212 protein-coding genes, 8 tRNA genes and 1 other RNA gene (2 of these 221 cut by a window edge) are annotated in these 230,686 nt (G+C 43.6%); 171 read left to right on the top strand and 50 right to left on the bottom strand.

Annotated features, from left to right (window positions below; translation table 11 throughout):
* The 4 genes from AC0L6N_RS14285 to AC0L6N_RS14270 all read left to right on the top strand — a co-directional run.
* Positions 1 to 691: the end of a glycosyltransferase family 2 protein gene (locus AC0L6N_RS14285; protein ID WP_473475376.1), read on the top strand. The gene continues 1,067 nt to the left of window position 1, outside the view; only the last 691 of its 1,758 coding nucleotides appear in the window; the start codon falls outside the window, past its left edge; it ends in the stop codon at positions 689 to 691.
* A 12-nt stretch (positions 692 to 703) separates the two neighbouring features.
* The gene (locus tag AC0L6N_RS14280; RefSeq protein ID WP_473475374.1) at positions 704 to 1,972 is read left to right on the top strand and encodes a glycosyltransferase 61 family protein; all 1,269 of its coding nucleotides are present in this window, start codon (positions 704 to 706) and stop codon (positions 1,970 to 1,972) included.
* A 174-nt stretch (positions 1,973 to 2,146) separates the two neighbouring features.
* Positions 2,147 to 3,043 carry a glycosyltransferase gene (locus tag AC0L6N_RS14275; RefSeq protein WP_473475372.1) on the top strand — a complete coding sequence of 299 codons (897 nt, stop codon included), beginning with the start codon at positions 2,147 to 2,149 and terminating at the stop codon, positions 3,041 to 3,043.
* A 32-nt stretch (positions 3,044 to 3,075) separates the two neighbouring features.
* Positions 3,076 to 3,906, top strand: a complete 831-nt coding sequence (locus tag AC0L6N_RS14270) for a glycosyltransferase family 2 protein (RefSeq protein ID WP_473475370.1) — start codon at positions 3,076 to 3,078, stop codon at positions 3,904 to 3,906.
* A 214-nt stretch (positions 3,907 to 4,120) separates the two neighbouring features.
* Here AC0L6N_RS14270 and AC0L6N_RS14265 read toward each other — a convergent pair whose 3' ends face one another.
* From AC0L6N_RS14265 to AC0L6N_RS14250, 4 genes are all read right to left on the bottom strand, one after another.
* Entirely contained in the window at positions 4,121 to 6,250 is a 2,130-nt protein-coding gene (locus AC0L6N_RS14265) for a YjbH domain-containing protein (protein ID WP_473475368.1), read from the bottom strand.
* Positions 6,247 to 6,990: a capsule biosynthesis GfcC family protein gene (locus tag AC0L6N_RS14260; RefSeq protein ID WP_473475366.1), complete on the bottom strand. Its 744-nt coding sequence runs from the start codon at positions 6,988 to 6,990 to the stop codon at positions 6,247 to 6,249. Before AC0L6N_RS14260 ends, AC0L6N_RS14265 begins: the two co-directional genes overlap by 4 nt.
* 17 nt (positions 6,991 to 7,007) lie before the next feature.
* Complete coding sequence (locus AC0L6N_RS14255) at positions 7,008 to 7,682, bottom strand: YjbF family lipoprotein (RefSeq protein ID WP_473475364.1); 675 nt, start codon at positions 7,680 to 7,682, stop codon at positions 7,008 to 7,010.
* An 87-nt stretch (positions 7,683 to 7,769) separates the two neighbouring features.
* Positions 7,770 to 8,126 (bottom strand): hypothetical protein, encoded by a 357-nt coding sequence (locus tag AC0L6N_RS14250; RefSeq protein ID WP_473475362.1) that lies wholly within the window; start codon positions 8,124 to 8,126, stop codon positions 7,770 to 7,772.
* A 440-nt stretch (positions 8,127 to 8,566) separates the two neighbouring features.
* On the opposite strand from AC0L6N_RS14250, the gene AC0L6N_RS14245 reads away from it, so the two are divergent.
* Positions 8,567 to 9,907: a UDP-glucose dehydrogenase family protein gene (locus AC0L6N_RS14245; protein ID WP_473475360.1), complete on the top strand. Its 1,341-nt coding sequence runs from the start codon at positions 8,567 to 8,569 to the stop codon at positions 9,905 to 9,907.
* Between the two features lies 1 nt (position 9,908).
* Positions 9,909 to 10,802, top strand: coding sequence for a UTP--glucose-1-phosphate uridylyltransferase GalU (gene galU / locus AC0L6N_RS14240; RefSeq protein ID WP_011575935.1), 894 nt, complete (start codon positions 9,909 to 9,911; stop codon positions 10,800 to 10,802).
* An 80-nt stretch (positions 10,803 to 10,882) separates the two neighbouring features.
* On the opposite strand, the gene AC0L6N_RS14235 is transcribed toward galU, so the two are convergent.
* The 6 genes from AC0L6N_RS14235 to queF all read right to left on the bottom strand — a co-directional run bounded on the left by AC0L6N_RS14235 (position 10,883) and on the right by queF (position 17,031).
* Positions 10,883 to 11,191, bottom strand: coding sequence for a ComEA family DNA-binding protein (locus tag AC0L6N_RS14235; RefSeq protein ID WP_473475358.1), 309 nt, complete (start codon positions 11,189 to 11,191; stop codon positions 10,883 to 10,885).
* A 156-nt stretch (positions 11,192 to 11,347) separates the two neighbouring features.
* The gene (locus AC0L6N_RS14230) at positions 11,348 to 12,355 is read right to left on the bottom strand and encodes an isocitrate dehydrogenase (protein WP_011575933.1); all 1,008 of its coding nucleotides are present in this window, start codon (positions 12,353 to 12,355) and stop codon (positions 11,348 to 11,350) included.
* A gap of 175 nt (positions 12,356 to 12,530) precedes the next feature.
* Positions 12,531 to 14,288, bottom strand: a complete 1,758-nt coding sequence (locus AC0L6N_RS14225; RefSeq protein ID WP_473475355.1) for an HDOD domain-containing protein — start codon at positions 14,286 to 14,288, stop codon at positions 12,531 to 12,533.
* 14 nt (positions 14,289 to 14,302) lie between these two features.
* Entirely contained in the window at positions 14,303 to 14,677 is a 375-nt protein-coding gene (locus tag AC0L6N_RS14220; RefSeq protein ID WP_473475353.1) for a DUF3192 domain-containing protein, read from the bottom strand.
* An 87-nt stretch (positions 14,678 to 14,764) separates the two neighbouring features.
* Complete coding sequence (gene ppnN / locus AC0L6N_RS14215; RefSeq protein WP_473475351.1) at positions 14,765 to 16,120, bottom strand: nucleotide 5'-monophosphate nucleosidase PpnN; 1,356 nt, start codon at positions 16,118 to 16,120, stop codon at positions 14,765 to 14,767.
* A 71-nt stretch (positions 16,121 to 16,191) separates the two neighbouring features.
* Complete coding sequence (queF, locus tag AC0L6N_RS14210) at positions 16,192 to 17,031, bottom strand: NADPH-dependent 7-cyano-7-deazaguanine reductase QueF (RefSeq protein ID WP_473475349.1); 840 nt, start codon at positions 17,029 to 17,031, stop codon at positions 16,192 to 16,194.
* 126 nt (positions 17,032 to 17,157) lie between these two features.
* Between queF and syd the strand changes: the two genes are divergently transcribed.
* Positions 17,158 to 17,715: a SecY-interacting protein gene (gene syd / locus AC0L6N_RS14205; RefSeq protein ID WP_473475347.1), complete on the top strand. Its 558-nt coding sequence runs from the start codon at positions 17,158 to 17,160 to the stop codon at positions 17,713 to 17,715.
* Positions 17,716 to 17,719: 4 nt separating this feature from the next.
* Here syd and AC0L6N_RS14200 read toward each other — a convergent pair whose 3' ends face one another.
* Positions 17,720 to 18,010 carry a hypothetical protein gene (locus AC0L6N_RS14200; RefSeq protein WP_473475345.1) on the bottom strand — a complete coding sequence of 97 codons (291 nt, stop codon included), beginning with the start codon at positions 18,008 to 18,010 and terminating at the stop codon, positions 17,720 to 17,722.
* Between the two features lie 190 nt (positions 18,011 to 18,200).
* On the opposite strand from AC0L6N_RS14200, the gene AC0L6N_RS14195 reads away from it, so the two are divergent.
* Entirely contained in the window at positions 18,201 to 18,569 is a 369-nt protein-coding gene (locus AC0L6N_RS14195) for a DUF3192 domain-containing protein (RefSeq protein ID WP_473475343.1), read from the top strand.
* 75 nt (positions 18,570 to 18,644) lie between these two features.
* Here the strand turns inward: AC0L6N_RS14195 and AC0L6N_RS14190 are convergent, their stop codons facing one another.
* Complete coding sequence (locus tag AC0L6N_RS14190) at positions 18,645 to 18,875, bottom strand: DUF2789 family protein (protein WP_011575925.1); 231 nt, start codon at positions 18,873 to 18,875, stop codon at positions 18,645 to 18,647.
* A gap of 113 nt (positions 18,876 to 18,988) precedes the next feature.
* Between AC0L6N_RS14190 and AC0L6N_RS14185 the strand changes: the two genes are divergently transcribed.
* Positions 18,989 to 19,633, top strand: a complete 645-nt coding sequence (locus AC0L6N_RS14185; RefSeq protein ID WP_011575924.1) for a GNAT family N-acetyltransferase — start codon at positions 18,989 to 18,991, stop codon at positions 19,631 to 19,633.
* Positions 19,634 to 20,590: 957 nt separating this feature from the next.
* Here AC0L6N_RS14185 and AC0L6N_RS14180 read toward each other — a convergent pair.
* The gene (locus AC0L6N_RS14180) at positions 20,591 to 20,896 is read right to left on the bottom strand and encodes a DUF3301 domain-containing protein (protein WP_011575923.1); all 306 of its coding nucleotides are present in this window, start codon (positions 20,894 to 20,896) and stop codon (positions 20,591 to 20,593) included.
* Entirely contained in the window at positions 20,893 to 21,918 is a 1,026-nt protein-coding gene (locus AC0L6N_RS14175; protein ID WP_473475341.1) for a DUF3549 family protein, read from the bottom strand. Before AC0L6N_RS14175 ends, AC0L6N_RS14180 begins: the two co-directional genes overlap by 4 nt.
* 71 nt (positions 21,919 to 21,989) lie before the next feature.
* On the opposite strand from AC0L6N_RS14175, the gene AC0L6N_RS14170 reads away from it, so the two are divergent.
* The 3 genes from AC0L6N_RS14170 to AC0L6N_RS14160 are packed head-to-tail and all read left to right on the top strand — an operon-like array spanning position 21,990 to position 23,572.
* Positions 21,990 to 22,334, top strand: a complete 345-nt coding sequence (locus AC0L6N_RS14170; protein ID WP_473475339.1) for a YqcC family protein — start codon at positions 21,990 to 21,992, stop codon at positions 22,332 to 22,334.
* Positions 22,334 to 23,092 (top strand): tRNA pseudouridine(65) synthase TruC, encoded by a 759-nt coding sequence (gene truC / locus AC0L6N_RS14165; protein WP_473475338.1) that lies wholly within the window; start codon positions 22,334 to 22,336, stop codon positions 23,090 to 23,092. Before AC0L6N_RS14170 ends, truC begins: the two co-directional genes overlap by 1 nt.
* Before the next feature lie 33 nt (positions 23,093 to 23,125).
* Positions 23,126 to 23,572 (top strand): flavodoxin domain-containing protein, encoded by a 447-nt coding sequence (locus AC0L6N_RS14160; RefSeq protein WP_006993168.1) that lies wholly within the window; start codon positions 23,126 to 23,128, stop codon positions 23,570 to 23,572.
* A 102-nt stretch (positions 23,573 to 23,674) separates the two neighbouring features.
* Here the strand turns inward: AC0L6N_RS14160 and AC0L6N_RS14155 are convergent, their stop codons facing one another.
* Together AC0L6N_RS14155 and rpsT are read right to left on the bottom strand one after the other, a co-directional pair.
* Positions 23,675 to 25,093, bottom strand: a complete 1,419-nt coding sequence (locus AC0L6N_RS14155) for a M28 family peptidase (protein ID WP_473475337.1) — start codon at positions 25,091 to 25,093, stop codon at positions 23,675 to 23,677.
* A 253-nt stretch (positions 25,094 to 25,346) separates the two neighbouring features.
* Positions 25,347 to 25,610 carry a 30S ribosomal protein S20 gene (gene rpsT / locus AC0L6N_RS14150; protein WP_006993166.1) on the bottom strand — a complete coding sequence of 88 codons (264 nt, stop codon included), beginning with the start codon at positions 25,608 to 25,610 and terminating at the stop codon, positions 25,347 to 25,349.
* Positions 25,611 to 26,073: 463 nt separating this feature from the next.
* On the opposite strand from rpsT, the gene murJ reads away from it, so the two are divergent.
* The 11 genes from murJ to AC0L6N_RS14095 all read left to right on the top strand — a co-directional run bounded on the left by murJ (position 26,074) and on the right by AC0L6N_RS14095 (position 40,462).
* Complete coding sequence (gene murJ, locus AC0L6N_RS14145; RefSeq protein WP_473475335.1) at positions 26,074 to 27,645, top strand: murein biosynthesis integral membrane protein MurJ; 1,572 nt, start codon at positions 26,074 to 26,076, stop codon at positions 27,643 to 27,645.
* A 190-nt stretch (positions 27,646 to 27,835) separates the two neighbouring features.
* On the top strand, positions 27,836 to 28,762 hold the full coding sequence (ribF, locus tag AC0L6N_RS14140) for a bifunctional riboflavin kinase/FAD synthetase (protein ID WP_039987407.1): 927 nt from the start codon (positions 27,836 to 27,838) through the stop codon (positions 28,760 to 28,762).
* Between the two features lie 41 nt (positions 28,763 to 28,803).
* On the top strand, positions 28,804 to 31,632 hold the full coding sequence (gene ileS / locus AC0L6N_RS14135; RefSeq protein WP_473475333.1) for an isoleucine--tRNA ligase: 2,829 nt from the start codon (positions 28,804 to 28,806) through the stop codon (positions 31,630 to 31,632).
* Positions 31,625 to 32,119, top strand: coding sequence for a signal peptidase II (lspA, locus tag AC0L6N_RS14130; RefSeq protein ID WP_006993162.1), 495 nt, complete (start codon positions 31,625 to 31,627; stop codon positions 32,117 to 32,119). Before ileS ends, lspA begins: the two co-directional genes overlap by 8 nt.
* Positions 32,112 to 32,555: an FKBP-type peptidyl-prolyl cis-trans isomerase gene (fkpB, locus tag AC0L6N_RS14125; RefSeq protein WP_006993161.1), complete on the top strand. Its 444-nt coding sequence runs from the start codon at positions 32,112 to 32,114 to the stop codon at positions 32,553 to 32,555. The genes lspA and fkpB overlap by 8 nt, the downstream gene beginning before the upstream one ends.
* 45 nt (positions 32,556 to 32,600) lie before the next feature.
* The gene (ispH, locus tag AC0L6N_RS14120; RefSeq protein ID WP_011575914.1) at positions 32,601 to 33,545 is read left to right on the top strand and encodes a 4-hydroxy-3-methylbut-2-enyl diphosphate reductase; all 945 of its coding nucleotides are present in this window, start codon (positions 32,601 to 32,603) and stop codon (positions 33,543 to 33,545) included.
* Positions 33,546 to 33,843: 298 nt separating this feature from the next.
* Positions 33,844 to 34,419 carry a pilus assembly protein PilV gene (locus tag AC0L6N_RS14115; protein WP_473475331.1) on the top strand — a complete coding sequence of 192 codons (576 nt, stop codon included), beginning with the start codon at positions 33,844 to 33,846 and terminating at the stop codon, positions 34,417 to 34,419.
* Entirely contained in the window at positions 34,416 to 35,297 is an 882-nt protein-coding gene (locus AC0L6N_RS14110; protein ID WP_473475329.1) for a PilW family protein, read from the top strand. The genes AC0L6N_RS14115 and AC0L6N_RS14110 overlap by 4 nt, the downstream gene beginning before the upstream one ends.
* Entirely contained in the window at positions 35,294 to 35,896 is a 603-nt protein-coding gene (locus tag AC0L6N_RS14105) for a PilX N-terminal domain-containing pilus assembly protein (RefSeq protein WP_473475327.1), read from the top strand. Before AC0L6N_RS14110 ends, AC0L6N_RS14105 begins: the two co-directional genes overlap by 4 nt.
* A gap of 11 nt (positions 35,897 to 35,907) precedes the next feature.
* Complete coding sequence (locus AC0L6N_RS14100) at positions 35,908 to 39,987, top strand: PilC/PilY family type IV pilus protein (RefSeq protein WP_473481341.1); 4,080 nt, start codon at positions 35,908 to 35,910, stop codon at positions 39,985 to 39,987.
* Positions 39,988 to 39,994: 7 nt separating this feature from the next.
* Entirely contained in the window at positions 39,995 to 40,462 is a 468-nt protein-coding gene (locus AC0L6N_RS14095) for a type IV pilin protein (protein WP_473475325.1), read from the top strand.
* A gap of 24 nt (positions 40,463 to 40,486) precedes the next feature.
* On the opposite strand, the gene AC0L6N_RS14090 is transcribed toward AC0L6N_RS14095, so the two are convergent.
* Positions 40,487 to 41,059, bottom strand: a complete 573-nt coding sequence (locus tag AC0L6N_RS14090) for a GspH/FimT family pseudopilin (protein WP_473481339.1) — start codon at positions 41,057 to 41,059, stop codon at positions 40,487 to 40,489.
* 95 nt (positions 41,060 to 41,154) lie between these two features.
* Positions 41,155 to 41,547 carry a type IV pilin protein gene (locus tag AC0L6N_RS14085; protein WP_473475323.1) on the bottom strand — a complete coding sequence of 131 codons (393 nt, stop codon included), beginning with the start codon at positions 41,545 to 41,547 and terminating at the stop codon, positions 41,155 to 41,157.
* A gap of 226 nt (positions 41,548 to 41,773) precedes the next feature.
* Between AC0L6N_RS14085 and AC0L6N_RS14080 the strand changes: the two genes are divergently transcribed.
* The 6 genes from AC0L6N_RS14080 (at position 41,774) to AC0L6N_RS14055 (ending at position 47,001) form a co-directional block, all read left to right on the top strand.
* Positions 41,774 to 42,292: a GspH/FimT family pseudopilin gene (locus AC0L6N_RS14080; RefSeq protein WP_473475321.1), complete on the top strand. Its 519-nt coding sequence runs from the start codon at positions 41,774 to 41,776 to the stop codon at positions 42,290 to 42,292.
* On the top strand, positions 42,286 to 42,918 hold the full coding sequence (locus AC0L6N_RS14075) for a prepilin cleavage protein (RefSeq protein ID WP_011575905.1): 633 nt from the start codon (positions 42,286 to 42,288) through the stop codon (positions 42,916 to 42,918). The genes AC0L6N_RS14080 and AC0L6N_RS14075 overlap by 7 nt, the downstream gene beginning before the upstream one ends.
* On the top strand, positions 42,905 to 44,044 hold the full coding sequence (locus AC0L6N_RS14070) for a PIN domain-containing protein (protein WP_473475319.1): 1,140 nt from the start codon (positions 42,905 to 42,907) through the stop codon (positions 44,042 to 44,044). Before AC0L6N_RS14075 ends, AC0L6N_RS14070 begins: the two co-directional genes overlap by 14 nt.
* Positions 44,045 to 45,709 (top strand): type IV pilus modification PilV family protein, encoded by a 1,665-nt coding sequence (locus AC0L6N_RS14065; RefSeq protein ID WP_473475317.1) that lies wholly within the window; start codon positions 44,045 to 44,047, stop codon positions 45,707 to 45,709.
* Between the two features lie 98 nt (positions 45,710 to 45,807).
* Entirely contained in the window at positions 45,808 to 46,638 is an 831-nt protein-coding gene (gene nadE / locus AC0L6N_RS14060; protein WP_011575902.1) for an ammonia-dependent NAD(+) synthetase, read from the top strand.
* A 24-nt stretch (positions 46,639 to 46,662) separates the two neighbouring features.
* Positions 46,663 to 47,001, top strand: a complete 339-nt coding sequence (locus AC0L6N_RS14055; RefSeq protein ID WP_006993147.1) for a P-II family nitrogen regulator — start codon at positions 46,663 to 46,665, stop codon at positions 46,999 to 47,001.
* A 104-nt stretch (positions 47,002 to 47,105) separates the two neighbouring features.
* Here the strand turns inward: AC0L6N_RS14055 and AC0L6N_RS14050 are convergent, their stop codons facing one another.
* Both AC0L6N_RS14050 and ygfZ read right to left on the bottom strand, forming a co-directional pair.
* The gene (locus AC0L6N_RS14050) at positions 47,106 to 47,591 is read right to left on the bottom strand and encodes an FKBP-type peptidyl-prolyl cis-trans isomerase (protein WP_011575901.1); all 486 of its coding nucleotides are present in this window, start codon (positions 47,589 to 47,591) and stop codon (positions 47,106 to 47,108) included.
* A 68-nt stretch (positions 47,592 to 47,659) separates the two neighbouring features.
* The gene (gene ygfZ / locus AC0L6N_RS14045; protein ID WP_011575900.1) at positions 47,660 to 48,619 is read right to left on the bottom strand and encodes a tRNA-modifying protein YgfZ; all 960 of its coding nucleotides are present in this window, start codon (positions 48,617 to 48,619) and stop codon (positions 47,660 to 47,662) included.
* A gap of 157 nt (positions 48,620 to 48,776) precedes the next feature.
* Here ygfZ and AC0L6N_RS14040 point away from each other — a divergent pair, with 157 nt between their 5' ends.
* The 3 genes from AC0L6N_RS14040 to AC0L6N_RS14030 are packed head-to-tail and all read left to right on the top strand — an operon-like array spanning position 48,777 to position 50,455.
* Positions 48,777 to 49,028 (top strand): FAD assembly factor SdhE, encoded by a 252-nt coding sequence (locus tag AC0L6N_RS14040; protein ID WP_011575899.1) that lies wholly within the window; start codon positions 48,777 to 48,779, stop codon positions 49,026 to 49,028.
* Between the two features lie 22 nt (positions 49,029 to 49,050).
* Positions 49,051 to 49,470: a protein YgfX gene (locus AC0L6N_RS14035; protein WP_473475315.1), complete on the top strand. Its 420-nt coding sequence runs from the start codon at positions 49,051 to 49,053 to the stop codon at positions 49,468 to 49,470.
* Between the two features lie 22 nt (positions 49,471 to 49,492).
* Positions 49,493 to 50,455, top strand: a complete 963-nt coding sequence (locus AC0L6N_RS14030) for a MaoC family dehydratase (protein ID WP_473475313.1) — start codon at positions 49,493 to 49,495, stop codon at positions 50,453 to 50,455.
* Between the two features lie 2 nt (positions 50,456 to 50,457).
* Here the strand turns inward: AC0L6N_RS14030 and nadB are convergent, their stop codons facing one another.
* On the bottom strand, positions 50,458 to 52,062 hold the full coding sequence (nadB, locus tag AC0L6N_RS14025; protein ID WP_011575896.1) for an L-aspartate oxidase: 1,605 nt from the start codon (positions 52,060 to 52,062) through the stop codon (positions 50,458 to 50,460).
* Between the two features lie 240 nt (positions 52,063 to 52,302).
* Between nadB and rpoE the strand changes: the two genes are divergently transcribed.
* From rpoE to AC0L6N_RS13975, 10 genes are all read left to right on the top strand, one after another.
* Positions 52,303 to 52,881, top strand: a complete 579-nt coding sequence (gene rpoE, locus AC0L6N_RS14020; protein WP_006993139.1) for an RNA polymerase sigma factor RpoE — start codon at positions 52,303 to 52,305, stop codon at positions 52,879 to 52,881.
* Between the two features lie 128 nt (positions 52,882 to 53,009).
* The gene (locus AC0L6N_RS14015) at positions 53,010 to 53,612 is read left to right on the top strand and encodes a sigma-E factor negative regulatory protein (protein ID WP_473475311.1); all 603 of its coding nucleotides are present in this window, start codon (positions 53,010 to 53,012) and stop codon (positions 53,610 to 53,612) included.
* Positions 53,566 to 54,654: a MucB/RseB C-terminal domain-containing protein gene (locus AC0L6N_RS14010; RefSeq protein ID WP_473475309.1), complete on the top strand. Its 1,089-nt coding sequence runs from the start codon at positions 53,566 to 53,568 to the stop codon at positions 54,652 to 54,654. The genes AC0L6N_RS14015 and AC0L6N_RS14010 overlap by 47 nt, the downstream gene beginning before the upstream one ends.
* Before the next feature lies 1 nt (position 54,655).
* Positions 54,656 to 55,156, top strand: coding sequence for a SoxR reducing system RseC family protein (locus tag AC0L6N_RS14005; protein WP_473475307.1), 501 nt, complete (start codon positions 54,656 to 54,658; stop codon positions 55,154 to 55,156).
* 183 nt (positions 55,157 to 55,339) lie between these two features.
* Positions 55,340 to 57,136: a translation elongation factor 4 gene (gene lepA / locus AC0L6N_RS14000; protein WP_011575892.1), complete on the top strand. Its 1,797-nt coding sequence runs from the start codon at positions 55,340 to 55,342 to the stop codon at positions 57,134 to 57,136.
* Positions 57,137 to 58,042: a signal peptidase I gene (gene lepB, locus AC0L6N_RS13995; RefSeq protein ID WP_473475305.1), complete on the top strand. Its 906-nt coding sequence runs from the start codon at positions 57,137 to 57,139 to the stop codon at positions 58,040 to 58,042.
* Complete coding sequence (gene rnc / locus AC0L6N_RS13990; RefSeq protein ID WP_011575890.1) at positions 58,043 to 58,726, top strand: ribonuclease III; 684 nt, start codon at positions 58,043 to 58,045, stop codon at positions 58,724 to 58,726.
* Positions 58,719 to 59,621, top strand: coding sequence for a GTPase Era (era, locus tag AC0L6N_RS13985; protein WP_011575889.1), 903 nt, complete (start codon positions 58,719 to 58,721; stop codon positions 59,619 to 59,621). Before rnc ends, era begins: the two co-directional genes overlap by 8 nt.
* A gap of 77 nt (positions 59,622 to 59,698) precedes the next feature.
* Positions 59,699 to 60,340 (top strand): pyridoxamine 5'-phosphate oxidase, encoded by a 642-nt coding sequence (gene pdxH / locus AC0L6N_RS13980; RefSeq protein WP_473475303.1) that lies wholly within the window; start codon positions 59,699 to 59,701, stop codon positions 60,338 to 60,340.
* Positions 60,341 to 60,352: 12 nt separating this feature from the next.
* Positions 60,353 to 61,123, top strand: a complete 771-nt coding sequence (locus tag AC0L6N_RS13975) for a TatD family hydrolase (protein ID WP_473475301.1) — start codon at positions 60,353 to 60,355, stop codon at positions 61,121 to 61,123.
* On the opposite strand, the gene AC0L6N_RS13970 is transcribed toward AC0L6N_RS13975, so the two are convergent.
* Complete coding sequence (locus AC0L6N_RS13970) at positions 61,120 to 61,743, bottom strand: AhpA/YtjB family protein (RefSeq protein WP_232283236.1); 624 nt, start codon at positions 61,741 to 61,743, stop codon at positions 61,120 to 61,122. The genes AC0L6N_RS13975 and AC0L6N_RS13970 overlap by 4 nt on opposite strands.
* Positions 61,744 to 61,973: 230 nt before the next feature.
* Here AC0L6N_RS13970 and AC0L6N_RS13965 point away from each other — a divergent pair, with 230 nt between their 5' ends.
* From AC0L6N_RS13965 to AC0L6N_RS13950, 4 genes are read left to right on the top strand one after another with little or no spacing between them, the layout of a single operon-like run.
* The gene (locus AC0L6N_RS13965) at positions 61,974 to 62,894 is read left to right on the top strand and encodes an ABC transporter ATP-binding protein (RefSeq protein ID WP_473475299.1); all 921 of its coding nucleotides are present in this window, start codon (positions 61,974 to 61,976) and stop codon (positions 62,892 to 62,894) included.
* A 2-nt stretch (positions 62,895 to 62,896) separates the two neighbouring features.
* Positions 62,897 to 63,631 (top strand): ABC transporter permease, encoded by a 735-nt coding sequence (locus AC0L6N_RS13960; protein WP_011575884.1) that lies wholly within the window; start codon positions 62,897 to 62,899, stop codon positions 63,629 to 63,631.
* Between the two features lie 2 nt (positions 63,632 to 63,633).
* Positions 63,634 to 65,514: a GldG family protein gene (locus AC0L6N_RS13955; protein ID WP_473475297.1), complete on the top strand. Its 1,881-nt coding sequence runs from the start codon at positions 63,634 to 63,636 to the stop codon at positions 65,512 to 65,514.
* Positions 65,511 to 66,551, top strand: coding sequence for a DUF4340 domain-containing protein (locus AC0L6N_RS13950; RefSeq protein WP_473475295.1), 1,041 nt, complete (start codon positions 65,511 to 65,513; stop codon positions 66,549 to 66,551). Before AC0L6N_RS13955 ends, AC0L6N_RS13950 begins: the two co-directional genes overlap by 4 nt.
* A gap of 48 nt (positions 66,552 to 66,599) precedes the next feature.
* On the opposite strand, the gene AC0L6N_RS13945 is transcribed toward AC0L6N_RS13950, so the two are convergent.
* Together AC0L6N_RS13945 and folD are read right to left on the bottom strand one after the other, a co-directional pair.
* Positions 66,600 to 67,160, bottom strand: a complete 561-nt coding sequence (locus AC0L6N_RS13945; RefSeq protein WP_473475293.1) for a DUF1415 domain-containing protein — start codon at positions 67,158 to 67,160, stop codon at positions 66,600 to 66,602.
* Between the two features lie 16 nt (positions 67,161 to 67,176).
* Entirely contained in the window at positions 67,177 to 68,034 is an 858-nt protein-coding gene (folD, locus tag AC0L6N_RS13940) for a bifunctional methylenetetrahydrofolate dehydrogenase/methenyltetrahydrofolate cyclohydrolase FolD (RefSeq protein WP_473475291.1), read from the bottom strand.
* Between the two features lie 169 nt (positions 68,035 to 68,203).
* Between folD and AC0L6N_RS13935 the strand changes: the two genes are divergently transcribed.
* The 20 genes from AC0L6N_RS13935 to der all read left to right on the top strand — a co-directional run bounded on the left by AC0L6N_RS13935 (position 68,204) and on the right by der (position 88,661).
* Entirely contained in the window at positions 68,204 to 68,836 is a 633-nt protein-coding gene (locus AC0L6N_RS13935; RefSeq protein WP_011575879.1) for a GNAT family N-acetyltransferase, read from the top strand.
* 244 nt (positions 68,837 to 69,080) lie between these two features.
* A tRNA-Pro gene (locus AC0L6N_RS13930) sits at positions 69,081 to 69,157 on the top strand.
* A 30-nt stretch (positions 69,158 to 69,187) separates the two neighbouring features.
* Positions 69,188 to 69,264: transfer RNA gene (locus AC0L6N_RS13925), tRNA-Arg, on the top strand.
* A gap of 28 nt (positions 69,265 to 69,292) precedes the next feature.
* Positions 69,293 to 69,368, top strand: a tRNA-His gene (locus tag AC0L6N_RS13920).
* 3 nt (positions 69,369 to 69,371) lie between these two features.
* A tRNA-Leu gene (locus tag AC0L6N_RS13915) sits at positions 69,372 to 69,456 on the top strand.
* 292 nt (positions 69,457 to 69,748) lie between these two features.
* Entirely contained in the window at positions 69,749 to 71,059 is a 1,311-nt protein-coding gene (tig, locus tag AC0L6N_RS13910) for a trigger factor (RefSeq protein ID WP_011575878.1), read from the top strand.
* A gap of 87 nt (positions 71,060 to 71,146) precedes the next feature.
* On the top strand, positions 71,147 to 71,785 hold the full coding sequence (clpP, locus tag AC0L6N_RS13905) for an ATP-dependent Clp endopeptidase proteolytic subunit ClpP (protein WP_006993119.1): 639 nt from the start codon (positions 71,147 to 71,149) through the stop codon (positions 71,783 to 71,785).
* A gap of 90 nt (positions 71,786 to 71,875) precedes the next feature.
* Positions 71,876 to 73,153: an ATP-dependent protease ATP-binding subunit ClpX gene (clpX, locus tag AC0L6N_RS13900; RefSeq protein ID WP_473475288.1), complete on the top strand. Its 1,278-nt coding sequence runs from the start codon at positions 71,876 to 71,878 to the stop codon at positions 73,151 to 73,153.
* 245 nt (positions 73,154 to 73,398) lie between these two features.
* Entirely contained in the window at positions 73,399 to 75,765 is a 2,367-nt protein-coding gene (gene lon / locus AC0L6N_RS13895) for an endopeptidase La (RefSeq protein WP_473475286.1), read from the top strand.
* 220 nt (positions 75,766 to 75,985) lie between these two features.
* A complete protein-coding gene (locus tag AC0L6N_RS13890; protein ID WP_418889522.1) occupies positions 75,986 to 76,276 on the top strand; it encodes an HU family DNA-binding protein in 291 nt (96 codons plus the stop codon).
* 170 nt (positions 76,277 to 76,446) lie between these two features.
* On the top strand, positions 76,447 to 78,330 hold the full coding sequence (locus AC0L6N_RS13885; protein ID WP_473475285.1) for a SurA N-terminal domain-containing protein: 1,884 nt from the start codon (positions 76,447 to 76,449) through the stop codon (positions 78,328 to 78,330).
* Between the two features lie 464 nt (positions 78,331 to 78,794).
* Complete coding sequence (ndk, locus tag AC0L6N_RS13880; RefSeq protein ID WP_006993112.1) at positions 78,795 to 79,226, top strand: nucleoside-diphosphate kinase; 432 nt, start codon at positions 78,795 to 78,797, stop codon at positions 79,224 to 79,226.
* 132 nt (positions 79,227 to 79,358) lie between these two features.
* Positions 79,359 to 80,501, top strand: a complete 1,143-nt coding sequence (gene rlmN, locus AC0L6N_RS13875) for a dual-specificity RNA methyltransferase RlmN (RefSeq protein ID WP_011575873.1) — start codon at positions 79,359 to 79,361, stop codon at positions 80,499 to 80,501.
* Positions 80,502 to 80,512: 11 nt separating this feature from the next.
* Positions 80,513 to 81,529, top strand: coding sequence for a type IV pilus biogenesis/stability protein PilW (pilW, locus tag AC0L6N_RS13870; RefSeq protein WP_473475282.1), 1,017 nt, complete (start codon positions 80,513 to 80,515; stop codon positions 81,527 to 81,529).
* A gap of 36 nt (positions 81,530 to 81,565) precedes the next feature.
* Positions 81,566 to 82,603: a RodZ domain-containing protein gene (locus AC0L6N_RS13865; protein ID WP_473475280.1), complete on the top strand. Its 1,038-nt coding sequence runs from the start codon at positions 81,566 to 81,568 to the stop codon at positions 82,601 to 82,603.
* 78 nt (positions 82,604 to 82,681) lie between these two features.
* Complete coding sequence (ispG, locus tag AC0L6N_RS13860) at positions 82,682 to 83,800, top strand: flavodoxin-dependent (E)-4-hydroxy-3-methylbut-2-enyl-diphosphate synthase (protein WP_011575870.1); 1,119 nt, start codon at positions 82,682 to 82,684, stop codon at positions 83,798 to 83,800.
* 113 nt (positions 83,801 to 83,913) lie between these two features.
* Positions 83,914 to 85,194 carry a histidine--tRNA ligase gene (gene hisS, locus AC0L6N_RS13855; protein ID WP_011575869.1) on the top strand — a complete coding sequence of 427 codons (1,281 nt, stop codon included), beginning with the start codon at positions 83,914 to 83,916 and terminating at the stop codon, positions 85,192 to 85,194.
* Between the two features lie 67 nt (positions 85,195 to 85,261).
* Positions 85,262 to 85,885, top strand: a complete 624-nt coding sequence (locus AC0L6N_RS13850) for a YfgM family protein (RefSeq protein WP_473475278.1) — start codon at positions 85,262 to 85,264, stop codon at positions 85,883 to 85,885.
* A 10-nt stretch (positions 85,886 to 85,895) separates the two neighbouring features.
* A complete protein-coding gene (gene bamB, locus AC0L6N_RS13845) occupies positions 85,896 to 87,125 on the top strand; it encodes an outer membrane protein assembly factor BamB (protein ID WP_473475276.1) in 1,230 nt (409 codons plus the stop codon).
* A gap of 87 nt (positions 87,126 to 87,212) precedes the next feature.
* Positions 87,213 to 88,661 carry a ribosome biogenesis GTPase Der gene (der, locus tag AC0L6N_RS13840; RefSeq protein ID WP_011575866.1) on the top strand — a complete coding sequence of 483 codons (1,449 nt, stop codon included), beginning with the start codon at positions 87,213 to 87,215 and terminating at the stop codon, positions 88,659 to 88,661.
* Between the two features lie 122 nt (positions 88,662 to 88,783).
* Here der and xseA read toward each other — a convergent pair whose 3' ends face one another.
* The gene (xseA, locus tag AC0L6N_RS13835; RefSeq protein WP_473475274.1) at positions 88,784 to 90,118 is read right to left on the bottom strand and encodes an exodeoxyribonuclease VII large subunit; all 1,335 of its coding nucleotides are present in this window, start codon (positions 90,116 to 90,118) and stop codon (positions 88,784 to 88,786) included.
* A gap of 103 nt (positions 90,119 to 90,221) precedes the next feature.
* Here xseA and guaB point away from each other — a divergent pair, with 103 nt between their 5' ends.
* From guaB to AC0L6N_RS13815, 4 genes are all read left to right on the top strand, one after another.
* Positions 90,222 to 91,691 carry an IMP dehydrogenase gene (guaB, locus tag AC0L6N_RS13830; RefSeq protein ID WP_033185987.1) on the top strand — a complete coding sequence of 490 codons (1,470 nt, stop codon included), beginning with the start codon at positions 90,222 to 90,224 and terminating at the stop codon, positions 91,689 to 91,691.
* A 77-nt stretch (positions 91,692 to 91,768) separates the two neighbouring features.
* Complete coding sequence (guaA, locus tag AC0L6N_RS13825; RefSeq protein ID WP_033185988.1) at positions 91,769 to 93,346, top strand: glutamine-hydrolyzing GMP synthase; 1,578 nt, start codon at positions 91,769 to 91,771, stop codon at positions 93,344 to 93,346.
* 74 nt (positions 93,347 to 93,420) lie between these two features.
* Entirely contained in the window at positions 93,421 to 93,954 is a 534-nt protein-coding gene (locus AC0L6N_RS13820) for a YaeQ family protein (protein WP_473475272.1), read from the top strand.
* Between the two features lie 137 nt (positions 93,955 to 94,091).
* The gene (locus AC0L6N_RS13815; RefSeq protein WP_473475270.1) at positions 94,092 to 95,219 is read left to right on the top strand and encodes a 1-acyl-sn-glycerol-3-phosphate acyltransferase; all 1,128 of its coding nucleotides are present in this window, start codon (positions 94,092 to 94,094) and stop codon (positions 95,217 to 95,219) included.
* Positions 95,220 to 95,298: 79 nt separating this feature from the next.
* Here the strand turns inward: AC0L6N_RS13815 and AC0L6N_RS13810 are convergent, their stop codons facing one another.
* Complete coding sequence (locus AC0L6N_RS13810; RefSeq protein WP_473475268.1) at positions 95,299 to 95,532, bottom strand: hypothetical protein; 234 nt, start codon at positions 95,530 to 95,532, stop codon at positions 95,299 to 95,301.
* 206 nt (positions 95,533 to 95,738) lie between these two features.
* On the opposite strand from AC0L6N_RS13810, the gene tadA reads away from it, so the two are divergent.
* Positions 95,739 to 96,227 carry a tRNA adenosine(34) deaminase TadA gene (tadA, locus tag AC0L6N_RS13805; RefSeq protein ID WP_473475266.1) on the top strand — a complete coding sequence of 163 codons (489 nt, stop codon included), beginning with the start codon at positions 95,739 to 95,741 and terminating at the stop codon, positions 96,225 to 96,227.
* Here tadA and AC0L6N_RS13800 read toward each other — a convergent pair.
* Positions 96,224 to 96,382: a hypothetical protein gene (locus AC0L6N_RS13800; protein WP_006993095.1), complete on the bottom strand. Its 159-nt coding sequence runs from the start codon at positions 96,380 to 96,382 to the stop codon at positions 96,224 to 96,226. The genes tadA and AC0L6N_RS13800 overlap by 4 nt on opposite strands.
* Positions 96,383 to 96,781: 399 nt before the next feature.
* Positions 96,782 to 98,401 carry a membrane-bound lytic murein transglycosylase MltF gene (mltF, locus tag AC0L6N_RS13795; RefSeq protein ID WP_473481336.1) on the bottom strand — a complete coding sequence of 540 codons (1,620 nt, stop codon included), beginning with the start codon at positions 98,399 to 98,401 and terminating at the stop codon, positions 96,782 to 96,784.
* Positions 98,402 to 98,687: 286 nt separating this feature from the next.
* On the opposite strand from mltF, the gene purL reads away from it, so the two are divergent.
* Positions 98,688 to 102,575, top strand: coding sequence for a phosphoribosylformylglycinamidine synthase (gene purL, locus AC0L6N_RS13790; RefSeq protein ID WP_473475265.1), 3,888 nt, complete (start codon positions 98,688 to 98,690; stop codon positions 102,573 to 102,575).
* A gap of 344 nt (positions 102,576 to 102,919) precedes the next feature.
* Positions 102,920 to 103,090, top strand: coding sequence for a hypothetical protein (locus tag AC0L6N_RS13785; protein ID WP_473475263.1), 171 nt, complete (start codon positions 102,920 to 102,922; stop codon positions 103,088 to 103,090).
* A gap of 121 nt (positions 103,091 to 103,211) precedes the next feature.
* Here the strand turns inward: AC0L6N_RS13785 and smrA are convergent, their stop codons facing one another.
* Entirely contained in the window at positions 103,212 to 103,796 is a 585-nt protein-coding gene (smrA, locus tag AC0L6N_RS13780; RefSeq protein WP_473475261.1) for a DNA endonuclease SmrA, read from the bottom strand.
* A 174-nt stretch (positions 103,797 to 103,970) separates the two neighbouring features.
* Here smrA and AC0L6N_RS13775 point away from each other — a divergent pair, with 174 nt between their 5' ends.
* Positions 103,971 to 105,872 (top strand): M1 family metallopeptidase, encoded by a 1,902-nt coding sequence (locus tag AC0L6N_RS13775; RefSeq protein ID WP_011575855.1) that lies wholly within the window; start codon positions 103,971 to 103,973, stop codon positions 105,870 to 105,872.
* A gap of 118 nt (positions 105,873 to 105,990) precedes the next feature.
* Here AC0L6N_RS13775 and AC0L6N_RS13770 read toward each other — a convergent pair whose 3' ends face one another.
* Together AC0L6N_RS13770 and AC0L6N_RS13765 are read right to left on the bottom strand one after the other, a co-directional pair.
* Positions 105,991 to 106,767, bottom strand: coding sequence for a hypothetical protein (locus AC0L6N_RS13770; RefSeq protein ID WP_473475259.1), 777 nt, complete (start codon positions 106,765 to 106,767; stop codon positions 105,991 to 105,993).
* Between the two features lie 339 nt (positions 106,768 to 107,106).
* Positions 107,107 to 109,323, bottom strand: coding sequence for a TonB-dependent receptor family protein (locus tag AC0L6N_RS13765; protein WP_473475257.1), 2,217 nt, complete (start codon positions 109,321 to 109,323; stop codon positions 107,107 to 107,109).
* Between the two features lie 616 nt (positions 109,324 to 109,939).
* Between AC0L6N_RS13765 and AC0L6N_RS13760 the strand changes: the two genes are divergently transcribed.
* Positions 109,940 to 110,896 carry a trypsin-like serine peptidase gene (locus AC0L6N_RS13760; protein ID WP_473475255.1) on the top strand — a complete coding sequence of 319 codons (957 nt, stop codon included), beginning with the start codon at positions 109,940 to 109,942 and terminating at the stop codon, positions 110,894 to 110,896.
* Between the two features lie 246 nt (positions 110,897 to 111,142).
* Here the strand turns inward: AC0L6N_RS13760 and AC0L6N_RS13755 are convergent.
* Together AC0L6N_RS13755 and AC0L6N_RS13750 are read right to left on the bottom strand one after the other, a co-directional pair.
* Positions 111,143 to 111,217 (bottom strand) — tRNA-Arg (locus tag AC0L6N_RS13755).
* A gap of 49 nt (positions 111,218 to 111,266) precedes the next feature.
* Entirely contained in the window at positions 111,267 to 112,436 is a 1,170-nt protein-coding gene (locus AC0L6N_RS13750) for a flagella assembly protein FlgT (RefSeq protein WP_473475253.1), read from the bottom strand.
* A gap of 285 nt (positions 112,437 to 112,721) precedes the next feature.
* Between AC0L6N_RS13750 and AC0L6N_RS13745 the strand changes: the two genes are divergently transcribed.
* Positions 112,722 to 113,183 carry an LPP20 family lipoprotein gene (locus AC0L6N_RS13745; protein WP_473475251.1) on the top strand — a complete coding sequence of 154 codons (462 nt, stop codon included), beginning with the start codon at positions 112,722 to 112,724 and terminating at the stop codon, positions 113,181 to 113,183.
* Positions 113,184 to 113,479: 296 nt separating this feature from the next.
* On the opposite strand, the gene flgN is transcribed toward AC0L6N_RS13745, so the two are convergent.
* The 3 genes from flgN to flgA form a co-directional block, all read right to left on the bottom strand.
* Complete coding sequence (gene flgN / locus AC0L6N_RS13740) at positions 113,480 to 113,908, bottom strand: flagellar export chaperone FlgN (RefSeq protein ID WP_473475250.1); 429 nt, start codon at positions 113,906 to 113,908, stop codon at positions 113,480 to 113,482.
* A 43-nt stretch (positions 113,909 to 113,951) separates the two neighbouring features.
* A complete protein-coding gene (gene flgM, locus AC0L6N_RS13735; protein ID WP_011575848.1) occupies positions 113,952 to 114,278 on the bottom strand; it encodes a flagellar biosynthesis anti-sigma factor FlgM in 327 nt (108 codons plus the stop codon).
* Positions 114,279 to 114,406: 128 nt separating this feature from the next.
* Positions 114,407 to 115,117: a flagellar basal body P-ring formation chaperone FlgA gene (flgA, locus tag AC0L6N_RS13730; protein WP_473475249.1), complete on the bottom strand. Its 711-nt coding sequence runs from the start codon at positions 115,115 to 115,117 to the stop codon at positions 114,407 to 114,409.
* Between the two features lie 152 nt (positions 115,118 to 115,269).
* Here flgA and AC0L6N_RS13725 point away from each other — a divergent pair, with 152 nt between their 5' ends.
* The 13 genes from AC0L6N_RS13725 (at position 115,270) to flgL (ending at position 128,066) form a co-directional block, all read left to right on the top strand.
* Positions 115,270 to 116,190 (top strand): chemotaxis protein CheV, encoded by a 921-nt coding sequence (locus AC0L6N_RS13725; protein ID WP_011575846.1) that lies wholly within the window; start codon positions 115,270 to 115,272, stop codon positions 116,188 to 116,190.
* Between the two features lie 16 nt (positions 116,191 to 116,206).
* A complete protein-coding gene (locus AC0L6N_RS13720; protein ID WP_473475247.1) occupies positions 116,207 to 117,043 on the top strand; it encodes a CheR family methyltransferase in 837 nt (278 codons plus the stop codon).
* Between the two features lie 92 nt (positions 117,044 to 117,135).
* On the top strand, positions 117,136 to 117,537 hold the full coding sequence (gene flgB / locus AC0L6N_RS13715) for a flagellar basal body rod protein FlgB (RefSeq protein WP_006993078.1): 402 nt from the start codon (positions 117,136 to 117,138) through the stop codon (positions 117,535 to 117,537).
* Positions 117,537 to 117,959: a flagellar basal body rod protein FlgC gene (gene flgC, locus AC0L6N_RS13710; protein WP_011575843.1), complete on the top strand. Its 423-nt coding sequence runs from the start codon at positions 117,537 to 117,539 to the stop codon at positions 117,957 to 117,959. The genes flgB and flgC overlap by 1 nt, the downstream gene beginning before the upstream one ends.
* Before the next feature lie 34 nt (positions 117,960 to 117,993).
* Positions 117,994 to 118,680: a flagellar hook assembly protein FlgD gene (locus AC0L6N_RS13705; protein ID WP_011575842.1), complete on the top strand. Its 687-nt coding sequence runs from the start codon at positions 117,994 to 117,996 to the stop codon at positions 118,678 to 118,680.
* Positions 118,681 to 118,694: 14 nt separating this feature from the next.
* Positions 118,695 to 120,071 carry a flagellar hook protein FlgE gene (gene flgE / locus AC0L6N_RS13700; protein ID WP_011575841.1) on the top strand — a complete coding sequence of 459 codons (1,377 nt, stop codon included), beginning with the start codon at positions 118,695 to 118,697 and terminating at the stop codon, positions 120,069 to 120,071.
* Between the two features lie 177 nt (positions 120,072 to 120,248).
* Positions 120,249 to 120,992 (top strand): flagellar basal body rod protein FlgF, encoded by a 744-nt coding sequence (locus tag AC0L6N_RS13695; RefSeq protein ID WP_473475244.1) that lies wholly within the window; start codon positions 120,249 to 120,251, stop codon positions 120,990 to 120,992.
* Between the two features lie 61 nt (positions 120,993 to 121,053).
* Positions 121,054 to 121,842 (top strand): flagellar basal-body rod protein FlgG, encoded by a 789-nt coding sequence (gene flgG / locus AC0L6N_RS13690; RefSeq protein WP_006993073.1) that lies wholly within the window; start codon positions 121,054 to 121,056, stop codon positions 121,840 to 121,842.
* Between the two features lie 11 nt (positions 121,843 to 121,853).
* Positions 121,854 to 122,534: a flagellar basal body L-ring protein FlgH gene (gene flgH, locus AC0L6N_RS13685; protein WP_041714510.1), complete on the top strand. Its 681-nt coding sequence runs from the start codon at positions 121,854 to 121,856 to the stop codon at positions 122,532 to 122,534.
* Between the two features lie 13 nt (positions 122,535 to 122,547).
* Positions 122,548 to 123,660 (top strand): flagellar basal body P-ring protein FlgI, encoded by a 1,113-nt coding sequence (locus tag AC0L6N_RS13680; protein ID WP_473475242.1) that lies wholly within the window; start codon positions 122,548 to 122,550, stop codon positions 123,658 to 123,660.
* A gap of 28 nt (positions 123,661 to 123,688) precedes the next feature.
* A complete protein-coding gene (gene flgJ, locus AC0L6N_RS13675; protein ID WP_473475241.1) occupies positions 123,689 to 124,660 on the top strand; it encodes a flagellar assembly peptidoglycan hydrolase FlgJ in 972 nt (323 codons plus the stop codon).
* Between the two features lie 27 nt (positions 124,661 to 124,687).
* Positions 124,688 to 126,817 (top strand): FlgK family flagellar hook-associated protein, encoded by a 2,130-nt coding sequence (locus AC0L6N_RS13670; protein WP_473475239.1) that lies wholly within the window; start codon positions 124,688 to 124,690, stop codon positions 126,815 to 126,817.
* A gap of 22 nt (positions 126,818 to 126,839) precedes the next feature.
* Positions 126,840 to 128,066, top strand: a complete 1,227-nt coding sequence (gene flgL / locus AC0L6N_RS13665; RefSeq protein ID WP_473475237.1) for a flagellar hook-associated protein FlgL — start codon at positions 126,840 to 126,842, stop codon at positions 128,064 to 128,066.
* Between the two features lie 78 nt (positions 128,067 to 128,144).
* On the opposite strand, the gene AC0L6N_RS13660 is transcribed toward flgL, so the two are convergent.
* Positions 128,145 to 129,083 (bottom strand): hypothetical protein, encoded by a 939-nt coding sequence (locus AC0L6N_RS13660; protein WP_473475235.1) that lies wholly within the window; start codon positions 129,081 to 129,083, stop codon positions 128,145 to 128,147.
* Positions 129,084 to 129,340: 257 nt separating this feature from the next.
* Between AC0L6N_RS13660 and AC0L6N_RS13655 the strand changes: the two genes are divergently transcribed.
* The 28 genes from AC0L6N_RS13655 to AC0L6N_RS13520 all read left to right on the top strand — a co-directional run bounded on the left by AC0L6N_RS13655 (position 129,341) and on the right by AC0L6N_RS13520 (position 159,172).
* Positions 129,341 to 130,165, top strand: a complete 825-nt coding sequence (locus AC0L6N_RS13655; RefSeq protein WP_473475233.1) for a flagellin N-terminal helical domain-containing protein — start codon at positions 129,341 to 129,343, stop codon at positions 130,163 to 130,165.
* A gap of 395 nt (positions 130,166 to 130,560) precedes the next feature.
* Positions 130,561 to 131,391 (top strand): flagellin N-terminal helical domain-containing protein, encoded by an 831-nt coding sequence (locus AC0L6N_RS13650; RefSeq protein ID WP_006993064.1) that lies wholly within the window; start codon positions 130,561 to 130,563, stop codon positions 131,389 to 131,391.
* A gap of 1,432 nt (positions 131,392 to 132,823) precedes the next feature.
* On the top strand, positions 132,824 to 133,648 hold the full coding sequence (locus tag AC0L6N_RS13645) for a flagellin N-terminal helical domain-containing protein (RefSeq protein ID WP_473475231.1): 825 nt from the start codon (positions 132,824 to 132,826) through the stop codon (positions 133,646 to 133,648).
* A gap of 123 nt (positions 133,649 to 133,771) precedes the next feature.
* The gene (locus AC0L6N_RS13640; protein WP_473475229.1) at positions 133,772 to 134,212 is read left to right on the top strand and encodes a flagellar protein FlaG; all 441 of its coding nucleotides are present in this window, start codon (positions 133,772 to 133,774) and stop codon (positions 134,210 to 134,212) included.
* 24 nt (positions 134,213 to 134,236) lie between these two features.
* Positions 134,237 to 135,697: a flagellar filament capping protein FliD gene (fliD, locus tag AC0L6N_RS13635; protein ID WP_473475227.1), complete on the top strand. Its 1,461-nt coding sequence runs from the start codon at positions 134,237 to 134,239 to the stop codon at positions 135,695 to 135,697.
* Between the two features lie 19 nt (positions 135,698 to 135,716).
* Complete coding sequence (gene fliS / locus AC0L6N_RS13630) at positions 135,717 to 136,148, top strand: flagellar export chaperone FliS (protein ID WP_011575828.1); 432 nt, start codon at positions 135,717 to 135,719, stop codon at positions 136,146 to 136,148.
* A gap of 41 nt (positions 136,149 to 136,189) precedes the next feature.
* The gene (locus AC0L6N_RS13625; protein ID WP_473475225.1) at positions 136,190 to 136,453 is read left to right on the top strand and encodes a hypothetical protein; all 264 of its coding nucleotides are present in this window, start codon (positions 136,190 to 136,192) and stop codon (positions 136,451 to 136,453) included.
* A gap of 131 nt (positions 136,454 to 136,584) precedes the next feature.
* Positions 136,585 to 137,583: a UDP-N-acetylglucosamine 4,6-dehydratase (inverting) gene (gene pseB / locus AC0L6N_RS13620; protein ID WP_473475223.1), complete on the top strand. Its 999-nt coding sequence runs from the start codon at positions 136,585 to 136,587 to the stop codon at positions 137,581 to 137,583.
* Between the two features lie 8 nt (positions 137,584 to 137,591).
* Positions 137,592 to 138,728: a UDP-4-amino-4,6-dideoxy-N-acetyl-beta-L-altrosamine transaminase gene (pseC, locus tag AC0L6N_RS13615; RefSeq protein ID WP_473481334.1), complete on the top strand. Its 1,137-nt coding sequence runs from the start codon at positions 137,592 to 137,594 to the stop codon at positions 138,726 to 138,728.
* A 10-nt stretch (positions 138,729 to 138,738) separates the two neighbouring features.
* A complete protein-coding gene (pseF, locus tag AC0L6N_RS13610; protein WP_473475221.1) occupies positions 138,739 to 139,440 on the top strand; it encodes a pseudaminic acid cytidylyltransferase in 702 nt (233 codons plus the stop codon).
* A 1-nt stretch (position 139,441) separates the two neighbouring features.
* On the top strand, positions 139,442 to 140,518 hold the full coding sequence (locus tag AC0L6N_RS13605; protein WP_473475219.1) for a glycosyltransferase family 9 protein: 1,077 nt from the start codon (positions 139,442 to 139,444) through the stop codon (positions 140,516 to 140,518).
* A gap of 38 nt (positions 140,519 to 140,556) precedes the next feature.
* Entirely contained in the window at positions 140,557 to 141,624 is a 1,068-nt protein-coding gene (pseI, locus tag AC0L6N_RS13600) for a pseudaminic acid synthase (RefSeq protein ID WP_473475217.1), read from the top strand.
* Entirely contained in the window at positions 141,614 to 142,735 is a 1,122-nt protein-coding gene (pseG, locus tag AC0L6N_RS13595) for a UDP-2,4-diacetamido-2,4,6-trideoxy-beta-L-altropyranose hydrolase (RefSeq protein ID WP_473475215.1), read from the top strand. Before pseI ends, pseG begins: the two co-directional genes overlap by 11 nt.
* The gene (gene pseH / locus AC0L6N_RS13590; protein WP_473475213.1) at positions 142,732 to 143,343 is read left to right on the top strand and encodes a UDP-4-amino-4,6-dideoxy-N-acetyl-beta-L-altrosamine N-acetyltransferase; all 612 of its coding nucleotides are present in this window, start codon (positions 142,732 to 142,734) and stop codon (positions 143,341 to 143,343) included. Before pseG ends, pseH begins: the two co-directional genes overlap by 4 nt.
* Positions 143,340 to 143,600 carry an acyl carrier protein gene (locus AC0L6N_RS13585; RefSeq protein ID WP_473475211.1) on the top strand — a complete coding sequence of 87 codons (261 nt, stop codon included), beginning with the start codon at positions 143,340 to 143,342 and terminating at the stop codon, positions 143,598 to 143,600. The genes pseH and AC0L6N_RS13585 overlap by 4 nt, the downstream gene beginning before the upstream one ends.
* On the top strand, positions 143,600 to 144,946 hold the full coding sequence (locus AC0L6N_RS13580; protein ID WP_473475209.1) for an AMP-binding protein: 1,347 nt from the start codon (positions 143,600 to 143,602) through the stop codon (positions 144,944 to 144,946). Before AC0L6N_RS13585 ends, AC0L6N_RS13580 begins: the two co-directional genes overlap by 1 nt.
* The gene (locus AC0L6N_RS13575) at positions 144,939 to 145,664 is read left to right on the top strand and encodes an SDR family NAD(P)-dependent oxidoreductase (protein WP_473475207.1); all 726 of its coding nucleotides are present in this window, start codon (positions 144,939 to 144,941) and stop codon (positions 145,662 to 145,664) included. Before AC0L6N_RS13580 ends, AC0L6N_RS13575 begins: the two co-directional genes overlap by 8 nt.
* A gap of 85 nt (positions 145,665 to 145,749) precedes the next feature.
* A complete protein-coding gene (locus tag AC0L6N_RS13570; protein WP_473475205.1) occupies positions 145,750 to 146,703 on the top strand; it encodes a glycosyltransferase family 2 protein in 954 nt (317 codons plus the stop codon).
* Entirely contained in the window at positions 146,704 to 147,879 is a 1,176-nt protein-coding gene (gene glf / locus AC0L6N_RS13565) for a UDP-galactopyranose mutase (RefSeq protein ID WP_473475203.1), read from the top strand.
* Position 147,880: 1 nt separating this feature from the next.
* Positions 147,881 to 149,182: a capsular polysaccharide export protein, LipB/KpsS family gene (locus AC0L6N_RS13560; RefSeq protein WP_473475202.1), complete on the top strand. Its 1,302-nt coding sequence runs from the start codon at positions 147,881 to 147,883 to the stop codon at positions 149,180 to 149,182.
* Positions 149,179 to 150,291: a class I SAM-dependent methyltransferase gene (locus tag AC0L6N_RS13555; RefSeq protein WP_473475200.1), complete on the top strand. Its 1,113-nt coding sequence runs from the start codon at positions 149,179 to 149,181 to the stop codon at positions 150,289 to 150,291. The genes AC0L6N_RS13560 and AC0L6N_RS13555 overlap by 4 nt, the downstream gene beginning before the upstream one ends.
* Positions 150,292 to 150,849, top strand: coding sequence for a class I SAM-dependent methyltransferase (locus tag AC0L6N_RS13550; protein WP_473475198.1), 558 nt, complete (start codon positions 150,292 to 150,294; stop codon positions 150,847 to 150,849).
* Positions 150,850 to 152,238 carry a glycosyltransferase family 2 protein gene (locus tag AC0L6N_RS13545; protein WP_473475196.1) on the top strand — a complete coding sequence of 463 codons (1,389 nt, stop codon included), beginning with the start codon at positions 150,850 to 150,852 and terminating at the stop codon, positions 152,236 to 152,238. It abuts the gene before it with no gap.
* Positions 152,231 to 153,061 carry a class I SAM-dependent methyltransferase gene (locus AC0L6N_RS13540; RefSeq protein ID WP_160181683.1) on the top strand — a complete coding sequence of 277 codons (831 nt, stop codon included), beginning with the start codon at positions 152,231 to 152,233 and terminating at the stop codon, positions 153,059 to 153,061. The genes AC0L6N_RS13545 and AC0L6N_RS13540 overlap by 8 nt, the downstream gene beginning before the upstream one ends.
* 129 nt (positions 153,062 to 153,190) lie before the next feature.
* On the top strand, positions 153,191 to 154,351 hold the full coding sequence (gene rffA, locus AC0L6N_RS13535; RefSeq protein ID WP_160181684.1) for a dTDP-4-amino-4,6-dideoxygalactose transaminase: 1,161 nt from the start codon (positions 153,191 to 153,193) through the stop codon (positions 154,349 to 154,351).
* 70 nt (positions 154,352 to 154,421) lie between these two features.
* Entirely contained in the window at positions 154,422 to 155,558 is a 1,137-nt protein-coding gene (locus AC0L6N_RS13530) for a Gfo/Idh/MocA family protein (RefSeq protein WP_160181685.1), read from the top strand.
* 49 nt (positions 155,559 to 155,607) lie between these two features.
* A complete protein-coding gene (locus AC0L6N_RS13525) occupies positions 155,608 to 157,968 on the top strand; it encodes a glycosyltransferase (protein WP_473475194.1) in 2,361 nt (786 codons plus the stop codon).
* A 25-nt stretch (positions 157,969 to 157,993) separates the two neighbouring features.
* Complete coding sequence (locus tag AC0L6N_RS13520; RefSeq protein ID WP_473475192.1) at positions 157,994 to 159,172, top strand: ATP-grasp domain-containing protein; 1,179 nt, start codon at positions 157,994 to 157,996, stop codon at positions 159,170 to 159,172.
* Positions 159,173 to 159,220: 48 nt separating this feature from the next.
* Here AC0L6N_RS13520 and AC0L6N_RS13515 read toward each other — a convergent pair whose 3' ends face one another.
* Genes AC0L6N_RS13515 through AC0L6N_RS13500 form a run of 4 tightly spaced genes read right to left on the bottom strand, consistent with a single transcriptional unit; the run spans position 159,221 to position 166,452 of the window.
* On the bottom strand, positions 159,221 to 160,243 hold the full coding sequence (locus AC0L6N_RS13515) for a TDP-N-acetylfucosamine:lipid II N-acetylfucosaminyltransferase family protein (RefSeq protein ID WP_473475190.1): 1,023 nt from the start codon (positions 160,241 to 160,243) through the stop codon (positions 159,221 to 159,223).
* 49 nt (positions 160,244 to 160,292) lie between these two features.
* A complete protein-coding gene (locus tag AC0L6N_RS13510) occupies positions 160,293 to 161,201 on the bottom strand; it encodes a class I SAM-dependent methyltransferase (protein ID WP_473475188.1) in 909 nt (302 codons plus the stop codon).
* Between the two features lie 56 nt (positions 161,202 to 161,257).
* On the bottom strand, positions 161,258 to 162,937 hold the full coding sequence (locus tag AC0L6N_RS13505; RefSeq protein WP_473475186.1) for an asparagine synthase-related protein: 1,680 nt from the start codon (positions 162,935 to 162,937) through the stop codon (positions 161,258 to 161,260).
* An 11-nt stretch (positions 162,938 to 162,948) separates the two neighbouring features.
* Positions 162,949 to 166,452, bottom strand: a complete 3,504-nt coding sequence (locus AC0L6N_RS13500) for a 6-hydroxymethylpterin diphosphokinase MptE-like protein (protein WP_473475184.1) — start codon at positions 166,450 to 166,452, stop codon at positions 162,949 to 162,951.
* Positions 166,453 to 166,853: 401 nt separating this feature from the next.
* Here AC0L6N_RS13500 and AC0L6N_RS13495 point away from each other — a divergent pair, with 401 nt between their 5' ends.
* From AC0L6N_RS13495 to AC0L6N_RS13325, 35 genes are all read left to right on the top strand, one after another.
* Positions 166,854 to 167,657 (top strand): flagellin N-terminal helical domain-containing protein, encoded by an 804-nt coding sequence (locus AC0L6N_RS13495; RefSeq protein WP_473475182.1) that lies wholly within the window; start codon positions 166,854 to 166,856, stop codon positions 167,655 to 167,657.
* A 252-nt stretch (positions 167,658 to 167,909) separates the two neighbouring features.
* On the top strand, positions 167,910 to 169,343 hold the full coding sequence (locus AC0L6N_RS13490) for a sigma-54 dependent transcriptional regulator (RefSeq protein ID WP_011575797.1): 1,434 nt from the start codon (positions 167,910 to 167,912) through the stop codon (positions 169,341 to 169,343).
* A 154-nt stretch (positions 169,344 to 169,497) separates the two neighbouring features.
* Positions 169,498 to 170,694 carry a sensor histidine kinase gene (locus tag AC0L6N_RS13485; protein ID WP_473475180.1) on the top strand — a complete coding sequence of 399 codons (1,197 nt, stop codon included), beginning with the start codon at positions 169,498 to 169,500 and terminating at the stop codon, positions 170,692 to 170,694.
* Between the two features lie 4 nt (positions 170,695 to 170,698).
* Positions 170,699 to 172,042, top strand: coding sequence for a sigma-54-dependent transcriptional regulator (locus tag AC0L6N_RS13480; protein ID WP_011575795.1), 1,344 nt, complete (start codon positions 170,699 to 170,701; stop codon positions 172,040 to 172,042).
* A 326-nt stretch (positions 172,043 to 172,368) separates the two neighbouring features.
* Positions 172,369 to 172,710 carry a flagellar hook-basal body complex protein FliE gene (gene fliE, locus AC0L6N_RS13475; protein ID WP_011575794.1) on the top strand — a complete coding sequence of 114 codons (342 nt, stop codon included), beginning with the start codon at positions 172,369 to 172,371 and terminating at the stop codon, positions 172,708 to 172,710.
* A gap of 10 nt (positions 172,711 to 172,720) precedes the next feature.
* On the top strand, positions 172,721 to 174,427 hold the full coding sequence (gene fliF, locus AC0L6N_RS13470; protein ID WP_473475177.1) for a flagellar basal-body MS-ring/collar protein FliF: 1,707 nt from the start codon (positions 172,721 to 172,723) through the stop codon (positions 174,425 to 174,427).
* 43 nt (positions 174,428 to 174,470) lie between these two features.
* The gene (fliG, locus tag AC0L6N_RS13465; protein ID WP_011575792.1) at positions 174,471 to 175,526 is read left to right on the top strand and encodes a flagellar motor switch protein FliG; all 1,056 of its coding nucleotides are present in this window, start codon (positions 174,471 to 174,473) and stop codon (positions 175,524 to 175,526) included.
* 27 nt (positions 175,527 to 175,553) lie between these two features.
* Complete coding sequence (fliH, locus tag AC0L6N_RS13460; RefSeq protein WP_473475175.1) at positions 175,554 to 176,354, top strand: flagellar assembly protein FliH; 801 nt, start codon at positions 175,554 to 175,556, stop codon at positions 176,352 to 176,354.
* A 6-nt stretch (positions 176,355 to 176,360) separates the two neighbouring features.
* Positions 176,361 to 177,695 carry a flagellar protein export ATPase FliI gene (fliI, locus tag AC0L6N_RS13455; protein WP_473475173.1) on the top strand — a complete coding sequence of 445 codons (1,335 nt, stop codon included), beginning with the start codon at positions 176,361 to 176,363 and terminating at the stop codon, positions 177,693 to 177,695.
* An 84-nt stretch (positions 177,696 to 177,779) separates the two neighbouring features.
* Positions 177,780 to 178,220, top strand: a complete 441-nt coding sequence (gene fliJ, locus AC0L6N_RS13450; RefSeq protein WP_473475171.1) for a flagellar export protein FliJ — start codon at positions 177,780 to 177,782, stop codon at positions 178,218 to 178,220.
* Between the two features lie 357 nt (positions 178,221 to 178,577).
* Positions 178,578 to 180,749 carry a flagellar hook-length control protein FliK gene (locus tag AC0L6N_RS13445; protein ID WP_473475169.1) on the top strand — a complete coding sequence of 724 codons (2,172 nt, stop codon included), beginning with the start codon at positions 178,578 to 178,580 and terminating at the stop codon, positions 180,747 to 180,749.
* Between the two features lie 78 nt (positions 180,750 to 180,827).
* On the top strand, positions 180,828 to 181,355 hold the full coding sequence (fliL, locus tag AC0L6N_RS13440; protein WP_473475167.1) for a flagellar basal body-associated protein FliL: 528 nt from the start codon (positions 180,828 to 180,830) through the stop codon (positions 181,353 to 181,355).
* Positions 181,356 to 181,373: 18 nt separating this feature from the next.
* Complete coding sequence (gene fliM, locus AC0L6N_RS13435) at positions 181,374 to 182,432, top strand: flagellar motor switch protein FliM (RefSeq protein ID WP_006993716.1); 1,059 nt, start codon at positions 181,374 to 181,376, stop codon at positions 182,430 to 182,432.
* Between the two features lie 20 nt (positions 182,433 to 182,452).
* A complete protein-coding gene (gene fliN / locus AC0L6N_RS13430; protein ID WP_473475165.1) occupies positions 182,453 to 182,848 on the top strand; it encodes a flagellar motor switch protein FliN in 396 nt (131 codons plus the stop codon).
* Complete coding sequence (gene fliO / locus AC0L6N_RS13425; protein WP_473475163.1) at positions 182,808 to 183,308, top strand: flagellar biosynthetic protein FliO; 501 nt, start codon at positions 182,808 to 182,810, stop codon at positions 183,306 to 183,308. Before fliN ends, fliO begins: the two co-directional genes overlap by 41 nt.
* Positions 183,301 to 184,056: a flagellar type III secretion system pore protein FliP gene (gene fliP / locus AC0L6N_RS13420; RefSeq protein ID WP_011575785.1), complete on the top strand. Its 756-nt coding sequence runs from the start codon at positions 183,301 to 183,303 to the stop codon at positions 184,054 to 184,056. Before fliO ends, fliP begins: the two co-directional genes overlap by 8 nt.
* 2 nt (positions 184,057 to 184,058) lie before the next feature.
* Positions 184,059 to 184,328 (top strand): flagellar biosynthesis protein FliQ, encoded by a 270-nt coding sequence (gene fliQ / locus AC0L6N_RS13415; protein WP_006993711.1) that lies wholly within the window; start codon positions 184,059 to 184,061, stop codon positions 184,326 to 184,328.
* Between the two features lies 1 nt (position 184,329).
* Positions 184,330 to 185,109: a flagellar biosynthetic protein FliR gene (fliR, locus tag AC0L6N_RS13410; RefSeq protein WP_011575784.1), complete on the top strand. Its 780-nt coding sequence runs from the start codon at positions 184,330 to 184,332 to the stop codon at positions 185,107 to 185,109.
* 12 nt (positions 185,110 to 185,121) lie between these two features.
* Positions 185,122 to 186,246 (top strand): flagellar biosynthesis protein FlhB, encoded by a 1,125-nt coding sequence (gene flhB / locus AC0L6N_RS13405; protein ID WP_011575783.1) that lies wholly within the window; start codon positions 185,122 to 185,124, stop codon positions 186,244 to 186,246.
* Positions 186,247 to 186,367: 121 nt separating this feature from the next.
* Positions 186,368 to 188,470 (top strand): flagellar biosynthesis protein FlhA, encoded by a 2,103-nt coding sequence (flhA, locus tag AC0L6N_RS13400; protein ID WP_473475161.1) that lies wholly within the window; start codon positions 186,368 to 186,370, stop codon positions 188,468 to 188,470.
* A gap of 34 nt (positions 188,471 to 188,504) precedes the next feature.
* Positions 188,505 to 189,836 carry a flagellar biosynthesis protein FlhF gene (gene flhF / locus AC0L6N_RS13395; RefSeq protein WP_473475159.1) on the top strand — a complete coding sequence of 444 codons (1,332 nt, stop codon included), beginning with the start codon at positions 188,505 to 188,507 and terminating at the stop codon, positions 189,834 to 189,836.
* Positions 189,833 to 190,699, top strand: a complete 867-nt coding sequence (locus AC0L6N_RS13390) for a MinD/ParA family protein (protein ID WP_011575780.1) — start codon at positions 189,833 to 189,835, stop codon at positions 190,697 to 190,699. The genes flhF and AC0L6N_RS13390 overlap by 4 nt, the downstream gene beginning before the upstream one ends.
* Complete coding sequence (locus AC0L6N_RS13385; protein WP_006993705.1) at positions 190,696 to 191,424, top strand: RNA polymerase sigma factor FliA; 729 nt, start codon at positions 190,696 to 190,698, stop codon at positions 191,422 to 191,424. The genes AC0L6N_RS13390 and AC0L6N_RS13385 overlap by 4 nt, the downstream gene beginning before the upstream one ends.
* 47 nt (positions 191,425 to 191,471) lie before the next feature.
* Entirely contained in the window at positions 191,472 to 191,855 is a 384-nt protein-coding gene (gene cheY / locus AC0L6N_RS13380; protein WP_011575779.1) for a chemotaxis response regulator CheY, read from the top strand.
* 31 nt (positions 191,856 to 191,886) lie between these two features.
* Entirely contained in the window at positions 191,887 to 192,630 is a 744-nt protein-coding gene (locus AC0L6N_RS13375; protein WP_473475156.1) for a protein phosphatase CheZ, read from the top strand.
* 12 nt (positions 192,631 to 192,642) lie between these two features.
* Entirely contained in the window at positions 192,643 to 194,907 is a 2,265-nt protein-coding gene (locus AC0L6N_RS13370) for a chemotaxis protein CheA (RefSeq protein ID WP_473475154.1), read from the top strand.
* Positions 194,908 to 194,931: 24 nt separating this feature from the next.
* On the top strand, positions 194,932 to 196,071 hold the full coding sequence (locus tag AC0L6N_RS13365; RefSeq protein WP_011575776.1) for a protein-glutamate methylesterase/protein-glutamine glutaminase: 1,140 nt from the start codon (positions 194,932 to 194,934) through the stop codon (positions 196,069 to 196,071).
* A gap of 68 nt (positions 196,072 to 196,139) precedes the next feature.
* Positions 196,140 to 196,919 (top strand): ParA family protein, encoded by a 780-nt coding sequence (locus tag AC0L6N_RS13360; RefSeq protein WP_473475153.1) that lies wholly within the window; start codon positions 196,140 to 196,142, stop codon positions 196,917 to 196,919.
* Positions 196,916 to 197,779 (top strand): chemotaxis protein CheW, encoded by an 864-nt coding sequence (locus AC0L6N_RS13355; RefSeq protein WP_473475151.1) that lies wholly within the window; start codon positions 196,916 to 196,918, stop codon positions 197,777 to 197,779. The genes AC0L6N_RS13360 and AC0L6N_RS13355 overlap by 4 nt, the downstream gene beginning before the upstream one ends.
* 23 nt (positions 197,780 to 197,802) lie before the next feature.
* The gene (locus AC0L6N_RS13350; protein WP_011575773.1) at positions 197,803 to 198,297 is read left to right on the top strand and encodes a chemotaxis protein CheW; all 495 of its coding nucleotides are present in this window, start codon (positions 197,803 to 197,805) and stop codon (positions 198,295 to 198,297) included.
* A 36-nt stretch (positions 198,298 to 198,333) separates the two neighbouring features.
* A complete protein-coding gene (locus tag AC0L6N_RS13345; RefSeq protein ID WP_473475149.1) occupies positions 198,334 to 198,738 on the top strand; it encodes a DUF2802 domain-containing protein in 405 nt (134 codons plus the stop codon).
* 313 nt (positions 198,739 to 199,051) lie between these two features.
* Entirely contained in the window at positions 199,052 to 199,978 is a 927-nt protein-coding gene (gene metA / locus AC0L6N_RS13340; protein ID WP_473475147.1) for a homoserine O-succinyltransferase MetA, read from the top strand.
* Positions 199,979 to 200,016: 38 nt separating this feature from the next.
* Positions 200,017 to 201,069: a homocysteine S-methyltransferase family protein gene (locus AC0L6N_RS13335; RefSeq protein ID WP_473481332.1), complete on the top strand. Its 1,053-nt coding sequence runs from the start codon at positions 200,017 to 200,019 to the stop codon at positions 201,067 to 201,069.
* A gap of 88 nt (positions 201,070 to 201,157) precedes the next feature.
* Complete coding sequence (gene metH, locus AC0L6N_RS13330; protein WP_473475145.1) at positions 201,158 to 203,782, top strand: methionine synthase; 2,625 nt, start codon at positions 201,158 to 201,160, stop codon at positions 203,780 to 203,782.
* 75 nt (positions 203,783 to 203,857) lie between these two features.
* Positions 203,858 to 204,445, top strand: a complete 588-nt coding sequence (locus AC0L6N_RS13325) for a DUF938 domain-containing protein (RefSeq protein ID WP_473475144.1) — start codon at positions 203,858 to 203,860, stop codon at positions 204,443 to 204,445.
* A gap of 53 nt (positions 204,446 to 204,498) precedes the next feature.
* Here AC0L6N_RS13325 and AC0L6N_RS13320 read toward each other — a convergent pair whose 3' ends face one another.
* A complete protein-coding gene (locus tag AC0L6N_RS13320; RefSeq protein WP_473475142.1) occupies positions 204,499 to 205,653 on the bottom strand; it encodes a GNAT family N-acetyltransferase in 1,155 nt (384 codons plus the stop codon).
* 26 nt (positions 205,654 to 205,679) lie between these two features.
* On the opposite strand from AC0L6N_RS13320, the gene AC0L6N_RS13315 reads away from it, so the two are divergent.
* The 9 genes from AC0L6N_RS13315 to AC0L6N_RS13275 all read left to right on the top strand — a co-directional run bounded on the left by AC0L6N_RS13315 (position 205,680) and on the right by AC0L6N_RS13275 (position 213,509).
* Positions 205,680 to 206,147 (top strand): regulatory protein RecX, encoded by a 468-nt coding sequence (locus AC0L6N_RS13315; protein ID WP_473475140.1) that lies wholly within the window; start codon positions 205,680 to 205,682, stop codon positions 206,145 to 206,147.
* 125 nt (positions 206,148 to 206,272) lie between these two features.
* Positions 206,273 to 208,870: an alanine--tRNA ligase gene (gene alaS, locus AC0L6N_RS13310; protein ID WP_473475138.1), complete on the top strand. Its 2,598-nt coding sequence runs from the start codon at positions 206,273 to 206,275 to the stop codon at positions 208,868 to 208,870.
* Positions 208,871 to 209,005: 135 nt separating this feature from the next.
* Entirely contained in the window at positions 209,006 to 209,221 is a 216-nt protein-coding gene (gene csrA, locus AC0L6N_RS13305; protein WP_006993689.1) for a carbon storage regulator CsrA, read from the top strand.
* A 351-nt stretch (positions 209,222 to 209,572) separates the two neighbouring features.
* Positions 209,573 to 209,663 (top strand) — tRNA-Ser (locus tag AC0L6N_RS13300).
* A 106-nt stretch (positions 209,664 to 209,769) separates the two neighbouring features.
* Positions 209,770 to 209,846: transfer RNA gene (locus AC0L6N_RS13295), tRNA-Arg, on the top strand.
* 47 nt (positions 209,847 to 209,893) lie between these two features.
* Positions 209,894 to 209,970 (top strand) — tRNA-Arg (locus tag AC0L6N_RS13290).
* A 314-nt stretch (positions 209,971 to 210,284) separates the two neighbouring features.
* Positions 210,285 to 210,548: an OadG family protein gene (locus tag AC0L6N_RS13285; RefSeq protein WP_041713943.1), complete on the top strand. Its 264-nt coding sequence runs from the start codon at positions 210,285 to 210,287 to the stop codon at positions 210,546 to 210,548.
* 30 nt (positions 210,549 to 210,578) lie between these two features.
* On the top strand, positions 210,579 to 212,369 hold the full coding sequence (gene oadA / locus AC0L6N_RS13280; protein WP_473475136.1) for a sodium-extruding oxaloacetate decarboxylase subunit alpha: 1,791 nt from the start codon (positions 210,579 to 210,581) through the stop codon (positions 212,367 to 212,369).
* A 9-nt stretch (positions 212,370 to 212,378) separates the two neighbouring features.
* Entirely contained in the window at positions 212,379 to 213,509 is a 1,131-nt protein-coding gene (locus AC0L6N_RS13275) for a sodium ion-translocating decarboxylase subunit beta (protein ID WP_006993686.1), read from the top strand.
* A gap of 102 nt (positions 213,510 to 213,611) precedes the next feature.
* Here the strand turns inward: AC0L6N_RS13275 and AC0L6N_RS13270 are convergent, their stop codons facing one another.
* From AC0L6N_RS13270 to pspF, 6 genes are read right to left on the bottom strand one after another with little or no spacing between them, the layout of a single operon-like run.
* Entirely contained in the window at positions 213,612 to 214,397 is a 786-nt protein-coding gene (locus AC0L6N_RS13270; RefSeq protein ID WP_473475134.1) for a peptide ABC transporter ATP-binding protein, read from the bottom strand.
* Positions 214,394 to 215,389 carry a peptide ABC transporter ATP-binding protein gene (locus tag AC0L6N_RS13265; protein ID WP_006993683.1) on the bottom strand — a complete coding sequence of 332 codons (996 nt, stop codon included), beginning with the start codon at positions 215,387 to 215,389 and terminating at the stop codon, positions 214,394 to 214,396. Before AC0L6N_RS13265 ends, AC0L6N_RS13270 begins: the two co-directional genes overlap by 4 nt.
* Positions 215,389 to 216,282 carry an ABC transporter permease subunit gene (locus AC0L6N_RS13260; protein WP_011575763.1) on the bottom strand — a complete coding sequence of 298 codons (894 nt, stop codon included), beginning with the start codon at positions 216,280 to 216,282 and terminating at the stop codon, positions 215,389 to 215,391. Before AC0L6N_RS13260 ends, AC0L6N_RS13265 begins: the two co-directional genes overlap by 1 nt.
* Positions 216,269 to 217,300, bottom strand: coding sequence for an ABC transporter permease (locus AC0L6N_RS13255; RefSeq protein WP_473475132.1), 1,032 nt, complete (start codon positions 217,298 to 217,300; stop codon positions 216,269 to 216,271). Before AC0L6N_RS13255 ends, AC0L6N_RS13260 begins: the two co-directional genes overlap by 14 nt.
* A complete protein-coding gene (locus AC0L6N_RS13250) occupies positions 217,300 to 218,934 on the bottom strand; it encodes an ABC transporter substrate-binding protein (RefSeq protein ID WP_473475131.1) in 1,635 nt (544 codons plus the stop codon). The genes AC0L6N_RS13255 and AC0L6N_RS13250 overlap by 1 nt, the downstream gene beginning before the upstream one ends.
* A gap of 5 nt (positions 218,935 to 218,939) precedes the next feature.
* Positions 218,940 to 220,052 (bottom strand): phage shock protein operon transcriptional activator, encoded by a 1,113-nt coding sequence (gene pspF, locus AC0L6N_RS13245; RefSeq protein WP_473475129.1) that lies wholly within the window; start codon positions 220,050 to 220,052, stop codon positions 218,940 to 218,942.
* 216 nt (positions 220,053 to 220,268) lie between these two features.
* On the opposite strand from pspF, the gene pspA reads away from it, so the two are divergent.
* The 8 genes from pspA to hppD all read left to right on the top strand — a co-directional run bounded on the left by pspA (position 220,269) and on the right by hppD (position 228,530).
* On the top strand, positions 220,269 to 220,952 hold the full coding sequence (gene pspA / locus AC0L6N_RS13240; RefSeq protein ID WP_006993678.1) for a phage shock protein PspA: 684 nt from the start codon (positions 220,269 to 220,271) through the stop codon (positions 220,950 to 220,952).
* Between the two features lie 22 nt (positions 220,953 to 220,974).
* Complete coding sequence (gene pspB, locus AC0L6N_RS13235) at positions 220,975 to 221,211, top strand: envelope stress response membrane protein PspB (RefSeq protein WP_006993677.1); 237 nt, start codon at positions 220,975 to 220,977, stop codon at positions 221,209 to 221,211.
* The gene (gene pspC, locus AC0L6N_RS13230) at positions 221,208 to 221,669 is read left to right on the top strand and encodes an envelope stress response membrane protein PspC (RefSeq protein WP_473475126.1); all 462 of its coding nucleotides are present in this window, start codon (positions 221,208 to 221,210) and stop codon (positions 221,667 to 221,669) included. The genes pspB and pspC overlap by 4 nt, the downstream gene beginning before the upstream one ends.
* Positions 221,670 to 221,831: 162 nt before the next feature.
* Entirely contained in the window at positions 221,832 to 223,256 is a 1,425-nt protein-coding gene (locus tag AC0L6N_RS13225; RefSeq protein ID WP_473475124.1) for a YcjX family GTP-binding protein, read from the top strand.
* Complete coding sequence (locus AC0L6N_RS13220) at positions 223,253 to 224,329, top strand: YcjF family protein (RefSeq protein ID WP_473475122.1); 1,077 nt, start codon at positions 223,253 to 223,255, stop codon at positions 224,327 to 224,329. The genes AC0L6N_RS13225 and AC0L6N_RS13220 overlap by 4 nt, the downstream gene beginning before the upstream one ends.
* Before the next feature lie 425 nt (positions 224,330 to 224,754).
* A complete protein-coding gene (gene phhA, locus AC0L6N_RS13215; protein ID WP_473475120.1) occupies positions 224,755 to 225,555 on the top strand; it encodes a phenylalanine 4-monooxygenase in 801 nt (266 codons plus the stop codon).
* A gap of 132 nt (positions 225,556 to 225,687) precedes the next feature.
* Entirely contained in the window at positions 225,688 to 227,244 is a 1,557-nt protein-coding gene (tyrR, locus tag AC0L6N_RS13210) for a transcriptional regulator TyrR (protein WP_011575755.1), read from the top strand.
* 203 nt (positions 227,245 to 227,447) lie between these two features.
* A complete protein-coding gene (gene hppD, locus AC0L6N_RS13205; protein ID WP_473475117.1) occupies positions 227,448 to 228,530 on the top strand; it encodes a 4-hydroxyphenylpyruvate dioxygenase in 1,083 nt (360 codons plus the stop codon).
* 131 nt (positions 228,531 to 228,661) lie between these two features.
* Here hppD and AC0L6N_RS13200 read toward each other — a convergent pair whose 3' ends face one another.
* On the bottom strand, positions 228,662 to 229,129 hold the full coding sequence (locus AC0L6N_RS13200) for an Lrp/AsnC family transcriptional regulator (protein ID WP_041714501.1): 468 nt from the start codon (positions 229,127 to 229,129) through the stop codon (positions 228,662 to 228,664).
* 225 nt (positions 229,130 to 229,354) lie between these two features.
* On the opposite strand from AC0L6N_RS13200, the gene AC0L6N_RS13195 reads away from it, so the two are divergent.
* Entirely contained in the window at positions 229,355 to 230,404 is a 1,050-nt protein-coding gene (locus tag AC0L6N_RS13195) for a Glu/Leu/Phe/Val dehydrogenase dimerization domain-containing protein (RefSeq protein ID WP_473475115.1), read from the top strand.
* Positions 230,405 to 230,523: 119 nt separating this feature from the next.
* An RNA gene (ffs, locus tag AC0L6N_RS13190) (signal recognition particle sRNA small type) lies at positions 230,524 to 230,620 on the top strand.
* A gap of 24 nt (positions 230,621 to 230,644) precedes the next feature.
* Here ffs and AC0L6N_RS13185 read toward each other — a convergent pair.
* Positions 230,645 to 230,686 carry the end of a late competence development ComFB family protein gene (locus AC0L6N_RS13185; RefSeq protein ID WP_473475114.1) on the bottom strand. The gene runs 225 nt beyond the window's last position, so the window shows 42 of its 267 coding nt (coding positions 226–267); its start codon lies beyond the right edge, outside the window; the stop codon is at positions 230,645 to 230,647.

The following is a 230,686-nucleotide window of genomic DNA, read 5'->3' as shown; positions in this document are numbered from 1 at the left end:
TTTAGCCTACTTTGATGAATTACAATGCTCTGAGCCTAAAGTCACCGTATTATCTTATCCTTATGAATTTAATTATTCGGCAATTAATAATTTCGCCGTTCGCCAAGCTAAGGGCGAGATCATTGGGTTGATTAATAATGATATAGAAGTCATAAGCGCTACTTGGCTAGGTGATATGGTGGGGCAAACGCTCCGTTCTGATATTGGATGTGTAGGCGCTAAATTATTGTATCCAGATACGCGTATTCAGCACGCAGGCGTAGTGATGGGGTATGGCGGAGGTGCAGGTCATGCACATAAGTACTTTCCTCGTTATCACTCTGGTTATCTTAATCGGCTAGTGGCAACACATAATTTTAGTGCAGTGACTGCTGCATGCTTACTTGTCAAAAAAGTGGACTATGAGGCGGTTGGTGGTCTGAATGAAAAGCAGCTCAGTGTTGCGTTTAACGATGTAGATTTTTGTCTTCGAATTTTAGCGTTAGGCCGTCGTAACCTGTTTTGTGCCGAAGCGGAGCTCTTTCATTATGAATCTATATCCAGAGGAGCCGATGATACCCTCGAAAAGCGTCAACGGTTTGAAAATGAACTGAATTATTTGCAACAAACATGGGCTGATATCATAAATAATGACCCTGCATATAATCCGAATTTAACGCTGCGGTTCGAAAATTTTTCGATCAAAGATTAGTCAATATTATTTATGTTTATTAATAACCCGAATGACTTAACAGACAATACCGTACTTAAGCCAGCAGAACTTTGTGAGTTGCACAACGCAACTGTTTTACCTATGGCGGCAGGCAGTAATCCTGATAATGTTAAAGGTGGTGTAATATCCACTACTCTCAAAGGTAATTTTCATCAATGTCGTTGGGGCCCAGTTCATAAGGCGCAATCTCAGTTAGAGATTGTAACGGATACTGAATTTTTACATTCCTGGTCTGGTAAATTATCGGTCAAGAAAGGTCGATATCTCTTCGGGGGACCAATATTCAAAAATTTTGGCCATTTCCTTGCTGAATGTATACACCGTACATGGGCTTACGACCTACATTCGCAAAAGAATAATGTAAGTTATGCAGGAGTAGTTTTTCTTCCCCAGTGTGCAAAAAAATTGAATTTCATCCAAAAATATACTTACAAGTTGCCACCTGTGTTTAATGAGGTATTAGGCTACTTAGGGATCCCCGAGAACAAACTCAAACTTCAGTTTTCGGCTTCGTCTTATGAGGCGCTTGATGTTCCGCAGCAAGCTAGCTATTTTCGTTCCCAGTTACCCATAAATAACAGTTATAAGTCATTTCTTATTAGATGCGAACGAAAAAACGGCGTTCGAACTAATGTTAGTTTGCATAAAAAAGTGTATGTAAGCCGGATTCATTTTTCTTTAAGAGGAGCATACGCAGGGGAATCTTACTTAGAAGCATTGTTCAAACGGAATGGTTTCCACATTTTCTACCCAGAAAAACATACCTTACTAGAGCAATTGCAAACCTATAAAGGTGCTGATGAGATCGTTTTTGCTGAAGGTGGAGCGTTGCATATATTGGAGTTACTTGGTGAGTTAGACGCAAGTATATATATCATAGCCAGACGCCCTAGTTGCCCCGGAGTATTTAATGCCATACTTGAAGCTAGAGTGAATAAGTTCTCTTTTTTTACCTCGGTGAAAACTTTGCCTTCTCTATTTTTGCCAAAACGAAGTCAGAAGACTGCGCACGGTTCAGCTTTAAGTGTTTTGGTGCATGGTGAGTTGTTCAAGTTTTTGCAGGATGAGTTGCATTTAATGTTTGATACCTCGGATGTTAAACAATTTAGAGATGCAGCTTTTAAAGACATAATCACATACTACGAGCATTATAATAATTTGGTTGTGGATGAAGAGTCGATCAAATCTGAAGCGATTAAGAGCTTCCTCAAACAGGTACAAAAACTTCCGGATTTTTCTCAATATCAATTCAAACGTTAATATTCGTAGCAATAGCAGAGCTCGGGAAAAGTGGCATTTAGCACTAAAGATCGCTTTAGTACTTATTTACATAAATTTGCTATACTCCGCCGTCAAAATTCTCCTTCACCAACGAGACGTCAACCCTAGTGGCTTGCAGTAAAATAAAAACACAAATTAAGGTCGCTTTCCAAGTTGAGTAATTCATTTAAAATTATTAGTGAAACAGTAAAGTATCGCTCCTGTGAGTCAATTGTGGGTATGGGCGTATATGCTGGAGACCGAATTGAGTGGGTCGAAGAAGCGATTAACAGTGTATTGCAACAGTCATATAAAGATTTCATTTATGTGATCGTCATCGACGGTGAAATACCATTGAAACTTCGCGCATTACTTTTCAAAAAGGCTAATGGGTGTGACAATATTCAAATGGTTCAGGCACAGCACAATGTTGGTTTAAGCCGATGTATGAATTTTGTGGTTGATTGGGCCGCGGTCAATGCGCCTTTAGCAAAGTTTTTCTTTCGCATGGACGCAGATGACATTTCTTTAAACAACAGACTAGAGAAACAAATAGCGTTTTTAGAAGCAAATCCTACTATCTCAGTTTTAGGCAGTGGCCTGACAGAGATAAACGAAGACGGCGAAAAAGTTGGCCAACGCAAGCTTCCTTTGAAACATCATGAAATTATGCGGTTTCTACCTAAGCGTTGTTCTATTAATCACCCGACAGTCGCTATTCGCTTTGATGTTTTTCAGAAAGGTTTTCGTTATCGTGGTGACTTAAAGAATACTCAAGATTACTTCTTCTGGGCTGAGCTTGCCGCGGCTGGATTTAAGTTTGCAAACTTGCCAGATAAGCTTTTAAAGTTTCGCCGTGTAAATGATTTTTACAAGCGCAGAGGTTACGGCAAGTCGTTAAACGAGTTTAAAGCGCGCTTTTACACAATGAAAGTGCTTAAGCGCTATGGTGTCGGGAATATTGTTTATGCATGTAGTGTATTAATATTACGGCTAATGCCAGCGAAACTTGTTAAACTAGCGTATAAAATAGACCGGTATCTTTTAAACAAGCGAGTTAAACACGAGTGATTGGCGCGACAATAATCCTTTACAAGCCTGAGTTGTCTCAGACACTTCCACTTTTATTAAGTGTGGTGGAGCAGGTAGATGTATTGAGTATTGTCGATAATTCCCCTATGCCCACTGAATTATCGCTCGATCATGACAACTTACACTATCATCATTTCCCGAACAACATAGGCATTGCCGCAGCGCATAATATTGGTTTACGCGATTTGAAAGCAGCCAATTGCGAATATGGTATTTTGCTCGATCAAGACAGCTCTATCGATAGTGACTTTGCTTTTCGTTTGTCTTCTTTGATGGTTGCGTCACGCGTTGAAAACAGACCTTTAGTGGCCATAGGTCCCCGCATTATTTGTTCTTTTACCGAGAAAACGGTTAAGCCTAGAGTGCAACGAGAGATATCGGTTTATGATGATTTAGTTTGTGTAACGCAGATTATCTCTTCTGGTATGATGATAGATTTATCTAAGCTTGAAACGATTGGCTTTAAAGACGAAGCTTTGTTTATCGATGGTGTCGATCACGAATGGTGCTGGCGTGCTAAGCAGCAGAACCAGATGGTTGCGATCGCCGAAAAGGTAGAAATGGTTCATCAACTCGGAGATGCCCGTCATAAATTTGCTGGTGTTACTTATAAAGTGGGTTCGCCGGTTCGTTTGTACTACCAATTCCGAAATATTCTTATTTTAAGCCGCAGAGGTTATGTGCCCTGGTATTGGAAGATGCGCAATCTTTTATGCATGCCAATCCGCTTTTTCGCGAATGCATTTTTGCAAACAGATCGCTGGCAACGGGTAAAATTTATGTGTTGTGGGATAATTGACGGATTATTAAAACGAGATGGTTCTTTTAGTCAGCACTGGTAAACACTTTTTAGAAACAATCTTTCAAAACAAGCCTAATTTCCAATAGTTTGCACTCCCTTTCGTATGCCCACATTTCTACCATTTAAGAACTGATATCAGCCTGAAAAATGTGGTTCTTCTTCCAGTTTCACTTGAATCTTTTATAAATTCTCCACAAAAAAAGACACATCTGGCGGGGGATCTCGCCAGATGTGTTTTATTCCGTTCTGAGTTACTATCGAGCGAAAGGAGAGCGTTCGTTCGTAACACCAAACAGCTCGATAGGGCGATTAAGTGCTTGACCACCATCTCGTGAAATTGGGATCCACGGTATTTTACCACTCCCTTTGGCTGGCTTGAGGGAGAACAAGTCGAATGGGATGGTAAGGTAGAAGCCTTTAGTAAAGCTACCTTCGCCGTATTCTTCAGAGCTTACATTGGTTATCGCTGCGTATGCTCCTACAACAATTCCACTGTCGAAGCGTTTGGCAAAGTCAATTGTAACGCCTTTATCTTTAGCCAAATATTGACCCACTTTGACCGTTAAAAGGGTATCAGGTAAGAATTCAGGTTGCCAAAAGACATTTGCATGGCCAGTAAGAACTTTATAGTCAAAGAAGTCTATGTCGTTTTCCCAAGACCGCTGTTGAACGTAGTTTATGTCGAAACCAAACGCTAGGTTGCTATCAACTGGGCGGTAAAGTAGTTCGCCGCCCACGCCGCCATACATGGTTTCTAAATAACCACCATAGACTTGGGCATATAAGTTGTCTGCTATTCTGTCATTCCAATGTAAGTATAAGTTTTCTAGGCTTATATCTCGGCCTGAAACATATTCCCGAACATTCGTTCTTACTCTAGGCAGTGTGCTAGGGGCACGATCGCGAGTGAAGTTAAACTTATCGAAATTCTGCAACAAGTTAGCCTTAATTGTGCCCACAACACTGGTTTTTCCATCGAAACTGTATCCACCATTTACCATAACACCGCCTTGATAAAGGTAAAACTCCTCCGGGTTTCCGAATGTTTGGATCCAAAATGCTTCTATGCCGGTAAAGAAACCACTAGTATTTTTAGGATTAAAATTGCTCACACTTTCGTCGCTGACGTCCATGCGCTGGTAACTACGTTTTAAATCTGGCTCCAATGTTTTATATCTCGCTTGGCGTTTAAACTCTGCTGCGTTAACGACGGTTTCAACCATTGGTACCGAACCTGAGGTATTGACTATTTTGTACGTATCTACTGTGTCAGGCAGTTCTGAAGCGAGGATTCGACCTACACGTTCGGTGGCTTCGTCTTCGTATCTGTAACTGGTTTGCTGACCATAAATAGTGACTGCGTCATCCGTTATATGGGAAGTGCTTAGTGCGAAGCCTGCTTGATAATACAAATCTTGCGTCATTCGTTGGCCATTGATGTTGCTGACTGAAAAATCGTTTCTTTCATCAGTGAGCGGGCGAGGTGGCTTATCGATTTTGATTTGTGAGATAGTGTGTAAATTGAAGTTATAACTTACGCCGAAACCGAGAGTATTACCGCGCTGATAGTTCACACTAAAATCAAAATTATTCCAGCGATAATTGGCACCAAAGTTCCAGTTACTATCTTGCTCCAGTGAGCCTGCACGATCATTGACGTAATTATTCCCTTCATACTCTACTGTCAGGCGCAGCGGCTCCCATGGGGTCTGGTACTCAATACCGCCAAAAATTGAAGCCGGACCTTTGAAGAAACGTTGATAGTCGATTTTACCGCCGTTACCAGTGAAACCGCCTGGGCGTTCACAAAAGCTGTCGGAGACATCGCAAAATGGGTTTGATACATTACCTGAGGTGCCAAGATATCCCCATCCCACATTAAGGTGGAAATCAAAACTCCCTGCTCGTTTGCTTAAGCCAATGAATTCACTTTCAAAAAAACCAGTTCCACCGAAATCTCTGAAGCCAACTGATAGCTCAGGTAGATAGTAGCTCTCGTTCAATAGGCGAAACTTAACGTCTATCCCTTTGTCTTTTAAGGTCTGATCTCCACTAAACCCTGGATAAGGACTATAAAGGCGGGTGCGCACGTCAGTGTATCGCACCGTCGTTTGCATCCAAGGGAACAACTGCAGTGTGCCTGACCAAAAACGATACTCATCGTTGTCGGTATAACTCACTCGTAAGTCGCCATCGGTTAACATCCGAGATGTAGGGGTTTGGATTAAACCCGTTCCACCATGCACCATCAAAGAGCTGCCGACAGGAGCAACGTTCCAATCTTCGATGTTAGACTGCGCGTTTACATTTGAGGTGAAGCTTAAAGCGGCGCTGACAGAGACAATACAAAAGCGTTTGCTATTTATTCTTTTCATGCGACTCATTTGGGTAGCCTGTTTTTGGCTAGCGCCACAACTAGTTGATTCAATTCTGCGTACTGAGGTGTAAACAATGATTCTTTAAATGGAACATAAATAATGCTGCCTGGCATAACTTCTTGGTGTTGTCGGTTCCAGTACGCTGTTGGGGCTTCTATTATTCGTCCATCTGCTTGAATGATCGTAACGGTGTCTTTATTTGCTAAAGATGAAGTATTTGCACTGTTTAGATATTCACTCACATCGGTGTGGGGTAGATGCTTTGTGTCTATGGTATTAGTTACAGCGCCAATTATTTCTACGGATCCTTGGCGCTCACTTAGACTTACAACATAATAGCCGTCATCAAATTGCGGGTTGTGGGCTGCAGATATACGCGCTAAATCATAATCAACCTTAACGGATAGACGATTGGCCAAACGCCAATGTTGAAGTTCATTAGTTAAATTTGCGAAGACTCTTTTTTGCTCGTAAGTATCATTTGGCAAACGACTAGCAAGAAGATTGAGGTTACTTAACGAGGACTGCCGCGCTCGTTCAAGAGCGACATCATTAGGGATAAATAAAGCAGCCGATGGCCAATAAATATTAGTGCATAGTTCTAATTTAGAAAGGACATCAGTCAAACGTACAGTGGAGTCGAAAGTATAGTCAACTTCATTCCATTTTACGGTTACGTTCGCGGTCGCCACACAGCTAAAGCTGGTCATCACTGCAAACAATATCGATTTATATTTCTTGATCATGTTTAAGGCTCAAATAATTAATATAAGCGCGCAATGCGGCTTAAGTACGTCATTTCAATCGGTTCTGATAACGGTGAGAGAGTCTGCTTGGATTTAATAAGCGTGCCGCTGCTTTTGTCATACCAGTAGTAATTATGCCATTCGTGCGTCGTTTGGATATATTCTGAAGGGGCTTTAAAGCGCAACGTTTCGGTAAATCGTATCGATTCAATTGATTTCGTCAATATCGTTAGCTCTTCTGATTTTGGCTGACTAAATACAGACGTAACGGGGTAACCGTATTCGTCATTTTCCCAATCTAGCGAAAATTGCCACTGACGGTTTGTTAATAAATGATTAGCATCTTTCAATGGGTCTTCCATGGTATTCATTGAGTGAATAAGGTCGTTATCTAGGCCGACAGTTTTCACGACTCTTCCTTTCTCGAGGACGAACATGATGTCGTCGCCTGATACCCATTTATGTTGGCCTTTCTCAAGGTAAGCTAATGCCATAATAGCAGTGGGTCTTTCGCCACGAGTAACAGACATAAGGTCTATAGCTGACTGGTTGACTTCTTCAAGGGTCATACTCGCATTTTGGGGTTCTTTAAGGGCAATTTTTAACGTGTCGTAGTAAGCGTGGTATGTGCCGCCACAACTGCAAATAGTAATAATGGAGATAAAAATAAAGATCAGTGGTTTAAAGTGCATGGTGAACGGCATTTCCGCTTATGGTAATTGTAATCATCCAATAAAAAAGCCGCCATTGTCGGCGGCTTTCAAAAACTTCATAAAAGCTTAGATAGTTGGTGCGTAGGTAAACGTTACCGGCACGGTAGTTGTGCTAGTCATTGTACCAGTACCTGTTACGGTAACAGTAGTTGTCGTACCAACACATACACCATCAACTAAAGCGTCATCGCCATTACAAGTTGGATCAGGGTCGCCGCCATCAACAACAGTAGACGAGCCACGGTTGTTAGACACAACTGCACCAGCGATAGCCAAACCAACAACACCAGCAGCAATAGTACCAACACCTACACCACCAACGGTAGCTGCAGAAGCTCCACTTCCACCGGCATTTTCTTGAGCGATTACTGGGTTACCAGCAAGTGCTAATGCTGCTGTTGCAGCCATAAGAATCTTTTTCATAATACATTCCCTTCATGTTAAGTAAAAATCAAGACTATCCCGATTCTAATGGAATAATTTACTGACCTCAATAGGTGTAGATAAAACAATCATTAAAATACTATTTAAGCAGTGTAAAAGCATTGCCTAACACCGAACAAAAGTATACTAGGGCTTGCCATTTACAGCAGGAACTGGTGCAAGATCAATCTTTTAGTACTTAATTTAGTACTTGATACTGCGATTAATTGGATTCTTTTTTTATTGCCATTCCCAATTGGCACCAATAAAGGGTAAAATGCCAAGTTAGTCGCGAAAAAAAGACAGTTTTTGGCTTGAAATAACCAGAAAATCCGGTGTGGCGTTCAGGCATTGTTTTTGCTTTAGCTGATAGGATCAAAAGTTTGTCATAATTAGGCGGTATGATTCGCCTGAATTTACATTTAAGGAATATTACTTCGATGAAAGTTACAGTATTTGGAATTGGGTATGTCGGTTTGGTGCAAGCAGCAGTAATGGCAGAAGTAGGTCATGATGTGGTTTGTGTTGATGTAGACCAGAATAAAGTCGACAAATTAAAGCAAGGCCATATACCAATTTATGAACCTGGTTTGACCCCTTTGGTGAAAAGTAACTACGAAGCAGGGCGAGTTGATTTTACAACCGATGCTGCTCGCGGCATCGCTCACGGCGAAGTTGTTTTTATTGCGGTAGGTACACCGCCGGATGAAGATGGCTCAGCTGATTTGAAATACGTTTTGTCTGTGGCAAAGACAATTGCTGAGCACATGGACTCGCATAAAATCATTATTAATAAATCAACTGTGCCAGTAGGCACTGCTGATAAAGTGAGTGCGAAAGTTTCAGAGACGCTGGAATCACTTGGTAAGAGCGTTACATTTGACGTGGTGTCTAACCCTGAGTTTTTGAAAGAAGGTGCTGCGGTAAATGATTGTATGCGCCCTGACCGAATTATCATCGGCACTGAAAGTGAGTCTGCAGAGAAGAAGCTACGCGAACTTTACTCACCGTTTAACCGTAATCACGACAAAATTATCGTGATGGATATTCGCAGTGCTGAGCTAACTAAGTATGCTGCGAACTGCATGTTAGCGACAAAAATTAGCTTCATGAATGAAATGTCTAATATCGCTGAGTTAATGGGCGCTGACATTGAGAACGTACGTCGTGGTATCGGCTCTGATCCACGTATCGGTTACCAATTCATTTACCCTGGCTGTGGTTATGGCGGTTCATGCTTCCCTAAAGATGTTCAAGCGCTTGTACGCAGTGCCACTGGTGTTGGCTATAGTGCGAAAGTGCTAGAAGCAGTTGAAGAAGTTAACTACGCACAAAAAGAGAAATTGTTCGAATATATCATGCGTCACTTCGGTGGTGATGTGAAAGGTAAAACAGTCGCGATTTGGGGCTTGTCTTTCAAACCAAATACCGACGATATGCGTGAAGCGTCAAGCCGCGTATTAATGGAAAACTTATGGAAAGCGGGCGCTAAAGTTAAAGCGTACGACCCTGAAGCGATGGAAGAAACCCAGCGTATTTACGGTAGCCGTGATGATTTAGACCTAGTGGGCACCAAAGAATCAGCTCTCAACGGTGCTGACTTCTTGGTTATTTGTACTGAGTGGCAGGCATTTCGCGCACCAGATTTTGAACTAATTAAAGAAAAACTTTCTTCTCCGCTAATTTTTGACGGACGGAATTTATTTGAACCCAACATGATGTTGGAATACGGCTTGCATTACTATGCAATAGGTCGTGGATTATCAGTAAAAGGACAGTAAAATGAGTCAAGTAAAGAAAGCCGTTATTCCAGTAGCTGGTCTTGGAACGCGTATGTTGCCAGCAACCAAGGCGATCCCAAAGGAAATGCTACCGGTTGTTGATAAGCCACTTATTCAATACGTTGTATCCGAATGTGTGAATGCAGGCATAAAAGAGATTATCTTAGTGACTCATGCGAGTAAAAATAGCATCGAGAACCATTTTGATACCAGTTTTGAGCTTGAAGCTACGCTAGAAAAGCGTGTAAAACGTCAGTTATTGGAAGCAGTTCAAGCAATCTGCCCCAAAGACGTTACTATCATGCACGTGCGTCAAGGTGTCGCTAAAGGCTTAGGTCACGCTGTATTGTGTGCTCGCCCTATGGTTGGTGATGCGCCTTTCGCTGTGGTTCTACCTGACGTTATTGTTGATGAAGGCACATGTAATCCCAAGAAGGATAACCTCGCAGACATGACGGCTAAATTTAATACCAGTCAAGTCAGCCAAATCATGGTGGAAAGTGTTCCTCAAGAAGATGTTAGCAAGTACGGTATCGTTGATTTAGACGGTGCAGAATTGTCACCTGGTGAATCAGCGAAGATGCACGGTATGGTAGAAAAACCTAACCTGTCAGATGCGCCATCAGATTTAGCTGTTGTTGGACGTTATGTCTTGTCTGAAAAAATCTGGGATCTTCTCGCTAAAACCACGCCTGGTGCAGGTGATGAAATCCAGCTAACAGACGCTATCGATTCTTTGATGCAAACCGAGCAAGTTGATGCTTATTATATGAAAGGCAAAAGCCATGATTGTGGCAGCAAGCTAGGCTACATGAAGGCGAACGTTGAATATGCGATGCGCCACCCCGAATTAGGTGCTGAGTTTAACGAGTTTTTACAGACGCTTGTGAAATAACTACATACTTAATTAAATGAAAAGCCCCGTGATGTTTTCTATCACGGGGCTTTTTTTATGCCTTACTCTAACGTTAATCGTTATTTGACCTGTACGTGAGCAGCGAGTTTAGCCACCATTTTTTTACCTATACCTTTGACGTTAGTAAGATCGCTGATTTTAGCGAACTTACCACTTCTGTCTCGATAGGCGATGATGGCCGCTGCTTTTTTCTTACCAATACCTGGCAATGTGACTAACTGCTCGGCTGTTGCCGTATTCAAATTGATCTTCTGCGACTTCTTCTGTGTGACACTGCTTTTGTCTACTTTGGCTTCAGCAACAACGTTGCCAACATAACCAGACAATAAAACACCTGCAAAAAATAGGGTAGCGATAAACTTCTTCATAGTGAAACTCCTTGTTTAATTGATCCATTTCGGTGCAATTGCACAGCAGTAAGACTAGTCGCGCTTTTAAATAAGGTAAAGAAAAGGGGCTTATATAGTGCTAAGCGAAAAAAAGGGACTCAGTAGAGTCCCCTTTATAATAAATAGACTTGGGATTTATAAGCGTTCTAACATCGCTTGAGTGAAGTCACTTGTTCCGTGCTCTCCGCCTAAATCTCTTGTGGTGCGGTCGCCCGTTTCAATGACTTGTTTTAGTGCATAGCGGATTTTTTCAGCTTGCTCGCCCATGTTTAAGTATTCAAGCATTTGTATGGAAGCAAGAATAACCGACGTTGGGTTCGCAAGGTTTTTACCTGCAATATCGGGCGCTGAGCCATGCACGGCTTCAAAAATCGCGCAGTCTTGCCCGATGTTTGCGCCTGGCGCCATGCCCAAGCCGCCAACTAAACCAGCACAAAGGTCAGATAAAATATCACCGAACAAGTTCGTGGTAACAATGACATCAAACTGATGAGGGTTCATCACTAATTGCATGCAGCAGTTATCGACAATCATTTCAGTTGATTCGATTTGCGGATAACGTTGTGCCACCTCACGAGCCACTTTTAAGAACAAACCAGACGTTGACTTTAAAATATTCGCTTTGTGTACAGCTGTTACTTTTTTGCGACCATCACGAATTGCCATTTCATAGGCGTAGGTCAAAATACGTTCAGCACCTGTGCGCGTAATTTTGCTCATGGCTTCGGCTTCGTTTCCGTCCTCAGACACGACTTGACCAAGACCTGAGTACATTCCCTCTGTGTTTTCACGTACGGTTACTATGTCGATATCTTCATATCGCGCTTTCGTACCTTTAAACGATAATACAGGGCGCAGGTTGGCGTATAACTGGAATTTTTTACGTAAACTCACGTTGATTGACGTGAAGCCTTCACCAACGGGTGTGGTTAGTGGCCCTTTTAGGGTGACTTTATTTTTAGCGATTAAATCAAGCGTTTCTTGTGGTAACAGTTCCCCGTGGTTTTCTAGGGCAACTAAGCCTGCATCGGCAAAGTCATAATCAAAATCACAGCCTACTTTGTCTAAAATTTGTAGTGCAGAGTCAATAATATCTGGGCCGATACCATCTCCACGAATGACAGTAATGCGTTGCTTAGTCATAAACTAATCCTTAAAGTTAATTCTGACGGGGGGCCGTCAATTGTCGTCTGTCGAGCGCTGCTATGAATACAGCGATATGTGCTATGTTTATCAACACACAAGTCGTTATTTTTAGGGCGCGATTTATACCACAAAACCGCTATTAAAACCAGTTGTGATAAGCTGTAACGCGGAATTACAACGGTGAAAAACTATGACAGATGGCATAGGCTTCAGATTTGATAAGCGCTAATTCTTGCACATTTATACGTAAGGCTTTACAGGCGCTATTACAATATTGTTGGCTTTGCACACATCGTTTGGCATCACTAAAATAAAGTTCTCTCGCCAGCATCAAGCTGATCCCCAAAATAGCAGCCAATTCGACCTGAGGGCTTCGCTTATTCTCGGTTAGGTAATTCGCATCGTGGTAATTATTCAATGCGACAATCTCGTGACGCCGCTGCTGCCAAGCTTCAGCCATGGACACTGCATGACTGCGTAGCTGTTCCGGCTTTATGCAGCGCACCAATGTCGTCATATCATAGCTAGTACGGTTACTTTTTTGCCATTGGGTTTGAATTTTTAGTTGAACATGGGTAAATAAGCCGACGCAGGCAAAATATGCCAAGGTGCACGCTTGTTCGGGAATGCCAATATTTCCTATTTTCGCTAAGCTCGCTGCAATGTGGCCGCGTAACTGTACGAAGCTAATAAACGCTCGTTGCAAAGGGAAATGGTGTTGGTTTAATCTACTTAGCAGCGCTTGTTGCATAATAATGCTGCCAGAGCGCTCGAATCCATGCATCATCAAGCCGTGCTGAATGTCTTTAATAGGAAGTTTTTGTCGACTACTTTGGGATGCGGTCTTACGTAAGTGCTGGGCAAATGAAGGCTCCCGCGCAATGGCCAAGCTCAATTTGTTGATATCTTGAATCGGTTTATTTAGCTGACTTTGTATTGCTGTTAAGGTTGCAGGGGGGCGGCTCATTTTAAAACTTTGCATAAATGGCGACTCTGCTTTCGTGCTCGACTCTTGCTCAAATAACTGCCAATTATTTCCCCACCAAGTTGTGAGATTACTGAGTTTCTTTATTGCTTGCGTTGGGTAAGCGTGTTTGACGCGAACCCTGTCAACAGTAAAGTGAGAGGAGTGCATCGATGTATGTCGGGATGTGCTTTGCGGATAACAAACCAATTTATCACCTGCGATGCCGATAACCAAAGCCAGCGAGTCATCATCTAACATGACATAAGTGCCAGGCGGCGTGACACTTGGGTATGCCATCAGCGGCTCTAATAACTGTGCTTGCGCACTTGGCGAATTTTGAACAACTAATGCAAGGGTGCTTTGAAAGCTCTGTTTCGTCTTTTTTTGTGGATTGTGCATCATCAAAGTTAGCCGGATTGCCAAGGCCAAGACAGATGTGTCGATGCTCTCGTGCTGTAATCGGTTAAGGTGTTCTTTGAAGGTTTTATTAAGCCACGAGCTGTGGCGATATCCTTGTAGCCATAAGCCCTGTTGGTACTGGGTTAAGATGCGACTAAATGCTGTATCAGGGGATATTTTGGCCAGTGGTTCATGATGTGTCACTTTTGCTAAGCCGGACTGCTCACTTTGGTCAACATTAGATGCTTCTTCAGCTAACCCAAAAATACTTAGGGCCGCGCTCATGAGTTGAATCGTGGTTGTTTCGTTAAATCGATTGCGCACACATAACAGCGCTGTCATCAAAATAGCGCTGAAGGCTAAATTGTAATGACGCGGTAGCGACGCTTTATAAAGATGTATTTGTGCGAAGGTAAGATCTGGGTATTGTTTCGCTAATCCCAATAACCCGTTATTGAAATCAAGCGTTTTTTGAACCAAGTCTGGTTCCGGGGCAGGGCGGCGATAGAACGCCAGCAACTTATGTAAGCTCTGGTACTGCTGTTTAATTAAACTGTCAGGCACAGAGCGGGTAACCCTTATAAGGTTAAATAATCTTGGTAGGCACTGTCACCCCAAGCAATTAACTCGTCATTCTGCAAGAGAAGTGCTGTGCACTCGTCTTGCGTTGTGATGCCGTCTGATTTTACATGTTGCGTACGAAAGAACATGACTTGATACATCCCACCGTCGGTTTTTTTGGCTTCACTGATATCAGGGCCGCCGAGCAAGGCTAATATTTGTTGTTTGGTTTGCCCTAATTCAAGTTTAGCAACTTGAACCTTGTTGTACTCTTCACGATCTTTCCAGTCCATATCTTGAGCATTGTCAGGGTAAAACAGCAATACAGCTGCTACAAAAACACCATACAAAGCTACGCCAATGCCAATACGAGTGACTATTTTCTTATTCATTTTTGTCGTTCTGTCATGATTAAAATTTAAAAACTGAGCGGGTAATCTCTCACCATGCTTAAAAATACCACGCCCAGTTTTATTTTATTACATAATTTCGTAACAAGGCACGTATTCACTGCCCGGTAATTTCATTCGCTGCTGAACAACAAACGATTGTAGTAGTTCATCCATTAAGGTCATGAGCGCTCGGTCGCCATTGAGTTTAAATGGACCTTGCTCGCGGATCAGTTTGACGCCTTCTGCTTTTACGTTGCCGGTGACTATACCGGAAAATGCCTTGCGTAAATTTGCTGCCAGCTCTGCTTTGGGTTGATCAAAATGCAGGTTTAATGCTGTCATACTGGCATGGCTGGGAATGAAAGGTACTTGAAACTCCTCTTCGATTTTCAATGACCAGTTAAAGTCAAACGAGTCACCGCGGGCTTTACGATAGGCGCGTACATCTGCTCTTTTTTGATTTATGGTCTGAGCAACCAATGTGGGGTCATCAACTATGATCTGGTAAAGAGACTGCGCTTCTTTACCTAGGGTTGCCCCAATGAATTTGTCTATGGCGTGAAAGTATCCTTCACAGATTTTGGGGCCGGTAAGAATGATGGGTAACACTTGCTCTTTATTTTCTTCATTTAGCATGAGTCCTAGTAAATAAAGAAGCTCTTCTGCGGTTCCCGCTCCGCCAGGAAAAACGATAATCGCATGGGACATACGCACAAATGCTTCTAAACGTTTCTCTATATCGGGCATGATGACGAGCTCGTTCACGATCGCATTCGGTGGCTCAGCCGCAATAATACTGGGTTCGGTGATGCCTAAATAGCGGCGATTTTGGTAACGTTGTTTCGCGTGGCCAATTGTCGCACCTTTCATTGGGCCTTTCATTGCGCCTGGGCCACAACCCGTACAAATGTTCAGTTCGCGTAAGCCCAATTGATACCCTACCTCTTTGGTGTATTGGTATTCCGTTTCGCCAATTGAGTGCCCGCCCCAACAAACCACTAAGTTCAATTCAGCGGTATTTTTAATGGTTTGCGCATTACGCATCATATCGAATACTTTATGCGTGATATACGCTGATTCAGCCACCCCAGGGAACTCTGACGCATCAAAGCTATCCCTCATATGGAGCAGATCACGCAGCACAGAGAACAAGTGCTCGTGTACACCTTTAATTAATTTGTCATCCACAAAGGCGATAGCAGGAGGGTTAATTAATTCAATTTTTACCCCGCGCTCACGGCTGATTAATCGGATATCGAACTTGGCGTTCTCTTCAAATAGGTCTTCACAGTTATCTGTTTCAGCACCGCTATTTAATACGGCTAAGCAACAACTTCGAAACAAGTGGTAAAGCTGACTGTCAGCAGATTGGTTTAGTTTGTCGACTTCTAACTTGGACAATTGGCTCATAGCGCCAACGGGATTTAACTGAATACTTTTCATTGATTTCCTTAAATGAAAACAGCAAGGGTATGTGAAGAAAAATCAGTGGCTCACATGTGACTGATGCTGTTTTATTGGCGAGCTAATCTCAGCTCTGGATAAATACTCTCGAAATTACTTCTAAATGGATTAATGTCTAATCCGCCGCGACGGGTATAACGTGCATACACAGTCAGTTTCTGCGGCTCACAATATTGCATGATGTCACTGAAAATACGTTCTACGCACTGTTCATGAAACTCATTATGCTGTCGAAAAGATATTAAATAACGTAATACGCTTTCTTGGTCAATTTTACGGCCGTGATACCGGATCAACACACTGCCCCAATCGGGTTGATTGGTGATCAAACAATTAGATTTGAGTAAGTGACTACATAATGTTTCTTGCACCTGCTCTTCTTCAACCTGCAAAATGGATGGCTTTAAGTCGTAGTTGTCGACACTAATATCTAAATCGTCGATGCACTGAGCTTCGAGGGTGCCAAGCTGTAAGCCAGGAAACGTTTCTCGCGCAAAAAGCTGCACGTTTACTGGCAAGCCTGCACAGGCAGAAAGATCCTTGCTGATCATCTTTTGTACATGAAGAATAGATTCGATTTTGCTTTGGTTGAAGCTATTTAAATAAAGTTTAAACGATTTAGACTCGATTAAATTGACTGACTCGCAAGGTACTTCACAGCGCAAAATAGCCACTTCTGGCTTACCTTTTAGGTTGAGCCACGACAATTCGTAGCCGTTCCATCGATCAACCCCTTTAAACGGCAATGTGTCACCTAAATTGAGTTCATCACGGTTTAGGCTGCGAGGAACGCCTTGCAATAAATCCGGACTGTAGTGTTCTTTATACTGTGTCGCTTTGCCTAATGTTAAGGAGCTTAAGATATCTGTAGGAAGTGATTTATCTTGCATGTAAGAGCCTCTAGCTGATGACAGGTTAACGATATATTACATTAGGTTATGCCTTATTTTACCAGAAGATGAATCCAATTTAATGCTACATTATCCCGTATTTGAAACGAAGTACGGACTCACAATATGACTTCAACAGTAAATCAATCATTAGATGATTTTATGGGACGTTTCGCAGCCTTTGTTAAGGAGCATGCTGAAGCAGGGGCCATTGAGTATGACGAGGATTGGCCATCCCTTTGTTACGCTACAGACGTGACCCCTGAATCAGGCACATCAATTCCTTGGAAACCGGTATTGCGTGAGCAAACATCTGAATTTAAAGACCTATCAGAGGCGTTAGAATTAACACTGCATCCCGATGTAGCGCAATTTTATTCTCGCTACTGGAGCGACAACATAGTGGCGCAGCACCCAAGTGGTAAGTTACAGATATTACAGGCGTGGAACGAAGAAGATTTCGAACGACTTCAGCAAAATATCGTAGGACACATACTCATGAAACGCCGATTACGCCAGCCCGAGACTATCTTTGTTGCACTGACAGATGAAGATGATTTTGTGTTAAGCGTGGACAACCAAACGGGGGCGGTGATGTTAGAGCAAGTTGGTTTACAGCCCAAAGAGCAAATATCCCCCGACTTAGCGACTTTTTTGGATGAAATTGACCCGACGACTGACTAATTATTTATACATTCGCTCGTAAACTTGCTAACTGCTGGGTCAAATGGAGCACCTGCTTTTCAAGCTTAGCCACTCTATCTTCTAGCGTGGCAGGCTCAGCACTTGTTGTGTTTGCTTCTTTATTAGACTCCACTAACTGATCGGGTTGCGCTTGCCAGCTTTGAATGCCTTTTATGGCATCAGGTACTGATAATTTTCCCACTGCGCGGCTGCGCACTAATCCTACACTTGGTTTTTTCCCCTCTTTAGCTAGCGTTTGGCACAGTGCCACGATTTGGGATAAAGGTTTTGTCATGAGTTTGGTCAATTCAGCGAAATTTTAGCGGTAACGACTATTTAACCTGAGCTAAGGTATTTTGTAAATTTAAAATAGTCTTTTAAATCAAATAGATAAATATTGGCGTTGTTTTTGTATATTCATCATCAAGTGAATATCACGACGCACATAAATTGTTATTGAATAAAACTAAAAACAGGAGTTGTTTATGAAGCCATTCATTCTGGCGGGTACATTGGGGTTATCATTATTATTGTCGGGCTGCGTGATATCTGTGGACGGTGATGGCCATGACGGTTATCAATCTGATTGGCAGAAAAAAGAAAGAAGCAATCGCAAAGAAGTGGCGCGACTTCAGCCGAACTTAAGTACGGGGGAGGTGATGGATCGTATGGGCGTTGCTGATTTTAGCGAGTTCGTAAAGAAAGGTGATGATCAATATCACGTTTTATATTATCGCACACAGCGCAAAGAGGACGATGGTGTAACGACAAAAGACGAATGCACGCCTTTGGTGATAAAAAATGATCAGCTTGTGGGGTGGGGGGATTCTGCTTTAAATATGTTGAATCAGTAGACATCAAACACATCATGCTCTCTATGAGCATGATGTAAATTATTGTACGAGCATGATATAAATTATAAGAATGATTTAACGCAATCGCGTGTTCAATTGGTCAATTAACTCTGCCCACTCCGCATCTTCTAGCAATGCATTTCGAATAAACTCCGCTTGCGTTTTTGACCAAAACTCTGCGTCTTCTATGTGCACACCTTGGCGCAACCCTTTATGTTCCTCAATGAAAGCCTCAACATCACCTTCCTGATCCCCTAAACCCAACTGCTGAAAGAGGTCACCCATCGTCGTGTGATAATTTTCCATTGAATACTCCTGATATTTTAATGGTTTATGTTTGACTTAATTGTCGTTTTACAAAATATTAACATGTATTATGGAAATGTAATGAGAATTAAAACCTCCTAGGAGAGAGCAGCATGCCATTATCTCAAACCGTTGTCGCCCCAGATATGGATAACATCAAAGCGATATATTTAGCCGCGGAAGATTTAAAGATTGCCGCGTCAATTTTATATCAGGCATATCATGATGATCCTTTGTTCATGGACATATTCCAACACAACAAAGAAGGATATGAGTCTCGGTTGCGTTCAGCCATCCGAGAAGAGCTCAATGCTTTTTGGCAAGCTAGGCAACCTATGATAGGGCTATTTGACGGTACTCGTTTACTCGCCGTGGCCTGTTTGATTGGGCCGGATGCTGAATTTGGGCCAAGCCGATTTTGGCACTGGCGTCTTAAAATGCTATTGACTGCTGGTTACTTTGGCACCAAGCAGATGGTAGATAAAGAGCAGAAGGTGCGAGAGCATATTCCGGCTCAGCGCTACCATATGTTGTCGTTTATAGGTGTGCACCCTGACTACCAACACTACGGCTTAGGGCATATTTTGATGAGTGCCATTGATAGTGTGATGAAAGAAGATGCTGCCAGTGAAGGGATTGGTGTATACGTCACCTTACCTAAATGTTTATCTTTTTTTGAAGATGGGCAATATAAAATGCTCGAAGCATTAGAAACAGGACATATCACAGGCCATTTAATGTTTTGTGAGCGCCAGTAATTGTCAATTTTTGTACTTTTTTTTACAAATTTGCCGAATAAAAGTGGAACTTCTGTAAACCAAGCCTAATTTAATTACCCGCCCCACCGTTTAGCGTTAGGATATAAACTCCACCCCTTGTAAGAGATTTCGTACAAGGGTGTAGGATAAAGTCATTTTAAACGCCAGTATTTCTCTGTGTTATATTTTTAACTTATTGAAATTTATGTAATTTAATCCAAAATTTAGACTTTAGGCTAAGAGGCGTCACACAAGTGTCACGGATCTATGTCGAAAATGTTTTTGTTTGTTATATAGTTTGTTTCGTCACAGGGAAACACGACGAGTCAGGAAGACACAAGGATGACCTAGGACAAGCTTAGGACGAGCAATACAGTTTAAAGGATAAACTGTTATAAGGATTATCAGGAAAGGCTCAGTATGAGCACCCCATTTGGAAATGGTAATAAGGAAAAGGACACACTCAGGACGAGTGCCCATTCTGGATGAATGGAAAGGATGTCAAGGATACTTCAGGACGAAGTCGCGCGACAGCGCTATGGACAAGGACCCGCTCAGGACGAGCGTTCATTCGGGATGAATGGAACAGGGATGAAATGGATGCTTCAGGACGAAGTTGCTCGACAGAGCTAAAGGATATGGACTAACTCAGGATGAGTTGCTTATAGGGATGTAAGCGCATTGGACGCAAACAGGATCGCTGTTGGGAAGACAGCATTCACCTAGGAAGGTGATAAAAGGAAAAGGACACACTTGGGATAAGTGCCGCATTCAGGATGAATGACAGAAGGACAAGACAAGGATGGTGTGACGTAGTTGTTGCGAAGGAGCGCACAGAGGGACCTTCAATTTTTATGTAAAGGCGTGGCTTGAAATGATTCAGGCCGCGCCTTTGCAGTTTCTGGGCTCAATAAAGAAGCCGTGTCTAACTCAGCTTACATTTACTTTTCTAAACGATTAATCTACTCGATACGCAGGAGTATCAACGTTTAGAATGTGCTTTCCGGCCATAGTAAGCGTGCCTTGATAACTGTTTTCACCATTACCTGAAAATTCAAATACGAAGCAACTTTGCCAATCGAGCTTTCCTCTGTAACTACCCAAGCGGGTTTTATGCCGTGCATTGCTGATTAGTTGCAAGCCATGCTTATCACAATACTGAGCGAGATATTGGTTAGCCTTTTCAGTAATGGCTCGCATGCGCCAAAACTGAAATACCACCAATAAGATCACCAGAAATAAGGTCAAATCAAACAAGTTCATTTTTGTTGTCCACTGAATAAATGGCCGATCATTTGCGTTACTGCTGGGGTTTTATCTTGCCATCTGATGACACCGAGCATAGTAGGGCGAATACTTGGGATCTGCACTAAGTCGCTGTATAAATCGGCGCACAGTTCGATATCAATGTCGGCAAGTTGACTAATATACTGGCGCAAGATTTTTTCGTTTTGTAAACAGCGCCAATGTCTTGCTGCAATCAACAACATGATCTCTGGCGTTTTACTGTGCTGCGAATCAAGTACGCGCTGGATAAAGGTGTTAACGACAGTATTAGCAACACTTTGGCTTAACGCGCGTAAGGTCCACTGGATCTGCAGAGGCTCATCAAAACGCTGGTGCGCATGGTCAATTAAACACTGGCTAGTGTCTTTATCTAAAGTGTAATTCTCAAGTGATGACATTAACGCTTGCTGCACTTGAGGGGCTACCTTAGTAATATTTTCAGTAATCAACAGCGCGCCTTCTTTACGGCGTACGCTCGCGGCAATATCGGCAATACCTTGCAATGCGACATTCTGCCAGTCGTGGGCTTGAGGCTGAGCTAAGTAACGCACAGCAGGTGAATAATACTCACTGGGCGGTAGCCGTAATACATTGCGGCTCATGCTATTAAAATCGGCCAATTGCTGTTGGTTTGGAAGGAACGTATACGGATTTTCTGGTAACCGCCCTTGGGCCGCTTTGTTGTGTTCTAACTGGGCGCCTAAAGCATCAGTGATTATTTGTAAAAAATGATTGCGCGTAGCACTGATAACTAAGCCTTTTTCATCCAAAGGAAGTTTTACAAACCAAATGTAATGCTCTCGACTCAATTGCCGACTAAAGAAAATAAGACCAAACCATGCGTGTTGCTGGCGAGGATAGGGGGCGGCTTCACTGGCGTTTTCTATGTTTAAAAAAGTCTGGCTATCAATGCTGCGAATAGTCCGACCCATATCAAATACATGGTATTCAGTTTGAGCGTGAAGAAGAAATTCACTGATGGAGCTGATTTGATTCATGTTTACCTATAAACTGCCGCGCATTACGCGGGAACAACTTAATTTTGAGATGATTAAATATGAGCGGAAGCATGCCATGTAGCGCCTCAGAAGTCCAAGTAGAGAAGCTGCTATCGCAATTGGCCGAGGCACTAAAAACAGCTGAACAGTGGACTCCTTCCCCGCCATCACAGTGGGCAATGCAAAGTGAATTGCCTTTTGCTTGTGATCGTATGGGATTTGCTCAGTGGCTGCAATTTATCTTTATTCCCAAGATGAATGAACTTCTACAAGAAGAAAAGCCACTGCCCACACGAATGGCACTTATGCCAATGGCACAAGAGTGGGCTAAAGAATACACGACAGGGCAGCCAACGCGGGAACCTGTACTTGACGTGTTAGCGCAAATTGACCTCGCGTTTTGTGGAGCGGAATAATGACATTAACTATTTTGTATCAAGACGAATACTTAGTCGCTATTCACAAACCCGCTGGTTTATTAGTACACAGAAGCATGATTGACCGTCACGAAACCCAGTTTGCGATGCAGATGCTCAGAGACCAAATCGGTCAGCATGTGTTTCCGGTTCATCGTTTAGATCGCCCAACCTCCGGAGTGCTAGTGTTTGCTTTATCTGCAGATATTGCGCGCCTGCTGGGGGAGCAATTTGCTGGTAATACAATTGCAAAAACGTACTTCGCCATTGTGCGCGGCCATGTAAAAGAAGCGGGTTTGATTGATTATGCCCTTAAAGAAAAGCTCGATAAAATAGCAGATAAGCGTGCTAAACAAGATAAAGACGCCCAAGAAGCACAAACAGAATACGTGCCGCTACAGCAATTCGAGTTGCCTTTTGCTGTCAGTCGTTATCCCTCGGCTCGATACACGCTCGTGCGGCTGCACCCAAAGACGGGTCGCAAACATCAATTGCGTAGGCACATGTGCCATATTAATCATCCCATCGTGGGTGATACCACTCATGGTGATGGAAAACACAATAAATTTATGCGTGATCAGTTTTCATTTAATGGTTTGGCATTGACCTGCCAACAAATGCGCATGACACATCCAGTAAGTAACGAAAAATTGGCGATAGTGAATGATTTCGATCAAAGGATGTCTACATTGATGGTGCAATGGGGCTGGGAATTACCATCGTTAGATAGGTTAGATCTGCTTTCAAATAGTCGGTAAACTAATTTTGTTTTAGCAAAGGAAGAGTAAAAAATGAGTAAAGTAGGTATTTTCGTTGGTTCAGTTTACGGTAACGCCCAACATGTTGCAGAGCAAGTACAAGAGCTGCTCACCAGTAAACAAGTGGTTAGCGAAATATATGACGACCCAAGCATTGATGATTTTAAACGCTGTGATGGGTACATTTTTGTTTCTTCCACTACGGGGCAGGGGGATATTCCGCCGAATCTCGAGTTTTTTGTTGCAGATTTAAAGGACATGTTCCCTTTGATGGATCAGAAGCCGTTTGCTGTCATTGGCTTAGGTGATAGTAGTTACTGTGATTCGTACTGCGGGGCGGGCGAGCAAATACAAGCGCTATTACTTGAGTTACAAGGCAAGCCAGTTGCAGATATGCTTAAGATTGATGCTTGTGAAACTCTTGAGCCTGAAAAAGAAGCGTTGGCTTTTATAGAGCCATTGGCCGCTGAATTTGCATAAAGTTGTGACGTAAGTTGCCCTAACTTAAGCCATTAAAAAGGCGAGATGTCATGTCGACACCTCGCCTTTTTTTGTGTGAAATACGATACTGCGTTGACTTCACTAATGTGATTGTACCGGTTCTTTAGGTGCTGGGCGCGTCTCAATATCGCTATTTGCCATAAAATAAGCAAGCAACGCATAAGCGGCCTGGTTTTGCGCTAATGCTTTTGGATCAATCTTGTCTAAGGTGTCATTCGCCGTGTGATGGTAGTCAAAATAATAGGTGCCATCTTGTAGCAAAGAAATCACGGGCACTCCGTGCTTGGGGAGCATTGACACATCAGGGCCGCCGCCAGCTTGGTTATGGCCTTGTTTAATGCCTATTTTGGCAAGGGCGGCAAATAAGGGGGTAGCCGCCTCAACAGCATCCGGCGCAAAAAGGGTATCCATTTGATAAATTTCCCCCGCGCCAAAGTCAGACTCTGCTGCAACGATAATATTGCCTAATTCCTCTTTGTGCTTCCGGGTATATTCATGCGCGCCAGTTAAGCCGAATTCTTCAGACGCATAGAGTACTACCCTGATCGTCCGTTTGGGTTGGCCAGTTAGGGTTTTTATCAAGGTAGCTGCGCCGGTAACAATCCCGACACCTGCGCCATCATCCAACGCACCTGTGCCTTCGTCCCATGAATCTAAGTGAGCACCTATCAGCACAACCTCTTCAGGAGACTCCGTACCGGTAAATTCCCCAATAACATTATAAGACGTCTGCCAGCCGTGTTCTTTAGCACGCATGTCCACTGCTAATGTCACATCATTACCTGCGTCGATCATAGCTTGTAAGTTGTCAGCGTCAGCGTTTGATAACGCGCCTGCGGGTATTTTCTGTACATCGTCGGAATATTGCATAACACCGGTATGCGCAAAACGCGAATTATCGGTACCGACGGAGCGAATAAGGACCGCTTTGGCGCCTAATTTTGCCGCCTCAATAGCACCTTGTGAGCGCCCAATAACGACAGGGCCGTAGCCTTTACCAGCGCGATCACGTTGCATGCGTTGATTAATGAAAACGATTTTTCCATCTACTTGCGCTGCGTCAGCTTGTTTTAATGAAGCCAAAGAGTCGAACATAGCCACTTCAGTGGTAAGGCCGCCTTCAGGAGTGGCCACTGATCCACCTAATGCGGTGATAAATAATTTCTGTTGATAAGGGGCGATGGTTTTTGCATCTGCAATACCGCGAGACCAATTTCTTACGCGAACAGGCTCTTTGTAGACGTTATCAAATCCCAGTTCTTTAAATTTACTTTCCGCCCATTCAACCGCGCGCTTATCACCTTCACTGCCCGCTATTCGTGGTCCAACTTCTACTGTGAGTGATTTCACTATTTCGTAAGCGGTATCGCTATTCATCGCTTTCGAACTTAGTTCAGCAAGTTGAGTAGTCGCTGTGTCCGTTGGTTCAGTTGATGCACAAGCACTGAGCAGCAAGGTGCCGGTTAGTGCAAGCGAACGATACAAATGTATGCTTCTCATGTGATTTCCTTAAATGAATATTATTGTTTATTTATATCAATCCCAGTAAAAATAATTAACCACTGAGCAATTATTTACTGGAATGGTATTAGCTCAATTTAATGCAAGTTTGGATGAATAACTTAATTTAACTTAATTTAATTCAAGTTACTTTAATCTGGCTCAAAAAGGAGAGGGGCAGTGAGAAACGTAAATTTTAGGCACAAAAAAAGCGCCTAAGCGCTTTTTTGACAATAAAAATTCTGAACTGATATTAAGCTAATGCTTTAATCTGTGCAGACAAACGGCTCTTATGACGAGCAGCTTTGTTTTTATGGATAAGACCTTTAGTTGCCATGCGGTCAATCAAAGGTGTAGCAGCTGCAAATGCAGCTTGAGCAGATGCTTTGTCGCCAGAAGCGATTGCAGCAAGTACTTTCTTCAAAGATGTACGTGTCATCGAACGACGGCTAGCGTTGTGCTGGCGGCGTCTTTCTGATTGTAGTGCACGTTTCTTAGCAGACTTAATGTTAGCCAAGTGGAACTCCCAAAAAATTCTAGTCAAAATTCAAGGGTGCGGATTGTGCCTATCAGACCTGTGTTTGTCAAATGCTTTTGCGTATTTATTGTGCAAAACTGCAGTTAATTCTCAGGGTATCGTAATGCTGGATTTGAATCGTGTTCACAAGCAGCTAAATGGGCGATGTTAATAGGCATTCGCACCTGCCAGATAGTAGTTTACCTGAGTTCCGTGATTGAGCGAAGAGGCAATGCACTAAGAAGTTAAATTAACGCCACATTCTTCACCTTATTCCCGCTCACCCCATACTCGTTCGCCTTATCAAGGGCGGCCAACTCGGTACACCGAGTGAGAGTGTGCTTATACCTGTAGGTGATTGTTTTTCAGATGAATGCTTCTAACTAAATTACCCTTGGCGCATAATAGGCACTGTGTTTAAGCGCAGTGTTATTCGGGTTATCTAATTTTTAAAGGAAGTCGTGTGTCGAATCGTTTGTTGAAATCCGGATTGATTGTCAGTTGTATGACGTTTTTATCACGAGTCTTGGGTTTGGTCAGAGATGTTGTGGTGGCGAATTTAATGGGGGCTGGGGCGGCAGCTGATGTGTTTTTCTTTGCCAATAAAATTCCCAATTTTCTTCGTCGTTTATTTGCTGAAGGCGCATTTGCTCAAGCGTTTATCCCTGTGCTGACAGAAGTTAGCAATGAAAATGACAAAGATGCCATGAAGCAATTTATTGCCAAAGTGTCCGGTACGCTTGGGGTAATAGTGACCGTAGTAACGTTTCTCGGCGTCATCGGTTCTCCGATGGTCACTGCGCTGTTTGGCGCAGGCTGGTTTATGGAGTATCTCAATGATGAGCCCCAAGGGGCGAAATTCGAGCTGGCAGCCTTGATGTTGAAGATCACGTTTCCTTATTTAATGTTTATTTCGTTAGCAGGCTTAACCGGCGCCATTTTAAATACCTTGAACCAATTTGCTGTGTCCGCATTCACCCCAGTGCTGTTAAATGTAGCCATTATTAGCTGTGCTATTTTTATGGCGGATACCTTTGAAGAGCCAGGTTTTGCATTAGCGTGGGGAGTATTTATTGGTGGCATAGTGCAATTCGCATTTCAGTTACCTTTCTTGTATCGAGCTGGATTACTGGTAAAACCGCAATGGGGATGGTCAGACCCACAAGTAACCAAAGTGCGTAAATTGATGATACCAGCCTTGTTCGGGGTATCGGTTGGCCAGCTTAATTTGTTGTTTGATACCTTTATCGCAAGCTTCTTAGTCACAGGCTCCATTAGTTGGCTTTACTACTCTGACCGCTTACTGGAATTTCCTTTAGGATTATTTGGTATTGCTATCGCTACTGTCATACTGCCGACCTTGTCGCGTAATCATGTGACAAACGATGCCAAGGCGTTTAGTGCCAACATCGACTGGGCGCTGCGGATGGTAAGTTTACTAGGAATTCCCGCTGCAGCTGGTTTAATGATCTTAGCGGAGCCTATGTTGATCGTATTGTTTAAACGCGGTGAATTTACTGCATTAGACGCCACTCTCGCCTCGTACAGCTTAATCGCCTATGCCACTGGATTACTTAGCTTTATGTTAATTAAGGTACTTGCTCCGGGATTTTTCTCTCGTCAAGATACTAAAACACCGGTGAAGTACGGTATTTGGTGCATGGCGTCGAATATGGTGTTTAACTTAATTTTCGCTATTCCATTCGGGTACCTCGGATTGGCGATAGCCACTAGTTTGTCAGCCACCATGAACGCGGGCTTGTTATACAGCAAGTTGCATCGTTTAGGAGTCTACAAACTCTCTGCGAGTACTCTGTTGTTCTTAACAAAAGTCTTAATTTCGACCTTAATCATGGCTGCTGGGCTTATCTATTACCGACCGACGATTGCTAATTGGCTGATGTGGGAGCCGATGATGCAAATGACACAATTGGCCGTCATGATAGCGGGAGCTGGGGCGGTGTTTTTATTGAGTGGATTTGCCCTCGGGATACGCCCAAAACAGTTACTATCAAAAGCAATTCACGTTAATTGAACGAACTGCGCTATAACGGGCTGTATCTCTGCGCGTAGTTCGCTATAATCCGTCGCTTTGATTTTAGCCAAACAGTATTAAACATGAGATACATGCTCGGGCACCTTACGTGCTTGGGGTAGTTAATAAGCTCATGTATTGGCTTGATGACGTACTTAATAGATGACGTACTTAATATAAGAGGAACGAAGTGGAATTAGTCCGCGGTTTACATAATCTTCGAGATAAACATCGAGGATGCGTACTGACAATTGGAAAGTTTGACGGCGTTCATCTGGGGCATCAAGCCGTGTTAAGTCAAGTCGTTGTGAAGGCAAGGGAACTGGGCTTGCCTGCTACCGTTATGGTGTTTGAACCTCAGCCTGAGGAATTATTTACACCGGATAACGCACCCGCGCGACTCAGTTTATTACGTGATAAATATGTACAACTTAAAGCACTAGGTGTAGACCGTTTACTGTGTTTGAAGTTTGATAAACGTTTTGCCTCTTTTACCGCAGAGCAGTTTGTTGAGCAGCTATTAGTTAAAGACTTAGGTGTGCAATTTTTAGTCGTGGGCGATGACTTTCGCTTTGGCAAAGGGCGAGTAGGTAATTTCGCTATGCTGCAAGTTGAAGGGCGAAAATGCGGTTTTAGTGTGGTGAGTACGCAAAGCTTTCGCTTAGAAGATTGCCGTATTAGCTCTACCGAAGTCCGCAATGCACTGAGTGAAAACAACTTTTCGCTTGCTGAAAAGATGCTTGGTAGACCGTTTACGATTTCGGGCAAGGTACTGCATGGTGATAAAAAAGGCCGCACGATTGGCTTTCCTACTGCCAACCTATTGCTGAAACGCTGTAATGCCCCCATTAATGGTGTGTTTGCGGTTCAAGTTGACATAGCAGGTAAGGTATATAGTGGCGTGGCGAACATTGGCACGCGCCCGACGGTAAATGGGCAACGTTCTCAGTTAGAAGTGCATATTTTTCATTTTACCGGCAACCTATATGGTCACTTTATTTCTGTGGCCATAAAAGCAAAATTACGCAACGAAATTAAGTTCGATTCGTTCGAACAGTTGCACCAACAAATACAACGTGACGCCGAGCAAGCAAAACAATTGCTTGGGGTTAACTGAAATTTAATGACGAACAACGACGATTTTGGATTTAGCAATCAATGAGTGACTACAAACATACTTTGAATTTGCCTGAGACTGAGTTCCCAATGCGTGGGAATCTTGCTCAGCGCGAGCCTAAAATGCTGCAAGACTGGACGAATAAAGCGCTGTATCACAAAATTCGCGCTGCTAAAAAAGGCAAAACGCCTTTTATCTTGCATGATGGCCCTCCGTACGCCAATGGTGATATTCACATTGGCCACGCAGTGAATAAAATTCTTAAAGATGTGATTGTTAAATCAAAAACCTTATCAGATTTTGATTCTCCTTACGTACCCGGTTGGGATTGCCACGGCTTGCCAATCGAACTCATGGTTGAGAAAAAAGTCGGAAAACCTGGTAAGAAAGTCACTGCAGCAGAGTTTAGACAAAAGTGCCGAGACTATGCCGAAAAGCAAATTAATGGGCAAAAAGCTGACTTTATTCGTTTAGGCGTGCTTGGCGAATGGGACAAGCCCTACAAAACAATGGACTTCAGCTCTGAAGCGAACATTATCCGCGAGTTGGGTAACGTTGTACGCTCTGGTCACCTTGAAAAGGGCTTTAAGCCTGTTCATTGGTGTACAGATTGTGGCTCTGCCTTGGCTGAAGCCGAAGTGGAATACCAAGACAAAGTGTCGCCGTCTATCGATGTGCGTTTCAATATTGCCGATGAAGCCAGTTTCACCAAACAATTTACCGCAACAGGTGAAGGTTTAGGTGAAGGCACAATTTCAGTGGTTATCTGGACCACCACGCCTTGGACGTTGCCTGCAAACCGCGCAGTTTCATTGCACCCAGAATTAGAATATAGCCTGGTTCAAGTACAATCAGAAAGTGGTAACGAGCGCTTAGTTGTGGCAACAGACCTACTTGATGAGTGCGTTAAACGTTTCGGCTTTGAGAATACTCACGTGTTGGGTACTGCCTTAGGCCAAGCCCTAGAAAACATGCAGGTACAGCATCCGTTTTACGACTTCACTGTGCCACTTATTTTAGGTGAGCACGTAACGACAGATTCAGGTACTGGCTGCGTACATACTGCGCCAGGTCATGGTGTGGAAGATTTCAACGTCGGTCGCCAATATAACCTTGAAGTTGCTAACCCCGTCGGTGCTAACGGTGTTTATCTTGAAAACACACCGATATTTGCCGGAGAGCATGTCTTTAAGGCGAATGAACATGTGGTTGAAGTATTAGCAGAGCGCGGCGCGCTAGTGCATCACGTTAAATACACCCATAGTTACCCACATTGTTGGCGTCATAAAACGCCGTTAATTTTCCGTGCGACACCTCAGTGGTTTATTAGCATGGACAAGAATGGCCTACGTGCAGCGTCCATTAAAGAAATTCATAAAACTCAGTGGATCCCTGAGTGGGGCGAAAGCCGCATCGAAAGCATGGTAGCGGGTCGCCCAGATTGGTGTATATCACGTCAGCGTACGTGGGGCGTTCCTATCGCGTTATTCGTGCACAAAGACACAGGTGATTTGCACCCAAATACCGACGCCTTAATTGAACAAGTGGCTCAACGTGTTGAAAGCGAAGGCATACAAGCGTGGTGGGATATTGACCCCCAAGAAATGCTAGGGGATGATGCAGATACGTTCGTTAAGGTATTAGACACATTAGACGTTTGGTTTGATTCAGGTGTGAGTCACTACTTTGTGGTCGATAAGCGTGATGATATTCCTGCGTCAGCTGACTTGTACTTAGAGGGCTCTGACCAGCACCGAGGTTGGTTTATGTCATCACTGATGACCTCTGTTGCTACTAAAGGCCATGCACCTTATAAGCAGGTGCTTACTCACGGTTTTACTGTTGATGGTAAAGGTAAAAAGATGTCAAAGTCTTTGGGTAACACGGTTGCTCCTCAACAAGTTACCAATAAACTGGGTGCAGATATACTGCGCTTGTGGGTGGCATCAACTGATTATCGCAGTGAAATAGCGGTGTCAGATGAAATCCTTAAACGTTCGGCTGATGCCTATCGCCGTATTCGTAATACCTCACGCTTCTTGCTTGCTAATTTAACCGGTTTTAACCCAAAAACTGATTTGGTTCCGTTTGAAGAAATGGTGGAATTGGACAAGTGGGCCGTAAGCCGTGCCCACACCATGCAACGCGAGATCGTGAAAGCCTATGAAGCTTATGATTTGCTGGTGGTAACACAGAAATTGATGCAGTTCTGTTCGATTGAAATGGGTAGTTTCTATCTGGATATCATCAAAGATCGTCAGTACACCGCGAAGAGTGACAGCCACGCACGTCGCTCATGCCAGTCAGCTTTGTATCATATTGTTGAAGCGCTCGTGCGCTGGATGGCACCGATCACTAGCTTTACTGCTCAGGAAATCTGGCAAGAAATGCCATGGCAAGAAGACGAATTCGTTTTCACCGGTACATGGTATAAAGGGTTGACTGCTCAAGCGGACAATACCGAATTTAACGATGCATTCTGGCAGCAGGTGTTAGCGGTTAAAGATGAAGTTAATCGTACAATTGAGCTGGCTCGTAAAGAAGGCACTATTGGTGGCTCTTTAGAAGCAGAGGTGAAAATTTACGCTACCGCAGAGCTTGCTGAGTTGCTTAGCAAATTACAAGATGAAGCGCGCTTTGTGTTTATTACCTCGTCTGCAACAGTGGAAGCCGTTGGGAGCAAGCCTGCTGATGCCACAGAAACCGAAGTGCCTGGATTGTGGTTACATATCAGCGCATCAGAAGGCAAAAAATGTGCTCGTTGCTGGCATCACCGTGAAGATGTGGGTACAAATGAGTCGCATCCTGAGTTGTGTCAGCGCTGTGTCACTAACGTTGATGGCGAAGGTGAAACGCGCGCCTATGCTTAATTTATTTAGACAAAGCGGTCTGCGCTTTTTGTGGTTAGCCGTGGTGGTGTTTGTCATCGATCAGGTTACTAAGCACTGGATCGTGGCGAATTTAGAGCCGTACCAAGCGATTCAGTACACCTCTTTTTTTAACTTAACTCACGTGTACAACTACGGGGCAGCATTTAGCTTTTTAAGTGATGCTGGTGGTTGGCAACGTTGGTTATTCACAGGTATTGCTATCGCCGTATGTGGTTTAGTCACCTGGTGGTTAAAAGAAACCACCCGCCAACAGGTTATGTTGCCTGTGGCGTTTTGTTTGATAATTGGTGGCGCGCTCGGCAATGTGTTTGACCGTTTATTACACGGTTTTGTTATCGATTTCTTAGTGCTTTATTACCAAGATTGGTATTGGCCTGCGTTTAACGTAGCTGATAGCGCAATCTGCTTAGGCGCGTTTTTATTGGTCATCGATATGTTTAAAAATAAGGACAATGTAAATGAGTGATTCATCTGTAGTCATAACAGACAACAGTGAAGTGGTATTGCACTTTGACTTGAAATTATCTGATGGCTCAGCGGCGGACAGCACCCGAGTCAATAATAAGCCTGCTAAGCTTGTTATTGGCGATGGTAATTTGACCCCAGGCTTCGAAGCCTGTCTTTTGGGATTAAGCGCAGGCGATAAAAAGTCATTTACCCTTGAGCCTCAAGACGCGTTCGGTTTTCCAAACCCAGACAATATCTACCATCTTGATCGCAACAAATTCAGTGGCGAAACGCCAGCAGAAGAAGGCATGATCATGACCTTTTCTCAACCTGATGGCAGTGAGCTACCTGGCATTGTGCGCTCAGTCGCGGGGGCGTCAGTCACGGTTGATTTTAATCATCCTTTGGCTGGGCAAACGATTACCTTTGATGTCGAAATTATTTCAGTAGCGTAACTTACGCCACTGAGCTCAAAGCAAGAGTTAACACTAGGAAACATTATGCAAATTCATTTGGCTAACCCACGAGGCTTCTGCGCCGGTGTTGACCGAGCCATCACCATCGTTGAACGCGCGTTAGAAATTTTCTCACCGCCTATTTACGTGCGCCACGAAGTGGTACATAACAAATTCGTGGTGGATGGTCTTAAAGAGCGCGGGGCGGTCTTTGTTGATGAGCTGGTGGAAGTACCTGATGACAGCATAGTGATTTTCTCGGCCCACGGTGTGTCCCAAGCTGTGCGCAACGAAGCGAGTTCTCGTGGCTTGAAAGTGTTTGATGCAACTTGTCCACTTGTCACTAAAGTGCATATGGAAGTGATGCGCGCTAGCTCAAAAGGCACAGAGTGTGTACTTATTGGCCATCAGGGCCACCCCGAAGTGGAAGGCACCATGGGCCAGTACGACAATCAAGACGGCGGTATTTACTTGGTTGAGTCGGTCGATGACGTTGCTCGCCTCGAGGTAAAAAACCCATCCGCGTTGTACTACTGTAGTCAAACCACTTTATCTGTGGATGATACCGCTGACGTGATTGACGCGTTGCGCGCTAAGTTCCCGGCAATTGAAGGGCCACGTAAAGACGATATTTGTTACGCCACGCAAAATCGCCAAGATTCGGTACGCGAATTGTCAGCGGATTGCGATATATTGCTAGTGGTCGGCGCACAAAATAGCTCTAACTCAAATCGCTTACGAGAGTTAGCTGAAAAGATTGGGGCAAAAGCGCATTTGATAGCAGATGCTAATTGTATTCAAAAAGAATGGTTAGCGAACGCTAAACATATTGGTGTGACCGCAGGTGCATCGGCTCCAGAAGTATTAGTACAAGGTGTGGTCGACAGGTTAAAAGAATGGGGGGCAAGCAGTGCTACTGAGCGCCCTGGTCGCCTCGAAAACATCGAGTTTGCAGTGCCTAAAGAGTTACGAGTAAAACAAGTAAGCTAGATGCGCTGGGTTTGGTCGTATCCAAGATGTCAGCGCGTTAGAAAAACAAGTCGCTAAAAGAGCTTTTATTTCTCTCTAGCGACTTTTTTATATCTGCTGTCTCATTCTGAAATAGGTTAGTCATAAGCCTACACATCAATTATACCTATGGTCTAAAGTCGATAACTAACGTAGCGCGTTAGTGCGCTAAGCTTCAATATCATTATTACGCCTGTGGTTATCCGTTATTAAAGGTTCAAGTTTCATCGCCAAGCACACTCTGCACCCAGCTTCATTACTTACTATGAAGGGGGTCGGTATGGTTGAAATCCTAGTGACGTTATTTATTTTAACGGTGGGGTTGTTAGGTGTGGCATCGTTACAGTTCGTTAGTGCTTTTTCTAACGCAGATGCACTTCATCGCAGCCAAGCCGTATTAGTTGCTCAGCAATTCAGCGAGCGTTTGCGCGCTGCTGCTGCCCCTTCTGGTGAAGGGCTGACGGTAGATAATCAATATTTCGTGAATAATGCCTATAATTTTGCCAGCCTGTCTTGCGATTCATCTGCTTTACCTTATGAGTGCTTTTGCTTGGCGTTGCCAGCGAGTATTCCAAATTGCCTACAAAACCAATGTACAAGCCCGCAATTCGCCCAGTTTGATGCATACGAAATGTCCTGCGCGGTTACATCTGCTGCGCCAAGCTTATCGATTTCATTAACCTGTGATGACAACAATACATTAGATGCACATAGCTGCAGCGCGGGCTCCCGTCATCAGATTATGATCGCTTGGCCGGTAGAGAGCTGGCAAAACCAAGAGCGTATTTTAAACACTGAGTGCAACCTCAATCGAAGTGATGCTCATGATTGTGTCACGCTGGATTTAACGCTGTGAGGACTAAAAATGTTCTTTATGGCAAAACTCAAACGGGCTTTAGCCTAATAGAGTTAATGATTGCTTTAGCATTAGGCTTGATTATCTCTGGTGCCATTATTCAAGTCATGGTGAGTTTGCGGGTGACGCAAGGCGTGAATCAAGCCGTGACGTCAGTTCAAGAGAATGGCCGATTTGTGATTAGTCGTCTGCGCACAGAAATGCTCATGGCTGGGCGTTCAGATCTGCTCGCCGCAAGCCTTAACACAGCGGTAGATGTGATAGAAGAAGCTAGCTTTGTACAAAATCATCCCGTTATTTTGCCAGGCGATTTTGTTGCTATGCCTGCGCTTGGCGCAACCGATGGAATTGCAGGGGCAAATGATCAGGTGGTTATTGGTTTGCAAGGGAGTATTGACTGTCGTGGTAATCGTTTGGGCTATGCGGACGGGGAAGAATTCTTCGTAGTGAATCATTATTTTGTGCAGAACAATACGTTACGTTGCCGAGGCTTTGATGGGCGGGTGTTAAGGGCAATGCTGGCGAACAATGATGAGGTTGATAACAGCGCTGAAATCATTCTTGATGATGTGTTCAGCTTTCAAGCGCTTTATGGGATCACGAATACTATTTTGTCAGGGGATAGCTCGGGGCGTCCTATACGTTATGTTACAGCGGGGGAGCTCCCATTAGTATTAGCGAGCGGCAGTCAGGTGGTGGCACTGCGCTTAGGCGTGCTTTTGCGGGGGGAGGGTGAAGTGAAGGTCAGCGCTCAAAAAGCGTTTAAATTACTCAATGAAGCGCCCACCACACAAAGTGGTACTGGTTTATTTAAACCCTTTGAAACCACGGTCACGCTGCGTAATGTCAAAAATTACATGCGCAGTAGAAAGCTATGAAACAGACACTTTGTGGTGGCAATTTGGCGCGAGGACATAAGCAGAAAGGCTTAGTGATGGTCTTCGCATTGCTGGTACTGGTGAGCTTAACCGTACTGGGAATTGCGTCTGTCTCGAGCGGGTTATTGCAAAATAAAATGGCGGTATCGCTACAAACGCAAACACTTGCGTTTGATGCCGCAGAGGCGGCAATTGCGGGTGTGGTGTTTGAATCCGAAGACAGCGCGGTTATCAGTGATGTGAACATGATAGACCCATTAACCCAAGCACGACAAAACACGGCGCTGGACATACATAATGAGGCACTTCGCTGCCAAGATCCTGACACGTGGACTAACAGGCAGGTTACCAGTGCTGGGCTTTCTAAGGGAGCTTTGCATCAAGCACAGGGGCACTATGACACTAGCCCTGCTATTGACAGTTGGTCCCGTACGGCCTACGTGCGAGAGCAGGCTTGTTTGGGCTCGAGTAACGTTATCAGTGGCAGTCATATTACTTGTCATGTGTTTATTATTAAGGGGTGCGGCCAAATGCAAGGGAGTCGTTCGATTGTTGCCAATAGTTTAACAGCTGCTGTACTGGCGCCAGCGTCACAATGACCGGAGGTATGATGTCCCGTTTCAACATGCTAATACTATTATTGGGCTTGTGCCCATCGCTGGAAGCAGTAGCTGACGATCTGGAAATCTACTTTGGCGCGAGCACTGAGCAGGTCAAATACGACCCTAATGTGCTCTTTATCATGGATACTTCGGGCAGTATGACAGCCGATGACGACACCAATGAGTCGCGTATGCTTAGAGTACAGAATGCCCTTAAAGAGACCTTGCGTTCGGTGACCAACGTAAATGCCGGTTTAATGCGCTTTTCGGATTATGGCGGTCCCATACTTTACCCTGTGCGCCCCATAGATGACACGGTTTCACCGGAACTGATTGTGCCTATCGTTGTTGGGACTGACGATGCTACTGAGCGCAGCGGTGTGGTTAATCTTAACAATAGTAGTTTAACCCTATCTGCAGGAACCGACACTGTGTTTACGGGGCTTCGCTACCAGAGCTTGAACATTCCTCAAGGAGCAACCATCACAAGTGCGTACTTGCGCTTTACCTCCCGGGGTTTTGATGCTTCAGCAGCCCAAATTCAGATTAATGCGGAACTTACCCCCAATGCATTGACTTACACCAGTAACCAGCAAGACATCAGCCAACGCACCAAAACATCGAATTACGTGCTTTGGGAGCAAAATAACGATTGGCCCTCAGTTGGCGACACAGTTGCGAGCATTGATTTTAGTACAGTGGTACAAGAAGTTGTTGATCAAAGCGAGTGGTGTGGGGGCAATGATCTTAATATTATTCTGACGACCCAAGGCCTAAGTGCTGCCAGCAACCGGCTGGCTGAAAGCGTCGAACAAGGAGGAGGCCTCTCACCGCAACTAGTGGTGGTTTACGATGAAACTACCGCTACGGGGTGTGTTACTGGAGACTTGACGTATCAAATTGACAGTCAATCTAACAATGCTGAAGAGCGCGGCAATGGATATCAGTCAACGGGTAGTGAATTGACCTTCAATGCCAGCAGTAACGATTACATTGGTTTGCGCTTTCGTAATATCGCTTTACCTCAAGGCGCCGTGGTAAGCAACGCCTACCTTGAATTCACTGCTTATCAAAACAGCAGCAATAACAGCGCATCAATGACAATTCGAGCAGCGAATGAACCGGATCCAAACAGCTTTAATAACTACCCCCGATATTTGTTAAGAAATAAAGCCAAAACCGCATCGGTCGACTGGAGTGGCATTGAGCGATGGTATCGAAATCGAGATTATCAGAGCCCGTCAGTTGCGAGTATTATTAATCAGTTGGTAGAGCGCAATGATTGGCAGTTGGGCAATGACATGATGTTTATCTTGTCTGACTTTAGCAATACGCGGGGGGCCTATACGTATGCAGAGCGCCCTTCGGGAGCCGCCAAATTAGTCATCGAATTTCAAGGTCAAGCGACACCGGGCCAAACCTCAACTGTGCGCGAGCACTTAGTCAGCAAAGTGGATGAGCTCAGTGCCAGTGGTTATACCCCAATCGTGGATACTCTATACGAAGGTGTGATGTATTACGGCGGGCTTGATGTGAACTATGGCCTGGCGCGGGGCAATAATAGTGTATCGAATACCGTTAGGCGTAACACGCGTGTCAGTCACCGACTTTCATATTCAGGACAAGATGCCACGCTTCCCCCTGGCTGCGAAGAAGACAATTTAAGTTCATCTAACTGCATCACTCAACAAATTCCTCAAGGGGCTCGCTATATTTCGCCCATTTCAGATCGCCAATGCCAAGTGAATAATCATATCGTTTTACTCTCGGACGGCGAAGCGAACAACAACCACAGTGTTGATGAGATTGAGAGCTTACTTAGCGCATCGTGCACAGGCAGTGGCGGTGAAAAATGCGGCTTAAGTTTAGTTCGAAACGTAGCAGATTCTGAGGGATCCGTGATAGACAGCCGCATTATTACGCACACCATAGGTTTTGCAGCGAATACCGAAGCCAATAGTTTTTTGAATCAAATAGCCTTACAAGGGGGCGGAGGTTTTTATCAAGCGGATAACAGCCAAGAATTATTAGGTGCATTTCAATCGATTTTGAAAACCGTAAAAGATGTGAACGCGACATTTGTCTCCCCAGGGGTTGCGGTGAATCAATTAAATCGCTTAACCCATAAAGACGAGTTGTACTTTGCGTTATTTAAACCGTCAGAGGGAAGCAACTGGCCTGGAAACCTGAAGAAATACAAAATCGATGGGGATACTATTTTAGATAAAAACGGTTTGCCTGCTGTGGATGACGGCAATGGCTTTTTCTCTGAGCAAGCCCATAGCTATTGGTCAGTGTTAACTGATGGTAATGATGTTCGCCAAGGCGGGGCGGCGAGTAAAATGAGTTTGGCGCGTAATCTATTTACGTTTTCAGCACCAGGAGCGTTCGCTACCACTGATAACCGTATGCATGAAAGTAACAGTAATATCACTGAGCAAGCCCTATCCATTGATATGCTTGATGATGCGAGCACCGTACGTAGCAACTTACTGAAGTGGGTAAGAGGCGTTGACTTAAAAGATGACGATGGTGATGGTGATACATCTGACGTGCGCCTACAAATGGGAGATCCTATTCATTCTCAGCCCGTCATTGTTAATTACTCAGCGACTGACAGCGCTATATTTGTCGCGACTAATCAGGGATTCTTGCATTCATTTGACGCCCAAACGGGTAGTGAAAATTTTGCTGTCATTCCTCAAGAGCTACTCGGCAATTTATATGAATTTTACCGTGAAAACACTACGTCGAATCATATCTATGGTTTAGACGGCGATCTGGTTCTACGTCATTTTGATGACAAGGTTTATCTTTATGTGGGCATGCGCCGCGGCGGTCGAAATTACTACACTTTTGATATTTCCCGTAAATCAAATCCTACCTTAGTGCATCAGATTATCGGGGGAAGCACGGGGTTTGAAAAGCTTGGGCAATCATGGTCAAGGCCAACCGTCACCAAAATCAAAGTGGGCGAAACTATACGCAATGTACTTATTTTTGGTGGCGGTTATGATGCAGAGCAAGACAACAAAATAGCTCGCAGCGCTGACAATGTCGGTAACGCGGTGTTTATTGTAGATGCTGACAGCGGGGAGTTAATTTGGTCAGCCAGCAACAGCGCTGCGGACTTATTACTAAGCGACATGCAATACAGTATTCCTGCTCGTATATCGGTGATTGACCGGGACAATGATGGCTTAGCAGATCATATGTATGTGGCAGATTTAGGAGGACAACTGTTTCGCCTAGACATACATAATGGCTTGGGGCGTAGCGACTTAGTCAGCGGCGGTTTACTCGCTGATTTAGGGGGGGATTTGGCAGAAGACAATCGACGCTTTTACTATGCGCCTGATGTTGCTCAAATAAGTGCCGTTGATGAAAACTTTTATGCTGTGGCAATCGGTTCTGGTTATCGAGCACATCCATTGAATGCGCAGATTCAAGACAGTTTTTATATGTTGAAAGACTTTGGCATCTTCTCAACCGATGAACAAGGTCATTATGGCTTACCTGAAAATGCATTTACCCGTGATGACTTATATGATGCGACGGCCCATCTACTGACCTCATCAGATGAAACCGTGGTAGAGGAGCAAACTGCACTATTCGCCAGTAGGGCGGGTTGGCTGGTGGACCTTAGCACTGGAGGCGAGAAAGTATTAGCCTCGCCGTTAATATTAAATTATCAAGTGTTCTTCACTACCTATTTGCCTGCCACAGCAAACGACAGCCTATGCGCCCCTCCTAGTGGTAACAGCCGCGCATATTTAGTGGAATTAATTAACGGTAATGCGGTGGTGGATCTGAACAATGATAATCAAACGACCCATCAAGATCGATTTGCTGATCTCAAGCAAACGGGTATCGCGCCAGACACCAAAATCCTTATTGAGGATATTTTACAGCCTGTCGTGTGTTTAGGAACTGAGTGTGCGTCAGCGGTGATTGAAGTAGATGAGCAAGGTGATGAAGTCGTCTGTACTTCGGCCTTTGGCTGTTTAGCACAAAACATTTATGGTCGCTTCGAGCGGATCCAAAAGAGCAGTTGGAAAACGGAAATTGAAAGACAAGAAGATGAATAAAAGGCGTATGAACACCCCCTCGAGAATGGCGGCTAATGGCGGCTTCTCTTTGATGGAGTTGATGATCGCTGTTGCTATTGTGGGGATCGTTAGTACGGTTGCCTATCCAAGTTATCAAAGCTACATGGTAGACAGCAAACGCAATGTCGCCCAAGCTGACCTAATGACGTTTGCGGCGCAAATGGAGCGTCATAAGTTAGCTAACTTTAGTTATGCAGGTTCGGCAAATGAGGGAGCAGATACAGGAGAACCAGCTATTTTCGCCCATCATTCACCCGCCAGTGAATCAGCGGATAATAAAGCGTACAACTTGACGATTGATAGCCTGTCGGGTGGTGGTTCTGCCTATCGAATTAAGGCGCAGCCTTTGGTCGCTAGCCAAGGCGCACTTTACTATTATAGTGACGGGCGTAAAGCGTGGGATCAAAATGCAGACGGAGCCATTTCTGCTTCTGAGTTCTGTTGGCGATGCTAATTGAGTTTGGCACTCAATGGCAGTTTAAGAACAGCTTAAAGTCTCTCCGTTTCTGCCCTCATAAACCCCGTTGTTGTCACTGTCTCGACTAGTTTTTACTCTACCTTGTAAACTGATGAACAATGCCCGGTGAGATGACGTTTCTTCGCCGCAAAATAGGATGTCTGCATTATTATTAGCTCCGCCGTTTATAGTAAAAACAACGGGGTTTTGAGGACCTTGAACAGCAATGTTGTTCCTCTCAACACTTAAGGATGCAAGCAATGATTCGTTTGCGTTGCGTTCACCATCCCCGTTGGTATCAACAAAGACCATTTTGGCTAGCGCCCAATTATTAGAACAAGTTGCGTAATCTGATGTAGCACAAAAGGTTGTTTCAATTTGATTATCTATCGAGTGGCCTCTGGCATACTGGGCTAAAGCACTGATCTTATTCATCTGCGCTGCAATTGTGTTGTGGGAAATGGTCGCCTGTAAACTAGGTGCTACGCTCGCGGCGAGAATAACGGCAATACTGACGCTTATCATCAATTCGATAAGCGTCACACCGCGTTGCGCTGCGGGGTTTTCATTTTGGTAACGATAGACTTTTCTCATGCTCAAAGTGTAACGTTAATACTGGCAAGGTAACGTATGAGCCAAGTGGCTATGGTATTAAAAGCGTAGTGATGATTAAGCTTTTAATATCAGAATTATCGGGGCCAGCAATTTGCCGGAGACTGTGTCATAGATTGATTGATAGCTAGAGTTGTACAGCCAGTATCTGCCAGTTGCGTTGACAACGCTTCGGCCTGCAATATAAAACGAGTTGCAGATATGTTCGAAACACTAAATTCATATAAGTCATTTGTCGGTACCGCTAAGGCGACCTCGTCAGCATACGTGGTGTGGGAAATCCGGTAACGCTCTTGTTGTAAATGCCATTTCAATAAGGCGTTTTGCGCATCAACACGACGAGTCTGTACAATGTGATTTTGATAACTGGGCAGGGCGACCATGGCGAGTATCCCGATGATGGTCACCACAATCATCAGTTCAATCAAACTAAATCCAATATAGCGATTATACGTGAGGTGTTGGTGCACAGTTCTTCCTTGTTATTTTTCTTTTCGACATAGGCCTTACCTTCAGCCTAAAATTTTTCTCGATTTAGTCTATATTTATATGCTCAATTATTATTTTTCGCCACGCAAAATGCAGTCAAAGCTTTGTGTACTCGGGTTTGTTGCCCCCTGATTGATTACACTGCTCCTCGCTTGAGTTCGCGCGTTACTTTCATGTTGTAGCCCCATTTTCGGATCACGCATACTGATGAACATGTGCAAAGGAATGTCTCTATTAGAACTTATGTTGGTGATAGCTATTACCATGATATTAATGACGCTAGGCGTCCCCTCATTATTAGATTCAAAACAGCAGCTACATATTAAGCAAGCGGCACAAGAGAGCTATTTCTTTATGCAACACGCTCGCGCAAGTGCTATCGCGTCTGGGCAAAATATTTTCGTTACTATTCAAGACGGCCAAGCGTGGTGCCTTGGAATGAACCTATCCGAAGTATGTAATTGCCAAATCGAAGACAGTTGCTCAGTGTTGGGAGTGCAGTCGCGCATTCAACATAGTGATTTTTCCTCTGTGCAACTGACGCAATTGCGCTTTGGCCAGAATGATAGTGCGGTATTTGACGGCGCCAGAGGCATGGCCATGGGTGATTCAGGCTCGTTGATTTTTGGTGATACGACGGATGAACTCAAACTTATTGTGAGTAATATGGGACGGGTTCGTCTGTGCGTGAACGAAGGTGATATTGTGGCATACAGACAATGTTGAATTCGCGATTTCTTAGCAAAGGCAGTTCATTGATAGAGCTGATGATTGCCATGTCTTTGGGCGTATCAGCGTTGTCTGCATTTACCGCTTTTATCGGGTTTGGGGTCGGGGTAAATGCTAATTTGTTGACCTCCTCTCGTCTGAATGAAGAGTTTACCTTAGTCTCTCAGATGTTAGCCCGAGATATCGCCAGAGCGGGCTTTCACGCAGGTGCATCAGCACAAATTATCGACCCTATTAATGCGTTAAATCCTTTCGCAGATTCGTTAACCCTTAGCCAGTTTACTAATGAAATCGAAGATAGCTGTATTTTATTTGCTTACGATCGCAATGCTAATGGGGTTCTGGATACCCAAGATGGCAATGAAAATTATGGCTATCGCCTGCGCGGTAAAGCAATAGAGATGCGCACAACTGGAGCGCAATGTAACAGCAATGGCTGGCATGATGTAACAGACCCCAATGTTGTGCAGGTCACGCGTCTACATTTTACGTTAACAGAGTTTATCGTTGGACAGAGGGTATTGACGCAAGTAGAGATGAATCTCGTGGCTAACTTGAAGGCTCAGCCAGATGTGTCACGCCAAGGCACAATACGCTTTTTAGTGAACAATGATGCTCAATAAGTATGACTATGGGCATCACCCAAGGCGCGAAAGCAAAGGCGCTATGATGCTTGTGTCGGTATCACTGTTGTTAGTGATTGCTAGTTTAGTCACCGTCCATACTGGGCGCGTGAAGTCCCTTGAGCATAAAATACTGCTCAACAGCCAAAACCAAGCATTGTCATCGGCTGCAGCGCAAGGCGGGTTAGCGCATGGTATGAGCCTTATGCAATCTGATGTTATCTGGCAAGGCGAAGAGCACAATATAACGTTCAGCAATAATGCGCGTGCGATTGTGAGTGCTCAATTCAATCCATTCCAACGTAACGGCTTGAATACACAGTGGGCTACCATCGAATCAGCTGGCTTATCTGCTGATGGGCAGAGTCGACATCAGGTGAGCGAGCAGGTACTTCGTTATCCTTTTCTTCACATTATCCCGCCAGTACCTTTGATCAGCGCCGTTGACATACCTAATGACTTACGTTTTGTCCTAGGGGCGAACCCGAATGCTGGTGGTAATGGGGTGCCGGTCTCTATATGGACGGATAAGACCCTTTCCGCTATTGATGTAGACAGTCGAACCTGTGCATTGCAGATATTTGATGAAAACAGATGTGCTTTAGATATGTATTCGAACAATACCAACTTAGGCATTGATACGCTGCAAGAGCACGAGGGGTTCCCGGCGGATGTATTGGAATACCTGTTCAATATACCTGTGCCTGACTGGCACATTTTAAAGAGTGAAGTGTCGCTTATCGCCGCGGATTGCGAGCCATTAACGATTGCGGATACACGTGTCATATGGATACAAGGTGAATGCCGTTTAGAAATAGGCCAACAGATTGGCAGTATCGATACCCCAATTATGTTAATTCTAGCGGACTCAGCTTTGCTGATGCCTGAGGATAGTCAAATTTTTGGTCTGGTTATTTATCTGAGCACGCAAAACCCACCTAACGCGAAAAGAATAGCCATGGCAGCGAGTGCACAGCTGAATGGCGCATTAGTGCTGCTCTCCCCCATTGATACAGCTTTGAGTCAATTGGCAATTCGATACCAGTTAAATGTATTAACGCAACTGCATCAAGATGCTGACATGCAACGTATCGGAAAAATCAGCGGAAGTTGGCGTGATTTTTAGATGAAGACACATTCTGGATTTAGCTTATTAGAAGTGCTGATTGCTACCGCCATTATGCTGTTCGGTGTCGCTGGTTATGTGCAGTTACAATCCCATTATATAAAACTCGACTATACGTTAAATTTGCGCCAGCAGGCACTCACACTGGCAAAGAAAAAGTTAAGTGACCTGCACAGTTTCAGTGTTGTGCATAGCAGTGCTGGGCAAAAAAGTTATCAAGATATACATTCTGACACAGGAGGGGATATCGCCGCAGGGGAAGTTGCAGTAAAGCTTTGGCAATCGCAAACCCAGACAATCCCCTTTGAATTACACTGGCAAGTGAAAAACATGTACTTCGTCGATACCGATAACGATTTACTGCCTGATACTTGGCTACCTGAAGGCAATGTTAATTTACCGCAAACCTTGCCTGTTGTTGCACCTAAAAAGATGTTGCAGATCACCGTTGGTTGGCAAGACCAATTTGGGGAGGCACTAACTGTCTCCTTGCACAGCCAATTAACGCCAGTACCTTTTACCCGGAGTCAGCATGTGGTGAGTGCCAACATAGGGAACAACCAGCCTTTACCGGTGACGTACATGCCTACGAGGGACAATATTGACGTTTTGCATCATATCGATAGTGATTTAGCGCTACAGGGCAGGGCGCCGATTATTGATGTTGTGGGGGATAATATCGCGATAAAAATTGAGCAAAATCGAGTTGAATTATTTGCCAATGAGTATGAGAAAACACGGTTAGAAAGCCAGCTTGTAGTTGGATGTGATTGCCGAGTAGCGCAAAATGGCTTAGGAAAAACGCCTGCAATGACGGTCATTCAAGGGGATAGATTGAGCACAACCCAAGGGCAAGAGGTGTTCAAAGCTAGAGGCGTTGCAGAGCCAGGACAACACGCCCGATGTGAGCAGTGCTGTAATGACCATCACGATACAAGTGCGATGGTCAATACTCAAAACTATTATCGACTCGAATCAGGTGATGCGCATAAGCACTACAATCGTATAGGTGACAATGTATTTGAAGAAGCTCTCGCTGAAGGGGATGAATATCAGGAAGTTTGTCGATTCAAGCGAGTAGATGGCTTTTATCATGTGGCGAGTGATCTTGTGCAGTTAGCGATCACCGAATTCGCTGCTCAGCATTTAGCGCAGCAAAATAACCGTGACGCCTATACCGCTTATATAAAACAAGTGTTGGCTGCGTATATTCAAAATACGGCGCTACCGCCACCGATGATAGGACGGGATATGACATTGCCCCTAGGGCAATTTCAACTAGCAGCCTATGGTGTCTATATAGAGCGCTTGTATGCCGAAGATTTAGCGTACTTGAACACACTTATTGCCAGCAATGATGACCGCTGGATTGCCCTAGCGCCTTTTTATGATGTTAATGTGACATTACTCGCAGATTGGCGCTCATCCGATACGCTAAGCGTAAATATACTGCAACAAGCGATACAAACTGTTGAGAATGTTGGACAAGATTATTATGCTAGCTACCAAAGAGGTGTCATAGAAAACCTATTGTTGGGCCAAAGCAGAATATATGCATCGATGAATGGCTCTAACAGTGGATTAGTTGGACATGCACCTTTATCACCCTATGAAGCATTGAATGTAAAAGAAGGAGATGGGCTAGAGGTTGTTATTCAGCCCTGATTTTTCAGCCTAATGGTTTCTGACTGAATTTATAGCGCAGGTGTCAGCTATCAGTGGGCCATTCTAATAATCAGTTTTACCAGCAGAGTGAGAGAAAAATGCACAAGCAAGCGGTGATTGACGAAATGCGTGTGAAACCGCAAATTGATGTTGAAAGCGAAGTACAGACCCGTGTTAATTTTATTAAATCCCATTTGGTTGCTTCGGGGTTAAAAACCCTCGTATTGGGGATCAGTGGTGGGATCGACTCTTGCACTTTAGGTCGATTAGCACAAATTGCGGTGAATCAATTGAATTCACCATCAAGCTCTGATTACCAATTTGTCGCTGTGCGGTTGCCTTACAAAGTTCAAGCCGATGAAGACGACGCCCAATTGTCGATTGATTTCATCCAACCGAGCCAGTCAATATCGGTGAACGTGCAGCCAGGTGCAGATGCGATTGATGAGCAAACGAGCAAAGCATTAAGTGATGCAGGGATATTGCCTGCTAGCGATACCAAACGTGATTTTGTTAAAGGCAATGTCAAAGCGAGAACACGCATGGTCGTGCAATACGAAATTGCAGGCATGCTTGACGGTTTAGTGTTAGGCACGGATCATTCTGCTGAGAATATCACTGGGTTCTATACTAAGTACGGTGATGGTGCTTGTGATTTGGCGCCAATGTTTGGCCTGAATAAACGTCAGGTTAGGCAGGTGGCAAGTTATTTGGGTGCACCCGATAATCTTGTGCATAAAGCGCCGACAGCTGATCTAGAGAGCTTAAGCCCGCAAAAAGCTGACGAGCAAGCATTGGGAATGAGTTATGATGACATTGACGATTTTCTTGAAGGGAAGCCTGTGCCACAACAAGTGACAGAGCGCCTATTGGAAATTTATAAAAAGACGCAACATAAACGTGTACCTATTCCCACAATTTATGATTAAGCACACCATCTGGAGAGAAGAAAAGTGAAGAAAGTCGAAGCGATTATTAAGCCGTTTAAAATGGATGATGTGCGAGAAGCACTTGCTGAAGTTGGCGTGAGTGGCATGACGGTAACCGAAGTTAAAGGCTTTGGACGTCAAAAAGGACACACGGAGTTATATCGTGGTGCCGAATACAATGTAGACTTTTTACCTAAAATGAAGCTAGAGGTCGTTATCCCAGACGGGCAAGTAGAACTTGCTATCGAAGCGATTATGAAAACAGCGCAAACCGGCAAAATCGGTGACGGGAAAATTTTCGTTTACGAAGTTGAGCGCGTTATTCGTATCCGTACAGGGGAGGAAAACGAAGACGCCGTTTAATTTAAGTGCTTGAGCACATGCTATAAAAAACGAGGCCATTTGGCCTCGTTTGTGTTTATTACCGGTTAGTCTTACCCGATTAATATTAGAATTAGAAACATCTACTAATGAGTGTGACCACATCCTTCAGCAGTATGAGGATGGCCGTGAGCTATTTCTTCTTCAGTTGCCGCGCGGACTTCTAATACCTCTACATCAAATGTAAGCGTCAAGCCAGACAACGGATGATTGCCATCAACTACAACCGTTTCGTCATCAACATCAAGGATCATCACAGATTGCTCACCTTCATCTGTGGTTGCTCTGAATGTCATGCCAGGCTCAATTTCCATACCTTCGAACATTGAACGTGGCACTTCTTGAACTAGGGTGTCGTGGCGCTCGCCATAGGCTTGTTCAGGCTCGATATCGATAACGAATTTCTCACCAACCTCTTTACCTTCCAAATGATCTTCTAAACCTTGGATCAGGTAATGACTACCTTGCAAGAAAACCATTGGTTCTGATTCTTTTGACGAGTCGATTTGTGTGCCATCTGGCGCACTTACAGTGAAGTGCATGGTAACGACTGTGTTGGTGGTTATATTCATTGGGTACCCATAAAAATTGGTGGTGAATACATGAAATATTCACCGATTAAAAATTAAGTATTCGCCTTTTATTCTAATGAATATGGCAGAGATTGCACGGTAAATACCGCATTAGGTCGATCTTTCAACCGCATTATCGAATTAATTTCAGTGTCGTTTGCCACAACGGCTAATAACCAAGTTTCTTTGTTTAGGGTTGCACTGCGTAATACTGTCCCCCCCTTTCGCCAGTTTTCGCCGACCGGAATTTCAAGGTTATCGCCGGGCAGCAGATTTACTGATTCGTCAGCTTTAAGGATGAAAGCCGCTCGTTTGTTTTTGCCCAAAAACTTAGTTCGAGCCACCACTTCTTGGCCCATGTAACAACCTTTGCTAAAACTGATGCCATCTAGTGCTTGTAAGTTCATCATTTGCGGCACAAATTCATTACTGGTGGCAGTGCGCAATTCAGCAACCCCCGCTTTTATATCAAGCACTTCCCATAGGGTCTTATCAGCATACGTTAGCGTTTCATGTGCAGCTAAATGAGCTTGGCCTTCAGGCGTAAGTACAAGCATGAAGCGTTTGTTTTCTGAGCCTAGCGCTAACACCACACCGTTAGCATTGCTAAGCGATTGCAAGTGTTCAGCCGGTGTACTACCGAATAATTGACTGATAACAGCCTCGAGCTGCTGCCCTTGTCCACCAAAACATGCCCACTGGGTTGGCTCATCGACGAAATCGACCTTAGCAAACACACCGTATTTTTTAAGTTCGGGCAATGACGCCGCGGCACTTTCTTTATGGCTTACGAAAAGCACAGAGTCATTGTGCTCTAGGGCGTAAAAAATGTTCCAAGTCTTGCCTTTAAAGTCACAGTGGCTGCCAAACAGAGCCTCATGGGCGCTAAGTTTTGTCATGTCAGCGGTGACTTGGCCTTGCAAGTATTTGATACGCTCTTCACCACTGATGTTCAATACATGCAAGTCGTCTAAGCGACAAATAAAATCTGCAGGGATGGTGTCCGCGGTATCAATGGTGTTTATCACAAGTGTTATCTCAGCTTAATTCGTAATGGGTAATTGATATGAGGTTAAAATGCTATTTAGCAAGGGGAAATATTGAGAAAGCAATGGCGTTTCAGATGAGGAATATACACGGTAAATTATGCTAAACTGCGCTCGAATAATCACAATAGGATGATCCATGTTTACCAAACAAAGATACGCGCGCCTGAAATGGGCATGTCGGCGCGGAATGTTAGAATTAGATGTTATCTTTATGCCGTTTGTTGAAGAGGGATTCAACGATTTATCTGAAGCGGATAAAGTTATTTTTGAGAGCCTGCTTACATGTGATGATCCCGATTTATACGCTTGGCTTATGGGCCATCAAGCGTGTAATAATCCCGATTACAAGCGCCTGATAGATCACATATTAAGTCGTGTCAAAGTATAGAGTTGAAGTAAAACCGTCGCGAATGCAAGCGTATATCGCCTGTTTGGTTTACGTTGTTTTATTGACAAGTGTTTTTGCTTGGCAGCCTCATAGCCTGCGTTATCAGCTCTTGCTGCAGTTCATATTAGGCAGTTTGATTACCGTATATTGCATAAGCATGTGGCGAAAAAGAGAGCATTCTAAGTTTGTGGTGCAGGTGAGCTACGAAGGTGAGTGGAATTATCTCGATGCCAGGCAAGATGCTAATTGGTGGATCGGTGAGCAATCTAAAATGCTTGGCAGTCTACTATGGGTGCAACGCATACCTCTGTTACAGCGACATCAACCCCAGAAAACTTCTATTCGTTGGAGTTGGATATTCAATGACAGCGTTAGTGAGAAAGACTATCGTCGATTGTGTCGCTGTATTATAGCAAGTCAGCAGCGCGCAAGAACCTGCTAAAAAAGCCAAAAATCAAAAAATTATGAAGACTCCATTAACGACGTTACCTCGTTTTGCTAACCTGATGTTTAAGGCTGCTCTTAAACGAGACAATATTACCCAATTGCCGCCTACGTTCGACGATCTACCCAAGCAGCCCTTGTCTTTTGCTCCGGCACGTTTATTAGATTCAAGTATCGAGCAGTTTCATGCCGTGACAGGATGGCGAGCGGAGCATCTTCATCCGTGTTATTTGCACGTGGTAAGTTTCCCAATGCATTTGATGTTGATGCTGCAAAAAGATTTTCCCTTCGCTTTGTTGGGCTTGGTGCACATTAATAATGAAATTATTCAATATCGCCCTGTGCAAGCGAGTGAAGCCTGTGTGTTTCGTTGCCACTTCAAAGATATGAAGTCCCATGCTAAAGGGATTGTATTTTCAATCGTTACAGATGTGCACGTCGATGGGGAGCTGTGCTGGTCATCCGTCAGCAGTAATTTGTATCGAAGTACTCGATTTAGTGCAATGAATAAAGGAAGTACCCCAGCGAATGAGGCCACAACTGGGCTTGAAGGGAGCGCACAGAGCAAGCAGATGTGGCAATTGCATCCTGGCCTAGGGCGTGATTATGCAAGAGCGTCAGGGGATTTTAACCCCATTCATTTATCTAAGCTAAGCGCCAGATTGTTCGGTTTTAAACACGCTATCGCTCATGGTATGTGGTCTAAATCTCGTTGTCTTTCTGCATTAGAGCAGATAGATCAGGATTTATTCATTCAGCCATTTAACACTCAGGTTCAATTCATTAAGCCAGCAATGTTGCCAAGTCGTGTCGTATTTTCACAGTGCGAGGCTACGCACAGTAAAGCTGGTGATGTTGGGGCTATTGATGAAGTGAATAGTAAAGAGGTTTCAGAGAATACCCAGGAGAGGGCGATGAAGTTTTCACTTAAAAACCAAGATACAGGCGCACCCCACCTGAGCGGAGAGATGCAGTCACTGTGACACTATTTGGTGATTTTCCCTGGGATAACCGACGGGCTCGGGTTTTCGAGCAAGCCAGGGTAGTCTAAGTTGTAGTGTAAGCCACGGCTTTCCTTGCGTTGCTGCGCACACTTCACGATAAGCTCAGCAACGGTCAGTAGGTTACGCAGTTCCAATAAATTATTGCTCACTCTGAAGTAAGAGTAGTACTCATCCACTTCTTGTTTTAACAGTTCGATTCTATGCTGCGCTCTTGCTAAGCGCTTGTCAGTGCGCACGATCCCCACGTAATCCCACATGAAAAGACGTAACTCATGCCAATTATGCTGAATAATAACTTCCTCGTCTGAGTCGCCCACTTGTGACTCATCCCAAGGCTGAATACCCTCATTTGAGTCCCCGTCAGTCAAGCGCTTGATAATGTGATCAGCGGCTGAGTGAGCAAACACTATGCATTCAAGCAACGAGTTACTGGCCATGCGATTTGCACCATGCAAACCGGTATATGCTACCTCACCTAGCGCGTACAGGTTATCTAAGTCGGTTTTTGCATTAAAGTCAGTCACCACACCGCCACAGCTATAATGTGCTGCTGGTACGACAGGAATGGGCTGTCTGGTGATATCGATGCCCAACGCGCGGCACTTACGATAGATGTTGGGGAAATGCTTTTTAATAAAATCAGCGGGTTTATGACTGATATCTAAATACATGCAATCGGCACCAAGGCGTTTCATTTCGAAATCAATGGCCCGTGCGACTATATCTCTTGGAGCCAAGTCACCACGCTCATCGAATTTTTGCATGAAAGGCGTGCCATCTGCGTGGCATAAAAAGGCGCCTTCACCGCGCAGAGCTTCACTGATCAAAAAGTTGCGTGCTTCAGGATGAAATAAACAGGTTGGGTGGAATTGATTAAACTCCATATTAGCAACACTGCAACCAGCACGCCACGCCATGGCTATTCCATCACCACTGGAAACATCTGGGTTGGAAGTATATTGATAAACTTTGCTGGCGCCACCAGTGGCAAGTGCGGTGAATTTGCTGCGGATCACTTCAACATGTTCATGTTTTCGGTTCCACACATAGGCGCCTAACAACTGATTTTGCTCATCCTTGCTTTTGATTAGATCAACCGCATTATAACGTTCAAATATATGGATATTCGGATGCTGTTTGACCGCTTCGATTAAAGTGACTTGAACGGCTTCCCCAGTCGCATCGGCTGCGTGCAGGATACGCCTGTGGCTGTGCCCACCTTCACGTGTAAGATGATAACGCTGTTCACCATCGTTGGTGTCGGTCATTTGATCGAACGGCATACCGAAGTCAATCAACCACTGCATGCAGGTTTTTGCTCTAGAAGCAGTAAAGTGAACCGCTTGTTCATCGCATAAGCCTGCACCTGCATTAAGCGTATCTTTTACGTGGGATTCGATTGAATCGTCTTCGTCGAATACAGCGGCGATACCGCCTTGGGCATATCGTGTCGACCCTTCCGCTAAACTACTTTTACTTAAAACGATAATTTGGCAATGCTCAGCCAATTTCAATGCTAGGCTAAGTCCGGCAGCGCCGCTGCCTATAATTAGTACGTCACAACGATGTTCAACAGTGGAGTGCATAGGGTAAACTACACCAATAATGCCAATAGAGGGTGGCAATACTAATTAATGTTGTAAAAAATACAATGATATTCAATTGGATCAGCCCTTATTAGCCCACGATAACAAAACTATATTTCGAATTTATTTCGTCCTTATTTCGAAAAAAATTCTTACAAAACGAACTTATTGCAAAAGGCATGGTCAATTATAGTGCTTGCATGAGCCAAAATAATATTTGTAGCAGGAGTATCGGCTCGAATGAGCGAGCAGTTAACAGATCAACAAATAGTTGAAAAAGTGCAACGAGGAGACAAAGACGCATTCGGATTGTTGGTGGTTAAGTACCAACACAAGGTGTCTTATTTGGTATCACGATATGTGAAGAACTCCGGTGACGTTGCTGACGTAGCACAAGAAGCCTTTATTAAAGCTTACCGTGCATTACCTAATTTTAGGGGCGATAGCGCATTTTACACTTGGTTATACCGTATAGCCGTAAACAGCGCTAAAAATTATTTAGTTTCGCAAGGTAGAAAGCCCCCTGCGAGCGATGTGGACGCAGAAGACGCGGATTTCTATGATGGCAGTGATGCCTTGAAAGAGAATAATTCGCCAGAAAAAAGTTTAATGTCGGATCAAATGGAAAAATTGCTGTTTGATACGATGGATAAATTACCCGAAGATTTGCGCATGGCCATTAGCCTGCGGGAATTAGAAGGGCTAAGTTATGAAGAGATTGCTAATGTGATGGATTGTCCTGTTGGGACTGTTCGATCACGAATATTCAGAGCTCGTGAAGCACTGGATAAGGTTATTCAACCTTTGCTGCAACGTTAGCAAAGGGATTAAGAACGGTGACTGTTGTAACAATGTCATGTTGACATGTTGCAGTTGCAAGTTAATTTGAGATAGATTTTTATTTCAAGTGACAGTTTATTTAAGCGTATATTCAGGAAGCTTGTTATATGACGCAAAAGATTGAAAATTTGTCTGCTCTAGTTGATGGTGAGTTACACGACGAACAATTACTAGATGCAATTAAAAATGATGCTGAGCTTGCCGACAAATGGCAAAGCTATCACTTAATACGCGACAGTTTGCGCAAAGAGATGACAGCACAAATCAATGTTGATATTGCTGCAAATGTAGCCGCTGCATTGGCATCAGAACCTGCCATTCTTGCACCGAAGAAAACATGGCGTGATCTACCTTTGGTTGGTTCTGTGGTACCCTTTGCTAAACAAGGTGGGCAAATGGCCATTGCAGCATCAGTTGCAGTAGCGATGATAATCGGTGTACAGCAGTACAACCAGACTGATGTAGAGCAACCATTTAATTCTGCTCCTGCATTGTTGGGTATCCAAGGTGGTTTATCGCCGGTCAGCTTAGAGCAGACGCGTACTCTACCTAGAGCTGATGCATCAGAGCAGCGCAGAGTCATTAACGCCTACTTGAATGACCATAAGCAGCAATTACGTTTTAAAGCCGCACCGGCCGAAGGCGAATCTGAAGTAGAGTTATATGATACTGAACAGTCAAACAACGTTGAAAGCATCTCACAAAAATAAATCTTTCCAATGCATTAGGCAGGTTACGCTTGCCTGCCTAGTGTCTTTATCTTTTTCTAGCATTGGTCAATCAGTCGAAGACGACAAAAATACAGTGTCTGTAGACCTTCCAGCGTCATCCCACAGTGAACCTGCTAAAGCTTTTCCGTCTGATAGCGCCCATGGCTGGCTCGAAAAGATGTCTTATGCCCACAGTAACCTGAACTACAGTATTTCATTTGTACTGCTCAAGCCCGGCGTTGACTCTCAACCCTACTTATGGCGTCACGGTGTAAGTGCTAACGGTGTCAAAATGGAGCAACTGAATTTACTCAATGGCCCGGGTAGGGAAGTCGTGCGAATCGACGATAAAGTAAGTTACTTTGAGCCAAATGTTCCACCATATAGTTTGCAATCAAGGGTTATCAACGGGCCATTTCCCAGTGAGTTTTTCCAACAGCCTGATGAAATCAAAGACAGCTACGATTTTGTTATGGTGGGTCGTAGCAGAGTATCTGGACGAGCCGCCCAGCAAATTCGCATTGTTAGTAAAGATAAATCTAGATTCGGCATGAATGTCTGGCTTGACCAAGAAACTGGCCTGATGCTTAAAATGAATTTAGTGGATTTAAATGGCCAGTTACTAGAACAAATACAAGTGACAGCATGTCACGTCACAGAGCAGCCTGATGATTTTTTTGAAAAAATTGAGCCTGCTATGTTACCAGAGGTATTAAAGTTAAGGCCGCAAACGCATACTAAAGCGATTTGGGATATTGCCTATATGCCTATTGGTATGGTTGAGGTTAAACGTGATATTCATCGTTTGCCAATCACAGGGCAATCTGTTGAATATGTTATGTTGAGCGATGGCCTCGTAGATGTATCCATATACATGCGTGAAAGTCAAAACGATGGAATAAACCAAGATATTTTGCTGCGCCACGAATCAGATACCTTACTTACCTTAAACCAAGGCAGGCTGAATGTGACTGTAGTGGGTAAGCTTCCCCCTGAAACAGCTAATCATATTGCCAGTTCGATCCACTTAGCCACTAATTGACATGATTGAAGAAGTTGGCACTGTCATTGACGTCCAAATGCGTCATGAACATCAATTTATTAAAATCGCTACTCAGGTAAAATCTACTTGTGGCAGTTGTCATGCAAAAGACAATTGCGGCACGGGTGTGATTGCCCGAGCGCTAGCTAATAAACGCGACGAGCTATGGTTACCTTGCGACGAATCAGTTGCTGTAGGGCAAGATGTTAAACTAGGCATTCCTGAATCTATGCTGCTAAGTGCTTCGTTGCTCGTTTATATGTTACCGCTTATGGCCATGATTGTCGTGGCAACCACTAGTACTTTATTGCTATCAAGCTACTCAATTGAGGGGGAAGGTTGGGTGATTTTATCTTCCATGGTCGCTGCCGCTGTCAGTTTTTTAGGCGTAAAACGCTATATCTCAGGCACTAAAACGCAGTTCGAACCCCAACTTTTAGCCGTCTTACCCAGCTTGAAAACCCGAGTAGACTGTATTGATGTAAACATCATTGAGCCTTAAACGCTATTTCGAGCATTAATTATGCATATCCGTTGAGTTCTTTATCGCAAATTGGCTGATAAAATTGTAAAATCCGCGTCTATTTAATTTAATTTGTTCCCCTAATTTCCTTGAGCACATATCTGCTGCTTGCAAAATTACGCTTAGGGCAGGCAAAACGTACTAGGTACATTTCAAAAGTCTATGCAACACAAGCACATACGTAACTTCTCGATCATCGCCCATATTGACCATGGTAAATCCACACTTTCGGATCGTTTAATCCAGCATTGTGGTGGTCTATCCGAACGCGAAATGTCAGCGCAAGTTCTCGATTCAATGGATATTGAGCGCGAACGGGGTATTACCATTAAGGCTCAGAGTGTCACGCTCAACTACAAAGCGAGAGATGGTGAAACTTACCAACTAAACTTCATTGATACACCGGGGCACGTGGATTTCTCCTATGAGGTGTCGCGTTCTTTAGCTGCCTGTGAGGGTGCGCTTTTGGTCGTAGATGCAGGCCAAGGTGTTGAGGCGCAAACTCTCGCTAACTGTTACACGGCCATCGATTTGAATATGGAAGTGGTGCCGATTCTAAATAAAATCGATTTACCTCAAGCGGAGCCTGACCGCGTAGCTGAAGAGATCGAAGACATTGTGGGTATTGACGCAATCGATGCCGTACGTTGCTCTGCTAAAACCGGTATTGGTATTGAAGATGTACTTGAAGTGATTGTACGCCAAATTCCGCCACCAGAAGGTGATATTGACGCCCCACTAAAGGCCCTTATCGTAGATTCTTGGTTCGATAACTACCAAGGTGTCGTGTCGTTGGTGCGTATCGTTCAGGGCGAGTTACGCAAGAATGATAAGATTAAAATTATGTCGACGGGTGTGGTGCATCAAGCCGATAAAGTCGGTATTTTCACGCCTAAAGCCACAGACACCGGTATATTACGTGCAGGCGAAGTAGGTTTTATCGTTGCGGGCATCAAAGAAATTCACGGTGCACCCGTGGGCGATACGATTACTCTTGCTCGCGCACCTGCGGATGCGGCGCTACCGGGTTTCAAAAAAGTGAAGCCTCAGGTTTACGCAGGGCTTTTCCCTATTAGCTCAGATGACTACGAAGATTTTCGGGATGCACTGGCTAAACTTAGTTTGAATGATGCGTCTTTGTTCTTTGAACCTGAAAGCTCATCAGCTCTGGGTTTTGGTTTCCGCATTGGTTTCCTTGGCATGTTGCACATGGAAATTATTCAAGAGCGCTTAGAGCGCGAGTACGATTTAGATTTGATCACCACTGCGCCAACGGTAGTTTACGAAGTTGTGACCACTGATGGTGAAACGCTTTACGTAGATAATCCTTCAAAGTTACCACCCGTTAACTCCATCGATGAAATCCACGAACCTATCGTAGAAGCCCACATCCTTGTGCCGCAAGAGTATTTAGGCAGCGTTATTACCTTGTGTGTAGATAAGCGTGGTGTACAAACCAGCATGACTTATCATGGCAAGCAAGTGGCGGTGACTTATGAACTGCCTATGGCTGAAGTCGTTATGGACTTTTTCGATAAGCTCAAATCCACAAGCCGTGGTTTTGCATCACTTGATTACAATTTCAAACACTTCCAAACAGCTGAAATGTCTAGACTGGATATTCTTATCAATGGCGAACGAGTGGATGCGCTTGCGATGATCACCCATAAGGACAATGCTCAATCTCGTGGGCGTGATTTGGTTGAAAAGTTGCGTGAGCTGATCCCGCGTCAAATGTTCGATATTGCTATTCAAGCTGCTATCGGCAACCAGATAGTAGCGCGTAGCACGATCAAGCAATTGCGGAAAAACGTAATCGCCAAATGTTACGGTGGTGATGTGAGTCGTAAGAAGAAACTTCTTCAGAAACAAAAAGACGGTAAGAAACGTATGAAGTCAGTGGGTAACGTTGAACTTCCTCAAGAAGCGTTCCTTGCTCTACTCAAGGTAGGTAAGTAAATGGCAAATTATTTTTCATTATTTTTAGTGGTACTTACCCTAGCATCAGGCCTCATTTGGCTTGCTGACTCTTTAATGTTCGCACCAAAACGTAAAGAACGAGCGGTGACAGGGGAAGACGGCTCCAGTGTGACCGGCGACCCAGAAGAGCAAACATTACCTTGGCTGGTGGATACGTCTCAACAAATTTTTCCCGTCATAGCGTTTGTATTGGTGTTACGTTCGTTTCTATATGAACCGTTTCAAATTCCATCAGGTTCGATGATGCCTACCTTGTTAGTGGGTGACTTTATTTTGGTTGAAAAATACGCCTACGGAGTAAAAGACCCTGTCTTCAGAAGTAAATTTTGGGACACAGGTGTGCCAGAGCGCGGAGATGTTGCGGTATTTAAGTACCCCAAAAATCCTAGCCAAGATTACATTAAGCGAGTGATTGGTTTACCAGGTGACACGGTTATTTACCGAAACAAGCAGCTATTTGTTAAGCCAGCGTGTAACTCAGCCAAAGACTGCTCAGCTATTGAACCGGTAGAATTAAACTTTGTTGATCGCGGTGAGGCTTATCAAAACTTTGTGCCTCTGGAAAAGTACCAAGAAAAACTAGGTGAAGTAACACATGATATCTTCCGTTTACCCAGTAATTTGAATCGTACGCAGGATTATTATCAGCAACCCGGCACACAAGCCGATGAGTGGATAGTCCCTGAAGGCCAGTATTTTATGATGGGTGACAACCGTGATAATAGCTTAGACGGTCGTTTCTGGGGATTCGTTCCGGATGCAAACCTAGTTGGCAAAGCCGTGGCGATTTGGATCAGTTTTGAGTTTGACCGTGCCCCTAGTAGCTGGGTACCAAGCTGGATCCCAACCGACGTACGTTTTAATCGAGTAGGTAGCATTATTTAGATGCAGTTGATAGACCCTTACAAACCTTTATACACCAAACTCGGTTATGAGTTTCAGGACCCAAAAAACCTAACGGTTGCTCTCACCCATAGAAGCGTGGGTGCGAATCATAACGAGCGTTTAGAATTTTTAGGTGATGCCGTACTGGGCCTTGTTATCGCAAAAGCACTTTTTGAGCGTTTTCCTAAACAGCCTGAGGGCAATTTAACGCGAATGCGTTCCAGTTTAGTCAAAGGTGATACTTTGGCAGAAGTGGCCAGAGAGTTTTCCTTAGGTGACTTGCTGTTACTTGGCCCAGGTGAGCTTAAGAGCGGCGGCCATCGTCGAGATTCAATATTGGCTGATGCTGTCGAAGCTATTATAGGTGCTATTTATCAAGAAGTGGGCATGCAGGGCTGCGAGCCATTAATTTTAGCTTGGTTTGCTAAGCGCATCGATGCACTCAACCCAGATGCAACGCCCAAAGATGATAAGACGCGGTTACAGGAATATTTGCAAGGTCGGCAGCTGCCTTTACCCGAATACGAAGTCATTGATATTAGCGGCAAGTCCCATGACCAGACTTTTACGGTGCAATGCACAGTATCAGGGTTGAGCAAACCTATTATTGGCCGTGGAAAAAGTAGACGTCGCGCCGAACAGCGCACAGCAAAGCAAGCACTCGAGAATTTAAAAAATGTCTGATATCACTTATTGTGGAATGATTGCCATCGTCGGCCGTCCTAATGTAGGTAAATCAACCCTACTCAATGCGCTTCTAGGCCAAAAAGTGAGTATTACCTCACGCAAACCGCAAACTACCCGCCATCGTATTATGGGCATCGACACGCATGAAAATCGCCAAGCCATATATGTAGATACCCCAGGTTTACATATTGAGGAGAAGCGTGCGATTAACCGTTTTATGAACCGTGCCGCATCAAGTTCTATTTCTGATGTTGGTTTGGTGCTATTCGTTGTCGAGGGCACAAAATGGAATGAAGACGATCAAATGGTATTAACCAAAATCATGCAAAGTAATGTGCCTTGCTGGTTGATCGTCAACAAGTCAGACAACGTAAAAGACAAAGAAATATTGCTGCCACATTTAAAGTGGTTAGGTGAACAACACGCCTTTGATAAAATCATGCCTATTTCAGCCAGAAACGGCAAAAACGTGAATGAATTACGCGATATGGTGAATGAAACACTTCCTGAAAGTGAGTTTTATTTCCCTGATGATTACATCACCGACCGCTCTAGCCGTTTTATGGCGGCTGAGATCATCCGTGAGAAATTGATGCGCTTCACAGGTGATGAATTACCTTATTCAATTACTGTCGAAATCGAGCAATTCATGATGGCTGAAAACGGTGTTTATCGTATCAATGGCTTGATATTGGTTGAGCGCGATAGTCAAAAAAGCATGGTCATTGGCAAAGGCGGACAACGCTTAAAAACAATTGGTGCAGAAGCTCGAAAAGACATGGAAAGCCTGTTTGATACCAAGGTATTTTTGGAACTTTGGGTAAAAGTAAAATCAGGTTGGGCCGATGACGAACGTGCGCTGCGTAGTCTGGGTTACGGGCAGGATAATTAATCTAAAGTTCGTGTAAGCACCTAGATTTGCGTGTTATAACCAACATTTATTGAATGGCGTTTTTGAGGGAGTAAAGCATGCAACCTTTGAGTCAAATAAGACGGGAATATAGCCAAGGGCATCTCACTGAAGCGTCATTGCTGACAGATCCCTACGCACAGTTCGATAAGTGGATGGCGGACGCAGTCGAGGCTGGCTTACCTGATCCAACTGCCATGACGGTAGCAACGGTTAATAGTCAGGGCCAGCCGTCACAACGTATCGTTTTATTGAAAGATGTTATGGACGGTTGCTTTGTCTTTTACACTAATTTGGGTAGTCGCAAAGCACAAGACCTACTCACTAATAGCAAAATCTCCCTGCACTTTCCTTGGCATATTTTAGAGCGCCAAGTGTTAGTCAGAGGAAGCGCTTCGCTATTACCTCGCCAAGACGTACAACACTATTTCTCGTCTCGTCCACTATCGAGTCAGCTTGCTGCTTGGACATCCAAACAAAGCCAACCGATTGAAAGCCGCGATGCATTACTTTCTCGCTTTGAAGACACCCAAATGAAGTTCTCTGACAAGAACATTCCTGCTCCAGAATTCTGGGGAGGCTTTAAAATCATACCTCAAGAGATTGAGTTCTGGCAGGGTGGGGAACATAGATTGCACGATCGCTTCTTGTTTAGCAGAGAAAACAGCTCGAATTGGTCAATCCAACGTTTGATGCCCTAACGAGTTAAGACTGTGATCGATAGTCACTGTCACTTAGATTTCCCCGCTTTTGATCTCGATCGCGACCAAGTGTTGCAAAAATGTGCTCAGCTCGGGGTTAATTCAATTGTCATTCCAGGCACTCAAGCAAGGCTGTGGCCACGGCAAGTTTCACTGTGCGAGTCGTACTCGCAGCTTAAGTTCGCGTTAGGTTTGCACCCCTACTTTTTGCACAATTACCGCAGTGAGCAATTACAACTGTTGGACCAACAGCTATCCTTGCACCAAGGTAAGGTCGTTGCCGTTGGAGAAATTGGTTTGGATTTCAGTCTGCCCACTGACGAAGTGCTGCAGGAGGGAGTGTTTAGTGAACAGCTTAATTTGGCTCACCAGCATCGGCTACCTGTCATTGTGCACCATAGGCAATCTCATAATGCGTTGATTAGGCTGCTAAAAAAAAGTAAGTTTTGTAATGGCGGCATTATTCATGCTTTTTCGGGTAGCCTTCAAGAAGCACGGACGTATATTGACCTAGGCTTTAAGTTAGGCATTGGCGGCACCATTACCTATCCTAGAGCGAAGAAAACACGCGCAGTGATCGCTCAAGTTCCCCTTTCGAGCTTGGTGTTAGAAACCGACGCTCCTGATATGCCTATTAATAGTAAACAAGGTGAACGTAACAGCCCGAGCTATTTACCGATTATCTTGAATGCACTTCAAGCTTTGAGAACGGAACCTGAAAACGACGTTAAGCAGGCATGTTGGCAAAACACCCTTGATATCTTGCCCAATATATTAAACTAATGAGTGACTTTTTCAGCGTCGCTGGGATGAATATAACGCCGGTAACGTACTTTATAGAAAATTCGCGTCATTAGCAGGGCTGCTAAGGCAGCTAAGATACCGAGTACTTGAGTCTGCTGACGCAGTTGGCTTTGATATTCACTGTGCAGTGCCATGACAGTCTGTTCGTTTAACAATAAGCGAACATATCCATAAATCTGCTTTTCTACTCGAATATCTCTAACAAATACTAAGGGCGTATTCTGTTCATTAGATTGGTATTGAGCGACGATAGAACTTTCAACACCTTGTTGCGCCACCTGTTGGCCGTATTGATCATAAACAGCAACCGCGTCTACGTGGGGATCGTTGAGTAATATTTTTAGCACTTGATCAATCCGCGCTTCATCTCTATCGATTAGAGGTTGGGCAATAATTTGGCTACTGATTAACCCTAAGCTATTACCTAATTGAGTACTTTGTTTACTCTGCCAATTCTGCGCATTATCGTTATCCACGAACCACAGGTTCACGAACAGTAATACCATCACGATAACAATGATCAGATTAATGATACGCTTGAATATTGAGTAGCGACTATGAATGTGTAAGTCGGCTGTATGTAGAAGTGATTTTGCCATGCTCATATTGCGAGACAATAAGGGAAGCGCGTCTCTTTGCCAAGAAATTTCGCGCGTAAAGCACAAAATTCGACTCCCTTTGGGGATCATTAACCGTTAAACTTGATGAAATTTACAGAATGGTTAATTAAGCGTAATTGATCCTTCTTTCTCTTAGGTGCAAGCGTTGAAAGAGACCTAGGAAGGCTATATCTTGATCACGCTGTCTTTAGATCATAATTAGGAAAACAATGATATCTGTTAAGAATTTGTCGAAATCGTTCGGTCATTTTTCTGCGGTCGAGGATCTCAACTTTGACGTCAAACCTGGAGACATAGTCGGTTTTTTGGGGCCAAACGGCGCCGGTAAGTCTACCACTATGAAAATGCTCACGGGTTTCTTGCAGCCGACTCACGGTAGTATTGATATTTTTGATATGTCTATCTCGCAGCATACGAAGGACATTCAGGAACGAATTGGTTATTTACCAGAAGGTGCACCAGCCTACGGCGATATGACGACTTATCAGTTTCTAAAATTTATTGCCGAGGTCCGAGGATTTAGGGGTAAAGAAAAGGAACAACGCATTCGAAACGTCATCGAAAAAATTGAGTTACAAGAGGTCGTCAATCGACCTATTGAGAACTTATCAAAGGGCTTTAAACGACGCGTTGGTCTTGCTCAGGCATTGATTCATGACCCGGATATATTGATCCTAGACGAGCCTACTGACGGTCTCGACCCGAATCAGAAACATCAAGTACGCGAGTTAATCACACAACTTGCCCAAGACAAAATAGTCATCATTTCCACTCACATTTTAGAAGAAGTCACGGCTGTGTGTAACCGTGTGATGATCATCGCTAAAGGAAAGCTGTTGTTTGATGATACGCCTTTAAGATTGCAGCAGCGGTCGCGTTATTATCAAGCGGTTACGATCCATTTAAGTTATCTAGCTGATATCTCTGGTTTAGCGGAGTTAGAAGGGGTAGCTGAAATGGAGGTCGAGCAAAAAACAGGTCACGTCACGCTTTTTCCTGAACCGGGACAACATATATTGCATGAGGTCACTGCTCATGTGCAGCGTGCGAAATTACCCGTGGATACTTTGTTTATTGAGCAAGGTCGTTTAGACCAAGTCTTTAGAGATTTGACAACGGAGGTTGCTTAGCTGTGGCACATATTTTTATTTTGTTTAAACGGGAGTTTGCAGGTTACTTTGCCTCACCTGTCGCCTACGTCTTTATCGGCATTTTCTTAGTGCTATCTTCGGTCTTTGCTTTCTTTATCGGCGGTTTTTATGAGCGAGGCCAAGCTGATTTATTGGCCTTCTTCAATTTTCATCCTTGGTTATATTTGTTCTTGGTACCCGCTATCGCCATGCGTAGTTGGGCCGAAGAGCGCAAAAGTGGCAGTATAGAATTATTAATGACCTTACCCGTGAGCACTTGGCAGGTAACATTAGGTAAATTTTTAGCAGCCTGGAGCGTTTTAGGATTAGCCTTAATTTTGACTTTTCCATTGTGGCTAACGGTTAATTATCTCGGACAGCCTGATAATGGCATCATTGTCGCGGCATACTTAGGGAGTTGGTTGATGGCGGGCGCTTTTTTGGCTATCGGCATGTGTATGTCTGCCTTGTCCAAGAATCAAATTATCGCCTTTATTCTGGCTATTGTGGTGTGTTTTTTGTTCGTCGTCAGTGGCAGTTCGATCGTATTGGATTCATTTAAAGGCTGGGCACCTTCGCTATTACTCGATACTGTGGCGTCATTTAGCTTCTTGACCCATTTTGAAGCGATGGCAAAAGGCGTGATAGCACTAAATGATTTGGGGTACTTCTTGCTCGTGACAATGGCTTGGCTGTACGCAGGTTTACTTATTATTGAACAAAAGAAGGCGGATTAACCATGTCTACTCGATTTATTACTTGGTTAAGCATGCTCTTTATCGCAATACTGTTTTGCGCCTTAGTTTTACTGAATAATCAGTTGCTTAGCGTATATCGTGTCGATTTAACTGAGAACAATGTTTATTCTTTGTCGCAAGGTAGTCAGCAAATTTTAACGGAAATTGATGAGCCGTTGAATCTGTACTTTTTCTTCTCCGACAAAGCATCAAAGAATATGACGACTTTGCGTAATTACGCGGTGCGGGTACAAAGTTTACTTGAAGAATATGCTGGGCGTTCCAACGGTAAAATTAAACTGCATATTCTTGACCCCGAACCTTTTTCTGAAAAAGAGGATAGGGCAGATCAGTTTGGACTCACAGGCGCAAACATCGGTACCGCCGGAGAAGCGATTTATTTAGGGTTGGGCGCAACAAATGCGCTAGATGACCAGCAAGTGATTGCGTTCTTTGATCCTCAGCAGGAGCGATTTTTAGAGTACGAAATCAGTAAATTGATTTATCAACTGGTTAATCCTAAGCAAGTTAAAGTGACGTTATTAACTGATTTGCCAGTGGCAGGCGGACAAAATCCGATGACGGGTGAGTTCGAACAACCGTGGACCTTTTATACACAGTTACAGCAACTATATGTCGTCGATAAAATCGGCAGCGATGCGACAGAGTTACCTAAAGGTACCGATGTGTTAATTGTCGCTCACCCAAAAAATTTAAGCGACGAGTTATTATACGCCATCGATCAATACACGATGAAAGGTGGAAGAGCCCTGATTTTTGTTGATCCGCATAATGAATCAGATCAAATGAGCATGCTTGTGGGGTCAGGCATGGGAGCGAACAGTTCGAACCTTTCTCGTTTGTTTAAAGCATGGGGCGTTAACTACGACGAGCAGCACGTCTTGCTCGATGCTTATGCAGGCTTAGATGTGCGCACCCAAAGCGGTGATGTTGCTAGGCACTTCGGTTTTGTGGGCTTTAGCGCCAATGAACTGAACGATAAAGACGTAACCACTTCAAATTTAGATTTGATTAATGGGGCGTCTTTTGGGGTTTTTAAAAAAGGCGCTAGTACAGGCCTGCGCTGGGCTACGCTTATTCATTCAACTCAAAATTCAGATCTGATCGATAGTGCATTATACGCACAGACAAGAGAGCCTTTAGCGTTAAGTCAGGAATATACAAGCAGTAATCAAGAGTATGTGTTGGCCACGAGGATCACAGGAAATGCAAAGTCGGCTTTCGAGTTGCCGCCAGAGGGCATTGAAAGCGAAGGAGCTTTATCCAGCACAAGAGACTTAAATGTAATGTTAGTGGGTGATACCGATTTACTATCAGACAGATTTTGGGTGCAGCAATCATCATTTTTTGGTCAAACCATTACCACGCCATTTGCCAACAACGGTGATTTCGTCACCAACGCGGTTGAGAATCTTGCAGGCAGTGATGCACTCATAAGCATTCGAAGTCGAGGCACTTTTGCACGGCCTTTTGATAAGGTTGAGCAGCTCAAATTGGTCGCGGAGCAAAAATTCCGAGAGCAGGAAAAAATACTTCAACAACAGTTGGAAGAGGCCGAGTTGCAGTTGGCGCAATTGCAAGAGCAGCAAGGTGAGGGGGGGGCGTTAGTCATTTCTTCGCAGCAGCAAAAAGCCATTGACGATTTTATGACTCAGAAAATTGAAATACGCAAATCCCTGCGAGAAGTGCGTCACCAGTTAGATAAGGATATTGAAACCTTGGGCAACCTTATTAAGTTCACCAACATTGTTATTGCTCCATTAGTGTTAGTGCTATTACTGATGGGGGTTAGGCGTTTGTCACGTAGTCGCTACAAGGCTAAAAATACGTCGCCCGTTGCAGGTGCTGGGGAGCCATCATGAATCGTTCTCTAATAGTATTAGGCGTACTTACTGTATTGGCGTGTGGGGCAGGTTATTGGCTTTTGCATCACGACCTTAGCTCTCAAGATGCAGCAGATATGGCACTTCCATCACTGAATGAAAATGCAGCTTTTGTAGATCGTATCACTTTGACAAATGCCACAGGTGTTTTACTTAATGCTCGGCGCGAGGGTGATCGTTGGCAGACAGAAGTCTATGCTGACAATGGTGTACAAGTGGGGATGTTTCCAGTAGACCGAGAGAAGCTGGCTACATTAGTGAATGCGCTTTCCCAAGCTGAGTTAATCGAACCAAAAACAGCCAAAGCGATTTATTATCACCATTTAGGCTTACAAGATATTTCAGCCGAAGACAGCTTAGCCACCTTAGTTTCGCTTGGCGGTAACGGTAAATCTTGGCAAGTATTAGTAGGCAATCAATCTTCAGTAGGCAATAGAAGTTACATGCGTATACCCAAGCAGTCGCAAGCGTGGCTAAGCGACCGCGGGATAAACTTGCCCATGACGAATAGTGAATGGTTACAGCAGCCTATCTTACCGTTTGATGAAACGGATTTATCCAGTATTTCCCGCGTCGATGGCGATACGTGGCAGATTGTGAGAGCCGGCCCAGATGAGTCATTTTTGTTAACTGGTCGAGGGCAGAATCAAGCGCTTAAGTACGCTGGGGTATTAGATGCCGTCGCTCTTAATCTTGCCGGCTTGCACTTCGAGCAGCTTTTGCCTTTATCAACACATCAATGGGAAACGTTAACGCCAATGTTAACGTTAGATGTGAACACGGCCTATGGACACGCGTTTCGAGTTGAACTTGCGCAAACGCAAGACAACGCGTATTTACGTGTTGCCAATGCGACTCCGACTGATTATTGGGCTGATTGGATTTATCAAATACCGAAATTCAATGCTGAACAATTGAATAAAAACCTAAATGACTTTTTACTTGAACAAGCGCAAGAAGAAGCACAAGAACCGATACGCTCTTATCCTATTGATGAAGGTGAATCACCTAAGTAAGTCGATAGAACTTAACAGCGTTAGCCAAATAAGGCAGTGTACTCTGACTTATTTAACAGGGTTCAGGCGCTGCATGACTTGTTGCCAATATTCGTTGCCTAACTGGCGTGCTTTGGCGATATTTCGTGTTGGGATATTTTCAGGATCAGGAAAGGTTTTTAACACCCGCTCAAGGCTACTCTCTCGCAGCACATGCAAAATAGGATAGGGAGCTCGATTCGTATAGTGGGACAAATCCTCTAGAGGCTCGCCCTCAAAACAATAATCCGGATGAAAGCTGGCAAGCTGAAACTCACCAGCGTATCCCCCTTTGTCGATGAGCGCTTGACTCATTTCAACCAAATTTAGGTAGTCATCGAAGGATTTGAAACCTGAGCTGAAAATAATCAAGCTGGTCTCAATGGTATTATTTTCTTCCAGTGTTTGAAGCTCAGCCAGAAATTGTTCCGTAGCATCTGCTAATGAATACGCGTCGCTTACCGTATACTTAATGCTATTGCGCTCAAATTCACGTTTCGCGAAAGGGCAAAAGTTATGGCCAATGATGATGTCACTCAACCAAGTGCGAATGGATTGAATGACATCAGGGTGGTGTGCACAGATATTCACGTGACGCAGGTATACCTTAGTTTGAGTGGTACTTAACGTAAGCTTCTAACGTATTTTCGATAAGGCTCGCGACTGTCATGGGGCCTACGCCTCCAGGAACCGGTGTTATCCAGCCTGCTCGTTGCTCCGCAGTCGCGTAATCCACATCGCCAATGAGTGTGCCATCTGTTTGACGATTAATACCTACATCGATCACAATTGCGCCTGGTTTAATCCATTCACCTGGTATAAATGCAGAAATACCCACGGCCACCACTATTAAGTCAGCCCGCTCAACATGAGACTGTAAATCTTTAGTGAATTTGTGGCAGCTAGTGACTGTGCAGCCCGCAAGTAATAATTCCATAAACATAGGTCGGCCAACAATATTTGAGGCACCTACGATAACCGCATCTAAACCTTTTATTGGACGTTTAGTCGACTCGATGAGAGTCATAATGCCTTTAGGGGTACAAGGGCGCAGTGCTGGGATACGCTGAGCCAAGCGGCCAATATTGTAAGGGTGGAAACCGTCTACATCTTTATGCGGTAATATCCGTTCAAGAACTTGTTCCTTGTCTAAGCCTGCGGGTAAAGGTAGTTGCACTAATATGCCGTCAATTTCCTCATCTGCATTTAAAGTATCGATAAGTTCGAGCAGCTTCTGTTGTGACGTCGTTGAAGGTAAGTCGTAGGATTTAGAAACAAAGCCTACTTCTTCGCAGGCTCTGCGCTTGTTGGTCACATAGACATGGGATGCCGCATCGCTACCTACTAAAACGACAGCTAAGCCGGGGGGGCGTTTACCCGAAGAAACAATAGATTCAACATGAGATTTTACGTGCTGACGCACCTGTTGAGCGATTAATTTACCATCAATTTTTTGAGCAGGCATAGTATAAAGTAACTGAAAGACTAGGGGGCTGTATTGTCACATACTGTACCAGATTCAACAATCGGACTTGTGCTAATTAGTAAATAGTATCGAATCTGCTTGCCCCTTTGCGGCTTCTAAACAAAGATATGCGTCTACGTAATTTAATCTCTTTATAAAGGTGTGTGGTTTGGAACTCTCTCCAGTAGAAATTTTTGGTTATTGTGCGTCAGCGGTAATTGCTTATTCTTTAACGCGCAGTTCGATTGTACGTCTGCGTTGGTTCAATTTAGCGGGAGCATCGTCATTTTGCTTATACGGTATTATTATCCAGGCTTACCCAGTGGCGATATTAAATGGCTTTATCACCCTGACGAATTTGTTTTTTCTGCGCAGGCTACTGTTTGATGTTGAGCGTCAATTTTCAGTCCTTGCTGTGAGTCGCCCATCAAATTACGTGGATTTCTTTCTGGATTACCACAAACAAGAAATCAAACACCTGTTTCCGCGCTTTATGAAAGTCTCAGCCGACCCGCGTCGCGCTTATTTTTTTCTTACTGAGCGAACCGAGGTCGTAGGTATGTTGTCAGGCTTTAGCGAAGAAGGTGGTCAGTTTGTGGTTGATTTTGATTTCGTGATCCCCGCTTATCGTGATTGTCACCTCGGTGAATACGTAATTGGTAAGGGGCAGCAACTCGCAAAACAGTTTGGATATACAGAAATAGTGGCACTGGCTGACAGTTATGAACATGAAAATTACTTAAATCGCATTGGGTTTAGTCCAAAAAAGAACGGCAGGTGGACATTTGATGGCGAAAAATAAGCTTGTTCTAGGATTGTTAGCATGGAATTTGAAGAAATGAGTGATGAGTAGCTATCATTCGATACGAAAGAATTGACGGCGTATCAGTGTGATTAATGCTCATTTTGTTTGATTCGCAGTCATATTGCTAAAAAAAGCAGCAGTCAGTAAATTTCTTTTAAAAAAGTGTTTGACGCCAGAAATACATCTGTTTACTATGCGCTCCCCGTTGAGAGACAGAGAATAACTCTTCGGGTTGTTAAGTCGGTGAGTAGCGCAGCTTGGTAGCGCACTTGGTTTGGGTCCAAGGGGTCGCAGGTTCGAATCCTGTCTCACCGACCACTTTCTCTAAAATTGTAACAGATTCGTAGAGCGCCCGTAGCTCAGCTGGATAGAGCACCCGCCTTCTAAGCGGGTGGTCGCAGGTTCGAATCCTGCCGGGCGCACCACGCGAACCTGGCAACAATGTTAGCTTTGGTGGGCGTAGCTCAGTTGGTAGAGCCCCGGATTGTGATTCCGGTTGTCGTGGGTTCGAGCCCCATCGTCCACCCCACTTGCGGAAGTGGTGAAATTGGTATACACGCTGGATTTAGGTTCCAGTGCCTTAGGGCGTGAGAGTTCAAGTCTCTCCTTCCGCACCATCTTTGTTATTTATATCTCAGTTACATTTCGTTTTACTCTCTTTATATCCTCTATTTCTGACTATACTTCTTCGTTAATTTTTTGAATTAAACTATTTCGCATTTCGGCTCGACTTAAAGTAGCTGTATCGCTATACTGCTGCGTCTTTTTTATCCGGATAGGCGAGAAGATAAATAGGTCAACTCGCGATTGCATGGGTGGATTAAGTTTACCTTGGTCGAATCCCACCGATAAAAAAACCCATCAAAAATTTTATAAATGCGCAGACGAGCGCAAAGTTGAGGTAGAAGAATGCAAGTTTCCGTTGAGACGACTCAAGGTTTAGAACGCCGTCTTACCATCACTGTTCCTGCAGAATCAATTGATTCACAGGTTAAGTCTCGCTTACAACAGTTAGCTAAGACCCAACGTATTAATGGTTTTCGCCCAGGTAAAGTTCCAGTAAGCGTTATTAAAAAACGTTATGGTCAAGCCGTACGTCAAGAGATTGCTGGCGAAGCTATGCAGCGCAACTTCTATGAAGCAATCGTTCAAGAAAAAATTACGCCAGCAGGCATGCCTAACTTCGAAATGAAGACAGACGTTGACGGACAAGACTTAGAGTTTGTTGCTGCGTTTGAAGTTTATCCTGAGGTGGAAGTCAAAGACGTTGAGAAAATCGAAGTAGAGAAACCAGTAGTAGAAATTACTGATGCTGATCTTGAAACGATGATGGAAACGTTGCGCAAACAGCACGCTACTTGGAAAGAAGTAAAGCGTAAATCTAAGAAAGATGACCGCGTGACGGTAGATTTCGTTGGTACTATCGACGGTGAAGAGTTTGAAGGCGGTAAAGCTGAAAACTTCGAACTCGAAATGGGCAAAGATCGTATGATCCCTGGTTTTGAAAAGCCAATTGTTGGCGCTAAAGCCGGCGAAGAAGTTGTTGCTGACGTGACCTTCCCTGAAGATTACCATGCAGAAGCACTTAAGGGTAAAGAAGCCCAATTCAAAATTACTGTTAACAAAGTAGAAGGTCTTAGCCTTCCTAAAGTTGACGAAGAGTTTGCTAAATTGTTTGGTGTAGAAGACGGCGACGTTGAAGCACTTAATGCTGAAGTACGCAAAAACATGCAACGTGAACTTGAGCAAACGTTGAAAGCTAACGTAAAAGAGCAAGTTATCGAAGGTTTGTTGGCAAACAACGAAATTGACTTGCCTAAAGCATTGGTTGATCAAGAAATTAACGCCCTACGTGAGCAAGCTAAGCAGCGCTTCAGCCAGCAACAAGGTGGTAATGTTGATAATCTTCCTGAGCTTCCAGCTGACTTGTTCCAAGAAAACGCTCGTAAGCGTGTTTCAATTGGCTTGTTGCTTGGCGAAATCATCAAAACTGAAGAGTTGAAAGTAGACTCTGCTAAGGTTGATGCATTGATCGAAACAGCGGCTTCAGCGTACGAAGATCCTCAAGAAGTGATTGAGTACTACAAAACTAATGACGAATTGATGCAGCAAATGCAAAATGTCGCGTTAGAAGAGCAAGCTGTTGAAGTGCTTCTTAGCAAAGCAAATGTGAAAGAAGTAAACAAAGCTTTTGATGAGATCATGAACAAACAGGCGTAATTTGCCCTTTGTTAATTGACTTATCTAGTCTGCAACTGCTTAAATGCTCGGTAAATACCGAGCATTTTTATTTGTGAAGAAATATATATGATGAATACACCGTTTGATCCTACAAATGCATTAGTACCTATGGTGGTTGAACAAACCGCTAAAGGCGAGCGCTCTTATGATATTTATTCACGCTTGCTAAAAGAGAACGTCATTTTCATGGTTGGCCAAGTCGAAGACCATATGGCTAACCTTATCGTCGCACAGATGTTATTTTTAGAAGCTGAAAATCCAGAAAAGGATATTTTCCTTTACATCAACTCTCCTGGCGGTTCAGTGACAGCCGGTATGGCGATTTACGACACCATGAACTTTATTAAACCTGATGTCAGCACAGTGTGCATCGGTCAGGCGGCTAGTATGGGCGCATTTTTGTTGTCTGGTGGTGCGAAAGGTAAGCGTTACTGTCTACCGAATGCCCGCGTTATGATCCATCAGCCGTTGGGCGGATTCCAAGGTCAGGCGTCTGATTTTGAAATTCATGCCAAAGAAATCCTGTCAATTAAAGAGAAAATGAATCGCTTGATGGCGGCTCATACGGGTCAAGACTACGATAAAGTAGCTCGTGATACCGACAGAGATAATTTCTTAAGCGCGCAGGAATCTGTGGATTACGGTTTAGTGGATCAAGTACTCGCTAACAGACCGGATGCTAGCAATAGCGACGCTAAGAAGTAATTAGTTATTGTTGATTTTGTTTAGTGCGCCCATTTGCAAGGAAAGAGCATTAAAGCGCACTAGGTCAACCAAATAAAGAAGAGATAATAGATGAGTGATAAGCAAAGCGGAGATGGCGATAACAAGCTACTTTATTGTTCTTTTTGTGGGAAAAGCCAGCATGAAGTGAGAAAGCTCATCGCTGGCCCGTCAGTTTTTGTATGCGATGAATGCGTTGAATTATGTAATGACATTATTCGCGAAGAGATCAAAGAAATCGCTCCGAAGCAAAAGCAAGACGAGCTTCCTACACCGAAAGAGATCCACAGTCATCTGGATGATTATGTCATCGGTCAAGAACACGCCAAGAAGGTGCTTTCCGTCGCAGTATATAACCACTATAAACGATTGCGTAATGGTGACGTGCATGACGGTGTTGAACTAGGTAAAAGTAATATTTTGCTAATGGGCCCAACAGGTAGTGGTAAAACCTTGCTCGCTGAAACACTAGCTCGTTTATTAGATGTTCCATTTACGATGGCCGATGCGACTACTCTGACCGAAGCGGGTTATGTTGGTGAAGATGTAGAGAATATCATTCAGAAGTTATTGCAAAAATGCGACTACGATGTTGAAAAGGCGCAGCGCGGAATCGTTTATATCGATGAAATCGACAAGATCTCTCGTAAGTCAGATAACCCATCGATTACACGAGATGTATCCGGTGAGGGCGTGCAGCAGGCTTTGCTTAAGCTGATTGAAGGCACCATTGCGTCTGTTCCGCCGCAAGGTGGACGTAAACATCCTCAACAAGAGTTTTTGCAAGTCGATACCTCTAAAATTCTGTTTATCTGTGGTGGGGCATTTGCGGGGCTTGATAAAGTCATTGAACAACGCGCGCATACAGGCACCGGTATTGGTTTTGGTACAGCAATTAAAGACAGCAGCAACAAGTCGAAAGAAGGCGAGTTGTTGAAAAAAGTTGAGCCGGAGGATTTGGTCAAATACGGTCTAATTCCTGAGTTTATCGGGCGTTTGCCTGTTCTGACCAGTCTTGAAGAGTTGAGTGAAGAAGCACTTATTCAAATTTTGCGTGAGCCGAAAAACTCTCTTACGAAACAATATGCGGCTTTATTCTCTTTAGAAGATACTGAGTTAGAGTTTAGAGAAGATGCTTTGCAAGCGATAGCTAAGAAAGCGATGTCACGTAAAACAGGTGCTCGTGGTCTGCGTTCAATTGTTGAGGCAGTGTTACTCGACACAATGTACGAGTTACCTTCTATGTCGAACGTAAGCAAAGTGGTAATCGATGAAACTGTCATTCGTGGGGAATCAAAACCGATTCTAATTTACGATAGTGCAGCGGATAAAAAATCCATTTCGGAATAACCAATGCGTTATAAATAGTAAAGGCTCCTAAGGGAGCCTTTTCATTTTCTATTATCAGATTTATCTCCAATCTTCCCCCTCATCTTCACGGATACACTTTTTTCGCTTCACTTTTTATGCTCTATTAGTGGTATAGAATGAACAGCTAATGAGGTTAGTTTCAGTTTTTCGTTTGAACTTTTTGTGCTAAGCCCCATATACAATTTCATTGCGAAGATTTTCCTTTTTATTACACGAGACAATATATGACCAAAGAGAATGTTGATTACACAGAAATGCCGGTCTTGGCATTACGTGATGTGGTGGTTTATCCGCATATGGTTATTCCCTTATTTGTCGGTCGCGAGAAGTCGATACGTTGCTTAGAAGCCGCGATGGATAAAGACAAACAAATATTTTTAGTCGCGCAAAAAGACGCCAGTACCGATGAGCCACAGCCTGATGATATTTTTACTGTCGGCACCATAGCGACCATTTTGCAGCTGTTAAAGTTACCAGACGGCACGGTGAAAGTGTTGGTAGAAGGTAATCAGCGTGCTCAAATTGCTGAATTTGTCAGCACCGATGATTTTTTCATCGCAAATATTTCGAATAAAGACGACCTTGAAGTCGAAGAGAATGAGCAAGAAGTCATTATTCGCTCAGCGATTTCTCAGTTTGAAGGGTATGTAAAACTTAATAAGAAGATCCCACCTGAAGTACTGACTTCGTTAAGCGGGATTGAGCAAGCTGCTCGCCTAGCCGATACCATGGCAGCGCATATGCCCCTTAAATTAGCTGAAAAGCAAAAAGTATTAGAAATGGATCAGGTTAACGATCGTCTTGAATACTTGATGGCATTGATGGAAAGTGAAATAGATTTGCTGCAGGTCGAGAAAAAAATTCGTACCCGCGTTAAGAAACAGATGGAGAAGAGTCAGCGCGAGTATTATTTGAATGAGCAAATGAAAGCCATCCAAAAAGAACTCGGTGAACTAGACGAAGCGCCTGACGAATTTGAAGCGCTAAGCAAAAAAATCGACGACGCTAAGATGCCAGAAGAAGCTAAGAAAAAAGCAACGACCGAACTTAGCAAATTAAAAATGATGTCACCTATGTCTGCCGAAGCCACCGTTGTGCGTAGCTACATCGATTGGCTAACCAATGTGCCTTGGACTAAACGCAGTGCAGTGAAGAAAGATTTAGCTGCCGCTGATAAGTTGCTTGATACGGAGCACTACGGGCTCGAAAAGGTCAAAGAACGTATTATTGAGTATCTAGCAGTTCAACAACGCGTTAGAAAGCTCAAGGGACCAATATTATGCTTAGTGGGCCCTCCAGGGGTGGGTAAAACCTCACTGGGACAGTCTATTGCCAAAGCAACAGGGCGCAAATACGTGCGCATGGCGTTAGGTGGTGTTCGTGATGAAGCAGAAATACGCGGCCACAGACGTACTTACATCGGCTCTATGCCGGGTAAGTTGATCCAGAAAATGGCAAAAGTGGGGGTGAAAAATCCACTGTTTTTACTTGATGAAATCGACAAAATGTCTTCTGACATGCGTGGAGATCCATCTTCAGCGTTATTAGAAGTGCTTGACCCTGAGCAAAACAGCACGTTTAGTGATCACTACTTAGAAGTTGATTATGATCTGTCTGACGTCATGTTTGTTGCTACGTCGAACAGTATGGACATTCCCGGACCGTTGTTGGACAGAATGGAAGTGATTCGTTTATCTGGCTACACAGAAGATGAAAAACTAAACATCGCCACACGCCACTTACTTGAGAAACAAATCAGTCGAAATGGTTTGAAGAGCAAAGAGTTAGTGATCGAAGAGTCCGCGATCATTGGTATGATCCGTCATTACACGCGTGAAGCGGGTGTGCGTAGCTTAGAGCGGGAAATATCCAAAGTGTGCCGCAAAGCGGTGAAGAATATTTTACTCAACAAAGACATAAAGTCCGTCACTGTCTCTCAAGATAATCTGTCTGAATATTTAGGTGTGCAACGCTTTGATTACGGAAAGGCAGAAAACAATAACCAGGTTGGCCAAGTAACAGGGTTGGCTTGGACTCAGGTCGGTGGGGAGCTATTGACCATTGAGGCGACATCGGTCGTGGGTAAAGGCAAGATGACCTCAACGGGCTCGTTGGGTGATGTTATGCAAGAGTCGATACAAACGGCGATGACGGTGGTGCGTAGCCGAGCTGAAAAGCTGCGTATCAACAGTGATTTTCATGAGAAGCGTGACATTCACGTGCACGTACCTGAAGGAGCAACCCCTAAAGATGGGCCGAGTGCTGGTATTGGCATGTGCACGGCATTGATTTCTGCACTTACGGGCAATCCTGTGCGCTGTGATGTGGCCATGACAGGTGAAATTACTTTACGGGGCGAAGTGCTTGCAATTGGCGGTTTGAAAGAGAAACTGCTGGCAGCACATAGAGGCGGAATAAAAACAGTTATCATTCCGAAAGAGAACGAACGCGATTTACAAGAGATCCCAGATAATGTAAAACAAGACCTGTCAATTCATCCTGTGCGCTGGATTGATGATGTTTTAGAGCTGGCATTACAAGAAAATCCCGAGCGTTTTAGCCTTGAAAAGCCAAGCAAGGGTAAAAAATAGCCACTTACGGCGAATTTTTTTGTTTTTTTTGGAAAATAGGGCTTCACAGAGCAATAAGTTGTGGTAGCCTTTATCCCAGTTTCGCTTTAGGCCTTGTCACAAAAGGGATTGCGGCGATATCTATAAAGTTAAAATTTTGTGAATATATGCTTGAAGTTCGAATTTAAGCTTGGTATAACGTTTGCCGCATTTTTGTTTTGCGGAAACTCAAATAATAACAATTGAAGGGGATCATATTGTGAATAAGTCTCAACTTATCGACCAAATCGCTGCAAGTGCAGACATTTCTAAAGCAGCTTCAGGACGTGCACTAGATGCATTGACTGATGCTATTACTGCAGCACTTAAGGAAGGTGATCAAGTTGCTCTTGTAGGTTTCGGTACATTCTCAGTACGTGAGCGTGCAGCTCGTAGTGGTCGTAATCCACAAACTGGCGAAACTATTCAAATCTCAGCAGCTAAAGTTCCGTCTTTCAAAGCGGGTAAAGCCCTTAAAGACGCTTGTAACTAAGCAAAGCTTTTCCAAAAAAAAGGCGATGATTTATCATCGCCTTTTGTTTATCTGCTGTTAATTATGATTACGTTTAATATATAATCCTGCCTCTTTAGGTCAACACGCCCTAATAACTAGTAAAAAAATTCAGCTTATCTAAAGCAACTCATTTGGAGTTAAAAACGAACATGTTGGAAAGAATCAGAGAGGGAACCCAGGGCACTTGGGCCATGGCTATCCTAGGATTGGTGATTTTAAGTTTTGTATTTGCCGGTGTCGGTAGCTATATCAATTCTTCTGCCGAAACTGCGGCAGCTAAAGTTAACGATGACACTATTTCTCAAGCCGATTTAGAACGCGCCTATCAAAACGAACGCGGACGCATGGAGTCACAATACGGTGAAGCATTTGCTGCATTGACCGCCGATAGTGCTTATTTGCAACAATTTAGGCAGGGTGTTTTAGACCGTTTAATCGGCGACAAACTTCTTGAGCAAGCAGCCATTGATATGGGCTTACGCGTCAGCGATGCACAAATCAAGCAAGCGATTGTCGCAATGCCAGAGTTTCAATTTGACGGCAAATTCGATAATGAGCGTTACACCGCCGTTTTACGTCAAGCTGGCTTTCAGCCAAACGAATTTCGCGATTATATGCGGGTTGACATGACTCGTCGTCAACTTTCAAATGCATTACTAGGCTCAGAGTTCACGTTAGCAGCTGAAACCACACAGGCTTATAAGCTTCAACAGCAAACGCGAGATGCGCGCTACTTAACCATACCTGCCGAATCCTTCAAAGATGGTATTAACGTATCTGACGATGACGTTGAGAACTATTATCAAGCCAACATCACTCAATTTGATACCGAGCAAAAAGTGAGCTTGGCCTATGTGGAATTGTCAGTAGACGACTTATTAACCGACATTGTTGTTTCAGATGATGAAGCACTGCAATACTACGAACAAAATATACAAGATTTTAGAACCCAAGAAGAACGCCGCGCTTCACACATTCTTATAGAATTCGACGATGATGAGCAAGGCGCTCGTCAGCAAGCCGAAGATGTCTTGTCTAAAATTAACGACGGTGGTGACTTTGCCGAACTCGCCAAAGAGTATTCTAGTGATACATTTAGTGCTGAGAATGGCGGCGATTTGGATTGGTTTAGCGCAGGTATGATGGATCCAGCATTTGAAGAAGCGACTTTCGCACTGGCCAATGTTGGTGATGTCTCTAGTGTGGTAGAAAGCGAATTTGGTTACCACATCATCAAACTAACAGATATAAAGCCTGAAGAGACAAGCCCATTCACAGACGTGAAAGAAGACGTGATCGCCAAGCTTAAATCTGAACGCGCTGAAGAAGAGTTCTATGCCAAGCAATTACGCATGGCTGAAGTCGCTTTTGAAACGCCTGATACACTTGATGAAGTGGCAGCTATCGCTGAGGTTGATGTCAACACAACCGTGATGTTTAGCCAAGACAGTGTTCCAGCAGCGGTTAATTATCCTAACGTTGTTGCTCAAGCATTCTCTGATGAGCTGATTAACGATCAAGTAAACAGCGATGTAATCGAGCTAGGCGACAATCACGTTATGTTCGTGCGCGTTGCTAATTACGAAGCTCAGCGTACTAAAGCCCTTGAAGAAGTATCACCTGAAATTAATGATATTTTATTGGCTGAGCAAGCACAGCAAGCAGCTAAAGAGTGGGCCGAAACTTTATTAGTTGATATTAAAGCTGAGCAGGACGTCAGCGAAAGCTTGCAAGCTAAAGCCGTTGAGTGGCAGGAGCAGGAAGCGGTTGCAAGAAGTGGCTCTCAGATTTCTCCAGCCTTAGTGACAGCTTTGTTCAAATTGACTGAGGACAAAGAATCAAACGCGCAAGTGGTTGAGCTGTTCAATGGCGATGTCGGTTTAGTTCAGCTAATGAAAGTTAATGATGGCGCTGAGTTACCAAGCACAGAGGTAGCAGCGTTACAAAATAGATTATCTACAATGCGAGCACAGTTCACCTATGGTGAGTTTGTTAATGCACTGCGCGAACAAGCAGATGTAGAAATTTACTAAGCGTTATCTGAAAGATAAAAAAGGAGCTTCGGCTCCTTTTTTGTTGTTTTCTTTTTCGTTTTTTTAATATTTTTTATGTGGCTGTTAACCACAGCATCACCGTATAGAAGGCCGCGATAATAGCGGAGAAAACCAAGATATAGATGAAGCCTTGTTTCCCCTGGCGCAATGAAAATCCTCGTAGTCTGAGGTAAGCAAACCATAACAAACATAAAATAAGTGGCAGTAAAAAAAGTAGGCGAAGCACCGTTTCTCCTTATTATTGGTTTTCCTGTAGATTGCTATCATAAACAGTTTGTCGCTTCGAATATACGTCAATCTAAAGTCCCTCGGGCATTGAACAACGAAGTTTTAATTCCTCGGCAGATTAATTTCGTGATTTGTTGGGCTTTTGCCAAGGAAACGCATATAATCCGCGCGAATTTTTAATCGCCCTTTTTTTATTTTGTAATCGGAGACCAATCATGGCCTTAGAACGTACTTTTTCAATTATCAAACCAGACGCAGTTGCTAAAAATGTAATCGGCGCAATCTACAACCGTTTCGAAAGCGCAGGTCTACGCATTGTTGCCTCTAAAATGCTTCACCTTAGTAAAGAACAAGCTGAAGGTTTCTATGCCGAGCATAGCGAACGTCCTTTCTTCGGCGCTTTGGTTGAATTCATGACTTCAGGTCCAGTAATGGTTCAGGTTTTAGAAGGCGAAAACGCTGTTCTTAAAAACCGTGAAATCATGGGTGCAACTAACCCTGCAGAAGCACTTGCTGGTACATTGCGTGCAGACTACGCTGCATCAATCGACGAAAATGCGTGTCACGGTTCAGATGCGCCTGAGTCAGCGGCACGTGAGATTGCATACTTCTTCTCTGACGAAGAAATCTGCCCACGCACTCGTTAATTTTATTAACGTTTGTATGTAAGGGAGCTTAGGCTCCCTTTTGCGATCTAAACGCGCTAGAACAACCAACAAAATGGTAGTTTTCGCATAAAAAATGTACACTAGTTTCTTTTATTTGAGGTACCCCGTTCCATGTCAGAAGTGATGTCAGCAAAACCGACTAAAATCAATTTACTCAACTTTAACCGAGCGGGTTTAAGAGAGTATTTTAGTTCGATTGGCGAAAAGCCATTTCGTGCCGACCAAATGATGAAATGGATTTATCAAGCTGGGGTGTCAGACTTTGATCAAATGACTAATTTGAACAAAGCGTTACGTGAAAAGCTAAAAGCGCAATGTGAAGTCAAAGCGCCAGAAATCGCTTATCAGCAAGGCGCAAGTGATGGCACGATTAAATTTGCGTTACGCCTAGAAGGCGGACAAGAAGTTGAAACTGTGTGGATCCCTGATGAAGACCGCGCGACCTTATGCGTGTCGTCACAAGTTGGCTGCGCCCTAGAATGCACTTTTTGCTCGACCGCTCAGCAAGGTTTTAACCGCAATTTAAGTGTGTCTGAAATTATCGGTCAGGTGTGGCGCGTAGCAACGACCATCGGTTTATCTAATGATAGTGCCAAACGTCCCATTACTAATGTGGTCATGATGGGGATGGGCGAGCCGCTGTTAAACTTGAAGAATGTGGTGCCGGCGATGGATTTAATGCTTGATGATCTCGCATTTGGTTTATCAAAACGCCGTGTGACCTTGAGTACTTCAGGAGTGGTGCCTGCACTTGATATGTTAGGCGATCAGATCGATGTAGCGCTGGCTATTTCGCTTCATGCCCCAGACGACAAGTTACGTGACGAGATTGTGCCAATCAACAAAAAATATCCTATTCAAGAATTTTTGGCTGGGGTGCGCCGTTATCTAGCAAAATCGAATGCTAACCAAGGTAAAGTGACAGTAGAGTATGTCATGCTCAACGGTATCAATGACAGTACCGACCAAGCCCATGAACTGGCGAAAGTATTGGCCGATACGCCATGTAAAATTAACTTGATTCCGTTTAATCCTTATCCGGGCTCTCCTTACAGTCGCTCAAGTAACTCACGCATTGATCGCTTCGCGAAAGTGCTTTCGAGTTACGGCTTGATGGTAGTCGTGCGTAAGACTCGAGGGGATGATATTGATGCAGCCTGTGGTCAACTTGTGGGCGACGTGGTTGATAGAACTAAACGAATGTTGAAAAAACAGATGAAGGGTGATGAAATTTCGGTAAAAATGGAACATTGAGTACTAACCGAATGATCCCTATGAAAGTTTTCCGTGTCTTCCGTGTTTTCCGAGTAATAAGTGTCATTTTTATTCTCGCCCTAAGCGCTTGTGCTAGCCAAAATGCTGGGACAGGCGCAGATGACTTCGATAAGCAAAAGGCCGCAAAGACGCGCTTATCTCTAGGGCTAACCTATCTAGAAAACGGTAATTTCAGCCAAGCTAAATTTAATCTGGATAAAGCACTGTCCTTTGCTCCAGAAATGGCAGATGTGCATTACGGTATGGCATATTATTTTCAGAACGTCGAAGAGTATGGATCTGCTTCAACGTCATATAAAAAAGCCATGGCGTTGGCGCCTAAAAATGCCGATATCGCCAATAGCTACGGCGCGTTTTTGTGCGCCCAAGGCGATTACGAACAAGCCAAAGTCTATTTCTTCAAAGCATTGAATAGTGATATTTATAATTCATCTGCAGAAACCTACGAGAACCTAGCGCTGTGTAGCCAAAGTCAAAATGCGTTAGATGATGCGATTGGATTTCTCGAAGACGCGCTAAATCATCAACCAGGCCGAGCCAAAAGTTTATTCTTGTTAGCGCAAATGCAATTACAGGCCAATCGTTTTGCTGCAGCGAGAGATAGCCTGCGTCGCTATGAAAAAGTGGCATCCGTTTCTGCTGATAGTTTGTGGTTGGCGGTAAAAATAGAGCAGGGCGCTGGTTCACCAAATCGAGCGAGTGATTATGCAAATATGCTGTTGAGTCTTTATCCAGACTTTCAGCCAGCCCGGGATTACATCAATGGTATTGAAGCTATAGATTCGCCTGTACAGTCTGTTAGTGTGCCAGCGGTAAAGCCTACAAAGGGATATGCGCAGCCAGATTTAAAAGCAACTCAATATCACGTTGTTACGGCGAAGGAGAATCTTTATCGCCTTTCTTTGCAATATAACGTTAAGATGAGCAAACTTATGGAATGGAACAACATTTCTGATCCTGCATCCATCTATATCGGGCAAAAATTGATCGTTGTTGAACCCAAATAGCCGTCCCTAATCATTATTAAGAGTAGCGTTAGTTAAATGAGTGAAGAAGTACAACATATGGAAGAGTCTCAAGTATTCGGTCCAGGACCTGTATTGAAGGCTGCGCGATTAGAAAAAGGTTTAACGGTAGAGCAAATTGCTGGCCTGATCCATTTAAAGCCGAGCTTAATTATCGCGTTAGAAAACGATGAATACGACCCTAGTATCTCGATGACTTTCATCAAGGGCTATCTTAAATTGTATGCTCGCCAGGTTGACGTGTCGGAAGCTCAAGTCCTCGACGGGTTAGATAATCTGGATACCCATAAAAAAGAACCCGCAAAATTACAGAGTTTCTCCCGTCGCGTAGCTCATCAAGCTAACGACGACAAGCTCATGTTAGTTACTTACCTGATTTTGGCGATAGTTGTTGCGCTTGTGGTTGTCTGGTGGTTTCAACAGGGTGACAACGAGACTGCAAGTACGTTAGATACCCCCACTGTACAAAGTGAAGCACAAAATAACGTAAAAAGTGAAAAGCCTGTCGATATCCAAAGTGATGTTGAAAACGACACTGCCGTTATCGCCACTGGGGATGTTAACGAGTCAGGTTTACGTTCTACCGATATGGCCCAAGAAACGACCGAATTCCCACGCGATGAATTAAACCAAAGCAACGAGATTCAGCCTGAGGTAAGTGGCAGCCTTGAGGATAGTAACAGTATTTTGCCCCCTGATAATGCGTCCACTCAAGACGGTGTTGCCCCAGCGGTAACCGTAAACAGTGAAAGTGCTTCTGCCCAACTCAACTCCCAAGTGTCCGCTAGCGCACAAACGGAGCAAACGGGTGAATTAGTTGATGTAGTTTTCACCTTCAACGACGATTGTTGGGTGAGCGTTATTGATGCGACTGGAGAAACCATTGCTGTTGGAGTTAAAGTTGCGGGCCGCGTTATGAGTATTTCCGGAGTCGCCCCCTTTGAAGTCATTTTAGGGGCACCAAGTGTGGTGCAAATACGGTACGCGGATGAAGATCTAGACATGTCATTTTTAGCACCAAACAGTACCGCAAAATTTACTTTACCTCGGTCGTAATAAAGCCATTAAGTAATATGTGCCGGGCGTAAGCCCTGAGCACACGTTTGACCTTATCAAATTGAGTTAGGAAACAGCATGTTTGCAGAGTCACCAATAAAGCGCAGAGAATCAACTAGGATCAATGTAGGTAGCGTTCCTATTGGCGGGGGAGCACCTATTGCGGTGCAATCTATGACCAATACGCTGACCACAGATGTTGAGGCGACCGTAGCGCAGATTAAACGCATTGTGGCCGTGGGCGGGGAAATCGTGCGTGTATCCGTACCCACCATGGATGCAGCTGAGGCGTTCAAATTAATTAAGCAGCAAGTTAATGTTCCACTTATTGCAGATATCCATTTCGATTATCGAATTGCTTTAAAAGTCGCTGAATACGGTGTTGATTGTCTACGCATCAACCCAGGAAATATCGGCAGTATGGAACGCGTGCGTTCAGTTGTAGATTGTGCCCGCGATAAAGGCATTCCTATTCGTATAGGTGTCAACGGCGGTTCACTAGAGAAAGACCTTCAAGAGAAGTACGGTGAGCCCACACCTGATGCATTGGTTGAGTCAGCCATGCGTCATGTTGATATTCTCGATAAACTCAATTTCGATCAGTTTAAAGTCAGCGTTAAAGCCTCAGACGTATTTTTAGCTGTAGGTGCCTATCGTGAATTAGCCAAAAAAATTGATCAACCGTTACATCTTGGTATCACCGAAGCGGGCGGCTTTCGTGCTGGTGCAGTGAAAAGTGCCGTTGGCCTTGGAATGTTACTTGCCGAAGGGATAGGCGATACCATCCGTATCTCGCTGGCGGCTGATCCAGTTGAAGAAATCAAAGTGGGTTTTGATATTCTAAAATCGCTTCGTATTCGCTCACGTGGTATCAATTTTATAGCCTGCCCAAGCTGCTCTCGCCAAGAGTTCGATGTAATAAGCACAGTAAATGCATTGGAGACACGCTTAGAAGATTTATTGACCCCTATGGATGTGTCGATTATTGGATGCGTGGTCAATGGACCTGGTGAGGCTGAAGTCTCAGATTTGGGCTTAACAGGCGCGCGCAATATGAGCGGCTATTACGTGGATGGCAAACGTCAAAAAGAGCGTTTGTCGAACGATGATCTGGTTGACCAATTGGAAAAGCGCATTAGAGCGAAAGCTGCATTGCTTGATAGCAGTAAGAAAATCGACATAAAGCATCTAGGATAATTGCCGACTTAGGCAAAAAAGCGTGATAAAGCGGAGTCTTCATTTACGTTTACCTACAACGCCCCTATAATACGGGGCTTTTTAATACTATCTAGTCAAAGAGAATCTCCTTAGTGTCTAAACAAATACAGGCAATACGAGGCATGAATGATTGCCTTCCTGAACAGTCAGGCTTATGGCAATGGGCTGAAAAAGCGATCCGTGAAGTCGTTGCCAGTTATGGTTACCAAGAAGTACGCACGCCCATCGTCGAAAGCACCGATTTATTTAAGCGCTCAATTGGCGAAGTGACAGATATTGTCGAAAAAGAAATGTATACCTTTGCAGACCGCAATGACGACAGCTTAACGTTGCGTCCAGAAGGCACGGCCAGTGTTGTCCGCGCTGGAAACGAACATGGTTTGTTGTACAACCAACAGCAGCGATTGTGGTATTTAGGGCCTATGTTTCGTCACGAGCGCCCACAAAAGGGTCGTTATCGACAGTTTCATCAGTTCGGTGTAGAAGTATTCGGCCTAGCCGGTCCAGATATTGACGCTGAAGTGATTGCGCTTAGCGCTCGATTATGGAAAAAATTTGGAATCTCTGAGCAGGTAACCCTGGAGCTTAACTCGCTCGGTTCAAATGAAGCGCGTGAAACCTACCGCAAAGCCCTAGTTGAGTTCTTGCTCGCGAGAAAAGAACACTTAGATGAAGACAGCCTACGCCGCTTAGAAAGTAACCCCTTGCGAGTGTTAGACAGTAAAAACCCACAAGTACAAGCGGCTATTACAGATGCGCCAAGCCTGATCGACTACTTAGATGCTGAATCTAAAGAACATTTTCACGCTTTATGTGAACGTTTAGACGCCTTAGGTATCCAATACCGAGTTAATCCGCGTTTGGTGCGAGGGCTTGACTACTACAACCGTACGGTTTTTGAATGGGTGACTGATAGTTTAGGGGCTCAAGGTACTGTGTGTGCAGGTGGCCGCTACGATGGTCTTGTTGAACAGCTCGGCGGTAAGTCCACTCAAGGCGTTGGGTTTGCTATCGGCATGGAGCGTTTAGTGTTAATGCTGCAAGCAAGCGGCGCAGAAGAGTTTGTCGCGTCCCCAGTGGATGTATACGTGACGGCTATGGGAGATGAGGTCGAGTTATATGCGCTTCAAATTGCAGAAAGTTTGCGTGATGTTATGCCAACCCTTAGAGTACAGACCCATTTTGGTGGTGGAAACTTTAAGAAGCAAATGAAACGTGCAGATAAAAGTGCCGCCCGAGTCGCCTTGGTGTTAGGTGAAACCGAGCAACAAGAAGAACAAGTCAGCATTAAGTTTTTACGAGAAGACAAACCTCAAAGTCGCATTGCTCGCTCAGAACTTGAGTCGACATTGGTTGAGTTGTTTTCGCTTTAATACGATTAAAATAGATAATTAGTCGCTGCTCATAGTTGAAGCGGTGGTGCAGTAAGAGGAAGTTGCGATGGAACATTACGAAACAGAAGAACAACAAGTTGAAGCGATTAAACGGTTTTGGAAAGAGAACGGTACCGCCATTATCGTTGGTGCAGTTCTTGGTTTAGGCGGCCTGTGGGGATGGCGTTATTACAACGATGAACAAATCGCTGCAAAAGAACAAGCATCAGCGGCATTTGAAACGCAAACCGCTGCTTTACAGGCACAGGACGCCAATTTTGGCCAAGCTAAAGCCTATATTGATGAAAACAGCGACACAGGTTACGCAGTGCTAATGGCGTTTCAACTTGCGCAACAAGCAATTGATCGCAAAGATCTGAACGAAGCAGAAAAACAACTTTCATTTGCCGCCGATAATAGTGAAAGCGACGCGGTGAATGCGTTAGCAAACTTACGTTTAGCGCGTGTGCAATTGGCTTTAGAGCAACCTGAAAAAGCGCTTGCTAGTGTGGATAAAGTAACCACAACGGCGTTTAACGCTCAGCAACAGGAAATTAAAGGCGACATTTACGTTAAGCAAGGAATGTTTGATAAAGCACGTAGTGCGTACAGTGCAGCAGTGGCGGCAAATAGTGCGAACAGCGTGGTTAAAATGAAGCTTGATAATTTGGCTCTTGCGGCGAATGGGTAAGGATTTAAACGTGAAAAAAGCATTACTGCCCTTAATTTTGATTAGTACCTTTGGTTTATCAGCTTGTAGCACGATTTCAGGATGGTTTACCGATGATGAAGAGTTAGAAATCCGTATCCTTAAACCGATTGATTCTGAGTTTACCCCTACAACATTATGGGATACCGAGTTGGGTGATGGCATAGACCATTACTTTTCTCGTCTAAAGCCTGCTGTTGCCTATGACATGGTATTCGCAGCAAATCGCCAAGGCAAAGTGGCTGCGTATAACAAAGAAACCGGTAACGAGGTCTGGACGAAAAACTACGCCGTCTACAATCATGAAGGTTTTACGTCTAGTATTACCAATTTGTGGTCAAGTGGCGCTTCTGCAAAAATCGCAGGTGGCTTAGCGGTTGCCTATGAAACCCTGTTTTTTGGTACAGAGAACGGCGATGTGAAAGCCCTTGATGTGCATACAGGCGAAGAAAAATGGTCTGTTACGGTCAAAGGCGAAGTATTAGCGGCTCCCGCGATTGATGAAGGTGTTGTCGTTATTAATACTGGCTCCGGCACCATGTTTGGTTTAGACGCCGAGTCAGGCGAACAGATATGGTCTTATGAGTCTGACGTTCCTCCTCTATCGTTACGTGGTATTGCAGCGCCAGTGGCGGCAAATGGTGGCGCCATTGTAGGGACAGCGTCGGGTAAATTAGCGGTGAACATTTTAGGTACAGGGCAAACCGCATGGGAGCAACCCATAGGCTCTGCAACAGGTGCGACTGAGCTTGACCGCATTGTAGATATCGACAGCAAACCATTAGTGGCTGGCGGCGTTATTTATGTTATTTCTTTCGATGGTAGCTTAGCGTCAGTAGAGCTTAGAAGTGGCCGTACGATATGGAAGCGTGAATACAAATCTTACCGTCGTTTAACCCAAGCCGGCAATACCTTGTTTGTAGTTGATTCAGACAGCAACGTGTATGCACTCGATGCTAGAAATGGTATTGAGAAGTGGAGTCAAAGCGCTCTTAAAAAGCGCTTGCTTACCGCTGCTGAACCCATTGGTGAATATTTGGTTTCGGGCGACAAGTGGGGCTTCTTACATTTCTTTAATCAAACTGACGGCAAAATTGTCTCTCGGGTTGATGTAGGGGGAGATGACGAAGATGAGAGTATTTATAGCGCCCCAGTGGTTGATGGCAATATGCTGTATACTCAAACTCGTGATGGCAAGTTAGTGGCTATTCAAGTGCCCTAATTTGACCCAAAGTGGCTTGTGTCACGTTGATAATATTAATCGGCTTGGGATGTTCCTGAGCCGTTTGCGTTTTAAGGATTGTGAAATATGTTACCCGTTGTCGCCTTAGTTGGCCGCCCTAATGTGGGTAAATCCACGTTGTTTAACCGCTTAACGCGTACTCGCGATGCGTTAGTTGCGGATTTTCCTGGATTAACCCGAGATCGTAAGTACGGTCAGGCTAACTATGAAGGCTTACAGTTCATCGTAGTAGATACCGGTGGTATCAGCGGTGATGAGCAAGGTATTGATATGGCAATGGCCAACCAATCATTAATGGCCATTGATGAAGCTGACGTTGTCTTATTTTTAGTCGATGCACGTGCTGGCTTAACGGCGGCAGATCAAGGCATTGCTGAGCATCTACGTAAACAGAATAAATCTGTTTACGTCGTGGCCAATAAAGTTGATGGAATCGATGGTGACAGTGAAAGTGCTGACTTCTTTGCGTTAGGCTTAGGAGATGTTAATCAGATAGCTGCAGCCCACGGTCGGGGTGTTACGCAGTTATTAACCCATACTTTAATGCCGTTATCAGAACAATTCCCTGATATGCAAGTGCCAGAAGATGAAGAAGCCGATGAAGAAATCGACGCTGAAAAGCAACTTGAAAAGTTACTGGCATCCCCAATTAAGCTGGCCATTGTGGGGAAACCAAACGTAGGTAAGTCTACACTGACCAATCGTATCTTAGGTGAAGAGCGCGTTGTGGTGTATGACCAACCAGGCACAACCCGTGACAGTATTTTCATCCCTATGGAGCGCGACGATCGCGAATATGTACTGATCGACACGGCAGGTGTACGCCGTCGCCGCAGTATCTCAGAGGCCGTTGAGAAGTTCTCTATTGTTAAAACGTTACAAGCGATTGAAGAAGCAAACGTTGTGCTTTTAGTGATAGATGCCCAAGAGGGAGTGACAGATCAAGATTTGAGTTTGTTAGGCTTTGTGCTTAATTCTGGGCGTTCACTGGTGGTTGCAGTGAACAAGTGGGATGGCTTAGCAAAAGACGTAAAAGATGAAATTAAACGTGAACTCGATAGACGTTTAGGCTTTATCGACTTTGCCCGATTGCATTATATTTCAGCTCTGCACGGTACCAATGTTGGGCATTTATTTGAATCGGTTCAAGAAGCGTATAACAGCGCCACTAAGCGCATTAATACCTCAATGCTGACACGTATCATGGACATGGCACAAGCCGATCACCAGCCGCCAGTTGTGCGCGGTCGTCGCGTGAAAATGAAGTATGCTCATGCGGGGGGATATAACCCACCGATAATTGTTATTCACGGAAATCAGGTGAAAGACTTACCAGATTCGTACAAGCGTTATATGATGAACTACTTCCGTAAGTCATTAAAAGTCATGGGTACACCAATCAAGGTGGAATTCCGCGAAGGCGCTAATCCATTTGAAAGTAATACCAATACCATGACGGATTCACAACGCCGTAAACGTAAAATGCTGATGCGAATGCATAAAAACAATAAGTGATGGCAACCCATAGCGAATAAAGTAACAAGGTAACTAAGTTGCTTTGCAAAAAAAGCCCCCTTAATCGATTAACAAAGATTAAGGGGGCTTTTTCGTTTCTAGGGGCTCACTGTCAACACGCGCTAATTCACAGTACTTTTGGTTTCACCGTCAGCAAAGCGATTGGTGATCACATCGCCCTTTGCTAAATCTTTTTGGCTTTTCACTACTTTGTCATTTTTAAACGTGATGCTATACCCTCTAGCCAATGTTGATAGTGGGCTGACGGTATCAAGAAGGTGGCTGGCATTAGCGAGCTTTAAATGACGTTGCTCTACGCCGCGGCGCCACGTTTGAGTTAAACGCTGTGACAACAAGTTGTGGGTGCTCTGTTGTTCTTTCAATAATGCCTTGGGCGATAACTGTGACAATTTGCTGATACGGCTATCGCAGGTTTGCTTGGCGCGCATTAATCGAGTTGTCATATTATGGGTGATAGCGGTTAGTTGGTTATCCACCCGCTGCATGTGTTGGCGAAGTTGATTTTTAGGGTGATAAGTATTGAGTTCTTGTGTCAACGACTGCTGCTGATAGTGCAGCTCCTTGAGCAATGTACGGGTATTTTTGTATAACCTGTCACGTTTAGCCGTCAATGCGCTTAGCATCTCAATTTGTGACTGACTGACTAATTCTGCTGCTGCCGATGGGGTAGGGGCGCGTAAATCAGCCACAAAGTCAGCAATAGTAATATCCACTTCGTGGCCCACAGCGCTCACAATGGGCAGTACACTGTAATGGATAGCCCAAGCTACATTCTCTTCATTAAAACACCATAGATCTTCTAACGAGCCGCCGCCGCGCCCGACAATAAGTACGTCTACTTCATTACGCTGATTAGCGATTTCAATCGCTCGGCAAATTTGCCTACTGGCGTTAGCACCTTGTACTTGGGTAGGATAAATAATAACTTCGACAGCAGGGTTGCGACGTTTTAATACCGTGAGAATATCGTGTAGCGCCGCACCTGTCGCAGATGTGACTACACCAACTCGGCTAATGCTGTCAGGTAATGGTTGCTTGTTCTCATTAGCAAATAAGCCTTGTGCAGAAAGAGCGTGTTTTAGCGCTTCGAACTGTCGCTTAAGTTGACCTTCACCCTCAGGTTCAAGATGCTCAACTATCAGCTGATAATCTCCTCTTGGCTCATAAATACTCAAATTGGCCCGTACCAATACTTTGTCACCTTCTTTCGGGCGAGTTATGACTTTGCGATTAGCACCTTTGAACATCGCACTTTTGATTTGAGCGCGGTTGTCTTTGAGGGTGAAATACCAATGTCCTGAACTGGCAGCAACGAAATTTGATATTTCAGCACTGAGCCAAACTTGGCCGATTTCAGATTCTAAAACCGAGCGAGCGAGATGATTTAGCTTACTCACGGTGAAGATATTTCGGTTTGCGGGTGACGCACTAAACATAAGGCATAAAATCTTAAATAAATAACAGGATTGGAGTTTACCTGATAAGGTAAAGCCGCTACAATTGCGCCGCAATAAAAACCCATTTAACAGGTGTTGTTGCATGTTACGGATCGCTAAAGAAGCTCTTACGTTTGATGATGTGTTGTTAGTGCCCGGGCACTCAACCGTTCTCCCCCATACCGCTGATTTGAAAACCAAATTAACCCGCGGTGTGACGCTAAATATCCCACTTATTTCAGCTGCTATGGATACTGTATCCGAAGCACGGCTTGCTATTGCCTTAGCGCAAGAAGGCGGCATCGGCTTTATTCATAAAAATATGCCAGCTGAAACCCAAGCCGATCATGTTCGTATGGTGAAAAAATACGAAAGTGGTGTGGTATCAGACCCTGTTACCGTCTCGCCAAATGCCACCATAGGTGAAATTAACGCGTTAAGTAAGCACCATGGCTTCTCTGGTTTCCCTGTTGTGGATAAAGACAATGCCTTGGTAGGTATCGTTACCGGCCGCGATCTACGTTTTGAAAATCGTTTAGATCAACCCATTTCATCAGTGATGACTCGCAAAGACGATTTGGTGACGGTAAAAGAGGGGGCTGATTCAGACCAAGTGCTTGAGCTAATGCATGAACACCGTATCGAAAAAATCTTAGTGGTTGATGACGCATTTCGTTTAACCGGGTTGATTACGGTTAAAGATTTCCAAAAAGCGGAAAGCAAGCCTAACGCCTGTAAAGATGAATTAGGCCGTTTACGCGTTGGTGCTGCCGTGAGCGTTGGTGCAGGTACTGATGAGCGTATTAAGTTATTGGTTGAAGCTGGCGTTGACGTATTGCTGATTGATACTTCACATGGTCATTCTCAAGGCGTTATTGATCGCGTGAAAAAAGTCCGTGCTGACTTCCCTGATGTACAATTAATCGCAGGTAATGTAGCCACAGGTGCAGGTGCGAAAGCCTTAGCCGATGCAGGTGTTGATGCGGTGAAGGTCGGTATCGGCCCAGGCTCTATTTGTACTACGCGTATTGTTACTGGTTGCGGTGTACCGCAAATTACTGCGGTTTCTGACGCCGTTGAAGCGCTCAAAGACACTGATGTTCCGGTTATCGCTGATGGTGGTATTCGTTTCTCTGGTGACATTGCTAAGGCAATTGCCGCAGGTGCCAGCTCGGTAATGGTAGGGAGTATGCTAGCCGGGACTGAAGAAGCGCCTGGGGAAGTAGAATTATATCAAGGCCGTTATTACAAGTCGTACCGTGGCATGGGCTCACTTGGAGCGATGGATCAAAACAATGGTTCGTCAGATCGTTACTTCCAAGACAGCAACAGCGCTGAAAAATTGGTGCCAGAAGGTATTGAAGGTCGCGTCGCATATAAAGGCCCTATCTCAACCATCATTCACCAACAAATGGGCGGATTGCGCTCAGCAATGGGGTTAACGGGGTCAGCCACCATTGACGACATGCGTACCAAAGCTATGTTCGTTAAAGTGACGGCTGCCGGCATGGGTGAGTCTCATGTACACGATGTAAGCATTACCAAAGAAGCGCCAAACTACCGCTTAGGTTAATGATTTAAACTGACTACTGGGCTGGTTTTTAACCAGCCTTTTTTTATCGCCACTGCGCTAATAACACGAGTACCAAGATGACAACAAACATTCACGACCAACGCATACTCATTCTCGACTTCGGCTCTCAGTACACTCAACTTATCGCACGTAGAGTGCGCGAAATAGGGGTGTACTGTGAATTATGGGCATGGGATGTAACCGAAGAGCAAATTCGTGAATTTAATCCAAACGGTATTATTTTATCAGGTGGACCCGAATCTGTTCACGCAAAAGACTCGCCACGTGCGCCGCAATATGTATTTGATGCGGGCGTCCCCGTATTTGGTATTTGCTACGGCATGCAAACCATGGCCGAACAGTTAGGCGGTGCCGTATTAGGTTCAGATATGCGCGAATTTGGTTATGCTCAAGTGGAAGTGGTTGAGCAAATGGCGTTACTGAATAATATCGAAGACCATGTTAGTCCCAATGGTAATGCGTTGCTTGATGTATGGATGAGCCACGGTGATAAAGTGGCGGCGGTACCGGACGGATTTATTACCGCGGCGAAAACCGATAGTTGCCCATTTGCTGCGATCGTACACCCAGAAAAGCAATTCTACGGTGTGCAGTTTCATCCAGAAGTGACGCACACTCGTCAGGGGCAGCGTATGTTGTCGCATTTCGTGCTAGATATTTGTCAATGCGAAAAGCTCTGGACGCCTGGCGCAATCATCGAGGACGCGGTTGCGCGCATGAAGAAGCAAATCGGGGATGACGAAGTTATTCTAGGCTTGTCTGGTGGTGTTGACTCATCAGTTGTGGCGATGCTGTTGCACCGAGCAATTGGCAAAAACCTGACTTGTGTATTTGTGGATAACGGCTTATTGCGGTTAAACGAAGGCCAGCAAGTCATGGACATGTTCGGCGATCATTTTGGACTTAATATCATCAAAATTGATGCAGAAGAGCGCTTCTTATCTGCATTGGCCGGTACGGATGAGCCTGAAGCGAAACGTAAGATAATAGGCCGTGTGTTTGTTGAAGTGTTCGATGAAGAATCGAAAAAGCTCAAAAATGCTAAGTGGTTGGCACAAGGTACGATTTACCCAGATGTGATCGAGTCAGCTGGCTCTGCTACCGGTAAAGCTCACGTGATTAAATCACACCATAACGTTGGTGGTTTACCAGACGATATGGCGATGGGCTTGGTTGAGCCATTGCGTGAATTGTTTAAAGACGAAGTGCGCAAAATCGGCTTAGAGCTGGGTTTGCCTTATGATATGTTGTATCGCCATCCATTCCCGGGGCCGGGGTTAGGTGTTCGGGTGTTAGGTGAAGTGAAAAAAGAATACTGTGACTTGTTGCGCCGCGCTGATGCCATCTTTATTGATGAGTTACATAAGCACGACTTGTACAATAAAGTGAGTCAAGCCTTTACGGTTTTCCTGCCCGTGAAGTCAGTAGGGGTCATGGGCGATGCACGTAAATACGATTGGGTCGTTTCATTGCGTGCAGTAGAGACGATTGATTTTATGACCGCGCATTGGGCCCATTTACCTTACGAATTTTTGGGTAAAGTCTCCAACCGTATTATCAATGAAATCGATGGTATCTCGCGCGTGGTTTATGACATCTCAGGAAAGCCTCCAGCTACCATTGAGTGGGAGTAGCTTTTCTTGTGAATAAGGCCAGTATCGCTGGCCTTATTTATTTTGTATTCAATATCTTACTTTGAGTAACCATTATGGCGTTAAAGCCAACGATCTATAAATTCAAAATTTCTTTGTCTGATCTTAATCGCGACTATTACACCGCACTTAATTTGACTGTGGCTCAACATCCATCAGAAACGGTGGAACGCATGATGGCCAGAGTACTTGCGCATTGTCTAAACGCCGATGAGTTGTTGAGCTTTACCAAGGGACTTAGCTCCGTCGAAGAGCCGGACATTTGGTTGCGGGGTCTAGACGATCAATTACATTTATGGATTGACGTGGGCGAGCCTGCCAAGGAGCGGATCAAAAAAGCCAGTCGCATGGCCAAAAATACCAAAGTGTATAGTTTCAATAGCAAATCTGATACTTGGTGGCAACAGAGCCAATCGAGCTTTTCGGCGTTACCTGTACAAGTATATCAATTTCCTTGGGAGGATATTCAAGCGCTGGCTAAACTGGTTTCACGTACCAGTGATATGTCGTTCACGATTACAGGTGACTCGACATACATCACTACCCAAAATGGTGAAGTGGACATTATTTGTCGCGAACTTCAGGCGTAATACACTGTCATTTTTAGGGCATAACAACAGGTAGGAGCAGCGGCGTTGCTGCCGATATTAACCAAATTAGGTTTGCTGATTTGCTTGTTCGCAGGCAAAATGCTGGCCCGTTTATTATCCGTAAGTAGTTTTCCTTCATGAATGAAAAGTTTGACTCAATTCGTCCATTCAACGATTGCGATTTGCCCCAGGTACTGGAGCGGCTAATTCGTAATCGACAACTCATGGACAGTTTAGTTGCCTTTCGGTTTTCTACCTGGCCGTGCATTTGTTATCCGCTATTAAGAGCGGTGACTCGGTGGTATTTGTCTAAGCGGCGTAACAACATTAAAAGTCTTCGCGACTTTCAAGTCTTGGTCGAACCCTATATGGAGCGCATGATCGAGCAAACGACGGACAGTTTCAGCGTATCTGGTCTTGAAGCGTTGGATTTAAGCCAACCGTGTATTTTTGTTAGTAACCACCGTGATATCGCTTTAGATCCTGCCTTTGTCAATTGGTCACTACATTTAAGCGGTCAAGACACGGTTCGAATTGCCGTGGGGGATAATCTCCTTAAGCAAGATTGGGTAGCAGATCTAATCCGCTTGAATAAGTGCTTTATCGTACATCGCAGCGCTAAAGACAGGCGACAAAAGCTGGCTGATGCTAAGTTGCTCAGCGAATATATTTTTCATACCTTAAAAAATGATGCCCAACATATTTGGATTGCCCAAAGGGAAGGACGAGCAAAGGATGGTGTGGATGCAACGAATCCCGCTATTGTCTCTATGCTTAGTTTGAATAAACCTAAAGAGCAATCTTTAGCAGATTATGTCCGAAGCATGCGGATTGTACCTGTCTCCATCTCTTATGAATTCGATCCTTGTGATTTAAGTAAAGCCAAAGAGTTACTCACCACAGAAGTAGAAGGAAGTTACGACAAAGCCGATAGCGAAGATATTCGCAGCATAGTCGATGGAATAGTAGGTTTTAAAGGTAATGTGCATGTTGCATTTGGTAAGATTTTAGATGCTGAATTTGAAAGTGCTAAAGCCGTAGCAGAGCAAATTGATAGTCAGATAAAACAAAATTACCAACGTTTTGCGAGCGCTGATGCGGCTGTTGAATTGTTGGGAGAAGGTGACAGTGAGAATGACGGCTCGTTTACTCAGGCCGAAGTCGATGAAGCCAAATTACATTTATCTTCGCGTTTAAGTGAAGAGTCCGCAGAAATTAAACGCAAAGTCTTGTCTATGTATGCCGTGCCTATTACGCACAAATAGGTTCAGGATAACGACTCAACAAAAAAAGGGCCAACTCAATATGAGGTGGCCCTTTTTCGTTGAGCGGATTTTTTAGGTCTCAGGCAACTCTATCTTTCTTTAGATCATCGAACTGACGATGTAAGTCGTATTTTTCATCGGTTACAATTTTTTCTAATGTTTCAATGCGCTCTTTTAAACTGGACACTTGCTTCGCTAATTCAGCATCTTGTTCGAGTGCGGCTTTATTTTTTTTCTTGGTTTTTGTTCCATTAGTTAGTTCAACAATGGCCCAACAAACTATAGCAACGATCGCAACGGCAGTGATGTTCATGTCTATTCCTCAAATCTATGTGTTAAAATAGTATCCATATTTATATGGTACTAAGCAATTCGCTGACCAAAATTAAAAAACTAGTTTTATCAGTTGGTTAGCGATTTATAGCGAGCATCATTAGTGTCTTGATTGGTTAATTTGACGAAATATTTAATCTATTTAACCAACTTCATGTCCCTGCATACAATAAATTTAAGAGTAAGATGAGTTTAGAACAAGATCAACTTTGGATGCGACACGCGCTAAGTCTTGCAAGTAAAGCAGCACAGGCAGGAGAAATCCCCGTAGGTGCCGTGTTGGTTAAAGATCAGCAAATCGTTGGGGAAGGTTGGAATCAGTCTATCACGCTCAACGACCCATCAGCTCATGCAGAGATGCTGGCGATACGGCAAGCTGGCATCAATGTTAAAAACTATCGATTAATAGATACCACCCTATATGTGACGCTAGAACCATGCACTATGTGTGCGGGTTTATTAGTGCACAGTCGCATTAAGCGTTTAGTGTTTGGTGCTTATGATGCTAAGACGGGTGCCGCGGGTAGTATTATGGATGTGCTTAACGATACGCGTTTAAACCATCAAGTAGAGGTAGTAGGTGGTGTTTTAGGTGAGGAGTGCGGTGAAACAATATCGGCTTTTTTTCGTCAGCGCCGTGCGCAAATTAAAGCCAACAAACAAAAAAAGGCTTAGTTGGCTATCGCAGTTGCCCATTCTTCAGTCAATTCTGTCATTTGGTACTGCTGTCGGCGGCTGATGACTTTGCTGTGTACACGCTTTAATAATTGACGACGTCGGCTGGTATTTGCAACGCGACTGCGATTGTTGATAGTGGCTCTTTTTTTCATTCTTTTTTCCTTTCGTCTTTTCTTTTATCTTCTCTTCATTTAAACCAAGATTGACAGTGTTCTTGCGTTTCAACATGCAATATTTCTGTCACTAATGCTGTTTAACATTCTTTATAAGGTAGTAAGGTTAAACGTTTATGTTTCAGTGAATTTACGTTTCACACTGTGATTCTACTGTCAAAGTACCCAATTGGATCTTTCCTAACTAATGATAGACACGGGAAAGAGTATTAATGTTCACTAAAACATAATCTAACAGTTGATTGTGAATGAAAAATGACAGGTAAAAATAGGGGATGTAAGGTTGTAAAATAAAGTGTACTTAGATAGAGCAGAGCCTCGAGTTTTAGTCGATAAAAGCGTCTCCAGTACTAAACGTGGCAAGCGAGAAGGTAAACATTATAGGTCATTTTCTGTGTTGCCGGAGCCTTCAGCATTAATAGCGCCCTCAGCGCTGTTAATATCTTCAGTATCATCAACGTCCTCAGCGCCTTCTGTATCAGCGTTTTCATTTTTTGCTTCGTCAGTTGTTTCTATGATTTTTGCTTCAGTCTGTCCTACCTCGCTACGCTCACTCGACCCTCTTTCTGACGTTGAGTCATCGTCTAGCAGGGCTTCTATTGCCGTTTCATCGACTGTATCGCCGTCTAGTTCTGTGTCATCAAGCTCTTTCTCATCAAGAACTGTCTCATCAAGCTCCGTAGGTAGAAGCTCCGGTTGCTGCTCATTGAGCCAAACGAGGGTGTCATAGTAGCGACGAATATTATCCACATAAATAACGGCTTCGTTACCTCTAGCGTATCCATAGCGCGTAGTCTTGTAATAGCGCTTTTGCCTTAATTGGGGAAGGCGCTTTTTCACATCAACCCACATATCCGGGTTGCCCCCTTGGCGTTCGGTTAACACGCGAGCATCTTCTAAGTGCCCCAAGCCGACATTATAGGCGGCCAGCGCAAACCATAATCTATCAGGGTGTGGAATGCGGTCCGGAATGCGGGTAAGTAAGGTTGATAAATATTCTGAGCCACCGCGAATACTTTGTTCTGGATCGAGGCGTGACGTTACTCCCAAATCTTTCGCTGTATTCAAGGTGAGCATCATCAAGCCCCTAACACCTGTGACTGATTTTGCTTTGGGGTTCCAGTGGCTCTCTTGGTAGCTCAAAGCGGCTAACAAACGCCAGTCTAAATCATCGGCATATCGCTCAAATAAGGGCTGATATTTCGGTAGTTTCTTCGAGGCTGAGCGAATGAAATCACGGGTGTCTACGTAGTTGAATTGGCGAACATGGCCGAAATGTTTGTCTTCTAACGCGGCGAGGGTACCGTTTTGATGAATTTTCCCAAAATATTCAATCAAAGCTGCACGCAACGCATCGTCACTTTTTTGGCTGGTGGCCCAAGCAATCCCTTGTGATTGGCTCAAAGAAAACCCAATACTTAGCTCAGGGTACCGACGACGCATCAAAGCCAAAATGTTAGAATCGACCACTGTGTAGTCCAGCTCGTCCGCCAATACTGCTTCAAGTAGTTCCTCTGAATCTTTATCGTTGGTTTCTTGCCAGCTTAAATCTGGGTATTGCCCTTTAAAATTGCGCAAGGTTTCACTGTGGCCACTACCAGCAACGACCATGAAATCACCGGTTAGATCGTCTAATTCGCGAGGGCGCACGTCCCCTTGCTTGAAAACTAATTTCTGGCTGACATTCTGATAAGCAGGGCCAAAACGATATTGAGCGTAACGTTCTGGGCTAACGTTAATGCCTGCTGCAATCACATCTAAATGGGCATTATCGAGTTGAGGGAAAAGCTCATTGACTGTGTAATAAGGAAATATTTCTAGTTTTACCCCGAGGTACTCAGCGAAACCGGCTGCTAACTCATATTCAAACCCTTCAGGGCCATTAGGGCCATTGTAATAGGTCGTTAAGCCGTAAATCGTACCCACGCGTAACACGCCCGTGTCGAGCACGTGTTGTAAGCTATCTTGCTTTTTGGGTTCATCGCACGCGCTGAGTATCAGTGAAACAGCAAGCAGGAAACCATAACGAAAAGGTTGATAAAAAAAATGATGAAAAGAACAACGAAAAGAAATACGACACCCCTTAAAAAAACATCGATTGATATTGTGACCAAAAGTGATGAATTCATCCAGATATTTATCATTTAATAAAAGTCTTTATTCAAGGGGTTAATCGCTTATCAATTACACGAAAATCAGTATATAATCCTGCGCTTAAAATTTTCCCGAAAATCGGTTTGCCATCACGAAAGTGGGTGAGCCCTGCAACTTGGTGATTACCTTTATGCTTGTCCTTCGCGGCGCTCCAGCCCTTTCTGAATTTCGTACTAAAAAACTCATGCAGTCAATTGAGGCCCTCAACTTACCTGTTCACGCTTTGTTTGCTGAATTTGTGCATTTTGCTCAAGTCAGTGCGCCGCTAGAAGCGAACGACCAGCAGGTATTGGATAAACTTCTGACCTACGGCCCCAAAATTCAAGAGAAACAGCATAAAGGGCTGCTGTTATTGGTCATACCGCGAGCAGGAACGATTTCCCCTTGGTCATCAAAAGCCACCGATATCGCGCACAATTGTGGTCTTAATAACGTTGAGCGTTTAGAACGAGGCTGCGCATTTTACGTAGATGTTGACCCACTAAATGACACTCAACTTATTCAGCTAAAGAATGTTCTGCATGATCGCATGACTCAAAGCGTGGTCAGCGATTTACAAGACGCGAGTATCTTGTTTAAGCACGAAGCACCGAAGCCGTTAACGTCTATCGATGTGTTAGGCGGCGGGCGTGAAGAGTTAGTCAGTGCCAATGTGCGATTGGGTTTGGCTTTAGCCGAAGATGAAGTGGATTATTTGGTTAGCAGTTTCGAAAAGTTGGGACGTAACCCTAACGACATCGAACTCTACATGTTTGCTCAGGCAAACTCAGAACATTGCCGCCATAAAATTTTTAACGCTGATTGGACGATCGATGGGCAGACGCAGCCTAAATCATTGTTCAAAATGATTAAGAATACCTACGAAAAGTGTCCAGACTATGTGCATTCTGCTTACGCGGATAATGCCGCAGTAATGGAAGGCAGTTTCGCAGGGCGTTTCTTCCCGCAAGCAGACAACAACCAGTATCGCTATCACCATGAAGACATCGATATTCTAATGAAAGTCGAGACCCATAACCACCCAACTGCTATTGCCCCTTTCAGTGGTGCGGCAACAGGCTCTGGTGGTGAAATTCGAGATGAAGGTGCTACAGGTCGCGGCTCTAAACCAAAAGCAGGTTTAGTCGGGTTTTCTGTATCTAACTTGCGTATTCCAGGGTTTGAGCAACCTTGGGAGAACGATTATGGCAAGCCAGAGCGCATCGTGACGGCCTTCGATATTATGCAAAATGGCCCACTGGGCGGTGCAGCTTTCAACAACGAGTTTGGTCGCCCGAATATTCTTGGCTATTTCCGTACCTACGAGCAAAAAGTGACCAGCTTCAATGGGGAAGAAGTGCGCGGTTATCACAAACCCATCATGTTGGCGGGTGGGTTAGGCAATATTCGTAAGCAACATACTCAAAAAGGTGAAATCACCGTTGGGGCCAAGCTTATCGCTCTGGGTGGCCCGGCCATGAACATTGGTCTAGGCGGCGGGGCAGCATCGTCAATGGCATCGGGTGAGTCTAATGAAGATTTAGACTTTGCCTCGGTACAACGTGACAACCCTGAAATGGAGCGACGTTGTCAGGAAGTAATCGACAAATGTTGGCAACTAGGCGAAAACAATCCAATTCAGTTTATTCACGATGTGGGCGCTGGTGGTTTGTCCAATGCTTTCCCTGAATTGGTTAACGACGGTGGGCGTGGTGCAGTCTTTTCTTTGCGAAACGTACCAAACGATGAACCCGGTATGACCCCGCTAGAGGTATGGTGTAACGAGTCGCAAGAACGTTATGTGATGTCAGTGGCCCCTGAAAATTTAGCCACCTTTACCGATATTTGTGCCCGCGAACGTGCGCCGTTTGCTGTGGTCGGTGAGGCGACACAAGCCCGCCACTTGACCTTGGATGACAGCCATTTCAATAACAAACCGATTGATATGCCCCTTGATGTCTTGCTTGGTAAAGCGCCTAAAATGCATCGTGATGTACAATCAAAAGCGCTGACGGGCAACGCATTTGATGTTAGCAATATCGATTTAGATGAAGCCGCACTGCGCCTGTTACATTTGCCCGCGGTGGCAGAGAAAACCTTTTTGATCACCATAGGCGATCGTTCGGTAACGGGCTTGGTCAATCGTGACCAAATGGTTGGTCCTTGGCAGATCCCTGTGGCCGATGTCGCCGTCACTGCTGCTGCTTTTGATACATATCAAGGTGAGGCGATGTCTTTAGGCGAACGCACACCGGCTGCATTATTAAACTATGGTGCATCTGCGCGATTAGCGGTGGGCGAAGCCTTGACTAACATTGCCGCTGCCGATATTGGCGACCTAAAACGGATTAAATTATCAGCTAACTGGATGGCCGCAGCAGGCCACCCAGGTGAAGATGCCGGCCTTTACGAAGCGGTCAAAGCGGTTGGTGAAGAGTTATGCCCAGCCCTAGGATTGACTATTCCAGTGGGTAAAGACTCTATGTCTATGAAAACCCAGTGGCAAGATGCGCAAGGTGATAAGGCGGTTACTTCGCCTATGTCATTGGTGATCACCGCTTTTGGTGCGGTGAAAGATGTGCGTAGAACCTTGACCCCAGAATTGACAACAAAAGGTGATACGTGCCTGATGTTAATCGATTTGGGGGCAGGTCAAAATCGTTTGGGGGCATCCTGTTTAGCGCAGGTTTATCAACAGTTGGGCGATAAAACACCAGATGTCGATTCCCCTGAGTTGCTCAAAGGTTTCTTTTTAGCGATTCAACAGTTGGTGAATGAAAAAGCATTACATGCTTATCATGACCGTTCTGATGGTGGTTTGTTTACGACCTTAGTGGAAATGGCGTTTGCCGGTAATACTGGCTTAGATATTAAGCTAGACGCATTAACCGGTGACAATGCTAGCGCCTTGTTTAACGAAGAATTAGGTGCGGTTATTCAGTTTGATGCAGATAAACTGAATCAAGTCGACGCAATATTAGCTGCCAATGGCCTATCGGGCGTGAGTCATGTGATTGGAACGTTATCCGATGATGACCAAATCCGTTTTTCTCGCGAAGGTGAGCCTGTGCTACAAAATAGTCGCGGGGTGTATCGCAACGCATGGGCGCAAACTACGCATCATATGCAGCGTTTGCGTGACAACCCAGAATGCGCAGAGCAAGAACTGGCGAGCAAGAACGACCTAAATAACCCTGGTTTGCATGCTGCACTTTCTTTCGATGTCACTGAAGATGTTGCGGCGCCGTATATCGCAAAAGGTATCGCCCCTAAAATGGCGATATTGCGTGAACAGGGCGTGAACTCACATGTTGAAATGGCTGCTGCATTTGACCGCGCAGGCTTTGCTTCAGTGGATGTGCACATGAGTGACATACTCGCCGGTAGGGTGTCGCTTAGTGAATTCCAAGGTTTAGTGGCCTGTGGTGGGTTTTCTTATGGTGATGTACTAGGTGCTGGTGAAGGTTGGGCTAAGTCAATTTTGTTCAACGCCATGGCGCGTGATGAATTCTCAGCGTTCTTCGAGCGTAACGAAACCTTTAGCCTTGGTGTGTGTAACGGCTGTCAGATGTTATCAAATCTTAAGTCGCTAATCCCTGGGGCTGAACATTGGCCCCATTTCGTGACTAACCAATCCGAGCGTTTTGAAGCCCGTGTTGCCATGCTCGAGGTGAAAGACTCCCCGTCGATATTCTTCAAAGGCATGCAAGGTTCAAAAATGCCAATTGCGGTATCCCATGGCGAAGGGCGTGCTGAATTTGCTCAAGCTTCTGGCTTAGAAACTGCGCTAGATAGCAATACTATTGCCCTGCAATATGTTGATAACTACGGCAAGGTTACTGAGCAATATCCAGCGAACCCGAATGGCTCTCCTGCGGGAATTTCAGGTTTAACTTCAAAGGATGGGCGCGCAACCATCATGATGCCGCATCCTGAACGTGTGTTTAGAACGGTGGCAAACTCTTGGCATCCGGACGATTGGCAAGAAGATAGCCCGTGGATGCGAATGTTTAGAAACGCCCGTGTTTATTTGGGATAAGCCAAGGGAAGGCGTCCTTAGGTAAATATTACACCCGATAAAGAGAGCCCCAGATTTGGGGCTTTTTTGATTTTCTTTTATGGTATTAGAGGTTTACGACTTTTGTTTAGTTTCTATGTCGCAAAAAACAATCAATGTTTAAAAAATAAACAAAACGTTTTCGAAAGAGAAATTTTTTTTATTCTTTCAATTTACTGATTTTACTTAATAAAAACTTGTAACCTAAGTCAAAGCTGATTATTATTCGTTCGTTTCTTGACAGAACTTTGCAATTCTGCTTGTAAAAAGGATGTTAAGATATTAGGGCAGGATGCAAGTACCCCATAAAATAATAAGAGACTGATATGAATCGTTCATCTAAAGGTTTTGGTTTGGCAGGTGTGTTAGCAACTGTCGTATTTCTCATTGTAGCCGCTATATTTAGCGCTTCAGCAAAATCACAACCTGTGTCGACGAATGCAATACCGCATGATGTAAGCGCCCCAATATTAGCGGTAAAACAAGCGGAAAAATAAACGGACTGACAGTTTTCAGTTTTGCCGTGCTTGATCAACTGTGTTGAGCGTTACGAAGCAACCAGATAACGTACCTCTTTCATGCATGCATCTTACGCTTGAATATATTCATTCACAGCGGCTATTTTTTACGATGTAATTCCCTGTTGAGGTCTTTTTGCTGTTCGCTTTTCTTCAGCAATGCATAGACAGAGGCGCTTCCCCCATGGTGAATTTGTGCGCTGTGAAAGGCAATCACTTGGGGCAATTGCAACAACCAATGGTTAACGGCACTCTTTAAGTAACCTGCTATGGGTTTGCTTTTTTCACCACGGCCATGCTTGATGAGCATGCACCGCACGCCTTTAGCGTGGTTTGCCGTGATGGCATCGAACAACAACTGGCGAGACTTTTCGAAACTGCCAGTGTGCAGGTTCAACACATCATCAATCGGGTATTTACCCAATCGTAAATTTTTATACACTCCCTCTTGCACACCATCCTGCTTAAAGCTGAGCATGTCATCTGGCGCTACTATCTGGGTAATTTCAGAGGATAAAAAATTGTTCGCGCGATTGAGTTGCTGCTCTAATGCCTTGCGCCTCAATTGTTGGGCAAGGGTTTTCTCAGTTTGGGTTGTGCTGACTCTATCATCTGGGCCTAATGGTATGACGCCACTCATCGCCGATAAAAAATCATCTTCTAAGCATTCTTCGTCAAATGACATACTGCTCTCCATTCGATTATGCGTTGGGCACTTCGCGCACTTGCACGTACTAATATAAGGGTTAACAAAGAAATTTCAATTTACAAAATATTGACTGTTCAGCTGTGGGTTAACGGTTCTGTTTGGTGTCGGTATATGCCACAATTTATGGTGGACTCACCATCAGGAACAACAATGAAGTCAGCCATTTTAGCGACAACCATATCTGCCATTTTTGCATTAGGCGGATGTGCCGGACAAGGCAACACTAACCAAACCAGTCATCCTGCATCGTCGGATACTTTGACCAACGCCGCAGTGAATATTGAATCAGGTAAAGACTACCATTCATTTTCAAACCCAGAGCAAATCAGTGTGACCCACTTAGCATTAGACTTGGATGTTAACTTTGATAAAAAAGTTATCACAGGCGATGTGGAGTTAACGGTAAAACGTATGCAAGAAGGCAACAACACGCTGGTCTTAGATACGCGAGATTTAACCATTAAAGGGGTAACAGCAAACGGCATGCCGGTGCCTTACTTTTTGGGGAAAGAAGATTCTTTTTTAGGCGCTCCTCTGTCTATCACCGTGCCTGAAGGCGTCGATAAAGTCACAGTTTCATATCAAACCTCACCACAAGCATCAGGTGTACAATGGTTAACACCTGCGCAAACAGCAGGTAAGCAGCATCCGTTCTTGTTTACTCAGTCTCAAGCGATTCATGCGCGTAGCTTTATGCCATTACAAGACTCACCTCAGGTGCGTGTTACTTACAGCGCAACTGTGCATACACCAAAAGAGCTACTAGCTGTGATGAGCGCTTCGAATGACCCTGATACGGTTCGTGACGGTGTATACGAGTTTGATATGCCCCAGCCAATCCCAGCCTATTTGATTGCGTTGGCAGTGGGGGATTTAAAATTTAAACCTATGGGTAAGCGCACCGGTGTATATGCGGAGCCGGCGTTACTTGATGCAGCAGCTGACGAATTTGCTGACACGGAATCCATGCTTGAGGTGACCGAAAAGACGTACGGGCCTTACCGCTGGGATCGTTACGACTTATTAATATTGCCGCCTTCTTTCCCGTTTGGCGGCATGGAAAATCCCCGCTTGTCGTTCATAACGCCAACGGTGATTGCAGGTGATAAAAGCCTAGTGTCATTGATTGCGCATGAATTAGCACATTCATGGTCTGGCAACACAGTCACAAATGCGACGTGGCGTGACCTATGGTTGAACGAAGGATTCACTACGTATTTAACTTACCGCATCATGCAAATGGTGTATGGCGATGATAGATACAACATGGAAGCAGTATTAGGTCGCCAAGACTTACAAGCCGATATTGATAGCTTACCTGCAGATGATCAAATACTTGCTATCGATCTTCGAGGACGAGATCCCGATGCGGTGTTTAGCAATATTCCTTATGAAAAAGGCGCGTTGTTTTTAAGGGAGTTAGAGCAAAAAGTCGGACGCGATAATTTTGATCAATTTTTACTAAATTATTTCGAACATTTCGCGTTTCAAAGTATCACCACAGACCAGTTTATGGCCTATTTGAACGATACGTTGTTGAAAGACTATGCTGATAAATTGTCACCGGAACGTATTCATCAATGGATATTCGAACCGGGGATCCCGCAAGGCGCACCTGTGCCACATTCAAATGCGTTTAAAATTGTCGATGATGCCCGCAATCAGTGGCTCAGTGGCGAGTTAAAAGCCAAAGATATTGACGCAAAGAATTGGGTTGTTCATCAGTGGCTGTATTTTCTGAACAACATGCCTGACACGCTTAGCCAAAATAAATTAGCTGAATTGGATGCGGCATTTGATTTAACCCAAAGTAAGAACAATGAGATTGCCCATAGCTGGTTGTTAATGGCCGTGGAAAATTGGTATGAACCAGCACTGCCTCGGGTGCATAGTTATTTAGTGAGTATTGGCCGTAACAAGCTGGTGAAACCGATTTATAAGGCACTGTCGCAAACGCCTAAAGGTAAAGTGTTGGCGAAAAAAGCCTTCGCAGAAGCTAAACCTGGTTATCATCCGTTAACGGTAAAAGCCAATGAAGGTTTTGTTGAATAGTTATTTCGTTGAGTAGATAAGATAACGATCCAATTAAAAAAGGAGACCTAGGTCTCCTTTTTTAATATAAGTAAACATGAATCCATGTCAGGCGTTATTTCAGAGCAATTGTTAAGTGTTAGGGAGTTGCAGCAGCAGGTTGATTACTGGCCTTCAATTGCTGCTCAGCGTTTTTGCGCCATTTTTCTAGCTCAGCGATACGACCAGTTAAACCATTACTGGCTAATACAGTGGACATTAATTTTTCACGCAAACTGGTTACTTGCTGTTCAGTATCTATGCCGGTTTGCTCTACTTGGTTTAACAGCTGTGCTAAGCGATTAGCCGTATTGTTAGTGCTGTCTAACTGTTCTTGCAATAAGCCTACCGTTGTGGCGTTCACGTCAGTTTCACCTTTTACGGCACTGATACTCTGTTCAAGGGCTGATTTTTGAGATTTCATACTCGCTTCGAGATCTTTAATTTCAGACTGGTTTCTGCGCCAAGCGGAAGCCCAAAGCTTATCCATTTGTTCCCACAAATCTTGCGTTTTTTTGCTCAGCTCACCCACTTTAACTTGCAGAGCGACCGCTGATTGGTCCATCTCTTCACCAGTGGCGGAAAGCCGGTTTTCCAAATCGCCGATGCGCTTTTGCGCTTCGATGATCACTAGCTTTTGTTGCTCAATGGTGTAGGCCGTATAACCAATTCCCGCACCCAAAATAATAATAATAAAAGTTAACGCTAACCAAGAAGGGCCAGAGCCTTTCGCTTTTGGCGCTTTACTGGGAGTACCCGTGGGAGATGATTTTTCCTTTTTCGATGGAGCAGGGCCACGATTACGACGATAAGATTCCACATCGTCTTTATCCAAAACCATGGAGGGCATTTCATCTTTACTATTATCGTTCGACATAAACTCGTATACATCCTCTAGCGAATTACAACTGGCTCGATTATAACGTTGATTCAAGATAAATTACCAAGTCAGTATTGATTATGAGCTTGATTTAACGAAAATTTAGGCTCGATGACATGGTTAGCAACAAATTCTTGAGGCAAAGAACGATGCAGTTGATGCATTTGCACGCTCAAAAGGAAAGGGTGTGGCTATTTGAAGTGTTGGTAAGAACGTTGACGACAGAAAAATACTGGTCGTAAAGAATAAAACACCGCCTTAGATTTGATTGACTTCAAATGTAAGGCGATGTGCGATATAGCTTATGTTGATTAAATACGTTACTGCAAATTCCGATTAAAAGCTGTAAGTAACGCCTACAGAAGCCGTACGCGATTTGTTAGGGCGAGCACCATAAGGTTGACGGCTGACAATGTCTTCTTGGTCGGTTAGATTTTCAATACGAGCGAAAACACGTAAGTCGTTACTTACGTTGTACGAGCCAGATAGGTCAAGAATGAATGAACTGTCTGTCACCTCGAAACCGTCACACGAAGCACGAGTACAAACACCGTCTACGTACACGGCATTTAGGTAAGTCGTCCATTTATCGCCTTCTAACCCTATGGTTATTTGCCCTTGGTTTTCTGGAATATAAGGAATACTGTCGCCCGCATTAACGTCACCAAAAAAGTCAGTGCCTGAAATGTCCGTATCAAATTCACTGTCGATGTAGCTGTAGGTTATATTGAATGGAATGCGCACGCCGTTGAATTGGCCTAATTCAGTTTTCAGTAAGAATTCAATGCCTTGTACGGTGGCAGCATCCCCATTGAACGCGTCACCTATTTCACAATTACTGCCAGAAGATGCAGTACACACACCTACGATGTTGTCGTAGTCACTTAAAAAGTAGACTAGCTCTGCGTTCAAAGCGTTATTGTTGTAACGAAAGCCTAATTCGTAGTTAACCGCTTCTTCTTCTTTCGCACCTGGGGAGTTACTTGGTGCAGTGAATCCTTTATGAGCACCAGCAATCAAGTTTAGGTTGCCATCGACTTTGTACAGCACGCCTAAGCCAGGTAATAAGACAGTGGTGTCATTTTCTCTGTCGTCACGAAATACTCGTTCAGCGCCATTCGTGTAACGAGTGCGGCTTTGGCTGATATCTTCGAAGCGTAGACCTGGCGTGAAAACCCAATCACCGAGCTCAATCCGATCGTAAACGTGCAGCGCTAATGCATCTGCATCCTGTACTCGATTGCCCGCGTTGCCAAGCTCACCTAAATCACTTAATAACAATTGGCCGTCTACTTGCTGATACGTACTGTTACGCTGTAGGCGGTCCTCTTCATCTTCGTGTAGGCGCACACCCATCTCAATATGGTGCTTGGCTTCACCAAATTGCTTATTCCAGTTCAAACCAAACTGGATACCACGTGAAAAATACTCTCGGCTGTTAGAGCGCAATTGAATACTCCCGACTTCGGTGTCTATGCTGCCATCTAAAATACCTTGGAGCATAGCGACACTGGTATCACCAATTGATTCATTGTTATTGATAGCGTTGACGACATCTGACCAACTGGTACGCGAGAAGTCTTGGGCGTTTTCGCTACCGTCTAAGTCAATGCCTTCGGTTTTAAACCAATCACGTTCGTGGGTATTGTTGTAGGCAACTGCCGTGAAGTGTAAGTCTTTATTGATTTCAAACGCATAATTCAACATCACTTGTGTATGTTCTGTGCTGATGTTGTCTAGGGCCGATAAGCCGTAGCGACGCTGTGCATTGTTGGCAAAATCAGCATCCGTCAAACCTAAGTAGCTTTGCTCTGAATCTTGTTCTGTGTACTGCAGTTTAAGCTCTACACTATGGCGTGAATCTCTTGGTGTATAGGCAAGTTTCATGGTGACATCGGTCACATCTAAACCTGTGTCGTTGCTGCTGCGGTCAATATCTTGAAAACCATCGGATTGCCATTGGTGCGCTTCAAGTAAATAACCGAAGCCACTGTCATTCTGACCGCCTATTGTGGCATGGGCACGATAGGTCGCATCTTGACCTGCCTCCAATGTGACTTGTCCGCTTTGAGTGCTAGGGATAGGTGTTGAAATCATATTGATTGCCCCGCCTATAGTATAGGGCCCTTGGGTAATCGCCGCAGGGCCTTTAACAACTTCAAAAGCGCTCATTCTCCCAGCGGTAGGGAAGTAATACGCTGAAGGGGCAGAGTAGGGTGCAGGAGCAATCAAAACGTTGTCTTCTAATAACGTAATACGGCCACTTCGCTCAGTCGCTACACCGCGGATACTGATGTTTGGGCGTAAGCCGTAACCGTCTTCTACTTGCAAAGACACACCCGGCGCTTGCCTAATAATGCGTTGAATATCTGTGTAGGCGAACTTCTCTAAGTCTTGCTCACCAATGTACTGAGCCGCACCTGTGGCTTCTTGGACCTTAAGTTGATTGCCGTAAATAGTAACGGTGTCAATTGCATTATTGTTCTGTGTTTCTTGTGCAACTGAGGTAAACATTGTGGTTGCGACAGCGGTAGCGAGTAGCGTTCTTTTCATTTTAGTTTAGGTATCCGTTACTTTTGTGTTGATTGTGTGTCAAGCATGTTAAAAGGCGCGAAGATAATATGTAAAGAGAAAGGGTAATGCAAACTATTATCAATACTTGTAAGCGGGATGAGCAGCATCTGGTATGAGCGAATAGTGATATATATCGCAGAAACTTTACTGCTAAAGAGACGTGTTGTTTAAATGTTCAAATGAAGTGAATTAACTATGTTTCGTGATAATTTTGTGACGATTAAGATTATCATCCAGCACACTCAGTTTTCTTGCTTCAAGTTCAGTCGTTGAAATAACCGGCTCTGCCGGACACGCATCTACGCTTTACATCAATCGCAGTTATTTCTTTCCAAATAAGAAGGCCAGAGCCGCTTCCACTTATGTTGTTTTTAGCTATATTGCAAGATTTTGTCCGGGCGTGCCTAGGTTTGAATTGTCTATTTCGATATTAAATTAGCTGATTAGGAGCTTAATCTCTTGTTTGTTTCCCTCCCATTTGGGTAAGAAAATTCTATGCGGTTCGCGTCAATACTGAGCAGCGACTATGCTTATCGTAGTAATCATTTAGTAAAGGTTACTGATAAACATTAATTATTTTTAAAAGGAAATTCTAATGACTAATGGAAATGAAAAAGATGTTGAATCCCCCTTAGCCTACGATCAAGTGGCTAAATTTTTTGCTAGAAGTTCGAAAGGTAAAATTCCCAAGGAGCTGCAGTCGATGCTCCTGCCTGAGTTAAAGAGTTACAAACTGAAGAGCGTCGAGCATAAAAGTATCCAAGATGCTGACAATAAACCAACCATCCCAATGATACCTAAGTGGTTCGGCACCAGCCCAAAGCCTTGCAAAGCAAAGCTAGCTAAGCCCACGCGGGTATCTCTCAATGGCAAAGACTTATCGCCATTAACGGTTTTTAACGCAGAAGACCGCAGAATATACAATGACACGAGCTATCCATGGGGAACCATTTGTAAAGTCGTTACTTCAGCTGGGAGTGGGTCTGGCGTTATTGTAGGTCCTCGGCATGTGTTAACGGCAAGTCACGTAGTTGATTGGAGTTCAAATGGGGCTGGCACGGTTGAAGTACATAGGTCTGCCGGCTCTCTTAGAGCAAGCACATCTATATCAAGAGTTTGGTTTTACACCAAAATTACTGGACGTACTGTCAGTTGGTTTGAGGTTGATGAAGATTATGCCGTGTTAGTGACGAGTGATAGGATCGGTGATTTATTTGGTTGGATGGGAACTCGGACATACAACAGTTCATGGGATGGCGAACCCTATTGGTTCAACATCGGTTATCCTGGAAGTATAGGCGGTGCATTGCGCCCAACTTATCAAAGGGATAAGAAACTTGATGAGCCTTGGTATGATCTCGGCCCAGGTAGATCGATGAGCACCCACGCGGATTTAACACCGGGTAACTCGGGTGGGCCTATGTTTGCATTTTGGAACGATGGGCCATATGTCGTTGCCGTTGCATCAGCGGAAGCATCTGATGAAAACTGGTGCTCGGGAGGTTCTTGGATGACAAATCTCGTGCGTCACGCTAGAGAACAAGACGCATAAACGTCATGCTTAGGGGCACAAGCCCCTGGGCATATTTGAACAAAGTGGTCTGTTCGCTATTTACCCATCTAATTCAATTAACACATCGCCAGTTATGCTTCCCAAAACATGCTTATGGGCATACATCCAGTAAAAAGAAGGTTTCTAGGTAGATAAAGCCAGTTGTAAGATAAATGGGTTGCTATTTAGGACGCGAATTGTCGTGAGAAATTTTGGCGGCAAAAGTGATTCAATCTCAAACTAATTTGGTATCCCCACCTGGAATCGAACCAAGATCTAGCCCTTAGGAGGGGCTCGTTTTATCCATTAAACTACGGGGACGCCGTTCAAGTGCAGCTATTATTGCCCAGCACCACTCATAATGAAAGGGCTACTGACGTGCAACGAAATCGTTTGGCTGAATGTTAGCCAGTGGGGCACTTGAGGTCGACATTAGCACTGCGGTTTCATTGTATACTTGCATCACTTTTACTTGATTTGGATGAAGCTGTAATTGTTGATGAAGGTTACCGATAGCATCCACAAATTGGGCATGTTTGAAAAGGGTTAACTCATCACCAATCTGTACACCATCTTGTTTGCCAATGTTAATGGTGAGTTGCTCGTTACTGACCTGTAAAACACGAGCGTAAGTAGGTAGGCAGTCTAAGGCTTCATCTATTAATGATGCTTGTTCGGTGATGGTTGCTGTCACGGCTTGGCCAAATTGCGACTGCCATAACTGCCGACTGGATGGGCTGACCTGTTGGTGTAGTTCGAATTCCCACGGCGTGTTAATAGCCATGCGCTCTTGCTTGAGTAAAGAAGCGTTGTTGCCGTCGTATAGAGATAGCTCTAAACGAAAATTCCGAGACAATGGTGCGTCCTGCCAAAATAGCAGCGCGTTACGGGATGAGCGCTCTACGGATAACTCGGTGATTTCCCCAATCAATACATATTGATTATCAGTTTGACGAGCAAGCGTGATGATATCGCTTTGTATGTCAGGGCTTTGTGGTGATAAATAGTAAGGTTGGCGCTGAGTCATACGGGCGAAACGACTGGTCTGGTTAAACTGTTGTTCAAAGAGCTCACTGACCGTTTGGCCAAATTCTGTTAACCCGCCAGTGATACCTTGCTGGCGGTCTCGAATAGGGAACCAAGTGCTGACCAAGCGCTTTTTATACTGCGCTGCATCACATTGTGTTCTTTGAGCAAAGATGTCTGCGCGAATGACGATGGTCACATAATCATCGTGGTAAGTTTCACTGATCAAAGCTAAGTCATTGACCTCACCGCCACTGCGGATTTCGAATCGGTCATTTTCCAGTAAGCCATTTGACATTGCCTGTACACTGGTAATGGATGCGCCCGCGAACATTAAAGCCTGTTTGACGGCTTCTTGAGTGGCCTGTTTTTTGGCTAAGGCTTTATTACCGTTATTGATAACTGCTTGGCCCGTCGCCTCGAACCACGCTGCATTGGTTGGTATCGGCAAAGAGATGAGTACCAATAAAACCCAGATTAATAAGACGGTTAGCATGTCGCCTAGCTTTGGCATAGTGTGGCTCGCTTGTGATGATGGCTAAGGGGGTGCATTTACTCTTTGAAAAATGACGAAATAGAATATAGAACTGTCAATTTTCCCAATATATTTGAATAAAGCATTTTTCGTACCTAAATTAAGCAGTTTTGAAAAGTGTCATTGGTTATCTCTCTTTAGTCATACATTAGTAAATAAAGGTGTGGTTCTTGCTTGCTTTTGCTACTACTTATCAGGTTACAACTATGAATGACTATAAAAGCACTTACCTAGAGGTGCAGGTCCGTCATCACTGGAATGATTATGAAGAGATTAAGTATGACTTTATTGGGCTTGAGCCTAATGCTTGGTGGCTGCTCATCAGTCTTTGATAAACAAGTTGAATGGGAAGTGGTGGAGCCGCAAGATTACCCAGTGCTATTAGCCATTGGTTATGCGCCAATTAAAGGACAACGTGGCAATTCAGACTCCACAAAAATGTTAATGGCGATCAAGGCCTCGAAACTTGATGCCTACCGCGAGCTCACAGAGCAAGTGTATGGCCAAAAAGTTGACGGTAGCCAAACGTTATCCAATTTTTTGTTGTCAGATGAGCGCTTGTCGAGCTCAGTTCAAGGAGTTATTCGCGGTGCTCGCGTTATTAAAAGCTACCCGGTGGGTGACGATCTGTATGCAACAGAACTAGAGTTAGACTTTAAACGTGTTTATGACATTTACCTTTCAACGGCGCGGCCAAAACGAGTAAAGGATGTACATTACTATTAGAAGTAAGGTTAGCACTAAGGTACGGGTGCGACGAGCTACTTAAATTGGCTAGGCGGCAATAGGTTGCCGTGAATGAATGTTAGATGTGCAGTTTTTTAAGGTAAATTGCTTGATGACAAATTAGTTATATCAGAGTCTGACTCTTTTCGTTTTTACACTGTTATAAAACGGTGTAGAAGAAAAGAGCGTGTTAAAATCGTTATTGAAAGAGCTATTAATAAACCTTGTCTAGAGTAATTCTATAAAAAGCAGCGCTAACGAAGTTAATAACCGCGCTTAACTAAATGACGCGCAATTTAAGCGCTTATCCCTCTACCACTTTTGCCGCCTCGTGCTTTGCCGCTTTTATCGTAGGTCATAGATTCTTTGGCGCGAGACTCAAGTAGCAATGTGCGTAAATGTTCTAGTCGGAGTTGACCTTGTTCAACCGCTGTCTGATTTATTTTTGTGCGATATTCACATTCCGACACTAGCTGTTTTGCGCGCTCAAACATGGCTGTAATTTCTTCGCCAGTTCGTTCTTCTTCAGAGGTAACGTCAAAAGATCGACTGATAGCGTCGTCCTGCTCTTGAATATAAGTGAGCAAGTCTTCTTTTTTCTTGAGTAGATTGATGAGGGCTTCAGCGTCTCTGGTGCTAATGAGGTGTAGCTCAGAGTCAAGCACTTGAATGAGGTTTTCTAGATGGTCGAACTGTTTCGTTATTGCTTTTATTAACTCTGACATTCTTTTTGCCCTTTTTTAGTAGGCAATCATTATGCTGCCGATACTAGTTTCTGCCAAATATTTCTGATTCTTGCAATGCAATATTTTTCGCTAAACTATCAGGATTTACACTGTACTCGCCACTTTGAATCGCTTTCTTTAAACGATCAACTTTTTCCTGATTCACTGGCGCTTCGGCGCTTTTCTTCTGCACTTGGGCTAATTGCTGTGCAGATTGAGTTAACGAAACAGAATCTTGACGCACAGGTTGCGAAGACGTGCTCTTTACAGCAGCTTCATTCGCTTGTTGGTTTTGCGTTTGTTGTTGATTAACTTTTTGGTTATCAATAACTTGCTTTTGACCATTGTTGTTAATGTTGTTAATAGACATAATGACTACCTGACCTTTTTAAACTTTCCTCAAATATTGTATCGGCAGCCTAGGGCATATCTTTAGGATGACTTACACAATTTTTGCATTATTTACGCTCTTAAAACTTGCTGCATCGCTGCTTTGGTTTATATGCCGACAACGACTTCACTGGTACTCGCAACGCGTGCATTGATTTGCTTTTTCGAACGGCTATTCGTCACGCTTATGGTGTCACCAATATTGCCATCTTGCATCGCTACGCCCGTTGCTTTAACTTGCATCATGGAATTTGAAGCATTGATGATAATTGTATCACCCTTACACACGAAACATAAATTATTAGGTGTAATGGGTTGCCCGGGTCTAACGCGACGTTTGATGCGTGCACCCATCACATCATCCACATTTGAAAAAGTAGTGCGTCTAAGAAGCGCACGGTTCATGTTGATTAGCTCGATGTTACTTTGATTCAATATAGTGCCAGGACTGACAGCGTTAGAAATAACCACAACCGGCTGCATTTGTTTCACATTGACCATTAAATACATGTACCAATTAGTTGAACTGCACAGCGCTTTCACCGCTACATTGCTCTGTTGGAGTGATTCCAAACTGGCACTGTATACAATTGGAGTGGGGCACGATGGCAAGTTTACTCTTTGATCAATGTCGGCAGTGCTAATGTTAAGCTGGGTATTAGCCGATGAACTGATTTGGGACGATACATACTGTTCAGCGCCTTCAATCAGTTGTGCTGAACGTGCTTGATGGGTATTTGTACTCGCAAAGCCTGCAGTATGAATGAACGGCAGTATGGTAATGGCGGCAAACACCTTATAAATAACGTTATTATTCATTTTCACTTGAGACCAATTTGTCTATGCTTAGGCAAATACAGACTGTGCACAGCGTCAAAAAATAGACGATTTAGCACAATAAGCGAAGTACTTGCCGCGATATAGGGTTAAAAGCAACTATTACGCCGATTTTTATTTTTATGGAGTTTTACATGTCTGAAATAATGAATTCAGTTAACCAGCGAACCCAATTGGTTGGGCAAAATCGCTTAGAGTTATTGCTATTCAGATTAAATGGGCGGCAGAAATTTGGTATTAATGTGTTTAAAGTACGAGAAGTACTGCAATGCCCCAAATTAACCTCTATTCCAAAATTAAATTCCTACGTGCGCGGTATAGCGCACATTCGTGGGCAAACAATATCAGTCATTGATATGAGCATGGCCACTGGTGGCAAGCCAATCATTGACCTAAATTCTGCTTTTGTCGTTATCGCTGAATACAATAGCTCAGTGCAGGGCTTTTTAGTCGGCGCAGTAGAGCGCATCATTAATACCAATTGGGAGGCGATCATGCCGCCACCTAAAGGTAGCGGCCGCGCGAGTTACTTGACTGCGGTGACAGAGTTCGAAGAAGAGTTAATTGAGATCTTGGATGTTGAGAAAATTCTAAATGAAATTTCACCTATCAGTACTGACGTGAGCGATGACGTATCGAGTATTTCGGTTGAAAACAAACGTGAGAAGATTATTTTTATTGCTGATGATTCTTCTGTAGCGAGAAACCAGGTCAAAAAAGCTCTATCCACATTAGGATTAGAAATAGAAATGGCTAAAAACGGTTTAGAAGCTTTGAATCGTTTAAAAGAGCTGGCGGAGGAAACAGGCAACATCACAGACAAGGTGGGTATTTTAGTCTCTGATATTGAAATGCCTGAAATGGACGGCTATACCCTAACTGCTGAGATCAAAAACAATCCAGCTTTACAAGATTTGCACGTTGTATTGCATACATCTTTAAGCGGAGTGTTTAACCAGGCGATGGTGCAAAAGGTTGGAGCCGATGATTTTATCGCTAAGTTTCATCCCGACGAACTGGTGACCTCTGTGCAAAAATGGTTTGATAACAAATAACTGTCTAGGAAAGCGATTGACCAGTAATACACTTGATGCACAAGAATACAGTTTATTTTGCCGTTATTTGGAGAATCGATGTGGCATCGTGCTGGGGGATAACAAGCAATATCTGGTAAACAGTCGGTTGTCACCACTAGTTGCAAAATTTAAGCAAAAATCCCTGTCGGAACTGATCAAGCGGACCATCGCCAATCACGATGTGGCATTAACAAATGCAGTGATCAATGCCATGACCACAAATGAAACACTGTGGTTCCGCGATGGTTACCCCTTTGAAACGCTGCAAAATACCCTATTTCCCTCACTATCAAAGACCGGTAAACCGATTAAAATTTGGAGTGCAGCTTGCTCCTCTGGACAAGAGGCTTATTCAATCGCTATGGCTGTACGTGAATATCAAGCTAGGTATTCAAACGCGTTTTCGGCGGGTATAGATATCGTCGCAACCGATATTTCAAGTGATATGTTAACGTTAGCAAAAGCAGCACAATACGATAATTTATCACTGTCTCGAGGGTTGTCAGATGAACGTCGAGGGCGGTTTTTTGACGCATGCGTCGGTGGTAACAGCAGTGTTTTAAAGCAAAGTGTGCGCAGTTTAGTCACGTTTAAACCCATCAATTTACTGACTCCCTTCTCAAGCGTCACACGTTACGACGTTGTATTTTGCCGCAATGTACTGATTTACTTCTCGGCAAATGCCAAGGCGTCGATACTGCAAAAAATTGCCGCTTGCCTGCAACCACAAGGTGTTCTTTTTGTTGGCGCATCGGAGTCAATGTCGGGTATTTCCAATGATTTCGTTATGAATCGTAGCGGTAGCGGTTTGTATTACGTTAAAAAAAGTTAACAATTTCAATTTGTTAGCTATCCTTCCTCTAACTGTCAATTCTTTTATGGCATAGCTATTGCTTTACTCCTGACGAATGAGGAGTAAAGCGAATGGCAATCAGTTTAGATAAGTTAATGGGATTCACCCACAAGGCGGTTCAAGTACGTACTGAACGTATGGAAGTGCTGGCTGGCAACTTGGCCAATGCCAATACACCCGGTTACAAAGCGCGAGACATTAACTTTCAAGACGCTATGCGCAGCGCCCAAAATGGTCGTAATCAAAACCTTACCCGCACTCACGAAAATCATATTAAAGGCCATATGCAAGGATCAGGGGAGATGCAGTTCCGCATCAATAATCAACCTGATACCGGCGATGGCAATAACGTTGATGTACAAGTCGAACGGAATGCGTTTCTAGATAATGGTTTACGTTATCAGGCGAGTGTCGAGTTTCTCAACGGTAAAATTAAAGGCATGAAGAAAGCCATCGGCGGAGGTCAAAACTAATGAGTTTATTTAACGTAATGGATATTGCCAGCACAGGCATGAGTGCTCAAAGCGTTCGTTTAAACACGACGGCAAGTAATGTGGCAAATGCGAATTCCGTTAGTAGCAGCTATGACCAAACCTATAAGGCTCGTCACCCTGTATTTGCTGCCGAATTACAACGTGCATCTCAAGATCAGAATGCGGGTACAGGTGTGCAAGTTATGGGAATTGTAGAGAGCGATGCTCCCCTTCAAATCGAATACAGCCCAGGTCACCCGATGGCTGATGAAAATGGCTACATATATAAGCCAAATGTGAACATAGTGGAAGAAATGGCAGACATGATGTCAGCGTCTAAAGCTTATGAAACAAATGTTCAAGTAGCAGACACTACTAAACGTTTGTTCAGGAATGTGCTGCGCTTAGGCCAAGGCAGCTAATCGTTCGCGGACCGAATAATTTCGAGGAATTGACGTGGATACATTAATTAAGAACGGCTTAAACAGTGACCTTTATTGGCAACCTGAAACGGTTCCCGTCGCTGATGAAAGCAATCAAAATTTGTCACAAGAAGATTTTTTCTCCTTGCTGACTGAACAATTGGCCAACCAGGACCCTAGTAAGCCGGTTGACAATGATCAGATGGTGGCGCAGATGACAAGCTTCACTATGGCCGATGGTATCAGCCAGCTCAACGAGAAATTTGAAACCTTCGCCACGTCCATGACTTCAAACCAAGCATTGCAAGCGTCTAGCCTGATTGGTCAACAAGTACTATTGCAGGGTGATGTGGCACACATGGCCAGCGAAGGTCAGGGGGTATCCGGGGTTGTGATTAACGATTCCACTACACTTAATACCAAAATTACGATTGAGAACGAATCGGGTAGTATCGTCAAGACTCTTGATATCGGTACGCAGCCTGTTGGCAATATTCAATTCAACTGGGACGGAAAAGATGCTGCTGGCAATTTTATGCCTCCTGGCAATTATGTGGTCAAAGCGCAAGGTAATGTGTCGGGCGAGCCCCAGCAACTCGTTACAGCAGTCAATCGACACGTTGATAGCGTCAGCTTAGCTGGCAGTAGTCAAGGTGTCATATTAAATCTAGATGGTGATGTCAGCGTCAAGCTCGACGACGTCATTCAACTTGGTGGTTAACAGGAGAACTTAACATGTCTTTTAATATTGCATTGAGTGGCGTTTCCGCTGCGCAAAGAGACTTAGATACAACGGCAAACAACATTGCTAACGTGAATACGGTTGGTTTTAAAGAATCCCGAGCAGAGTTTGGCGATGTATATGCATCATCACTGTTAGCGGGCGGTAAAACTAAGGTAGGTGACGGCGTAATTACCCAGGAAGTCGCTCAGCAATTTTCCCAAGGTAGTCTGCAGTTTACTAATAACTCACTTGATTTAGCGGTGACAGGCAATGGCTTCTTTGCCACCATCCCAGAAATTGACTCTCGAGAGTTTTCATTTACGCGAGCTGGTATGTTCAAGCTGGATGCTGAAAACTTCGTAGTCAACTCCAATGGTGATAACTTGCTTGGTTTCCCTGTGAACCCTGATGGGACATCATCTTCAGTAGCATTAAGTACAACCCAAGCCGTTCGTATCCCTGACTCATCCGGCTCTCCGCAGCCTACGTCAGAAGTATCATTAAAGATGAATTTACCCGCAGGGGACGATGCTGTCGATTTAGATTTATTTAATCCTGACGATCCACTGACTTATAACGCGGCAACTTCAGTGACTGTGTTCGACTCATTGGGTGATAGTCATGTTATGACTTACTACTTCATGAAGGATCAAGCTGCCACCAATGAGTGGGTGGTTACTACTTATATGGATGATATTGCATTAAATACCGAAGGCGATACGCCAGGCGTTCCACCTATTACTGGGCCAAATGTAGTCGGAGAAACCACTGGCTCCCCGGTCGCTGGATATAGAATGACCTTTAGCGCTGGTGGTGATTTTACCAGTATTGCCAATGCCGATGGCACGAGTAGTGCTACGGGCGATATCACCTCTGTCGCATTAGGCGGAACAATTTTAGCTAATGGTTCTGACCCTTCGCAAACCATCACCACTAATTTTGCTTTCGACCCAGGTAATGCTACCCCTGATGAACCAACCCAGTTTGCTTCCGCGTTTGAAGTGACTTCACTCGAGCAGGATGGACTGGCAGTAGGCCGGTTGACTGGTATCGATATCGGTGCGGACGGTCTTGTTCGTGCAACCTATTCAAACGGTACATCTGAGCCAATCATTCGTGTTGCGCTAGTGCGTTTTGCTAATGACCAAGGTTTGACGCAGCAAAGTAATACCCAGTGGCAAGAAAGTATCCTATCCGGTGAAGCACTTGCCGGTGAGGCAACAACTGGTACTTTTGGTGACATCAACTCATCCGCATTAGAGCAGGCAAACGTGAACTTGACCACTGAGCTAATTGACTTGATTATCGCTCAACGGAACTTCCAAGCGAACTCTCGAGCGCTCGAAGTTAACAACCAGCTTAACCAGACTATCTTGAATATTCGTTAATAAATTCAATATATTAATACTAAAAGGCCGCAATTTGTGGCCTTTTTCATATCGAAGTAAAGCCCGCTATACACTTCTTCACAGCTTCAACTTTTGTCTATTTAAAACTTGTTCGTCGATGAATGGCATCTTATTTGCAGCGTTCTTATTAAGTTCACTTTTCGTCAAGAAGTTGTCATGGATAAATTGCTTTATATTGCAGCCAGTGGTGCTAAACAAGATCTTCTTGGTACCGCTGTTCGTGCAAATAACCTTGCTAATACGCAGACCACTGGTTTCCGCGCCCAGTTAGAGCAGGCGCGCAGCATGCCGGCATTTGGTGAAGGGCTACCAACTCGAGTATTTTCCATGACAGAGAACCCTGCCAATAATTTTGAAGGCGGGGCGATGATCCAAACAGAGCGTGAGTTGGATGTAGCGATCCAAGGAGAGGGCTGGTTATCGGTCCTCGATGCTAATGGAGCTGAAGCATACAGTCGCAACGGTAGCTTACAGATCAGTGCTGATGGTCAACTTCAGGATTCTTCTGGTAATTCTATTTTGGGAGAGTTTGGTCCCGTTTTTTTACCTATCCCTTTGTCGAATATTAACATTGCTGGTGACGGAACCATCTCTGTACGACCTCAAGGGGCGCCAGAAACCGTGCTTGAAGAAGTAGGGCGATTGAAATTGGTAAACCCAGCTTTAGACAATATTGAAAGGGGAAATGATGGCTTGTTTCGCCAGAAAGACGGTGAGTTGGCGCAGTTTGATCCAACGGTCAGTATACGCAACGGCATGTTAGAAGGCAGTAATGTGAACCCTGTAGAAGAAATGGTCGACATGATCAGCCTGCAGCGCCATTACGAGATGCAAATTAAATTCATGAAAGAAGCCAGTGATCTTGATTCAAGAGCGAATCAATTGCTGCGTATTATCTAATCATGATTGAAAACGACTTAGCGCTAGCGAGCTTAAGATAATTTTAAAGAGGAGGTGACCTATGCACCCAGCATTATGGATCAGCAAAACCGGACTCGACGCAGCACAAACTGATGTGGCTGTTATTTCGAACAACTTGGCCAACGCCAGTACCGTTGGTTTTAAGAAAGACAGGGCGATTTTCGAAGATTTGCTTTATCAAAATATTAACCAGCCTGGCGGTCGCTCATCAGCCGATACTGAACTGCCTTCGGGTTTGATGCTTGGCGCAGGTAGCAAAGTGGTTGCCACGCAAAAGGCCCATACTCAGGGAAATATGCTGACCACAGAAAATGCACTGGATATGTCGATTCAAGGGCGCGGCTTTTTCGAGATACAGCAGCCAGATGGCAGTATTGCTTATACCCGAAACGGTCAGTTTACACTTAATGATGAGGGGCAAATCGTCACCCCAGGGGCCGGTTTTTTACTCCAGCCTAATATCACTGTGCCCGAAGATGCTCAGCAAATTACGATTTCTCAAGACGGGGAGGTATCCGCTTCTATTCGTGGTCAGGCTGACCCACAAGTGCTAGGGCAAATCAGTCTTTCTGATTTCGTTAATATGACGGGCTTACAGCCTATCGGTCAGAATTTATATGTGGAAACGGCAACCAGCGGCGCGCCAATTCAAGGCGTGCCTGGCCTTGAAGGGTTAGGCACGGTTGTTCAGGGAGCACTGGAAACATCTAACGTTAACGTGACAGAAGAGCTGGTGAATTTGATTGAAAGCCAGCGCCTTTACGAGATGAACTCTAAAGTGATTTCGGCCGTGGATTCGATGTTAGGTCAGGTCATTCAACAACTTTAATGGTTAATATTATGAAAGCCTTATATGTCATTGGATTAAGTGGATTACTCGGCGCATGCCAGAGCACGCCCGAGCCGGATATCATGCCGAACGACCCTTACTATGCACCTATTACGGCTGATTTGCCGCGGCAGAAAATTGCCGAAGACGGCTCAATTTTTCAGGCTGACATGGCCAATAGTTTGTACTCTGACGTAAAAGCTCGTCGCGTAGGCGACATTATAACGGTAAGCCTAGAAGAGAATACCAGCGCAACTAAATCAGCAGGAACAACCACCTCTAAAGAGTCGGCTCTGGATGTAAACCCTATTGTTGGTTTAGGCGGGAACGCCGTTAATATTGGCTCTCAGTCAATTCAACTTGGTGTAGACAGCTCAAATGAATTTACTGGGGATGCGTCAGCGAACCAAAGTAATAACCTAAGCGGCGATATTTCTGTCACCGTGATGAAAGTTTTCCCCAATCAAAACTTATTAGTGCGCGGTGAAAAATGGTTAACGTTAAATAACGGTAACGAATATATCCGTCTAACAGGCGTCGTACGCCCAGCTGATATTAGTCCGACGAATGAAATAGTATCGACTAAAATTGCCAACGCTCGTATTCAGTACAGCGGCACAGGCACGTTTGCGTCAGCACAAAAAGAAGGTTGGCTGACCAAGTTCTTTTCTTCTGAGTACTGGCCTTTTTAGGCAGGAGCGGTATATGAAATTACTTCTATTCATTCTCATGGTATCGAGCATTATTATTGCTCCGGTGGGCCAGGCTCAACGCATAAAAGACTTAGCAAGTGTACAGGGCGTAAGAAGTAACCAACTGGTTGGATACGGTTTGGTGGTGGGTCTGCCTGGTACCGGTGAGCAAAGTCCGTTTACTGAACAAAGTTTTCGTACCATGTTGTCGAACTTCGGCATCAGCCTAGACAGCTCTCTAAAGCCTAAAATAAAGAACGTGGCTGCTGTGGCAGTTCACGCTGAATTGCCGCCTTTTTTAAAGCCAGGGCAAACGATTGACGTAACGGTGAGCTCTGTTGGTGAAGCGGCAAGTTTGCGCGGGGGGACATTACTGCAAACTTTTCTAAAAGGTCTTGATGGCAAAGTGTATGCCGTTGCCCAGGGAAGCATGGTAGTCAGTGGTTTTGGCGCTGAGGGAGCAGACGGTTCTAAAATTGTCGCCAACACGCCCACGGTTGGTCGTATCGCAAACGGTGCTCTGATAGAGCGCGCTGTGCCTAGCGGCTTCATGCAAAATGACTTTTTAACGCTCAATTTAAATTATCCGGATTTTTCAACAGCCAAGATCCTAGCCGATACCATTAATCAGCGTTTAGGCGCGGATCCCGATAAAGGATATGTGATTGCAACCCCTATTGATGCAGCATCGGTTCGCGTGTCAGCCCCCCGAGATGTAGGTCAGCGAGTGGGCTTTTTAGCTACTCTAGAAAACTTTGAATTTATGCCAGCTAAAGCACCCGCACGCATCGTTATTAACAGTCGCACAGGGACCATAGTGATTGGTCAAGACGTACGTCTGCTACCCGCGGCCATTACACACGGTGGGCTAACAGTGACGATCAGTGAAAATCAGCAGGTAACACAACCTAACCCCTTAGGGCAGGGAGATACAGTCGTTACAGACCAGTCCATTATTGATGTGAATCTAGACGACACTCGCATGTTTAAGTTTGATCCAGGCGTGACGTTGGACCAACTAGTGCGCGCAGTAAATGAAGTAGGTGCAGCCCCTGGGGATTTGATGGCAATACTTGAAGCACTAAGTGAGGCAGGTGCCTTACAAGGCGAGCTGGTCGTAATTTAGCGTGATTAACCGGGCCGAGGCATAGTCGATGGATAACATAGACAACAGCATAAAGTTTCAAGGTCAATTTGATATGTCGCGCAATGCGAATGACATTCAAGGCTTAGACAAACTGCGCAGAGCAGCACAAAGCGGCGATGATGCGGCTCTGCAAGAGGCCGCGAAGCAGTTCGAGGCTATTTTTGTGCAAATGATGCTCAAGTCTATGCGAAAAGCTCAAGATGTTATGGCAGACAAAGACAGCCCATTTAACTCTGAACAAGTTAAGTTTTATCGCGATATGCACGATCAGCAGTTAGCGACAGATATGTCGAATAACGGCAGTATCGGCTTGGCCGACATTATCGTAAAACAGTTAAGCAAAGGCGGGAATGGATTCACACCCTCAAGTGTTATTCGAAATGATGGCAACCTGTCAGATATTAATCGTCACAGTGCACAAAGCATTCATCAGGCGCAACAAATAGCGCTACCCGAACAACGCCTGCCTGAGACCGCAGCATCCAATGCAGGTTACAAAGATGCCGCTTTTAGTGATCAGAACGAATTTTTGGATGCGCTCTATCCTGTTGCTCAGCAAGTGGCAAAAGAACTAGGCATCGAGCCCAAAGCATTATTGGCCCAAGCAGCGGTGGAAACTGGCTGGGGACAATACATGATGCACACTGAGAAAGGCAATACCCACAACTTGTTTGGGATTAAAGCGGGCAATGGCTGGCAAGGTGACACTGTAAAGGTGAACACTATTGAGTTTGAACAAGGGCTTGCAGCGCCGAAAAAAGCCGAATTTAGAGCTTACAATTCCTTCGATGATGCGATGCAAGACTATGCGTCATTTGTAAAAGACAACCCGAGATACAAGCAAGCGCTGCAAAATACTGGCGATCCTAAACGCTACTTCGACGAATTGCAGCAAGCGGGTTATGCCACCGACCCAACGTATGCGCAGAAAGTTATTTCCGTTCTAAACAGCGGCTCACTGAATAATTATCAACCATGAACAACATCAGTTTGCGGAGTATAAATCATGATTAGAACGGCGGATCTGCTCTCTATCGCCCGCTCTGGTGTGGAGGCAAGTAATCAATTACTCAGTACCACAGGTAATAATATAGCCAATGTGAACACCGAAGGTTATGTTCGTGAGCGAACAAACTTCGTAGCTGAGTTAACCGGAGGTGTTGGCCAATTCACTACTGAGCGAGTAATGAACACGTTTGCTCAGAACCAGCTGCGCCGAGACACCACCAATCTTGCTGAGCATGAAGCTTATTGGAGTAAAACGGCTGTTTTAGATAATGTTTTCGCCAGCGAAGCAAATAGCATTTCAAGTAGTATGAGCCGTTTTTTTGCATCTCTGCAAACGGCTAATGATGATCCGACAAATATGTCTGCTCGACAATTGGTGTTGGGCGATGCCGAGTCAATGCTTGGCCAGATGGGCACATTATCGACCTTTATGGCTGAGAAAGAGAGGGAAGTTAATTTTGAGTTTACCTCCTCATTAAATAAAGTGAATTCTTTAGTCGAATCTATTGCCTCATTTAATGAGTCTATTCGAATCGCTCAAGCTAATAATCGTCACGATGAGCCTGGTGCGCTGATGAATCAAAGAGATAATGCGGTGCTGGAATTAAGCAGTCTGGTGTCGATTGAGACCCGAAACAGTTCAAACAATGATGGCTCCATCATGATTAACCTCACCTCAGGTGAGTCACTTGTAATGCAAGACGGCACGTTTAGTGTTTTTGAAGTGAGTAACAGTGCAGATTTGAACTATAAATCGTTACAGCTGACCAGTAATGGCAAACCAACCTCTTTAAACTTAGCGGAAACCGAGCTAGGAGGGACGATTGGTGGGTTATTTCGCTATCGTGACGAGGTATTGGAGCCTAGTCGCCGAGAGCTAGGGCAAATCGCTTTAGCGGTAACCGAAGCTGTGAATACGCAAAACCGGGCGGGTATGGATTATGACCAGCAATTGGGAGGCGAGATTTTTACACGCCCTATCACCACGGCGCTGAACTATCCAGGCAATGCTGATAGCACTTCTATCGTTAATGGCCGTATTTCAAAAGGCGGTGCCAGTGAAATTACCAGCGCTGATTACCGAGTTACCGTTGACGGAGTCACGGCGGGGGTGCCGCCAACTGTAGATGTCACCGTTGAATTACTGAACCTAGATGGCTCAGCTGTGACCGATGTGAACGGTGCGGCTCTTACTCAGACTTATACAGGGTTAACTGCACAAAGTGGCGAGTATAATGAAATCTTTGGGGGTATCGAGTTAGAGTTTTCAAAAGGCACTGGTTACACGGTAGGCGATCAGTTCTTATTGCAACCGACCAAAGATGTGGCAGACAAAATCGAAGTGTTCACCACACGCCCAGAAGACTTAGCGTTAGCAAGCCCGATTAGAATAGAAGCCGGCGAAGATAATTTAGGCGGCTCAGAGCTCGTTTCAACAACAGTGACAAATACCTTTGTAGACACCGCACCTTTTGATTCACGCTCATCGGGTTTTGACGGGGCCGGAGGTATTCATGCGCCTGGCGCTGCGCCCGGTGGTGGAGTCGGTGCACCTGCAGCGGTGCGGTTTAACTCTGCCACTGAATATGAAGTGCTTGATAGCGCAGGTACTGTTATCACGACTGTGAGTGGTATTTCATCGATGGATAACCTTTTAGAGCAAGCTTCTGGCACGCCAGGGTGGCCCGCAGCATTTAGTGCACTTGATAATTACCCAGGTTACGATTTTACGTTGCAAGGGGAGCCGAAAGCGGGAGATACATTCTCTATCGGTTTCAACCAAAATGGGCTTAATGATAACCGTAATGGCTTAATCATGGCTAACCTGCAGAACGAGAACGGCATGCAACTCAATAATGCGGGATCTGGTGATCCGGTTAGTTTCCATGAAGCGTATGCCAATATTGTTGGCGATATAGGGCAAAAAGCAGCCAATGCGGATATTGCGGTCAAAGCAGGCGAGGCGCTAAAGCTACAATCAAAAGATTGGTATGACTCAGTGTCAGGTGTGAGTTTAGATGAAGAGGCGGCCAATTTAGTGCGCTTTCAGCAATCTTATGCGGCTTCAGCTCGCTTATTAAACACTGCGCAAGAGATGTTCGATACCATTTTGAGTATGGTGAGATAATGAAACACGTGAGGGGTTTATAATGCGAATTTCCACTGGTCAGTTATATGATAGAAGCATTCGTGCTGTACTAGATAATCAAGATGATTTGTCGGATGTTCAGCAGCAGCTATCTACCGGTAAAAAATTACTTCGACCGTCGGATGATCCCGTTGGTTCTGCTCAGGTGATACGTTTAACAGAAGAAATTGATTTAATTGCGCAATACAACAAGAACAACAACTTGCTGACCAACAGTATTGAACAAGAAGAAACTATACTCGGAAACGTAACCGACAATATTCAAAGAGCAAGGCAGCTCATGATTCAAGCGGGTAATGGCATATTGGATGTTAATGACCGTAATGCAATAAGCATAGAGATTGGACAAATTCGAGATCAAATATTTGATGCTATGAATAGCCAAAGTGCAAATGGTGAATATATTTTTGCTGGTTACCAATCTTCTACCCCTGCATTCAGTTATACCGCCGGGGCAGCTGGTAATAAGTACGTCTTTGAGGGGGACGAAGGGTTAAACGATATTCGCATTTCAAATACCTTTTCTTTAGCGATGAATAACTCTGGTCAAACGGTATTCGAAGATGTGTACGCAAGATTGGACAGCCAAATTACTTCCACAAGTGGTGTTGCATCGGCATCAACCAGAATAAGTGCTCAAAGCGAATTTGATCAGTTTCACAAACAAAATTACGACCCTGTTACCCCAGCGAATAATGAATATCAGATAAGTATTACGGGTGTCGATGAAGTGACTATTACCAATGTTGGTACTGGCACTGTGGTGGGCACGCAACCCTATACCAGTGGTGAGCCTTTCGAGTTTCAAGGGCAAGAGTTTACGATCGAAGGCGCTGTAGGCGATACCGTTAATTACACGCTACAAAAACCTGAAAAGAAAAATATTGCTGAAACTCTCAATGACTTTTACAACAGTCTCAGAGATGAAAATATTTCCGACGGAGATTATGAACAGGCAATTAGCGATGCCTTGATAGGTGTAGATAATAGCTTGACCAGTATCGCTGATTCAATATCGTTGCTCGGTGGGAAGCTCAATGTGGCGCAATCGGTATTTGCGTCAAACTTAGATCTCGAAATATCCAATAAAACGGCTAGAGCAAATATCGAAGATGTTGACTACGCAGAAGCGGTATCAGAACTAAGCAAACAAGAGACTGCTTTACAAGCGGCCCAAGCTACATTTGCAAAAGTGACAGGGTTATCGCTTTTCGATTACATCAGTTAAGCTCTAGTAGCTCAGGCCTGAACTGAAAGTTTTCGCATTCAGTTACAGCCTTAAAGTTTCAAACAGTGCTTTATCCGTTTAAAGCGCTATCTGAGCTAAATATATGTGCGCTTGTCGGTCTTGGTGTGATGAATAATAACTAACAAACACGGTATCTTTGCGTCTAACCATGCCGGGATAGCTATTATCCCCACTTGAAGGCAAAACCTTGAGCAGTGTGATTTTTGCGCTTTTAAGCTCTAGATTTAGTATCGCTGTCACGAATTTGCCTTTATATATTATCCTGCCTGCTAGTAGCGCATTGTGGTCATCGAGCTTTAGCATGTTAGGCCCACCTAAATAGAAGCCTAAATCAATCCAATGCCAATGTGCGTAAGGTGACTTACTTGTTCCAAACTGGGCACTATAAGTATCGCTGTCTCTACGTAAAACCACATAAGCAGTGCCATCTTCTGCAAAACACATATCGCTTTCGTTCGGGTAGCCTTTGTCGTGGGTTTGCAAACTAAAGGCATTGGTTTTGTCGCGGTGGAAGCTACGCTTTGGGTTACCCCCGTAAAAGTGTACCGCATTGGCTGAACGATTATATGCAAGCCCATATGCTTTTTGTTTGTGCCAGCGAAGTCGCCATAGCCACCAGTGTTTCTCACCGATATTCTTGGCGCTAGACCAACTTAGTCCATCCTGCGAAGTCCACACGACCGGGCTATGTGACCCCAACCCGCTAGTAGAGGCAGACGAACGTATTCGACGAGAGTACGCCAATAACATGAGCTCCCCCGAGGGTGTAATACTCAGCTTAGGGTCACGCAAATCACTAGAAGGCAGGCTGATATGCTGTTTATACGTTATTTTGCCATCATCGGTGAGGGTTAACACGTTAACGACACCATCGTCACTCACATGATTGCTCGCTACTCTAAAACAACAGTAAAGCGCCCCTTTAAACTCACATAAATCGCTAAATGCGTGATGTTTGTGCGCGTGAGTTACGCGTTTAATACTTTTTATTTGCATTATTTTTGACCGTGGCGCTTTTAATAAAACCATTGAAACTCAATTGTTTAGCAATTGCAAAGCGGCAATTCGTTGCCGTTTAACGAAAAAACGGCAAATTTTAGTTAAAGAGAATTATCCTACCGTCGATAACATTTCTGAGAGAGCCAGTAGTGATGATTTATTTAACGAATCATCATACTAATTAGTGTTATTTAACCACCGATTAAGATTTTCGGTTGCCAGTGAAAACTGGACTGAGAGTGTAGGAGAAAACCATGGGTTTATACGTAAATACCAACGTGTCGTCTTTGAACGCACAACGCCAATTATTTAATTCAGCTAACAGCTTGAATACTTCTTTCGAACGTCTTTCATCAGGCTTTCGAATCAACCGTGCAGCAGATGATGCCGCAGGTCTTCAAATTACTGACCGCTTGACCACTCAAGTACAAGGTCTTGATCAAGCCGCTAGAAACGCGAACGACGCGATTTCATTGACGCAAACAGCTGAAGGCGCATTAGGTGAAGTAACATCTTCATTACAGCGTATCCGTCAGCTTGCTGTTCAATCGCAAAACGGCATTAACTCTTCTGCAGACCGTGTAGCTTTGCAGAAAGAAGTTTCAGCCCTTAAATCTGAAATCACGCGTATTTCAACTGATTCTCAGTTTGGTACGACTGATATCCTTAAAGGAGATTTTTCGGCTAAGTTCTTGGTAGGTGCCAATGGTGGACAGAATATCTCTGTAAACTTGTCCCGTACCGATGGGTTCGGTGCAGCAGGCCTGAGCATTGATGATGTTAACGTAGATACCGTTGAGGGTGCATCTGCAGCGCTAACGGCTATCTCTGAAGCTATCTCTTCTGTAGGTGGCGTAAGAGCGGACTTGGGTGCGCTTCAAAACCGTTTCCAATCAACTATCCGTAACCTGTCTAATATCTCTGAAAACGTATCAGGTGCTCGTTCACGTATTCGTGATACTGACTTCGCATCTGAAACTGCAGAATTGACGCGTAACCAAATCATTCAGCAAGCGAGTTTAACCGTACTGAGTCAGGCGAATCAGCGTCCTCAGTCAGCTTTATCTTTACTAGGTTAATTGGTTAGTTAACCTAGGTTTCGAGACCCTACTGTTTGGGGCTTTGAAGCCAGGAGGTAGTGCACCAGGTTAAAAAGAACCAATCAGTTGAGAGTCTGCTCACTCTCTCCTAAAGTAAGAGCGTAAAGCCGAGGGGTATCCCTCGGCTTTTTTTGCGTTTATTTTTATCTGTAAGTGTTTGAATTTGAAGTAGAAAAATATTTAGTCAATTTTAATGCTAAAGGATTTTCTGTATCCGTTCGATAACTTAAACATAGTCGCTAGGTAACTCAAAAAAATAATAAGCCAGCACTAGAAACAGAGACCAATAATAATTAAAGCAAGGTCCTGTATTCACCACGATACAAAAAAATAATAGTCGGGTGAAAGTTTAAAAAATCGTTAGGAGAAAGAAAATGAGCTTATTCGTTAATACGAATGTGTCGTCGTTGAATGCTACTCGTCAGTTATTCACGTCGAACAATAATTTAAACACGGCATTTGAAAGATTATCATCTGGATTTCGCATTAATAGTGCCAAAGATGATGCGGCTGGATTGCAAATATCTAACCGACTTACGACCCAGGTTTTAGGCCTTAACATGGCCGTGCGAAACGCCAATGATGGCATTTCTTTAGCGCAAACCGCAGAAGGAGCGCTAGGGGAAGTCACCACCGCACTCCAACGTATTAGGGTTTTAGCCGTTCAGGCTCAAAACGGGATTAATGCATCAGCAGATAGACTGGCATTGCAAAAAGAAGTCGATGCGCTCAAATTTGAAATGAGCCGAATCGCTGCTACTTCTCAATTCGGTGGTGTAAATATCCTAAGTGGTGGGTTCTCATCTGCATTTCTTGTGGGAGCAAACCCGGGTCAGACAATCAGCGTCAATATATCTAGAGCAAATGGATATGGGCCAGAGGGTTTGTTCGAAGGAGAAATTATCTCCGTTGCCACAGAAGCCCAAGCATCAAGAGCGATGGTCGCTGTATTAGAAGCAATATCGGTTATTGATGCTAAGCGTGCTGATCTCGGTGCTATTCAAAATAGATTTCAGTCAACTATACGCAATCTGAGCAACATATCTGAAAACGTGTCAGCAGCCCGCAGTCGTATTCGAGATACTGACTTTGCAGTTGAAACGGCAGAATTGACTCGGTGGCAAATTATTCAACAGGCGAGTATTACTGTTTTAGGTCAAGCTAATCAGCGTCCACAATCAGCTCTGCAACTACTGCAAGGTTAATAATAGTGCCTAGATGAGTGGCAACTCGGATGATCAAAGGGATTTCAAAGAAAGTGAAATGGCTGACAGACAAGGAAGACGCCAGGAGGTAGTGAGGTTTTGAGGTTTAGGCCATCAAACCTGCCTGTCAGCTAGAGCTTGCGCTCGATACATTTTGTCGTGTGGTAACACAAACAAAATAGGCCAACCAGGGTACCAGTTGGCAAGCTAGATTAAGCACTTTATGTGCCAAAATAGCACTACTAAATTTTGAAATTAAGGCTGTTGAACATTGGCTATTAATAAAACGGGCTTCTAACTAAAGGCAAGGTAGCTAGACAAAGGCATTAATAGATGATGAAAGTGACCCAGACTGATAGGGCCTAGTGCTGAAAGTTAGTGTATCGACTGAGCCGATGAGTCATACCGTTAAAGTGCACCAAATGGTATGTATTGAGACATTACCTCTTCTGTATGAGGAAGGAAAATAACGTAAGTCGCGAATGAGTGTATTTACGCTGCAGGTGAAAGGATATTTAAAGTATCTGTATGCTGTAAAGCATGGTTACTTTTAGGGATAAGATAAGCGTTACCGAGTTTACATGTTCTCTGGGTTGACGGATATCCCTAGGGAGCCAAACTTGAATTAGCCGATAACGACTATAGTTTATCGGCAGGTAGCGGCAACAAAAGGTTATCAGTTTACAGGAATTGCCATTACAACGGCAGAAAAAGTCCGTTGCAAGAGGCGAAGTTACAAAAGATCCAGTTACAAAAGGCGCAGTTACAAGAGGTGAACAAAGCAACTCTCATTGCTGTTCAGTAACAAATATGCACGTGAAACAATGTTAGGTCATTGTTTCATGACTAAGATATTACTCAGAGGGTAGGAAGTGAGAGGCCGCCCGGTAGGCAACTAAGGAAAGTTGTTGGCATTATTCAGGGATGATGCGTGGTTTAACCCGCGCAAAACGCCGACCAACAGAACTGAGAGTGTAGAAGTTTGGTTGAGAGGCCAGTATTCATTCTCTGATCTGCTAGTCGGACAGAAACTCTTTTGCTCGTTCTCCTAACGTGAGCAATTCGGTCGGGTCATTTGGCCCGGCCTTTTTTATTTTCTCGCCAACTTCTTGGCGTTTCTCAATTCTTATTGCTTCACCATATTTAATAAGCACCTCGCGTGCCAACTTTTCGTTTCTGAAAGTTACTTTTGCTGTCGTCCTAAATACGTTCAAAATAAAAAATGAAATAAAAAACTAAAGTTGTTGAAGTCATGGTCGATAACATTAGTTGAGGGGTGATCTAATCGGTCATTTATAGTGTTATTGCGAAGTAGAGGTGCTGAGCAATAATGTAGTGAGGCGGTAACAATGAGGAGGCTCATTGCTACTGAATTTTGAGGCGGGCTTACCATGCGCAACGCGCTATTGGTGGGTTTCCAGGAGGTTTTATCATGGCATTATTCGTTAATACCAACGTGGCATCGTTGAATGCTCAGCGTCAGTTGTTCAATTCAGGCGCATCACTTAATACATCATTCGAACGTTTATCATCGGGCTTTCGCATCAATCGCGCAGCGGATGATGCGGCTGGGCTACAGATTTCTGATCGTTTAACGACACAGATACAGGGTTTAGACCAAGCTGCCAGAAATGCAAACGATGCAATCTCATTAGCGCAAACCGCAGAAGGTGCCTTAGGAGAAGTTACATCGTCATTGCAGCGCATTCGTCAATTAGCGGTACAGTCGCAAAACGGAATTAACTCGTCAGCAGATCGCGGAGCATTGCAAAAAGAAGTTTCGGCATTAAAGTCTGAAATAACCAGAATATCAACTGACACGCAATTTGGTACAACTGACATCCTTGATGGCACATTTTCAGCAAGCTTTTTAGTAGGTGCAAATGGTAATCAGAATATATCCGTTAATTTATCTCGTAATGATGGTTTCGGAGCAACAGGTCTGAGCATTGATAGCGTCGATGTAGCCACCGTTGATGGGGCATCTGCGGCATTAACCGCTATTTCTGAAGCAATTTCGGTGGTTGGAGGAGTTCGTGCTGATCTTGGGGCTGTGCAAAATCGCTTTCAATCTACCATTAGAAACTTAAGCAATATTTCTGAAAATATTTCTAGTGCACGTTCACGTATTCGCGACACAGATTTTGCGGCTGAAACGGCAGAACTGACTCGCAATCAAATCATTCAACAAGCATCTCTGTCGGTGTTAAGTCAGGCAAATCAAGCCCCCCAAACTGCATTGAGTTTATTGGGCTAGGTTATATTTAATGGATTAAAAAGTGGATTATACTGAATTGTATAATTCGGTTGGTTAGAAACTCGATAGGGAGCATTGGACATTATTAAGCCTTTGCTCCTTTCTTTGTTTGAGAGGTGAGTTATGGAAGTTAATCTTTCACAAGTTGGCAGGAATGTTGCTGAATTAACTAACAATGAAAATGTTCTCAATACGGATGTTAAAATACAAACGAATGTTCCCGTACCCGATGTTAAATATGCCAGTGATATAAACAATGAGGATACTAAAGGGTTTGCTGCGACAGCCGATAAACAAGTACAAGAAGATCGTGAGCTTTCAACGCAAGAGCTGGATGAAGCGCTTTTGGAAGTGAATGAATTTGTTCAGACCAGAAACAAGCAATTAAATTTTTCTGTGGACGAAGATAGTGGTAAACAAGTGGTTAAGGTAACGGACTCCGAAAGTGGGGACGTTATTAGACAAATCCCCACAGAAGAGGTACTCAGTTTATCGCGGCGGATACAGGATTTACAAATGGATGTAGGTTCGGCGGTAGGTATGTTTTTTAACAAGCAGGCCTAACTTAATTTTAGGTGAGAGGTAGTTATGTCAATTCAATCGCTAGGAGTAGGTTCAGGCCTTGATCTAGAGGCTTTAGTTAGCCAGTTATTGGAAGCTGAGCGCACGCCTAAGCAGGCGCGTCTTGATTCTCAAGAAGAATCTTATGATGCTGAAATATCCAGTATTGGTACGCTGAAGTCTAAAATGAAGGAATTTTTAGACAGCGTAGATGAACTGCGAAGCGATGCCAACCTAAAAGGCCGAGAGCCGACGATTAAAAACCCGAGCGAGAACATTGAACCGTTTACGGCTGAGGCATCAAACAGTGCTGTAGAGGCAGACTACGCAATCGCCGTCACGCAGTTAGCCAGTGGTAGTCGGATAGAAACGGATAATGCGGTCGATGGAGGCTTTTCAAGCACGTCTGACTCCGTTAGTGCTCAAGCTGGCAGTTTGACATTTAAAATCGGCGCGACCACTGATACCTTTTCCATCAACGTGACAGCTGGCATGACGCTCCAGCAATTGAGTTCTGCTATTAACAGCTCTGACGACAACTTCGGTGTTCGTTCGAGTATTATTGATACTGGCACTGCCTCGGGCGGTGCAAAGTTAGTATTTACCTCATCAGTTCAAGGTGAAGGTAACGATTTAATGATCGTTAACGATAACAACATTGCCGACTTAAACAGAGTCGCGACGACTGACTCAACGGAAACTGCTAGCTATTTAGACCCAGTCAAAAGTGCTCAGAACTCAAAAGCGACAATCGACGGTATATCGGTTGAGAGCAGTACCACGGAATTTGAAAATGTTATTGAGAACGTTTCCTTCACCGTGTCTCAGTTATCAGAATTAGATGAGGATGGCATAACGCCCAAGACATCGAATTTGAAAATAGGCTTTGATGCAGAGGGACTAGAAGGCAAAATACGCGACTTCGTTGATAACTTTAATGCGTTAAATACCCAAATTACCACATTAACTCGTTATGGCGCGTCAGATTTGGAAGAGGATGGCGCTCTTGCTGGTGACTCTATGATACGAGGGATTCAGCAAGGTCTTTCAAATATGATCAGTGCTAATGTTTCGTCGTCAGGGTTGGGGACGTTGTTCCAGTTGGGTATTGAATTTAATGAAGACGGTGACTTGGAGATAGGTTCATCGGATAAGTTTGGTTTTGGTAGTGGTGAAGATAGACTAAAAGACGCTCTAGAAGATAGCTTTGACGATATAGCGGCACTGTTTGCGGATAGCGAAAACGGTGTAGCTGTTCGAATGCACGATTATATAGAGCAGTATACAAATTACAGTGGCTTACTGACATCAAGAGAGAAATCAGTACAAGACCAGAAAGATCAGTTAGCGGATGAGAGAGAACAATTCGAATTGCGGATGGCCTCGACTGAACAAATCCTACGTGATAAATATTTAAATTTAGATCAGACTGTTGCACAGCTTAACCAAACGGGGTCAGCACTTCTGGCATCACTGGGTTCTGCATAGGTAGGATAGGAGAATACAGATGGCTTTAAAAGGTATCAATGCCTATAAGAAAGGCAACTTAAAACAAGAGATTGCCCAAGCAGATCCACATAAATTGACCTTGATGTTAATGCAAGGGGCACTTGATAGAATGGCGTATGCAAAAGGCTGTATGGAGCGTAAAGAATATGCTGAAAAAGCTCAGCATATCGGTCGATGCACAGCTATTTTAATCAATCTGCGTGATACGCTTGATTTGACTAATAATGCCGAAGTGGCGGAAAATTTATTCTCACTTTACGACTATATGGTTCAAAGGTTAACCGATGCGACAGTTCAGAACAATCTGCAGATCATGGATGAGGTCATTGGCTTAATGTTGCCTATCAAAACGGCCTGGTCACAAATTCCAGACGACGCTAAGCAAGATGCTTATGAAGCGCAGCGCCAAAAGCGACAAGCTGTAGTGTGAGAAGAATCGAACTAAATCACCCTTTCACACCCAGTGAATTGGTGAGTATTAATCAGAAACTTTCGTCTTTATTAGAAGATGAAGCGCTTGATGAAAAATCTTTTCATACGATATCAGTTCAGCGAGACAGATGTATTAAAGAATATTTAGATTCCTTGGGGCCTGCGCAAAAAACAGAATTTTGTGAAGCGGAGATCAAGGTCAATGATGCGCTAGTAGCGCTTGCGCAGCAGCTTTTTGATGCGTCTTTAAAGCAGTTAAGTGGTTTAATTCGTGGACGAAAGGCGGTTAAAAAATACTACTAAGGTTAGCTGAGAGGGTGTTGTGTATGTAAAGGAGTGTTCAATTATCTCTATTTTGCGAATATCCTTAAGATTCATAGTCATATACACTAGAATGAAACCAAAGAAAGCCTAACCCTTGGTGATGAACAATAATGTTTAATAATAAATCAATCCTTATTACTGGCGGTACCGGCTCATTTGGTAAGCGTTTCGTTTCCTTTATTTTAAATAACTACCAACCTCGAAAACTCATTATTTATTCTCGGGATGAATTAAAGCAGTTCGAAATGCAGCAAGTTTTTGATGCACCCTGCATGCGCTACTTTATCGGTGATGTACGTGACAAAGAACGTATGATTTCCGCCATGCGAGATGTTGATCTTGTGGTTCATGCAGCAGCGCTAAAACAGGTGCCAGCTGCTGAGTACAATCCCAATGAATGCATTAAAACGAATATAAACGGCGCACAAAACGTGATTGATGCGGCAATAGCAGCTAACGTAAGTCGTGTCATCGCTTTGTCCACTGACAAAGCAGCCAATCCAGTTAATTTGTATGGGGCAACTAAGTTAGCTTCAGACAAGTTGTTTGTGGCGGCAAATAATATTTCTGGCGCTAAGGGACCACGGTTCTCTGTGGTTCGTTATGGCAATGTTGTAGGATCTCGTGGCTCAGTAGTGCCGTTTTATCGCTCTTTATTGGAGCAAGGTAAATCTAATTTGCCTGTCACCCATGCAGAAATGACTCGCTTTTGGATTACTTTAGATGAGGGCGTTGAGTTCGTGGTAAAGAACTTTCAGCGAATGCAAGGGGGAGAAATTTTTGTTCCTAAAATTCCATCTGTCGCTATTCTGGACTTAGTGGAATCTATGAGCGGCACCCGTGAGCATGAGCTCGTTGGTATTCGCCCTGGTGAAAAGTTGCATGAAGTAATGGTGCCTGAGGAAATGGCGCATCATTCATTGGAGTTCGATGATCACTATGTGATTACACCTGCCATCGTTTTTTTCGAAAAAAATATTGACTATAAGTGCAACAAAATTGGTGAGATAGGTAAACCCGTTGAGGATAAATTTGAGTATCATTCCGGCACTAATCCTCATTTCTTATCTGTGGAAGAGCTACGCACACTAGATAGTACGACGGATTAGCATTGAACATGCTGCCATATGGTCGTCATACTGTTGATCAGGACGATATCGATGCTGTCGTCGATGTACTTCAAAATCAATTTTTAACGCAAGGGTCAACGGTCCCAGCTTTCGAACGTGCCCTTTGTCAATATACTCAGGCAAGCTATGCCTTAGCGGTAAACAGTGGTACATCGGGTTTACATGTGGCTTGTTTAGCGGCGGGCGTTGACTCGTCAGACGTCGTTTGGACGGTGCCCAACTCCTTTGTTGCTTCAGCCAACTGTGCTCGCTACTGCGGGGCCGACGTTGATTTTGTAGACATAGACCCGCTAACACGAAACATCTCTATTGAAGGCCTCAAAAATAAACTGGCTAACTGTAGTAAGTTCCCTAAGGTATTGATCGTGGTGCACTTTGCGGGGGAGTCTTGTGATATGCAAGCGATCTCTGCACTAACAAGCATGCACAATATTACGCTTATTGAAGATGCGGCGCACGCCTTAGGGGCAACCTATCAAGATAAGCCGGTTGGCAGTTGTCAGTTTAGTGATATGACGGTGTTAAGCTTTCACCCTGTTAAATCTATTACCTCGGCTGAAGGCGGAGCAATAACCACTAACGATGAAGAACTGCTAAAGCGACTTACGCTGTTCGCTAAACATGGAATCACTCGGGAGCTATCCACTTTTGAAACTCAAGAGCAAGGTGCTTGGTATTACGAGCAGCAAGCGCTTGGTTACAACTACCGTATGAGTGACATCCATGGTGCGTTGGGTTTATCGCAATTAAAGAAGTTAGATGCGTTTATTCAACACCGACGTGAAAAAGCGGCTGTGTATTTAACAGCACTACGTCCGTTACCTATTAAGTTGCCAAGTGAGGAAACGCTTGCCACCAGTGCATGGCACCTTTTTATGATTGAGCTTACAACGCATGACAGAAAGGCAGTGTTTGACGCGCTTAGAAGTCGGGGGATTGGTGTTAACGTACACTACATTCCCATTCATCTTCAGCCTTATTATCAAAAGCTTGGTTTCCAAAAAGGCGATTTTCCTTTTTCTGAGGCCTTTTATAAACATGCTATTACATTACCGTTGTTTCCTACAATGTCAGCTTCACAGCAGCAGCATGTGATTGATACACTCATTGATGTTTTACAGTGAAGTCTAATAAATGAACCTCGCTATTATTCCTGCCAGAGGAGGAAGCAAACGTATTCCTGGTAAGAACAGTAAAATGTTCTGTGGTAAACCGTTAATCGCTTACTCCATCGAAGCGGCCAAAAATTCTGGATTATTTGACAAGATTATTGTTTCTACAGACAGTCAACACATAGCGGATATTGCGATAAAGTGTGGCGCTGACGTTCCATTTATGAGGCCAGAAAATCTTTCTGGTGATTTCACCGGTACAGTGCCCGTTGTTAAGCACGCAATAAAGTTTGTTCAGGAGCAGGGCGAAGCGCCAAGTCATACTTGCTGCATATACGCTACAGCTCCCTTCCTCCAAGTGACTGCGTTAAAAGATGGGTTTAAAAGGTTAAAAGCGGATGTTTCTAAGCACTTTGCGTTTTCTGTTACCAGTTTTCCATTCCCCATTCAGCGGGCATTAAAAATGCAAAATGGGGGCGTGTATCCTTTTAGTCCACAAGACATCCCCAAGCGCTCACAAGACTTAGAAGAAGCTTATCATGACGCGGGGCAATTCTATTGGGGCAAAAGCGAAGCCTTTTTAAAAGGGACCCCCACATTTAGTGAAACGAGTATTCCAATTGTGTTACCTCGCCATTTAGTGCAAGACATTGATACACTTGAGGATTGGGAGCGCGCTGAGTTAATGTATAAAGCGTACATGCAATCACAAAAAGGGGGATAATATGCAGCAATCCACTTCACTGAATGCTGAGCGAATTCTGCTAATCCGAATGTTGAGTGTTAAAGACACAGCAACAATAGGGGTGGCAGCATTGCGGCATTTTCAAACTAAATTCCCTGACAGTCACATTGATTTTCTGACTTTTAGTGCTGGCGCCGATATTATTCATCTAGTCGACCCGAACGTGGGAACGATAACCTTGCCGGCCCACGCGTGGCCTAATGATTTATTAGTCGCGATTGAAGCTTTTTTGGGCTTAGCCGAAACAATAATTCCCAATGAATACACACAAATAGTCAACTTCGATACTGCTTTCATGCCTTGTTTTTTGGCGCGTTTTCTTCATGATGCAGGTGAGAATGTCGCTGGCAATATGTTAAACATCTCAGTCCAAACATTACTCAACCAATTCCAAGATCAAACGTTGCAACCCGATTTTGTTCAATCGACTGAGCGCTATATGCAAAGTACTTTTCACGGCATGACACGTTTGCATAGTCAATGGTGGAACACTCAACAGTTTGATGCGGGGTACACTGAGTTTTACTTGCGTGAATGTTGCGGTTTCACGGACATTGATATTGATGTGAGTTTGCCGATTGAGCGCATACACCGCAACATTTCACTTACTTCTGAGAATGTTTATTCTGAGTCAAGGTCTGAACAAACGACAGCGAAAAAAATCGCGTTGTGTCTAGCTGATGCTCATGATGGATATGCTTATCCATATATTTTTGAACTGAAAGAGGTGCTTGAACGCAAAGGGTTCCAGGTTTGGACTAATGGAGGTAAAAAAAGACCTTTAATAGAAACATTGAATAATGTGGCTGATGCAGATTTGGTTGTCACCAAGCCGGGAGAATCACAATGGTATGGCAAGGCAGTGGGTTGCTTAACACTGTTAATCAGCGCCAGCGAATCTCCTTTGATCAGTATGCCCGATTACGCCACCGACCAAACTGCTCGTTGCCCGGTACATTGCCCTTTTACCCAAAGTGAGCAATCTAAGTGCTGTTGTGATACACCTGAAGAGTTGGCCGATGGCATCGAATCAATTTTTGCTGAACAAAGTCGATAACCTAAAAGTTAAAACGTATACATGCTAAGAACGTATCTATGTCGATAAATAAACAATCCACGATTTTCATTGGTGACAGGCCTATTGGACCTCAGCATCCGCCTTTTATTATTGCCGAGCTGAGCGGTAACCATAATCAACAATTGTCGTTAGCTCTGAATATGGTTGAAGCCGCTGCTAAGGCAGGCGCCCACGCTATCAAATTGCAAACATTTACAGCCGATAGCATGACGCTGGATGTCAATACTGCCGATTTTGTTATCCAAGAAAAAGACAGTTTATGGCATGGTGCTTCTTTACACGGTTTATATGCAAAAGCTGCCACGCCGTACGAGTGGCACAGTGTGCTGTTTAATAGAGCTAAAGAGCTCGGTATGCTGGCTTTCAGTTCTCCCTTTGATGCTAACGCCGTCGATTTTCTTAGTGACCTAGCAGTGCCGTGTTACAAAATTGCCTCTTTTGAGCTAACAGATATTCCGCTTATTAGCAAAACGGCCTCTATGGGGAAGCCGATTATTATGTCAACTGGCATGGCATCATTAAGTGAAATTGAGGCTGCGGTAGTTGCAGCTAAAGCTGCGGGCTGCGACGATATCATACTGCTTAAATGCACCAGTACTTATCCAGCACAGGCGTCAAATACAAACTTGCACACTATTCCTCATCTGCGTGATGCGTTTAGTTGTCAGGTCGGGCTATCCGATCATACCGCTGGCGTTGGCGTGTCAGTTGCCTCGATTGCGTTAGGCGCAGCTGTTATTGAAAAACACTTCGTACTTGATAGGGGAGCAGGGGGGGTTGATGCCGCTTTTTCATTAGAGCCAAGTGAATTTAAAATGCTGGTGGATGAAACACAGCGGGCTTGGCAAGCGCTCGGCGAGGTAAAATACGGGGGCAGTGATGTTGAACAAAAGTCCAAACAGTATCGCCGCTCAATTTATGCTAGTGAAAATATTAAAGCAGGCGAGGCATTTACTGAGACGAATCTGCGCGTAGTCCGTCCAGCTTTTGGTTTAGCGCCCAAACACTGGGAAGACTTGCAAGGTAAGCAGGCGACACAAGACATAATGAAAGGCACAGCACTTAACTGGTCCCATGTTAGATAATACACGCAAACCGCAATGTATTATATTTCGAGTAGACGCGGGAGCGGATATCGGTTTAGGGCACGTGATGCGTTGCCTTGCATTAGCGCAAGGTTTACATAGTCGCAATGTAAAAGTGATCTTTGCTGTTAGTCAGAGTAGTTTGCGGCATTGCCAATCCCGCAGTGATTGGGTGGGGGAGTTGCACGTTATTACTGCTAGCTCACGTTATGATGAACATCACGAATTACAGCAACTGTGCATTAAAGAGCAAGCTGACTGGCTAATCCTAGACGGATACCAATTTGATTCCGATTATCGAAAATTACTGGGTTTAAATACCTGTAAACTGGCCATGTTTGACGATGGCCAGTTATTGGACGCGGGTATTAAAGATGAGCATTTATCTATGCTCATCAATTGGGCGAGTGGGGCAGATAAACTAAACTATAGCGACCTTGCACCAAATGCATTGTGCTGTGCGGGTGATAGCTATCGTGTTCTTAGGCAAGAATTTGGTCGGGTGCAAACACTCCCCTTAAATAAGCGTAACCGCTTGATCTTGATGTTCGGCGGTAGTGATTCAAGTCAGCTAACTCTGCCCTTGCTGAAACTTTTTTCTGAATCTTCTATTCGACTTCCGATCACTATCATTACAGGAAGTGGTTATCAGCATACTGATGAGCTAGAAAAGTTTATAAAACATAGCCACCTATCGATAGAACACTTTCACGACTGCCAGCAAGTAGCAGAAGTATTTCAACAGGGGCGTTTAGCTATTTCGGCTGCCGGCGCTAGTCAGTTTGAACTGTTACATTGTGCGACGCCTTCAATTTTAGTGGTCACGGCTAAGAATCAATTGTTCGCTAGTGAGCAGGCGAGAGGGCAGGGCTGGTGCTTCGTGAGTATTGAAAATGCTCTGCAAGATCAGCCAACATTTGAAATGAACGCCAAAGCATTATTGCTTGAGCAAATAGTACAAAAATCGATGGCACTGTGGCATCAACCAGAATTATTAAACCAAATGCATAGCAATGCATTATCTGCTCGTCAGCAAGCGGGATTTAATCGTATTTTTACTGCACTTTATTCAGGGCTGCCTAATGAACCACATGAGATTAACTTGCTATGAATGACGTTACCAGTGAGCATTGTTTTGTACCGATTAACGCATCCCATTTATCAGCTGTTTGGCATTGGCGCAATAGTGAAAGAGTGCGGGAAAATATGCATTGCGATAAACTTATTGCGTGGGATGAACATCAGCATTGGTTTGAAGCTTTAATGCAAGATATCAACCGTGAATGCTGGATTTACTGCCAACACTCTCGCCCTATTGGTGTGTTGAACGTTAGTGATACTCAACATTCCGTGATGCAGTGGGGGTGTTATCTGGGTGAGGTAAATTGCGCACCAGGTAGTGGATTAATACTTGAGTGGGCGGCACTTGAGTATGCTCAACAAAAGACAAACTGCACTGGTCTTGAGGCGCAAGTATTATCCTTTAATACTGCGGCTTTAAAACTACATAAGCTATTTGATTACGAACGAGTAAAAATTGAAAGTGGCGAGATGCGCCGAAGCAACGGTCAGTCAGGTATTAGCCATTACGACATCCATTCTTTCTATTATGCGATGCAAAAATGGCGGCAACACCGAGACGCTGTATTAGTTAAACTGCCCAAACCCATTCAAAGAGCGTGTCAGCAAGTGTTATTTTTAAACGAGGAACAAAGGTGAATATTGAACAAACTGTGAAACATGCGATGCAAGAAGTCGCTGAGCTAAGTGATTGCCAACTGATTGAGCCTATTACCTCAGATACCTTGTTGTTGCAGTCAGGACTCGATTCATTAGGCTACGCAATGTTAGTTGCTCAATTAGAAGAAGAGTTAGGTATCGATCCTTTCACAGAGTTAGCTATAAAAGTGTACCCTGCGACTTTCGCCGAGTTTGTTGCGATTTACGCCCAGGGGTTAGAGCAAACACGTGACTAATGAGTAGCTTAGCGTCGCTTTTACTAACAAAGGCTGTCACTCCTGTGATTGCGAATGCAAGCCAGTCGTTTTCATTAGAGCCGCTATTGACGCTAGCCAAGCTCTGGCGAGCTGAATATCAGTACCTAGAAAATAAACCTCTGGCGCTCATTTATACCGACAGCGCTTCTTTTTGTGTGGGGTTACTCGCATTTGATGGCTTGTGTAGTGATCTCTATTTATGCTCAACCGAGCTAGCTGAAAGTATTGAGAATAGCTGCTTGCGGCTCTCGGTAGATATTAACTCGCCGCCCAAGCAACTTTTCAGTCAGAACAAGAGCGCGGTAGAAGATCCTCACACTTTAGGCAAGTTGAAAGCACAATCTGATACACGAGAAGTGGTTACTCGCTGGTGGTTAGCCTCATCGGGTACATCTGGCCAACCTAAATGGTTTGCGCATACACTCGCTTCCTTAACCCTTAATACCAAATTTTCGAACACGCTCTCAGAATTGAAATGGGCAAATTGTTATCAAGCCTATCGATACGCCGGGTTACAAGTACTATTACAGGTGCTCATCAGCGGGGCAACACTGGTGGACGACGCCACGAACGACCTAATAGCAAGTCTGCAGCAATATGCAAACGCCAAGGTCAATGCTATATCCGCCACTCCAAGTATGTGGCGTCAAATGCTGATGACAAACCAGTTACAGCACGTGCCACTAAAGCGCATCACATTGGGAGGGGAGGTTGCGGACCAACATTTGCTCGATAAGCTCTCTGAACTTTATCCCCTCGCTAGTATTCGACACATATACGCCTCTACAGAAGCAGGAGTCGGGTTTGTAGTGAAAGATAAACTAGCCGGATTTCCTGTTAGTTGGTTACAGCAAGGGATGAGCAACGCGCAATTAGCAATCGATGAAAAACAACATTTACGCATAAAACCCAAGCATGAACTCGATGCGCAACTTGATACACTTATCGATGACGAGGGGTATCTAGATACGCAGGACATCGTGCAAGCAGACGGCGATAGAGTAATTTTTCTCGGACGGGCGTCGGGCGTTATTAATGTTGGCGGAAATAAAGTACCACCAGAAAAAGTCGAGTCAGTCATTTTATCGGTTGAAGGAGTGGCTCAGGCAAAAGTATATGGGCAGCCCAATAGCGTTTTAGGTAACCTTGTCGTGGCTGATATTGTTCTTGAGCCCAATCAAGACTGGGGGAATATCAGCCAAACTGTTCGCTCTCAGTGCAAATTACTTCTGCAACGCTTTGAAATTCCTGTAAAATTGCGCAAAATTGACAGGTTAGTAATGAGCCCTACAGGGAAGCTAAACAGGAGCGATGATCATGTCTGAGTACGTGATAGTAACGGGCGCGAGTAGAGGCTTAGGCCTAGCCATTTGCCGAGATCTTCTCGACTCTAGAGTGTCAGTGGTTGCACTTGCGCGTACCTACAGCCCTGAACTGCATAGTTTGAGCGACGCGTATCCTGATTGTTGTCATTTTATTGAAGCAGATTTAGCTGATTTAGATGCTTTGCCGGCGCTATGTAAGTCAATAGTCAAGCGCTTCGGGCGTCCTTACGGATTGGTGAATAATGCTGCTGTGGGGCATGACGGCGTACTGGCGACTATGCCAAACGGTGAAATAGATAATTTAATGCGCCTAAATGTGCAATCCCCCATGTTGTTGAGTAAGTACTTGCTACGCTCAATGCTACTTAATAGAAGGGGGCGAATTATTAATATCTCTTCAATTATCGCAAAAACAGGGTTTAATGGCCTAAGTGTATATGCCGCAAGTAAAGCTGCACTAGAAGGCTTTAGTAAATCGCTCGCCAGAGAAGTAGGTAAAGCTGGTATCACCGTAAATTGTGTGGCGCCAGGTTATATGCAAACTGATATGACAGGCGATTTACAAGGTGAAAAGCTAGCGTCAATTAAACGCAGAAGCCCCTTAGGTAGATTAGCCAGTGTTGAGGATGCCGCTGCCATGGTTAGCTTTTTATTAAGTGACAAAGGCTCAGCTATTACTGGGGCTGTAATGACGGTTGATGCGGGTAGTACGGCTTAGTTAAGTTTCGCTTAAAAAGGCCGATAAGATAAGTATAAAAATTAAAAGCTAATTCAGTGAATAGTCGTTTGAGGTATAACCTGTTATGAAACTTTCAGTTCTTGTTCCTGCATATAATTTACAAAATTTTATTGCTGAATGTTTACTTTCAGTACTTGAACAAGAGACTGATTTTGACTTTGAAGTCATTGTTTGTGATGACGCATCAACAGATAATACTCAAGCGGTTATAGCAACCCTTGAGACTTTGTTTCCAAACAAGTTAAACGCCATATACAAGACTCAAAACCAAGGCTTAGCGGCTAACATGGGCACCTTGCTTGCAGCGGCTAAAGGCGAATATATAGCCTATCTTGATGGGGACGATATTGCGTTGCCTTCAAAGTTACAGCGTCAAGTAGATTATTTAGATACACACGAAGATTGCCACATGGTCTATCACGAATCCGACATGTTTGATTCGGTCACGGACAAAACTATTAAGCTATATTCGGAAGATTTTTATAACTGGTCATATATCCCAGCGCGTTCCACAATTGAACATATGATTAAATATGGCACCTACATGCAAGCCAGTAGTGTAATGTTTAGAAATCATCAAAATCTGCAAATGACGATTTCAGCTAAATGCAAGATCATTTTTGATTATGCCTTTTATATTAATAATGCAGGTTATTTATCTGCAAATGTTGATTTTATTCCACAAGTGTTAGGCCGCTATCGTATTCATGAAAATAGTTTTGGGCAACAAACTAGCCGCTCTTATGCCAGACGCGAACAGTCATTGATGGATATTGAATTGGCCTGCCAACAAGCTGTACAGTTTGGTGTTAATCAAACAATCATCGATGCAGGTATCGCTCATCATAGGTTTGCTGCCGCCTTATATTTTCTGATCAGAGGTGCGAATGACCTTTTTATCAAGTACATCGAATTAGCTTCTAAAAAAGATTACTTTTTTAGTGAAAAACATCGTGCGGTGTTTGAAAGCAGACACGACGCTGAGCAACTAAACAAACTGTTAAGTGAAGCTGCTTAAATGTCTAGTTTTGATGTTATAGTCGTTGGTGCTGGTTTTTCTGGGGCCGTCATGGCTGAACGTTTTGCCAGTCAGCAAAATAAAAAGGTTTTAGTGTTAGAACAACGGTCTCATATTGCAGGTAATTGTTATGACTACACCGACGATTCGGGTATTACGGTGCATCAGTATGGGCCTCATTTGTTTCACACCGATAAAGAGCATGTGTGGCAATATCTGAGTCAGTTTACCCAGTGGACGCGCTACGAACATAAAGTACTGGGGTCTATTGATGGTAAATTGGTGCCCATCCCTTTTAATCTGAATACTTTGTATCAACTCTACCCTGATGAGCAAGCTCAGGGAATCGAAGCTTTATTAGTGCAGCAATATGGGGCAGGGGGCAAAGTGCCCATTCTGGAACTGAGAAAAAGTCAATTCGCTACACTGCAACAATTAGCGGAGTTGGTTTACGAAAAGTTTTTTGTAAATTATACGACTAAGCAATGGGGTTGTTCACCTGAAGACATTTCACCTGAGGTTACCGCTAGAGTGCCCATAATCGTCTCTAGAGATGACCGGTATTTTCATGATAAATATCAAGCAATTCCAAGCCAAGGTTATACTCAGCTTATCGCCAATTTATTAAACCACGACAATATAGAGGTACAACTCAGTAGCGACGCAAGTAGTCTAATTCGCTTAAATGACGCAACTAAGTCAGTGGAATTTAAGGGGCGAGCGTTTGACGGTAAATTGGTTTTTACTGGTATGCTTGACCAATTATTTGATTATTCAGACGGGGAGTTACCTTATCGGTCACTGCAATTTGATTTTCAAACCCTTAATATTAGAGAGTTTCAACCAAATACAACGGTTAATTACCCCAACGAACATGCGTATACTCGCATAACCGAATTCAAGCATATCCTAAAACAACAATCAGTCCAAACCGTCATTGTAAAAGAATACCCACAAGACTATGACCGCCACAATCCAAATAAAAACGTCCCGTATTACCCGATTTTTAATCAAGCTAACCAAGAGCGATTCGAGCAATACAAACAAAGGTTGCAAGCGTTTGAGAACGTGATCACGGCTGGTAGGTTAGCTGATTATAAGTATTACAATATGGATGATGCGGTAGGTAATGCGCTGAGTATTTTTAATCGGTTCACTGGGCAAGGATCTGCTTAAGATGTTGGCTAGTGAAGCAATTGCTGCAAACCAAAAGCGTATAATACGAAAAATTTCCGAGCTGGATAAGCAGGAATATTGTCTGGTTGGTGATGGTGCTTACGCTAAAGGTTTGTTGGCACAACTTTCCAAATTAAACCTCAGCCTCCCAACTATCTGGTGGGTAAGCAATATTCAAGCAGATTACCCGCATATAGAGCAACAAATTGAAGACGAACAAAGTCGTTTAGAGCTGTCGATAATTGTGCTGGGTACTGGGCACTTTCAACTTGAGATGATTCACAGGTTAGCCACTAAAACAGAGGTAAGTGCAGAGTTTTGGGATATGATGTTGTGCGCCCCTGCACATTCAACACAAGCCGAATTAGGCATTAGCGATAACACACTTCTCTATATCGATTTGTATGCCAGCATCAACCGCCCTGCCTATTTACAATGTTTTTTTGCCGCGCTAGAAGGCGCCGGCACGCGAGTTGATGTTCACCATCCGTTGCAACGTTTTAACGATGATTATCTTCAATCTGCTAAAAGTGTCATTGTTTGGAATGGCTCTACATCAGCATTTTTACCCATTATTGAAAAATTAAAGGCGTTAAAAGTAGAAGTAACCTTTGCTGAATGTGGTTTTTTTCCGCAGCAACAATACTTTTATTTTGACCGCCTTGGGGTCAATAACAATAGTCAGCTCTACTTTGATGATCTTAGCTGGGTGAATGAGCAAATGTTGCAAGACTTAAAGCTGTTACGTCAGCAGTTTTTATTGGCCTCGCAAGATGTTAAGCATAGCCAAGAGCGCTATATTTTTATCCCACTCCAAGTGCCTAGTGATTCTAATGTGCTTAACCACTCAAAATTCACCAAGGGTATGCAGCAGTTTATTGATTTTATTGAAGCCCAATATCCTAAGCAAAACCTAGTATTTAAACCTCATCCTAAAGATAGATTGAGTCACACTTACCTATATTCACATGGAAGGGTAAGCAGCGAAGATACAATACAACTTTGTGCTCATGCAGATAGAGTCCATGGCATCAACTCTTCGGTTTTGTATGAGGCGGCCTTGCTGGGTAAAAAAGTAGTCGTTGAAGGTGACTGTTTACTTAAAAAACATATTAGCCAAGTTGATCGGCTGTTGGCGGCTATGTGCTACCGCCAATTCACAGTGACTGATACTTATTTTGATTTAGGTAAATTACAAACCTTCAGTTTTATCTCGCCTTCACTTTTGAGCAAAAATAATAAAAAGCAAGGTTCGGTCAGTGAGCAAAATGACCACGTGCGACAGCAGGAGAAAGTAGTGTGAACAAATGCCAGCTAGTGCGCAAAGACCAGCAATATTGGCTGAAGCAAGCAAATAGCCAAACACCACTAACGAATGTGTGGGAAAGGTTCAGTGAAAAAAATCGCATCGAGCTCTTAACTGCCAGTAATATTTTACCGTATTTAACCAGTATGGAAGCGGATTTAGCGATGCTGACCTGGTTTGACAGCTTAGTTATAAATGGTGAAATAAAGCTCAGTGTGCCAAATACCGATTATTTTATACAGTTATGGCAAAGCGCTACTTGGGATAATCAAGATTTACTCAATGCCGACTCCAACGCGCGTAAAGCGTTTGCAGGGATATGGGGTAGGCAACACAACGGTAACCCTAGAAATGACAACTATGAATCTAATCAACAAGATATCTTTAAGTCTGGTTATAACCAAGCGAGGTTAAAGTTGTTACTGGAGCGTGCAGGGTTTTGTGAAATACAGATACATGTTGAAGGGGCTCAAATCAACGCCAGTGCCACTAAAACCATGCACCGTGGTGAAAGACAAATATCAACTCACTTCGATCAAATTCGCCCAGACCATTTAAATAGGTACGAGTTTGCTTGTGAGCAATTAGTCACGCTACCCAGTAATGCTCAAGTTTTAGATTTGGCCTGTGGTATAGGCTACGGCACCTTAATGTTGGCTAAACACACGGGCGCTAAATTAACAGGCGTAGACATTGAACAAGCGGCTATAGCGCATGCTAAACAGCATTTTAGCAATGAAAATACGACTTTTTGTTGCCAAGATGCCAAGTTACTGGATATTGCAGCTAATACTCAAGATGCGGTGGTGTCGTTTGAAACCATAGAACATGTGGATTTTGATCAACAGTTATTAGATGTATTTTTTAAGGTGCTCAAACCCGGTGGACAACTTATCTGCTCCACGCCAAATCAAGATGTCATGCCCTTTGACCCGGTGAAATTTGAATTCCATTTAAAGCATTATACCAATAAAGAGTTGGTTGACTTATTGCTCACATCTGGATTTAGAGATGTACAACTCTACGCACAACACGATCCTGTCTCTGGTAGGGTGGTAGCTGGATCCGATGGGTGTTTTACTTTAGCCAAGGCGGTCAAACCTTAAATGAAAAAATTAAATCAAGAAAAACCAATAAATTTATATGTAGGTTGTGGGCCTGATGCTCGTGAAGGATTTATTCATTGTGATTTGAGGGAGTTACCCCACGTTGATTGTGTATGCAAAGCCTGGGAGGTTTCAAGACACTTTAGCGGTGTATCTCATATTTACTCTCGGCACATGCTTGAGCATTTAACTAACGCAGAAGCAATGTTAACCCTTGAAGATTGGTATAAAGCACTAGCATTGAATGCAACGGTTAGAATTATAGTGCCAAATATGGACTTTCATTGCCAACAATGGCTTCAAGCCGAATGGAATGAGGATACTTTTACTAAAGAGCGTTCTGATGCGTTATACAGCTCAGCTGGCTTTTGGGGGTGGCAAGCAGAGTGCGATCCTCTTGAGGCCAATTATAATAACAGTTACTGGGATGTCCATAAATCTGGTTACAATGTGCGAAAGATGAAATTTTTAATGGAAAAAATAGGATTTTCAGAAGTACATTGTGAAATAAAGGGTGACGTCCATTTAGTGACAACCGCGAAAAAGACTGCTCAATAGATGTCCTTCAAAGTTTCGGTTATTGTTCCAGTTTTCAACTCTGAACTATATCTAAATAGATGTTTCGAATCGCTTCGAGAACAAACTTTAACAGATATTGAAATCATATTTGTAGATGACGGTTCTACGGACAAAAGTGCAGACATTTTAAAAGGGTTAGTAAAAGCTGATAAACGTGTGAAACTTATAACCCAAAGTAATAAAGGTACAGGTACAGCAAGAAACGCAGGAATACGTTCGGCTAAAGGGGAATATATTACTTTCATGGATAGTGATGACACCGCTCATAAAGAAATGCTTAATTCTCTTTTCAATAAAGCCACATTTGAAAACGATATTGTAGTTTGTGGCCACCAAGAAATAAAATTAAATCAGACGATTAAGAAACACTCTTTTGAAACTAATTATAACGCCAAGGACTACTTTTCGGATATTGTTTCTTTAGATAAACCCTCCGCAGTTTGGGCAAAGATTTATCATCGTGATTTATTTCTTAATCCTAAGTGTATGTTTTCGGAAAGGACTCGAAATAATGAAGATAATGCTACCTTATTGAAGCTGCTTTACTTTTCAAAGTCGGTCACTTTCATTGCAGACGCCTTTTATAATTGGTTTCGTACCGAGGGGTCAAAAAGCCAAAGTATTAATATTTTGAGAATTACTGAAAGTATCAATGTCATGGGCTGGAGAAAAAATTTTTTGACCGAAAATGGAGCGGCTAAGGATTATGAGAAAGCATTTTTAAAAAGCGTATTGCGTACCATTACGGTTAGATTAAATAATATTTATAAGTTTACTACTGGAAATGAAAGTAACAGACTCTTATGTCACTTGTATCGAACTCTTTACCAATCGAAGCTGCTCAATGAGAATACTCTTAAAGACATTAAACAGAACTTCCCTTCAGAGTATTGGAATCTACTTTATCGTGCTTCAGAGCACTCAAAAATGATTGATGTCAACAGTTTCGTAAAGTTATTTCCAAAATTTGATGTTGATATTGCGAAATATAATAGCGAACTCGGAATAGACGCTAGAATTATTTCACTGGTGAAAAATATAGAGAAAGTCGGGGTGCTAGATTTATATATTTATGGAGTTGGTGAAACTTGGTTAATGCTTGAAAAGTACATTCCAAGCACACATTGTATCAAAGGTTTTATCGATAAAAAATTTGAAAAAAGTGCAACAAAGAAATCAAATGAATTTACCTTAAATGAAGCTTTTTCGGTAATGGAGGATCCCTGTACTATAGTCGTAGCAAGCTTTTCTCAAGTGGAGCAAATTACCGAACAAATTTTAATGGTTGCCAAAGGTTTAAATCGAACACCTAGGATAACTTGTTTTTTTGAAGCCGCCCCGAAATTGCAGGGAAGTGTCAATGGATAGTAAAACCTTTTTGCTAAACAAGCTTGTTGAAGACAGTATCGAATATTTTGGTTATGACAATATTGAAGTGACCAGAGAGCTTGCTAGAATCTGGCACGATGATTCTAAAAATTTAAACGGACGATGGAAAGAAGTTGAAAGTTTTGACGATCATAAAGGAAAAATTCTGGATATGGCCTGTGGAGTAGGGACATTTCTGTTTTATGGGTTGAATCAAGGTTATGACGTTTATGGTATTGAACCTGAAAAGTGGAAATTATCCTATATGGATATGAAAATCAAAGAGCTCAATTATCCGGAATATTATAGTGACAGAGTTATTGAGGGAATTGGTGAAAAAATCCCATTTGAAGATAACTATTTTGACTTTATCACTACCTATCAAACTTTAGAGCATGTACAAGACGTTGAACAAACGTTAAATGAACTAATCAGGGTGTTAAAAGTTGGAGGGAAATTAAAGATACAAGCCCCTGATTATAATAGCTTTTATGAGCCTCATTATGGACTTCCATTCCTACCCAGAATGAATAAAAAATTCGCTAAAATATATTTGAAAATTTTGAATAAGCCAACCAAAGGGTTAGATACACTAAACTGGACAACAAGCTATACCTTAAAAGAATCTTTAAGTAATTTTCCCAATGTTAAAATAGTTGATTTAGAGGAACTATACTTTGAGCGTTACAAAAACAAATGGTCTAAAAGCTCACGGCTGCCTAAATTCCTTTCAGATTTTATGGCGAAGGTCAGTTTTTATAAATCTGTTTTTTTACTACAAAAGGAAAAGCAGATTCGATTAGTAATCAGGAAAGAGGCTTAACTTTTTAGACGAGAAGAACAAGTGTTCCGCGAATTTAAATGGATATATAGCCATTTTAAAGGTTCTTACAATAAGGTCGATAAATAAACCAAGGCGCGGTAATTTAACGTATACATTAGGTGGTAATCAATGATTCCGTTTAATAAACCAGCAAGAACAGGACATGAAGATGCTTTCGTATTCGATGCTATGAATAGCTCTGCAATGTCCGGGAACAACAAATATACCCAACTCTGTGAAAAATGGTTTGAAGAAAAATTAGGCTGTAAAAGAGCTATGTTGGTGACTTCCTGTACACATGCCCTAGAAATGGCCGCAATACTGCTCAATATTCAAAATGGTGATGAAGTCATAGTGCCTTCGTACACCTTTGTTAGTTCCGCTAATGCGTTTGTTTTACGTGGTGCAAAAGTAGTGTTTGCTGAAATAGACCCTCAAACATTAAATATTGACGTTGAGTTATTAGAAAGTCTTATAACGTCAAAAACAAAAGCTATCGTTCCGGTGCATTATGCTGGTGTTAGCTGTGATATGCATAGACTGATGGACGTTGCTAAAAAATATAATATAAAAGTAGTTGAAGACGCTGCTCAGTGTATCGGCAGTAACTACGAAGGGAAGCCCGTTGGTGTGCATGGGCATATTGCAACCTTCAGTTTTCACGAAACCAAGAATATTACGGCAGGTGGTGAAGGTGGAATGCTAGTTATCAATGATCCTGATTTGGTCGACCGAGCTGAAATATTAAGAGAAAAGGGAACCAATAGGCGTCAATTTTCTGAAGGAAAAGTAGATAAATATACTTGGGTAGATGTGGGAAGTAGCTATTTGTTAGGAGAGTTAAGTGCAGCGTATTTGTATTCACAACTGTTGGACTTTCAACAAATCAAAGATGAACGATTGGCATCTTGGAATAAATATTTCGCACTTTTATCTGTAATAGAGTTATCAGGTCACATTCAACTTCCGACAATACCTGTTGATTGCGAGCATAACGGGCATATTTTTCATATTCGAGTGAAAGATGTAAGCTGCCGCGATAGTCTTATTAAATATCTGTACTCTAAAGGTGTCGTGAGTGTTTTTCATTATGTTCCATTGCATAGTTCCCCGATGGGGAGGAACGCCGGTATATGTCATTCCAAAATGCAAAGAACAACAAATGAATCACAACGATTGTTGAGGTTACCTATGTTTTTTGGATTGAAAAATGAAGAGATTGATGTAATAACTCATCATGTTTTTGATTATTTTGAATCTCAAAATAATCGTTTACTAGCGCATTGTTAAAAGTTTAGTGTAGTTGAAAAGATATTATTGTTTATATCTGAATAGCGCTAGAAATCACCGGATATAAAGTATGAGTTTAGAAAAGTTACGGATTGGTTTTATTGGCGGAGGAGAAAACTCTGCGGTAGGAACAACCCATCAAATCGCATCACAAATGGATGGGATGTGGAAGTTACAGGCGGGATGTTTTAGCACTCACCCAGAAGTGAATTTATCAACTGCTGACAGTTGGGGCGTTCCACTTGATCGTGTTTATAATGACTGGCAACAAATGTTGCTTAGTGAGAAGGGTAAACTTGATGCCATTGTTGTTTTAACTCCAACTCCGCTGCATGCCGATATCGTCGAAAAGGCCATTTTGTCGGGTTATGCTGTCATTTGTGAAAAAGCACTAGTAACTTCGTCACAAGAAGCTAAACGACTTAGAAGTGTAGTGGAAGATAGTGAGGGCTTTTTAGCTATTACTTATAATTACACTGGGTACCCAATGGTTAGAGAGTTGAGAAACTTAATTTCCACAGGAAAGCTAGGCACATTAAATCAAATTCAAATTGAAATGCCTCAAGAAGGATTTATGAGGTTGGATAAAGATGGTAATAAACCTCGTCCTCAAAAGTGGCGTACAATTGATCAAAAAATTCCCACAGCTTATTTAGATCTCGGTGTCCATTTACATCAAATGGTTTCATTTTTATCCGCTCAAAAGCCTGTTGAACTTGTTGCAATGAATAATAGCTATGGTTTGGTGCCGGATATAATCGACAACACGATGTGTTTAGCAAAATATACCAACAATTTGGATGTACAAGTTTGGTTCAGTAAATGTGCGATAGGTCACAGTAATGGTTTACGTGTGCGGGTGTACGGTACTTTAGGGGCTGCCGAATGGTTTCAGTTGCAGCCTGAGAGCATTACATTTACTGATAATTATAGCCATAAACAGATTATTGAACGTACATCAGTAGAGCTAAATGTTGCTAGTGAATTACGTTACAACCGATTTAAAGCAGGTCACCCAGCAGGATTTATTGAGGCATTTGCTAACCATTATTTTGATTTGGCTGAAAGCTTGAAAGAGTTTAAGCAAACCGCTAAAAGCACTTCACCATGGGTTTTTGGCGTTGATACAGCTATTGAAGGGTTAACATTTTTAGAGGCGATGGTTCGATCAGCAAAGAATAAAACCTGGGAACGGGTTGAGTCTTAATGAACTTAACGATAGCAGTAAGTCTGTTCAATCAAGTTTTGAGGTGCATATGAGCGCGTCATTTTCGATTATCATTCCGACTTATAATGCTAGTAAATTTATTAGCGATTGTTTAGATAGTATTGTTAGCCAAAACCTTTCTTCTTCAGATATCGAAGTGATTCTAGTCGATGATTTCTCTGCGGATAACACCTGTTCTATTGTTCAGCGTTATTACGATATTATTCCTAATTTAAAACTAGTTGAATTATCGACTAATACTGGCCCTGGAATAGCTAGAAACGAAGGTTTAAAAGTTGCTACTAACCAATGGGTTATATTTTTAGATAGTGACGATGAACTAAAAGATAATGGCATTCGAACTCTCCAGCAGTTTATTAATAATCAAAAATCACCATCATTAGACGTTGTCGGATTTGATTGGACAGAGAGTCAAAAGTCTGAAAAAAACTTAAAAAGTAGTCAACGTATAGGGCGTCGAGATAACGTTTATTTTTCACATCAGCATAAATTAATTGAAGCTTATTTATCCCATCGTATGGACGGATCAGTGATTTTTACAGCGATGAAAAGATCATTGTTAGTTGAGTCAAATATGAAATTTGACTCTGGTCTTCATGAAGATGTAGATTTTATTTTTAATGTTTATTTCAACGCCAGTGATATACGCTATTTTGATCACATTATTTATTTAAAAAGAAACCATCGAAATTCAATTATCAATACTATATCTAAAGCACATGTTGAAGGTTACTTACGTGCCTGGAATACAATACTCAATATTCTTAAAAATGCTAAATTAACGAGTGCGGTTAAAGATCGGTATCTAGCTGCATACCACTACGGCACTATTGGTGTTATCGCGACTAGAATACGAGAAATAGCTCGTCAAAGGAGTAGCGCAACAAATATACATCCGCTTTTTTCAGCCCTTTGGCTATTTAGTCAAGAAAAACGCAAAAGTAAAGAATTTGTAGAAACTCTCAAAAATTGTAAAACATTATATGGAAATTTATGTCGTTTATTTTTTGATAAGATGGATGAGAAAAGTTTGAGTGAAACAGAAAAAGTAGAAACAATTTGTACGCAGATTAGTCAGCTAGATGGTAAAAGTTGGAGTTGTACGGATTTACAGCATTCTGTATTTATGCGCTCCAATGAAGTTCGTACTTGTTGCAAACGTTTTTTCGTAGACGGTGAAATGCGCGGAGACGTGAAATTGTTTGATGTTACTGATGGCTCCGAGAAGTCTCTCGGTAGTAGGGAGATATTGGAAGCTAAACGGGAGTTACATCAAAAAATTAATGCTGGAATAAGTAATCCATGTGAAGGGTGTTCTTTTCTTGAATTTAAAAAGTGGGATACTCTCAATAAGCTAGATATCCATTATTTATCATTAGAGTATCATTCAGTATGTAATTTAAAATGTACCTATTGCAGTGATGAATATTACGGTGGTGAAAAGCAAAAATACGATATTGAAGGCAGTATCGAGAAATTTATAGAAGATGAGGCATTACAAAACTGCGCATTAGTTGTGTGGGGGGGGGGGGAGCCGGTTTTGGGTAAAGGCTTTGAGAAAATTACTGGAATGTTAGCTGAAAAAATTCCTAACGTGCAGCAACGAGTTCTGAGTAACTCGGTAAAACATAGCCCAGCAATAGATATATTACTGATAGAAAATCGTGGGCAACTAATAACAAGTATTGATGCTGGTACGACAGAGACCTTTGAAAATATTAGAGGACGGGATTATTTACACAGAGTATGTAGCAATCTCAAAGACTATTCAGAAGTTAACAACAAAAAAATAACCATTAAATATATTTTCACTGAAAATAATGACTCTGAAAATGAAGTTCGCTCTTTCGTAACTTTAATGAAAAGCTATTCGTTACAGAACTGTGTTTTTCAAATAAGCGGTGATTTTAAAAAAGAGCATGTGAGTATTGAATCAGCTACTTCTATGGTTTTAATGTTTGGATTGCTAAAACAGTTAGGCTGTTCTGCAATATACTTTGACGAGTTGTTATGGCATCGATTAGGAGATATTTTTGCATTAAATAGTCCTGATTATGTCAATAGGCTGCATAATCTAACTGGGTTCGAATTCATAGCTACGGCTAAAAAGTATCCTCGAGTAATCGTTTGGGGGGCAGGGCAACAAGCTAAATACCTCGTTTCCAAAAGCCACTTTTTTGAGCAAGCGGAAATTGCTTATTTTGTTGATGCTACACCGAATAAAATAGGCAGCGTTTATTTTGACAAAGAAGTAAAATGCCCTTCGGTTCTCAAGGAGTCTGACCTTCCTATTGTTATTGCAGCTGTTCAAGGTTATGCACTTATTGTAGAGCAATTTAATAAATTAGGGATTGACCAAAATAGGTTAGTTAATGAGTTAATCATTTAATCGAGAGTGGTAACGTAATCCATATATGAAAAAAAAATTATTGATTGCTGGTGGGGGCTATGCTGATATCCCGTTAGTTTTGGCCGCGCAAAAGCTAGGTTTTTATGTCATCACATCAGGAAACAATCCTCTTGATATGGCCCATGAATATTCTGACGAGACCTGTTTAGCAGATTTCTCAAACAATGAATTGATGCTTCAAGTTGCTATATCATTAAAAATAGATGCTATCTGCCCCTGTGCCAATGATTTTTCAGCAATAAGCTGTGCTTATGTGGCGGAAAGAATGAATTTACCGGGACATGACAGTTATTTATTGGCGCAAAAAATTCATCATAAGGATTCATATCGGGAGTTTGCGCTAAAGCATAGTATTCCTAGTCCTAATGCTATGGGTTTTATCGACCCAATCAAGGCCGTAGATAACCTGAAGCTCTTCCAGTTTCCTGTCATGGTCAAACCTGTAGATCTAACCGGTGGTAAAGGCATTCTGAAGGCTTCGTCTGAATTGGAAGCTAAGGAAGCTATCAAAATAGCTTTTGAAATGTCGAAAACAAAAAGGATTGTCATAGAAGATTTCATAGAAGGGACTAGGCATGGTTTTTCTGCTTTTATCGTAGATGGTAAAGTGGCGTTCAACTTCTTAGATAATGAGCATTACTTTCTTAATCAGTATATGGTTTCGGCGGCATCAACTCCGTCCATTGTTCCCTCAAATGTCATTGCAAAGTTAATTAGTTACTCAGAACAAATCGTACATTTAATGAAGCTCAAAGATGGAATATTTCATGTGCAGTTTATTCTTAAAGATGAGCAACCTATTATCATTGAGATATGTCGAAGACCTCCGGGAGATTTATACTTAAATTTAGTCAAGCTTGCCACTTCAGTAGACTATTCTAGCTACATTATTAAAGCCTTTACTGGGAGCGATTGTAGTGAACTCAATCAACGAAATAACGAGGGTTTTTATAGTCGCCATTGTATTATGGCAGATAAAGCAGGAACGATAGACACTGTCAGTATAGATACCACTGTGAAGAGCAATATAGTGAAACAATACTTATGGTGGCATAAAGGCGATGAAATTACAGAGCCATTAACTCACAAACTAGGAATCGTATTTTTAAAATTCAATTCACTCGATGAAATGTTAACCAAAACAAACGATATGCAAAATCTAATAAAGGTTAAAGTTAAATAACAAAAACATTGTGTTTACTCTTTCTCATAGCCTTGATTAGTCAACTTTTCAACCGTTTGGTAGATTAAATAAATACTGCCATTGGTGTACTAAAGATTGTTTGGAAAAGTGTTTTTTAATATTATTGATGTTCCTCTGTGCATGGTATTCAGTTAAAAATCCTTCGTCTAATTTAGCTATATCAAACAGTTTTATATCACAATCTTTCAGTGTATCCCATGTGGTAACAGACGGGCGAATGAACACTCTACAGCCATAACTTAATAGCGTAACTATAGTTCCCATTGCCTGTTGGCGATCATGATCAAATAAAGCTATGTCCACCTCTTTAAGTAAGTTTTTGTATTCATCAAATGGTAAAAACTCTGTCATTGGTATGAATTGGTCACCAAATAATTCATTGCCATATTTAATTACTTTTTTTATGTGTTCAGGATGGCCTTTATTGGCATAAGATAGAGGCGTGTAAACCTTGCCTATTCTGTGTTTGTATTTCGATATTTGTTCCAATAAAAATAAGTGATTGTTATTTGTTGCACCGGAATTACCTAGTAAGATATTTTTTGAAGTATGATTTTTTTGAGTATATTCAGTTGGTTGATATAAATTGCTAGGATAAGCAAAGTTTATAATAGCGTGTCCTTTTGCTCCATACCAAGTTCTAACAAACTGTATGTCACCAGCGGAATAAGAGACAAGGTGACCAATCGTCTCAATTATCTTTTTGTGTTCATCATTTTTACTATCAGGTTTGTAAAAGTCTGCTCCCCACATTACCCAATACGATTTCTGTAATAGGTCCGGAAAGGTAATTAGTAAATTATTAATTTTATCTCGCCATAGACCGTGAAGAATGATTTTTTCTGCTGCTTGTAAAATTTTTACTAAACATAAAAAGTCATCATCAGTATGAATAAATTTGACATTATGGGAAGGCGTCAGTCCAAATTGATATTTTTCACTGGTGATATAAATAAACTGGTGTTCAGAAACGTGAAAATTCTCTTGGATAAAGTCTATGTAGGGAGGCATAAACTTTTCAGAAATCATAATATGAACATATTTAATCAATTTTTTATCCCAGTTGAGGTGAATTTTAATATATATATATCTGATTTCGCTAATTTATTTTCTCGATAGCAAAACTTTGATTTTCCTTAATATCCATAGTGAGATATTTTAACCGCCATTTATGTGTCACGCAAAACTCATGTACTGCCTCAATAACACCATATTTAAACGATTTTTCCCAATTCCCCATACAATAGTCGTGGCCGGCTATTATCCCTCCAGGCTTTATTTTTTGGGCATATAGCTCTAGTTCTAACTTAGTTTGCAAATATTTATGTGTTGTATCTATATAGATCCAGTCAAAATAATTATCGGGAAAATCATGGACTGCTTCATGGGATAAGCTTCTATTAATAACTACGGATTTTAAGCGTATTTGTTGCTCAAATTTACTCTTTATTTTATCTAAAAGAGTTTGATTGAACCGTGTACTATCCCAGACATCAATCAAATGTAGTGTTTTGGGTTTGTTTTCTTTCAAAATCTGTGAAGAAAAACTTCCAGTGTCAACGCCGAGCTCTGCCGCGATGCCTTCTTGTGGTAGTTTTTGTAATAATTCTAATCGGTTAACAAGTAGTGTACAGTTTTTGATATGTGAATGCTGAAGAGGTATTTGGGGGATATTTTCAATGATATTACTTCTAAACTCTTCTTGAAGAGAAAAAATTTGAGCTGAATTTTTTTGTATTTCTTCAATGTCATTTGAATTTACATAGTTATCAATACCTACTGACTTTAAAGTGTTTGAAATATCAGTAAAAAAATCACTGCAAATAATGATTAGATCGAAATTTAAATTTTCTAAGTCTGAATAGTGATAGATTTTTAAACCTAACAGGATTTTTCCCTGTCGTTTTATATTACTATCTACAAAGCCAAGTACTTCATATTGTAAAGACAGTGCAGTTAATTCAGCGAGTGCTTTATTTGACGTTCCATAAATTAAAATTTTCTTCATTTTTTTTGCCTTTATTTCAACTGACAAGTTTCAGGGTTGTGTATATTTTCTTTTAGTTAGCTTTGAAAAATGGATGTTCTTTGGAGGTAATATTCGAGAGTAACGAACCTGAAGATATTTTCTACATGGTTAACTTTAAAGGAAGCTAAGTGTGGATTTAGGTATTGGGAGATAGGATCAATATTTGTAAATTTACTATATCTTGAACTTTCATAATGCAGCATATTAGTAATCTTACGAAGGACTTCTTCGTCTCTTATTCCTTTTGCGTAATTAATGTATCCGCGGCTTATTTTTGGGTATGATAGTAAATTTGATTCTTTACCTAGTAATGTTTTCCGTGTTTTTTGCCATGGTATACTTTCAAAAAAATCAGGGAAAAACTTAATCAACATATCAGCGTATAATTTATTATCTTTTCTATAATCATCGGGTAAAGAGTATACAAATTCAATTAGATTATTATCGAAAAACGGTTTTCTCTGAGTTATTTTATGAAGGCTATTAACACTGCCCATATTAGTAAAGCGCCTGACTCTATTCATTAAAAGGTGAGGTTCACATTTATCTATCGCATAAAAGTCTGAATCAAAATCTACTCTATCGGTTTGATTTTTGTAAAACTGTTTTAAGTCACTATTATTCGCTTGCTTATCTAGAGGTAGATGATTTAACCAGCCGCCACCACATACAACATCTCCAGCATAACCATTTAAGTTAAACGTGATTTTATTCGATACCTCTTCTAGAAATTCAATTCCGTGCATATGCATCATGCTTAGCATACCATCAGTTCGCCAAATAGAATTAAAACGAGATTCAAACCAGTTAGATTCAGAAAAGTTATATATTGTATGCTTCCACTTTGTTTTCTTTGCTACGATTTTAGCTATCTCTATATCGTCACAACCTTCTATTCCAAAGGTGTAGAGTTCTCCAATATAGTCGGGATACAAGGTGTTTACAGCAGCAATGATCGCTCTACTATCCAATCCCCCACTCAATGATACTCCCATTTTTTCATCCGGGCTAAATCGTTTTTTTACAGAGGCTAAAAATAGCGTCCCAAGTTGTTCAACAGCGCTATCAAAAGAAACATTTTGTAATTTAATTTCAGACCACTTCCAATAAGTGGTTTGTTCTAAATTACTTGATTTTAGATCATATGTAATAATTGTTGAAGGTGGGACTAGCTCGATATTTTTAAGTAGCGTCTCATTTTCAACTAAATAACCTAGTTCGAGAAAAGAATTTATAGCGTCTTCGTTTAAAGTGTAATCTGTTCTAGGTAGGGCAAGTAATCCTTTTACTTCAGCACTCCAAGCTAACTTATTATCCGCAGAGCAATAATACAATAAACTCATGCCGTACCTATCAGATATCAGGTGAACTTTTTTATTAATACTGTCATAAATTATCGCATGGAAGTAACCATCAATTTTACTCAATATATCTTTTAGTTTTTGATTGATGTATGACTCGTAAAGTAACTCCTCGAAAGTATTTTCAATATAATTATATTTTTCACCTTGTATTGATATGAAAATTCCATTTTTATTAAAGGTTTTTTTGTGGTTTTTAGTTGACTTTAAATGTATATGAGACATTTGTATTGAAGAGTCGTTAACTATATCGTCAATTATTAGGTCGTTTGAGTCAACTATTAAAGCAGTAGACATTAAATGAATGTTATCTTCATTTGATTCACTTTTTGTATATCCATAAATGCCTGGCATATTAATTCCTTTTAATTTTCGATTTCAGCCGGTGTATGTCTATATTCGCTCAACTTCTCTTTCGTCGTAAGAGTAAGTAATAAATGTTTCATCCGTATGTTTCCTAGCACCAATCTCCCCCTTGTTTTTACTTGTTCAGATATTAATTCAATTTTTTCTTTTCTATAGATAGAAATGAAATGAACAAAGTCTAAGGCAATATAATCGCCTGGTATTGTATATAAAACATCCTCATTGAATTTTGTTTTATCACAACCTAATAATTTAGGGATAATAAATGACGGTGAAGATAAGCTTAAACAACATCTTATTAGTAAAAAAGTTGTTGATACTAAGTTGTTCACTACAGATTCATCATTTATATTGGGTTTAGCAAGTAGCATCTCATTATTAAAAGGATTTTTCCGAACATCATTAGATGACGTTAGGCTAATAGTGTTTATGAGGCCTTTTTTACTTGAATTTTTCGAATTCTCTTCATAAATGACATAGTCGAAATCTTTCGTTTTGTATTCCTTGATTGGACTTTTAGTAAAGTAAATATTATTTATAAATGGAAAATGAACTTTTAAATTCCATTTGATGCTATTTTCAAAATTAGGATCTTTAGTAACGATTAATATTGACCTGCCGAATCCCACTTCTTCTAAGTATTTAGATTCTCTCTTCCAAACATTGAAGCCTGATGTATCAAAATATTTTGTATTTTGAGAGAAACACAAAAACTCTTTTAAATTCCTGAGTAAATTAGCCCATTTGGATGTGGCAGTAATGCAAAGTTCAACACTTTTAAATCTCTCTGAATGTTGAAGTGAAAGTTTTGTAAAAATCGCATTGGCATAATTTACCGTCCCATACATATAGTAAAACAGCAGAGAGTGGCCCGTCTGATAAGAATCAAACAGTAACTCTTTTTGAGCATTAATCAGCTTAGTTATATCGTCAGGTGTTGATAAGTGTTCCTCAACCAATTCTTGCAGTTGCTGCACTTCTTCAAGCATTAATTCATGTGAGAATTGCTTTTCATATTTTTCGATAAAGTGGGTACTGTGCTTGGTTGAGAAAACCTTTTTATGCAGTTTTTCCAAAGCATGGTCACGCTCATCATTGCTCGCCATGATGAGTAGATTATCGATCTCAAGTGGGGTTGTTCCTTTGATTCTCGCTCCGTCGCTACAATTGTAGAAGGTTTGTTCTTTTGGCTTTCGGTAAGTGACTTGCTCGATGATCTGCCGTGATACTTTAAACTCATGTTTAGTATTTACCTTAGGCCTAAAATTACCTGGTACAACAAGTGAGGTGATATTAGCGGTCGAGTAGTCGTAGGTTTCTTTACCATCTTCTTGGTAATAGCCAGAAGACTTCGAGTGATGATGGTTTACATCAACAAAACCTAAATCTACACCCATTAAATAAATATGGTTGAAGCCCAGTACACTAATAATGTTAGTTACAAAATTACTAACAGTAGGGAAGGATTGCTTAAGTACTTCGAAGTGCTGCTTTCCTAGTACACTTAATGCAGAAACTGTTGATGATTCCCCTTCTTTGAAAGCGATCAAAACATCTTTGTATAACTCGCATGTGTCTGGGTGAATCCCATTGCAGGAAATAAGCGTTATTTCTTTTAAATAGTCTAAATCACCTATCAACACCGGCCAATCGAAGGTGCTGCGGTTTTGCTCAATTTCGGCGTGGAAGTCTGGCGTGATGCCATTCTTATAAAGCGCCTGGAGGGCGGTACCACAGCTAATGACGATAGCTTGGTCACGCCATTCTTTGATTGCCTCAATCGACATATCTAACGAGGGCCCATTACCTACTATAAAAACCGGGACTTCCTTATCTTCATAACTTAGGAATTGCGATGGGGTATTCATGAGTACTGGATAATCGCGCCGGAACCCTTCTTTCATGTGCTCGATGCCGTAATAGGCATGATCGAAGTATTCTCCCATGGAGATAACCACCTGAAGCTGCTCCCTGAGCTGGGCAATGGCGCTATTGAGTGAAGCGTTATAGTAGCTTTGGTAAAAATAGGTATTATTTAAAATATAGGGACCAATCGAGTGGAATTGGTTTAGCAGGTCATTGAATAAGTGAGTGCCATCATCACCTACATTTAGATATATGCGTGCATCACTGGCTTCTACTTTTTCAAAGATGGCTTGCCAATCTATGGCGAACAAAGACGCGTAAAAAAAATCAGGATTTGGCTCGCAAACAAACAGTTTTTCCACCGTGTGTTCTTCCAGCAATTTTTCTAATTGGTAACCAATACCCAGCCCGAACATGATAATAGAAGCTATTGTCTCGGGTAATTCACCCACTTCTTCTTCTGCTTCTTTTAAAAGATCTTGAGTCTCGTTTACAAACTGATAGTGGATATAGTGCGCGAGTTTAGTGCCTTTATAACCAAGCACTAAACCATCTTTATTCGGTTGCTCGTTAAAATTCTCAAAATTTAAAATGCAGTCTTGCTTAGGTGAGTTACCGTACCAGGTATACAACCCCTCAGACTTTAGTACGTTAACCTCTTCAGACTGGTTTTTAATTGGCAACCAAATCTTGGGTTTGTAGTCTTTATATTGCTGATAAATATTTGGGAAGTATTTTTTAAATGCGCCTAGGTTCTGTTTGAATAACGCGCTCTGGGGTGACACTTGGCGGTGCGTATTTAAGTCTAGTTTAGGCGTCCAGAATGGTACGTATTCTAAATGACTTTTCTCGCGCGCGATGGTAAAGCCATTATTGCTAATTTCTTCCCAGCTACGCGTGCAGATATCCTGATGAATCGAATCGAACACCTGCTGATTATAGTGCTTATAAACATAAAAACGGGTTAAGGAAATGTGTTCCCTAAGTTCGTTTATATCCGACAGTAAGTCTCTGCCATCTTTCTCTATTTGAATGAACAGTGAAGTCCCTTTTGCTTTGGCTAAAGCAAAAATATCAGCCCAAGGCGTCGCCATTGTTGAGCATTGAAAGTACTGCACTTCAGGTTCATAAATAATGAGGTTTTTAATCGTTCGCGCTTCAAGTAATTGCTTTATGTGCAAACCGAGGCCACAGCCCAGTACCACTAAACATTCCACTTCATCTGGCATAGGACCCATGGCTTGCTCGGTCTTAAAGCTTTCCAGTTGGGTAAAATCTAATGGGTCTGTGAGCGTATCAGTATGCTTTGATTGTATTTTTGTTTTGTGAAACTCAACACTAGGGCAATGTTCAAGTGACTGCGCTACCTGCTGATTTATTTCTTCTTGAGGGTGAAAACCATAAAATGTTCTGCCTATTCCATAATCAACGATATTGGTCTCGCCCCACTTATTAATAAATAAAGATAGGTTTGAAAGCTTAGAATCTTTGATCAAGGGAAGAAGTGAAGGAATATTGCGCTGAAATGCATTAAAGCTATTGCTGCGTGTTTCAACAATGCTTTTAGCTAGAGCATCATCCAATGCGGCTTGTTTTTCTTCATCTTTCTCTAAGTGCAGGCGAATATTTTTTAACATGGTTCACTTATAGTCACGGTTGTTATGATTATCAGTAGCGACGGTTCAATTACTCAGTACTAAGCGTTTCAACCCATAGCGCTGGGATACTCGTCGAAACGTCATTGACACAAGGTCAATGGCAAAATCTGCAATAACTGGGCCGTTTTACTGCTAATTATTTGACACAAAGTCTACATAAGCATTTGATGAAAATACAGAAATCTAGAGCCGCATCATCAAACGCTACATTTTCACGCCAGAATTGGACTAACAAATAGACTTAATTGCACCTAAGTATTGCTCCCAATAGAGAGGTATCGTAAAACATACTTTTTCGCTGCTTACTTTTTAACCCATATTTTGCTAATCTTAATTCAGGTTTTAAGAAGTTGTAGAGGTACAATTTCTAGGAGAAAAATATGATTAATCTAAATACAGAGTCTAATTCATCTTTGTTGCAACAAGTTCAGCAAAGACAGGAGTCGATCTTTGAGAAGCTAGCTTCTGGAAAAAAGATCAACAGTGCCGCAGATGGAGCCGCTGCTCAGCAGATTATTGACAGGTTGACCTCTCAGGTTGAAGGCAACCGTCAGTCGGTAACTAACGCTTATGATGGCGTGTCGTTAACGCAAGTCGCAGAGAGTGGCTTATCTGGTATTAATGATGATGTAAGCCGAATTCGTGAATTGTCGGTACAGGCCGGTAATGGGATTTTGAGCGACTCAGATCGCCAAGCCATTCAAGCTGAAGTGTCTCAGTTACAAGAGAATATATCCCAAACGATTGAGCAAACTGAATTCGGCGGCAAGTCACTACTAAGTGATGCCGGCAATATTGATTTTCAAATTGGTGCCAATGCGGGGCAGAAAATCGGTGTGGCTACTCAAGATGTTGCCGCAAGTTTAACTGATGTGCTAAATGTAGACCTAAGCACAGCGCAAGGTGCCGAAGAAGCATTAGCGGTTGCAGATGAAGCGGCCGAGTTTGTTGGCGCCGCTAGAGCCGATTTGGGGGCTACGCAAAACCAATTTGAGAGTGCAGCGCGTAACTTAACTCAGTCAAATGTGAATGTTGCTGCAGCCCGCAGTCGTATTCAAGACACAGACTACGCGCAAGCAACGGCGGATAGCGCTGCAGCCAATATACTTGGCCAAGCGAGCATCTCTGTGCAGGCTCAAGCAAATCAACAGCAAGGACAAGTACTTAGTTTATTAAATGGTTAATAAACAAGCTGCGATAAACTAAAGGCCATTCAGGCCTTTTTTTATGCTGTTTTTTTGTGCGTTTTGAATCATGTTCCACCTAGCTTTTAGTCATAGATGATTTTTTTAACTCTTTGTTATACTTGGGATTTATTTTTAATTTTTATAACCTTTAAATTTAGCCCTCATTCCTCTATTGCTAATCACCAATGAATGGTTAAAATTAAAACCAGAAGTAAAACAGTTAATTAACACGAAAATATTGAGGGCTGCATGAGTAATATTCTGATTATCAGTGGGCGACCCACGCTCGGGCATAATCTGAACACCATATTGACCTTTCTCGGTGAAAGCAGTACTGCTATCGCATTCGAGCAAGCTGTCAGTACTCTCAAATCTCATCCTGTTTTTGATGCTGTATTGATTGATGCTCTGAATATTGATTTAGCGGGTGAGCTGTGTGATAAATTTCCCCAGCAACCTTTTATTCTAGTTGATAGTAAAGATCCAAATTTTAAGTCCGGTGCCAACCGAGTAGGCACCGTTGATGGGGCAGTGACTTACCCGTTACTGACGCAAATGTTACATCGATGCCAAGAGCATCGTCGGATGCAACCCAACCGCAACACCACACCGCAAAATAAAACAAAACTGTTTCGCAGTTTAGTGGGCAAAAGCAATCAAATTCAAAGTGTAAGGCACCTTATTGAGCAAGTCGCGCCGACTGACGCAAACGTACTTATTCTCGGTGAATCAGGAACCGGCAAGGAAGTCATTGCTCGTAACGTACATTATTTGTCGAAGCGTGGTACAAGCCCTTTCATTCCAGTTAATTGTGGGGCCATACCTGGCGAGTTGCTTGAAAGTGAACTGTTCGGTCATGAGAAAGGAGCATTTACGGGCGCCGTGAGTTCTCGCAAAGGCCGTTTTGAATTGGCCGAAGGCGGCACCCTATTTTTAGATGAAATCGGCGACATGCCTTTGCAAATGCAAGTGAAATTGTTACGTGTGCTGCAAGAACGCACTTATGAACGGGTAGGGGGAATGAAGCCTATTCGCTGTGACGTTCGGGTCGTTGCTGCAACACACAGAAATCTCGAAGAAATGATTGAGCAAGGGCGCTTTCGAGAGGATTTATATTATCGCTTGAACGTTTTTCCTATCGATAGCCCGGCACTGCGCGAGCGGCACGAAGATATTCCTCTTCTTTTACAGGAACTCGTTTCACGCATGGAGCGAGAAAACGCTCAGATCAAATTTACCGAAAATGCGATGAAATCGCTCATGGAGCATAGTTGGGCAGGTAACGTTAGAGAGCTATCTAACCTTGTTGAGCGCCTGATGATTTTATACCCCAACCAATTAATTGATGTCGGGGATTTACCACATAAATACCAGCATTTAGATGCTGATGATTATGAGCCTGACTACCCAGAAGAATTACTCGAGCGCGAAGCGCTTAACGCCTTGTTTTCAGCTGACGCAGAAAGTGACAGTGACGAAAACTACGACGAGAGCAATAATTCTACTGAATTACCTCCAGAGGGGATTAACCTCAAAGAGTATATTTCAGAGATGGAAGTCAGCTTAATCTCCCAAGCATTGGAGCAGCAGGACTGGGTCGTTGCTCGCTCAGCCGAAGTGCTAGGAATGCGCCGTACCACCTTAGTAGAAAAGATGCGGAAATACGATATTAGCAAAGCCTAGCTTCTCTTTTCGAATATTCGCAAACCCTCCTTCGACAAAAAAATGACACATTTTTTTCAGTAACTAATTGATATTTCACTATTATTTTATTGGCATAGGATGTGCTTACCTTACAGCTGTATTCAATCTGTCTAAGTTTTGACGTGAGGAACATATGGCATTAAGTAATTTACAGACCCAAAACACGACTCAGGCACCTTCTTCAAAAGGGGCTGTTATATCGTTCTCAAATTCTGTTGATGTAAATAGCACTTCCTCGCTTGGTCCAATTGACACCACGCAAGACATTCAGGCTCTGCGTCAACAAGCCACTAGGTTGGAACACTTATTACAAGTCATGCCTGCAGGTGTGGTAGTTATTGATGGTAAAGGCCATGTGAAGCAGGCCAATCATTTAGCTAAATCACTGTTGGGTGAGCCGTTGGAAGGGCAAGTGTGGCGTAATATCATCAAGCGCTCTTTTAAACCTCAAGCTGACGATGGGCATGAAGTGTCCTTGTTTGACGGTCGCAAAGTAAAATTGTCTATCACTCCCTTGGTAAACGAACCAGGTCAGCTCATTGTATTGACGGATTTGACCGAAACGCGCCAACTTCAACAGCGCATCGGCCACCTGCAAAAATTGTCTTCTTTAGGCAAAATGGTCGCCTCATTGGCTCATCAAATTCGCACGCCGTTATCTGCAGCTATGTTATATGCCGCTAACTTATCTAGCGGAGATTTGGCAAAGGAGTCTCGCCAGCGTTTCAGTGATAAATTGCTCTCTCGTTTACGTGATTTAGAAGGCCAAGTAAACGACATGCTACTGTTCGCCAAAAGTGGCAATGAACAAGTACTCGTGGATATCTCTCTTGAGGACATGATGCGTGAAGTGAAAGCTGGCAGTGAAGCCATGCTCAATAGGAGTGGCGGTATCTTAGATATCATATTACCCGAGCCAAATATTCATTTTATCGGCAACAAGACTGCTTTAAGCGGTGCGTTGCAAAACTTAATTCACAACGCGCTGATTGCCAAACCAAACGGTGCTCGCATTGTTTTTAGCGCTCAAAGAGATGACCTAAAGCCTGATTGCATGCGCTTAACAGTGACTGACAACGGCCCCGGTATCCCCAAAGACAAGATTGATCATATATTTGAACCGTTTTTTACCACTCGCAGCCAAGGTACAGGGCTGGGGTTAGCTGTCGTTAAAACCGTCGTGCAGTCTCATCAGGGCGAAGTCAGTGTTTCAAACTTAGCCTCTGGTGGCGCATGTTTTACTATCGTGCTGCCCATATTAACGCGAACCGCAGATGACGGCTTATCCGCTGGAGCAACAAACATTCACGCCCAACAGGCGAGGAGTTAATTTTATGTCTAAAACAACGATCCTTATTGTCGAAGATGATGCAGGTTTGCGTGAAGCTTTAGTCGACACGCTATTACTTGGCGGATATAACGTATTAGCTGCAGACTGCGCAGAGCGCGGTATGATGATGATGAATGAAGAAGCTATCGATCTGGTCGTGAGCGACATTCAAATGGGCGAAATGAGTGGATTATCGCTATTACGCAGCTTAAAAAACAAATATCCAAATGTTCCTGTGCTATTGATGACAGCCTATGCCACCATCGACGATGCAGTGACGGCTATGCGCGATGGCGCAACGGATTACTTATCAAAGCCCTTCGCGCCAGAAGTATTGCTGAATCTAGTAGGGCGTTATGCGCCTGCTCAAAAAGTTCTCTCATACGACCCCATTGTTGCTGACCCAAGTAGTGTCAAGTTACTGCAACTCGCCCAACGAGTCGCGCAATCTGATGCAACCGTTATGGTGCTTGGGCCAAGTGGTTCAGGCAAAGAGGTGTTAGCCCGGTACATTCACGATCAGTCTTCTCGGGCGGATCAGCCATTTGTGGCAATAAATTGCGCCGCTATTCCTGAAAATATGCTTGAAGCAACGTTGTTTGGTTACGATAAAGGTGCCTTTACTGGCGCTATTCAGGCGTGCCCAGGCAAGTTCGAACAAGCCCAAGGTGGCACCATTTTGCTTGATGAAATAAGTGAGATGGATTTAGGTTTGCAAGCTAAATTACTGCGCGTACTCCAAGAAAAAGAAGTAGAGCGCCTCGGTAGCCGTAAAATGATCCCACTGGATGTGCGTGTCGTGGCTACTAGTAACCGGAATATTCGCCAAACGGTGGACGAGGGTTTATTCCGTGAAGATTTGTATTATCGTCTTAACGTATTTCCGCTAACGTGGGCGCCCCTTGATAAACGCCCAGGGGACATAGTGCCATTAGCGGAGCATTTAGTGGCTCGTCATCGTAGTAAACAAGGTGCGAGCGCCCTCGGCTTTTCTTCTTCAGCGCGCAGTAAAATGTTACAGCATAGCTGGCCTGGCAACGTACGAGAATTAGAAAATGTTGTGCAGCGAGCGCTCATTTTATGCGATGGCGAAAAAATCGAAGCTGATGATCTTATGCTTGAATCGATTGAAAGTGAGTTAAACAATAACCACGAACAAATTATTGAAGAAGATGAAAGTAAATTAGGTTCGGAGCTTCGTCAGCAAGAGCATCAAATTATCTTGGACACCTTACAGTCTTGCCAAGGACGCAGGAAAGACGTAGCAGAACGATTGGGGATTAGCCCACGCACACTGCGTTATAAATTAGCTAAAATGCGCGAAGTAGGTATTGAGTTACCAGCCTAAACCGTTTTACAAATAATCAAAATGTAAGTGTTGGCACTGCACTACGGCTAACGTAATACCACCATTGACCGCCTAAACGATAGGCGGTTTTTTTACCCCTAAAGTAGACTTCTCATTCTTTTACTCCCGTTTACCGGTTCGTTACGATTGTTACTCACATAAATCAGTAAACTTTAGTTTTATGTCAATAAACCGTCATGTTTTCATATCGTGCTAAAATCAATGTAAAGCCTTGAAATACATGGTTTATTTTTATTGGCACTAACTTTGCTTTTAACTGGTTGAGACTGAATACCGTCATCTCATCAATTCGCCAGGAGCACATCATGGATATCAAGGCACAATCTCTTTATCAAGACATGCAAAGCATGGCTTTGCAAAGCAAAGCAGGATTAGGTGAAATCAATCCTGCCAGCTTGAATGGTATCCAGGTCAATCCATCAGGGGAAAACTTTGCCGATATGCTTGGCCAAGCGATTGAGTCAGTCAACTCTATGCAGTTAGACGCTAAAAGCCAAGCAGAGCGCTTTGAAATGGGAGATAAAAGTCTCAGTTTAGCGGATGTCATGGTAGCGAAAGAAAAGTCTAGTATAGCGTTTGAGGCCACTATTCAAGTACGTAACAAAGTACTCGAAGCCTACAAAACCATTATGAACATGCCGGTTTAGGAGCTAACTCGTGGCAGAAGCAACAGGTACAGAATTGGCAATGAGCAATGCCGGCGCGGATCCATATTCAAGTGGTTCAGAAGCAGAGCAAAAATCTGGTTTTATGGATTCACTTGGCTCCACCGACATGGTTCGTCAACTGACACTCGTTGTGGCTTTAGTCATATGTGTGGCGATAGCGGTATTTATTATGATTTGGGCACAGGAGCCTGATTATCGTCCGCTAGCGAAGATGCAAACCCAAGAGTTGATTGAAGCGTTAGATTATTTTGACCAGAACCAAGTGGATTACCGCCTTGAAGGTAATACTGTTTATGTCAGCGCTGATCAATATCAAAATATTAAGTTAGGTATGGCTCGCCAAGGCCTAAGCCAAGGCGTGTCTGAAGGCACCGACATCATCATGCAAGATATGGGATTCGGTGTGAGCCAACGTGTTGAAAAGGTACGTTTAAAGCATGCGCGTGAACAACAATTAGCGCGCACATTGGAAGAAATGAGCGCGGTAACGCGTGCGAAAGTATTACTGGCTTTGCCGAAAGAGAATGTATTTGCCCGCCGTGAGAAAAAAGCCAGCGCTACCGTCGTCGTAACCTCAAGACGCGGTGCGATAATGGGCAATGAAGAGGTGAGCTCTATCGTGGACATTGTTGCATCTGCGGTGCAGGGCTTAGAGCCTGAGCGTGTCACAGTAACCGACAGCAATGGGCGGCTTCTCAATTCAGGTTCACAAGACAGTGAAGCGGCGAGAAGTAAAAAAGAGTTTGAAATGGAGCGTAAGCGCGAGACTGAGTACTTGCAGAAAATTGATTCTATTTTGATCCCCGTTCTTGGTCTGGGTAACTATACCGCTCAAGCTGATGTGACCATGGACTTTACCGCTGTTGAGCAAACCAAACGCAGTTACAATCCTGACTTACCTGCTGTGCGCAGTGAAATGACAGTAGAAGACAACAGTGTTGGCGGCATGTTAGGTGGTATACCTGGTGCCTTGACCAATCAACCTCCGCTCGATTCGAATATCCCCGAAGAAGCTAGCGCAAGTAACACACAAACAACAGTACCAGGGCGTAATCACAAAGAAGAAACGAGAAATTACGAGCTAGATACCACCATCAGCCACACTAAGCAGCAAACTGGCGTCATTCGTCGCTTGAGTGTATCGGTAGCCCTTGATCATGTGTCGACAGTAGGTGAAGACGGCACAAGTACACTTGTTCCTCGTTCGCAGGCTGAATTACTTGATATCCGCCGTTTGTTACAAGGGGGCATAGGTTTTGATGTTACCCGCGGTGATTCACTGGAAGTTGTGAGCATTCCTTTTAGCCGGGAAGGTGAGGTCGCGTTAGAAGAACTGCCCATTTGGGAAGACCCTAAATTTATGCCTATCCTGAAGTTAGTGATTGGCGGTTTGGTAATAATCGTGTTGCTTTTGGCCGTGGTTCGTCCGATGCTACGTAAACTTATTTACCCTGAAGAGACCACCTCAAAAGATGAGTTCGATGCAGATGAGGGGTTAGACTTAGGTGATGAAACCATCAGTATGTTGTCGCAAGAGTTTGATGACTCACAGGTTGGTTTTGCCGCTGACGGTAGCTTTATGTTACCTGATTTGCACAAAGACGAAGATGTACTGAAGGCTGTTCGCGCATTGGTGGCTAACGAGCCAGAGTTGTCTTCGCAAGTGGTTAAAAACTGGTTGTTACAAGACGAATAATCTAAGCAGCGCGTATCTAAGTTACGAGTAAGAGATAAACATCATGCCAGATGAAAATACAGCACCAGCAACAACCGGAACTGCAGAAAGCGGTTATGACGTTGGAAAATTAGAAGGCGTTGAAAAAGCAGCTATCTTACTGCTCAGTTTGACGGAAGAAGATGCGGCCCAAATTCTTAAGCATCTTGAGCCCAAGCAGGTACAAAGGTTAGGTCAAGCGATGGCGCAAATTGATGATATGACTCAGCCCAAAATCACAGCTGTACATAAACACTTCATTGATGAAATTCAAAAATACAGCACCATCGGCTTCCAAAGCCAAGACTTTGTAAAACGCGCTTTGACCTCTGCCCTTGGTGAAGACAAAGCGGCGAACCTTATCGATCAAATTTTGATGGGGACCGGTGCCAAAGGCCTTGATTCTCTCAAGTGGATGGATTCAAAACAGGTTGCCAGTATTATTCGCAATGAGCACCCACAAATTCAAACGATTGTTATGTCTTATTTGGATGCTGAACAATCAGCTGAAATTCTTGCCCAATTCCCAGAGAAAGTGCGCTTAGATTTAATGATGCGCGTAGCCAATCTAGAAGAAGTCCAGCCTGCAGCGTTACAAGAATTAAACGAAATCATGGAGAAGCAGTTTGCTGGACAAGCGGGCACCCAGGCGGCAAAAATGGGCGGCTTGAAATCTGCAGCGGATATCATGAATTACCTTGATACCAACATTGAAGGCCAGTTGATGGATGCAATCCGTGAACAAGACGAAGAAATGAGTCAGCAAATTCAAGATCTTATGTTTGTATTCGACAACTTAGCAGAAGTAGACGACCGAGCCATTCAAGCTATCTTGCGTGAGGTTCAGCAAGACGCTCTACTCAAAGCGATTAAAGGGGCAGATGATGCCCTCAAAACTAAAATTACCGCCAACATGTCTAAGCGAGCCGCAGACATGTTGCTTGATGATTTAGAAGCCCTGGGTCCAGTGCGTTTAAGTGAAGTCGAAGCAGCGCAAAAAGAAATATTATCTGTGGCTCGTCGCTTAGCCGATGCGGGTGAAATTATGCTTGGAGGCGGAGGCGGTGATGAATTCTTATAAGACGCTAGCTAACAGCAAAGACATGCAATGAACGATTACGATGGTGAGCAAGACAAACACATTAGCGCTTGGGATTTGCCTTTCGTTGAAGATGAGCGTAAGGCAGTTGAAACCACGACTAATGCGTTAAATCGACGTTCGAACTGGAAATACGAACCCCCTGAAAATCAAGTAGAAGAAGAGGAGGAGTTCGCGCCCCCTACCGCTCAAGAAATCGAATCCATTCGAGAGGCTGCTCAAAGTGAAGGGTTTGAAGAAGGCAAAAAAGAGGGCTTAGAAAAGGGTCATCAAGAAGGGGTTGAACAAGGCAAAGAACAAGGCTTGGCGCAGGGACTTGAAGAAGGTAAAGCCCAAGGATTAGCCGAGGCTCAAGAAAGTGTTAATCAACAATTAGAGAGCTGGCGCAGCCTGTTAGACACCTTGCACAACCCGGTTGCGTTGGTAGAAGAAACACTGCAGAAAGAACTTGTTTCGTTGGCCGTATCCCTAGCGAAATCAGTGATTAGGGCCGAAATTAAAACTAACTCAGATATTATTTTTAATGCGATTAGTGAAGGGCTAAAAGCGCTACCGATCAATGAGCGCCAGTATCAAATTCACCTTCATCCAGATGATTTAGTGTTGGTGACTGAGCACTTTAGTGAGCAAGAAATTGAGAAACACGGATGGCAGTTAATTGAAGCGCCCAATTTATCTCAAGGTGGCTGCGACATCGTGACACAAAGCAATGCGGTAGATGTAAGCATAGAGCGTCGCGTTAAAGACGTGCTCGACAAGTTTCTGCTAGAGCAGGGCTTAGATACTATTAATGCTAGCGAAGACGAGTAGTTAGCTATGCCTCTGGATATCTTAGGGAATATTAAAGCACTGCAGCAACAAGTCCCTCAAGCTCCGGTCGTTGCAGCAGGCAAGTTGGTGCGTGGTATCGGGTTAACCCTCGAAGCGGTTGGGTGTCAAATGCCAGTGGGGAGCCAATGTTTAATACAAACTGTAGACGGTGAAATAGAAGCTGAAGTAGTGGGGTTTGCCGAACACATTACCTATTTAATGCCCACTCAAGCAGTGAAAGGCATAGTACCAGGCTCACGCGTTCAACCCCTTAATCGCGAACAAGGATTACCTGTTGGCATGTCGCTATTAGGCAGAGTGGTTGATGGAAACGGCCAACCTTTGGACGGTTTAGGTGCCATTAAAGCTGAGAAACGTGTGCCATTAACGCGCCCACCTATGAATCCCTTATCTAGGAAACCTATCAGAGAGCCTCTGGACGTAGGCGTGCGCGCCATAAATAGTATGATCACGGTTGGCAGTGGTCAGCGTATGGGCTTGTTTGCCGGCAGTGGCGTGGGTAAGAGCGTATTATTGGGTATGATGACCCGAGGAACAAGCGCCGACGTGGTTGTTGTTGGTTTGGTCGGTGAACGGGGCCGAGAAGTAAAAGAATTTATTCAAGATATACTAGGCGATGAAGAGCGCCAAAAATCCGTTGTGGTTGCTGCGCCAGCTGATACCTCGCCCCTGATGCGCTTAAAAGGGTGTGAAACCGCGGTGACTATCGCGGAGTATTTTCGCGACAAAGGTATGAATGTGTTGTTGCTAGTGGACTCACTGACGCGTTACGCCATGGCGCAGCGAGAAATAGCCCTTGCTGTTGGTGAGCCGCCAGCGACTAAAGGGTATCCGCCGTCAGTATTTGCACGTTTACCCGCATTAGTGGAACGTGCAGGAAATGGCGGTGAACACCAAGGTTCGATTACTGCGTTTTATACCGTGTTGACCGAAGGAGATGATTTACAAGATCCTATCGCCGATTCAGCTAGGGCTATTTTGGATGGGCATATTGTGCTTTCTCGTCAATTAGCTGACTCTGGGCACTACCCTGCTATAGATATCGAAGCCTCCATAAGTCGAGTGATGCCCATGGTCGTAAGCCCTGAACATGTTCAAGTGGCGCGGCGTATTCGCCAAGTCTACTCAACTTATCAGCAAAATCGTGACCTCATCAGTATTGGTGCTTATACCAGGGGTAACGATCCGCGCATTGATTTGTCCATTAAGGCTGAGCCTGCGATCAATGCTTTTTTACAACAAGGCATGCAGCAAATCTTACCCTTTGATGAGAGTGTAGAAACGATGGTTAAGTTGGGTACCGGGTTGGGGCCAGTATAATGCCTGTTTATTTAAAGAATATAAGTTGCTTAGCATTGATGACTTTTTTAATAAGGTTTTCCCCATATAGTCACGGAGCTCGAAATGCCGGTAAGTAAGCAATTGCAAATGGTCGCTGATTGGGAGCGACGAAAAGAACAAAAGATGGCGACCGATTATCAGTTGGCGCAGCAAAATGTGGTTGATAATCAAAACAAACTTAGTGGACTTGAGCAATATCGGGTAAATTATTTGAAAGAAGGGATCCGAAAAGGTCAGCTAGGGTTAGCCGCCAAAAATTACGGGCAGCACCAGTCATTTGTCGGCAAAATTGACGCGGCCTGTGAACAACAAACAAAACAAGTCAGTAATGCGCTGGTGGTGGCTGAGCAGCGTAAAACACAGTGGCTTGCCCAGCAAAGAAAGCGAAAAGCAGTCGAGATGCTACTGGATAAACAGGCCCTTAAGATACAACAAAAACAGGATCGAGCAGAGCAACAGATGCTTGACGAGCTCGCGTTACAAAAATTCATCCGTAGCAAATAATTGTATCTAAGCGACCATTAACGTCGCATTTCATTCGCATGTCTATCATTTCAGTTCGTTGCCTATACTAACCCCAGCAAATAATTAATCAGTCAGCAATTATTTACTGGAATAGGTATTACCTACCACCTAGCACCTACCAGCGTACGAAAATATCTCAGCATCTTTATGATTAGCGAAGTGCCTAGAGTTACTTTGGAATGAAGATTGCTGTGTCCCTTAGCAAGTACACAAAACAATGCATACTTAAGACGTGAAAATTGCCACATTTACTATTCAGTAATGCAGAATCATATTTTAAGGTATTGTTTTTAATAAAGTAAATTGTTATTCGTTTTTGAGTGTAGAGGATTTTAGATGCTGCAACATATTGCCACCGCAAAATCAGACGTTGCCGCTTATGCGGTTGATGTGAGTGACGAAAGCCTACCCAAGCTGCAAAACGCGGATGAATTTGCCTATATGCTGGCCAAGGAAAATAAGACTCAGCATTCGCCCAAAGAAACTACGCAACCGAAACTAAGCTCAGAGCCAAAAACCACGGCGAAAGATAAGCTGGCACCGGAAAAACATCTGGGCACTAAAGAAGAGTACTCTCACAAGAACCCTCCCGACAGTGCTAACACTGGCAAAGTGAGTGACAATAAAGAGACAAGAAAATCTGACTCGCCAGTCGATACCGCACCTGATGAAACTGGGTTAACGGCAAATGATAAACAGCAAATTGATACCTCAAAGGGCAATACTGAAAATTCACGAATCACGACGGGTAGCAAAAATGAAGCAGATGCTAATCACTGGCTTTCAATTATTGAACAACTTGCACTCAATAGTGAAGACGCTATTAGCGGCAAAGGGCAAGACAGCGCTCTTGCCAGTGCAAGCGGGACTGACGTTCCTGTCAACACGTTAAATGATAATAAACTGGCTGATAGCGCGAACGGCGACGAGGAAGCATTGCTTCTGGCTTTGTTAAATCACATTTTCGGAGAAAAGACTCAGGCGAATGCAGATAAGGCATTAGTACCTGGGCACGAAGTGGCTGATGAAGGAACAGAGCTCACCATTGATGATGACGTCGGTAAAATGATGGCGCTACTTCAGAATAACCCAGAATTGCTTAAAGAATTAGAATCACTGATTGTGGGTCAACAACAAGTAGATGGCAGCTCACGTTTATACGATTTAGGCACCTTCGACGCTAAAGGCGAAGGCGCGCTAGATAGTGACTCACTAAAAAATGAACTTGCTGCGCTGGATTTGGCACAAAAGCAATTACTCCAGCAAGATAAAGTCATAAGCGATGAAGCGCTAGCAGGTATTGCAGAAGCTGTGGTTAGCTTGATGAGCGTTACAACGCCAGCTAAGGGTGATGCCCTAAATAGCGTTCCAGAGACTGCGAACGCTGTGGCTGTCAGCACAGCTGATTTGCTTGAAGGCGCAGCATTAAGCGAGCAAAGTACTGGTCAAACCGAACCCTTGGCCTTAGAAAGTGACTTAACCCAGCAACAACTAGCAATGTTAGACAGTGCGCCTGAATTGAAAAAGCTATTACAGTTACCACCCGAGAAGCTTGAAAGTGCATTAGCGCTACTTGCCAAAGAATTACAAAAGGGAGGAACCGCTAGCACTGCAGGGGACGCAACAAGTAATGCCATGTTAAAAGGGGCGCTGCAAGCAGACGCCGAATTAAGCTCAACTGCTAATGTAAATTTGAACACCCTTATTAATAAAGTTGACGCTGATGGCAACCCCAGCGGCACGGCTGACTTTGTCGCTGCCCTTAAAACCGGTTTAGATGAAGTAAAAGCGCAGCTCGAAAAAGGGCGAGAGCCTGGCATCGATCTAAAAGCCTTGGTGAATGACGCCATAAAAGCGTCACCAGAGTTGGCAAGCAATATGCTTTCTAATAAGCAAGAACAGGTAGAATTGGCGACGCGCTCTGTGTCTCAAATATTGGACGTGGCGCAATTGATGAGCACCGCACTCGAGCAAGCCTCGCATCAGCAAACGGCAAATGCGACTTATCGAGAGCTAGGTATTAACATGGTCGAACACAACAAAGCCAATCAATTGCAGCAAGGACAATTCGACAAAGCCTTGAATTTGGCCAAACCAGAGGCCCATCAGCAATTGGCTGAAAAAGTACGCTTCATGGTGAATGCCAATCAGTTGGTTGCCGATATTCGCCTTGACCCAGCTGAATTGGGCTCGATGCATGTAAAAGTGTCAGTCAGCGGTGAATCAGCGAACGTGAGCTTTGTGGTGCAATCGATACATGCGAAAGAGGCGATTGATAACGCCGCGCCGAGATTAAAAGAGATGCTTGCAGAAAAAGGCATTGAGTTAGGTCAATCATCGGTTGAACAAGAATCCCAAGAACAAGAACAGCAAACGGCCGGTGGCGGCTCAGGTGATGCACCGGGACGCAGTTCAGAGCAGGGGAGTGCCGATGGTGAGGTGCCTGAGGGGATATTACAACAACCTATTGTCAATGGCTCTTTAGGGGGTATTGATTACTTTGTTTGACACTTAGGTATGGCTTATAGATTGCGATTTTCTGAGTAAGAACGATAATACCAGCAAAATATTATACAGGGTGTCGGCATGGCTGAAGAAGAATTACAAATGGAAGAGGGTGGCAAGAAAAGCAAACTCATGATGATTATCATCATAGTGGTTGTTTTACTGCTAGGTGGTGGTGGCGCAGCGTATTTTTTGCTTGGTGGTGAAGACGAGGTCGTTACAATGGAAGGTGAAGAGCAAGCCCAAATGGAGGGGGATGGTGGTGAAACGTCAGAGGCTGTAAAAACGGGAACCGCACTTTATGTGGCTATTCCTAATCCGATTACGTTTAACGTGCCAGGCGCAAATAGAGACCGTTTAGTCGAAATTAAAGTGCAGCTTATGGTTCGCGGCAGCAGTGCTGAAGAGCAAGTGAAAATGCACATACCGTCGATTCAAGGGGCATTGAACAGAGCATTTAGCCAAGCGAATGCTGATGATTTAATCACAGAAGCGGGCAAAGCTGCCATACGTGATAACGCTTTAAAGGAAGTTCAGAAAACCTTGAAAGACGTGTCAGGTAATGAATTGGTAGAGCAAGTATTGTTTACCGGTTTTGTGATGCAATAAGCAAAAGCGAGAAAGAGATTGAGCGACTTATTATCCCAAGATGAAATCGATGCGCTACTTCACGGAGTAGACGAAGTCGAAGAAGATGACGTAGAAGAAGTACAGGGCGATGGCACTGCGCTGGAGTATGACTTTTCTTCGCAAGATCGGATCGTCCGGGGAAGAATGCCGACACTGGAAATCGTCAACGAGCGATTTGCCAGACACATGCGGGTCAGCCTATTTAATATGATGCGCCGTTCGGCAGAAGTGTCTATTAATGGGATCCAAATGATTAAGTTTGGCGAGTATATCCACACCTTGTTTGTACCTACTAGTTTGAATATGGTTCGCTTCCGTCCACTTAAAGGCACTGGGCTAATCACCATGGAAGCGCGTTTAGTGTTTATTTTGGTAGATAACTTCTTCGGTGGTGATGGGCGCTATCATGCAAAAATCGAAGGCCGAGAGTTCACGCCGACAGAGCGACGTATCATTCAGATGCTGCTTAAACTGATTTTTGAGGATTATAAAGAGGCGTGGGCCCCCGTGATGGACGTGTCTTTCGAATATTTGGACTCAGAAGTTAACCCAGCGATGGCCAATATTGTTAGTCCCACGGAAGTGGTGGTAATCAGCTCTTTTCATATTGAACTCGATGGTGGTGGGGGGGACTTTCATGTGTCATTGCCCTACTCAATGTTAGAGCCAATTCGAGAACTTCTCGATGCAGGTGTGCAAAGTGATAAGGAAGACACTGACCTGCGTTGGAGCAAAGCACTACGTGATGAAATTATGGACGTGAAAGTCGAGCTTTCTACTCACATGATGGATTTGACGCTTAGCTTACAAAAGATCATGGACATGAAAGCCGGTGATATTATTCCTATCGACATGCCCGAGCACATCACTGTGATGATAGAAGAATTACCCACATTCAGAGCGAAGCTGGGCCGTTCACGAGACAACCTAGCACTTAAGATTACCGATAAAATTCCGCGACCTACGTCTGTCAAATCGGAATTACAATTATTAACCAAAGGCGGCCGCAGAATCGATAGCGACGCCGAGTTACAAACCCTTGAAGATGATTTGTAACCAATCAAGAGGCAAAGATTATGAGTGAAGAAGAAGGTTTAGATGATTGGGCAGCTGCCATGGCTGAACAAGCAGATGAAGAAAGCAAAGACGGTAACGCAACTGTTGCCGAATATGACGAGCTTGAAGAAGACAAAGATATATCCCCAGCGGAAAAGCGCAAGTTAGATACGATTTTGGATATTCCTGTGACTATTTCTATGGAAGTAGGACGTAGCCATATCAGTATTCGCAATTTATTGCAGTTGAACCAAGGTTCTGTCGTTGAGTTAGACCGTGTCGCAGGTGAGCCACTTGATGTGTTAGTAAATGGCACGTTGATTGCTCATGGTGAGGTAGTAGTCGTCAACGATAAATTTGGTATTCGCTTAACTGATGTTATTAGTCAACTGGAAAGAATCAAAAAGCTTCGCTAAACAAACCTCTTTTAAAACAAGGGTTTGGTTTGTACTGAGCCCTCTGTTTTTAGCTTCAAATACAGCATTTGCTGAAGCTAAAACCCTCTCTGATACCTCATCCATAGTGTCAATTTTTCTATCCCTACTGCTGGTGATCGCTGTAGTTTTCATGTTGGCGTTCATAATGCGACGGTTTAACGTCACTGGCGGCAGCACGGGGCAGTTAAAAGTGATAGCTTCTTTAGCGGCAGGCACTAAAGAGCGCGTGCTCGTCATAGAAGTGGGCGAAGAACAGCACCTCATTGGTGTGACGGCGCAGAATATTAATCACTTAGCAAAACTCGACACGCCTATTTCAAATGACAAATCGCCTGTTGGTGACAATTTCAAAGATAAACTGAATATGTTTATGGCTGGTAAGTTACAGCCTAACGCCAACACTGGCAGCAAAAAAAGTGCGGGAGTCCACGATGAATAAGATTTTTTTACTGCTATTGGCGACGGGACTATTAATGGTTCCTAGTTGGGTTCTTGCCGAGCCCGGTATCCCCGCGCTGACCATGACTGAAAACGCGGATGGCTCGCAAGATTACACCATGACATTGCAAGTTGTGGCGATCATGACTGCGCTGAGCTTGTTGCCTGCATTTATTATGATGATGACGTCTTTCACTCGTATCATCATTGTACTCTCTATTTTGCGTCAAGCGATTGGTTTGCAACAATCTCCTTCCAACCAAATATTGATAGGCGTGAGCTTATTCCTGTCTATGTTTATCATGGCGCCAGTGTTTGAAAAAATTAATGAAACAGCGCTACAGCCATACTTAAGTGAACAAATCACCTCGATACAAGCTTACGAACTAGCCAAAGAGCCATTGCGGGGTTTTATGCTGGCACAGACGAGAATAAAAGATTTAGAAACATTTGTGGAAATAGGCGGCTATGAAGACCAGTTTCAAGAGCCAGCCGATGTGCCAATGAATGTGTTGATACCCGCTTTTGTCACTAGCGAATTGAAAACCGCGTTTCAAATCGGTTTTATGTTGTTCATCCCATTCCTTATTTTGGACTTGGTGGTAGCGTCAATCCTCATGGCTATGGGGATGATGATGTTATCGCCTATGATCGTTTCGCTGCCCTTCAAACTAATGTTGTTCGTGCTGGTGGATGGTTGGAACCTTATTTTTGGCACCCTAGCAAACAGCTTTGGAATGGGGACTTAGTCATGGCACCAGAGGTCTTTGTTGACATATTGAAAGAAGCCTTGAACATGGTCATTTTGTTGGTGTCAGCCATCATCTTACCTAGCTTGTTTGTGGGGTTAATCGTCGCAGTATTTCAAGCCGCCACATCCATAAACGAACAAACAATGAGCTTTCTACCGCGCTTGATTGTCACTTTATTAGCCCTTAGCTGGGGTGGACATTGGCTAGTTCAGCAGTTAATGGACTTCACCTTCACTATGGTAGAGCGTATTCCGGAAGTGGTGGGTTAGCATGGCGTTTTCCGCCGACATTATCACTCAGTTCATGGGTGACATGTTACTGCCATTCATGCGTATATCGGGCATGTTGGCGACCATGGTTGGCTTGAGTGCGAAAACAGTTCCCACTACTGTACGCGCTTTATTGACGCTGTTTATTACTTTCATTATTTTGCCTGTTATACCACCTGTGCCGGTTGTAGAAATACTCTCAGTAAGTACTTTCGTGTTGGTGATCCAGCAACTTATTATCGGTATTTCCCTGGGGTTTATCTCAACCATGGTGCTGAATACCTTTGTATTGGCAGGGCAAGTCGTGGCGATGCAGACAGGGCTTGGATTTGCTTCCATCGTCGACCCGGTCAATGGCATCAATGTACCCGCGGTAGGTCAGTTCTACTTAATTCTAGCGACTTTGCTCTTTTGGGCGCTAGATGGCCATTTAGCCATGATCCGTATGGTGGTGATGAGCTTTACTGCATTTCCAGTAGGAGAAGCGTGGCTTCAGCCAGAGCAATTTAGAGAAATCGCCCATTGGGCTGGTTGGATGTTTATTTCCGCCGTGACCTTGTCTTTAGCGCCGATTGTATCTTTATTGATTGTTAACTTGGCGTTCGGTGTTATGACCAAGGCGGCGCCGCAATTGAACATTTTTAGTCTGGGTTTCAGTATCGCGCAAATCATGGGTTTGGTGATTATCTGGATCACCATGGATAATTTCACTTATCACTTTGAAGTACAGTGGGATAGAGCTCAGCAAATGATGTGTCAGCTTGTTAGAGTTTGTCCTTAAAGGAGGCGGTTTATGTCTGACGCTAATGAAAAAACAGAAGACCCCACATCCAAAAAGATCACCGACTCCAGAAAAAAGGGCCAAGTCGCGCGATCCAAAGAACTCTCGACGGCCCTTGTTTTAGTCTTTAGCGCTGCTGCGTTCATCATGATGGGAGGGCAAATTGCCAAGGCGATTTACCTAGTTACTCAGCGCACATTTACTCTATCGCGTGATGAAACCTATGACTTTACGCATATGTTTCAAGCATGGGGCTCAGCGATCGAAACAGTCGCTACGCCCGTTATGCTGTACATGGTCATCATTACCGCTGCGGGCATTTACGGCAATATTGCGCTTGGTGGCTACAATTTCACCTGGCAGGGTGCGGCACCTAAAGCCAATAAGCTCAATCCGCTCGCTGGCTTTAAGCGTATGTTTGGTATGAATGGTTTAGTTGAATTGCTTAAAGCGATAGCCAAAGTGATAGTGGTGATGGGCATGGCTTATGTCGCTATGTTGGTATTTAAGGATGAAGCTTTACACCTTGATTTAGAGCTGTATCCACAAAACTTATTTCATGCCATGGACTTAATATCATGGGCATTTCTCATGATGTGCTGTGCACTTATTCCTATCGCGGCGTTTGATGTGCCGTATCAAAGTTACAAGCACAACAAAGAAATGAAAATGTCGAAACAGGAAGTGAAAGACGAAAACAAAAACGCTGAAGGTGACCCACAGGTTAAAAACCGTATTCGTCGATTACAATTTCAAGCTGCTGCAAACCGTATGATGCAAGAAGTACCTACGGCCGATGTGGTGGTAACGAACCCGACGCATTATTCCATCGCCTTGAAATATGACCAACAAGGCACCCGAGCACCCGTGCTCGTTGCCAAAGGGGTCGATGAAATGGCGATGCATATACGTAAAATAGCCGACGCACATGAAGTGCCTATTGTCGCATCGCCCATGTTGGCTCGAGCGATTTATTACTCTACTGAAGTGGAGTCTGAGATCCCGGCTAAGCTATTCATGGCCGTGGCGCAAATTTTGGCTTATGTCTTTCAACTAAAAGCCTACAAAAATGGCAAGGGAAAACGTCCTAAGTCAGTACCCACAAACCTTCCTATCCCTTACGAATTGAGGCGCTAAAGTCTCACCAGCCTGCGGTTAGACTAAAGATTAATGCATGGCGTAGGGGTGTTTTACCTCATTTGGCGCGGTAGTTGCTTTATGAAGTAAAACGTCCGTCAGGTGTCAAAAAATACGCGCTATGCAACTAACAGCTTATCTTAATCGTTTCGACAAAAATCAATTTCAGTCTGTTATGTCTGGACTTGGTGCGCCTCTTGTATTGTTGGCCATCATGGGAATGGTTATTTTACCCATGCCAGCGTTTCTTCTCGACGTGCTGTTTAGCTTTAATATTGCTTTATCACTGGTCATTATCTTAGTGTCTGTTTTCACTAAGAAGCCCGTCGACTTCGGAATTTTCCCACTCGTTCTACTAATTGCCACTGTACTGCGCTTAGCCTTGAATGTGGCATCAACACGGATTGTTTTGCTGGAAGGGCACGAAGGCGGTGATGCGGCGGGGAAAGTGATCCAAGCATTTGGCGAAGTGGTTATTGGTGGTAACTACGCTGTGGGTATTGTGGTATTTGCCATTCTGTTGATTATTAACTTTAAAGTGGTGACCGCAGGTGCTGGACGTATCTCAGAAGTGAGCGCACGCTTTACGTTAGATGCAATGCCAGGTAAGCAAATGGCCATTGATGCTGATTTAAACGCAGGTTTTATCGACCAAGATGAAGCCCGTAAACGCCGGTTTGAAGTGACCAGTGAAGCCGACTTCTATGGCTCAATGGACGGTGCGTCTAAATTCGTAAAAGGGGATGCGGTTGCAGGGTTATTCATTATGCTGATCAACATAGTGGGCGGTTTATTCATTGGCATTTTTCAACACGACTTAGCCTTCGGGCAAGCCGTCGAGATTTATACATTGCTAACCATAGGTGATGGCCTAGTTGCACAAATTCCTTCGTTATTGTTGTCTGTAGCGACGGCGATAATCGTCACTCGTGAAAACGACTCTCAAGAAATGGGTCAAGAACTCACTCGTCAATTAGGTAATCGCCAAGCCTTATACATCACCAGTGGTATTTTGTTTGTCATGGGTATAGTGCCGGGCATGCCGCATGTGGCTTTCTTGGGGTTTAGTGCGTTAGTGGGCGGATATGCTTATTACCAGCACTGGAGCGAAAAGAAATTGGCCTCACAGCCGGAAGTATTGGCGCCTGAAAAAGAACGTGGCGCACCAAAACCTGCTGAAATCAAAGAACTAGGTTGGGATGACGTGCAACACGTTGACACCATTGGTTTAGAAGTAGGTTACCGCTTGATCCCGCTGGTAGATAAATCACAAGGCGGCGAGTTATTGACACGTATTAAAGGGGTTCGTAAGAAGTTGTCTCAAGAGCTTGGCTTTCTTATTCCCCCAGTTCATATTCGCGATAATTTAGATTTAAGTCCTAACAATTACACCATATCCATGTTGGGGGTCTCTGTTGGCGAAGCCGAAATCAGCCACGACGACGAACTGGCGATTAACCCAGGTCAGGTATTTGGCAAATTAGACGGAACCGTTACAAAAGATCCTGCATTTGGCTTAGATGCCGTTTGGATCCGCTCGAACCAACGTGAGCATGCACAAACGTTAGGTTACACCGTTGTGGATAGCGCCACGGTTGTCGCGACTCACCTAAGTCAACTTCTGACTAATAATGCCTATCAACTACTTGGTCATGAAGAGGTTCAGCAATTGCTGGACATGCTTGCCAAGCAAAGCCCTAAATTAGTCGAAGGTTTAGTGCCTGATATTTTGTCACTTAGTACCGTGGTTAAAGTGCTGCAAACGCTATTGTACGAAGGCGTGCCTATCCGTGATTTACGCACCATTGTACAAACCTTGTGTGAATATGGACCTAAGAGTCAAGATCCTGATGTATTAGTGTCGGCGCTGCGTATCTCGCTTAAGCGCCTAATCATTCAAGAGATCAATGGCGGACAAGCTGAGTTACCAGTCATAACTTTGGCGCCAGAGTTGGAACAGATGTTGCACCAGTCATTACAAGCCGGTGGAGGGGATGGCGCAGGAATAGAACCTGGTTTAGCTGAACGTTTACAAAAGTCACTAAATGATGCTTCTCAACAGCAAGAATTAGCGGGCGAACCTGCGGTGTTACTTACTTCAGGTATGTTGCGCCCTGTGTTATCAAGGTTCTTGAAACACGCAGTACAAGGTTTGCATGTGTTGTCATATCAAGAAATTCCAGATGACAAACAAATTAAAATAGTCAGTGCGGTGGGTCAATAGTCCGTCACCAGATGCAAGTAGCAAGGGGTAAATTGTGAAAATTAGACGCTTTTATGGCAAAGACATGCGCGAAGCTTTGAAACAAGTCAAAGACGAGTTAGGCGATGACGCAGTCATCATGTCCAACAAAAAGCTAAGCAATGGTGTGGAAATTGTCGCTGCATATGACAAAGAGCCAGCTGCAAGCCCTAAGCGCGCCGAGTCCAGTTTGACGTCTGCACCGAAGCCCAGAGCAGAATCCACTCCTACCCTCAGTGAAATCATCGGTGACAGCGGACCGGATAGCCTTAGAGCATTGCTTGAAAAACAAATTCAAGCAAAAGAGTCAGCTCATCAATTGAGTCAGCCTGTTGCTCAGCCTGCAAAGCCTCAAAATGTAACAAGTCAGCCGCAACGCCAAACGCAGGCGCAACCAGAAGTACCCAACGTACCGCATCAGCAAGACGCATTAAATGAAATGCGTCAAGAGCTAGCCTCTTTGCGTAATGTGCTTCAGTTCCAAGTGGCTGGTCTTTTGCAACAAGACAAAGGACGAAACCATCCTTTACACGGCTATTTAACCAACAAGTTACAAAAGATGGGTATCAGTGAAGCTCTGGCCAATGAAGTGGTTTCTTATACCCCGGCAGATACTGATGAGCGTCAGGCTTGGTTGTTTTTATTAAAACTGCTGGCTAATCGCATACAAACTGAAGAAAGTAACTTACTGACCAAAGGCGGCATCGCAGTTTTAATGGGCCCTACTGGGACGGGAAAGACAACGACTGTGGCAAAACTTGCCGCACAAGCTGCGCAAAAATACGGTGCTCAAAACGTCGGCTTGATCACCATTGACAGCTATCGAATCGCTGCTTACGAGCAAATTTCTACCTATGCCAGAATTATTGGTTGCTCGGTGAAAAAAGCGCAGAACGCTGAAGAGTTATCAGATCTGTTATTCCAGTTTAGGAATAAGCGACTTATACTTATTGATACTGCAGGGTTTGGGCAAAGAGATGTTAGACTGATCAAGCAGTTAGAAACGTTGAAGCAGAGTACAACGGCGAATATCAGCAGTTATTTGGTCATGCAAGCCAACAGTCAATATCAAGTTATGCAGCAAACCATTGCTGCTTACAAACAGATTTCTTTACAGGGTTGTATTTTCACCAAAATAGATGAATGCTACAGTCTTGGAGAGGCAATTAGTGCGGCCATCGAGCACAAATTGTCCGTGAGCTTTATTACCGATGGCCAAAAGGTTCCGGAAGACTTGAAAGTGGCAGATGCAAAATTTTTAATAACCAGCGCCGCTAAGCTTTATAAAAAGCACGTATTAATTCATACTAGTGGTAACTCACTAAATAACGCAGCAGTGGCAGTATGATTGAGGACCAAGCGAGTAGCTTAAGAAGAATGAATCAATCTCGATTAATTAAAGTGATCGCCGTTACCGGTGGTAAGGGCGGCGTGGGTAAAACCAACGTCACGTTAAATACCGCGATCTCTATGGCCCAGCAGGGTAAGAGAGTCATGGTATTAGACGCAGATTTAGGCTTAGCCAACGTGGATGTGTTACTTGGCTTACGTGTGGTGAAAAACCTTTCACATGTATTGTCAGGGGAATGCACTCTAGACGAAGTCCTTGTTGAAGGTCCCCACGGGATTAAAATTGCGCCAGCAACCTCTGGCAGTCAGTCAATGACTGAACTCACTCCAACCGAACATGCCGGCTTAATTAGAGCATTCAGTGAGCTGCGCTCGCAGATTGACGTATTAATCGTTGATACTGCGGCAGGTATTTCAGATATGGTTTTAAGTTTTTCACGTGCCTCGCAAGATATTCTAGTGGTAGTGTGTGATGAACCTACATCTCTCACAGATGCCTATGCATTGATCAAAATTTTGAATAAAGAGCACGGTGTTTTTCGTTTTAAAATTGTCGCCAATATGGTGCGCAATATGCGAGAAGGACAAGAGCTGTTCAATAAGTTAACAAAAGTCACCGACCGCTTTTTAGACGTGGCCTTGGAACTAGTCGCCACAGTACCGTTTGATGAAAATATTCGTAAGTCGGTTCGTAAGCAAAAAGCGATTGTTGAAGCATATCCAACTTCGCCAGCGGCTATCGCTATTAAAAAGCTAGCTCAACAGGCAGCAGGTTGGCCAGTGCCGTCTCAGCCAGGAGGGCATTTAGAGTTCTTCCTTGAGCAGTTGGTGGCCAAAAAAGCCGTGGGCGATATTCGGTGAACAGTAAGGCCGCTGCGTATCAGCAGTTAGATGACAGAAATGCACTGGTGGAGCGTCATGCTCCATTGGTAAAGCGCATTGCTCATCATCTTATTGCCCGCCTACCCGCCAGCGTATTGGTCGACGATCTCATTCAAGCCGGTATGATTGGTTTACTTGAAGCGTCTCGTAACTTCGATGGCACCAAAGGTGCGAGTTTTGAGACCTTTGCAGGTATTCGAATTCGCGGCTCTATGCTTGACGAAATTCGAAAAGGTGATTGGACACCACGCTCTGTGCATAAAAATGGCCGTGCGATAACGGATGCCATTAATAAAGTTGAGCGTGAGACAGGCCGTGACGCCAGAGATGTAGATATAGCCAAAAAACTTGAAGTGAGCATTGAGCAATATCACCAAATGCTCGGTGAAGTGAATGCAGGTAAAATTATTGGCATGGAAGATTTAGGGGTATCGGAAGATGTGGTGACAACAGAGCAAACTAAAGGCTCTGATACTCCGTTTGAAGATTTGCTCCAAGGCTCTTTTCAAAAAGCCTTAGCCCATGCCATTACAACCTTACCTGAGCGTGAAGCAATTGTATTATCATTGTACTATGACGAAGAATTGAATCTACGTGAAATAGGTGAAGTTCTAGACGTGAGTGAATCACGTGTTAGCCAAATACACAGCCAAGCTATGCTAAAACTAAAAAGTAAAATGCAGACTTGGCGTATTGAAGAATAAACAAATAACATATAAATGTTTTGATTTTGCCTCGAGCGGAGAAAGTTTTGGATAAGAATATGAAAATTTTGGTTGTTGATGATTTTTCGACAATGCGTCGCATCATCAAGAACCTATTGAAAGATCTAGGTTTTACTAATATTCAAGAAGCGGATGATGGCAGTACCGCATTGCCTATGCTTCAACAAGGTGATTTTGATTTTGTAGTGACTGACTGGAACATGCCAGGCATGCAAGGAATTGATTTATTGCGGGCAATCCGTGCTGATGAAAACCTTAAACACACACCAGTGTTAATGGTAACGGCAGAAGCCAAAAAAGAACAAATTGTAGCGGCGGCGCAGGCTGGTGTTAATGGGTATGTTATCAAACCATTTACTGCTGCGACCCTTAAAGAGAAGTTGGCCAAGATATTTGAACGCTTAGGTTAGTCAGGCTTTTCTCAACGATAAGGAAGGCCTTATGACCTCACATCCAGCCCCCATGAAGCTAGAAGATGCAAAGCAATTAGTCGCTTTACTTGAAAGTGGTAACAATCAAGGCGCTCAGCAGCTTCTCGATAGTGTCAATGACACCAATTCTGTCGAACTGTTCGAAGAGGTGGGTAAATTAACTCGCCAACTTCATGATTCTTTGAATAACTTTCAACTCGATGAACGTATTGCTAATTTAGCGAATGAAGAGATCCCTGACGCTAAAACACGGCTCACGTATGTTATTGAAACCACTGAGCAAGCCGCGAATCGCACGATGGACTTAGTCGATGATTGCATGCCCATTGCCGAAAAGCTCAATTCTGAAATGAACGAAATCATTCCTGAGTGGAAGAAGCTTTTTAATCGTCAGTTAGAGCTGGGCGAATTCAATGCCCTGTGCAGGCGCCTCGACACGTTTTTAGAAGAGGGGAAGGACGAGTCTGGAAAATTAAACGCATTATTAACCGAGATGCTACTAGCTCAAGGCTATCAGGACATCACAGGGCAAATTATTCGCCGGGTCATTGAACTAGTTAAAGAAGTAGAAGACAGCCTAGTGCATATGTTAACGATGTTCGGTGGATCAGAGTCAACGGAAATTCCTCATATATCTGATAAACAAGCCGATAGTGTTAAAGCGGAAGGCCCAATTCTCGATGCAGCTAACCGTGATGACGTCGCATCTAATCAAGATGATGTTGATGATTTACTGTCAAGTTTAGGATTTTAGAGGCGTTACAATATGGGGTTTGATGTTGACGAGGAGATCCTTCAGGATTTTTTAGTAGAAGCGGGTGAAATACTAGAGCAGCTTCAAGAACAGCTGGTTGAGTTGGAAAATAATCCGCAAGATTCGGATTTACTGAATGCGATTTTCAGAGGCTACCATACGGTTAAAGGTGGCGCGGGCTTTCTTTCGTTAACCGAATTAGTCGATATTTGTCACGGCGCTGAAAACGTATTCGATGTCATGCGTAATGGCCAACGTTCATTAACGCCAGAGTTAATGGATATTATTCTTCAAGCAACCGACGAAGTCGTCGCCATGTTTGAAGATGTAAAATCGAACAAACCCTTGGTAGCAGCAGAGCAATCGTTATTAGATACATTGCATCGCCTGAGTAAGCCAGAGGCGCAAGACCAAGTTGCTGCGCCTCCAATTATCGAAACTCCAGTAATCGAGGCGCCCAGTGAAGCGGCATCTCAGCCTAAAACAAATTCGGATGACTTTGACGAATCCGAGTTTGAGGCCTTGCTTGATGAACTTCACGGTGAAGGTAATCCCGTTGGAGGAGCATCGCAATCACCATCAAATAAGCCGCCACAATCCACAGAGTCTTCCAGTGGCGCTGATATGAGTAGTGATGGTGACGATATTAGTGACGATGAGTTTGAAGCGTTACTCGATCAGCTCCATGGAGAAGGGCAGTTTGGCGGCTCTCAAGACGCTCCCTCTGAATCGACTGACGCGCCCGTAGCAAGCACAAATTCTGAATCAGAAGATATCAGTGATGATGAATTCGAAGCGTTACTCGATCAGCTCCATGGTAAAGGGCAAGGGCCTGTTACCAAAAAAGAAGCTAACGGAGAAACAAGTAAAGCGCCAAACACTCCAGTAACGTCGGCAGTATCTGATAACACGCCGTCGCAATCCGCAAGTGAAAAAGCCACTGATAAAAGTAACGACACTAAGTCGAGTGCGCCCAGCATTGCCTCTAGCCAAGCCAATATACCTGCCAAAAGCCCTGGGGCGGCGGACAAGTCGGCTGTTTCTAAGCGTGAGGAAAAGCGTCCCGCAGCACCACAGCCGGAAACGACGGTTAGGGTGGATACTAAGCGCTTAGACCAAATCATGAATATGGTAGGTGAGTTGGTATTAGTGCGTAACAGGTTGCTTAGTTTAGGTTTATCCGTCAACGACGAAAGTATGTCAAAAGCGATTGCTAATTTAGACGTGGTCACCGGCGATTTGCAAGGCGCCGTGATGAAAACGCGCATGCAGCCCATCAAAAAAGTGTTTGGGCGTTTTCCTCGAGTCGTGCGTGACTTAGCGCGCACCTTGAAGAAAGAAATTACCCTTGAACTAGAGGGTGAAGAAACAGATTTAGACAAAAATTTAGTCGAGGCCCTTGCTGATCCTTTGGTGCATCTAGTACGAAATTCAGTGGATCATGGTATAGAAATGCCAGCGGATCGGGTCGCAGCGGGCAAGCCATCTTTAGGTACGGTAAAGCTATCAGCTTCTCAAGAAGGTGATCATATTTTGCTGAGCATAGTCGATGACGGTAAAGGCATGGACCCTGATAAGCTTAAAGAAATAGCTATTTCTCGAGGCGTATTAGATGCTGATGCCGCGGCTCGAATGACAGATGAAGAAGCATTCAATTTAATTTTCGCTCCGGGTTTCTCGACCAAAACTGAAATATCCGAAGTGTCAGGCCGCGGCGTTGGTATGGACGTGGTGAAAACCAAAATTAACCAGCTAAATGGTACGGTCAATATCGATTCTGTGCTGGGCAAAGGCACCACGCTAGAAATTAAAGTGCCACTGACTTTGGCAATATTACCGACTCTTATGATAGTGGTTGGCGATCAAACCTTCGCATTACCATTAGGCTCGGTAAACGAAATTATCAACATGGATATGAGTAAAACCAATACAGTTGATGGCCAATTAACAAAAATCGTTCGTTCCAAAGCGATCCCATTATTCTATTTACGCGAGTGGTTAGTACGCAAAAATGCTAAGCCAATCCCGCTAGATCGCGCTAAGGGACATGTTGTTGTCGTGCAAATTGGTACCCAGCAACTCGGTTTTGTGGTTGATGCGCTCATCGGTCAAGAAGAAGTGGTGATTAAGCCATTAGATGAATTGCTACAAGGTACTCCTGGCATGGCTGGCGCAACGATTACCAGTGATGGTGGGATTGCGTTGATCCTAGATGTTCCAGGCCTACTAAAGCATTATGCTAAGAAAAAAGCCGATGCCATTCGACAAGCGCGTTAAACACGAGGTTTTTACAAAATACACATGGCATACAAGATATTAGTTGTTGATGATTCGATTTTTTTTAGGCGCCGTGTAAAAGAAATTCTAGAGCAAGACCCCAGTTTACAAGTCATAGGTGAGGCCAGAAATGGTCAAGAAGCAATTGAGATGGTCGCTACGCTTAATCCTGATGTAGTCACTATGGACGTGGAGATGCCTATCATGGATGGGATCACTGCCGTCAAAAAAATAATGGCCCGTAAACCCGTCCCCATCATTATGTTTTCTTCATTGACACTTCAAGGTGCTAAAGCCACCTTGGACGCACTGGACTCAGGCGCAATGGACTTCTTACCCAAGAAGTTCGAAGATATCGCGGCAAATCGTCAAGATGCCGTTGCGCTTTTGCAATCTCGGGTCAAAAGCTTGTGTAGAAAGCAACACGGACTGCGCCCCGCTTCTGTGCGTGTGGCCCCTCCTAAAGCGATTTTGTTCAATAAGCCGGTTAGTCGAAATCCTGCTAAACGCTCAGTGCAAGCGACCAGTAGTATTCCGTTGGGAGCCCCACTTTATCATTCTTCGTCCAGTGGTATTCCGTCGGGTAAAAAGTATCGCTGCTTAGCGATTGGCACGTCCACAGGCGGGCCGGTTGCTCTACAAAAAGTGCTCACAGCTGTCCCAAAGAATTTTCCTTATCCTATCTTTATTGTGCAACACATGCCGGGCTCCTTTACTAAGGCATTTGCAGAGCGACTGAATCAGTTGTCGCAATTGACTGTAAAAGAAGCGATGAACGGTGAAGAAGTTAAAGCAGGCGTCGCGTATTTAGCACCTGGTGGCCGTCAAATGACCGTTCAGGGCGATAGTCAACGTGTTTCTTTTCGAATTTATGATGCACCAGACAGTGCCGATATACTGTATAAGCCCTGCGTTGATATTACGTTTGCGTCAATTGCGCATGTATATCACGGTGATGTCTTAGGGGTCATACTCACAGGGATGGGCTCTGACGGAAAACTTGGCGCCAGCAAGCTAAAAAGTAAAGGTGCAAAAATTTGGGTGCAGGATGAGCTAAGCTCAGTAGTATATGGCATGCCACAAGCTGTAATGAATGCAGGTATCGCTGAAAAAGAGTTTTCTATAGATGCGTTTGAAAGCCATATTTTAAAAGAGATGGCGTAGAAACTGACGTATTTTGACACTTTCGATAGAGAGTTAAAAAAACAGCAGGCGACTGAAAGGTATTTATCGTGAAAGTATGGACAGTAGCAAACCAAAAAGGGGGCGTTGGTAAAACTACGACAACAGTCACCCTAGGTGGTTTGCTTGCGCAGCGTGGAGCAAAGGTCGTCCTAATCGATACCGATCCCCATGCGTCCTTAAGTTACTATTTTGGTATTGACTCTGACGAATTATCACGCAGTTTATACGATATTTTTATTCACGAAGGGCCTTTAGACAAAGACGCTGTTTTAGATTGCTTATGCCCAACTAAACTTGACTCGCTGTTCATCTTGCCTGCTAGCATGGCGCTAGCCACATTAGATCGCAAGCTAGGGAATCAAAGTGGCATGGGGTTAACCCTTAAAAAAGCGCTCGGGTTGATCGAAGATGAGTTCGAGTACGCGTTAATTGATTGCCCGCCTGTGTTAGGTGTACTCATGGTCAATGCGTTGGCTGCGTCTACCCGAGTGATTATTCCAGTTCAAACCGAATTTTTAGCGCTCAAGGGGTTAGAGCGAATGCTTGGCTCGTTGCACATTATGCAGCAGTCATTACGTAAGGAGTTTCGCTATACCATAGTGCCGACCATGTTTGATAAACGCGTAAAAGCGGCAATAGGCGCCTATCACACATTACGGGAAACCCATGGTGATAACGTTTGGCAGGGATTAATTCCCATCGATACTAAGTTTAGAGACGCCAGTTCAAACCACGCGTTACCTTCAATTCACGCGCCTAAAGCACGAGGCGTGGCAGCGTACACAAGTTTGTTGCGTCATTTACGTTTGTTAGGGGCTGCGAAATGAATGCTAAACCGCCAGGCAAAAAAAGCGTAATGGAAGAATATCTGTCTTCTTTACTTACCGAAGATGTTGAGCAAGATGGGCCACTCACCGAAGAGATTGAGCAAAACGCGTCGTTGCAGCATGTCAGTCAGTTGCTCGACTCTGCCTCAGTGTTGCATACAGAACTGACTAGTTCAGTCTCCAGTGAAGTTGTGCTTGAGCCTGCAAAAATTGATAGCGATAACGTGCTGGCTAAACGTATCGACGAGCAACCTGCTAGCGATGAAGCATTTGAACACAGTCTAAAGGACGCCGAACTTCCCAGCCAAGTCCAACACGAGAGCGTGACGGTCAGCACGGTAGATAATGACGGTGCCGTTAATAAGCAAAGCCAAAACGCGGATAACCCTGTAGCTAAAGATACAGGTATTTATCATGAAGCATTTCAGGCACTTATATTCGAAGTGGCCGGGTTGTCTCTGGCACTGCCACTTACCGAGCTTGGCGGGATCCACCAGTTAGCTGATGTTACGCCTATTTTTGGTAAACCGAACTGGTTTAAAGGTGTGATGCTTCATCGTGATGAAAAAATGAAAGTTGTCGACACTGCAATGTGGGTTATGCCTGAAAAATGTAATGAAAAGCTGGCGGATTCAGCTAAAAATCAATATCTTATCATGCTAGATAGCAGCGGTTGGGGTTTGGCGTGTGAGCGTATTATTGACACCATCACCTTACAAGCTGAAGATGTTAAGTGGCGCAAGTTTGACGGAAAGCGCACTTGGCTTAGCGGTATGGTAAAGAAAAAGATGTGTGCCTTGGTAAACGTGAAACAATTAATTTCACTTTTGCAGCAGGGTATGAATAGTAAAGACAACTAGCAATTGCTGCTGGAGTATTAAAAATGAGTGATGACAAAACATCAAATAACGTACCATCTGATCGAAACGATGAAGTCTTGCAGTGGGTAACATATAAGCTAGGGGAAGAAACCTATGGCATCAATGTTATGCAGGTTCAAGAAGTATTACGTCACACCGAGATTGCCCCTGTTCCTGGCGCTCCAGATTACGTATTAGGTATCATAAACTTACGAGGTAATGTGGTAACGGTTATCGATACTCGTGCGCGCTTTGGCTTGGAGCCAACAGATTTAACGGACAACACACGTATCGTCATTATTGAGTCTGACGAGCAAGTAGTGGGCATTTTAGTAGACAGTGTTGCTGAGGTTGTTTATTTGCGCTCATCAGAAATAGACAGCGCGCCTAATGTAGGTACAGAAGAAAGTGCCAAATTTATTCAAGGTGTGAGCAATCGAGAAGGTGAGTTACTTATTTTAGTCGATCTGAATAAACTCTTAAGTGATGAAGAGTGGGAAGAGTTAACCAATATTTAATGCTCTGTTTCGTTATTAACTGATTTGGACGCAATTGTGGAAATAAGCCATCTGATTTACGTGGTTATTGTGGTCGCCATTTTATTATTTATCGGTGCTTTCGCCGTTTTGGCGAAACGTATTGCTTTATTGCAGCGTCAGAATGAGTGGCAACAAGAATCGTTGAGCGAACTACAAGAGCAATTGCTTGCTAACCAACAAGAGTTGCAGGAAGTGCGCGTGGGCAGCATTGGCATGGGAGACAAAATAAAAGCACTGGTTGCTACGGTAAGACAAACCGCTAGCCAACAAGAGGAACTCGCTAGTCAGGATCCCCAAAGTCGCCTGTACCAACAAGCGGCTAAATTGGTGGCCAGTGGTTACTCAGTTGAAGATTTGATGCACGAATGTGATATGCCAAAAGCTGAAGCTGAACTAATCTACAATCTACACAAACGCTAAAATTCAACTGAGCAAGTTACGCTGCAGGTGCTCATATCGTATTACCCCTAAGGTAAGGTTTGCGGTTTTTGCTTGGCGTTAACTTGCTTTTTTCCACGGTTATTCTCTTCTTAATCACTTAGTGCATCGATTTAATTATCTCGCAACGCAGCGCGTCTCTCCATAAAATGTTGAAATGATAAACACAGGAGCACTTGGTTATGCTCTTTCGAACTTAAGCAGTTTTTACGTTTAGACGTCTAGACGTAAAGATGTTGACATTTACGGCGTTTTGCTCCAGATTTAACCTATCTAAACACATCTTGGAGCCACTATGCCTATTCGAATTCCGACAGAATTACCTGCACAAAGCATTCTAAATAGTGAGAATATTTTTGTGATGGATACCGATCGTGCTGCCATGCAGGACATTCGTCCGTTGGAAGTCGGTATCTTGAATTTAATGCCCAACAAGATGGAAACAGAAGTGCAGTTCTTGCGTCTTTTATCGAATACGCCGTTACAAATCAATGTGGACTTGATACGCATCGACAATCAAGCGCCAAAGAACACCCCTGAATCTCATATGAAGGCGTTCTATCAAAACTTTGACGATGTGGCGGATAAGCAATACGACGGATTGATTGTCACTGGTGCGCCTTTGGCATTGTTGGATTATGACGACGTAAAATATTGGCAAAAAATGAAAGTGGTGTTGGAATGGGCTCAGCGCCATGTGCAATCCACTTTGTTTTCATGCTGGGCTGCACACGCAGCTTTATATCACTTCCACGGTAAAAACCGCAGGTTGCGTGACGAAAAGCTCAGTGGAATATTTGCTCATCAAGTGAAGGATGAACATAACGAACTAATGCGCGGCTTTGACCCCGTATTTCATGCCCCTCATTCGCGTTATGGTGAAATAAGCGTAGCAGACTACGAGTCGGTTGAAGGACTTAGTGTATTAGCTAGTTCAGAAAAGACGGGGGCATATATAGTCGCCTCAGACGACAAACGATTGGTCTTCGTCACGGGACACCCTGAATATGATCCTGATTCGTTGGACCAAGAATACAAGCGTGACCTAAAAGCGGGATTAACCCCCAACATGCCAGAAAATTACTATCCTGATGATGACCCGGCACAAGGGCCTTTAGTTACTTGGCGTGCTCACGGTAGTTTGCTGTTTACCAATTGGTTAAACTATTACGTGTATCAGAATACGCCTTATGATTTAGCATCATTGTCGAACAAAGATTAGACCTATTTATTATCAGTTTTAAAGGAAAAAATGTGTCAATGGTAACCTCAGAACAAGCATTACTAGACGCCGCACGATCACGGATCCTCGTTTTAGATGGCGCAATGGGCACTATGATCCAAGCGCATGACTTTCAAGAAGATGACTATCGTGGTGAACGATTCGCCGACTGGCATAGTGATGTTAAGGGCAATAATGACTTATTAACGCTTACCCAGCCTGACGCCATTTTTGATATTCATTGTGCATACCTAGCCGCAGGTGCGGATATCATCGAGACAAACACCTTTAACGCCACCACAATATCCATGTCTGATTACAACATGCAGTCATTGGCCAAAGAGATAAATATAGAATCGGCTAAATTGGCCCGCAAAGCCGCTGATAAATTCACAGCGCTGACACCTGACAAACCGCGCTTTGTGGCCGGAGTGTTAGGCCCAACAAGTCGCACCGCATCAATATCACCTAATGTGAACGACCCGGGTGAGCGAAATGTCACATTTGACGAGCTCGTTGAAGCATATGTAGAAGCGACGAATGGCTTAATAGAGGGGGGCGCCGATTTGATTATGGTGGAAACCATCTTTGATACGTTAAATGCAAAAGCAGCTTTATTCGCCGTAGACACCGTTTTTGAGTCATTAGGCATAACGTTACCAATAATGATTTCAGGCACGATCACTGACGCCTCAGGTCGAACTTTATCTGGGCAAACCGCAGAAGCTTTCTATTATTCAATGCGTCATACAAATCCTTTCTCGTTTGGTCTTAATTGTGCTTTGGGGCCAGATTTGTTGCGTCAGTATGTTGATGAAGTATCTACTGTGGCGGAATGTTTGGTATCCGCTCACCCCAACGCCGGTCTACCTAATGAATTTGGCGAGTATGACCTTGAGAGTGATGAAATGGCTGAGCATATTCGCGAGTGGGCGCAATCAGGCCTCGTCAATATCGTGGGAGGATGTTGCGGTTCTACTCCAGAGCACATCGCCGCTATCGCCAACGTGGTTAAAGAAGTTGCCCCGCGCGTCATCCCAAAACATGAAATTAAACTACGTCTTTCTGGGCTTGAGCCCTTTGTACACTAAATACGGATTGAAGTAGTGGTATTGAGCCATGACGAGTTTTGGCTTAGTGAAATGGCAAGTGAATGAAATTAAGTAAATTGAGTAACCTATGACCCAAGCAAGTGCATCTTTTATCAATGTTGGCGAACGTACTAACGTCACCGGATCCGCCATGTTTAAACGCCTTATTCTAGAAGGTGATTTTGAAAAAGCACTAGATGTTGCTCGTCAACAAGTGGAGAACGGCGCGCAAATCATTGATATCAATATGGATGAAGCCATGTTGGACTCAGAAGCAGCAATGACGCGCTTCTTGAATTTGATTGCCTCAGAGCCTGACATCTCTCGCGTACCGATTATGATTGATTCATCAAAATGGTCAGTAATCGAAGCAGGTTTAAAGTGTGTTCAAGGTAAGGCGATTGTTAACTCCATTAGTTTAAAAGAAGGCGAGGAAAACTTCTTACATCAAGCTAAATTACTGAAACGTTATGGTGCAGCCACCGTTGTGATGGCATTCGATGAGGCAGGGCAAGCGGATACCGAAGATAGAAAATTTGAAATTTGTCAGCGTAGTTATCTGTTATTAACAGAAAAAATAGGCTTTCCTCCAGAAGATATCATCTTCGACCCGAATATTTTTGCGGTTGCCACGGGGATTGAAGAGCACAACAATTATGCTGTGGACTTTATTAATGCCACGCGCAGAATCAGACAAGGTTTACCTCATGCCCACATATCTGGTGGGTTATCAAATGTGTCGTTTTCATTTCGCGGCAATAATCCAGTACGCGAAGCTATGCACTCAGTGTTTCTATTTCATGCCATAAAAGCGGGAATGGATATGGGCATAGTGAACGCGGGTCAGCTTGAGGTGTATGACCAGATCCCAGCCGAGCTGAAAGTCGCGGTTGAAGACGTTATTCTCAACCGTCATCCTGATGCCACTGACCGGCTTTTAGAACTTGCGCCCAAATATCAAGGCGATGGTAAAGCGCAAGTAAAAGAAAACCTCGAATGGCGCGACCTGCCAGTGAATAAGCGCCTAGAGCATGCACTTGTGCGCGGTATCACTGATTACATTGATGAAGATACCGAGCTAGCGCGTCAGCAAGCAGAAAAACCACTACACGTAATTGAAGGGCCATTAATGGATGGCATGAATGTAGTAGGGGATTTATTCGGTGAGGGTAAAATGTTCCTGCCTCAAGTGGTTAAATCTGCACGAGTCATGAAAAAAGCAGTGGCTTATTTAAATCCTTACATTGAAGCCACCAAGGAAGTTGGCAGCTCGAACGGTAAGATTTTGTTGGCGACGGTAAAAGGTGACGTTCACGATATCGGTAAAAACATTGTTGGGGTGGTTTTGCAGTGTAATAACTTCGATATTATCGACTTAGGCGTGATGGTGCCTTGCGCTAAGATCTTGCAAGTAGCCAAAGACGAAAACGTCGACATGATTGGTTTGTCTGGGCTTATTACCCCATCCCTTGATGAGATGGTATACGTGGCAAAAGAAATGCAACGTCTCGGTCTGGATTTGCCTTTGCTTATCGGCGGTGCAACCACATCAAAAGCGCATACCGCAGTCAAAATTGAACAGAATTACGATCAACCCGTGGTTTATGTGCCCAATGCCAGTCGTGCTGTTGGTGTCTGCCAAAAGCTGATATCAAAAGAGCATCGGCCTGCTTACGCCGAGCAAATTTCCAAAGAATATGACGTGGTTCGAGAGCAACATGCCCGTAAGAAGCCTCGCAGTCGTCCCGTCACCTTAGAGCAAGCCCGAGCTAACGCCTTTGACTTCGACTGGAGCCAGTACACACCGCCTGTACCTAAACAATTAGGTGTTCAAACCGTGTCTGTAGAGCTGACAGAGCTGCGCGCTTACATAGACTGGACACCGTTTTTCCTAACATGGTCATTGGCTGGCAAGTATCCTCGAATTTTACAAGATGACGTAGTCGGTAAAGAGGCACAGTCGTTATTCGATGATGCCAACGCTATGCTTGATGACTTGTGCGCAAACAAAAAGCTGCAAGCGAAAGGTGTCATGGGGATTTTCCCTGCAAATAGGGTTGAAGATGATATAGAAGTTTATACAGACGAAACGCGTACTCATGTTAGAGAAGTCTGTCATCACCTTCGTCAGCAAACAGAAAAGGCCAAAGGCTTTAATAACTGTTTAAGTGACTTTATTGCACCTAAGTCATCGCAAAAAGCGGATTTCATTGGTGCGTTTGCAGTGACCGCAGGTATAGGCGAAGACGAACTCGCTGAGGCCTACATCGCCGATGGTGACGACTACAACGGGATCATGGTTAAAGCCCTTGCAGATCGTCTTGCAGAAGGCTTTGCTGAGTATTTACACGAGAAAGTACGCAAAGAAATCTGGGGTTTTGCACCGGATGAATCTCTGAGTAACGAAGAGCTCATTCGTGAAAAATACCAAGGTATTCGCCCTGCACCAGGTTATGCGGCGTGTCCTGAGCATACTGAAAAACAAGCCATTTGGGACTTACTTGATGCCGAGAAGAACACAGGTATGAAATTGACCGAAAGTTACGCCATGTGGCCTGGGGCTGCCGTTTCGGGATGGTACTTCTCTCATCCCGATGCGCGTTACTTCGCTGTTGCACAGCTCCAAAAAGATCAGTTGCTCGATTACGCGACGCGTAAAAGTTGGACTGAGTTGGAAGCTGAGAAATGGTTAGGCCCGAATCTACATGCTTAGTACTGTATTCGATGTGCTTTTAGCCATTAGCCAATGCTATTGCAGTACAACCTGCACAAGGATATTCATAGTACGATGACTGAAAAACGTTATAGTCCCTCATGCGAAAATAACCGCCTACCGATCCTAGCGGTGTTAAAAAGCGCATTGAAAGATCGTCGTCATTTACTCGAAATTGGTTCTGGCACAGGCCAGCATGCCGTGTATTTTGCCCCAGAGTTACCCCACTTAAACTGGCAAACCAGTGATTTAGCCTATAACCACCCCAGTATTCAAGCCTGGCTCGATGACTTGCCGGCACCTAATCTATATCAACCAGTGGTGTTTCAAGTCGGGGCTGATAATTGGCCTGTCAGCCACGTTGATTGCGTATATACCGCGAACACCACTCACATTATGCAACCTCATGAAGCTGAGGTCATGATGCAGACAGTAGCTAAAGAGTTACCTTCAGGTGGTGTGTTTTGTCAGTACGGGCCGTTTACGATAAACGGGGAGTTCACTAGCCAAAGTAATCATGATTTCAACCAACACTTGTTGAATGAGGACTGTGGTGGCATACGCGATATAGCAGAGTTAACGCAGTGGGCTGGGGAGCTAGAGCTTGTAGAGCAAAAGCCTATGCCTGCTAATAATTTTATGCTCATTTGGCATAAACCTTAGTAAAATCCATCGCGCTCTATCGGCGAGCGTGATAATTCTGTGATACCAGTGACCTAGTCTTGCGTTGCTTTGAAAGGCAATAATTCTGTGGCGTTTTGCTTATATGATCGGATCCCCGCGTCTTCTTGCTGAAGGAAGCGTCTTACACCGTCATGAAATGCTGGCTCAGCTAACCAATGGTTTGAGTAGCAAAAAATGGGTTCAAAGCCGCGTAAAATCTTATGTTCACCTTGAGTGCCAGGATTAAATGTAGCGATATTTTGCTCAATGCAAAACTCGATGCCTTGATAGTAACAACATTCATAATGCAGGTTATTGATGTCTTCCATCGCTCCCCAGTATCGGCCATAGAGCTGCTTATCGTCATACAGGTAAAGGGCACTGGCGATAAGCTGATCGTCACGCGTGGCCATCACCAGCATAATATTGTCACGCATCGAGTGGTACAATCGGTTGAAAAAATCGCGATTAAGGTAACCCTGATGACCACTGCGTTTTAAGTAGGTTTGCTGATAACACTGATAGAAAAAGTCGATATGTTCAGGGGTCAGGTTTTTAGCAAATACTCTTTCGAGTTTTACCCCTTGATCTCGTACTTTTCTTCTTTCGTTTCTAATCGACTTTCGTCGCCTAGAGGTAAGCGTCGCGCAAAAATCGTCATAATGTTGGTAGTCTCGATTAAACCATTGAAATTGAACTGCCCTGCGCATCATGTGCTGATGTGTATTTAGCGCTGCGCTTAAATCCTCAGGCACAAACAACCAATGCATAGATGAAAGTCTATTTTGCGAAATGTAAGTTTGAATGGCTTTGCAGAGTTGGGGCAGCAATTGTGATTTATCCGTGCCGGTTTTTAACATTAACCTTGAACCTGGCACCGGAGTAAAGGGGATGGCACTGATCAATTTGGGATAGTAATTTAGACCGTACTCGCGATAGGTATTAGCCCAAGCAAAATCAAAAACGTACTCCCCGTAGCTATGATTCTTTGTGTACAAAGGTAGAATGCCTACCAAAGTGTCATTGTGATAAATTGTGAGGTGTTGCGGGTGCCAGCCTGTTTTGGCTTCCACAGATTTTGAAAGCTCCAGTGCTTCAATAAAAGCATATTGATGAAACGGGTCACTTTGCTCAGCAATCGCATTCCAACTCTCACTGTCTATTTGCTCTATGCTGCTTAGAAATTTAAAATCAAATATTTGGCGCATAACACTCTACAGGATCCCTTTGATGGGTGAATATATTACCTGATATGACAGATAACGACAGTAAGAACATTAAATATAGTATTACCAAATATTTATCGATGCGCGAGCATAGTTGTCACGAATTGTTGCAGAAATTGACAGCTAAGGGGTATGACAAGGGGTTATGCGAAGAGCGTATTGCTCAATTCAATAAAGCAGACGTTCAAAGCGAACTGCGTTATGCCGAGATGATTGTGCGCAGCCGAGTAGCAAAAGGTAAAGGTGAAAAAATCATACGTAGTGAGCTGAGTCAGCACGCTATTGCGCCTGAGCTCATCGACATTGCTATTACCGAGCAAGAGATCGATTGGGATGCGCTCGCTATTCAAGTAGCTGAAAAAAAGTTTGGCCATAAGCCCGCGAAGGATTGGCAGGAGCAACAAAAGCGTAATCGTTTTATGCAATACAGAGGCTTTAGCCACGAACAAATTCGGGCAGTGAAAAGCGTGCGCTAAGTGCCTTGAAGTCCTTAACAAGTTAGCGAAAAACATGCTATCTTTGCCGACTAATAAATAGTTAAAAATGGCCGTTTGAGGCCATTTTTACCCTCAAATCATTAAATGTTGTTTCAGGATCATCCATGAGTAAGAGCACAGCGCAAATTCGACAAGCCTTTTTAAACTTTTTTGCAGACAAAGGGCATCAAAAAGTTTCTAGTTCGTCTCTGGTTCCAAGCGACGATCCCACATTGTTATTTACCAACGCGGGTATGAACCAATTCAAAGATGTGTTTTTAGGCACTGAACAACGCAAGTACACCCGTGCAACCTCATCTCAGCGGTGTGTAAGAGCGGGTGGTAAACATAATGATTTAGAAAATGTAGGCTACACCGCGCGTCATCACACCTTTTTTGAAATGCTAGGTAACTTCAGTTTTGGTGATTATTTCAAGCACCAAGCTATTGGTTATGCATGGTCTTTTCTAACCGAAGTATTGAAACTGCCGAAAGACAAGTTATTAGTCACTGTTTATTCAGAGGACGACGAGGCATTTGACATTTGGCACAACGACATTGGCATTCCTAAAGAAAAAATTATTCGTATTGCCACCTCAGATAATTTCTGGTCAATGGGTGACACCGGGCCTTGTGGGCCTTGTTCTGAAATATTTTATGATCACGGTGAACACATTTGGGGGGGGCCTCCTGGCTCCCCAGAGGAAGATGGCGATCGTTTTATCGAAATCTGGAACTTGGTTTTCATGCAGTTCAATCGTCAAGCCAATGGTGACATGTTGCCTTTGCCTAAACCCTCTATCGATACCGGGATGGGGTTAGAACGTATTTCGGCTATTATACAAAATGTGCACAGCAACTATGAAATTGATATTTTCCAAAACTTGATAAAAGCCACTGCAAAGATTGTTGGGGTAACAAGCCTTGAAGATAAATCGTTGCGCGTGGTGGCGGATCACATTCGCTCCTGTAGTTTCCTTATTTCAGACGGCGTCATGCCATCGAATGAGGGGCGAGGGTATGTACTGCGTCGTATTATCCGCCGCGCGGTGCGCCACGGTAATAAGCTGGGTGCAAACGGCGTGTTTTTCTATAAATTAGTAGCAGCATTGGCCACAGAGATGGGCGACGCGTATCCAGAGCTAAACGAACAACGTGCAGTGATTGAAAAAGTGCTTCGAGTGGAAGAGGAGCAATTTTCTCGTACGCTTGAGCGCGGAATGCTAATTCTAAACGATGCATTGAACGAGCTTGAAGGTAAAGTGGTACCGGGTGATGTGGTCTTTAAGCTCTATGACACCTATGGCTTCCCGGCAGATTTGACCAATGATGTAGCCCGAGAGAAAGGTTTGAGCATTGATGAGGAAGGGTTTGAGCAGGCGATGGCTGAGCAGCGAAAACGAGCCCAAAAAGCCAGTAACTTTGACGTGGATTACAACGAGCAACTTCGCAGCGATTTAGAGTCAATCTTTGTGGGATATGAACATGAAGATAACACTACAACAATCACTGAGCTGTTTTTCAAAGGGCAATCAGTTAACGAATTAGCAGCAGGTGCTGAGGGCACAGTTATTTTAGATGAGAGTCCATTTTATGCCGAAGCGGGTGGTCAAGCTGGCGATACAGGTACGTTAGTCACTGACGAGGGTGGTTTCAGCGTAAAAGATACGGTTAAGTTAGGAAAAGCAATCGCCCATAAAGGCGCTGCCCTTAGCAAGCTAAGCGTGGGAGATAGCGTATTAGCAAAGATTAATGGTGTTCGTCGCCATGCTATTAAGCTAAACCACAGCGCGACGCATTTAATGCACGCAGCACTGAAATCGATTCTTGGTGAGCATGTAAACCAAAAAGGTTCGTTAGTACAAGCGGATCGCTTACGCTTTGATTTCTCGCATTTTGAAGCGATGAGTAAAGAGCAAGTGCTGGCTGTGGAAACCATGGTGAATGAGCAGATACTCGCCAATCACCCTTTGCAAACTCAACTAATGGGCTTAGAGCAAGCAAAAGAAGCTGGTGCAATGGCCTTGTTCGGTGAGAAATACGATGATGATGTGCGCGTGGTGTCCATGGGGAGTTTCTCGATGGAACTGTGCGGCGGTACACACGTTGAACGCACTGGTGATATTGGATTATTTAAAATCATCTCAGAAAGCGGTATCGCGTCAGGCGTGCGACGAATAGAAGCGGTAACAGGTTTGACTGCACTCCAACATGTACAGCAACAGACATTCGAACTAAGTTCTATTAGCGCAGTCTTAAAAACGGATGTTAATTCTGCGGGTGAGCGCGTTGTTCAACTTATCGAGCAGACCAAAACGCTCGAAAAAGAAGTCGCTAAACTTAAGCAGGAAATAGCTAATAGCGCGGGGAGTGATCTTTTATCCCAGATAAACGAAATAAATGGGGTAAAAGTATTGTCTTATCATGTACGAGGCATTGAAAGTGGGGCTTTACGCACCATGATAGATGATCTAAAGAATCAAATCGGCAGTGGCGTTATCCTTTTAGGGGTAGCAACTGGCGATAAGGTTAGTTTAATTGCTGGCGTCACGAAGGATTTAACCCAAAAGGTGAAAGCCGGCGAGTTAGTCAATTTTGTGGCTCAGCAAGTAGGTGGAAAAGGTGGCGGACGTCCTGATATGGCGCAAGCTGGTGGCTCTCAACCTGAGAACTTAGACACTGCGATTGCCTCTGTTTCAGAGTGGTTGCAAGAAAGGCTGTAAATGTAAAACCGACGAATTTTTGCCGTGACAACAAAAATAAGGAAGCGTCGAGTGTGTAATTCTTTGGTTATTTCAAAGGGATACGCTAGTTTTAAATTAGGGATTATTTTTTGTAAATGGATAAGGAGCTAAAAAATGCTAATTTTGACCCGTCGTGTTGGTGAAACCTTAATGGTCGGTGACGAAGTCACAGTAACGGTATTAGGGGTAAAAGGTAATCAGGTAAGAATTGGTGTTAACGCGCCTAAAGAAGTATCTGTGCACAGAGAGGAGATTTACATGCGAATTCAAGCTGAAAAAAATGGTCAGCTTGCAGGACATGACTCATCATCATCGGATGAAGATAATTAATTTTATTTTTTCTGATAAAAAAAAGCTGGTTTACCCAGCTTTTTTTATGCGAAAAAGCCGTGGTTAACTTAATGATATACGCATTTTAGCGATGAAATATCATACGTTTAAGACGCTTTTTGTACGAACAGCTTAAAATACCAGCAAGCAGTAAAAATCTTTATAAAAAGTGTTTGACTTACTCCTGTGTGTCGGTAAACTTCGGCTCCAGATTTAGGAGAGACACCAAACGGTGAAAGGCGCTTCCAACGCTACGGAAGTTAAGTAAATAAGGCCTTTGTAAGATGGTTTATGCTTTGGCATAATACTCAAACTAAGACTAAATCAGTAGCAACAATTTAGCGGTTTTCCGGAGAGGTGGGTGAGTGGCTGAAACCAGTTCCCTGCTAAGGAACCATACGTATTACTCGTATCGAGGGTTCGAATCCCTCCCTCTCCGCCATAACTTAAACGGTAATCATTAGATTGCTAAGAAGCTTAGACTAAAGGAAGTAAGCTTGAGTAAAACAAGGTAGAGTGCCTAATATGTTTTATTCGATAACGATTTTGCGCATGTAGCTCAGCTGGATAGAGTACCTGGCTACGAACCAGGCGGTCGGAGGTTCGAATCCTTCCATGCGCACCATTATTAAGTTTAATATAAATAGTCTAATATTAAATTGTCCTGTTTTTGCGCATGTAGCTCAGCTGGATAGAGTACCTGGCTACGAACCAGGTGGTCGGAGGTTCGAATCCTTCCATGCGCACCACATTAAAAACCCACTGATTTCAGTGGGTTTTTTTTTGCTCAGAATTTCGCTCTCCCATTCATCACACTCGTTTTTAGCGCTTCCTCACGATTTCGACGCGCTGCTTATCATCTACTATTAGACAATGTTAGCCTGATCTTTCTCTACAACATGTAGAGTAGGCAGGTGTAATAGCTATTTATTGGGTATTCATGCAAGAAAAGTGAATTATTCCTTATTTTTTATTCCTTTTTAAACCGCCTTAAAAGTTGTGTTATTTCAGTGCACATGGTACTTATCGGGTCGTTTTGTCAGTTACCGGAGAAATACTAACTATGCAACCTGATGTAATGTCGTTATTACTTGAAGCTGGAATGCTCCTCTTAGTGGGGATGTCAGTGGTTTTTCTATTTCTGACCTTATTAATTGGCGCTGTTAATTTGATTGCATGGGTGTGTGCTAAATTTCCCGAAGAAGAATTGTCCGTCCTCAACCAGACTCGCAACCGCGCAACGCCCGCAGCTAATCAGTCAGGCGTTTCCGCGCCCGTGGTTGCGGCTATTACCGCCGCTGTTGATCAGTACCGTCGCCAACGTTAATTTTTACTTATTGTTTAATAGGAACCCAAGATGTCAAAACCTCTAGCCATCACGGATGTAGTGCTGCGTGACGCACACCAATCATTACTTGCTACGCGAATGCGAATTGAAGATATGTTGCCCATTGCGGCAAAGCTTGATCAGGTCGGATACTGGTCTTTAGAAACATGGGGCGGCGCAACATTTGATTCCTGCATTCGTTACTTGGGCGAGGATCCATGGGAGCGTATTCGTTTGCTTAAAAAGGCCATGCCAAACACCAAGCAACAAATGCTTTTACGCGGACAAAACTTGTTAGGTTATCGACATTATGCTGATGATGTGGTCGAAAAGTTCGTTGAGCGAGCTCACACCAGTGGTGTAGATGTTTTTCGTATTTTTGACGCAATGAATGACATTCGTAACCTTAAAACGGCTCTTAGTGCAGCAATCAAAGTAGGGGCACATGCCCAAGGCACCATTTCATACACTGTAAGTCCCGTGCACTCATTGCCGCTGTGGCTTGATATGGCAAAGCAGTTAGAGGATTTGGGTGTACATTCTATCTGTATAAAAGATATGGCCGGATTGCTTAAGCCGTATGTATGTGAAGAGCTTATTACGCGCCTCAAAGAGACCGTGAGCGTGCCTATCGCCATGCAGTGTCATGCTACTACCGGTTTAAGCACAGCAACCTATCAGAAGGCGATTGACGCAGGGATCGACATGCTGGATACGTCAATCTCGTCTATGAGTATGACCTATGGCCATAGTGCGACAGAAACCATGGTGGCGATTGTTGAAGATACACCAAGAGACACAGGCCTTGATTTGCCCTTACTGGCTGAAATAGCAGCTTACTTTCGAGACGTTCGTAAAAAGTACGCTAAATTCGAAGGCAGTTTGAAAGGGGTAGATGCACGTATCCTATTAGCTCAAGTGCCCGGCGGTATGTTGACTAACATGGAATCGCAGCTAGTTGAGCAAGGCGCTCAGGACAAATTAGATGAAGTTCTTAAGGAAATTCCTCGGGTGCGTGAAGACCTAGGTTTTATTCCGCTTGTCACTCCCACCTCTCAAATCGTCGGTACTCAGTCTGTACTTAACGTGCTAACCGGCGAGCGTTATAAAAGTATTACCAAAGAAACGGCTGGTGTATTAAAAGGCGAGTATGGCGCCACCGCCGCACCAGTGAATGCTGAGCTACAAGCACGTGTATTGGATGGCAAAGAAGCAATAACCTGCCGACCAGCTGATTTATTGGATGATGAATTAGACACCTTAGAGCAAGATTTACTCAATCAAGCGAAAGAGCAAGGGATTACGCTCGCTGAGAATGCGATAGACGATGTACTCACTTATGCGCTATTCCCACAGATTGGCTTGAAATTTTTGAAGAATCGCCATAATCCCGATGCATTTGAACCCGTGCCCACCGCTGACAATATGGACGCTAGCGCAGCGGTGAGTGCGACACCAAATAAAGCCACAGAGTCCTACTCTGTACGAGTTGATGGCAAAGTCTACGCTGTTGAAGTGGCCCAAGGTGGGGAGCTGACAGATATTCAGGTAGCAGGCACCGCCCCTCAAAATAGTGCACCAGCTACATCTGCCCCGGTATCCGCTGCAGGTGAAGATGTTGTAGCACCGCTGGCAGGTAATGTTTTCAAGTTGCTCGTGCGCTCAGGTGATTCAATCAGCGAAGGCGATGTAATTGTCATCATGGAAGCGATGAAAATGGAAACCGAAATTCGCTCCACCGCTTCAGGTACCATCCAAGATATATTGGTTAAAGAAGGTGATGCAGTGCAGTCTGGCCAAACGATGCTGACGTTGGCGTAGGGATTATTTATGGATAAATTAACCTTACTTTGGCAAAGCACATCGTTAGCCCATTTCGAAATTGGTCAGATTGTCATGATGGCTGTTGGGTGTTTGTTGCTATTTTTGGCGATCGTAAAGAAGTTCGAGCCCTTACTACTCGTGCCTATTGGGTTTGGTGCCATTTTAACCAATATTCCATTGGCGGGGTTTAGCGATCCGGGCGGTCTGCTTTACTACATTTATTATGTAGGGATCGAAACTGGGGTGTTCCCACTACTCATATTTATGGGGGTGGGCGCTATGACCGATTTCAGCGCCTTAATCGCTAACCCGAGAATGCTGCTGCTGGGTGCAGCCGCTCAGTTTGGTATTTTTGGTACTTTGTTTGGCGCGATTGCATTGAATTTGGTTCCGGGGTTTGAATTTACTTTAAAAGATGCTTCGGCAATTGCCATCATCGGCGGAGCTGATGGACCAACTGCAATATTTTTAGCCTCGAAATTAGCGCCGGAATTATTAGGTGCCATTGCCGTTGCGGCATATTCATACATGGCGTTGGTGCCTATTATTCAGCCACCAATAATGCGCCTATTGACCACTGAAGACGAACGTAACATCAAGATGGCGCAACTGAGAGTGGTCTCTAAGCGTGAGAAAATTATCTTCCCGTTAGCGGTTTTATTGGCGACGATTTTGTTCTTACCTTCGGCAACCCCATTAGTTGGAATGTTCTGCCTTGGTAATTTGATGAAAGAGTCGGGGGTGGTTGACCGTTTAAGCAATACTGCTCAGAACGAATTGATTAATATCGTCACGATATTTCTTGGTTTAGCGGTTGGCTCTAAACTATCAGCAGATAAATTTTTGACAATCGAAACCTTGGGTATTTTGGGCTTAGGAGCAATAGCATTTTCAATTGGTACTGCTGCAGGTATTTTGATGGCTAAAGCCTTGGGTAAGCTTTCCAGTGAGAAAATTAATCCATTGATTGGCGCTGCTGGCGTATCGGCTGTGCCCATGGCCGCGCGAGTCGTCAATAAAGTAGGTCTTGAAACTAACCCGCATAATTTCTTGCTGATGCATGCTATGGGCCCGAACGTGGCCGGTGTACTTGGCTCGGCAGTGGCTGCAGGTATCTTATTAGCACTGGTGGGATAAGCCCGCTACAAAACTGCACACACCACTAAAAAGGGCTTAGCAACATACACTGCTAAGCCCTTTTTTATTGGATATCGTTTCTCGACCTTGGTGGAATGAGGATTAGCTTTGGCCATCAATTAGGGTTTGATGGGCGTGAACCAATTTTTTGGTGTAGTCATCTTTAGGCCAATGAAAAATCACTTCCGTTTTACCTGACTCAACGACCTTACCTTGTTTCATTACTAGCATTTTGTCACTTATGTGGCGCACTATGCCTAAATTATGAGAGATAAAAATAAAGCCAAGGCCCAGCTCTCGTTGCAGCTCCAGTAACAGATTGACAGTTTGAGAGCGCACCGAGGGATCGAGTGCCGCAAACGGCTCGTCAGCCACGATCACTTGAGGATTGAGAATGATCGCCCTTGCTAACGCAACACGCTGCCGCTGCCCATCAGAGAGCATATGGCGGTAAAAAAATCGATGTTCAGACAGCAATCCTACTTGTCTTAATGTTTGTTCTACTTTAGCGACTCGCGCTTGCGCACCTAGATTCGTATTTAGCTTTAAAGGCTCTTCCAAGATGGAGCCTAAAGTAATACCTGGGTTAAGTGATTCATTGCTGTTTTGAAACACCATACGAATATTCAGCACACGATGCTTGTTGTCATATTGCTCTAATTTTTTCTCATTCAGATAGATAGAGCCGCTATCAGGTTGCTCGAGGCCTACTAATAATTTAGCAAGCAGGGACTTGCCTGAGCCATTAGCCCCCACAATAGCCAAGGTCTCTCCCGCTTGAATGCTGAAATTAACCGGGCCTAGCGTAAATTTAGCTCCCTTTTTCTGCCATCGTTTGCCGTGACAGTTCTCAAAGGTTAAATTTTCAACTGAAAGTAAGTTGTTCACTTCTGGTCTCGATGCAAAGGAAAATGACAGCTGTAAGTATGTTCATGAATGCGCCGCACTTCGGGCACTTTCACGCATTCTCTGCGAGCCCTAGGACAGCGCGGCCCTAAACGACAGCCAATAGGTAAATGTTGAAATGAGGGAATCGTTCCTCCTAATGAGCTCAGGGGCGACTTAGGCGCTAAGTCCGTGCGAAAACTAGGGGCGCTTTCTAACAGTGCTTTTGTGTAAGGGTGCAAAGCACGCTTACGTAATTGCGACATGCGTCCGCTTTCCACCGTCTGGCCACAATAAAGTACCGTCATATGGTCAGCCATACTGGAGATGGCCAATAAGTCGTGACTCACAAAGAGAATGCTTAGTTTGCGTACCTTATTCACCCGACTTAGCAACTTCAAGATTTGGCTTTTGTCAGTTATTTCCATGCCACGGGTAGGATCATCTGCAATCACCAATTTAGGCTGTGAAGCAAGTGCCATGGCAATCATAAATTTCTGACAAACATCATTAGGGATTTGGTGAGGTAGGCTGCGCATATATACCTCATGATCTTTAATCCCCACGCGATGGAGTAGCTCAGAGGCATATTTCTTACGGGCTTTTGCGCGGTTCCAAAACATGCCTTTTTCTAAACGGGTGGCTAATATAACTTCTTTTAACTGGTCCCCTAAGGTCACTATGGGATCAAGCGAGCTTTTAGGGTTCTGAAAAATAACCGAAATATCCGAGCGGATAATTTTACGCCGCTCGCGTACTGACATTTTTAGTAAGTCCTGGCCGCGCCACGTCATTCTGTCAGCAGTAATACGCCAACGATCCGAAATGGCGCCCACAATCGCTTTAACAATGATGCTTTTCCCTGAGCCTGATTCGCCTACTAAAGCATGGATCTGTCCTTCGTTAATGACAAGATTAATTTTGTCGAGGGCTTTTATCCAGCCACTTTGAGAGTCAATTTCCAGGGTGAGATTCTTAATATCCAATAGGCTCATTAGCGTAACAACCTATAGCGTAAAGCTGAGCGTAAACCGTCACCCACTAAGTTAATTGACATCATCATAAAGAATATTGCTCCCCCTGGAATAGCGATGTTCCATGGGGCAACGTAAGCTGTGGTTAACCCTTCAGATAATAACGCGCCAAGCTCGGGTGAAGGGGCTTGCGCACCTAAATTTAAAAAGCCTAATGCGCTGATATCCAATATCGCAACAGACAATGAAAGGGTCACTTGCACTACTAGCATTTCAGCCATGTTGGGCAATATTGAGTTGAAAAATATGTGTACCTTGCCCGCTCCATCGAGCTGGGCGGCCAGTACATATTCTTTCTTCATTTTTTGGCGCACTATGTCTCGGGTTTGATGAATAAACTGTGGAATAAGCGCGAGTGAGATAGCCCACATGCTATTCACAAGACCCGTGCCGACAATGGCAATAATGATAATGGCAATGAGTAAAGTAGGGATAGCCATGATTGAATCAAGTAGGTGGTTTACTACGCTGGAGCGCAATCCTTTACTCATACCAGCCATGGCGCCTAGCGCAACGCCTATCAGCATTGAAATGATTACCAACACTAAGCTAATACCAAACGTCATTCTGCAGCCATAAATGATACGCGATAGCATATCTCGGCCTAGACCGTCGGTACCAAATAAGTAACTGATATCGCCGTTGTTATCCCAAGCGGGAGGCACTAATAGCAAATCAATATTTTGTTGCAATGGATCATATGGGGCCAAGAACGGACCGAAAATCATAATAAAAATAAAGAAAACAACGCAATACAGGCTCAATACGGCTGCATGATTCTCTTTAAATTCTTTCCACGTATTTTGTATGGGAGAAGGGTAATACTCTTCTTGGTATAAATTAAGACGTGGCATTTTCTGGCCTTCTGCCCGCAGGGTCAAATATTTGAATAACCATATCTATCGTAATGGTAAAAGTGAGTACCAAAGCAGATACGGCTAACATACCAGCACGAATAGCGGGAAAGTCTCGTTGGTAAATAGCTTGAATGAGTCCGTTGCCAATACCTGGCCAAGAGAATATGGTTTCTACAATCATAGCGTTGGTAAGCAAGGTGGTAAATTGCATGACCAATAAGGGTAAAATCGGAATAAGTGCATTTTTCACTCCGTGGCGCAAAAATACTTGTCTCGGGCTTAAGCCACGAGCATAAGCCGCTTGTATGTACTCACTGCTCATCACCTCAACTACTGAGCGCCGTGTAATACGCATGACAATAGTACAGGTCACAATGGCGATCGAAACACTCGGTAAGACTAAATGACGAAGTGCATCTTTAAAGGCAAATTCTTTGTCGGGTAAGTCGCTTAACAATATATCAATTAAAATGAATCCCGTCTGGTAGGGGACATCGTAAAGCAAACTAATTCTGCCTGAAAGCGGAAACCAGCCCAGTTGAATCGAGAAAATTAAAATAGCAATTAAGGCTGCCCAAAAGACGGGGATAGAGTATCCGATTACACTGGTGGTCAAGAGGGCAAAGTCGGTCAATTTATGGTGCCGCAAGCCCGCAAGGAAGCCCAAGGGCAATCCAACAACAAAAGAAACAATCAGTGCGTATGCGCTAAGTTCAACGCTGGCTGCCAGTGAGCGGCTGATTTCTTCTGCTAACGGCAAGCCAGAGCTGAAACTCAGCCCCCAGTTTCCAGAAAATAGATGGTTAACGTACTGCCAATATTGGCTCAAGAAGGAGTCTTGCATGGCGTATTGCTGAGCCAAAATAGCATACCCTTGCTCAGAACTATCGCGAATACCGGTTAAATTCACCAAGGGATCGCCCGGAAATAAATACGCTAAAGAGAATGAGAAAAAGCTCAAAATCAATAAGGTCAATATCAGTAAGCTCACGTGACGCAATATAATCTTCAGCATTATTGCTTACTCACGTTTCTAAACTGAATGCCGCCATACGGGTTTATTTCAATGCCAGTTACATTGTCCCGGTACGCTTGATAGCGAAATGCGTGGGCAATAGGCATGAGTGGCATTTGCTCATTAATCAGTTCAATTGCTTTGCTATAAAAGTATGCTCTGTCTTCCTGTGCGGTGTAATTGAGCGCCTGGTCAATTAGTTTGTCGTATTCCTTGGAGCACCAACGAGCGCGGTTTGTGCCTGAGTCTATAGCTGAGCATGTGAGTAGCGGCCTGAAAAAATTATCGGGATCGCCGTTATCAGCAGACCAGCCAATTAACACGGAATCATGCAAACCTTGATTTAACCTCGCTCGGAAGGTTGACCATTCGTAGCTGACAATATTGGCATCAATACCAACATTTCGCAGGTAGCGCTGCATTAATTCGGCCATTTTCATGGCGTTAGGATTATAAGCACGCTCAACGGGCATTGCCCAAATAGTCATACTAAAGCCTTCCTCAACACCATTTTCACGTAATAATTTAGCTGCAGCTAAAGGATTAAAAGTGGATGATCTGGTATCCGGTTGAAAGGCCCACGACGAAGGTGGAATGATGGATGTTGCAGGGATCGCACTACCAAAATAAATCGCTTCCATAAGCGCGTTCTTATCAATCGCCATGGCCAGTGCACGGCGTACCTCTGGTTTATCAAACGGTGGCTTAGTGGTGTTAAATGCCCAAAAACCTACATTTAACCCTGGTTTTTCATCGAGTGTTAATTCCTTTCGCTTACGGATGATGTCCAGCTGGCTGTGTGTTGGGAACGCCATGGAGTCGCATTCGCCAGTCATGAGCTTCGCCAAGCGTAATGAGCTTGAAGGAGTAATGTCGAAAATAAGTTGTTGCGTTGTGCTGCGCTCGCGCCAATATTTAGGATGAGCATCAAAACGTACGTATCTGTCTTGTCTAAAGCTATTAAATTTAAATGGTCCTGTGCCTACAGGATGTGTATCTATTAGATCTGGTGTGCCTGCAGCTGCAAGTTTTTCAGCATATTCAGCGGATAATATAATTGAGAAATCGGTGGCTAAATTGGCTAAAAAAGAGCTTTCAGGGCGCACCAGTGTGATTTCGACTCGGTATCTGTTTATGCGTTTAATATCGCTGATAAGATCGCCCAAGCCAACGCTATTGATATACGGATAACGCCCGCCTGATACATCATGGTAAGGGTGGTTCTTGTCGCGCCAGCGATTAAAACTAAATACCACATCATCAGCATCAAATGAACGAGTTGGGGTGAAATAACCGGTACTGTGAAAAGCAATATCTTTTCGCAGTTGGAAGGTATAGGTCAAGCCATCAACGCTGGTCATCCAGCTGCTGGCAAGGCCAGAAATGATTTCCCCAGTGACCAAGTCGAAATCAAGCAGACGGTCATAAATTTGATGAGACGATACATCAACCGTAGTGCCCGACGTATCAAGTTGAGGGTTAAAGCTGACCGGGTTACCTTCTGAACAATAGATGATGCCATTGGGGTGCTGGTATTCATTGGAGTCAGGACTACAGCCAATTAACGTCAATGATATTGTCACGAACATGCTGACAAACATAACGGAGGAAGAGGGCAGCCAAGCATAATTCATGACTGTTATTCTCTGTCTTCTGGGGGCGTATCAAGCAAATTGTATTTCTTTAGATAGCCGCGTAATTGATGGTACGTTAGAGACAATCGCTCCGCGGTTTTCTTTTGATTGTATTGGCTATCAGCAAGGGCTTGCTTGATTAAATCAATTTCAAAGTCTTGTGAAAGCTCTTTTAAATCAACTGGGAAATGAAAGCTATTTGAGTGCAAGCTGGTAGAATTGAGTTCGTTATCAACGGAATTCGCTTGGGGCGCAGTTGTTGTAGGTGCAATATTTGGTATTGGTGCATCTGGGATTTTTATTCTATCGGCAGTACGCATTCTTGTGGCAGGGCGATACATGGACTCAAATGGGTCGAGTATAATATTGTGCACTGGAATATCAGGGTTATTAGCGCGATATACTGCGCGCTCAACAACGTTTTTAAGTTCTCGAATGTTGCCTGGCCATTGATATTCGAGCAAGGTGCGTTTAGCTTTTTCAGTAAAACCACTGAATACTTCCATTTCGAGTTCTCGTGCCATATTGATCGCAAAGTGCTCAGCCAGCATCATAATGTCGTCTTTACGTTCGCGAAGTGGGGGCAGGGTAATAACATCAAACGCTAGTCTGTCGAGAAGGTCAGCTCTGAATTCCCCTGTTTGGGCAAGCCCTGGTAAGTCTTCATTGGTGGCTGCGATCAGGCGTATATCTACTTTTACACTCTTTGAACCACCTACTCGTTCAAATTCTCCGTATTCGATAACCCGTAATAATTTCTCTTGAATTAACCCTGACGTGTTCGCCAACTCGTCTAAAAAAAGGGTACCGTTATCTGCCGCCTCAAATCGACCTTCTCTTCTTTTAGCTGCGCCAGTAAATGCGCCTGCTTCGTAACCGAAAAGTTCGCTCTCTAGTAAACTTTCACTTAATGCTGCGCAGTTGAGCTTTGAATAGGTTTGGTCCCAGCGTTTAGACAGAAAGTGCAATCGGGCGGCTACACCTTCTTTACCTGTGCCTCGTTCGCCGATAATCAATACAGGTTTATTCAGCGGCGCAATTTGCGATATTTGCTCTAACACTTCGAGGAAACTATTGGATTGTCCTAACAAATTATCTTGTTGGCGAAAGCGGTTCATCAATATCCTCAAAAAGTGGTCTAATCGACTAACTTGTGGTGTATGTAATTATAATTGTAGATCTCAGTCGACTGAGAGTAAATTAATATTTGTTTAAAATCAGATATTTAGTCATTACACTAAGTTGGCCTGCTAATTGAATAGTAATCACCAAGACGAGCTTCCAGCACATGCTAGTTGTTCACCATTAGCTGACATTATATAGAGGTAAAGACTATGGGTATATTCTCGCGTTTCACAGACATAGTGAACTCAAATATCAACGCCATTTTAGATAAGGCGGAAGATCCTGAAAAAATGGTGCGCTTAATTATACAAGAAATGGAAGACACATTGGTTGAAGTACGTTCAGCCTCGGCGAAAACAATCGCTAATAAAAAGGAAATTACAGCGCAAATTAGTAAATTGCAAAACGAGGGTCGTGACTGGCAGAGCAAAGCTGAGCTAGCGATCAATAAAGACCGAGAAGATCTTGCTCGTGCGGCCCTACAAGAAAAGAAAAAGTGTGATGAATATGCGGTAACGCTTGACGCTGAGCTATCAGCGGTAGATGAGCAAATTAGTAAATTACAAAGTGAAGTGACGCAATTACAGGATAAACTGGCAGATGCTAAAGCTCGTCAGAAAACCATTATCATGCGTCAAAAAACGGTAAGTTCTCGTTTGGATATTAAGCGTACCTTGAACGATGGCAAAGTCGATGCCGCTATGGGACGCTTTGAGCAATATGAGCGTAAAATAGATGATCTAGAATCTCAAGTGGATGCATATGATCTTGGTAAAAAGACCTTAGCGGATGAGTTTGCTGATTTAGCCGCCGATGATGACATAGATGATGCGTTAGCGGCATTGAAGAAGAAAGTGAAGAAGCAATCAGCTGATTCGAAAAACCAAGACTAATATCGATTAAAGGAGAAAGGTTGTGGAAGATATCATTGGGATAATTATTGCGCCAATCATCATATTTATGGTGATTGTCGCCCCGATTTGGTTAATTTTGCATTACCGCAGTAAGAAACAAATTAGCCAAGGATTGTCTGATGAAGAATACGCTACCCTTCAAGGGCTAGCTGACCGAGCAGAGAAAATGGCAGATAGGATCCACACGTTAGAATCTATTCTTGACGCTGAGGCGCCGCAGTGGAGAAACAAGGTATGAATACCAGAGGCGAGTTAACACGTGATCCTGACAAAGGTAAAATTGCCGGGGTGTGTGCTGGAGTCGCAGAGTACTTTGGCATCGAGTTATGGCTAGTACGTATCTTAGTGGTATCTGCTTTCTTCTTAACGGCGGGCACGTTTGTGGTGGTAAGTTATGTGGCGGCTTGGTTTATTTTAGAAAAAAAATCAACGCGTCACAGTTCTTCGACTGCTAAAACTACCCGCCATCAAGGACGGCAAGCGACCTCAGGTGGGAAAGGGTGGCAAAACGCCAGTGAAGATGAAGAAGAGAAGGTAAAAGTAAAATCTAAGGTGTGGCAATCAGGTGAGCCCCCTAAGCAAGCCTTCGCGGATATAAAACAGCGATTTGAGAAAAATGAAGTGCGATTAAGACAGATTGAAACGTATGTAACTTCTGCTCAATATCAATTAAATCGCGAAATTAATAATTTATAAACCTTGCTGTACCTGATTTTTAGGCCTGTGCCATGGTTACACTTAATAAACATGAGCAGGCCGATACCCTTTCAATTTGACCTCTTGCCTCCATATCGAATGACTTACCCTGTGTGATTGCTCTGTGCTCAAGACCGTTCATTAGCTTAATAGGATGTCGCAATGAAAAAACTGTTAAATACCAGCCACTTAATCGAGAAAGTGAAGCATAATGTGAAAGTGACTGGGGCACGTATCGCCGATAGGCATCTCAATCTTGCCGTGACCGGTTTGAGTGGCAGTGGCAAAACAGCGTTCATAACCTCGATTGTTAACCAGCTATTAGAAGCAAATGAAACGGCTGAATTAGCCTTTTTCTCAGTGGTGAGAGAAGAGCGCTTGATTGGGGTAAAGCGTGAAGCGCAACCCAATCTTAGTTTAAAACGTTTTGCCTATGAGCAAGCGATGCAAGCGCTGAATGCTTCGCCGCCGACTTGGCCTGAGTCAACGACTGGCATCAGTCAAGTGAGGCTACACATTCGTTATCGCAAAGACTCTGGCCTATCCCGTTACATAAGTGAAGATACTAAGCTCACACTTGATATTACTGATTATCCGGGCGAATGGTTGCTCGACTTACCTTTATTGGAAATGGATTTTTTAGCATGGTCAGAATATTGTGAATCGGAGCTTCAGTCACTGGAGCGTCAAGCACTGGCCAGCGATTTTCTGATAGCCAGAGATGCACTCGATTTAGACGCGGAGGGAGATGAGCTCGGCCTAAAGCACGTTGCCAAACTGTATACTGATTATCTGCATAAGTGTCGCAATGCTGGGTTTCAGCTGCTGCAACCTGGGCGTTTTATTCTGCCAGGTGAGTTGGCCGGTGCGCCAGTGTTGGACTTTTTCCCATTATCAGCACCACAGATTGAACGACTAGCAAAAAATCGTAAGCGAAAGGGCAGCAATCAAGACTTACTTTTCAGACGCTATGAACACTATCAAGAGCAAGTCGTTAAACCGTTTTATGTAGAGCATTTTAAACGCTTCGATCGCCAAGTTGTATTGGTAGATTGTTTATCTGCGTTAAATAATGGCAAAGCGCATTTTGACGATTTGCAGCGCGCATTGAATTGGCTGCTAACCAGTTTTTCCTATGGAAAATCGAATTTATTATCACGTTTGTTCACGCCAAAAATTGATAAACTCATTTTTGCCGCAAGCAAAGCTGATCATGTCACCCCTGATCAGCAAAGTAACTTGGTGAAATTGTTGGACTCCATGCTACACAATGCAAGAAAACAAATGCAATTCGATGGTGTATCCACAGAATCTACAGCAATAGCCGCTATTCGGGCGTCACGTGCTGGCAGAGCTGAGCATGCGGGGCAAGACATTCAGATTTTGCAAGGCGCAGATGCTGACGGAAAACCCATTCGTTTGTTTCCAGGGGATGTACCAGCAAAGTGCCCGGACAGTCAATTTTGGCGTCAGCAGGGGTTTGATTTTCCCCGCTTCGCACCGCCCGTCAGAGAAGAAAATCATGCATTGCCGCATATCAGAATGGACAGAGTCCTAGAGTTTATTCTTGGAGATAAAATACGATGAGTACGCTTGACAACAATATTGACAAACCAGAGGTTGAAGGTAATGGAGGCCCTGCGAATATCAAGTCCAAGGTACTTTTACCCTCCCAATCTGAAGAGGTTCCACTCGAACCTATTCGACGCGCCGCCACTATCGATCCTGCTGCAAATTGGCAGGCTTTGGCTCAAGATGAGTATGAATTTGAAGCTACGCATGATAATGATGTTGATGAAAACACGCTTAAACGTAAACGATGGTTGGTAACGTTTTTCACTATGCTGAGCGTAGTTGTGCTGCTTGCAAGCTTTGTAGAGATAGGCCTTTTTATACGCGATATGTATCTAAGCGAAGATTGGCTTAGTGGCATCTGGTTGGCCGTTGGTGTGTCCATATTAGCGTTAGTATTTGCTGCTTTGTACAGTGAATGGCGTGGCTTAAAGCGCCTTAAAAGACAAAGCGCTTCCCGCCAAACCTCTTTGGAGCTTTACGCGACACCCGCAATAGGGCTGGCTAAACAACATTGTTTAGACATTGCTAACACGCTGCCAGCAGGCTACGAAAACGAGGTAGCGTTGTGGCAAAAGAGCATTGATGAGCACCATACCGACACTGAAGTATTGAGCTTGTTTGAACAACAAGTCATCACCAAGGTGGATCAAGCTGCACTGGCTAAGGTGATGCGTAACGCAGGCGCATCAAGCGTGATGATTGCAGTGAGTCCGTTTGCGCTGGTGGATATGGCAATTGTGCTGTGGCGGAATATTCGCATGATGCAACAAGTGAGTGAAGTGTACGGTGTACACTTAGGGTATTGGGGGCGCATCGCTTTGATACGGCAAGTGTTTAAAAATATGCTTTACGCAGGTGCTGCTGAAATCATCTCTGACGCAGGCAATTACGCCCTTGGGGCAAGTATTACTGGCAAGCTGTCCACTCGTATCGCCCAAGGAATGGGGGCGGGGGTACTAACTGCCAGAATTGGTTTAAACGCAATCCATAGTTGTAGGCCTTTACCTTGGCTGTCAGTGAAGCGACCAGGTTTGAATCAATTAAGTAAGAAAATATTGACAGATTTGCATAAGCAGCTGAAATAAGGGCTTTTTATCTAAGGATTGTGGACCTGTACTGTGATGCACCGCTGCAGCCCATAAGCCATTTACGGAAGGTGAGTTTGTATGGAGTATGTATAAGTGAGTGGCGTTGCTTAAAAGCATCCAGCGCAGTATGAGTTGCGCACTAGTGTTATCTAAGGCGCCATTGGTGTGCTTTACTCTTTTTTATACCCCCTAACCATAAAATCTGCAGGTTTGTCTTGCGATTAACCTAGCCTCCATATAAGCCAAAATTCGCACTGATAAGTTAAAACAGATCTACTTTTCTTTAGAGTATGGACAATACTGTTTTGTAGCTTAATGTTTACATTTTGTAATTTTATTGTTGCTAGCTTGTGTCTTCTGATTTAGTCAGTTTTGGGTAGACTTCGTGCGAAGAATGACTCAAATATGGCAGTTTTGTTATTATGACTAAGCAATCTCAATATATCTCACATGATCCTGATGCAAACGGTGTAGTTCATTGGAGTGACTCTGAAAATAAAAGGTGGCAGCGCCTGTTTCATCAGCAAAAAGGCCTGCTAAACGGACGTGCCTGTGATGAATACTTGCAAGGCTTAGCGTTACTTAATTTACCTGAGGATCGCGTGCCGCAACTGGCAGAGGTTAATGCCGTACTGGCAGAGACTACCGGGTGGCAGGTCGTTCAAGTTTCAGCCTTAATTAACTTCGATTCGTTTTTTAAATTACTGGCCAATAAGCAATTCCCTGTCGCGACATTTATTCGCAATGAAGAGGAGTTTGATTACTTACAAGAGCCCGATGTTTTTCATGAAATATTTGGTCACTGTCCGTTACTTACCAACCCTGATTTTGCTCATTTTACCCATACCTATGGCAAACTCGGATATGCCGCCTCGCCAAAAGAGCGCCAATATCTAGCGCGCCTTTATTGGTTTACTGTGGAATTTGGTTTAGTGAATACTGATGAAGGAATGCGTATCTATGGTGGGGGAATTTTATCCTCACCTAAAGAGACTCGCTTCGCGCTAGAAAATGCCAGCGCGGAGCGTCGTGAAATGAACCCACTCGTGGTGATGCGTACGCCTTATCGTATTGATATTATTCAACCTATATATTTTGTCATCGACTCGCTTTCATCACTATTTGATTTAGCTAACTCAGATATTATGGCGTTAGTAGAGCAGGGACGGCAATTAGGTTTATATCCCGCTATGTTTGAGCAAAAGAGTAGCGTGACTAGCTAGCAACACTTACATTTCGTAACAATCTGCAGAGAATTTACTCACCTAAAGGCACATCTGGATAGTTTTATGTGGTGTGTTGCTGCGTGACTTTGTGTAATATTATCTTTACATTAATTAAAATTAAGAATTGCTATGCGTCTGGAAATAAGCTGTCAGGACCGTCTGGGGATCACGCAAGATGTCCTCGATATTTTGGTCAGTCATGAGGTCGACTTACGCGGTATTGAAATCAATGAAATGGGTAAAATTTACCTAAGTTTCCCAAATATGGATTTCGAGCACTTCCAACATCTGATGCCAAAAATTAGAAAGATAGCAGGTATCGATGATGTGAAAACTATTCCTTTTATGCCCCTCGAACGGGAGCAAAATCAGTTACGCGCACTTCTACAAACCTTACCAGACCCTGTGTTTTCCGTTGATACCAAAGGGCGGATTTTGCTTATTAATGATGCGGTTACAGCGAGTTTAGAAACCGAGCGTGAAGCACTGATCGGTGTTGATATTGATGAGTTAGTGAAAGGGTTCAATACACTGCGCTGGTTAGAAAGTAAGAAAATTGCCAGCCTTACGCAGAAGGTACGCTTCATTGAGCAAAATTACTTAGCCGATATCTTACCCGTTATGGTGCCTGATTCTGGAGGCGACCCTATTTTAGCTGGAGCAGTATTTATGCTTAAGTCAGAACAGCGCCTAGGACAGCAATTAACCGTATTTCACGAGGCGTCACTTGACAGTTTTATGTCGATTCAAGCCTCGAGCAAGGTGATGAAAAAAGTGGTTCGTGAGGCTAAGCGGATGGCTGAGCTTGATGGCCCAATTATATTATACGGCGAAACAGGCACAGGCAAAGAGTTAATCGCCCATGCCTGTCATGAAGCAAGTCGAAGAAAAGACGCCAGTTTTTTAGTGTTAAATTGTGCTTCACTGCCTGACAACGTAGCTGAAACTGAGCTATTTGGATATGCCGCCGGCGCGTTTGGGCAAAGTACAGGGAAAGAAGGATTACTTGAACTTGCACAGGGTGGAAGTTTATTCCTTGATGAAGTCGGAGATATGTCGCCTCAACTACAAGCGAAGTTACTACGCGTGCTTCAAGATGGAAAGTTTAGGCGCGTTGGAGATACTAAAGAAGTAAAAGTAGATGTCAGGTTTATTTGCACAACGCAAAAAGACCTCGCTCAGTTAGTCCAAGAGGGACGTTTTCGAGAAGACTTATATTACCGTTTAAATGTGCTTAGTTTGGGAATTCCGCCATTGCGTGAACGTAAAATGGACATCATTCCTCTAGCGGAAACCTTTCTGAAGCAGCACAGCCTGACGCTGGGTCGTAAAGTCCCTAAATTAACCAAATCCTGTGTCGATTATATTCAAGCCTATCCTTGGTTTGGCAATGTGCGTCAATTAGAGAATGTGCTCTATCGGGCGGTCTCTTTGCTGGAAGGCAATGAGCTTGGAAAGGAGCATATTCAAATCCCTTCGAGTGCCAATGCCATGAGTTTTGTGACCGAAGACTTCGATGGTAGTTTAGACGAAGAAGTAAAACGCTTTGAAAAAAGTATTTTACAGCGGCTTTACCCGAGTTACCCCAGCTCAAGGCTTTTAGCAAAAAAACTGGGTCTTAGTCATACCGCTATTGCGAATAAGCTTCGTGATTATGGAATAAATAAAAAGTCCGTAAAGATATAACTACAACTCTGTAGCGTTAAGTTGACAAGCTCATACTTAATATTGGCGATTCTGACCGCTTGAAGCGAGCAAAAAATGTAATGTAAAGTTTATGTTACTTTTTGTTCGTTTCGTTTGTTTTAACTGATCACTTTTTTCCTCTATTCACCACTTCGTTTTTACGCTCTATTAGTGCCTTATCGACAAACAATAACGAGAAAATTATGTGTCCAGATACGCACTACAATCCATTAAATACCGATGGTTTCGAATTCGTCGAATATACCGCAGCCGATGAAAAAGGAATAAAGGATTTAGCTGATTTGTTTAGCTCTTTAGGGTTTGCTGAGGTAGCAAAACACAGATCAAAGCGTGTTTGGTTGTATAAGCAGGGAGACATTAACTTCATTATTAACGCTGAACATGCTTCGCAAGCACAGGAGTTCGCTAGGTTGCGCGGTCCTAGTGTGTGCGGTATGGCATTTAGAGTAAAAGACGGCAAGGTAGCGTTCGAACACGCGCTTGAGAACGGCGCAAAAGCATTTGTTGGGAACTTAGGCGCTATGGAGCTGAATATTCCTGCGGTCTATGGCATAGGCGAGAGTACACTTTACTTTGTTGATCGCTATGGTGATGATTCTATTTATGAGGTGGATTTTCGCTTTTACCCCAACTGGCGTGAGAAGATGAAAGAGTGTGACGCTGGTCTTTTGACTCTGGATCACCTAACGCACAATGTGAAACGCGGCAACATGGTAGTGTGGGCAAACTTCTATGAACGGTTAGGTAATTTTAGAGAAGTTCGTCATTTTGATATCGAAGGGAAATTAACCGGTCTGGTAAGCAAGGCTATGACATCGCCTTGCGGAAAAATTCGTATTCCAATAAACGAATCTTCTGACGATAAATCCCAAATTGAAGAGTTTATTCGTGAGTACAATGGAGAGGGTATTCAGCATATCGCGTTTTGTACTAATGATATTTATCAGACGGTTAAAACCTTACGCAATGTAGGTGTAAACTTTATGGATACTCCCGACACCTATTATGAAGGCGTTGACGCTCGCGTTGCTGGACACGGTGAGAACTTGGCTGACTTACAAAGCCTAAAACTCTTAATTGATGGCGCACCAATGAGAGACGGCATTTTGCTGCAGATTTTCACTGATACGGTTATCGGACCTGTTTTTTTTGAGATAATTCAGAGAAAAGGGAACGAGGGGTTCGGGGAAGGGAACTTCAAAGCGCTATTTGAATCGATTGAGCAAGACCAGATACGTCGCGGTGTTATCGATCAAGATCGTTAATCAAATAAGGCTAATAGTCATTGGCGCCGCAGTTCGCAATATGCCAGTTTAATTTTAAGTTGATATGTCTGTGTGAGCTAATGTTTAAACTAGTAATGAAGCAGGCTTAACCTGCTTCATTACTTCTAATGTTACTGCTGTTTGATCGGTAACTCAGTGGTGTTTTTCACTTGCTTTAAAGCAAAGGTTGAACTGAGGTGATCCACTAAAGGTAGATGAGTCAATGTAGACTTGAGTAAGTGTTCGTATTCTTCGATGCTCTCGACAATCACTTTTAATAAATAATCTTTATCACCACTGGTGGTGTGACACTCAACTATTTCATCTATATTTTGTACCGCTTTTTCGAAATCATTTAATGATTCACCATCGTGATTTTTCAGCGTCACGTATATAAATACAGATACACCCAGGTTGAGTTTTTTGCTGTTGAGTAAAGTCACTTTTTGCAAAATAATGCCGTCAGCTTCCATTCTTTTAACTCGGCGCCAACATGGAGTATGGGAAAGTCCAACTTTTTGACTTAACTCAGCCATAGAAACGGTGGCATCTTTTTGCATTACTCTTAAAATTTCGCGGTCGAACTTGTCCAATTTCATCATTAATTTTCAATTTTTAGCGAAGTAAAATTCGCGGCTAGCATGCTGAATATTTCTATCATTTTCAAGCACGAATATTAGGATATATATCCTATATTAACTACCGGATAATGACCACTGTTGCAAGGTAGTAATTCTGTCACATTAACATCGCAAGGCATGTCCTCTTTGATTTGCGCTAGTATAGCGACAAGTTTCGTTAACCTTACTCAGAGTACTATTAGAATGTCTGTTTTTGACCATATCGAATTTGATGAACACGAGCACGTCGCTTTCTGCCACGATAAAAAGACCGGTTTAAAAGCTATTATTGCTGTGCACAATAGCCATTTAGGTCCTGCTCTTGGTGGCTGTAGGATGTGGCCATATGCTAATTCGGATGAGGCACTGAACGATGTGCTCAGATTGTCAAAAGGCATGACCTATAAAGCGGCAATGGCCAATCTAAACCAGGGTGGCGGTAAAGCCGTTATTCTTGGGGACCCTCGCGAGCATAAAACAGCTGATATGATGCGTGCTATGGGCCGCTTTGTGGAAAGCTTAAGTGGTAAATACATCAGTGCAGAAGATTCGGGCATGTCAGTCGCTGATCTACAAATCATGGCTGAGGAAACGACACATGTTTCAGGTACCAAAGCCACCTACCATTTTGCAGGAGAGCAAGCAGACGGAAACCCCGCGCCCTCAACCGCTTATGGCGTATTCACAGGTGTTAAAGCGTCTGTTAAATATCACTTTGGCTCTGATTTACAGGGTAAGAAAGTCGCTATTCAGGGACTAGGGCATGTTGGGTACAGGCTTGCGGAACACTTGCACCGGGAGGGGGCTGAACTATTTGTTGCTGATATTTACCCTGAAGGGGTAAATCGAGCGAAAGAAAAATTAAATGCGACTATAGTATCACCCGATGAAATTCTTACGTTAGATGTGGATGTGGTCGCCCCTTGTGCAATGGGCGCTACTATTAACTGTCAGTCGATTAATACGCTAAAAGCAAAGGTCATTGCAGGAGCCGCAAATAATCAATTGGCGTCGGAAGATTTAGGTGAATTGCTTAAAGATAAAGGGATCTTGTATGCCCCTGACTACGTTATTAATGCTGGAGGGATCATCGATATTTACCATCAAAAGATGTTGAGTTCTAATGAAGCTTTAAAAACGCACTTGGAAAAAATTGGCGCAACACTAATGGAAGTATATACACGTGCCGATGAACAAAACTTAGCCACTAATAGGGTCGCTAACACTATTGCAGAAGAAAAATTCAAAAAATAGTGGCAAAAAAGTCCTTATATCAAGGATGTGGCTTGCATCTAAATCTAGTTTTGTCATAATGCGCCGCCTAACTGATGTAGAGCAACTTTATATCATTTAGGCAAGTTTCTATGGTGGTTCTTTGGTCCCTCCGCAATGATACTCTGTGAACTCGGTCAGGCCTGGAAGGGAGCAGCCGCAGCAGACGACTCATGTGCCGGAATGTGGCTGGAGAACCGCCACCCAATTCCCCGCATCAACTTATTTATTATCTTTCTTATCTAAGAATTGAATGGCTTTATT

It is taken from the genome of Paraglaciecola sp. G1-13 (genome assembly GCF_055809255.1).
Note: the sequence above shows the minus strand (reverse complement) of the source record. Positions and strands in the feature narration are given on the sequence as shown.

Coding starts and splice junctions, on each gene's coding strand:
- AC0L6N_RS14280 (WP_473475374.1), top strand. CDS start 704: ATGTTTATTAATAACCCGAATGACTTAACAGACAATACCGTACTTAAG.
- AC0L6N_RS14265 (WP_473475368.1), bottom strand. CDS start 6,250: ATGAGTCGCATGAAAAGAATAAATAGCAAACGCTTTTGTATTGTCTCT.
- AC0L6N_RS14260 (WP_473475366.1), bottom strand. CDS start 6,990: ATGATCAAGAAATATAAATCGATATTGTTTGCAGTGATGACCAGCTTT.
- AC0L6N_RS14255 (WP_473475364.1), bottom strand. CDS start 7,682: ATGCACTTTAAACCACTGATCTTTATTTTTATCTCCATTATTACTATT.
- AC0L6N_RS14250 (WP_473475362.1), bottom strand. CDS start 8,126: ATGAAAAAGATTCTTATGGCTGCAACAGCAGCATTAGCACTTGCTGGT.
- AC0L6N_RS14245 (WP_473475360.1), top strand. CDS start 8,567: ATGAAAGTTACAGTATTTGGAATTGGGTATGTCGGTTTGGTGCAAGCA.
- galU (WP_011575935.1), top strand. CDS start 9,909: ATGAGTCAAGTAAAGAAAGCCGTTATTCCAGTAGCTGGTCTTGGAACG.
- AC0L6N_RS14235 (WP_473475358.1), bottom strand. CDS start 11,191: ATGAAGAAGTTTATCGCTACCCTATTTTTTGCAGGTGTTTTATTGTCT.
- AC0L6N_RS14230 (WP_011575933.1), bottom strand. CDS start 12,355: ATGACTAAGCAACGCATTACTGTCATTCGTGGAGATGGTATCGGCCCA.
- AC0L6N_RS14220 (WP_473475353.1), bottom strand. CDS start 14,677: ATGAATAAGAAAATAGTCACTCGTATTGGCATTGGCGTAGCTTTGTAT.
- ppnN (WP_473475351.1), bottom strand. CDS start 16,120: ATGAAAAGTATTCAGTTAAATCCCGTTGGCGCTATGAGCCAATTGTCC.
- queF (WP_473475349.1), bottom strand. CDS start 17,031: ATGCAAGATAAATCACTTCCTACAGATATCTTAAGCTCCTTAACATTA.
- syd (WP_473475347.1), top strand. CDS start 17,158: ATGACTTCAACAGTAAATCAATCATTAGATGATTTTATGGGACGTTTC.
- AC0L6N_RS14200 (WP_473475345.1), bottom strand. CDS start 18,010: ATGACAAAACCTTTATCCCAAATCGTGGCACTGTGCCAAACGCTAGCT.
- AC0L6N_RS14195 (WP_473475343.1), top strand. CDS start 18,201: ATGAAGCCATTCATTCTGGCGGGTACATTGGGGTTATCATTATTATTG.
- AC0L6N_RS14190 (WP_011575925.1), bottom strand. CDS start 18,875: ATGGAAAATTATCACACGACGATGGGTGACCTCTTTCAGCAGTTGGGT.
- AC0L6N_RS14185 (WP_011575924.1), top strand. CDS start 18,989: ATGCCATTATCTCAAACCGTTGTCGCCCCAGATATGGATAACATCAAA.
- AC0L6N_RS14180 (WP_011575923.1), bottom strand. CDS start 20,896: ATGAACTTGTTTGATTTGACCTTATTTCTGGTGATCTTATTGGTGGTA.
- AC0L6N_RS14175 (WP_473475341.1), bottom strand. CDS start 21,918: ATGAATCAAATCAGCTCCATCAGTGAATTTCTTCTTCACGCTCAAACT.
- AC0L6N_RS14170 (WP_473475339.1), top strand. CDS start 21,990: ATGCCATGTAGCGCCTCAGAAGTCCAAGTAGAGAAGCTGCTATCGCAA.
- truC (WP_473475338.1), top strand. CDS start 22,334: ATGACATTAACTATTTTGTATCAAGACGAATACTTAGTCGCTATTCAC.
- AC0L6N_RS14160 (WP_006993168.1), top strand. CDS start 23,126: ATGAGTAAAGTAGGTATTTTCGTTGGTTCAGTTTACGGTAACGCCCAA.
- AC0L6N_RS14155 (WP_473475337.1), bottom strand. CDS start 25,093: ATGAGAAGCATACATTTGTATCGTTCGCTTGCACTAACCGGCACCTTG.
- ileS (WP_473475333.1), top strand. CDS start 28,804: ATGAGTGACTACAAACATACTTTGAATTTGCCTGAGACTGAGTTCCCA.
- lspA (WP_006993162.1), top strand. CDS start 31,625: ATGCTTAATTTATTTAGACAAAGCGGTCTGCGCTTTTTGTGGTTAGCC.
- fkpB (WP_006993161.1), top strand. CDS start 32,112: ATGAGTGATTCATCTGTAGTCATAACAGACAACAGTGAAGTGGTATTG.
- ispH (WP_011575914.1), top strand. CDS start 32,601: ATGCAAATTCATTTGGCTAACCCACGAGGCTTCTGCGCCGGTGTTGAC.
- AC0L6N_RS14115 (WP_473475331.1), top strand. CDS start 33,844: ATGGTTGAAATCCTAGTGACGTTATTTATTTTAACGGTGGGGTTGTTA.
- AC0L6N_RS14105 (WP_473475327.1), top strand. CDS start 35,294: ATGAAACAGACACTTTGTGGTGGCAATTTGGCGCGAGGACATAAGCAG.
- AC0L6N_RS14100 (WP_473481341.1), top strand. CDS start 35,908: ATGTCCCGTTTCAACATGCTAATACTATTATTGGGCTTGTGCCCATCG.
- AC0L6N_RS14095 (WP_473475325.1), top strand. CDS start 39,995: ATGAACACCCCCTCGAGAATGGCGGCTAATGGCGGCTTCTCTTTGATG.
- AC0L6N_RS14090 (WP_473481339.1), bottom strand. CDS start 41,059: ATGAGAAAAGTCTATCGTTACCAAAATGAAAACCCCGCAGCGCAACGC.
- AC0L6N_RS14080 (WP_473475321.1), top strand. CDS start 41,774: ATGAACATGTGCAAAGGAATGTCTCTATTAGAACTTATGTTGGTGATA.
- AC0L6N_RS14075 (WP_011575905.1), top strand. CDS start 42,286: ATGTTGAATTCGCGATTTCTTAGCAAAGGCAGTTCATTGATAGAGCTG.
- AC0L6N_RS14070 (WP_473475319.1), top strand. CDS start 42,905: ATGATGCTCAATAAGTATGACTATGGGCATCACCCAAGGCGCGAAAGC.
- AC0L6N_RS14065 (WP_473475317.1), top strand. CDS start 44,045: ATGAAGACACATTCTGGATTTAGCTTATTAGAAGTGCTGATTGCTACC.
- nadE (WP_011575902.1), top strand. CDS start 45,808: ATGCACAAGCAAGCGGTGATTGACGAAATGCGTGTGAAACCGCAAATT.
- AC0L6N_RS14050 (WP_011575901.1), bottom strand. CDS start 47,591: ATGAATATAACCACCAACACAGTCGTTACCATGCACTTCACTGTAAGT.
- AC0L6N_RS14040 (WP_011575899.1), top strand. CDS start 48,777: ATGTTTACCAAACAAAGATACGCGCGCCTGAAATGGGCATGTCGGCGC.
- AC0L6N_RS14035 (WP_473475315.1), top strand. CDS start 49,051: ATGCAAGCGTATATCGCCTGTTTGGTTTACGTTGTTTTATTGACAAGT.
- AC0L6N_RS14030 (WP_473475313.1), top strand. CDS start 49,493: ATGAAGACTCCATTAACGACGTTACCTCGTTTTGCTAACCTGATGTTT.
- nadB (WP_011575896.1), bottom strand. CDS start 52,062: ATGCACTCCACTGTTGAACATCGTTGTGACGTACTAATTATAGGCAGC.
- rpoE (WP_006993139.1), top strand. CDS start 52,303: ATGAGCGAGCAGTTAACAGATCAACAAATAGTTGAAAAAGTGCAACGA.
- AC0L6N_RS14015 (WP_473475311.1), top strand. CDS start 53,010: ATGACGCAAAAGATTGAAAATTTGTCTGCTCTAGTTGATGGTGAGTTA.
- AC0L6N_RS14010 (WP_473475309.1), top strand. CDS start 53,566: ATGATACTGAACAGTCAAACAACGTTGAAAGCATCTCACAAAAATAAA.
- AC0L6N_RS14005 (WP_473475307.1), top strand. CDS start 54,656: ATGATTGAAGAAGTTGGCACTGTCATTGACGTCCAAATGCGTCATGAA.
- lepA (WP_011575892.1), top strand. CDS start 55,340: ATGCAACACAAGCACATACGTAACTTCTCGATCATCGCCCATATTGAC.
- lepB (WP_473475305.1), top strand. CDS start 57,137: ATGGCAAATTATTTTTCATTATTTTTAGTGGTACTTACCCTAGCATCA.
- rnc (WP_011575890.1), top strand. CDS start 58,043: ATGCAGTTGATAGACCCTTACAAACCTTTATACACCAAACTCGGTTAT.
- era (WP_011575889.1), top strand. CDS start 58,719: ATGTCTGATATCACTTATTGTGGAATGATTGCCATCGTCGGCCGTCCT.
- pdxH (WP_473475303.1), top strand. CDS start 59,699: ATGCAACCTTTGAGTCAAATAAGACGGGAATATAGCCAAGGGCATCTC.
- AC0L6N_RS13970 (WP_232283236.1), bottom strand. CDS start 61,743: ATGGCAAAATCACTTCTACATACAGCCGACTTACACATTCATAGTCGC.
- AC0L6N_RS13965 (WP_473475299.1), top strand. CDS start 61,974: ATGATATCTGTTAAGAATTTGTCGAAATCGTTCGGTCATTTTTCTGCG.
- AC0L6N_RS13955 (WP_473475297.1), top strand. CDS start 63,634: ATGTCTACTCGATTTATTACTTGGTTAAGCATGCTCTTTATCGCAATA.
- AC0L6N_RS13950 (WP_473475295.1), top strand. CDS start 65,511: ATGAATCGTTCTCTAATAGTATTAGGCGTACTTACTGTATTGGCGTGT.
- folD (WP_473475291.1), bottom strand. CDS start 68,034: ATGCCTGCTCAAAAAATTGATGGTAAATTAATCGCTCAACAGGTGCGT.
- tig (WP_011575878.1), top strand. CDS start 69,749: ATGCAAGTTTCCGTTGAGACGACTCAAGGTTTAGAACGCCGTCTTACC.
- clpP (WP_006993119.1), top strand. CDS start 71,147: ATGATGAATACACCGTTTGATCCTACAAATGCATTAGTACCTATGGTG.
- clpX (WP_473475288.1), top strand. CDS start 71,876: ATGAGTGATAAGCAAAGCGGAGATGGCGATAACAAGCTACTTTATTGT.
- lon (WP_473475286.1), top strand. CDS start 73,399: ATGACCAAAGAGAATGTTGATTACACAGAAATGCCGGTCTTGGCATTA.
- AC0L6N_RS13885 (WP_473475285.1), top strand. CDS start 76,447: ATGTTGGAAAGAATCAGAGAGGGAACCCAGGGCACTTGGGCCATGGCT.
- ndk (WP_006993112.1), top strand. CDS start 78,795: ATGGCCTTAGAACGTACTTTTTCAATTATCAAACCAGACGCAGTTGCT.
- rlmN (WP_011575873.1), top strand. CDS start 79,359: ATGTCAGAAGTGATGTCAGCAAAACCGACTAAAATCAATTTACTCAAC.
- pilW (WP_473475282.1), top strand. CDS start 80,513: ATGATCCCTATGAAAGTTTTCCGTGTCTTCCGTGTTTTCCGAGTAATA.
- AC0L6N_RS13865 (WP_473475280.1), top strand. CDS start 81,566: ATGAGTGAAGAAGTACAACATATGGAAGAGTCTCAAGTATTCGGTCCA.
- ispG (WP_011575870.1), top strand. CDS start 82,682: ATGTTTGCAGAGTCACCAATAAAGCGCAGAGAATCAACTAGGATCAAT.
- AC0L6N_RS13850 (WP_473475278.1), top strand. CDS start 85,262: ATGGAACATTACGAAACAGAAGAACAACAAGTTGAAGCGATTAAACGG.
- der (WP_011575866.1), top strand. CDS start 87,213: ATGTTACCCGTTGTCGCCTTAGTTGGCCGCCCTAATGTGGGTAAATCC.
- xseA (WP_473475274.1), bottom strand. CDS start 90,118: ATGTTTAGTGCGTCACCCGCAAACCGAAATATCTTCACCGTGAGTAAG.
- guaB (WP_033185987.1), top strand. CDS start 90,222: ATGTTACGGATCGCTAAAGAAGCTCTTACGTTTGATGATGTGTTGTTA.
- guaA (WP_033185988.1), top strand. CDS start 91,769: ATGACAACAAACATTCACGACCAACGCATACTCATTCTCGACTTCGGC.
- AC0L6N_RS13820 (WP_473475272.1), top strand. CDS start 93,421: ATGGCGTTAAAGCCAACGATCTATAAATTCAAAATTTCTTTGTCTGAT.
- AC0L6N_RS13815 (WP_473475270.1), top strand. CDS start 94,092: ATGAATGAAAAGTTTGACTCAATTCGTCCATTCAACGATTGCGATTTG.
- AC0L6N_RS13810 (WP_473475268.1), bottom strand. CDS start 95,532: ATGAACATCACTGCCGTTGCGATCGTTGCTATAGTTTGTTGGGCCATT.
- tadA (WP_473475266.1), top strand. CDS start 95,739: ATGAGTTTAGAACAAGATCAACTTTGGATGCGACACGCGCTAAGTCTT.
- AC0L6N_RS13800 (WP_006993095.1), bottom strand. CDS start 96,382: ATGAAAAAAAGAGCCACTATCAACAATCGCAGTCGCGTTGCAAATACC.
- purL (WP_473475265.1), top strand. CDS start 98,688: ATGCTTGTCCTTCGCGGCGCTCCAGCCCTTTCTGAATTTCGTACTAAA.
- AC0L6N_RS13785 (WP_473475263.1), top strand. CDS start 102,920: ATGAATCGTTCATCTAAAGGTTTTGGTTTGGCAGGTGTGTTAGCAACT.
- smrA (WP_473475261.1), bottom strand. CDS start 103,796: ATGTCATTTGACGAAGAATGCTTAGAAGATGATTTTTTATCGGCGATG.
- AC0L6N_RS13775 (WP_011575855.1), top strand. CDS start 103,971: ATGAAGTCAGCCATTTTAGCGACAACCATATCTGCCATTTTTGCATTA.
- AC0L6N_RS13770 (WP_473475259.1), bottom strand. CDS start 106,767: ATGTCGAACGATAATAGTAAAGATGAAATGCCCTCCATGGTTTTGGAT.
- AC0L6N_RS13765 (WP_473475257.1), bottom strand. CDS start 109,323: ATGAAAAGAACGCTACTCGCTACCGCTGTCGCAACCACAATGTTTACC.
- AC0L6N_RS13760 (WP_473475255.1), top strand. CDS start 109,940: ATGACTAATGGAAATGAAAAAGATGTTGAATCCCCCTTAGCCTACGAT.
- AC0L6N_RS13750 (WP_473475253.1), bottom strand. CDS start 112,436: ATGCCAAAGCTAGGCGACATGCTAACCGTCTTATTAATCTGGGTTTTA.
- AC0L6N_RS13745 (WP_473475251.1), top strand. CDS start 112,722: ATGAAGAGATTAAGTATGACTTTATTGGGCTTGAGCCTAATGCTTGGT.
- flgN (WP_473475250.1), bottom strand. CDS start 113,908: ATGTCAGAGTTAATAAAAGCAATAACGAAACAGTTCGACCATCTAGAA.
- flgM (WP_011575848.1), bottom strand. CDS start 114,278: ATGTCTATTAACAACATTAACAACAATGGTCAAAAGCAAGTTATTGAT.
- flgA (WP_473475249.1), bottom strand. CDS start 115,117: ATGAATAATAACGTTATTTATAAGGTGTTTGCCGCCATTACCATACTG.
- AC0L6N_RS13725 (WP_011575846.1), top strand. CDS start 115,270: ATGTCTGAAATAATGAATTCAGTTAACCAGCGAACCCAATTGGTTGGG.
- flgB (WP_006993078.1), top strand. CDS start 117,136: ATGGCAATCAGTTTAGATAAGTTAATGGGATTCACCCACAAGGCGGTT.
- flgC (WP_011575843.1), top strand. CDS start 117,537: ATGAGTTTATTTAACGTAATGGATATTGCCAGCACAGGCATGAGTGCT.
- flgE (WP_011575841.1), top strand. CDS start 118,695: ATGTCTTTTAATATTGCATTGAGTGGCGTTTCCGCTGCGCAAAGAGAC.
- AC0L6N_RS13695 (WP_473475244.1), top strand. CDS start 120,249: ATGGATAAATTGCTTTATATTGCAGCCAGTGGTGCTAAACAAGATCTT.
- flgG (WP_006993073.1), top strand. CDS start 121,054: ATGCACCCAGCATTATGGATCAGCAAAACCGGACTCGACGCAGCACAA.
- flgH (WP_041714510.1), top strand. CDS start 121,854: ATGAAAGCCTTATATGTCATTGGATTAAGTGGATTACTCGGCGCATGC.
- AC0L6N_RS13680 (WP_473475242.1), top strand. CDS start 122,548: ATGAAATTACTTCTATTCATTCTCATGGTATCGAGCATTATTATTGCT.
- flgJ (WP_473475241.1), top strand. CDS start 123,689: ATGGATAACATAGACAACAGCATAAAGTTTCAAGGTCAATTTGATATG.
- AC0L6N_RS13670 (WP_473475239.1), top strand. CDS start 124,688: ATGATTAGAACGGCGGATCTGCTCTCTATCGCCCGCTCTGGTGTGGAG.
- flgL (WP_473475237.1), top strand. CDS start 126,840: ATGCGAATTTCCACTGGTCAGTTATATGATAGAAGCATTCGTGCTGTA.
- AC0L6N_RS13660 (WP_473475235.1), bottom strand. CDS start 129,083: ATGCAAATAAAAAGTATTAAACGCGTAACTCACGCGCACAAACATCAC.
- AC0L6N_RS13655 (WP_473475233.1), top strand. CDS start 129,341: ATGGGTTTATACGTAAATACCAACGTGTCGTCTTTGAACGCACAACGC.
- AC0L6N_RS13650 (WP_006993064.1), top strand. CDS start 130,561: ATGAGCTTATTCGTTAATACGAATGTGTCGTCGTTGAATGCTACTCGT.
- AC0L6N_RS13645 (WP_473475231.1), top strand. CDS start 132,824: ATGGCATTATTCGTTAATACCAACGTGGCATCGTTGAATGCTCAGCGT.
- AC0L6N_RS13640 (WP_473475229.1), top strand. CDS start 133,772: ATGGAAGTTAATCTTTCACAAGTTGGCAGGAATGTTGCTGAATTAACT.
- fliD (WP_473475227.1), top strand. CDS start 134,237: ATGTCAATTCAATCGCTAGGAGTAGGTTCAGGCCTTGATCTAGAGGCT.
- fliS (WP_011575828.1), top strand. CDS start 135,717: ATGGCTTTAAAAGGTATCAATGCCTATAAGAAAGGCAACTTAAAACAA.
- pseB (WP_473475223.1), top strand. CDS start 136,585: ATGTTTAATAATAAATCAATCCTTATTACTGGCGGTACCGGCTCATTT.
- pseC (WP_473481334.1), top strand. CDS start 137,592: ATGCTGCCATATGGTCGTCATACTGTTGATCAGGACGATATCGATGCT.
- pseF (WP_473475221.1), top strand. CDS start 138,739: ATGAACCTCGCTATTATTCCTGCCAGAGGAGGAAGCAAACGTATTCCT.
- AC0L6N_RS13605 (WP_473475219.1), top strand. CDS start 139,442: ATGCAGCAATCCACTTCACTGAATGCTGAGCGAATTCTGCTAATCCGA.
- pseI (WP_473475217.1), top strand. CDS start 140,557: ATGTCGATAAATAAACAATCCACGATTTTCATTGGTGACAGGCCTATT.
- pseG (WP_473475215.1), top strand. CDS start 141,614: ATGTTAGATAATACACGCAAACCGCAATGTATTATATTTCGAGTAGAC.
- pseH (WP_473475213.1), top strand. CDS start 142,732: ATGAATGACGTTACCAGTGAGCATTGTTTTGTACCGATTAACGCATCC.
- AC0L6N_RS13580 (WP_473475209.1), top strand. CDS start 143,600: ATGAGTAGCTTAGCGTCGCTTTTACTAACAAAGGCTGTCACTCCTGTG.
- AC0L6N_RS13575 (WP_473475207.1), top strand. CDS start 144,939: ATGTCTGAGTACGTGATAGTAACGGGCGCGAGTAGAGGCTTAGGCCTA.
- AC0L6N_RS13570 (WP_473475205.1), top strand. CDS start 145,750: ATGAAACTTTCAGTTCTTGTTCCTGCATATAATTTACAAAATTTTATT.
- glf (WP_473475203.1), top strand. CDS start 146,704: ATGTCTAGTTTTGATGTTATAGTCGTTGGTGCTGGTTTTTCTGGGGCC.
- AC0L6N_RS13560 (WP_473475202.1), top strand. CDS start 147,881: ATGTTGGCTAGTGAAGCAATTGCTGCAAACCAAAAGCGTATAATACGA.
- AC0L6N_RS13550 (WP_473475198.1), top strand. CDS start 150,292: ATGAAAAAATTAAATCAAGAAAAACCAATAAATTTATATGTAGGTTGT.
- AC0L6N_RS13545 (WP_473475196.1), top strand. CDS start 150,850: ATGTCCTTCAAAGTTTCGGTTATTGTTCCAGTTTTCAACTCTGAACTA.
- AC0L6N_RS13540 (WP_160181683.1), top strand. CDS start 152,231: ATGGATAGTAAAACCTTTTTGCTAAACAAGCTTGTTGAAGACAGTATC.
- rffA (WP_160181684.1), top strand. CDS start 153,191: ATGATTCCGTTTAATAAACCAGCAAGAACAGGACATGAAGATGCTTTC.
- AC0L6N_RS13530 (WP_160181685.1), top strand. CDS start 154,422: ATGAGTTTAGAAAAGTTACGGATTGGTTTTATTGGCGGAGGAGAAAAC.
- AC0L6N_RS13525 (WP_473475194.1), top strand. CDS start 155,608: ATGAGCGCGTCATTTTCGATTATCATTCCGACTTATAATGCTAGTAAA.
- AC0L6N_RS13520 (WP_473475192.1), top strand. CDS start 157,994: ATGAAAAAAAAATTATTGATTGCTGGTGGGGGCTATGCTGATATCCCG.
- AC0L6N_RS13510 (WP_473475188.1), bottom strand. CDS start 161,201: ATGAAGAAAATTTTAATTTATGGAACGTCAAATAAAGCACTCGCTGAA.
- AC0L6N_RS13505 (WP_473475186.1), bottom strand. CDS start 162,937: ATGCCAGGCATTTATGGATATACAAAAAGTGAATCAAATGAAGATAAC.
- AC0L6N_RS13500 (WP_473475184.1), bottom strand. CDS start 166,452: ATGTTAAAAAATATTCGCCTGCACTTAGAGAAAGATGAAGAAAAACAA.
- AC0L6N_RS13495 (WP_473475182.1), top strand. CDS start 166,854: ATGATTAATCTAAATACAGAGTCTAATTCATCTTTGTTGCAACAAGTT.
- AC0L6N_RS13490 (WP_011575797.1), top strand. CDS start 167,910: ATGAGTAATATTCTGATTATCAGTGGGCGACCCACGCTCGGGCATAAT.
- AC0L6N_RS13485 (WP_473475180.1), top strand. CDS start 169,498: ATGGCATTAAGTAATTTACAGACCCAAAACACGACTCAGGCACCTTCT.
- AC0L6N_RS13480 (WP_011575795.1), top strand. CDS start 170,699: ATGTCTAAAACAACGATCCTTATTGTCGAAGATGATGCAGGTTTGCGT.
- fliE (WP_011575794.1), top strand. CDS start 172,369: ATGGATATCAAGGCACAATCTCTTTATCAAGACATGCAAAGCATGGCT.
- fliG (WP_011575792.1), top strand. CDS start 174,471: ATGCCAGATGAAAATACAGCACCAGCAACAACCGGAACTGCAGAAAGC.
- fliH (WP_473475175.1), top strand. CDS start 175,554: ATGAACGATTACGATGGTGAGCAAGACAAACACATTAGCGCTTGGGAT.
- fliI (WP_473475173.1), top strand. CDS start 176,361: ATGCCTCTGGATATCTTAGGGAATATTAAAGCACTGCAGCAACAAGTC.
- fliJ (WP_473475171.1), top strand. CDS start 177,780: ATGCCGGTAAGTAAGCAATTGCAAATGGTCGCTGATTGGGAGCGACGA.
- AC0L6N_RS13445 (WP_473475169.1), top strand. CDS start 178,578: ATGCTGCAACATATTGCCACCGCAAAATCAGACGTTGCCGCTTATGCG.
- fliL (WP_473475167.1), top strand. CDS start 180,828: ATGGCTGAAGAAGAATTACAAATGGAAGAGGGTGGCAAGAAAAGCAAA.
- fliN (WP_473475165.1), top strand. CDS start 182,453: ATGAGTGAAGAAGAAGGTTTAGATGATTGGGCAGCTGCCATGGCTGAA.
- fliO (WP_473475163.1), top strand. CDS start 182,808: ATGTTATTAGTCAACTGGAAAGAATCAAAAAGCTTCGCTAAACAAACC.
- fliP (WP_011575785.1), top strand. CDS start 183,301: ATGAATAAGATTTTTTTACTGCTATTGGCGACGGGACTATTAATGGTT.
- fliQ (WP_006993711.1), top strand. CDS start 184,059: ATGGCACCAGAGGTCTTTGTTGACATATTGAAAGAAGCCTTGAACATG.
- fliR (WP_011575784.1), top strand. CDS start 184,330: ATGGCGTTTTCCGCCGACATTATCACTCAGTTCATGGGTGACATGTTA.
- flhB (WP_011575783.1), top strand. CDS start 185,122: ATGTCTGACGCTAATGAAAAAACAGAAGACCCCACATCCAAAAAGATC.
- flhA (WP_473475161.1), top strand. CDS start 186,368: ATGCAACTAACAGCTTATCTTAATCGTTTCGACAAAAATCAATTTCAG.
- AC0L6N_RS13390 (WP_011575780.1), top strand. CDS start 189,833: ATGATTGAGGACCAAGCGAGTAGCTTAAGAAGAATGAATCAATCTCGA.
- AC0L6N_RS13375 (WP_473475156.1), top strand. CDS start 191,887: ATGACCTCACATCCAGCCCCCATGAAGCTAGAAGATGCAAAGCAATTA.
- AC0L6N_RS13370 (WP_473475154.1), top strand. CDS start 192,643: ATGGGGTTTGATGTTGACGAGGAGATCCTTCAGGATTTTTTAGTAGAA.
- AC0L6N_RS13365 (WP_011575776.1), top strand. CDS start 194,932: ATGGCATACAAGATATTAGTTGTTGATGATTCGATTTTTTTTAGGCGC.
- AC0L6N_RS13355 (WP_473475151.1), top strand. CDS start 196,916: ATGAATGCTAAACCGCCAGGCAAAAAAAGCGTAATGGAAGAATATCTG.
- AC0L6N_RS13350 (WP_011575773.1), top strand. CDS start 197,803: ATGAGTGATGACAAAACATCAAATAACGTACCATCTGATCGAAACGAT.
- metA (WP_473475147.1), top strand. CDS start 199,052: ATGCCTATTCGAATTCCGACAGAATTACCTGCACAAAGCATTCTAAAT.
- AC0L6N_RS13335 (WP_473481332.1), top strand. CDS start 200,017: ATGGTAACCTCAGAACAAGCATTACTAGACGCCGCACGATCACGGATC.
- metH (WP_473475145.1), top strand. CDS start 201,158: ATGACCCAAGCAAGTGCATCTTTTATCAATGTTGGCGAACGTACTAAC.
- AC0L6N_RS13325 (WP_473475144.1), top strand. CDS start 203,858: ATGACTGAAAAACGTTATAGTCCCTCATGCGAAAATAACCGCCTACCG.
- AC0L6N_RS13320 (WP_473475142.1), bottom strand. CDS start 205,653: ATGCGCCAAATATTTGATTTTAAATTTCTAAGCAGCATAGAGCAAATA.
- alaS (WP_473475138.1), top strand. CDS start 206,273: ATGAGTAAGAGCACAGCGCAAATTCGACAAGCCTTTTTAAACTTTTTT.
- csrA (WP_006993689.1), top strand. CDS start 209,006: ATGCTAATTTTGACCCGTCGTGTTGGTGAAACCTTAATGGTCGGTGAC.
- AC0L6N_RS13285 (WP_041713943.1), top strand. CDS start 210,285: ATGCAACCTGATGTAATGTCGTTATTACTTGAAGCTGGAATGCTCCTC.
- oadA (WP_473475136.1), top strand. CDS start 210,579: ATGTCAAAACCTCTAGCCATCACGGATGTAGTGCTGCGTGACGCACAC.
- AC0L6N_RS13275 (WP_006993686.1), top strand. CDS start 212,379: ATGGATAAATTAACCTTACTTTGGCAAAGCACATCGTTAGCCCATTTC.
- AC0L6N_RS13265 (WP_006993683.1), bottom strand. CDS start 215,389: ATGAGCCTATTGGATATTAAGAATCTCACCCTGGAAATTGACTCTCAA.
- AC0L6N_RS13260 (WP_011575763.1), bottom strand. CDS start 216,282: ATGCCACGTCTTAATTTATACCAAGAAGAGTATTACCCTTCTCCCATA.
- AC0L6N_RS13255 (WP_473475132.1), bottom strand. CDS start 217,300: ATGCTGAAGATTATATTGCGTCACGTGAGCTTACTGATATTGACCTTA.
- AC0L6N_RS13250 (WP_473475131.1), bottom strand. CDS start 218,934: ATGAATTATGCTTGGCTGCCCTCTTCCTCCGTTATGTTTGTCAGCATG.
- pspF (WP_473475129.1), bottom strand. CDS start 220,052: ATGAACCGCTTTCGCCAACAAGATAATTTGTTAGGACAATCCAATAGT.
- pspA (WP_006993678.1), top strand. CDS start 220,269: ATGGGTATATTCTCGCGTTTCACAGACATAGTGAACTCAAATATCAAC.
- pspC (WP_473475126.1), top strand. CDS start 221,208: ATGAATACCAGAGGCGAGTTAACACGTGATCCTGACAAAGGTAAAATT.
- AC0L6N_RS13225 (WP_473475124.1), top strand. CDS start 221,832: ATGAAAAAACTGTTAAATACCAGCCACTTAATCGAGAAAGTGAAGCAT.
- AC0L6N_RS13220 (WP_473475122.1), top strand. CDS start 223,253: ATGAGTACGCTTGACAACAATATTGACAAACCAGAGGTTGAAGGTAAT.
- phhA (WP_473475120.1), top strand. CDS start 224,755: ATGACTAAGCAATCTCAATATATCTCACATGATCCTGATGCAAACGGT.
- tyrR (WP_011575755.1), top strand. CDS start 225,688: ATGCGTCTGGAAATAAGCTGTCAGGACCGTCTGGGGATCACGCAAGAT.
- hppD (WP_473475117.1), top strand. CDS start 227,448: ATGTGTCCAGATACGCACTACAATCCATTAAATACCGATGGTTTCGAA.
- AC0L6N_RS13200 (WP_041714501.1), bottom strand. CDS start 229,129: ATGAAATTGGACAAGTTCGACCGCGAAATTTTAAGAGTAATGCAAAAA.
- AC0L6N_RS13195 (WP_473475115.1), top strand. CDS start 229,355: ATGTCTGTTTTTGACCATATCGAATTTGATGAACACGAGCACGTCGCT.